The organism is Limnohabitans sp. T6-20, from assembly GCF_003063505.1.
Taxonomy (GTDB): Bacteria; Pseudomonadota; Gammaproteobacteria; order Burkholderiales; family Burkholderiaceae_C; genus Limnohabitans_A.
The window spans coordinates 1-230,686 of sequence record NZ_NERW01000003.1; the positions used below are offsets into that span (position 1 = coordinate 1).

A 230,686-nucleotide genomic window follows, 5' to 3' on the forward strand; every position below is an offset into this window, starting at 1 on the left:
CCGCTGATCGCAGCTGCAACGTTTGCGCCGTTGATCGTCACTGTCACCGTTTTTATGGTGCCGTCTTCCCCTGTCACGGTGAAGGTGTCTGTCAGCGTTTGTGAGGCAAGCAAGCCTTGCACTGCAGCGTTGCTGTTGTTGACCGTGTAGGCCCACGCGCCACCTGCTGTCATGGTGTAGCTGCCGTAGCCATTTGTAGTGGTTGTCGCCGTGCTCACCGCTGTAAAGGCGTTGGGGGTGCCGTCGACGTCTGTCGAGGTCAAGTTGCCCGAAGCGCCAGGTGTGCCTGCGATGGCGTTGCCGTTGGCATCGCTTCCTGCTTCGGTCACGCTGCCGGTGGTGGTGCCGCTGATCACGGCTGCGTCGTTGCTGCCTGTGATGGTGACGGTCACCACTTTGGCGGTGCCGTCTGCTGCTGTCACGGTGAAGGTGTCGGTCAAGGTTTGTGCCGCCGTCAAGGCTTGCACGGTGGTGTTGGCGTTGTTCAGTGTGTAAGCCCACTGCCCGCCAGCGGTCATGGTGTAAGTGCCGTAGCCGCCTGTGCTGGCTGTGGCTGTGCTGACAGCCGTGAAGGCGTTGGCTGTGCCGTCCACATCGGTGGAGGTCAAGGTGCCACTGGCTGTGGGTGTGCCTGGGGTTGCATTGGCCACGCCGCCCGCTTCGGTCACTGCACCGGTTGCGGTGCCGCTGATGATGGCGGCATCGTTCACCGCAGCCACATTAAATGTCAGCGTGTTGGGCGTGGTGTCTTCGTTGTTGTTGGCGCGATTGTCTTGCACCTTGAACAGAAAGCTGGCGTAGTTGCTGCCATTGCCGTTCAGAGCCCCTTGGTAGGTCAACTTGCCGGCGTCCAGGTCGGCCTTGGTGATCACATCGTCGACTTGCACGGCCACACCATTGAGCTTGAGCGTGCCTTGTGCGGGCAAGCCCGCGATCTTCACACCCGTCAATGTGTGCCCCTGGGTACTGTTGTAACCAAAAGCCGCTGCTGTCACCACAAAAGCAGTGTCTTCTGTCGCATTGAGGGTGTTGTCTGCCCCTTGCGGCCCACTGCCCGTCAATACCAAACTGGCTATATTGGTCAGGTTCAGAGAGCCATTGGCATCTTGAGCAATCACATCAAATTGCAGTGTGCCCTCGCTCAAGCCCTGTGTATCGATGTTTTGCACGCTGAAGGTGCCGTCGGCAAGCACCAAGGCAGTGGCTGTGACTTCTTGATATTGCTCATCGTGAATGAGGAGCGTCAACACCGTGCCGGGCAGCAACGCTGGCGCCACCCCCTGCACATCGATATTCATGTTCTCGTCCAAGACATGGGTGGTCAGGGTCACGGGTGACTGTGTGGTGTTGCCTGACAATTCCAACTGACCGGGTTCGGTCACACCGCCAGCCGTGGCGATGATGTCCAAAGTACCCGCCCCAAACATGCCCACCCAGACGTTGGACACACTGAACTCACCATCAGTCACCACGGCAGAGACCGTTTTGCTGTTGCCAAATGTATCGGTTATCAAAAATTTGATCGTGCTACCGCTGGGGACGCCGCTTACGCTGCCGGACAAGTTGATGCTGCCCGAGGAGTTTTCAGTTGCGAAAAAGCTGATGGTGGTGGTTGGCTCAGTCATGAATTACATCAATGTTGAAGTTTGAGGAACATACGGCGCACACGCGACGTATTTAAGAATATCTAAGAACTACATTTTGAGGCAGAAAATCAATAAGAATCTCAATTGAACAGTTTTGTATCAATTTATTACGTCTTATCGATCAATACACCAAAAAAAACCGGAACCCGTTCAAAGGCTCCGGTTGGCGCAAACCACACGCGTTGCGTTACAGGATTTGATGTATCAGGGTCTGATCGACAAACAGGTTGGCCGCACCGTTGGTGTATTGGGTGTAGCTACGTCCCACTTCGAAACCATATTCAGCGCCATAAGTGTTAATCATGGTAGTGCCCCCCAAGTTGGACACAGCACTCCAGTTGGCACCATCGACCAGCGCCAATTTGTTGACGGCAAGACCCCCGTTGCCTTGAACCACTAGCATCTTGGACTCATCAACAGCGGTGTTCACGTTGTCCACGCCAGCCGACATGTTCAACACTTCTTGCAGGCTGACCTTGATCGTGTTGCCCATGCCTTGGTGCATGTCAAGGATGCTGAAATTGTGGACCTTGTCCGAGACCGTGACGTCGCTCAGATCCAGCGTGAGGTTTCGCCCAAAGATGGACAGGGTGTTGACGCCTGCTCCACCATTGATGTCGACGCTCATGCTACTGCTGGAAAGGTCTGCAATGGCTCGGCCGTTGAGGAGAACCTTGTCGTTGCCATCTCCGGCAGTGATGGTGTCTGCCCCACCATTGCCAAATATGACATCGGCGTTGTTGGTGCCTGTCAGCACATTGGCGTCAGTCGAGCCCACCAAATCAGCAACGGCCATCAACTCGTCCACAAACAAAGTGGCACCACTGTGGGTGTATTGGGAATAGAGGTGGTCAGTGACAAAACCATGGTCCACGCCATAAAGAGCTGTCAAATCAGCGCCTTTGAGGCTCATCACTTGTGACCAGTTGGCTGTGTTTTCTAAGACCACTGCGTCGCCGTCGTTGCCTTTGACAACCAGCATCTGGGCTTCGTTCACATCGGTTGTCGTTGCGTTGTCTGCGGCACCTGACAAGGTTTGCACATCCGCCAAACCCAGCTTGAGTGTGTTGTTGCCATTGCCGACAACGTCAATGGTGCTGAAGTTGTGTACCTTGCCGTGGACTGTGGCGTTGCTCAGATCCAGCAACATGTCTGCCCCTGAGAGCTTCAAGGTGTTGATGCCTGTGCCACCATCCACATTGGCCGCATTGCTGGCGCTCAATGCAGCCACGTTGGCGGCATTGAGGACCACTTGATCGTTGCCGGCATCACCGCTGAATTGGTCTGCACCGCCGTTGCCCACCATCACATCGTTCCCGGCTGTTCCAACCATCACATCGTCACCAGAGGTGCCTGTGAAACCAGGCGTGGCTGTTGTGTCCACGTTCAGTGCAACCGTGTCTGTGGCGGTGGAATAGGCACTGGTGCCACCTGTCACAGTGATCGGGTAGGTGTTGACTTGAACGCCCGACATGGTGGGTCGGACTCCGCTGTCCGAAGCATCCCAGCTGCGGAAGGTGAAGGCTTCGGCAATGTTGCCCTCCACACCCACATGAGGGCGGAAATACACACGGGCCGAAGGACCCGCCTTTAGCAACAAGGCATTTTGCTCACTCAAGGTTGCCGAGGCGCCATATGAAAACCAAGACGCCCCTCCGTTGAGCGAGAAATACAACTCACCCAAAGTCTTGTTCACACCGACAACGGCAATGCCTTTGTAGACGTTAGCGTAATTGCCATCGGCATCACTAGAGCCGCCGAGCAAAGAGGAAACCAAAACCCCCACCAAGCCCGTGGGCATGCTGCCCTGGGGCAACTCTGCTGCGGTCGGCTGCACATTGGGCATGACCAAATTGGTGTCCAGCAATACTGGTGCGTCATTTTTTTGCGTCACGCCAACGTAACTGCGCACCGGCAAACCCGCAGGCAGTTGATTGGACTGGCCCTCCGCATCTGTCACTGTCCACGTAATTCTTCGTGGTCCGCTTTCAATATCGTCACGTAAATTATTGAACTTCACAGAATTCAACACCGTTTGATACTCAGCCACCGTGGCCAGACCAGTGAAAGTCAAAATACCGGTCATGGCGTCGTAAGCGCCCTCAATCGCGCTTCCAGAAGCTGTCGTGAACGTCAACAAATCTCCAGTCACAAACAGATTGGTAGTTTGATGATTAACTTTGACCGTTGCGCCACTGAGATGACTGGAATCAACGTCTGCAAGAATCACCGAGGTCACCGATTCTTTATAAGCAGCCACCGGCCCGCCATCTTCATTAAAAAGTGAATAAGCACCTGAAACAGAAATGGTGGGCCCATCGTTCACCGGATTGAGCTTGATGGTGAGGGTGGCCGTACTCTCGTTGCCCGCGTTGTCTGTCACCTTGTAAGTAAAAGAATCCTGCACAAATGCAGTGATGCCATTCAAGTCGGTGGTATTACGGGTGTACTCCCAGGTACCGTCTGCTGCCAACGCCAAAGATCCATAAGTGCCTGTGGGCGAAGTGTTGAGCGTAAAGACTTCGCTGCCGTCTTTGTGGGTGTCGTTGCTAGAGACGTTGCCGGTCAGCGTGGTGCTGTCTTCGGTGCCTGAGCCCAGATCGTTCACAGCCACGGGTTTGTTTTCATAAAACGCGGTGTCTGTACTTGGGGGGTTGGTGCCGACGGTGGCGCTTGCGCTGAGCGTGCCTTCAGGCACGGGGCCTGAGCTGGTCACTGTCCAAGTGCCCACGCCTTGGCCGTTGTCAACGATGGTGGCCGTGCCGATCTCGACGTTGTTCACGTCCTTCACCACCACGGTGGCTCCGATTTCACCTGTGCCGCTCACGGTCATGGTGCCGTCGGTGTTTTGCAACATTGGCTCGTTGATCGTTAAGGGGACAAAAGCGCTGTAAGACTTCGATTCTGGCAAGCTGGTGTTGCCCGCAGCGTCCACCGCAGTCACGGTGTAGTCGCCGTTAACCGAGCCCTGAGCCACCTCGATCTCCAAACTGAAATTGCCATCTGGACCAGCCGTCACGGTGTGCGTTGCGCCTGCTGGATCTTTGATAGTGACCACCACATTGGGCGTGTCCACATGGCCACTGATGGTGGGCTTGCCGTCGACATCCGCGTCGTTCACATCCAAACCACTGATGACAGGCGCCGTTAAATCCGTCTCGTTGACGGTCACGGGGTTGGTCGTGTGGCCAACGCCATAAGCGGCTGTCGCTGTGTAGTCACCGGTCAATTGGCTGGGGGCAGGATCAATTTCCAAACTGAACTTGCCGTCAGCCCCTGCCGTGACCGTGTGCTCTGCGCCAAATGGATCTTTGATGGTGACGACCAAATTGGGCAACGTTTCGCCGCTGACCGTAGGTTTGCCATTGCCATTGGTGTCGACCACATCAAGATTGGTAACTGTTGCATAGGGTGCCGTTTTGGAGTCGCTGACCTGGCCATTCATGTCCATGGTTTTAGCGCTAACTGTGCCGCGCGGCTGCACGCCAGTGGACTCGACTTGCCATACACCCGAAGCACCGACGGACACTTGCGTTCCGGTGCCGTTTGGCCAAGTCACCAACACTGTGCTGAACGGTTCAGCGGTGCCGCTGGCGTTGATCTTGCCGTTAGCGTCGCTGTCGACCGCATCGAGGGTTGGGATTGCAGGTGGTGTGTTGTCCACGTAAGCAGCTGTGTCTGTTCCAACTTCACCGTTGATGTCGGTCGCTGTCGCTGTCAATGTGCCTTCTTTGACTGGGCCTGCGCTAGTCAAGGTCCAAGTGCCGTTTTCCAGCACGGTGGCTGTGCCCACAGTTGAGCCATCTATCGCTTTCACCACCACGCTGGCTCCGGCTTCGCCGGTGCCGCTCACGGTCAACGTGCCGTTCGTGTTTTGAGTCACGGGCTCTGTGATCGCCACAGTCGGTGGGGTGCTGTCTGTGTAGTTCGCTGCGACTTGGTCACTCGTGGTGCTGCCGACAGAAGCTTCGGCTTTGACTTCACCTTCGGCTTGTACGGTTGGGGACTCTACCGACCAATTGCCACTGGCGCCTGTTAAGGTTGTACTGGTGGAGCCATCTGGCCAAGTCACCTTGACTGTGCTGCCAATCAAAGCCGATCCGCTGGCATTGATTTTTCCGTCCGCGTCACTGTCGTTAACAGTGAGCGTAGGCGGCACAGGTCGGACGGTGATCGAAATCGTGTCCGTCGCCTCCGAATAAGGTGTGACACCGCCGTTGGTGCCTGTGCTGAATTGCGTCCCTGCCGCACTGGCATTGGTGCTGGCGTTGCCGGTCTGGTCCCAGGCCCTGAACATGAAAGCATCGGCGACAGTACCCGCGAAGTCTGCGGCTGGGGCGTAATACACCCGAGTCAAGCCATCCGCCTTCAACATGCGGCCCTTGCTGATGCTGACCTGCTGGCCTTCGTCCATCAAAGTCCAGCTGGTGCCACCGTCCAGTGAAAAATAACCCACGCCATGGGCACGGTTCATACCGATCACCGAGATGCCTTTGAGTGCAGAAGCACCATCTGCATCCGAAACGCCCCCAACCAAGTCAGACACCAGTGTGCCCACGGCGCCTACAGGCGCAGCTGCTTGAACGCCAAGACTGGCCAACACGGTGGGCAATTGCACATCCACTGTCGCATCGAGCACAGGTGCATCGTTCTTGCTGATCATCGACAGCTGCGTTGTCTTGACGATACTCAAACCAAACCCGTCGTTGACTTGCCATTTCACCGAACGTGTAATACCCATGGACGCTGGGTTTTCAGTGGTGTTGTTAAACGTCACCGCGCGTAACGCTTCTTGATACTGTGCGACCGTTGCATTGCCCGTCAGCGTCAGCAAGCCTGTAGCCGCGTCATAGCTTGATGCCGTGATCGGGACACCGGAAATCGCGGTAAATGCCAAGACATCACCAGGCGTCACGCCAGCACTGACATCAAGCTGCACCGTGGCACCCGTGAGGAAATCGGCATCCAAATCCGTCAACGTGATGGCGTTGTTGGCAGAAACAGCCCCCCCGTTTTCGGTGAAAAACTTCATATAGCCATCTGCGGTGCCTACCACTGGCTTGTCATTAGCCGCTGTGATGTTGACGGTACTGTTTGCCACCTCGCTCCAATTATTGGCGGCTTGACCATCATTGATCTGCCAAGTGATGGTGCGCGATGGCGTATCGCCTGCCGGATTGGCCAGCGTGATACCTGTCGGGTTGTCACTGGTGCTGACGAACTGGATGCTCTTCAAAGCATTCGAATACTCTGCTTTGGTGGCAGTGCCCGTCAGTTCCATCAAACCTGTGGCCTTGGTGTAAGTGGCCGTGATGCCAAAAGGCAAAGCGTAAACCACAGTGGAGCCATTGTCTGTCGGTGCCGCAAAAACAAGCGCCGCAGGTGTCCCACTGGTGTATTTCAACGCATCGCCTGCCACCATGTTGCTGATCTGGATCTTGGCACCTGTCAACGTGGCGGTGTCGGCGTCACCATACAAAGTACCGTTGCTGATGTACTGTGCCGTGCTATTTTCAGTGTACGTTGATACTGGGGTGTTGGTGTTCGAACTGCGGGGCTGAACCACGGGTGAATCGTTGGTGCCATGAATGGTCACTGTCACCACTTGCGAAGTGCCATCAGCTGCCATCGCCGTGAAGCTGTCTGTGTAATCCGAGCCCAAAACAAACTGGTCTTGAGCGCTGTTCATCACATACGTCCATGCACCAGCCGTGGTTAACGTGAACTTGCCGTAGCCGCCCGAGCCTGCCACGTTGCTTGCCGCCACAAATGTGGCTGCACTGTCCACATCGGCAATCGTCAGCGTGCCAGAAGCTGACTCAGCAGCATTTGTCTCGGTGATTTCAGCTGCAACATCGCCAGCGATGTTGGCTGCATCGTTGACTGGATCCAGTGTAATTTTCAGCGCAGCCGTCGTGTGGTTGCCCGCACTGTCAGTGACACGGTAGGTGAAGGTTTCTTCGACTGCGGCTTGAATGGCGTTCAGGTTGGCAGTGCGGGTATAAGTCCAACTGCCGTCGGCGTTCATCAACAAACTGCCGTGAGCACCCGTGGCGGTCAGAGGATCGTCCAGTGCATAAGTTTCTGTGCCGTCCTTGTGCGTCACGTTGCCTGAAACGTCACCTGTCACGGTGGTGGAGTCTTCAGTACCAGAGCCTGTGCTGAGATCAGCAACGGGGGCTTCGTTATAGGCCGTGACCGTGGTGGTTTCAGGTGCACCTGCCGCGTGAGGAGCGGACACGTTAACGGTTTCACCTTTGACGGGTGCGGGGTTGAACGCGCTCAAGGTATACGTGCCATCCGCATTGGCAGTGCCGGTGGCCGTTGCACCGCTTGGCAGTGAAGCTGTCACCACCGCACCTGGCGTTGCGCCTGTACCGCTGACCACGCCTTCGGGCGTGATGCTGGCAGTCATCTGGGTGTTGTCTGGCGCCAAAGTCGTCGCGGTTTCTGGGTTCTGACCTTGCACGCCTGTCGGTGCGCTGATCGAGACGGTTTCACCGTTGGTCGGCACTGGATCGAATGCGCTCAGCGTGAACGCGCCGTCTGCACCTGCTGTGCCGGTGGCTGTTGCGCCGTTAGGCAATGTGGCTGTCACCAATTGGCCAGGCGTTGCGCCTGTACCTGTCACCACGCCCGAAGCGTCGATGCTGGCTGTGATGCCGGTGGTGTTGGGGGCCAAGGCAGAAGCAGTTTCTGGGTTCTTTCCGGCAACGCCTGTTGGGGCGCTGATCGAGACGGTTTCACCGTTGGTCGGCACTGGAGCGAACGCACTCAAAGTGAACGAGCCGTCTGCACCTGCTGTGCCTGTGGCTGTTGCGCCGTTGGGCAATGTGGCTGTCACCACTTGGCCGGGCGTTGCACCGGAACCCGTCACCACGCCTTCGGGCGAGATGGTGGCTGTGATGCCAGTGGTGTTAGGGGCCAAGGTGGTGGCGGTCTCTGCAGGCTGATTAGCCACGCCTGTTGGCGCGCTGATCGAGACGGTTTCACCGTTAGCAGGCACAGGGGCAAACGCGCTCAAAGTGAACGAGCCGTCTGCACCTGCTGTGCCTGTGGCTGTTGCGCCGTTGGGCAATGTGGCTGTCACCACTTGGCCGGGCGTTGCACCTGTACCTGTCACCACGCCTGAAGCGTCGATGCTGGCTGTGATGCCGGTGGTGTTGGGGGCCAAGGCAGAAGCAGTTTCTGGGTTCTGACCTGCCACGCCTGTCGGTGCGCTGATCGAGACGGTTTCACCGTTGGTCGGCACTGGATCGAACGCGCTCAGCGTGAACGCGCCGTTTGCACCTGCTGTACCTGTGGCTGTTGCGCCGTTAGGCAAAGTAGCCGTCACCACTTGGCCTGGCGTTGCGCCTGTACCTGTCACCACGCCCGAAGCGTCAATGCTGGCTGTAATGCCTGTGGTGTTGGGGGCCACAGTCGTGCCCGTTTCTGCAGGTTGCCCTGCCACGCCTGTTGGGGCACTGACCGAAACAGTCTCGCCGTTGGCAGGCACTGGGGCGAACGCGCTCAAAGTGAACGTGCCGTTAGGACCGGCTGTGCCGGTGGCGGTTGCGCCGTTGGGCAGTGTGGCTGTGACCACTTGGCCTGGGGTGGCACCAGAGCCGGTCACCACGCCCGAAGCGTCGATGCTGGCTGTGATGCCTGTGGTGTTGGGGGCCAAAGCCGAAACAGTTTCCGGGTTCTGACCGGCCACGCCTGTTGGCGCGCTCACAGAAACAGTCTCACCGTTGGCGGGCACGGGAGCGAACGCGCTCAAAGTGAACGTGCCGTTGGGACCAGCTGTACCTGTGGCCGTTGCGCCGTTGGGCAATGTGGCTGTAACCACTTGGCCTGGAGTGGCACCGGAACCGGTGACAACGCCGTTGGCGTCGATGCTGGCTGTGATTCCGGTGGTGTTCTGGGCCACAGTCGTGCCAGTTTCTGGGTTCTGACCGGCCACGCTTGTGGGCGCGCTGACCGAAACAGTCTCGCCGTTGGCGGGCACTGGCGCGAACGCGCTCAAAGTGAACGTGCCGTTGGGACCCGCTATACCTGTGGCCGTTGCGCCGTTGGGCAGTGTGGCTGTGACCACTTGACCTGGAGTGGCACCAGAACCGGTGACCACGCCCAAAGCGTCAATGCTGGCTGTAATGCCTGTGGTGTTGGGGGCCACAGTCGTGCCCGTTTCTGGGTTCTGACCGGCCACACCTGTGGGCGCGCTGACCGAAACAGTCTCGCCGTTGGCGGGCACTGGAGCGAACGCGCTCAAAGTGAACGTGCCGTTGGGACCCGCTGTGCCTGTGGCCGTTGCGCCGTTGGGCAATGTGGCAGTAACCACTTGACCAGGCGTTGCACCCGAACCCGTCACCACGCCTTCGGGCGAGATGCTGGCCGTGATGCCTGTTGTGTTGGGGGCAAGGGCCGAAGCTGTCTCTGCGGGCTGACCCACAACGCCTGTAGGCGCGCTGACCTGAACGGTCTCGCCGTTGGCTGGCACGGGATCAAAGGCGCTCAAAGTGAATGTGCCATTAGGACCGGCTGTACCGGTGGCGGTTGCGCCGTTGGGCAAAGTTGCCGTGACCACTTGACCGGGTGTTGCACCCGAACCCGTCACCACGCCTTCGGGCGAGATGCTGGCCGTGATGCCTGTTGTGTTGGGGGCCAAAGCCGAAGCAGTCTCTGCGGGCTGACCCACAACGCCTGTAGGCGCGCTGACCTGAACGGTCTCGCCGTTGGCAGGCACGGGATCAAAGGCGCTCAAAGTGAACGTGCCGTTAGGACCTGCTGTGCCCGTGGCGGTTGCGCCGTTGGGCAATGTGGCTGTAACCACTTGGCCTGGAGTAGCACCCGAACCCGTCACCACGCCTTCAGGCGAGATGCTGGCAGTCATACCGGTGGTGTTCTGAGCCACAGTCGTGCCAGTCTCTGCTGGCTGACCGGTAACCCCTGTGGGGGCGCTGACAGAAACAGTCTCACCATTGGCCGGCACTGGGTCAAAGGCGCTCAAAGTGAACGTGCCGTTAGGGCCGGCTGTGCCCGTGGCGGTTGCGCCATTGGGCAGTGTGGCTGTGACCACTTGGCCTGGGGTGGCACCAGAGCCGGTCACCACGCCCGAAGCGTCGATGCTGGCTGTGATGCCGGTGGTGTTCTGGGCCACAGTCGTGCCAGTTTCTGGGTTTTGACCAGCCACGCCTGTTGGGGCGCTCACAGAAACAGTCTCGCCGTTGGCAGGCACTGGCGCGAACGCGCTCAAAGTAAACGTGCCGTTAGGACCCGCTGTACCTGTGGCGGTTGCACCATTGGGCAAAGTGGCCGTCACCACTTGACCGGGTGTTGCGCCTGAACCGGTGACCACGCCGTTGGCGTCGATGCTGGCTGTGATGCCTGTGGTGTTCGGGGCCACTGTCGTGGCTGTCTCTGCGATTTGGCCTGCCGAGGTCGGTGCACTGACCGAAACAGTCTCGCCGTTGGTGGGCTTGGGGCTGAACGCACTCAAAGTGAACGTGCCGTCTGTGCCTGCTGTGCCGGTGGCAGTGGCACCGTTGGGCAGTGTCGCTGTGACCACTTGACCTGGCGTTGCACCTGAACCAGTCACCACCCCGTTGCCGTCAATGCTGGCGGTGATGCCGGTGTTGTTCGGGGCCACTGTCGTGGCTGTCTCTGCGGGTTGGCCTGCCGAGGTCGGTGCGCTGACCGCAACAGTCTCGCCGTTGGCGGGCTTGGGGTTGAACGCGCTCAAAGTGAACGTGCCGTCTGTGCCTGCTGTACCGGTGGCGGTGGCACCGTTGGGCAGTGTCGCTGTGACCACTTGACCGGGTGTTGCGCCCGAACCAGACACCACGCCATTGCCATCAATGCTGGCCGTGATGCCGGTGGTGTTGGGGGCCAAGGTGGTGGTGGTCTCGCCAGCGGGATTGCCCGCTGCGGTCGTACCTGTGCTGACCGTCACAGTCTCGCCGTTGGTGGGCTTGGGGCTGAACGCGCTCAATGTGAACGTGCCGTTTGCACCGGCTGTGCCGGTGGCGGTGGCACCGTTGGGCAAAGTCGCCGTGACCAATTGACCAGGCGTTGCGCCAGTACCGCTCACTACGCCGTTGCCGTCGATGCTGGCAATAAGAGCGTCGATGTATTCAACCGAGCTTGGATCGCTCTTGTTACCACTGGCATCGGTCGCTTCGGCTTTGACCGTTCCGGCTGGTTGAACTGTGGGCGACTCAATCGCCCAAGTGCCGTCGGGGCCTGCCGTTGTTGTGCTGGTGCTGCCATCCGGCCAGGTCACCGTGACCGTGCTGCCAATTTCAGCCGTTCCGCTGGCGTTGATCTTGCCGTTCGCATCTCGGTCATCGACCTTGAGCCCCGGGGCCGCTGGTGGCGTGGTGTCAACAGTCGCAGTTGCTCCCCCGCCGCCAGCAGCCGCTGCCGCACCCGCCGCCCCAGCCGCACCCGCCGCCAGCAAAGGGTTGAACGCCAACACCGCCAACGCAGCACCCGAGCCCGACACTTCGCTGCCGCCCAACACCGCCGAGGTGAAGTCCTGGCCTTCTGCAAGGCTCAGTGTGTAGCTGTCTGCCGTTGGTGCTTCCAGCACGTATTCATAAAAACTGCCCCCATCGGCCTGGCCGACCAAGGCGTTGAAGCCCTCGGGCATGACGGCGTAATAGTCTTCAATGATCAGTTGGGCAGCCTCTTCGCCCTCACCCAAGGCCACATGCAAGTCCTTGCCTACCCGCTTGACGCGCACCTGCTCCGGCGGCGCATCGTTCTTGTTGGCGTCTTGCAACTGGTAACGCACACCGGCTTGCGCTTTGATCCGGGCGGTTTTGCCCGCGCTCAGGTTCTGCATCTCGCTGGTTTTGTCGCCACCCACGTTGATACGCAATTTGTAAGCGATTTTTTCGGTTGCCATGGTGTTGTTCGTTTTCTTCAAGGAGGTTGGGCGATTGACTTGGGGTCAACAGTTCAAATGGGTGGCGTGCTCAGCCAGTGGCTACGCAAGCAGGTCAGCGCGTTGCGGTGGGGCTTGGCTCTGTGGGAGCGGGGGCGGCGGCAGGTGCTACAGGCACGGGGGCATCCGGGTCTTTGCACTCTTGAGCCGCTGGCACACGAGAAAGCGCATGAATTTGTTCGCGCATGGGTTTGAGCGACTCACGCGCTGGCAGGGCCTCGACTGGGCGCAGGCTATAGCGGGCGTTGCCTTGCAAGCTGGCGCTCAGGTAAACGGTTTGACCGGCAGCCAACTGGATTTGGGTGTTCATGTCGGCCTGCTGGCTTGCGGGTTGCTGAGCCTCCACTGGGCGGACATCGAGGGCCACGGGGCCGGGAGCCAGGCACAAAACAGCGTAAGCACCGGCCATCAAGGAGGTGTGGTACGCACCATTGACATTGATGCGGGTCACGCCGGAGGTCTCTGTTGAGGCCTGTGGACGGAACATGACCAGGCGGGCCTGGCTGTCCACGACACGCTCTGACAGATTGAAAACAGCACCCAAAGGCTGGAAGGGGTTGTCTGCGACGCTGGTCTGCGCCCATGTGACTTGGACGTGACACAACAAGCTCAGGCCCAGAGCCAACAGGCTGCGCGCTGCCAATTGACTGATTACTTTTGATGAATGCATGACTTAGTTTTCAGTTAAGCTGTGAAAACCGCTAGTCTACATTTCTTAAATTGTCTTAATTGAATTTAAATGAATATTTTTTAAGTAATTTTTACAATTGCATACGCCTATCACGCATTGGATATAAAAAGTACACAGTCCAGGTCAGTCGATCAAGAGTGACGCGGTATTGCAAAGTCTTAAAAAAAGCGGTTGGTTGCCCAAGCCTGCTGGGCAACTCAGCCCAAAACCAAGGTCAGATGACCGCGACCAGAGAAGCCACATACAAAGTGGCAAGCCCCTGGGTATATTGCATGTAGGTGTGACCCGCCTCAAAGCCATACGCCGAACCAAAGGTCGTGGCCAAGGTGGCACCCGACTGAGCCCCAGCTTGCGCCCAGCTGGCAACAGCCTGCAACTGCACCACATCGCCCGCGTCGCCTTTGACCACCAGCATGTCCCCTTCGTCCACGCCCGCCGTGGCCGCGTTGTCTGCCACTGCCCCCATGTCCAGCACATCCGCCAAAGCCAGCTTGAGCGTGTTGTTGCCCGAGCCTTTGATGTCCACCACGCTGAAGTTGTTCACTTTCGCCGCCACCGTGGTGTTGGTCAGGTCCAGCGTGATCCCTGTGGCGGTCACGTCCAGCTTGAGCACGTTCACATCCGCACCACCGTCAATCAGGGCCATATTGGCTGCCGACAAAGCCGTCACGTTGCTGGCGTTCACCACCACCGTGTCGTTGCCCGCACCACCGTTGATCACGTCTGCGCCGCCATTGCCCGCCAGGGTGTCGTTGGCTGCGCCGCCGTTCAGGGTGTCTGCTGCGCTGGTGCCCATGAAAGGTGTGACCGTGATCGCGATCGTGTCTGTCGCCACAGAGTAGGAGGTGGTTCCGCCGTTGGTGCCGGTATTGAACACATGCCCTGCAGCTGTGACGTCGGTGCTGCTGTTGCCGGTCTGATCCCAGGCCCGGAACATGAAAGCATCACTGACGGTACCGACAAAGTCAGCGGCTGGAGCGTAATAGACCCTTGCTGTAGCAGTCAACATGCGGCCATTGATCGCGCTGACAAGCTCACCCGGCGCGTCCATCGACAGCCACGTTGCACCGTCATCGAGCGAGTAATACCCCACACCGTGAGCGCGGTTCGTGCCAATCACCGAAATGCCTTTGAGCACACTGACGCCGTCTGCGTCAGTCACGCCACTCACAAGGTCAGACACGAGCGTACCAACCGCCCCGACAGGTGTTGCAGCCTCTGCACCTGTGCGGGCCGCCACAGGAGCCATTTGCACATCTACTGATGCATTCAGCACAGGGGCGTCGTTTATCGCGAGAACATTGATGTAGGTTGATTTGACATTGCTCAATTTATACGAAAATGAGCCATCGTTGACCTGCCAGGACAACTGGCGAATCATCCTGGTTCCGTCCGTCCCTGTCGGTGAATCGCCGCTGTTGGTGAAAGTGACCGACCGCAATATTTCTTGATATTGCGCCATGCTCGCAGTACCCGTCAGCGTCAACACTCCCGTCAAGGGGTCGTAACTTCCTGTGATGCCACTGATCGGCGTAAAGCTCAGTTCATCACCCGACGTGAAGTTAGAGCTGATCTTGACCGTCGCACTTGCGATCACCCCCACATCATCCGCCAGTGTGATTGAGTTGCAAGTCACTACAGCAGCAGCATTTTCAGTGAAAAAAGGGGAGCTGGAAGGATTTGACGACACCACCGGCGCATCGTTTATCGCCGTGATGTTCACCGTGCTGGTAGCCACAGCACTCCAGTTGTTTTCCGCCTGACCATCATTGATCTGCCAGTTGATGGTGCGTGATGGCGTCGTGCCTGCCAAATTGGGTTGGGTCACGCCTGTTGGGTTTTCACTGGTACTGACGAACAGGATGTTCCTCAAAGCTTGGGCGTATTCGGTCTTGGTAAAAACGCCCGTCAACTCCATCAGGCCAGTGGCCTTTGTATAGGTTGCTGTGATAGTTCCTGTATTTGTACCAGCAGGCAAGGCGTAAACCACGGTCGCGCCAGTATCAACGGGTGTTGCAAAAATAAATTGCAAACCACTGGTGTACTTCAGCGCGTCACCGGCAACCATATTAGAAATCTGGATTTTGGCACCTGACAACGTGGCAGTATCCGCGTCACCAAACAATGTACCGAGACTGATGAAAGATCCTGGGCTATTCTCTGAATAAGTAGAAACAGCTGCTGAGTTGGTGATCGAATAACGCGGCTGAACCACCGGTGCATCGTTGGCACCCGTGATGCTGAACACCGCATCGGTCGAAGCCGTGGCCGTGTTATCTGTGACACGCACCGCGAAACTGTCGCTCACCTGTTGACCCTCAATCAGTTGTTCCGTGGCAAGCTTGGTGTTGTCAAGCGCATAGCTGACCACACCCGTTGCAACGGTAAACGTCGCCGTGCCGTACGTACCCGCTTTTGTATAGGTTGCCCCTGGAGTCGTTGCTATCCAGCCATTCAATGTCATCCAGGCCGTGTCATAACTGACAGTGGCATCACCATCGGGATCGTGTTTTGTGAGGGCGATGGTGGCTGTGGGGGTTCCTGCCAACGCGTTTGCAATACCGCCGGATTCCAGCACCGTGACGCTTTGACTGGCTGCTGTGACTGTGGGCGCTTCTTCGTTGACGTTGTTCACGCCAAGGCTGTAGCTAACCGTCACCGGCTGGCTGCCGCTGACCGTGCTGTCCGCCACATTCACCGTGACGTCGTACTGCGTCTTGCCGCTTTCATAATCCAACACCTCACCTGCCTTCAGGTACAGCGCATTACCCACCACTTCAAACTTGTCGGCATCTGTACCGCTCAGAGTGATGGTGTTCGTGCCCTGTCCATCATCCACTACCGCAATGTCGGCCACTTTGACATGCGTCGTCGTGTCTGTGTTTTCTGGCAGTGTCGTTGTCTTGTTGTTCAACGTCACTGCCGTCGGAGCGGCATTCGGCAATGCTGCTGAAGCAGTTCCCCCGCCGCCAGCAGCCGCTGCTGCACCCGCCGCCCCAGCCGCACCCGCCGCCAGCAAAGGGTTGAACGCCAACACCGCCAACGCAGCACCCGAGCCCGACACTTCGCTGCCGCCCAACACCGCCGAGGTGAAGTCCTGGCCTTCTGCAAGGCTCAGTGTGTAGCTGTCTGCCGTTGGTGCTTCCAGCACGTATTCATAAAAACTGCCCCCATCGGCCTGGCCGACCAAGGCGTTGAAGCCCTCGGGCATGACGGCGTAATAGTCTTCAATGATCAGTTGGGCAGCCTCTTCGCCCTCACCCAAGGCCACATGCAAGTCCTTGCCTACCCGCTTGACGCGCACCTGCTCCGGCGGCGCATCGTTCTTGTTGGCGTCTTGCAACTGGTAACGCACACCGGCTTGCGCTTTGGTCCGGGCGGTTTTGCCCGCGCTCAGGTTCTGCATCTCGCTGGTTTTGTCGCCACCCACGTTGATACGCAATTTGTAAGCGATTTTTTCGGTTGCCATGGTGTTGTTCGTTTTCTTCAAGGAGGTTGGGCGATTGACTTGGGGTCAACAGTTCAAATGGGTGGCGTGCTCAGCCAGTGGCTACGCAAGCAGGTCAGCGCGTTGCGGTGGGGCTTGGCTCTGTGGGAGCGGGGGCGGCGGCAGGTGCTACAGGCACGGGGGCATCCGGGTCTTTGCACTCTTGAGCCGCTGGCACACGAGAAAGCGCATGAATTTGTTCGCGCATGGGTTTGAGCGACTCACGCGCTGGCAGGGCCTCGACTGGGCGCAGGCTATAGCGGGCGTTGCCTTGCAAGCTGGCGCTCAGGTAAACGGTTTGACCGGCAGCCAACTGGATTTGGGTGTTCATGTCGGCCTGCTGGCTTGCGGGTTGCTGAGCCTCCACTGGGCGGACATCGAGGGCCACGGGGCCGGGAGCCAGGCACAAAACAGCGTAAGCACCGGCCATCAAGGAGGTGTGGTACGCACCATTGACATTGATGCGGGTCACGCCGGAGGTCTCTGTTGAGGCCTGTGGACGGAACATGACCAGGCGGGCCTGGCTGTCCACGACACGCTCTGACAGATTGAAAACAGCACCCAAAGGCTGGAAGGGGTTGTCTGCGACGCTGGTCTGCGCCCATGTGACTTGGACGTGACACAACAAGCTCAGGCTCAGAGCCAACAGGCTGCGCGCTGCCAATTGACTGATTACTTTTGATGAATGCATGACTTAGTTTTCAGTTAAGCTGTGAAAACTGCTAGTCTACATTTCTTAAATTTTAGCAACTTATTTTTTAATAAGGGTGTTTCAAATACACCGGATTGACGAGCGCAAGCACTACTTTGGAACGATGGAGGCCAAAGCGGTTAAGGGAACAGTAAACAGAGCGTCGCCTTGCCCACCGGCAAGGCCAACAAAGATTGCGTCAGTCGTCTTCGGCAGCGCTGATCTCAGGGAACAGCACCTCTGTAAAGCCAAAGCGGCTGAAGTCACGCACCCGCATCGGGTAGAGCTTGCCGATCAGGTGGTCGCATTCGTGTTGCACCACGCGGGCATGGAACCCGGCGACCGTACGGTCGATGGGCTGCCCTTTTTCATCCCAACCGGTGTAACGGATGTGGGCCCAACGGGGCACCACCCCGCGCAGACCCGGAACCGACAGGCAGCCCTCCCAGTCCTCCTCCTCGTCTGCGCCCAAGGGCGTGATGACGGGGTTGATGAGCAACGTGGGCGGCACCTGCGGGCGGTCCGGGTAGCGTGGGTTGCGTGCCGTGCTGCCAAAAATCACCACTTGCAGGTTGACCCCGATTTGTGGCGCGGCCAAGCCTGCACCGTTGACGGCGGCCATGGTGTCGCGCATGTCAGCGATCAGGGCGTGCAGCTCGGGGGTGTCAAAAGCCTGCACAGGCTCGGCCACACGCAGCAGGCGGGCATCGCCCATTTTGAGGATTTCACGCACGCTCATGGTTTATCTCCAGTCAACAACACCGCCAAACCCGCATCGTCCAGCACGGGCACGCCCAGCGCCAGCGCCTTGTCGAGCTTGCTGCCCGCTTCGGCCCCGGCCACCACGTAGTGGGTTTTTTTGCTGACCGAACCGGCCACTTTGGCACCCAAGGCTTCGAGCTTTTCTTTGGCTTCGTCGCGGCCCATGCTTTGCAGCGTGCCCGTCAGCACCACGGTGATACCCGCCAGGGGCATTTCGGTGGGGGCCAGGGCGTCGCCTTCGGGCCAGCTCACACCGGCATCGCGCAGGGCTTGCACCACCTCACGGTTGTGCGGCTGGTCAAAAAACGTGCGGATGCTGTGCGCGACCACCGGGCCCACATCGGCCACTTGCAAGAGCGCGTCTTCGCTGGCGACCATGACGGCGTCGAGCTGCCCAAAATGGCGCGCCAGCTCCTTGGCTGTGGCCTCGCCCACATGGCGGATGCCCAGGCTGAACAAGAAACGCCCCAGCGTGGTGGTCTTGGATTTTTCCAGCGCTTCAAGCAGGTTGACGGCCGATTTTTCGGCCATGCGGTCCATGTTGGCCAGGGTGTCGAGCTTGAGGTGGTACAGATCGGCCAGGGTCTTGACCTGGCCCAAATCGACCAGCTGGTCCACCAGCTTGTCACCCAGACCGTCCACATCCATGGCGCGGCGGTGAGCAAAATGCCAGATGGCTTGCTTGCGCTGGGCGCTGCAAAACAGCCCGCCGGTACAGCGGTGGTCGGCTTCGCCCTCTTCTCGCTCGGCCAGACTGCCGCACACAGGACAGTGGCTCAGCATGGTGAACTGCGGCGCATCGGGCGGACGGCGGTCCAGCACCACCGACACCACCTCAGGAATCACATCGCCCGCACGGCGCACGATCACGGTGTCGCCCACCCGTACATCTTTGCGGCGGGCTTCTAGTTCGTTGTGCAGCGTGGCGTTGGTCACCGTGACGCCGCCCACAAAAACAGGAAAGAGCTTGGCCACGGGCGTGAGCTTGCCGGTGCGGCCCACTTGCACATCGATGGCCTGCACGGTGGTCATTTCTTCTTGCGCCGGGTATTTGTGAGCCACAGCCCAACGCGGCTCGCGGGTCACAAAACCCAGGCGCTGCTGCTGGGCCAGGTCGTTGACCTTGTAGACCACACCGTCGATGTCATAGGGCAGCGCATCGCGCCCGGCCGCCATGCGCTGGTGAAAGGCCACCAGGCCTGCCGCCCCTTGCACGCAAGACGTTTCTTCGGCCACCGGAAAGCCCCAGGCCTTGAGCTGCTGAACCATGTCAAAGTGGGTGCGCCACTGCGGGCCGCCTTCGGTGGCGGGCGTGATGTCGCCCAGACCATAGGCAAAAAAGCTTAAAGGGCGCTCGGCCGCAATGCCCGAATCGAGCTGGCGCACCGCACCGGCTGCGGCATTACGCGGGTTGACGAAGGTTTTTTCACCCTTCATGCCCGCCGCGATGCGTTCGCGCTGGCGCTCGTTCAGGCGCTCAAAGTCATCGCGACGCATGTAAACCTCGCCGCGCACCTCCAGCACAGGCGGCGCATCGGCTGGCAGGCGGAGCGGGATCTGCCCGATGGTGCGGATGTTGGATGTGACCTCTTCGCCGGTTTCGCCGTCCCCCCGGGTGGCGGCTTGCACCAGCACACCGTTTTCATAGCGCAGGCTCATGGCCAGGCCGTCGAACTTGAGTTCGCCCACGTACTCGACTGCCGGGTCGGCGTCACTCAGGCCCAACTCTTTGCGGATGCGGGTGTCAAAGGCCTCGGCCCCGCTGGCTTCGGTGTCGGTTTCGGTACGGATGCTGAGCATGGGCACGCGGTGCGTGACCGGGGCAAAGGCGTCCAGCACCTTGCCACCCACGCGCTGGGTGGGCGAGTCGGGGGTCAGCAGTTCGGGGTGAACGGCCTCCAGCGCTTGCAGTTCCCGAAACAGCCGGTCGTATTCGGCATCAGGCACCTCGGGCGCATCCAGCGTGTAGTAAGCGTGTGCATGGTGGTGCAGTTGGGCTCGCAGCTGGGCGGCTTTGTCTGCAGGTGCCAACAAAGGCACCACGCTGGCAGCTTGGGCAGGCGCGTGCGTCGGCCCGTCACCAAACAAGTCCGGATGGGACATGGTCACCAATCGACCGAATCAGGAGAACAAGCGACGCGCTTGCGGCGAGCCAGCAGACAATTCCCGGGCGTCCAGTGCGTCATACAGCTGCTGCAAGTCGTTGGCGATCTGATCGAGCACGTCTTCGCCCAAAATTTGTCCGTTCCCGTCGGTCACCACACCGTCCATGTGCTCTGCCAACAAGCGTGCAACTTCACGCAAACGCCCGAAGGGCTGGTCTTCACGCGCAATTTGTGGCACATCCAGACTGAGCGAAAACTCACGGATGGCCGACAAGGCCGGGTCGTCGGCCAGGGCGGCCTGGGTGTCAAAAACCAAGGACAAGATCGGTGGCAAACCAGCGACGGCCGAGGGCAACACCATGCGCCCCGGAATGACCCCCGCCACAAAACCCAGACGCGCTGCGTGCTGCTGGATATAGCCCGGGCTCCAGGCAGATGCGCTGGCGCACAAAGTGAAGCTCAGTTGCGCATCGTGTGCGCTGGCAAATTGGTCCAATTCACGCGCACGCGCCACTTCTTCGAGCATGTCGCTAAAGCTGGGCGTGCCGCCAACAGCATCGGCAAAGGCCTGGGTTTTGACCACAAACTCGGAAAACTCGATGTTGTTGAGTGCGCCCACGCGGTTGGCCAGCTGAACACCCGCCTGAAAAGCAGAATAGCGGCGCCCGGCCACCAAGGCCTCCCATTCACCGCTCAAATCGCTGCAGCCTTCCACATGAAAAGGCTTGGTCCCGACACGGCGAGTGACGGGCAAAGCAGCCAGTGCAGCATCTCCAGAAACAGGATGGTCCACCTCAATGGTGGCAATGACATCAATCAGGGCGTCCAGCAGGGGTTTGCGCTCGGGCTGCGGCAAGCTGGAGAAGTCGTCTGTCAAGACCGGCTCTCTCGGCTCGAAGGCCTCTGGGGCTGTGTCCTTTGTTCCCACCGGCTCCACGGAGGGCTCGGCCTGGCGCGGTGCGTTCTTGCGCGATGTCCAATAGTTGTAAATCACCACCGCCCCCAAGGTGAGGGCACCGATACCGGCCAAACTCAGTTGCAAGGAACTCATTGAATCCAACATAAATCAAAAACCTCAGGCCTCATCGGCCATAGACACTGCGGATTCCATGTCCACAGCGACGATCCGTGAAACGCCCTGCTCTTGCATGGTCACGCCGATCAACTGCTCGGCCATTTCCATGGCGATCTTGTTGTGGCTGATGAACAGGAACTGGGTCTCTTTGCCCATGCCCTTGACCAGCTTGGCGTAGCGCTCAGTGTTGGCGTCGTCCAGCGGCGCGTCCACCTCGTCGAGCAAACAAAACGGTGCCGGGTTGAGCTGGAAAATGGCAAACACCAGCGCGATCGCGGTGAGCGCTTTTTCGCCACCGGACAGCAAATGGATGGTCTGGTTTTTCTTGCCGGGCGGCTGCGCCAGCACCTGCACCCCAGCGTCCAGAATCTCGTCACCGGTCATCACCAGGCGTGCATTGCCCCCACCAAACAGCTCGGGGAACATGCGGCTGAAGTGCTCGTTCACGATCTTGAATGTGCCGCCCAGCAGGTCGCGGGTTTCGGCATCGATCTTGCGGATCGCGTCTTCCAGCGTGTTCATCGCTTCGGTCAGGTCGGCATTTTGCGAATCCAGGAAGGTCTTGCGCTCACGCGAGGTGGTCAGCTCTTCGAGCGCAGCCAGGTTGACCGGGCCCAAGGCCGTGATTTCTCGGTGGATGCGGTCAATCTCGCTTTGCAGGCCCGTCAAGCGCACCTGCCCCACTTCGATGGACTGAGCTACGGCTTCCAAGTTGGCTTGGGCGTCGGCCAGCAATTGGGTGTATTGCTCCAGGCCCAGGCGGGCGGCTTGTTCCTTGAGCTGCAAATCGGTGATGCGCTGGCGCAGCGGGTCGAGTTCACGCTCAAAAGCCACCCGGCGCTCGTCACTGGCGCGCAGTTTGGCGGTCAGGTCGTCATAGGCGCTGCGGCGGGCGGCCAAGGCTTGCTCGCGCTCCATCTTGACGGCCAGCACGTTTTGCAAACCCGCTTGCGCTGCGGCATCGGTCAGGCGGCTCAATTCATCGCGGGCGCGCTGCATTTCAGCATCGATGCTGGTGACTTGCTGCTGCGCGGTTTCGATGGTGCGTTGAAGTTCGGCGCGGCGGGCATCCAGGCTGCGCTGCGAGAACTGGGCCTCTTGGGCGCGGCGCTCCAGGCTGCGTTGTTGTTCGCGGCACTCGGCCAGCTTGCGCTCGGCCTCGATCACGCGCTCGTCCAGCTGGGCGTGGCGCTCTTGCGTGTCGGCCAGCTGCATGTCGAGCTCTTCAAAGCGGGCTTCGGCCGTGACGCGGCGCTCTTGCAGCTCGTCGAGCAAGGCCTCGACTTCGGCCAGATCGTTGCTGATCTGCGCGCTGCGGGCACGGGTTTGCTCCACCAGCTGCAACAAACGCAGGGTCTCAACCTGCAATTCATGGCGGCGCGACTGGCTTTCGGCCGCTTCGCGCCGCACCGTGATCAGGCGCTGAGAGGCATCGGCATAAGCCGCCTCAGCACGCACCAGGGCGCTGCGGCTGTCTTCGGCAATCAGGGTCTGGGCGCGTTGCTGCTTTTCCAGGTTGTCGATGTCTTGTGCCCGAGCCAGCAAACCGGCTTGCTCAGAGTCTTGCGCGTAAAACACCACACTGTTCAGATCAACCGCGTGACCGGCCTGCACAAACACCGTTTCGCCCGCCTGGAGCTGGCTGCGCCAGGCCAGCGCGTCTTCCAGGTTGGGGGCGGTGTAGCAGCCTTGCAGCCAGTCGATCACCAGTGCGGACAAGCCCGCGTCTGAAATGCGCAGCTTTTGCGCCAAAGGAGCGCAGCCGCTGGGCATGCCGTTGCGGGGCGCAGCGGTTGAAGCCAGGGGGGACGTGAAGAAAGACAGTTTGGCGGGCGGCGCATCGTTTGCAAAAGCACGCACCATGTCCAGGCGCGAGACTTCAAGCGCCGACAAGCGTTCACGCAGCGCTGATTCGAGGGCATTTTCCCAGCCGGGCTCGATGTGGATGCGGCTCCACAGGCCTTCGAGCCCGTCCATGCCGTGCTTGGCCAGCCAGGGCTTGAGCTTGCCGTCGGTGCGGACTTTTTCTTGCAGTGCCTTGAGCGCCTCGATGCGGGCGCTCAAGTCGGCCAACCGGGCCGACTCGTCGTTGACAGCCTTTTGGCGGCTGCGGCGGTCTTCGTCGAGCGCTGGGACCTGCTCTTGCAGATCTTGCAAGCGGGCTTCCGATTCGGCGGCCAAGGCTTCAGCCTCGGCCAATTGGGTTTGCAGGTTGTGCAATCGCGCTTCATCGGGTGCTGCCAGGGCGTTGCGATCGGTCAGCAGGCGCTCGCGGCGCTGGTCCAGCTGGCGCGATTGTTCTTCGACGTTGCGCTGGTCAGCGGCCAGCACCCCGATTTGCTGCTGAACCTGCACCACGCTGGCGCGCTGGGCGTTGGCCTCGTTTTGGGCTTTGCGCAGGGCTTCTTCCAAGTCGGGCAAAGCCATGGCCTGGTCTTCCACCTGGGCGGCCAACGTCATGCTCTGGTCTTCGGCCATGGCGGCCTGCTCGGACAAAGTTTCCAGCTCGGCCTGCGCGTCTTCGCTGCGGGTGCCCCACTGGGCGGTTTGTTCAATCAGTTGCTGCAAGCGCTGCTCGGCGCGCTGACGACCTTCCACCACAAAGCGGATTTCGGCCTCCAAACGCCCCACTTCGGCGCTGGCTTCGTACAAAGCGCCCTGAGCTTGGTTGACCTGATCGCCTGCGTCGTAGTGCGCCTGACGGATCGCTTCCAGATCGGCCTCAACGTGGCGCAAATCAGCAATGCGTGACTCCAGCGCGTTCACAGCCTGATCGACATCGGACTTGACCTTGCCCTGATCACTCTCGGCGTCGCGACGCTTGAGGAACCACAGCTGGTGTTGCTTGAGTGTGCTGTCAGCTTGCAGCGAGTTGTAACGGGTGGCCACCTCGGCCTGTTTTTCGAGCTTTTCGAGGTTGGCGTTGAGCTCGCGCAGGATGTCCTCGACCCGGGTCAAGTTCTCGCGGGTGTCCGACAAGCGGTTTTCGGTCTCGCGGCGGCGTTCCTTGTATTTGGACACGCCTGCAGCTTCCTCGAGAAACAAGCGCAGCTCTTCAGGACGCGACTCAATAATGCGGCTGATGGTGCCTTGGCCAATGATGGCGTAGGCGCGAGGGCCGAGGCCCGTGCCCAAAAACACGTCTTGCACATCTCGGCGACGCACAGGCTGGTTGTTGATGTAGTAGCTGCTGTTGCCATCGCGGGTCAGCACGCGCTTGACCGCGATCTCGGCGAACTGGCCCCACTGGCCACCCGCGCGGTGGTCGGCGTTGTCAAACACCAGCTCCACGCTGGCGCGGCTGGCGGGTTTGCGGGTGGTGGTGCCGTTGAAAATCACGTCCTGCATGGACTCGCCACGCAATTCAGACGCCTTGGACTCGCCCAGCACCCAACGCACCGCGTCCATGATGTTGGATTTGCCGCAACCGTTGGGCCCGACCACGCCCACCAGCTGCCCGGGCAGCAGGAAGTTGGTCGGTTCGGCAAACGATTTGAAGCCTGAAAGCTTGATGGAATTAAGGCGCACGGCGGTCAGGTCGGTCGAAAAAGGACGAAGCGGGCGGGCAGCAAAACACTGCCAAAATCCGCAAGAAAGCACAAATCAACGGATCTAATCCAAGATTTGAAACAGCCTCGAATGTTAACCCAGCCACCCCAGATTAAAGTCCTTCCCTCTGAGAGAGATATAACTGGGATCAAGAAATCTTCCAGGGATGCAACAGCATAAATAGGGTCCCCATGGATAGCAGGTGCGATCCTGTGCAGCAGGCCCTCCAGGCTTGGGAAGCATTCGAGTCGGTCAGGTACTTCCTCTGAGTTCAATTCGGTAGGGCATGACCACTGTTTCAGGCGCCAGTTTTTGCCCTGATCGTGACAGCGATATGGCTTTGAGCAACAACTGCCCAGCCACTTTGCCAATGCCTGCGCTGTTGACCGCCACGGTCGTGATTTGTGGGTGACAAGCTTGTGCAATCTCGAAGCCCCCAAATCCAGCAATTGCCAGCCTACCAGGCACTGCCCAGCCCCGTCGCTGACATTCAGACAAGGCGCCAAATGCGACGTGGTCTGACACACACACAACCGCCTCCAGCTCGGGCCAACGGGCCAGCATTTGCGCCACCCCTTGGGCGCCCGCCTCCATGGAGACAGGGGCGCTGCCAATGGCCAAAGTCCGGGTTGCGTCCTGCCCCAGTTGCCCCATCGCCTCCAAAAATCCCCGCCTGCGCTCGGCCCCACGTGCATCGCTTTGCGGCAAGCCCCCAAGAAATCCCATCTGTCGATACCCCTTGGCATACAAGGCAAACACCAGTTCACTGACCGCCTGAGCGTTGGAAAACCCCACGTTGTGCCCAATGGGCTCGTCCAGCAAATCCCAGGTTTCAACCACGGGCACCCCCGCTGATTCAAGCAGTTTTCTGGCCAAGGGCGTGTGGCTGCCGCCTGTCACGACAATGCCTTCAGGCCTGCGCATGAGCAAGGTTCTGATCAACTGCTCTTCGGTGGGCATGTCGTAGTCCGTGTAGCCCATGAGGACTTGCATGCCGGCAGATTCAACGGCAGAAGTCAATCCGTGGGTCGTGTCCGAAAAGTTCGAGTTGTTCAGCGCCGGGATGAGTGTGGCGATGAAGCCCGAACGCTTGGATGAAAAGGTGCGAGCCGTTTGGTCCATCACATAACCCATCTCCTGGCAAGTGTTCAAAATGCGTTGACGCAAATCTTCGCTGGCGTCGCTGCGCCGTCGTGTGGACCGACTGAGCGCCCTTGACACGGTCATCTTGGATACGCCCAGTCGGGCCGCAATGTCGGCCATGGTGACCTGTCCCATGCCATCAGGGGCCAATGGGCCTGCTGGGCTCGAATTTTTGTTGCGCAAAAAGTACTCCTGTGCCTGCGGTGGACTGACGAAACGCTACCGGTAACGTCATTATTCACGCACATTCGCGTCAAAAATTAGCTGAATGCACGCCAGAGCGTGAAGTTTATGGCCGCACCTCTAGGGTAAATACGAGTTACCGGTAACTCAAAATTGAATGACCATAAGCGCTTCTTCCTGAATTTCATCTGGCCACATGACCTCGCTGCAAGTTTTCGACGCCCGACTGGCCAAAATTGGACAAGGCGCTGGTGCGCTTGAGCGTTTGTGCGGTGGTGCCGCTTGGAGCGAAGGACCCGTGTGGCTGCCCCAAAGCAGCGAGCTGATTTGGAGCGACATTCCCAACAACCGCATCTTGTCCTGGCACGCTCAGCTTGGTTTGAGGGTTTGGCGCGATGATTCGGAGTTCACCAACGGGCATGTACTGGATCAGGGCGGCGACTTGCTCCATGCCTCACATGGTCAACGGGCCATCATCCGCACACGGTTGGGCTCACAAGGCGAGCCTCAGTGTGACGAGGTGGTTGTGGACAACTACCGTGGGCAGCGCTTGAACTCCCCCAACGATCTGGTGGTGAAATCGGATGGCACCATCTGGTTCACCGACCCACCCTACGGCATCCTCTCGGACCGTGAAGGCCACAAAGCCACATCCGAAATCGGCGCCAACCACGTTTACCGCTACTGCCCGCAAACGCAAAACCTGAGCATCGCCAGCGACTGGCTTGAGGAGCCCAATGGTTTGGCTTTCTCACCCGACGAGCGCGTGCTGTACGTCAGCGACACCTCGGCCGCACTGCGTGAAGATGGCACAGGCCACCACCACATCGTGGCCCTGGAGGTGGTAGACGGCACTTGGCTGCGCGATCCCCGCATTTTTGCCGTCGTCACGCCCGGTCTGGCCGATGGCTTTCGGGTTGACATCCACGGTTTTGTCTACACCAGCAGTGGAGACAGCGTGCAAATCTATCACCCGGATGGCACCCGTTTGGGCCGCATTCCGGTGCCCGAAAAAGTGGGCAATCTGTGCTTTGGCGGGCCTGGTGGCGGTGACCTGTTCATCTGCGCGAGTACATCCCTGTACCGCATCAAGATCAACACGCGGGGAGCCACGGCATGAATGTCCTCTGGAACTGGCTGACCCTGCCGCTCAGCGGGGCATCCCTCCACGTCATTGAGCCGGGGGTGTATTGGCATGCCCGGTTGATGGTGTTGGCCTGGGGCATCTTGCTGCCCGTGGGTGCTTTGCTGGCCCGGTATTTCAAAGTGCTACCTTCGCAAAACTGGCCCACCGTGCTGGACAACAAGGGTTGGTGGCATGGGCACCGAACACTGCAGTGGGCAGGCATGGCGCTGGCCAGCTTGGGCATTTATGCCCTCTGGAAACAAACTTCACAAAGTCCCTGGGCACATCTGCACGGCACGGCTGGCTGGCTCTTGATGCTGCTGGGCTGGCTGCAAATCCTCGGCGGCCTCCTGCGCGGCAGCAAAGGCGGCCCAACAGCCCTGCAGATCAGGGGTGACCATTACGACATGACGCGCCACCGCATCTGGTTTGAGCGCTTGCACAAGTGGCTCGGCTGGGCATGTGTGCTGGCCGCCATCGGCGTGATTTTTGCAGGCCTGCTGCTGGCCGATGCACCGCGCTGGATGCCGCTGGTGCTGGGCCTGTGGTGGCTGAGCTTGTTGGGCCTGGCCTGGCGCTGGCAAAAGCAGGGCCGCTGCATCGACACCTACCAAGCGATCTGGGGGCCTGACCCCAGTCACCCCGGCAACCACCTTACCCCCATCGGCTGGGGTATTCGACGACCCTTTGAACCGCAAAAACATGGCCAATCTTGAACTTCGCAACCTCGTCAAACGTTTTGGCGAGGTCACTGTCGTCAGTGAACTCAACCTGTCTGTGCATGCGGGCGAATTTGTCGTGCTACTGGGCGAATCGGGCTGCGGCAAAAGCACCACGCTGCGCATGGTGGCGGGCCTGGAAGAGGTCACCCAAGGCCGAATCATCATTGGCAGCAAAGACGTCACCAACGCCCACCCCATGGCCCGCGACATTGCCATGGTGTTCCAGAACTATGCGCTCTACCCCCACATGGATGTGGCGCAAAACCTGTCGTTTGCCCTGCGCCTGGCAGGCCGCCCCCAGACAGACATCGACGCTAAAGTGGCCTCTGCGGCCAAGATTCTGAACATTGAACACCTGCTCAAGCGCAAGCCCAAGGAACTGTCCGGGGGCCAACGCCAACGCGTGGCCATTGGCCGCGCCATCGTGCGTGAACCCCAGGTCTTTTTGTTCGATGAACCCTTGTCCAACCTGGACGCCAAACTCAGGGGCCACATGCGGGCAGAGTTGGCCCTGTTGCACCAGCGCCTGGCCAAAACCACCTTGTATGTGACCCACGATCAAACCGAAGCCATGACCCTGGCAAACCGGATCGTGATCTTTGACAAGGGTCGCATTCAGCAAGTCGGCACGCCCAGCGAGGTGTTCAACCACCCGGCCAATCTCTTTGTCGCCGGCTTCATCGGCACCCCCACCATGAACTTTTTTGAAGCCCAACTGCAAAGCGACGGCAGCCAACTCCTGCTCAAAATGCCCGATTTTTCTGTTCCAGCCCCTGCTTGGCTGGCAGCGCAATCCCTGAAGGCGGACACGCCACTCATTGTTGGCATTCGACCGCAAATGCTGAGCCCGGCAATGCAGGGCGGCACGCTGCGCATGAACGTCGAGGTCGTGGAATACCTGGGCACCGAAAGCCAGGTCGTGGGCCGCCTGCCTTCGGGGCAGCGCGTGTGCGCTGTGCTGCCAGGCAATGCCAAGGCCGCGCTGCACAAGCCCTTGCACCTGAATGTCGAACCCGCGTGTTTGCACGTCTTCAACGCCACAAACGGCCTTTCGTTGAAACCCAGCAGTTCCGCTTCCCTTCACAACACAGGAGACAAATCATGAGTTCATTCCCAAGCCGACGCGACGCACTCAAAGCAGGTGCCATCACCGTTTTCGGCGCTGCCCTGCCCTTCAGCGGCGTGCAAGCGCAAAACCGCTACGCCAAATACGCGGGCAAAACCGTGGTGTTCAGCACGCCAGCGCACCCGCACTACGATGCGATGCTCAAAATCCTGCCGCAGTTCACCAAAGAAACCGGCATCAAGGTCGAGGTGGACAAATTGGCCATGGGCCGCATGAAAGAAAAGCAGCTGCTGGAGATGGCCAAGCCCTCTGGCGACTTTGACTTGGGCTGCTACGTCGTCATGTGGAAAGGCGAATATGTGGCCAAGAATCTGATCCAGCCGCTGGAGCCCTTCTTTGCCAATCCGGCCTTGGCAGACCCCGCCTACGACATGAAGGACATTGTCCCCATCTACCTCGAAAACCTGGGGCTGGTCGGCGGCCCCAAAGGCTATTTGGCAGGGCCTGGTGCCAAACTGTACGGCATTCCCTATGGCGCTGAAACCAGCGTTTTGGCGTACCGCCGCGACATCTTTGCCAAGCACAACCTGACGGTGCCAGAAAACTACGAAGACTTCCGCAAGATTTTGCGCATCCTCAAGGACAAGGAGGGCATTGGCGCTTTGGCCAGCCGCGGGCAAGCCGGGCACCAAGTGGTGCATGCCTGGCTGCTGCACCTGAACCCGCTGGGTGGCAGCGTCTTTGATGACAAATGGAATCCCCGTTTCAATGACAAGTTCGGCGTCGAAGCCCTCAAGTTCTTGCAAGAAGTTGTGGCCACCGGACCCGCTGGCATTGCCGGCTACGGTCAGGGCGAGAGCAACACCGCCTTTTTGCAAGGACAGGCCGCCATGTACCTGGACAGCACCTCCATTGCAGGCCTGGTCAACGACCCCAGCAAAAGCAAAGTGGTGGGCAACGTCAGCTGGGCCTTGCACCCCAAAGGCATGCGCCGCGCCTCGCAAAGCGGTGGCCTGGGTCTGGCCATTCCCAAAAATGCCAAAAACCCCGAAGCCAGTTTCCTGCTCATGCAATGGCTCACCAGCAAAGCGCAGGACAAAGCCGTGACGATGGCGGGCGGTGCCCCCATGCGCAACAGCACCCTGAAAGACCAAGATGCGGTGCGCAAATACCCCGAATTCATCACCTTCCAGGAAGCGCTGAAATACAGCGCACCGGACTGGCGCCCCATCATCCCGGTGTGGGACAACATCAACGTGCAGGCGCTGGGCGTCGGTCTGAGTGAAGCCCTCACGGGTAAAAAGACCGCAGAACAAGCCCTGAACGACATGGTTCCGCAGGTCACCGCGATCATGCGTCAAGCGGGCTACAAGATCTGATCACACCCAGCTTTTGACATGAAAACCTCCCGCTGGATTGCAGCCCTCTACATTGGCCCCGCTGTGCTCGTCATGGCAGCGGCCTGCCTCTACCCGGTGCTGAGCGCTTTCCAGCTGGCGGGTTACGACTGGTCCATGGGCACGCCCTGGGCGTCTGCCCAGTGGGTGGGCTGGGACAACGTGGTCCAGGCCTTCGGTAACCCGAGGGTCTGGAACAGCTTGCTGACCACCTTGCTGTTTGCCGCCGTCTGCGTCACGGCAGAAATGCTGCTGGGCATCGCACTGGCCCTGGCGCTGGAAAAACCGGTCAAGGGCATGTCATTTTTCAGAACCCTGTTCATCCTGCCCATGATGATTGCCCCCATCGCTGTGGGCTTGACCTGGCGCTACATCTTTGACGCCCAATTTGGCCTGGCCAATGCCGTGCTCAAACTGCTGGGCCTGAGTGCGCAAACCTGGCTGGCCGACCCCCAATTGGCCTTCGTGGCCATCGTCATCGCCGACATCTGGCAGTGGACGCCCTTTGTCTTCATCATGATGATCGCGGCCTTGGCCGGGGTTGACCATTCCGTCATCGAAGCCGCCCGCATCGACGGCGCCAGCTGGTGGCAGCAAACACTGTGGGTCAAGCTGCCCATGGTCATGCATGTGATTGCCATCACTTTGATGATGCGCCTCATTGATGCCTTCCGGGTGCTGGAGGTGATCTATGTGCTGACGTTTGGCGGCCCGGGTGACAGCACCGAAATCCTGGCGCTGCACATTTACAAAACAGCCTTTGTGGGCCAGCAATTGGGCGTTGCCGCTGCCATCAGCATCTTGCTGTTGTTGGTGGTCACAGCACTCAGTCTGGGCGCCTTGCGACTGTCCAACCCCATGAAAGGAGTGCCCCAATGAAGCGCTCATGGTGGATCAGCACCTCTCATTACACCGTCCTGATTTTTCTGGCTTTGTTGTGCCTGGCCCCCATTTGGGTGATTTTTGCCACCAGCTTGCGCCAGCAAGTGGACATCTTTGCCGAGCCACTGAACTTCATCTTCATGCCCACGCTGGAAAACTACCGGGCCGTGATCGAAGAAGACAAGCTCGACCGCTACCTGGGCAACAGCCTGTTTGTCGGCATCGTGTCCACTGTGATCACGCTGGTGCTCGGTTGCATGGCGGCCTATGGTCTGGCCCGGTTCAGATTCCCGGGCCGTGAGGCTGTGGCCTACACCACCCTCTTGCTGCGCACGGTCCCGCTGGCCGTTCTGGCCATTCCCGTGTTCTTGATCTGGAACGAATGGCAACTGGTCAACAGCCTGTGGGGGCTCGTGCTGTTGTATGTGGCTGTCAATCTGCCTTTCACCATTTGGCTGCTTTATGGCTTTGTTCTGCAGGTGCCGATCGAACTGGAGGAAGCCGCAGCCATGGATGGTTGTGGCCCGTTCCAGATCTTCACCAAAGTGCTCTTGCCGCTGATGGGGCCCGGATTGGCGGCGGCATCCATCTTCACCTTCCGCATTGCCTGGAACGAGTTCATCCTTGCACTGGTGCTGACGGATCGGCAGACACGCACGCTGCCCGTCGCAGCCAGCCTGTTCATCACCGACTTGGGCGTGGACTGGGGCAAAGTCATGGCCATGACCAGCCTGATCGCCATCCCGCCGCTGATTTTCACGTTCATCGCGGCGCGGCAGATCATCACCGGGCTCACGGCAGGTGCGGTCAAGGGTTAGCCGAAGGGTCTCCCTTTGATCCCGGATAATCGAGGGATGAACCCCCTTCTCGCCAAGCTTCAACCCTACCCTTTTGAGCGGCTGAAACACCTGTTTTCAAGCGTCACGCCCAACCCCAGCCTCAAGCCCATCAGTCTGGGCATTGGCGAACCCAAACACGCCACGCCCGCGTTCATTCAGGAAGCACTCAAAGCGGCGGTGGCCACCGGCTTGTCGGCCTACCCCGCCACCGCAGGAGAGCCCGCCTTGCGCCAAGCCTGCGCAGCCTGGCTCAAAACACGTTACGGCCTGACGCTGGACGCGGCCACCCAGGTGCTACCGGTCAATGGCTCGCGCGAAGCCCTGTTTGCCCTCACGCAAACCGTGATCGACCCGACCCGGCCCGGTGCCACCGTGGTCAGCCCCAATCCGTTCTACCAAATCTACGAAGGCGCAGCCCTGCTGTCTGGGGCCACGCCCTATTACGTGCCCAGCGACCCGGCGCGCAACTTTGCCAACGACTGGGACAGCGTGCCCGCCGAGGTCTGGGCCCGCACCCAGCTTTTGTTCGTTTGCTCGCCCGGCAACCCCACCGGCGCGGTCATGCCACTGGCTGAGTGGGGAAAACTGTTTGCCCTGTCCGACCAGCATGGTTTCGTGATCGCTTCGGACGAGTGCTACAGCGAGATTTACTTCCGCGAAGAAGCGCCCTTGAGCGGCCTCGAAGCCGCCCACCAGCTGGGCCGCACCGACTTCAAACGCCTGATCGCCTTCACCAGCCTCAGCAAACGCAGCAACGTGCCTGGACTGCGCAGCGGCTTTGTGGCGGGTGACGCAGCAATCATCAAACAGTTCTTGCTCTACCGCACCTACCACGGCAGCGCCATGAGCCCGGTGGTGCAAGCCGCCAGCATCGCCGCCTGGGGCGACGAAGCCCATGTGGTGGACAACCGCAACCAATACCGCACCAAGTTCGCCCAAGTCACACCCGTGCTGGCCGAGGTGCTGGACGTCAAACTGCCCGATGCCAGCTTTTACCTGTGGGCCGGTGTGCCTGTGGGTTGGCAAGGCGACGACGCCGCATTTGCCAAAGCTTTGTACGAGGCCGAAAGCGTGACGGTGCTGCCCGGCAGCTACTTAGCACGAGACTTCAACGGCAGCAACCCGGGCCAGGGCCGCATCCGCATGGCGCTGGTGGCCGAGACCGCCGAGTGCCTGGAAGCGGCCGAGCGCATCGCCCGATTTGTGCGCGCCCATCCCAGCAAGGTCTAAGCCATGAACACAGCCAACACCTGCCACAACACCCTGCGTCTGGCCGAGCAACTGATCTCCAAACCCTCGGTCACACCCAACGATGCGGGCTGCCTGGACCTGATCGCCGACGCCTTGAAGCCGCTGGGCTTTGTCTGTGAATTCATGGACTCCGGCCCGGACACCTTCCGCGTGCGCAACCTGTGGGCCAAGCGGGTAGGTACTTCGGGCCAGACCCTGGCTTTTGCGGGCCACACCGACGTGGTGCCCACCGGGCCGCTCACGCAATGGGACAGCGACCCCTTTACCCCAACCCACCGCGAGGGCAAGCTGTTCGGTCGGGGCGCGAGCGACATGAAAACCTCGCTGGCGGCCATGGTCGTGGCGGTGCAAGAGTTTCTGGCGGCCAACCCCAACCCCGCTTTGGGCATCGCCTTTTTGCTGACCAGCGACGAAGAAGGCCCGGCCCTCGACGGCACGGTGGTGGTGTGTGAACAACTCAAAGCCCGTGGTGACGCGCCACAGTTTTGCATCGTGGGCGAGCCCACCTCGGTGCAGCAAACCGGCGACATGATCAAGAACGGCCGACGCGGCACCATGAGCGGCAAGCTGACCGTCAAGGGCATTCAGGGCCACATCGCCTACCCGCACCTGGCCGACAACCCGATCCACCGCTTGGCCCCAGCGCTGGCCGATTTGGTGGCGATTCGCTGGGACGAAGGCAACGCCTTTTTCCCGCCCACCAGCTGGCAAGTGAGCAACATCCATGCGGGCACGGGTGCGAGCAACGTGATCCCCGGCGACTGCGTGGTGGATTTCAACTTCCGCTTTTGCACCGAGTCCACACCCGAGAGCCTGCAGCAGCGGCTGACCGCCGTGCTGGACCAACATGGATTGAAGTACGAGTTGAGCTGGACCATAGGCGGGCTGCCGTTTTTGACCACGCCGGGCACTTTGGTGGCCGCCATTCAAAAAGCGATTGCCGACGAAACGGGCCTGAGCACCGAGCTGTCCACCACCGGCGGCACCAGCGACGGTCGCTTCATCGCGCAGATTTGCCCGCAAGTGATCGAGTTCGGCCCGCCCAACGCGACCATCCACAAGGTCAACGAGCATGTGGCGCTGGCCGACATCGCGCCGCTGAAAGCCATTTACCGCCGAACGCTGGAACAACTCAACGCGGGCTTGTCCGCATGAGCGCCCTGACCCTTTCGGGGCTGATCGCGGCTTCGGCCGAGCGGCTCACGCAAGCGGGCGTGGCTTTTGGCCATGGCACGCTCAACGCCTTTGACGAAGCCGTCTGGCTGGTGCTCTGGCGCTTGGGCCTGCCGCTGGACACCGATCTGGACGAAGTGGCAAGCCAAGCAGTCACACCCGAGCAGCAAGCGACCTGCGCTGCGCTGATCGAAGAGCGCATCGCCACCCGCAAACCCGCCGCCTACCTGACGCAAGAAGCCTGGCTGCAAGGCGTGTCGTTTTACATCGACGAGCGCGCCATCGTGCCGCGCAGCCTGATTGCCGAGGTGCTGGCCGACGGCACGATCGACGCCTGGTTGTCTGACCAGACCACCCGCGTGCTGGACCTGTGCACCGGCAACGGCAGCCTGGCCGTGCTGGCGGCGTTGGCCTGGCCCGACGTACAAGTCACCGGGGCGGACATCTCGGATGATGCGCTGGCCGTGGCCGCCATCAATGTGGAACGCCACGAGCTGCAAGAGCGGGTGAAGCTGGTCCACAGCGATGGTCTGTCGGCCTTGCCGGGTCCGTTTGACCTGATCTTGTGCAACCCGCCCTATGTGTGTCAGGCCAGCATGGACGTGCTGCCCGCCGAATACCGCGCCGAGCCTGAACTGGCGCTGGCTGGCGGTGCCGACGGCATGGACTTCGTGCGCCAGCTGTTCAAGGACGCGCCATCGCGCATGAGCGAACACGCGGTGCTGGTGCTGGAAATCGGCAACGAGGTGGCGCACTTCATCGCGGCTTTTCCTGAGCTGGAAGTGGCCTGGCTGGACACCAGCTCGGGCGACGATCAGGTTTTGCTGATCACGCGCGAAGCCCTTTTGACTTTGTGGGAGGCCGCCCCCGCGGCCGAATGACACGTTCCACCTTGGTTTTTTTGCGCGCAGGGGCGCGCTCCCACATTGAATTAGACAACGGATGATCAATCTCAAAAACGTCACGCTGCGCCGTGGCACCAAAGTGCTGCTGGACCAGGCCTCGGTCACCCTCAACCCGGGGGAAAAGGTCGGTCTGGTCGGGCGCAACGGTGCAGGCAAATCCACCTTGTTTGCGCTGTTCAACGGCACACTGCACGAAGACGGCGGCGACTTCGAGATGCCCAAAGCCTGGCGCATGGCGCAAGTGGCGCAAAACATGCCCGAAACCGACCAGCCTGCCGCCGAGTTTGTGTTGGAAGGCGACACGCGCCTGGCCGAATTGCGCCAGCGTCTGGTCGCAGCCGAAGAAAGTGGCGACGGCATGGAGATGGCCCACGTCTACACGGATCTTGCCGACGCAGGAGATCACGACGCGCTGCCCCGCGCCGAAGCCCTGATTCTGGGCCTGGGCTTTCGGGTGGACGAACTGAACAACCCGGTCAACAGCTTTTCGGGCGGCTGGCGCATGCGTTTGCAGCTGGCGCGTGCGCTGATGTGCCCGTCCGACATCCTGATCCTGGACGAACCCACCAACCACTTGGACTTGGACGCGCTGGTTTGGCTGGAGGCCTGGCTGCAACGCTATGCGGGCACCATGATCGTGATCAGCCACGACCGCGAATTTCTGGACGCGGTGACCGATGTGACCCTGCACATCGACCACGCCAAACTGACGCGCTATGGCAGCAACTACAGCGGCTTTGAAATCTTGCGCGCTCAACAGATGGAGCTGCAACAAGCTTCGTTTGCCAAACAGCAAGACAAGATCGCCCACTTGCAAAAGTTCATCAACCGCTTCAAGGCGCAGGCCAGCAAGGCCAAGCAGGCGCAAAGCCGGGTCAAGGCGCTCGAACGCATGGAAAAAGTGGCCCCGCTGCTGGCCGATGCGGAATTCACCTTCGGCTTCAAGGAACCCAACAACCTGCCCAACCCGATGCTGGCCATCAGCGAAGCGAGTTTTGGCTACACCGTCGAAGGCGACACCAAGCCCATCTTGCAAGGTGTCAGCAAATCGGTTCTGGCGGGCCAACGCATCGGCATTTTGGGGGCCAACGGTCAGGGCAAGTCGACTTTGGTCAAGACGATTGCCCGCACCATGCCGCTGCTGGCGGGCACGCTGACTGAAGGCAAGGGCCTGAACATTGGTTACTTCGCACAGCAAGAACTGGATGTGCTGCACCCGAACGACAACCCGCTGGAGCACATGATCCGCCTGGCCAAAGAGCTGGGCCCCAACAGCGGCGAACCCAGCCGCGAGCAAGACCTGCGCAATTACCTGGGCACCTTCAACTTCTCAGGCGACATGGTCAAGCAGGCCGTGGGCTCCATGAGCGGTGGCGAAAAAGCCCGCCTGGTGCTGGCCATGATCGTGTGGCAGCGACCCAACTTGCTGTTGTTGGACGAGCCGACCAACCACCTGGACCTGGCCACGCGAGAGGCGCTGTCGATGGCGCTCAACGAGTTTGAAGGCACCGTCATGCTGGTCAGCCACGACCGCGCCTTGCTGCGCGCCGTGTGCGACGAGTTCTGGATGGTGGGCCGGGGCAAGGTCGAGCCGTTTGATGGCGACCTGGACGATTACCAGAAGTACCTGCTGGAAGAGTCCAAGCGTCTGCGTGAAGTGGCCAAAAATGCCGCCCGCGATACCGCTGTTTCGGTGCCAACACCTGCGGCTGAAATCCCTGCGCCTGTTGTCGCGGCCGTGGCCGCGCCCGTGGCGACCATCAGCACACCGGGCATCAGCAGCGCCGAACAACGCAAACTCGATGCCCAAAAGCGCCAGCAACTGGCCGCGCAAACACGCCCCTTGAAGCGCGAGCTGGAACAAAACGAGCAACGCATGGCCAGCATCGAGGCAGAGAAAAGCCAGCTCGAACAACAACTGAGTTCGCCCCTGCCCCCCGCAGAAATCGCCGAAGCGGGTCGGCGCCTGAAAGCCCTGTCGGATGAGGTGAGCTCCTTGGAAGAGCGTTGGCTTGAGTTGACGCATTTGCTCGAAGAAACGGCTTGAGTTCCATCAGCCCATCCAAAAACAAAGGGGGCCCATGAGAATGGGCCCCCTTTTTTTGGCGTCAAGACCGCTGTGCTGCGGCCCGTTCAACAGGCTTTATCCGCCCACCACAGACCAGCCTGCGTGCTGATCGGCTTTGTTGTTTTCGTATTCCCACGCCGTGCCGCAGCGGTCGCAACGGTAAGAGGTGATGGTCGCTTGACCTGACTCGCGCTGCTCCTTGCGGTTGGCCCCCTGCACCAACTCTGCATGGCCAGGTGCACGACGCCAATTGCGCTGAATGCCTGAACAAGGCTCGCACAGCGCCATCTTTTTCAATTCGCTTTGGCTGTTCAATTCGGTGCTCATGGGTGCTCTTTCGATGGGGGTCCGGGTTCACGACACGTGCGCCCATGAAAAAAGCACTTTGTACCGAGATACAAAGTGCTTTTTAGTTTTTTGGTGGGACCAGCGGGGGTCGAACCCACGACAAACGGATTAAAAGTCCGCTGCTCTACCAACTGAGCTATGGTCCCTTTGCTACACTGTTTGTGCACTGTAGCAAGACTCAAATTATAGCGTTATTTTTTGGCCTTCTGAGCGCCCGCTGCCAAAAAATTCAAAATTTCTGAAGCCGCGCACATGCCAAAGGTTGCCGTCACACTGACCACCGATCCATAACCATGGCAATTGAGCGTGCCGTCGCCTTCGATGGCGCAAGACGCATCAGGCGGCGCCACCGATTCACGGCTGAAAACACCTTGAACGCCCATGCGCTTGTCGCCCTTGGCTGCGCCATGGTGTTTGCGCAAGCGGTAGCGCACCTGAGCCAACAAAGGGTCGTGGGTGATCTTTGACAAGTCATCAACATCCACTTTGTGTGCGAGGCGCTTGCCGCCAGCGGCCCCCACCGTGATGAAGCCCACTTTGTTTTCAAGTGCCCACTGGGCCATGACCACCTTGGCCTTGACCTGGTCGCAAGCATCGATCACCGCATCCGGCAGGCACGGCAAAACATCAGGCCAGTTTTCGGGCGTGACAAATTCATCGATGGCATCCACCTGGCAGTCAGGGTGAATCAAGGCAATGCGTTCGCGCATGGCATCCACCTTGGCTTGCCCCGCCGTGCTGGTCAGCGCATGGATCTGGCGGTTGATGTTGGACTCGGCAATGTGGTCCATGTCGATCAAAGTCAGGCGCGCAATGCCACTGCGGGCCAACGCTTCAGCAGCCCATGACCCCACGCCACCAATGCCCACCACCACCACATGCGCTTGGCGAATTCGCTGCGCACCTGAGACGCCATACAAACGTTGCAAACCGCCAAAACGGCGTTCGTCGATGTCATCCTGAAGGGGTGTATCGCTCATGCCAATACCTCCGCGCGGTACATCTGCCAATGCAAGGTCGCCACCGCGCCCAAAACAATCCCGAACACGGCAATGCAACTGCCCAGACTGAGGGATGACAAGCCCGACAAGCCTTGTCCAATGCTGCAACCCATGGCCATGACAGCGCCCATGCCCATCAGCGCGCCACCCAACAGGTGACGGCCCAAGTCTGCGGTTTGCGTAAAGCCTTCCCACCGGAATGTGCCTTGCCATCGCGCGCTGCAAAAGGCCCCTAGCAACAAGCCAATCACCATGACCATGCCCACACTCAACCGCTTGCCGCCATCACTGAAGTACATGAACGCATCCAGCACGAAAGCCACAGGTGCCGTCAAACTCATGGACTCCATGCGCCCACTGGCTGTGGCCAAAAATGCGGGCTCCAGTGTTTGCGGGTGCTCTGGCACAAAACCCAAAACCCCACTGACCCACCACAGTGCGACCACGATGGCCCCGATGCCCACCCCCGAAAAGACCGCAGATCGGTCCAGTGTCCGGCGGTCTTTGAAAACCCAAAGTAAAAGCAGTCCGGACACCCCACAAGCCGAGACCCAGCCCGCCCAAGACGGCGTCAGCCCTGTGAGGTGGGCGAGCCATTGCCCCAAGAACGGGCCAGGCCCAGTGCCCACGGTCAACAGATCAATGGAATGGACCCGCCACACGGCCGTCAAACCGCGCAGGGCGGCCAAGGCCGATATGCCCATGGCCATCAACACCACCAGTGACTTCAAATTACCAGCGCCCAGCCGAACGAGTGACTTGCTGGTGCAGCCCGAGCCCAGCACCATGCCCGAACCAAAAAGCGCACCGCCCAGCCACAAAGAAAGCCAGGGGAGCTGCGTGTTGCCATACATGGTGTTGACAGGGCTGACCCAACCGAGTGAGGACATCCCGCCAAAACCCAAAATGGCCACGGCAAGGGCCACCGCCCATTGCTTGGCCCGGTTGGCATCGCCCATGATCACCCAGTCGCTGATGGCGCCCAAAGTGCAAAAGTGGCTGCGATGAAACAACCCGCCCGCCAAGACCGACAACACCCCTGTCAGCCCCAAAACCTGCAGGGTCTGAAGCTGGAGCTGCTCGAGCGTGATCACCCGAATGCCCTTGGGCTCAGCGCAAGCGCGCCAGGCGGTCGCGCGCGGTGGCGGCAGCCTCTGATGCCGGATAGGCCTTGACCAACTCGTCCATCGTTTTACGGGCACCCTTGAGGTCCTTCAATTCGATCTGAACGTTGGAGATGGCCAGCATCGCCTCAGGCGCACGGGCATGTGCGGGCGAAACTTTCAGCATTTGCTGAAAATTGGCCATCGAGTCTTTGTAGTCCTTGTTGGCATATTGAGCATTGCCCAGCCAGAACAATGCCGAAGGCGCGTAACCGCTTTTGCCATGGCGCTGAACAAATTGACCCAAGGCCACTTGCGCCGCCGCAAAATCACCTTTGCGGAAAATGTCCATGGCCGCTTCGTAATCTCGTTTTTCTGCGGGTTCGGCCATGAATTCAGCGCCGTCCACACTGACTTTCACAGGCTCAAAACGGCGCAAACGCTCGTTCACGCCATTGACCATGTCTTTTTGGCTCAACTGCGCCTCAGACAGATCGCGCGCCAAGCGCTCTTGAGCACCACGGAGTTGAGACTGTTCGACCTTCAATCCGTCAATTTGCCCCTGAAAATCCAGCAACGAGCGCCGCAGCTGGGCATTTTCATCGGTCAGGCCTTTGATCGCCGTGTTGGATTGCTCCACACGCTGGCGCAGATCCAGAATGGCTTTGCGGGCCTCATCGTCATCAAAAAGTCCCGCCTGAGCGGTCCCCATCAAAGCCCACAAAACAGGGACCCAAACAAGTCGGTGCCCTGCACGCCCAAAAATGGCCAGCGTCTTCATGGTCTTCAGTACCGGATTTCGACGCGGCGGTTTTTAGCCAGATCGGACTCAGATGAACCTTGTGCTGCGGGCTTTTCTTTGCCGTAGCTGACGGCTTCCAACTGGCTCTCAGGCACGCCCAACAAGCTCAATGCCTGGCGCACGGCCTCTGCACGTTTTTGTCCCAATGCCAGGTTGTATTCACGACCGCCACGCTCGTCGGTGTGGCCTTCAAGGTTGGCTTTGCGCTGCTTGTTGGTTTGCAAAAAGCGGGCATGGCTTTCGATCACAGGACGCGCTTCGGCGCGAACCACAAAACTGTCGTAGTCAAAATAAACCACATGCGCCACGCCCACTGGCCCGGTGCCCGAAGCCGACTTCTCCACCACCACCCCGGCCACACCGGTCTGTGCACCGCTGGGGTTGCTGCCAATGCCTTGCGTGGACGCGCCGGACGATGTAGCCGACTTGTCTTCCACAGGCACGTCGTCCAGTTTCACACCCGATGCGCAACCCGCCAAAAGCGCTGCGAACAACAAACTGGCCAAAAATTTCTTTGTCATGGTTTACCTCTTCAATTTAAAAGTGATTGTTCGAAAATTTATTTGCGCACGGGGCCCCAATGGGGCTCGCGGATATCACCACCTTGCCCCGCCAAACGGGCTTTGATGCGTCCATCCAGTGTGGTGGTCATCAAGGACTCACGGCCCTGGAAAACCGTGGCGTACACCAACATCCGGCTGTTGGGCGCAAAGCTGGGGCGCTCATCGGCCGATGTATCGGTCAACTCAGTGACCTTGTTGGTGGCCAGCTCCATCAATTGCAAGCGGTAGCCACCGCCCACACGAGAGACATAAGCCAACCAACGCCCATCCGGGCTGAGTGCAGGGGAAATATTGTAAGAGCCGGCAAAGGTCACCCGCTCTGCGGGACCGCCCTGCGCGGGCATGCGGTAGATCTGCGGGCTTCCGCCTCGATCGCTGACAAAAAACAAGGCACTGCCATCCGGCGAAAAAGCGGGTTCGGTGTTGATGCCCCCCGATGACGACAAGCGGCGAGGCTCACCCCCATTCAGATCGATACGGAAAAGCTGAGAGCCACCATCGCGGCTGAGCGTTGCGGCCAAGGACTTGCCATCGGCACTCCATGCCGGCGCACTGTTGGAGCCCTTGAAGTTGGCCACTGGGCGGCGCTGGCCAGTGGCCAGCTCATGCACATACACCACGGGTTTGCGCTGCTCAAATGACACATAAGCCAAATGGGTGCCACTGGGCGACCACGAGGGTGAAATGATGGGCTCCGGGCTGCTCAGAGCCGACTGGGCACTCTCGCCATCAGAGTCGGCAATCCACAAAGAGTACCGGCCACCGGCTTTGGTCACGTAGCTGATGCGCGAGGCGAAAGCCCCCGGGGTACCGGTCAACTGCAGGTAAACCCAGTCGGCCAAGCGGTGTGCCGACAAACGCAACTCTGCCGCAGAAACCGTGTCCTTGAAATCGCCTTTTTCCTGGCCTTTGACCGCATCCCACAGGCGGGCGCGCACATCAAACCGGCCATCGGCCAAGCGTGTCACCGAGCCCGCCACCAAAGCCTCGACAGACAGTTGACGCCAAGTCGACCAGTCGGGGCGGCTCATTTCGTCCAGCGCGGAAGAGCCAGCGGCCAGGCCCTTGAACTGCCCACTGCGCTCCAGATCGGCCTGCACGATGCTGGCCAGTTTTTGTGGCGCTGTGGCCTCGCCTTTGAAGGGTGCAATCACCACCGGCAGTTGGGTCATGCCCACGCCTGTGACTTCCACGCGAAATTGAGCCCAAGCGGGCACCGCCAGGGTGGTCAAAACCAGCAGCTTCAACAGCCATGAGAACAGGCCAATGCGCAAAAAAACAAGCTTCATGTCAATGTGGTGACCATTCAAATCGCGGAAGCCGTGATCGTACACCGTAGAAATCCATTTTCTGCGGCTGAATCCATGGCCCTACTTACAATCTAGGCCATGAGCCAGACCCCATCTTCTCCCTCTTCCCAGTCCAGCATCCGGGACCGATTGCGGCGACTGGCACCTTATTTCGGGAGCCAGCCGGGCATTTGGGGCGTAGCGGTTCTGGCCACCCTCATGGCCGCATTGACCGAGCCGATGATTCCAGCTTTGTTTCAGCCCTTGCTGGACAAAGGTTTCGCAGAAAACAAATTGCCTTTGTGGGCCATTCCGGCGGCTGTGGTCGGCCTTTTCACGGTGCGTGGGGTGGCCAACTTCATCGCCCAGTACGCCCTGTCAAGATTGACCAACGACGGGATGGAAAAACTCAGATCCCAGCTTTTTTCGCAGCTCATGAAGGCCGATTTATCGCTGTTTTCCAGGCAATCGGCCAGCGCCCTGTCCAACACCCTGGTTTACGAAGTCCAAAACGGGGCCTCGCAGTTGGTCTCGGCGGTCATTGCCTTGGCCCGCGACGGCTTCACGCTGATCGCCTTGCTGAGCTATCTGATGTGGCTGAATTGGAAGCTCACGCTGGTGGTTTTCACCGTGGCACCGGGCCTCAGCTGGATCATGAAAGCGCTCTCGCGCCGTCTTTACAAGCTGACCAAAGAAAGCCAAACCGCCACCGACAACCTGGCTTATGTGGTCGAAGAAAACGTGCTGGCGCACCGAGTCGTGCGTTTGCAAGGCGGGCAGGCCCACCAAGTGGCGCGTTTTGGCCAACTGGCTCAGGTGCTTCGTCGGCTGGCACTCAAGACCACCGTGGCCTCTGCGGCCATGACCCCATTGACCCAAATCATGGCGGCGCTGTCTTTGTCCATGGTGCTGGTGATCGCGCTTTACCAAAGTCAAAACGGCGCATCGGGTGCCACCGTGGGGGGGTTTGTCGCCTTCATCACCGCCATGCTCATGTTGGTCGCCCCCATCAAGCGACTGGCAGAAATATCCAGCCCCATCACCCGTGGACTGGCGGCGCTCGAAAGAGGCTTGGCCTTGATTCATGAAGCCAAGGAAGAGACACAAGGCACATACACCAGCCTCCGCGCCCAAGGTGCGGTGGAATGGCAAGACGTGCATCTGCAATTCAGCCCCGATGGCCAAGCCGCCTTGTCTGGCGTCAACCTCAAAGTCGAGCCGGGCGAAACCGTGGCCTTGGTCGGCACATCGGGGGCTGGCAAAACCACCCTGATCCAACTGCTCCCCCGCTTTGTGCAAGCCACTGCTGGCCGCGTGTGCATCGATGGCGTGCCAATCGAAGACTGGGCTTTGGACAGTTTGCGGCGTCAAATTGCCATGGTCAGCCAGGATGTCGTGATGCTCAACGACACGATCGCGGCCAATGTTTGCCTCGGGCACGACGCCAATCGAGCGCAAATTCAGGCTTGCCTGGAAGCTGCCAACCTGTGGGACCATGTCTCACAACTGCCGCAAGGCATGGACACGCTTTTGGGCCACAACGCCAACCAGCTCTCTGGTGGCCAGCGCCAGCGCCTGGCGATTGCGCGCGCGCTTTACAAAGATGCACCCATTTTGATTCTGGACGAAGCAACCTCGGCGCTGGACAACGAGTCCGAGCGGCTGGTTCAGGACGCTTTGCAAAAACTCATGCAAGGCCGGACCACCTTGATCGTGGCGCACCGCTTGTCCACCATTGAGCATGCTGACCGCGTGGTGGTCATGGAGCGCGGCCAAATTGTTGAACAAGGCGCCCCGGCCAGCTTGCTGGCCTCAGGCGGAGCTTATGCCCGGCTGCACAACCGGGGCGAGTGGGCCAGCGAGGCGCAAGCTTAAGGCCCTGAGCGGCGTCACTCAGAGCAGCACGATGTCGTATTGCTCAGGGCCCATGGCGGGCTCCACCTGCAGCGAAATCGGCTTGGCGATGAAGTCCGACAAACCCGCCAAGTGCTGGCTTTCTTCGTCCAGCAGCAAATCAATGACCGCCGATGCCGCCACGACACGAAACTCGCGTGGGTCAAATTGCCGGGCTTCGCGCAGGATTTCGCGCAAGATGTCATAAACCACCGATCGGGCAGTTTTGACAATCCCTTTGCCTGAGCAGCTCGGGCACGGCTCGCACAGCATGTGGGCCAAAGACTCGCGGGTGCGCTTGCGCGTCATCTCCAGCAAACCCAATGACGAAAAACCACCCGCCATGGTCTTGACGCGGTCACGCGCCAATTGCTTGCGGAACTCGGCCAGCACCGCGTCTTGGTGGTCAGAACGGGACATGTCAATGAAGTCGGCAATGATGATGCCACCCAAGTTGCGCAGACGCAGTTGGCGGGCGATGGCTTGTGCCGCCTCCAGATTGGTCTTGAAGATGGTGTCTTCAAAATTGCGCGCCCCCACATAGCCGCCCGTGTTGACGTCCACCGTGGTCAGGGCTTCGGTTTGGTCGATGATCAGGTAGCCGCCAGATTTCAGGTCGACCCGACGACCCAAGGCTTTGGCGATCTCTTCATCGATTGAATACAGATCAAAAATCGGCCGCTCGCCCTTGTAAAGCTGCAGGCGTTCGGCCGCTTTGGGCATGAATTCGCGACCAAAAGCCACCAGCTTGGCAAACTGCTCTTGTGAATCGATGCGGATGCTTTGGGTGGCCTCCCCCACCAAGTCGCGCAACACACGCTGCAGCAAGGTCAGGTCCTGGTGCAACAAGGAGGCTGGCGGCAAACGCAGGGATGCCTCTTTGATGCGGGCCCAGGTCTTGCGGAGGTAGGCAATGTCTTCTTGCAACTCTTCGTCGCTGGAGTCTTCGGCATTGGTGCGCAAAATGAACCCGCCACCGTCTGCGCCCACCAAAGCCTGCAGCCGTTGGCGCAGCGCATCACGTTGGTCGGAAGGTATTTTTTGCGACACACCAATGTGGTCGTCCTGCGGCAAGAAAACAAGATGGCGTCCGGCAATGCTGATTTGCGTGGACAGACGGGCACCCTTGGTGCCCATCGGGTCCTTGATGACCTGCACCATGATGGCGCGACCTTCAAACACCTGCTTTTCAATCGGCACCAGGGGTTGCCCCGTGCGAGCGGCGGAGGTCTCGCCTTCGGCATGTTTTTGCCAGACATCGGCCACATGCAAAAACGCGGCCTTGTCGAGACCGATGTCGATGAAGGCGGACTGCATGCCCGGCAACACCCGGGCCACTTTGCCCAAGTACACATTGCCCACCAAACCACGCTCCAGCGTGCGTTCGACGTGCAGCTCTTGCACCGATCCGAACTCGACTACAGCGACCCGGGTTTCCTGGGGCGACCAATTGACCAAAATATCTTGTTGCATCGAGGTAAATCAGGTTGGGAACATGAAAACGGCACCAGCCGTCATGGCCAGAGGCTTAGCAACGAACGCCCACCGAGCGCAGCAAAGTGGCAGTCTCGAAAAGCGGCAAGCCCATGATGCCTGAATAACTGCCACGGATCTGTTCAATATGGGCAGCCGCCCTGCCCTGTACCCCATAAGCCCCAGCCTTGCCCATGGGCTCACCTGAGGCCACATAGGCCTTGATCTGAGCAGGTGTCATGAGCGCAAAACGCACCCACGACTCGGACACCGCCGCCACGCGCTGGCGGCCTTTTTGCACCGCCACGGCCGTCAACACCCGATGGGTCTGGCCCGCGAGCATTTTCAAAATGCGCATGGCATCGGCGGGGTCGGCTGGTTTGCCCAAAATGTCACGCCCCAAACACACGGTGGTGTCCGCACACAGCACAGGCGCAGCAGGCAAACCCTGGCGCTTCAGGCGTTGCACAGCCGCATCGAGCTTCAGCCCCGTGACACGGGCCACATAGCGGCCAGGTGCCTCGCTGCCGCGAACCTCTTCCAGAGATTCGGCATCTTCTTCAGGGCCTGCCAGCAACAAGGTGTGGGCCACGCCAATCTGGGCCAGCAACTGGCTGCGGCGCGGACTTTGGGAGGCCAGGTAGATGAAGTCGCTCATTCGCGGTGGTAGGGGTGGTTGGCGTTGATGGACCAGGCGCGGTACAGCTGCTCAATCAACAGCACCCGGGCCATGGCGTGGGGCAAGGTCATGTCGGACAAGCGGATGCGCTCGTGCGCGGCTTGCCGGAATTCGGGCTCCAAGCCATCGGGGCCACCAATCACCAGCGCCACATCGTCGCCCCCCAACTGCCAACTGGTCAGGCGTGTGGCCAAGGCCTGGGTGGTGAGGTTGGTGCCGCGTTCGTCGAGCACCACGATGCGGGTGCCCCGCGGAATGGCCGCTTCGATGCGCTGGCGCTCGGCGGCATACAGGGTTGGCAGGGTTTTGGAGCCTCGGGGCTCGGTTTTCACGGCCTTGAGCTCGACCTTGAGCTCAGGCGGAAAACGTTTGGCGTAGTCGTCCCAGGCGGTCTGAGCCCAGTCAGGCACACGCAGGCCGACCGCAACGATCAGCAGCTTCATGCAGGATCAATCGGCTTTGCGGCGGGTCGCAGCTTGCACCGCCTTGCGGGCGGGTGCTTTTTTGGCGGCCGTTTTGCTGGCCGCTTTGGCGGCGGGTTTGGCCGAAGGCTTGCCCACCGTTTTCACCGTGGGCTTGCTGGTGGCCGACTTGGCTGCCGTTTTGACGGGCGACTTGGTCGCTGCTTTTGCAGAAGTCTTCGCAGACGTTTTGGCTGCCACTTTGGCCGCAGGCTTAGCTGTTTTGGCAGGAGCCTTCAAGGCGGGTTTGGCTTTGGCTGCAGGCTTAGCTGCGGTCTTTTTGGCGGCTGGCGCTTTGGTGGTCGCTTTTTGGGCCACCGAGTTCTTGATGTGGCCTTTGACCTCGGCGGTGGCGACGGGTTTGGGCGCACCGAATTTCAGGCGCACAGGCGTGCCGCCCCAAATCTCTTCCAGGTTGTAGTAAGTGCGGATGGTGGGCTGCATGACGTGCACCACGGCTGGGCCGCAATCCACAATGATCCACTCACCGTTGTCTTCGCCTTCGATGCGGGGTTTGCCAAAACCGGCATGGCGCACCTTGTCGCGCACGCTGGCGGCCAAGGCCTTGGTCTGTCGGTTCGAAGTGCCCGATGCAATGATGACCCGCTCAAACAAGGATGAAAGGTGCTCGGTGTCAAACACCTGAATTTCTTGGGCCTTGACGTCCTCCAAGGCGTCCACAATGGCTCGCTGGAGTTTCTGAATGTCTTTTTTGGCAGCGTTTTCGGTCATCAATGGGGCCTGTAAAGGTGGTGTTCGTGAATATAGCGCTCAACAGCGGGGGGCACCAGGCCTGAAATGGCCTGCTCTTTGGCTAGCAGCTCACGGATGTCCGTGGCACTGTGAGGCATCAGCGGCATCTCCAGAGTCCGAATGCGCGCTTGCAGCGTGTCAGAAAGGGGCGTCGGTGTCTGTGACGTACCCGACTTTTCATTCCAGGCACGCACGGCCATATCACGCCCTGCGGCGCAGATTATAGCGATGCGCCCAATTTCGTCGATCTGGTGCCAAGATGGCAAGGACCGCCGCTGGTCATCCCCGAGCAACAAATAGAGCTGTGCTTGCGGGAATTCAGTTTGCAATTCATGCAATGTGTCCACCGTGTAGCTGGGCCCGGCACGCCCGATTTCACGCGCATCCACCACCACTTGCGGCAGGTGCTGGTAAGCCATTCGGGCCATGGCCAGTCTGTGAGCCGCATCACTCAAAGGGCGTGTTTTGTGCCAAGCCTGCCCTGTGGGCAAAACGCGCACCTGGTCCAGCTGAAGTTCTGCGATAGCGGCCTCCACCAAAGCCACATGCGCCCAATGCGGCGGATCAAAAGCCCCGCCAAAAACCCCCAGCCTTTGGACTGCAGGCAGGTTCAAACCCAATCCTTGGGGGACAAAAAATGGCTCAACAAGCGCGCTTCGGGCGAACCGGGTTCGTCTTGCCGCTGGTACGACCAACGCACCTCCGGGGGCATGGACAGCAGAATGGATTCGGTGCGACCACCCGACTGCAAGCCAAAATGCGTGCCCCGGTCCCAGACCAGGTTGAACTCGACATAGCGGCCCCGGCGGTACAGCTGAAAGTCGCGCTCGCGCTCGCCATAGGGCATGTCTTTGCGGCGTTGCACGATCGGCATGTAAGCGGGCAACAAGGCATCGCCCACGCTTTGCAGCATGGCGAAGCTTTGGTCCATGCCCAGCTCGGAAAAATCGTCAAAGAAAATGCCGCCCACGCCCCGCTGCTCATGGCGGTGCTTGTTGCAAAAATAGTCATCGCACCAGGTCTTGAAGCGCGGGTGCAGGCCATCGCCAAAAGGCGTCAGCGCATCCTTGCAGGTCTGGTGGAAATGCACCGCATCGTCGTCAAAGCCGTAATAAGGCGTCAAGTCCATGCCGCCGCCAAACCAAGCGACAGGCGCTTTGCCCTCGGGTTTGGCCGCGATCATGCGGACATTCATGTGCACAGTGGGCACGAAGGGGTTGCGTGGGTGAAACACCAGCGACACGCCCATGGCCTCGAAAGCCGAGCCAGCCAACTCAGGCCGGTGCTGCGTGGCCGAAGGGGGCAGCTGCGGCCCGCTGACATGCGAAAAACCGCAACCGGCACGCTCAAACACCGGTCCGCCTTCCAGGATTTGGGTGATGCCATTGCCCTGGAGTTTGTCCCCCGGCTCTTTTTGCCAGGCGTCCACCAAAAACGGCGTGCCATCGATGTCGGTCAAAGCCCCGGTGATGCGGGACTGCAAACCCACCAGGTAGTTTTTAACCGTGTCGAGTTCAAACGAAGTGCTCATGTACTGGTCTTTCGCCATGGAAATCAGGAGGGGTTTGCGGCAGAAGGTGTCACAGACGCCTTAGAGGTCGCCTGCGGACTCCAGGGCACGATCGGGCCCATTTGGTCAGCATGGAAGCCCTTGACGCCTTCGAACACTTGCGCCATGTGGGCGTAATCCTCGTCGACTTGCCCAGTGAGCTCGTAAAAGTCGACCACGCTGAAGCAACGGTTGCCCCAGTCGAGCTTGACCAAGGCCAATGGCACCTGCGCGCCCAAGGCCACCTGGTAAAAACCACTGCGCCAGCCAGGCGTGAGGCTGCGTGTGCCCTCCGGGGCCAGGCCAAGCCAAAGCAATTGCTGGTTTTCCTTGTGTTGCTCGAACACATGGACCATCTGACCCACCACCCCTTTGGAAGAGCTGCGATCAATCGGAATGCCGCCCACCCAACGCATCCAGGTGCCGATCAAGGGGAACTTGAACAGCGAGTCTTTGCCCCAGAAATGCGCCGGAATGCCCAAGGCCCATTTGGCCAGCATTCCAATCGGAAAATCCCAGTTGCTGGTGTGCGGGTAGACGATGGCCACGCCCTGCAAGGCGGGAAAGCCATTGAACGCCACACGCCAGCCCAAGGCGCGCAAGGCCCAGAGCGCCAAGCGCGAGCCCTTGAATTGAACAGGGTGAGGAGTTGGAAAAGACATGAACAGAACGCCCCATCAGTGCTTGATGGCGCGGTAGCCAATGTCTTTGCGCATTTGCATGCCATCAAAGACGATGGTGCTGGCAGCCTGGTAGGCCTTTTGTTGCGCCTGGCGCACCGAATCGGCCAATGCCGTGACACACAAGACACGGCCACCCGAGGTCAAGATTTGGCCCTCTTTTTCGGTGGTGCCTGCATGGAACACCATGGCCTCTTCTTCGTCTTTGGGCAGGCCTGTGATGGCATCGCCTTTGCGCGGGTTCATGGGGTAACCGGCAGCAGCCATCACCACGCCCAGGGCCACCCGGCGGTCCCATTCCAGCTCCAGCTGCTCCAAGCCCTCAGAGGTCGCAGCCAAAAGCACGTCCAACAGGTCTGATTTCAGGCGCATCAAAATGGGCTGGGTTTCAGGGTCGCCCATGCGGCAGTTGAACTCCAGGGTTTTGACGCGCCCTTGGGGGTCAATCATCAAGCCGGCGTACAAAAAGCCGGTGTAGACAATGCCGTCCTTTTCCATGCCCCGGATGGTGGGCAAGATGACTTCGCGCATGGCGCGGGCATGCACTTCGGCCGTCACCACGGGTGCAGGCGAATAAGCGCCCATACCGCCGGTGTTGGGGCCTTCATCGCCATCCAGCAAGCGCTTGTGGTCCTGGCTGGTGGCGAGCGCCGTCACGTTTTTGCCATCGCACAAAACCATGAAGCTGGCTTCCTCGCCCTGCAAAAACTCTTCGATCACCACACGGGCACCGCCTGCGTTGTGGGCCACGCCCAAAGTGTTGCCCTGCAACATGAAGTCGATGGCTTCATGGGCCTCGGCCAAGCTCATGGCCACCACCACACCTTTGCCTGCGGCCAAGCCATCGGCCTTGACCACGATGGGCGCACCTTTGCGGTCCACATAGGCGTGGGCCAAGGCGGCATCGGTGAAGGTGTCAAACTCGGCCGTGGGAATGCCGTGGCGCTGCATGAAGGCTTTGGAAAACGCCTTGGAGCTTTCCAGCTGAGCTGCGGCCTGCGTGGGGCCAAAAATGCGCAGACCGTGCGCACGAAAATCGTCCACGATGCCTGCGGCCAGAGGGGCCTCGGGACCCACCAGGGTCAAACCAATGCTGTTGTCGATCGCCCACTGGCGCAATTGCGCCAAATCGCTGATCGGCACATTGATCAGCTGGGGGTCTCTGGCCGTGCCGCCGTTACCAGGCGCCACATAAACCTGCTGAATTTTGGGCGATTGCGCCAGTTTCCAGGCCATCGCGTGTTCACGGCCACCGTTGCCGACTACCAATACTTTCATCAAACGTCCTTAATCTTCAAATTCAGCGTTGTGGAAAACGTTTTGGACATCGTCCAAGTCTTCCAGCACATCCAGCAACTTCTGCATTCTGACCGCATCTTCTCCCGAAAGGGCAATGCTGTTTTCTGCCCGCATGGTCACTTCGGCCATGTCGGCCACCAAACCGGCCGCCTCCAGTGCGTTCTTCACGGCCTCAAAATCTGCGGGTGCGGTCAACACCTCGATGGCACCCTCCTCGTCCGTGATCACGTCTTCGGCACCCGCTTCCAGGGCCACCTCCATGACTTGGTCTTCGCTGGTGCCCGGGGCAAAAATCAGCTGTCCGCAGTTTTTGAACTGAAAGGCCACCGAACCCTCGGTCCCCAGGTTGCCGCCGTGTTTACTCAAAGCGTGGCGCACTTCGGCCACCGTGCGCACACGGTTGTCGGTCATGGTGTCCAAAATGATGGCAGCCCCCCCAATGCCATAGCCTTCGTAGCGGATTTCCTCGTAGCTCACGCCTTCCAGGTTGCCGGTGGCCTTGTCCACATTGCGCTTGATGGTGTCGGCGGGCATGTTGGCCGCTTTGGCCTTCTCGATGGCCAAGCGCAAGCGCGGATTGGCGCTGACATCGCCGCCACCCGTTCGGGCTGCCACCATGATTTCACGGACCACCCGGGTCCAGATGCGCTGACGCTTTTCGTCTTGCCGCCCTTTGCGGTGCTGAATATTTGCCCATTTACTGTGGCCAGCCATCGGGAATTCCTTGAATGTTGATTTAATCTACAGGCTGGATTTTACTTTTCACAAGCGGGAGAAAAACAAACATGGCTGAACCGATGCTGATTGCACAAAATGCGCAGACCCCATGCCACCTGTTGCCGGGTCTTGCCAATCGCCATGGCCTGATCACCGGGGCCACTGGCACCGGCAAAACCGTGACACTGCAAACCCTGGCCGAAAACTTCTCGCGCTTGGGCGTGCCGGTCTTCATGGCCGACGTCAAAGGCGATCTGACCGGCATCAGCCAGCCCGGCAAAATCGGCGAAAAACTGGCGGCCGTGCTCAAAGACCGGGGCATTGTCCTGCCCCAACCCATGGCCTGCCCCACCACCTTGTGGGACGTTTTTGGCGAACAAGGTCATCCGGTGCGCGCCACCATCTCGGACATGGGCCCGTTGCTCTTGACCCGCATGCTGGGCCTGAACGAAACCCAAGCGGGTGTGCTGAATCTGGTGTTCAAGATCGCCGATGACAATGGCCTGCTGCTGCTGGACATGAAAGACCTGCGGGCCATGCTGCAGCATGTCGGCGACAACGCCAAAAACTTCACCACCGAATACGGCAACATCAGCGCCGCGAGCATTGGGGCCATTCAGCGCGGACTGCTGCAGATTGAAAGCCAAGGGGGCGACAAGTTCTTTGGTGAGCCCATGCTCAACATCGAAGACTTCATGCAAACCGACGCCCAAGGCCTGGGCGTGGTGAACATCCTGGCAGCCGACAAGCTGATGAATTCCCCGCGTTTGTACGCAACTTTCCTGTTGTGGATGTTGTCCGAGCTGTTTGAGGTTCTGCCCGAAATTGGCGACCCCGAAAAGCCCAAACTGGTGTTCTTCTTTGACGAGGCCCATTTGCTGTTCAAGGACGCCCCAGCCGCACTGGTCGAGCGCATCGAATTGGTGGTTCGCCTGGTCCGATCCAAAGGTGTAGGGGTGTATTTCGTCACCCAAAACCCACTGGACATTCCTGACAGCGTGTTGGGTCAACTGGGCAACCGTGTCCAGCACGCCTTGCGCGCCTACACGCCCAGAGACCAGAAAGCCGTGGCTGCTACCGCGCAGACCATGCGCCCCAAAGCTGGCTTGAACATTGAGGCCGCCATCACCGAGCTGGCCGTGGGGGAGGCCTTGGTGAGCTTGCTGGACGCCAAGGGACGCCCCTGTGAAACCGAACGGGTGTTTGTGTTGCCCCCAGCCAGCCAATTGGGGCCCATCACACCCGCGCAACGACAAGCCTTGCTGCAAGGGTCCTTGGTGGCAGGGGTTTACGAGAGCACGCAGGACCGGGAATCGGCCTACGAAAAGATCAAGGGACAAGGCGCAGCAAGCAACGGCGTCGCCAGCAGCGGTTTACCGGGTCAAGCCCCCGCACCCGCAAGCCAAGAAGGCGGGTTGATGGGCGGTCTGTCGGATCTGATTTTTGGCTCGACCGGCCCGCGCGGTGGTCAGCGCGATGGTGTGGCCCAGATGGTGGTCAAAAGTGCCGTGCGCACCGTGGGCTCGGCCATCGGGCGTGAAATCGTGCGCGGGGTGCTGGGTGGTTTGCTGGGCTCCAGTCGACGCCGCTAAATTCGAGGGGCGAAAAAAACCGCCGTGTGCAGCACACGGCGGTTTTTGCAGAGGGTCTGACGACGATCAGGCTGTTTCGCCCAACACAGTCACCGTCACGTCCACCACCACGTCGGTGTGCAAAGCCACTGCAACAGTGGATTCGCTCACAGTTTTGATGGGGCCGTGAGGCATGCGAATCTGGGACTTGACCAGCTTGTAGCCTTGTTTGTTCAACTCTTCGGCGATGTCGTTGTTGGTCACGGAACCAAACAAACGGCCATCCACACCGGCTTTTTGCGACAACTTGACCACCAAACCAGCCAGCTTTTCGCCTTGGGCTTGGGCTTCGGCCAACTTGGCAGCAGCGGCTTTTTCGAGTTCAGCACGGCGAGCTTCGAACTCAGCCTTGTTGTTTTCGGTGGCGCGGCGTGCACGGCCTTGTGGGATCAAGAAGTTGCGAGCGTAGCCGTCTTTGACTTTGACGATATCGCCCAGATTACCCAGGTTCACAACCTTTTCGAGCAGAATGATTTGCATGGTTGGACTCCTTAGACTTTGTGCTGGTCGGTGTAGGGCAACATGGCCAGGAAGCGTGCGCGCTTGATGGCTGTGTTGAGCTGACGCTGGAAAATGGCACGGGTGCCAGTCAGGCGTGCAGGAATGATCTTGCCGTTTTCGGCGATGAAGTCACGCAAGGTGTCCACATCTTTGTAGTCGATTTCTTCGACGCCAGTGACTGTGAAGCGGCAGAAACGCTTGCGCTTGAACAGCAGTGACTGGGTGTTGCGCTTTGGGCGCTTGTCTTTGTTGAATTTTTTGAACGTGGCCATGGGGCCTCCTGAAATTAATCTTGCTGAAACTCTTGAATGTGCAACACGACACTTTTGCCTTGTCGAGGGGTGGCCAAAAAGCCTTTGAACGTCCAAACACTGCCTACCGCTTGCTTGACCAGCGTTTCAGCCTGAGACCCGAAGGCCAAGGCACGAAGCTTGAGCTGGACTTTGCGGTTTTGTCCTGCCTCTTGTAATTCAGAGGCGTGCTCCAGAATCAAATCCAGAGCGGGCAAACCGGCGGGTGTGTATCGCAAAGCAGCTTGCTCGGCAATACAGGCGGTCAGTTCAGTACGGTTCACTCCTCAACAGGTCAGTATCAAGCGGCGAATTCGGCTTGTTGTGACTTGCGGGCTTCTTCGCGCTCAACAGTCTTCATCATCGATGAAGGAGCGGTGTCGGCTTTCTTCTTGAGCACAGTCAGGTGACGCAAAACAGCATCGTTGAACTTGAAGGCGTGCTCCAGTTCAGCCATGACCGCTTGGTCGGCTTCAATGTTCACGCACAGGTAGTGGGCTTTGCCCAGCTTGTTGATCTGGTATGCCAACTGACGACGGCCCCAGTCTTCAACACGGTGGATGCTGCCACCGCCGGCAGTGATCATGCCTTTGTAACGCTCCAGCATGGCTGGAACTTGTTCGGACTGATCGGGATGGATCAGCAAAATGATTTCGTAATGACGCATTGAGACTCCTTGCGGTTAACCCAAAAGGTTGGAAAAGCCGCCCCCAGCGTCTGTCGGGGTGCGGCAAGGCGAAGCCTGCGATTATAGCTTTAATTCAGAGGCCTGGATAGCCATTGCCGGGCACCGCCGTTGGCTTGGGCGGTGAAACCCAACGCGCAGGAACCAGCAAAGTGACCAAAACCATCACCAATGCACCCGCCGGAACCCCAAAAACACCCGCAGACAAGGGCTGGATGCCGAACCACAAGCCCCCAAAAGGGTCAAGACCCCAAAAATGCCGAAACCCCGGGGCATTGATCACCATGTAATAAAGGGTCAACCCAAGGCCCGTCAACATGCCAGCCACCACAGCGGGGCGATGGACCTTCTTCCAAACCATGCCCAAAGCCATGCCCGGGAAAAAAGCGGCAGCCGCCAAAGAGAATGATGCCGAAACCAAGGACAAAATCTCGGCAGGCTTGAAGGCTGCGACCACCGCCGCCACCATGGCCACCGCCAACAAGGCAAATTTGGACAGAATGACCCGCCCTTCGGGCGATTTGGGTTTGCGATCTCGCCCTGGGCCAATGTCATGTACCAGCGCATTGCTGATGGTCAACAACAAACCATCGGCCGTCGACAAAGCCGCCGCCAGCCCGCCGGCAGCCACCAGACCCGAGACCACAAAAGGCATGCCCCCCAGCTCGGGGGTCGCCAACATGATCATGTCGGCACCCAACCTCAACTCACCCAATTGCAACACCCGATCCCCATTGACATCGGAAAACTCCAGCAATGCCGAGTCCAGACGGGCCCATTGAAACATCCAGCTGGGCAAATCTTCAAAACTGCTGCCCACCAGGTTGTTCAGAACCTCGAACTTCACCAAAACAGCCAATGCAGGCACGCTCAGGTACAACAAGCCGATGAAAAACAAGGACCAGGCCACCGAGCTGCGCGCCTCCGCCACCGATGGCAAGGTGTAAAAGCGCGTCAACAAGTGCGGTAAACCCGCCGTACCCACCATGAGACAGAACACCAAAGCCAGAAAATTGAGCCGGGATTCCTCAAACAGCTTGACCTCGGCAGGATTCCCGTCGGGGTTGCCGGCAAACGCCTGTGCGTGCATGGGCATCCCCCCCAAAGGTCTGGCCCGGTCCAGGTTGTCGTGCATGGCGCGGGTCCATTGCTCCTTTGCCGTCGCAGAATCACGCGGCACAGCCAACAGCTCGCGTCGGGCCTGGGCAATCGAGGCATAGTCGGCCGATTGCGCTTTGAGCAGGCGGATTTTCTCTTCCAACTCCTGACGCAACTCAACCATCGAGCGATCGACATGTTCCAGTCGCCTCTGGAACATTTGGGCACGCCGAGCGTATTCCTCACGCACTTCGATTTCGGCAGGATCGTTGATCAGTTTCTTTTCGATGGCCTCAATGCGGGAAAGCTGCTGCCCGTAGACCAAGGGTGCCAAAGGCGTTCCCAATTGCTTGTAGGCCAACCAGGACACGGGAATCATGAATGCCAGCAACAACATGATGTATTGCGCCACCTGGGTCCAGGTAATGGCCCGCATGCCACCCAAAAAAGAACACAACAACACGCCACCCAGGCCCAGCAAAATGCCGATCTCGAATTGAACCCCCGTCAAGCGCGAGGCAATCAGGCCAATGCCATAAATTTGGGCAACCACATAGGTAAAAGAGCACAACACCGATGCCAAAGCGGCAATGATGCGCGGCCACCGCCCGCCATAGCGCTGGTCGAAGTAATCCGGGAGCGTGTACAGCTTCATGGCCCGCAAATGGGGCGCAATCAACAAGCCGACCAAACAAAAACCGCCCGTCCAGCCCATGACATAAGCCAAGCCACCGGGCTGCTGGCCATTGCCCGAAAAACCCTGCAAATAGAGTGCGCCCGCCAAACTGATGAAGGAAGCCGCACTCATCCAGTCGGCGGCCGTGGCCATGCCGTTGTACATGGCGGGGATGCGCCGCCCCGCCACGTAGTACTCATCCTCGTCGGTCGTGCGGCCCGAAATGCCGATCAAGGCATAAATCATCACCGTGCTGAACAGGAAGATGGGCCCGATCAAATTGCGGGACAGGCCCACCCGTTCAGCCCACGCCATGGCACCCAACAGCGTGAGCAGGATGGCAATGTAAACCAAGACATTGCGATGCAAACGCCGATGGTAAGCCGCAGTCGTCGGCGCCGCCATCCGTTCAGTCATCGCAAAGCCTTGACGTGAACCATCAACGGCCCAGATTGGTCCAGGTCTCGATCACCGTGTCCGGATTGAGCGAGATGGAGCTGATGCCCTGGTCCATCAACCAATGGGCAAAGTCCGGGTGGTCGCTGGGGCCTTGGCCGCAAATACCGATGTATTTGCCTTGTGACAAACAAGCCTTGATGGCCTGCGAAATCAGCGCTGTCACAGCCGGATCCCGCTCATCAAAGTCTGCGGCCAGCAGCTCCATGCCGGAGTCACGGTCCAGGCCCAAGGTCAATTGGGTCAGGTCGTTCGAGCCGATCGAGAAGCCATCAAAGAACTCGAGGAACTGCTCTGCCAGGATCGCGTTGCTGGGCACCTCGCACATCATGATGACTTTGAGGTCGTTCTCGCCGCGGCGCAAGCCTTGGCTGGCCAGCAGCTTGGTGACCTTCTCGGCCTGCGCCAAGGTGCGAACAAACGGCACCATCACCTGGACGTTGGTCAAACCCATTTCGCCACGAACGCGCTTGAGGGCTTCGCACTCCATGGCAAAGGCTTCGCCGAAGTCTGCGCTGATGTAGCGCGCAGCGCCACGGAAACCAAGCATCGGGTTTTCTTCTTCGGGCTCGTAACGGCTACCGCCAATCAGCTTGCGGTATTCGTTGCTCTTGAAGTCCGACAAACGCACGATGACCGGCTTGGGCCAGAAAGCTGCAGCGATGCTGGCGACGCCCTCGGCGACCTTGTCGACATAAAAAGCACGGGGCGAGGCGTGGCCACGGGCCACCGATTCCACCGCCTTCTTCAAGTCGGCATCGATGGCTGGGTAGTCCAGAATCGCCTTGGGGTGCACGCCAATGTTGTTGTTGATGATGAACTCCAGACGCGCCAGGCCCACACCTGCGTTGGGCAGTTGCGCAAAATCAAATGCCAACTGGGGATTGCCCACGTTCATCATGATTTTGGTTTTGATCTCGGGCAACACGCCACGCTGGATTTCGCTGATTTCGGTTTCCAACAAGCCATCGTAAATGTGACCGGTATCGCCCTCGGCGCAGCTCACAGTGACGAGCGTGCCTTCGGTCAATTGATCGGTGGCGTTACCGCAACCCACCACCGCCGGGATGCCCAGCTCGCGGGCAATGATGGCGGCGTGGCAGGTGCGCCCGCCGCGGTTGGTGACGATGGCGCTGGCGCGCTTCATCACCGGCTCCCAGTTCGGGTCGGTCATGTCTGTGACCAGCACATCACCAGGCTGAACCTTGTCCATCTCGCTGATGTTGTGCACCAGACGCACCGGGCCGGTGCCGATCTTCTGGCCAATCGCCCTGCCCTCGGCCAAGATGGTGCTTTTGCCTTTGAGCTTGTAACGCAGCTCGGGCGTGCCCTTGGCTTGGCTTTTCACGGTTTCAGGACGGGCTTGCAGGATGTACAACAGGCCATCGGTGCCGTCTTTGCCCCACTCGATGTCCATGGGACGACCGTAATGCTGCTCAATGACCACCGCGTAACGGGCCAATTGCTCGACTTCGTCATCAGTCAGGCTGTAGCGGTTACGCAATTCGGCGGGCACGTCGGTGGTTTTGACCAGCTTGCCAGAAGCTGCTTTTTCTTCTGGGGTGGCAAACACCATCTCAATCAATTTGGAGCCCAGATTGCGTCGAATGACACAACGGTTACCGGCCGCCAGCATGGGCTTGTGCACATAGAACTCGTCGGGGTTCACGGCACCTTGCACCACGGTTTCACCCAAACCGTAGCTGGAGGTGATGAAAACAACGTCCTCAAAGCCCGACTCGGTGTCGATGGTGAACATGACGCCTGCGGCCCCCAAATCCGAGCGCACCATGCGCTGCACACCCGCAGACAGAGCCACATCGGCGTGGGCAAAACCCTTGTGAACGCGGTAGCTGATCGCCCGGTCGTTGTACAAGGAGGCAAACACCTCTTTCATTTTGTGCAGCACATCGTCGATGCCGACCACGTTCAGAAAGGTTTCTTGCTGACCTGCAAATGAGGCATCCGGCAGGTCTTCGGCCGTGGCCGAAGAACGCACGGCAAAAGAAGCCTCGGGGTTGCTGCCTTGTAAGCGCACAAATTCATCGCGGATGGCTTTTTCCAGATCGGCCGGGAAAGGCTGGGCCTCGACCATCGCGCGGATTTCAGCACCCGCAGCAGCCAAAGCACGCACATCTTCGGTGTCCAGAACGTCCAGACGGGCGTTGATGCGCTCGGTCAAGCCCCCAAAGGCCAGGAACTGCCGAAAAGCGTGGGCGGTGGTAGCGAAACCCGTGGGCACCCTCACGCCGGAGGGCAATTGGGAAATCATCTCGCCCAGACTGGCATTTTTGCCACCGACCGATTCGACATCGGTCATGCGCAATTGCTCGAAAGGGACGACCAAAGCGGTCTCACTGAAAAGATCAGACATGCAAAGCTCCAAAGTTAAAACCGGGCTCCATGGGCGCAGGAAGGCGATTTTGTTGTTCTTGGAATACAACCGCCGAACGGGGTGCCATGGATAATCAGGTCATTTTAGGGGGCTTGGTGCCCCCTGCATTTGAAATTTTTGCATCCATGTCCAAACGCACTGTTTTTTTCGTTTCCGATGGCACAGGCATCACCGCCGAAACTTTTGGCAATGCCATCCTGGCCCAGTTCGACATGAAAACACGGCATGTGCGCCTGCCTTTCACGGACACCGTTGACAAGGCGCACCAAGCGGTCAGGCAGATCAACCACACGGCCGAGACCGAAGGCAACAAGCCCATTGTGTTCACCACCCTGGTGAACATGGATGTGCTCAAAGTGCTGCAGGAACATTGCCAGGGCATGCTGCTGGACATGTTTGGCACCTTTGTGAACCCACTGGAAAACGAGCTGGGCATCAAGTCGCACCACCGGGTGGGGCGCTTTTCGGATGTGAGCAAAAGCAAGGAATACCACGACCGGATTGAAGCCATCAATTTTTCGCTGGCCCACGACGATGGCCAATCCAACCGCGATCTGGAGTCGGCCGATGTCATTTTGGTGGGCGTGAGCCGCAGCGGCAAAACCCCGACCAGCCTGTACCTGGCCATGCAGCATGGTCTGAAAGCGGCCAACTACCCCCTGATTCCAGAGGATTTTGACCGCCGCCAGTTGCCACCCGCTTTGGTGCCGCACCGCAAAAAAATCTTTGGCCTGAGCATTCACCCCGACCGGCTGGCCGAAATCCGTGCGGAACGACGACCCAACTCCCGTTATGCCAGCATCGAAAACTGCCGCATGGAGGTCTCGGAAGCCGAAGCCATGATGCGCCGCTCGGGCATCCGTTGGCTGTCCACCACCACCAAGTCGATTGAAGAAATCGCCACCACCATCCTGCAGGAAATCAAACCGGAGCGGCTGATTTACTGAGTCCTTGCGGACTCAGGACCGACTTCAAGACAAGGTTGCGGCAATCCGCTCGGCACATTGTCGTGCCTGAGCCGCATCGCGTGCCTCCACCATGACCCGAACCAACGGTTCTGTGCCACTGGCTCGGATCAGGACGCGACCCGAATCGCCCAGCTCAGCCTCAGCAGCACGGGTGGCGTCCCACAAAGGTTGATGGCCTTGCCAATCGAAACCCGGTGTCAACCGCACATTGATCAGCGTTTGCGGGAACAAGGTGATGCCCTCCAGCAACTGGGCCATGGTCTGCCGGCTGCCCACACAGGCTTGCAGCACTTGCAAAGCACTGACCAAGCCATCGCCTGTGGTGTGCTTGTCCAAGGCCAGCAAGTGGCCTGAGCCCTCACCGCCCAGCAACCAGCCTTTGTCGTGCAAGACCTCCAGCACATAACGGTCGCCCACTTTAGCTCGCACAAATTGCACGCCACGTTGCTTGAGTGCCACCTCCACCGCCAGATTGGTCATCAAGGTACCCACCGCGCCAGGCACGGCTTCGTCCCTTGCCAAACGGTCTGCGACCATGAGGTACAGCAATTCATCACCATTGAAAAGTCGGCCCGTGGCGTCCACAAATTGCAAGCGGTCGGCATCGCCGTCGAGCGCAATGCCGTAATCGGCACCTTGGTCCTTGACGGCTTGCACCAACGCCTCGGGGTGCGTGGCCCCCACACCTTTGTTGATGTTGAGGCCATCGGGGGAACAACCGATCGCGATCACCTCGGCACCCAACTCATGGAACACCTTGGGTGCGATTTGATAGGCCGCCCCATGGGCGGCGTCTACCACGATCTTCAAGCCCTTGAGGGTCAAATCGTTGGAGAAAGTGCTCTTGCAAAACTCGATGTACCGACCCGCCGCGTCGTCCAGGCGACGGGTTTTGCCCAGCGATGCAGAATCGACCCAGACGGGGTCTTCAAGCAACGTCGCCTCAACCTGGGCCTCCCAAGCATCCGACAGCTTCTTGCCTTGGGCGCTGAAAAATTTGATGCCGTTGTCCGCAAAAGGGTTGTGGCTTGCACTGATCACCACGCCCAGCGAGGCGCGTTGCGCCCGGGTCAGGTAAGCCACGGCTGGCGTAGGCACGGGCCCCAACAACACCACATCGACGCCGGCCGAGTTGAACCCGGACTCCAGCGCACTTTCCAGCATGTAGCCAGAAATACGGGTGTCTTTGCCGATCAGCACCACCGGGTGCGCTTCCTGAGCCTTCAAAACACGGCCCACGGCATGCGCCAAACGCAAAATGAAATCGGGCGTGATGGGGCTCTGGCCTACGGTGCCCCGAATACCGTCTGTGCCGAAATATTGACGCGCCATGGAATGCTCCTGATTTTTGTAATAAGTTAAAGAATTTTAGCTGCCTGAACAACACTGAATTCAGGCACAAAAGGTGCACCATCGCTCAGTGACCCTGCTCTTCCTGCTGCATGGCCTGCCAGACTTTGAGCGCGTCCACCGTTTGCTTGACGTCGTGCACGCGAACCACGCAAGCACCCCGCTCCACCGCCAGCAAAGCCGCGGCCACACTGGCGGCTTGTCGCTCGGCGGGCTCAGGGGTTTGGCCGTTCTGAGCCAAAACAGCCCCCAAAGAAGACTTGCGCGACCAGCCCGCCAAGACCGGATAACCCAAATGCAGCAAATCGGCCTGCCTTGCAAGCAAGTGAAAATTCTGCGCGACGGTTTTGCCAAAACCAATGCCGGGATCCAGCATCAGCCTCGACGCAGCAATGCCCTGCGACGTAAGTGACTCGGCGCGGTCTTTCAAGAACGCGGTGACCTCGGTCAGCACATTTCCGGTCATCGTCTGCATTTGCATGGTTTGCGGGTCGCGGTGCATGTGCATCAAGCACACACCACAAGCCGGATGTGCGGCGATCACACGCTCGGCCCCCGGCTGACGCAAAGCCCAAATGTCGTTGACGATGTCGACGCCCAGGTCCAGCACCGCCTGCATCACTTCAGGTTTGTAGGTGTCCACGGATATCGGCACTTGCCAACGAACCGCTTCCCGCAAAAATGGGACGAGACGCGCCAACTCTTGCGACAAAGGCACAAGGTCCGCACCTGGCCGCGTGGACTCACCGCCCACATCCAAAATGCCCGCGCCATCACGCAGCAATTGTTCAGCATGCCGCAAAGCCTGTGTCGTGTCGCTGTGCTGTCCACCATCCGAAAAAGAATCGGGTGTGACGTTCACAATGCCCATGACCCAGGGCCGGGAGAGGTCCAACTCAAAACGTGTGGTCTGCCAGTGCGTGGCCATGTGCCATCCTGTTTTTTCAGATTTCATGTCGGTCAATCCATGAAAAACGGGGCCCGAGGGCCCCGCTTTGACTGCATTGCTGTTGGAATCTCAAGCAGCCGTGGTCGCTGGCTCAGGCTGAACGGCAGGTGTACCGCCGCCACTGCCACCACCAGAGGGCGGCGTGCGAGGTGTCCAGTCTTTGGGTGGCATCGGATCGCGCCCCGCCATGATGTCGTCGATCTGGTCTTTGTCGATGGTTTCCCACTCCAACAAAGCTTTGGCCATGGCGTGCATTTGAGCACTGTGCTCTTCGATCAGGCGACGGGCCAGCTTGTACTGCTCGTCAATGATGCTGCGCACTTCCATGTCCACCTTTTGCATGGTGGACTCACTCATATTGGTGGTCTTGGTGACAGAGCGGCCCAAGAACACTTCGCCTTCGTTCTCGGCATAGACCATCGGGCCCAGGGCATCGGTCATGCCATAACGCATCACCATGTCGCGGGCAATCGAGGTGGCGCGCTCAAAGTCGTTGCTGGCACCTGTCGTCATCTGGTGCATGAACACCTCTTCGGCAATGCGGCCACCGAACAACATGCTGATCTGGTTCAGCATGAATTCCTTGTCGTAGCTGTAGCGGTCTTGCTCTGGAAGGCTCATGGTCACACCCAGGGCGCGGCCGCGAGGAATGATGGTCACCTTGTGAACAGGGTCGCACTTGGGCAGCAGTTTGCCAATCAAAGCGTGGCCGGCCTCGTGATACGCCGTATTACGACGCTCATGCTCGGGCATGACCATACTCTTGCGCTCAGGGCCCATCAGGATCTTGTCCTTGGCCTTTTCAAAGTCCACCATCTCAACCACACGGGCGTTGCGACGTGCGGCCATCAAAGCGGCTTCGTTGCACAAGTTGGCCAAGTCGGCACCGCTCATGCCGGGCGTGCCGCGAGCGATCACACCCGCATTCACGTCCTGGCCGATGGGCACCTTGCGCATGTGCACATTCAAAATTTGCTCACGGCCGCGGATGTCGGGCAACGTCACATACACCTGACGGTCAAAGCGGCCAGGGCGCAGCAAAGCGGCATCGAGAATGTCGGGGCGGTTGGTGGCAGCGACCACGATCACGCCCAAATTGGTCTCAAAACCATCCATCTCGACCAGCATCTGGTTGAGGGTTTGCTCACGTTCATCGTTGCCACCACCCAAACCAGCACCACGCTGGCGACCGACGGCATCGATTTCATCAATAAAGATGATGCAAGGCGCGTTCTTTTTGGCATTTTCGAACATGTCACGGACACGGGCAGCGCCCACACCGACGAACATTTCGACGAAATCGGAACCCGAAATGCTGAAGAAAGGCACCTTGGCTTCACCAGCAATGCCTTTGGCCAAGAGGGTTTTACCGGTGCCCGGGGGGCCGACCAGCAACAAACCACGGGGGATGCGACCACCGAGTTTCTGAAACTTCTGGGGGTCTTTCAGGAAATCCACGACTTCCTTGACTTCTTCTTTGGCTTCATCACAGCCAGCGACATCGGCAAACGTTACTTGGTTGTTGTTTTCGTCGAGCATGCGGGCTTTGGACTTGCCAAAGCTGAAGGCACCACCTTTGCCGCCGCCTTGCATCTGGCGCATGAAATACACCCAAACGCCAATCAAAAGCAGCATCGGCCCCCAGCTGACCAGCAGGGTCATGAGGAGGGAGCCTTCTTCGCGGGGCTTCACGTCAAACTTGACGCCACTGTTGATCAGATCGCCCACCAGACCGCGGTCCAAGTAGGTCGCGGTGGTCTTGATTCTGCGGTCATCGTTGGTGATGGCCAGAATTTCGGTGCCACCAGGCCCTTCGGAAATGGTGGCGCTCTTGATGCGGTTGCCGCGAACCTCTTCCAGAAAGTCTGAATAACCCACGGCATTCGCACCTGCGACACCGCGGTTGTCAAACTGTTTGAACAAGGTGAACAGCACCATGGCAATCACCATCCAAACGGCAATTTTGGAAAACCAGGGGTTATTCAAGAGAGGCTCCAATCGAAAAAAATGACTGTGGTGATTCTAGGCCTGCGGAAGGCCCTCATGGCACAGAGAAAGGCTTTTGGCCCTCTAAAAGGCGGGAATTACGACATCAAACGGCGTGAATCAGGCCCATGCCCACCAAAAAGGTCTCAGAGGACTTGTCTCGCGAGGCTTTGGGCTTGATGGGTTTGACCACCTTGAAGGTTTCCTTGAACATCTTCACGATTTGGCTGTAACCACTGCCGTGAAAGACTTTGACAACCAAGGCCCCTTCAGGTTTCATGTGATTTTGAGCAAACTCAACCGCCAGCTCGATCAAATGCGTGATCCGGGCCGCATCTGACGACTCAATACCCGACAAATTGGGGGCCATGTCGGAAACCACCACATCCGCCTGCCGGCCCTGCAATGCGGCTTCCAGCAATGTGGCGACCTCGTTTTCGCGGAAATCACCCTGAATGAAATGAACACCTTCCACAGGGGCCATTGGCAAGAGGTCCAGCGCAATGATGGTTCCGTTGAGTTCGCCCATAGCCGCGCCATCGGGTGACAGCCGTCTGCGCAGGTATTGGCTCCAGGCACCGGGTGCGGAGCCCAAGTCGACCACCAGATGCCCCGGACGGACCAAACCGAGCGATTCATCGATTTCCTTGAGCTTGTAGGCCGCACGTGCTCGATAACCCTCTTTCAGGGCCATTTTCACGTAAGTGTCATTCACGTGGTCGTTCAACCAGGCTTTGTTGACCTTTTTACTTTTGGTTTTGACTTTCATTCTTCTGCGTCCTTGCGGGGATAATACGGGTATGCCCCAAATACAACTCACACCTTCCGAGCGCAAAGTTTTTCGCGCCGATGCCCATCACCTGGATCCGGTCGTCATGATCGGAGGCGATGGCCTGACCCCTGCCGTCGTCAAAGAAACCGAAGCTGCCCTGAACGCCCACGGCTTGATCAAAATCCGGGTTCTGGGCGACGATCGCGCTGCACGCGAAGCGATGTTTGCCCAACTCGCTGACCAGCTCAATGCTGCGCCCATCCAGCACATCGGCAAATTGCTGATCCTCTGGCGCCCCCAACCCGAAAAGATCAAGGAAGCCGATGAAGACCGCAAAGCCGGTCCTCGTGACTTCAAAATCCTGAAATACAGTTCACGCGGCGGTCAACGCCCCGAAGTCAAAACTGTGCGCGTTTTGGGCAACCAACGCCTGGCAGCCGGAGGGCAGATCAAGCGGGCCAAGCCCAAGCAAAAATCAATCAAAAAAGGCCGTCACGACTGACACGCATCTGCCCGACTTGGGGCAGATACTTACCGAAGGCCGTTCAACAACGGCCTTCGTCGTTTGTCAGATGTATGAAACACCCACGATTTCGTAGCGGCGCACACCACCCGGGGCTTGCACTTCTGCCACATCGCCTTCTTCTTTACCGATCAAGGCACGCGCAATGGGGCTGCTGATGTTGATCAGGCCCAGCTTCAAATCGGCCTCATCCTCGCCCACGATTTGATACGTGACAGCTTCGCCTGAGCTTTCATCTTCGAGCTCGACAGTCGTGCCAAACACCACGCGGCCGCCAGCGTCCACAGAAGCGGGATCAATGATTTGGGCGGCGGACAGTTTGCCTTCAATCTCCTGAATCCGGCCTTCAATGAAGCCTTGGCGATCTTTGGCTGCATCGTATTCGGCGTTCTCACTCAGGTCACCTTGCGCGCGCGCTTCGGCAATGGCTTGAATCACGCCGGGACGGTCCACTGTTTTGAGGCGATGCAGCTCATCTTTGAGCTTTTCAGCACCGCGTTTTGTGATCGGGATGGTTGACATGTTCAGTTCTCCAAAAGCAAACCGCCGAGTGTTGAAACTCGGCGGTCATTGATTGCATTATGCCTTCAAGGCATGGGCTTCAAGCAGCGATGTCAGGCCGCCAGTTGAGCGTGCATTTCCTGAACAGAAATCACATCCAGCTGGTCCATGTACTTCATCCCTTCGACGGCGGCTTCAGCCCCCGCAATGGTGGTGAAGGTCGTGACACGGTTGAGCAAGGCCGAGGTGCGGATGTGACGCGAGTCGGCGATCGCGTTGCGGCGCTCCTCGACGGTGTTGATCACCAGCACCACTTCGTTGTTCTTGATCATGTCCACAATGTGCGGGCGCCCTTCGGTCACCTTGTTCACCGTGGCACAAGCCACGCCTGCGGCATTGATCGCCACAGCCGTGCCTTTGGTCGCGATCAACTCAAAACCCTGCGCCACCAATTGGCGCGCCACTTCGATGGCGCGGGGCTTGTCGTTGTTCTTGACCGAAATGAACACCTTGCCCGATGGCGTGCCATCGGCTTTGGCCGGGCGTGGCAACTTGGTGCCTGCACCCAACTGGCTCTTCACAAAGGCTTCGCCGAATGTCTTGCCCACGCCCATGACTTCGCCCGTGGACTTCATCTCTGGGCCGAGGATGGTGTCCACGCCCGGAAACTTCACGAACGGGAACACCGCCTCTTTCACGCTGAAATAAGGGGGCGTGACTTCTTTCGTGATGCCTTGCGATGCCAAGGTCTGGCCCGCCATGCAGCGCGCAGCGACCTTGGCCAACTGAATGCCAGTGGCTTTGGAGACATAGGGCACGGTGCGTGAAGCGCGAGGGTTCACTTCCAGCACATAGATCACGTCTTTGCCGTCCACGTGTTGAATGGCGAATTGCACGTTCATCAAGCCGACCACATTCAAAGCACCAGCCATCGCGGCAGATTGGCGCTTGAGTTCGGTCACGGTGGCTTCGGACAACGAGTACGGGGGCAAAGAGCAAGCCGAGTCACCGCTGTGCACGCCCGCTTGTTCGATGTGCTCCATCACGCCACCGATGAAGGTTTTGCCTTCGGGGTCACGCAAGCAGTCCACATCGCATTCGATGGCGTCGTTCAAGAAACGGTCCAGCAACACGGGCGAGTCGTGCGACACCTTGACCGCTTCGCGCATGTAGCGCTCCAGGTCGCGTTGCTCGTGCACGATTTCCATGGCGCGACCACCCAGCACATAGCTGGGGCGCACCACCAGGGGATAGCCCAGGGCAGCGGCTTTTTCCAGCGCTTCTGGCTCGGTGCGGGCCGTGGCGTTGGGGGGTTGGCGCAGACCGAGGTCTTGCAGCAATTTCTGGAAACGCTCGCGGTCTTCGGCCGCGTCGATCATGTCAGGGCTGGTGCCGATGATGGGCACGCCAGCGGCTTCCAGGTCCAGGGCCAATTTCAAAGGCGTTTGACCACCGTATTGAACGATCACGCCTGTCGGCTTTTCCTTGTCAACGATTTCGAGCACGTCTTCCAGAGTGACCGGCTCAAAATACAAACGGTCCGAGGTGTCGTAATCGGTCGACACGGTCTCAGGGTTGCAGTTGACCATGATGGTTTCGTAACCATCTTCGCGCATGGCCAGGGCGGCATGCACGCAGCAGTAATCGAACTCGATGCCTTGGCCAATGCGGTTGGGGCCGCCACCCAAGACCATGATTTTCTTGTTGGTCGTGGGTTCGGCTTCGCACTCGCCTTCTCCATTGCCTTCGTAGCACGAATACATGTAGGCGGTATCGGTGGAGAACTCGGCTGCGCAAGTGTCCACGCGCTTGTAAACAGGGCGAATGTTCAGGGCATGGCGGCGGGCGCGCACCACGTGCTCGGTCGTTTTGAGCAACTTGGCCAGGCGGCGATCCGAGAAGCCTTTCTTCTTGAGCGCACGCAGCTCGTCGGCGGTGATCGCCTCCAGCGTTGTGGTTTCGAGTTCCAACTCGATCTTGACGATCTCTTCGATTTGCACCAAGAACCAAGGGTCGATCTTGGTCAAGGCAAACACCTCGTCCACGCTCAAGCCCATGGCGAAAGCATCGCCCACATACCAAATGCGTTCAGGACCAGGCTCGCCCAGTTCCTTCTCGAGCACTTCGCGGTCCTGGGTTTTCTCGTTCATGCCGTCCACGCCAACTTCCAGACCACGCAGGGCTTTCTGGAACGACTCCTGGAAGGTGCGGCCCATGGACATCACTTCGCCCACCGACTTCATCTGGGTGGTCAGGCGGCTGTCGGCTGTCGGGAATTTTTCGAACGCAAAACGTGGGATCTTGGTGACCACATAGTCGATCGAAGGCTCGAACGACGCGGGGGTGGCACCGCCCGTGATTTCGTTGCGCAGCTCGTCGAGCGTATAGCCCACAGCCAGCTTGGCCGCCACTTTGGCAATCGGAAAACCCGTGGCTTTGGAGGCCAATGCCGACGAACGCGACACACGCGGGTTCATCTCGATGACGACCATGCGGCCGTCTTTGGGGTTGATGGAGAACTGAACGTTCGAGCCGCCCGTGTCCACACCGATCTCACGCAGCACCGCCAGGGAGGCATTGCGCAAGATTTGGTATTCCTTGTCGGTCAAGGTTTGTGCGGGTGCCACGGTGATCGAGTCGCCGGTGTGCACGCCCATCGGGTCCAGGTTTTCGATCGAACAGATGATGATGCAGTTGTCCGCTTTGTCGCGCACCACTTCCATCTCGTACTCTTTCCAGCCGAGCAAAGATTCTTCAATCAACAACTCGGTGGTGGGCGAAGCCTCCAGACCGCGTTTGCAAATGACTTCAAATTCTTCGGGGTTGTAGGCGATGCCACCACCCGTGCCGCCCAGGGTGAAGCTGGGGCGGATGACCGTAGGGAAGCCCAATGTCTTTTGCACATCCCACGCCTCTTCCATGCTGTGGGCAATACCGGAGCGTGCAGAACCCAGACCAATTTTGGTCATGGCGTCTTTGAACTTCAGACGGTCTTCGGCTTTGTCGATAGCTTCGGGTGTCGCGCCAATCAGCTCGACCTTGTACTTTTCGAGCACGCCGTTGTGCCACAAGTCCAAAGCGCAGTTAAGCGCCGTCTGGCCGCCCATGGTGGGCAAAATGGCATCAGGACGTTCTTTGGCAATGATCTTCTCGACGGTTTGCCAAGTGATGGGCTCGATGTAGGTCACGTCGGCCGTGGCCGGGTCGGTCATGATCGTGGCTGGGTTGCTGTTGATCAAGATGACTTTGTAGCCCTCTTCACGCAAAGCTTTGCAAGCCTGCACGCCGGAATAGTCAAATTCGCAAGCCTGACCAATGATGATCGGGCCAGCGCCAATGATGAGGATGCTTTTGAGGTCGGTGCGCTTTGGCATGTTATTTCGCCTCCATCAGTTTGATGAAGCGGTCAAAGAGGTAAGCAATGTCGTGCGGTCCGGGCGATGCTTCAGGGTGACCCTGGAAGCAAAACGCGGGCTTGTCGGTGCGTGCCAAGCCCTGCAATGTGCCGTCAAACAAAGACACGTGCGTGGCACGCAAGTTGGCGGGCAATGATTTTTCGTCCACCGCAAAACCGTGGTTTTGGCTGGTGATGGACACGCGACCTGAGTCGAGGTCTTTCACGGGGTGGTTGGCGCCGTGGTGGCCAAACTTCATCTTGAAAGTTTTCGCGCCACTGGCCAAGGCCATGATTTGGTGACCCAAGCAAATGCCAAAAGTAGGAATGCCGGTTTCGATCAACTCAGCGGCGGCTGCAATCGCGTAGTCGCAAGGCTGTGGATCGCCTGGGCCGTTGGACAAAAAGATGCCGTCGGGCTTGTGCTTGAGCACGTCAACGGCTGGCGTCTTGGCAGGCACCACGGTCACTTTGCAACCGCGCTCGGCCAACATGCGCAAGATGTTTTTCTTCACGCCGAAGTCGTAGGCGACCACATGGAACTTAGGTGCTGTCAAGTTGCCATAGCCTTCGCCCAAGGTCCACTCGGTTTGTGTCCACTCATACGACTTGGACACGGTGACTTTTTGAGCCAGATCGAGGCCAGCCATATTGGGGGCGCCTTTGGCGGCTGCCACCGCTTGATCGATCACAGCTTGTGTGACTTCTTGGCCTTTGGCCAAGCCCACGATCGCGCCGTTTTGCGCGCCCTTGGTGCGCAAGATGCGTGTGAGTTGACGCGTGTCGATATTGGCAATGGCCACGGTACCTGCATCAGCCAAGTAAGCCGACAAGGTTTGGCTAGAGCGGAAATTGCTTGCAACCAATGGCAAGTCTTTGATGATCAAGCCAGCAGCATGGACTTTGTCAGCCTCGATGTCTTCCACGTTGACGCCGTAGTTACCGATGTGCGGATACGTCAAAGTGACGATCTGCTGGCAGTAGCTGGGGTCAGTGAGGATTTCCTGATAGCCGGTGAGTGAGGTGTTGAACACCACCTCGCCGACTGTAGAGCCAGAGGCTCCGATCGAGTTGCCGATAAAGACCGTGCCGTCTGCGAGCGCCAAGATGGCGGGCGGGAAGGTTCCCTGAAGAGACAAAAGCACTGGGTTCTCCGGAATAGTTCGGGTACGCCTCAGCACTCACCAGAGATGTGATCTCTTTTTGGCTGCTTGTTCGAGGATTGGGCCTGGGATGGACTGGGGCGTACGGGTTGATGCGGGAAAGCCTCTCATTATAGCTGAGGACCGCTCGAAAACCCTGACAGAGCCTGGACAAAACGTCCGGAAACAGGCCCCTCGAAGGATCAAACGGCAGCGGTTGCGCTGGCGTGCAGGCAAATGGCCGCTGCAGTCGCCACATTCAATGACTCTTCCCCACCGGGCTGGGCAATTCTGACTTTTTGTCGCGCCAAAGCCATCAAACTGACGCTGACGCCCTGCCCTTCGTGGCCGAAAACCCAAGCGCACTTTGGGCCCAATTCGTTGCGTTGCAACAATTCATGCAAAAAAGGCCCTTCATGTGAACTGGTGGTCAAAACAGGTACCTGCAAAGCCGCCACATCCGCTTCGCTGGCCGATTCAACCAGATGCAAGCCGAAATGCGCCCCCATACCCGCCCGAAGCACTTTCGGAGACCACAAGGCCGCGGTCCCTTTGATGGCCAACACCTGGCGGTAACCAAAAGCCGAGGCGCAGCGCAAAATTGCCCCCACATTGCCCGCATCCTGCAAACGGTCCAGAACCACGGTGGATGCCTCTGACAAAACTGTCCAATCCGACGACCAAGCCACCACAAACCCCATTCGGGCCGGTGACTCAAGACCACTCAGGCTGGCAAACAAAGCATCGGGCAAGACAAACAAGGCATCGCTCAAGCCAGCCCACTGTGGGCCTTGCTCTTCAAAGAAAGAGGCACTCAACACGATTTGCAAGGGCTTGACCCCGCGATCGATGGCGGCACGGCACAGGTGATCCCCTTCAAGCCAGAACTGCCCGGCCTTGCGGTAAGCCGTGGTCTCTTGCGCCAAACGACGCCAGGCCTTCACCTGTGGGTTGTCACGCGACGTGATCAAATTCATCGCACGCTCCTGGCCACCGGGGCAAAAGTCATTCTGTGGCAATCTGCGGGGCCATGCGCTTGCAATGCCGCCAAATGCTGAGCCGTCCCGTACCCTTTATGCTGGTCAAAACCATAGCCCGGGTAACGCTGATGCATCTGCTCACACAAGCGATCACGGTGCACTTTGGCCAAAATGGACGCCGCAGAAATGGCAGGCACCAGCGCATCGCCCTGCACAATGGCTTCGGCCAAAATGTCCAGGGTCGGCAGTCGGTTGCCATCCACCAGCACCATTTGGGGTTTTAAGCGCAAGCCTTCGACGGCTCGCTTCATCGCCAGCAGCGTAGCTTGCAAAATATTGAGTGCATCGATTTCTTGCACGGTTGCTTCGGCAATTGAAAAGCACAAAGCCCGTGCACGGATCTCGTCGAACAACTGTTCACGCCGCTTGGCGGACAGTTTTTTGGAATCGTTCAAACCGGCGATCGGCTGCAAATCGTCCAAAATCACGGCAGCCGCCACGACAGGCCCGGCCAGAGGTCCTCGCCCAGCCTCATCCACGCCAGCCATGAGGCCTGCGGCGTCCCAATTCAATGTTTTTTGCTCAAGCGGCAAGGACTTTTTGGATCGCATGGGTTGCCAGCGTCGGCATGTCCTGACGCAATTGATGGTGTAAGGCGGTAAATCGTTGCTGAATTTTGGCCACGGACATCGGATCGTCCAGCCACTGCAAAACCGCTTTGGCCAGGGCTTCGGGCTGCACCTGTTCTTGCAAAAACTCGGGGACCAAACCTTCGTTGCACAAAATATTGGGCAAGCCAATCCAGGGCAGCAAACGCTTGCGGTTGGCAATCTGCCAAGAAAGCCATTGCATTTTGTAGGCGATGACCATGGGGCGTTTGTGCAAAGCGGTCTCGAGCGTGGCAGTGCCACTGGCCACCAAGGCCACATCGCAAGCGGCCTGCACTTCATGCGAACGCCCCATGACCAGATGCACATGCCCCTGCATGCCAGCACGCGCAATGGACTCTTCGACCATGGGCTTCAAGGGGCCGTGCGTAGGCAAGACAAACTGCAAACCGGGGCGCAGCGCCAACATGCGTTTCGCAGCCTGAAGAAACGGCAAAGCCAGCCCCTTGACCTCAGAGGGCCGGCTGCCAGGCAGCAATGCCACGATGGTGCCAACGGCTGGGAGCCCCAAGTTTTGGCGCGCTTGCCCGCGGTCAGGTTCCATATCGATCACATCGGCCACGGGGTGCCCGACAAAGGTTCCCTCAATGCCGTGCTGAGCCAGCAAAGCGGGCTCAAAAGGGTAAATGCACAAAACATGGTCCACGCTGTCGCGAATCTTTTGCACGCGTTCAGGTCGCCAGGCCCAGATGGAGGGACACACCAGTTGAACCGTGGGCACACCCTGCTGACGCAACAAGCGCTCAACCGGCAAGTTGAAGTCGGAGGCATCCACCCCCACGTACAAGTCGGGTGGAGAGGCCAACAAATCCTGAATCAAGGTCTGGCGGATGCCGTTGATGTGGCGATAGCGCCAAAGGGCTTCAACCAAACCACGCACCGACAACTCGTCACAAGACCAGCGAGAGGCGAAGCCGGTGGCATCCATCTGGGGGCCACCAATGCCCGAAGCTTGCAGTTGAGGCCAGCTTTGGCGCATGCCCTGCAGCAACAAAGCCGCCAGCATGTCTCCCGAACGCTCAGCCGCAACCATGCACAAACGCAAATTTTGCGAAGGTGCCGATCCTGAAAGTTGCTGTGCGTCTTTCGCGTTCATCACGCCTTCAAAGCCTGACGAATGACGCCGCAAATTTCATCCACCGCGTCGTTGCTCAGTTCTGGGTAAATCGGCAAAGACAGGCACCGCGCAGCCACCGATTCCGTGACAGGAAAACTTGAACCTGCAGCCATCGAAGCAAAGACCTTTTGCTGGTGCAAAGGCACAGGGTAATAAATGGCGCTGGCAATTTGCTGATCGGTCAACGCTTGCTGAATGGCCGCACGGTCATCGGTCAACAAGGTGTATTGGTGGTACACGTGCAAGCCCACACCGTCTTCGAAAGGTGTTTGCAAGTTCAGGCCCGCCAAGCCGGCGCTGTAACGGTGCGCAACGCGGCGGCGCTCCTGGTTGTATTGGTCAATCAGCGGCATCTTGGCCCGCAACACCACCGCCTGCAGCTCATCCAGGCGGCTGTTGTAGCCAATGATGTCGTGGTAGTAACGCACCTTGCTGCCGTGGTTGCGCAGCATGCGCAGCTTTTCAGCCATGTCGGCCGACTGGGTAGTGACCATGCCACCATCCCCATAACAACCCAGGTTCTTGCTGGGGAAGAAGCTGAACGCCGCCACATCGCCCATCGCACCTGTCTTGCGGCCATCAATATCGGCACCGAACGACTGGGCGCAGTCTTCCACCAAACGCAGGTTGTGCTCTTCGGCCAAAGCCATCAGCGGCTTCAAATCAGCAGGCTGTCCGAACAAATGCACGGGCAACAAGGCCTTCGTTTTGGGGGTGATGGCGCGCCGGGTCTGCGCCACATCGATGTTGAAGGTGCGCGGATCGATGTCCACAAACACCGCCTTGGCACCCACATAGGCGATCGCTTCGGCGGTGGCGATGAAAGTGAACGGCGTGGTGATGACTTCGTCACCCGGGCCAATATCGGCCGCCAGTAAAGCGAGGTGCAAAGCATCCGTGCCGTTGGCGCAGGTGATGGCGTGCTCCACGCCAAGGTAGGCCGCGGCCTCTTTCTCGAAGGCCTGGACATTGGGCCCCAAGATGAACTGCGCTGCACTCAGTGCGCCCAGAAAAGCAGGTTCCAGCTTGGGCTGGAGATCGCGGTATTGCGCGACCAGATCGACCATAGGGATGCGCATGGCGGTCCTTTCAAATATTCAAAAAATCAGGAAATCAGACGGGTGGCTTCGGTGATGCGCTGAACGGCTTCCAGCGCGCGACGACCAGCCTCCCCGCTCACCTTGGGTGGGCGCCGGTGACGAATGCTCTCGACGAAATCGACGATCTCCGCAAACAAGGGGTCGGCTTCGCCAAAGGATTGTTCATGCCTTTCGATGGCTTGCTCGGGATCGGCCTTCGGGTCGGCCGCGCCACGGTATGTGGTCAGCGTGCGGGCCTGAAAGTCCAGCGAGTGGCAGGCCTGATGCTGGAAGACACGCATTTTGCGTTCACTCTTGGCGCTCACGCGGCTGGCCGTCACGTTGGCCACGCAACCGTTCGCAAAACGAATTCGGGCGTTGGCAATGTCTATGTCAGATGTCAGCACCCGAGCGCCAGAGCAGTCCACACTTTCGAGTTCACTGTCCACCAAGGACAGGATCAAGTCGACATCGTGGATCATCAAGTCGAGCAAGACACTCACATCGGTGGCGCGTGGTTTGAACGGTGCCAGGCGTGAGCTGTCGATGAAACGGGGACCGGACAGCAAAGGCTCCAATGCCAGCGCTGCGGGATTGAATCGCTCCAGGTGGCCCACAGCCAACACACAGTGGTTTTCTTTGGCCAAACGGATCAACTCGTCGGCTTGCGCCAAAGTGGTGGTCATCGGTTTTTCAACCAGGACATGAACCCCTGCGCGCAAAAATTCGGCACACACATCGTAATGACCTTGTGTAGGCACCACGATGCTGACCGCGTCCACCTTGCCCAGCAAAGCGCGGTAATCCGTCATGGCGGCACAACCCAAAGGACCAGCGACAGCGTCTGCCTGCTCCTGGCGGCTGTCGACAACCGCCACCAGCTCACACTCTGGAATCTTGGCGTACTTTTGAGCATGAAATTTGCCCAGATAACCAACGCCAATCACGGCGCAACGCAACAGGGCCACGGGGCCCTCCTTTCATGCACGGACGCGGCAGAAATGCCGCGCCTTGAAACTGTCAATCGACCGAACGGCGTCGCGAACGAACAATGCCGACTTTGGGTGAAACATCTGCGAGAAAATCCAGCATCATGGCCACATCCGCTTGCACCTCGGGTTTGTCTTTGCCGATTTGCAAAATGCGGTCTTTTGCAGCGTCAAAGGTCAAATTTTCACGGTACAAAGCTTTGTGCATGGCGCGCACTGCGGCAATGCGTGCCGGAGAGTAACCGCGACGGCGCAGGCCTTCCGCATTGACGGTCCGTGCAGCGGCAGGCTGCCCTTGGCAAGTCACATAGGGCGGCAAATCGGCAAACAGCAAAGTGCACATTGCAGTGAAACTGTGAGCCCCCAAACGCAGGAACTGACGCACCACGGTAAAACCACCCAGAATGACCCAGTCACCCACCACAACGTGACCCGCCAATTGGGAGTTGTTGGCAAAAATCGTGTGGCTGCCAATGTGGCAATCGTGCGCGAGGTGCACATAGGCCATGAACAGGTTGTCGTCACCCACTTGGGTCACACCGCCACCGTTCACCGTACCGGCGTTGAACGTGCAAAACTCACGAATGGTATTGCCGTCCCCAATCACCAGCCGCGTGGGTTGACCGGCATATTTTTTGTCTTGCGGCGCAGCCCCCAGCGAAGAGTAGCTGTGGATGTGGTTGTTTTGACCGATCGTGGTGTGCCCCTCGATCGTGCAGTGAGAGCCCACAGTGGAGCCAGCACCGATCGTCACATGAGGGCCAATGATGGTGTAAGGGCCAACGGTCACGGAGGCGTCCAGCTGAGCAGCCGGATCGACCAAAGCAGTGGAATGGATAGTGGCCATAGGTCCTCAGGCAATTTTGCGCATGGTGCACATCAACTCGGCCTCACAGGCCAACTCGTCGCCCACTTTGGCTTGCGCCTTGAACTTGAAAATACCGGCCTTCATGCGGTCCAGCTGCACCTCAAGGGTCAACTGATCGCCGGGCTCCACGGGCCGTTTGAAACGGGCGCCATCGATACCGGCAAAGTAATAAACCGTGTTGTCATCAGGCGCTGTATCGAGCGTATCAAAGGTCAGCAATGCCGCGGCTTGCGCCAGGGCTTCGAGCATCAATACCCCCGGCATGACCGGACGGTGCGGGAAATGGCCAGTGAAAAAGGGCTCATTGATGGTCACATTTTTCAGGGCCTTGATGCGCACACCTTTTTCGATTTCCAGAACGCGATCCACCAGCAAAAACGGATAGCGATGCGGCAACTGCTTGAGAATTTTATGAATGTCCATCATGGTCATGTTTCCTTGTTATTTTGATTGTCCGCTTCGAGGGCTTTGATGCGATCACGCAAGCGGGACAACTGTTTGAGGCTGGCGGCGTTCTTTTCCCAATTGGCATTGCTGTCCAAAGGGAACATACCTGTGTAGTTGCCCGGCTGCGAGATGGAGCGGGTGACCACCGAGGCCGCAGAAATGTGCACATGGTCAGCCAAGCTCAAGTGACCCAGCACCACCGCACCACCGCCCACCGTGCAATGCGCACCAATCCGGGCGCTGCCTGCCACACCAACACACCCCGCCATGGCGGTATGTTGCCCGACATGCACGTTGTGCCCGATCTGGATCAGGTTGTCGAGCTTGACGCCGTCTTCAATGACCGTGTCTTCCAATGCGCCACGGTCAATGCAGGTGTTGGCGCCAATCTCCACGTCATTGCCAATGCGCACCGCGCCCAATTGTTCGATTTTTTCCCATCGCCCTTGAACGGGAGCGAACCCAAAGCCATCGGCGCCGATCACCACACCTGAATGCAAAAGGCAACGTGCTCCGATCTTGCAATCTTCGCCAATGGTCACGCGTGACTTGAGCACGGTTGCGGCACCGACTTCAGCGCCGCGCTCAACAACACACAAAGGGCCAATCACGGCATCGTCGGCTATCAGCGCATCCGGGTCGATGACCGCACTGGGATGGATGCGAGGTCCCGCCGGTTTGTGGTGAGATCGCTTCCACAGTTGGGTCAAGCGGGCAAAGTACAAATAAGGATCGTCAGCGATGATGGCTGCGCTTCGCTGTGCAACCTGGCTCTCCAACGCGGGACTGACAATGACGCAACCGGCAAGACTGACCGCCAATTGGCTTTGGTAACGCGCCTGACTGAGAAAGCTGATGTGACTGGACTGGGCAGACTGCAATGGGGCCAGCCCCGATATGGACATATCAGAGGGCCCCAAGAGGCGGCCGCCCAGTGCCTCAACGATAGCGCCAAGCGTCAGCGACACAGTCTCAAACAGGCTTGCGCCTGTTATTTGCCAACCGAGGCGTTGAGTGCCTTGATGACTTTTTCGGTGATGTCGTGCTTGGGATTGAAGTAGGCCGCATCCTGCAAAATCAGGTCGTACTTCTCTGATTCAGCGACCTGCTTCACCGCACGGCCAGCCTTTTCAAAAAGCATCTGGTTCTCTTCATTTTTACGAGCCCCCAGATCCTCCTGAAATTCGCGCTGTCGACGCTTCAAATCACGATCTTGCTCGATCAACTGCTTTTGTTTGGTCACTCTTTGCGTTTCTGAAAGAGTCGGCGCATCGCGCTCAAATTTCTCAGCTGAGACTTTGAATGCATTGATCGCTTCATTCAACTCTTTTTCGCGCTTCAAAAATTCCGACTCCAGCTTGGCTTGGGCAGCTTTGGCCACATTGGAATCACGCAGGATGCGATCCGTGTTGACGATGCCGATTTTGAAATCCTGGGCCTGCGCCAAGCCTGAGAAAACCGATGCACCTGCCAACAGTGCGACGAGAAGGTTCTTGCGAATCGTTTTCATTAGAAGGAGGTTCCGATCTGGAATTGAAGTTTCTGAATTTTATCGCCTGTCTGCTTGCGAATCGGCGTGGCGTATGAGAAGCGCAAGGGGCCCATGGGCGAAATCCAGCTCAGGCCGATACCAGCCGAAGCGCGAAGCTCGCCCAACGACAGTTTTTCGTTTTCACCATACGCTCTGCCCACATCGGTAAAACCATACAGACGCAGGGTTTTGTCATTACCGGCCCCAGGAAAGGGCATCATGAACTCAGTATTCAAAACAAGCTTCTTGGGGCCGCCCAAGTAAACCAGTGTTGAGTTTGAGGAGCTGGTGGCTCTAGCGGGTCCAAGAGTAGATTGCTCAAACCCCCTGACGCTGCCCAAACCACCCACATAAAAGTTCTTGAACAAAGGGAACTCTTGACCGCTCAATCCCTTACCCCATCCAATATCTGCATTGATTGCCAATGTGTATTTCTTACTGAGAGGGAAGTACTGTTGGAATTGGTAGTTACTTCGGAAATACCGGACATCACCTGCCAAGCTCAAGTCAGCGTTGACTCGCTGATAAATACCTTTGCTAGGGACCAATGCGCTGTCTCGTCCGTCACGGGCCCAGCCCAAAGTTAATGGCAAAGCTGTACTGGTACTGCCAAACTTGTCAGCATATTCCTTGTAGGGGTCTGGCAGCCCAGTTCCTGACTTGATGTGCGTCTGTTCAGCATTCGCACCGAGAAACACGGTGTCCGTCTCAGTCACAGGAACACCGAAACGTAGCCCCAAACCAGAATTGACCAAGCTGTAGGAATTGATGTCTCCGAGGTATGGGCGCGTTGTACGCTGGAATACATCAATCGTTCTGGATATGCCGTTTTGCGTGAAGTAAGGGTCCGTGGTGCTCAGCACCAGGTTCCGGTTGTACTTGCTGGTGTTGACCTCAACGGCTAGGTAATTGCCTGAGCCAAAGGCATTTTCCTGACGGATGCCAAAGCTCAAGGTCACTTTTTCAGCAGAAGAGAAGCCTGCGCCCAAAGAAATGCTGCCGGTGGGCTTTTCCGCCACGGTGAACATCAAATCGACTTGATCAGGGGTCCCTGGTATCTCGATGGTTTCAACGTTGACTTCCGTGAAGAAGCCCAAACGGTCCACTCGATCACGGGACAAACGAATTTTGTCGCCGTCATACCAAGCCGCCTCGAACTGGCGAAACTCGCGGCGGATCACTTCGTCGCGCGTGCGGTTGTTGCCCGCAACCAGAATGCGGCGGACATACGCACGACGCGAAGGCTCTGCCTGCAGAACAAATTGGACGCGGTTGTTTTGTCGATCGATTTCGGGCTTGGCTTCGACTTTGGCAAACGCAAAACCGAACTTGCCAAAGTAGTCGGTGAATGCTTTGGTGGTTTCAGCCACCGTTTCGGCGTTGTAGGCTTTGCCGACACCGATTTTGACCAAGGCCTTGAACTCGTCGTCTTTGTCAAGGTAATTGCCTTCCAGCTTGACACCAGAAACCACAAAGCGCTCACCTTCGGTCACATTGATGGTGATCGCCATCTCTTGCTTGTCGGGTGACATGGCCACTTGGGTAGAGTCAATGCGGAATTCCAGGTAGCCTCGGGCCAAGTAGAAAGAACGCAAAGCCTCCAGGTCGGCATTGAGCTTGGTGCGTGCATAGCGGTCCGACTTCGTGTACCAGCTCATCCACCCGCCCGTATCCAGATTGAACTGGTCGCGCAAATCGGACTCGGAGAATGCCTTGTTGCCCACGATCTGGATTTGCTTGATCTTCGCAGGGCCACCTTCGGTGATGGTGAAGCTCAAATTCACGCGATTGCGATCGACCGGGGTGGCTGTGCTGACCACCTCTGCACCATACAAGCTGCGGCTAATGTACTGACGCTTGAGTTCTTGCTCGGCCTTGTCAGCCAGCGCTTTGTCATAAGGCCGACCTTCGGCCAGGCCCACCTCTTTCAAGGCCTTGACCAGAACATCCTTGTCAAACTCCTTGAGCCCGATGAATTCCACTGCAGCCACCGATGGACGCTCTTCCACCACCACCACCAGAACATCACCTTGGGTTTCGAGGCGCACGTCCTTGAACAAACCTAATGCAAACAAAGCCCGAATGGCTGCTGCGCCTTTTTCATCCGAATATTGATCACCCACGCGCAATGGCAGGGAGGCAAAAACAGTACCGGACTCGATGCGTTGCAAACCCTCTACGCGGATATCGCGCACGGTGAATGGATCAACGGCCCAGGCTGGCATGCACGCCATCAAGGAGGCTGCCAAAGTCAATGCAGCAGGTTGAATGCGTGAACGAATGTCAAAAAAATTCATGGAGCAACCATAGAGAGGTCTGGACGGCTTGCTCATTAAAAACACCCCATCCAGAACCCATTTTAAAAACCAACCGATGCGCCCCCAGCAGGGCCGCACCGTATTTTCGCCTGTCATCGCCGAAATACGGCGACCCAACAAAACAAGCCAAGATAATACACCTCAGGACAGGGTGTTCATTGCCCCCTCTACAGGCTTGGCATGGGCTGAAAGAGGGCCATCAGCCCCACTTTGCGACGAGCTTGAGCGCCGCTTCACGGCTTTGGCGGTCAAGACTCAACAAATCATCCAGATTTTCAGGGCGCGCGCTGACTACTGCATCCAACGTGGCTTCATTCACATCATGGATCTGGTCAAACCGGATCTCACGGTTCAAAAATGCCGCCACCGCAATCTCATTGGCGGCATTCAGCACAGCACAACTGCCGGGCGCACCCTTCAGGGTTGCCCAAGCGAGCTTCAAACCCGGAAACCGTGCAGGGTGGCCATGGTCATCCATGGACTCAAATGTCATGGCGGCCAAGGCGTGGAAGTCCAGAGCACCCGCCCCCGACGCCATGCGTTCCGGCCAGCTCAATCCGTAAGCGATCGGGACCCTCATGTCGGGTGTACCCAATTGAGCCACCACCGAATGGTCACGGTACTGCACCATGGAGTGGATCACGCTCTGGGGGTGAATCACCACTTCCAACTGGTCAGGCTCCAGTCCGAACAAATAACGCGCCTCAATCACTTCCAGGGCTTTGTTCATCATCGTGGCCGAATCCACAGAAATCTTGCGCCCCATCACCCAATTGGGATGCGCACAAGCCTGCTCGGGCGTGACGTCCTTGAGGCTGATCGGGTCGCGACCTCGAAACGGTCCACCCGAGGCCGTCAAAATGATCTTGTGCACACGCCTTTGCCAAGTGGCGGGGTCTTCCGGCAGCGACTGGAAAATCGCGGAGTGCTCACTGTCTATCGGCAAGAGAACAGCCCCGCCCTCTCGCACCGCCGACAAAAACACCTCGCCGCCCACCACCAGAGCTTCTTTGTTCGCCAACAAAAGTCGTTTGCCGGCACGTGCAGCCGCCAGGCAAGGCGACAATCCCGCTGCGCCCACGATCGCCGCCATGACCGCGTCCACTTCTGGTGCGCTGGCCACCTCGTCCAGAGCCGCCGCGCCCCAACGAACCGGGATGTTCAAGCCCTCGGACTTGAGCTTGTCTGCCAGCAGGCGGCCTGCGGCCTCTTGAACCATGACAACGATTGCGGGCTTGAACTGCACGCATTGGGCCAACATCAAATCAACCTGACTGGATGCGGTCAGGGCATGCACCTCAAACTGCGCGGGATGACGTGCCAAAACATCGAGCGTGCTTTGACCGATCGAGCCGGTTGAGCCCAGGATGGTGATGCGTTGTTTTGTTTGCATGAAATCGGCACCCATTTCAAATCCAGAAGACCAGCATCATCGCCAAGGGCAAAGCAGGCAACAAGGCATCGACACGGTCCAACACCCCGCCGTGGCCTGGCAACAGACCTGAGCTGTCTTTCATGCCGGCACTGCGTTTGACCAGTGACTCCACCAAATCACCTACCACACTCATCGCGGACATGAACAACAAAGCGGGCAAAGCCACAAACCAACCTTTGGCAAACAGGAGCGAGTAAAGACTGAGGTCTGGCAAGGACCAGCGGCGGTCGAGCGCTGCCCAGATGACCGCCACCAGCAAAACGCCCAACATGCCGCCCAAAACGCCCTCCCAGCTTTTGCCAGGGCTGATGCTGGCGGCCAATTTGGTCTTGATCCAACGCCCGCCGAAAGCCCGGCCAAAGAAATAAGCAAAGACGTCTGCCGCCCAAACCAGCACAAGGACAGACAACAGGAAATTCACACCGCGCTGGTGCGCTTGCGCCATGGCCAGCCAAGCCAACGTCAAAAGCAGCAAACCCACGGCCCAACGCAAGCCTTGGGGCCAAAGAGCCCAACCGGCCACACCACGCTGGATCATCCAGGCCCCCAGCAACACCCACAGGGCACCCGCCATCAACCAAACCATGGGATGGGTGCGCTGCACCCAGCCAAATTGCGCTGCCGCGCCACATGCCAGCAAGCAAATGAAGGCACCTGACCACGCCAGCCAAGTGGGCATGCCATTCAAGCGGCCCCACTCCCAAGCACCTGCAGCAATCAAGATCACCGTCAAGCCCATGAATGGCCAGGGATTCGCGGCAAACAAAGCGGGCAATAGCAAGGCCAGCAAGACCAAGGCGGTGATGACTCTTTGTCTGAGCATGGGGACTCCAGAAAAAAAGGCCGCCAATGGCGGCCATTCAGGCCGTGGACAGCCACGGCATGGGATTCAAACTCAAACCGCCATGATCTCTTGTTCTTTGGCGGTCACCAACTGATCGATCTCGGTCATCCGCTTGTCGGTCAATTTCTGCACATCGGCTTCTGCGCGCTTTTGGTCGTCTTCCGAGACCTCTTTGTCCTTGACCAGCTTTTTAACCGACTCGTTGGCGTCACGGCGCAAGTTGCGAATGGCAATCTTGGCGCTCTCACCTTCGGTACGGGCCAACTTGGTCATTTCCTTGCGACGCTCTTCGCTCATCGCGGGCATGGGCACGCGGATCAATTCGCCCAAAGACGCCGGATTCAAACCCAGTTCGCTTTCGCGTATGGCTTTTTCAATCTTCGCGGCCATGCTTTTTTCCCATGGCTGGACGCTGATCGTGCGCGAATCCATCAAGGACACGTTGGCCACTTGCGACAAGGGCACCAGTGAGCCGTAGTAATCGACATGAATGGTGTCGAGCAAAGCAGGGTTGGCACGACCTGTGCGGATGCGTGTCAGGTTGTTTTTGAAAGCCGCAATGGATTGCTCCATTTTGGTTTCGGTTGTTTTTTTGATGTCTGCAATCGTCATGAAGTTCTCCTCGTCAGAACAGGCTCAAGCGTGAACCAGCGTACCTTCGTCTTCACCCAAAACCACGCGTTTCAAAGCGCCGTTCTTGATGATCGAAAACACCTTGATGGGCAATTTTTGATCGCGGCACAAAGCAAACGCCGTGGCATCCATGATGCCCAAGTTGCGTGAAATGGCTTCGTCAAAGCTGATTTCGCTGTAGCGGGTCGCCAAAGGGTCTTTTTTGGGATCAGCCGAGTAAACCCCATCCACTTTGGTCGCCTTGAGAACCATTTCAGCGCCGATCTCGGCACCCCGCAAAGCGGCTGCTGTGTCTGTGGTGAAAAACGGATTGCCCGTTCCCGCCGCAAACACCACCACTTTGCCCTCTTCCAGGTATTGCAAAGCTTTGGGGCGAACATAAGGCTCGACCACCTGGTCAATGCCAATCGCCGACATGACACGGGCCGTCAAGCCCGCCTTGTCCATCGCATCGGCCAAAGCCAAAGAGTTCATGACCGTGGCCAACATGCCCATGTAATCGGCTGTGGCACGGTCCATGCCCACCGAACCGCCAGCCACACCCCTGAAGATGTTGCCACCGCCAATGACCACCGCCACCTGTACACCCAAGCGGGTGACTTCGGCGATTTCTTCGGCCATGCGCACGATGGTGGCACGGTTGATGCCAAAAGCATCATCCCCCATCAGGGCTTCGCCCGACAGCTTGAGCAAAATGCGCTTAAAGGCTGGCTTGGCTGAAGACATGATGGGCTCCTTGAATATCAATGTGGACGATGGAATGGCAACTCAGCAGTTGAATGAACTCAGGCTGCGCCTTGAGCAGCAGCCACTTGGGCAGCCACTTCAGCGGCGAAGTCGTCAACCTTCTTCTCAATGCCTTCACCGACCACGTACAAAGTGAATGCTTTCACGGTTGTACCAGCGGCCTTGAGCATTTGCTCCACAGTCTGCTTGTCGTTCTTGACGAAAGACTGGTTGAACAAAGACACTTCTTTCAGGTATTTCTGAACAGAGCCTTCGACCATTTTGGTCACGATGTCTGCAGGCTTGCCCGACTCAGCAGCTTTGGCAGCAGCCACTGAACGCTCTTTTTCGATCAATTCGGCTGGCACTTCAGCGCTGGTCAAAGACACAGGCTTCATGGCGGCCACGTGCATGGCGACGTCTTTGGCGGCTGTTTCGTCACCTTCGAACTCGACCAACACGCCAATGCGGGTGCCGTGCAAATAATTGGCAATCTTGGCACCACCAGCTGCGCGCTTGAAGCGGCGGAAGCTCATGTTTTCGCCGATCTTGCCAATCAGGCCTTTGCGCACTTCTTCCAATGTGGGGCCAAAGCCGTCTTGGCTGTAAGGCAACTCGCCCAATGCAGCGATGTCGGCTGGGTTGTGCTCAGCGACCAGCTTGGCAGCGGCGTTGGCCAAGGCCAGGAAGCTGTCGTTCTTGGTCACGAAATCGGTTTCGCAGTTGACTTCGATCATGGCGCCTGTGGTGCCATTGACAAAACTGGTCACGACGCCTTCGGCGGTCACGCGCGAAGCGGCCTTGCCAGCCTTGGTACCCAGCTTGACGCGCAACAACTCTTCAGCTTTGGCCATATCGCCTTCGGCTTCGGTCAATGCTTTTTTGCACTCCATCATGGGGGCGTCGGTTTTTGCGCGCAGTTCAGCGACCATGCTTGCGGTAATTGCAGCCATTTGATTTCTCCGTATTCAGTCTAAAAGTCAGATTAAAAAAAAGGGGCCACAAAGCCCCTTTCATCGAGTCTTGGGAACTCAGGCAGAAGCGTTGGCTTCTTCGACGAATTCGTCAGCACCTTCGGTCACAGCCTTGACCACGTCGTTGACCGCATTGGCGCGGCCTTCGATGATGGCGTCAGCGATGCCACGGGCGTACAAAGCCACGGCCTTGGCCGAGTCGTCGTTGCCGGGGATGATGTAGTCGATGCCTTCTGGCGAGTGGTTGGAGTCCACCACACCGATCAATGGGATACCCAATTTCTTGGCTTCCGAGATGGCGATTTTGTGGTAACCGACGTCGATCACGAAAATCGCATCAGGCAAAGCAGCCATGTCCTGGATGCCACCGATGTCTTTTTCGAGCTTTTCCATCTCGCGCTTGAACATCAGTTGTTCTTTTTTGCTCAGGCTGTCGAGGCCGACTTCTTGCTGAGCCTTCATGTCCTTCAGACGCTTGATCGAGGTCTTGACGGTTTTGAAGTTGGTCAGCATGCCGCCCAACCAGCGCTGGTCGACGAAAGGAACGCCAGCGCGCTGGGCTTCAGCAGCCACCATCTCGCGGGCTTGACGCTTGGTGCCGACCATCAGGATCGTGCCACGGTTGGCAGACAACTGCTTGGCAAACTTGATCGCATCCTGGAACATCGGCAGCGATTTTTCCAGGTTGATGATGTGAATTTTGTTGCGGTGACCGAAGATGAAGGGAGCCATCTTGGGGTTCCAGAAGCGGGTTTGGTGACCAAAGTGGACACCGGCTTCCAGCATTTCGCGCATGGTAACGGACATAGTAAATACTCCAAAGGTTGAGTCTAAAATCCAGTCCACTGATCGAGCTTGCCATCAAGACAAGCGCAACACCTTGATGGGACTGGTTTGCGGATGTGCGCTGTTGACCTGAATCACTGCATTTTGAATAAGACACTCAAAAGACAGTACCCAAGCTGTACAAAGCCTTAGGATTATAGCATCCTGACTTTGCTCTACCGAGGCACTTCCCCATGAAAGCCGACTTGATTGCCACCCGGCAAAGCCTGATTGAAGGCAAAAGCCACCCCTTGGACACGGCAGAAGCCTGCTTGGATGCCGCCCAAAGTTCGGCCTGCCAACACGCCTTCCTTCAAATCACCCCCGAAACCCTCAGAAAAACCGCCAGCCAGCCCGCCATTGCCGGGCAAGCCTTGGCGGGTTTGGCGGTTTCGGTCAAAGATTTGTTTGACATCGAGGGGCAAGTCACTGCGGCAGGCTCGATGGTGCTGCAAAACCAGTCCCCTGCCCAACAAGATGCGCCCGCCATTGCGCGCCTGCGCGCCGCAGGAGCAGGCTTCATTGGCCGCACCAACATGGTTGAATTCGCTTTTTCAGGGGTCGGCATCAACCCCCACCATGGCACGCCTGCGGCCTGGGACGCCCTGACAGGCCGACCGGTGGGTGACAAGCATGCGCCACGCATTCCGGGTGGCTCCAGCTCGGGTGCGGCCACCTCGGTCGCCACGGGTGCCGCCTTTATCGGTTTGGGCTCCGACACAGGCGGCTCCATCCGCATTCCCGCTGCACTGAATGGCATCGTCGGCTTCAAAAACACCGCCCGGCGCGTGCCCACGCAAGGCGCCATTCCCCTGTCCACCACACTGGACACCGTCTGCGCCATGACCCGCACGGTGCGGGACACCGTTTTGGCGCACGAAATTTTATCGGGCAGGAAAGTCCCCCAAGCCCATAAACCCTTGTCGAGCTACCGCTTGGCCATCGTGCAAAGCGTGATGCAAGACGGCATGGACAGCACGGTGAGCCATGCTTTTGAACGCAGCTTGGCGGCTTTGCGTGCGGCGGGAGCCCAAATCCAGGAAATTCCCCTGCGGGAACTGCTGGAAATCGGCCCCATGATGGCCACAGGGGGCTTCAGCCCAGCCGAGAGTTTTGCCTGGCACCGTGACTTGCTTGCCAAGGATGGCGACCAATATGACCCTCGAGTGGCCCAACGCATTCAGCGGGGTGCCCAAATGGCCGCCCATGAATACATCCACTTGCTCAGCGCGCGCGCCAACTGGATTGCCCGGGTAGAGGCCGCTTTGCAAGGGTATGACGCGGTCCTCTCGCCCACCTTGCCCATCACGGGTCCCTGCCTGAGCGACGTCGCACCTGGCCCTGAACGAGATGCCGAATTTTTTCGGGTCAACGCCCTGCTGCTGCGCAACCCCAGCGCCATCAACACACTCGACGGTTGCGCCATTTCCCTGCCCTGCCATGCCCCCGGTGAACTGCCGGTCGGGTTAATGGCCTGGCATACCGCCATGCACGACGACACCATTCTTCAACTGGCCCTGCTGCTGGAGCCCATTTTGCAAACGCATTGAACACCATGCAAAGACTGTCCTGCACATCGGCCTGGCCCGTCCATGGGCGAGAGGGCATTCAAACACTGGAAGCGCAACTTCAGGCCTGCAGCCCGATACCCCTGATGGCCAAAGCAGGTTTGGCCACCGCCCAGCTGGCTTTGGCCGTAGCACCTCATGCCCAGCGAATCTGGGTGGCGGCAGGCCCCGGCAACAACGGCGGCGACGGGCTGGAAGCCGCCATGCACTTGCACCAGTGGGGCAAAGAGGTCAAGGTCAGCCTGCTGGGACAAGCTCAAAACCTGCCTGCCGACGCCCATGCCGCATGGCAAAGGGCGAAGGCCGCAGGCGTTCAGATCACATCGCAACGGCCTGCTGGCTGGTTGGAAGACATGGGGCCTTTGGACTTGTGCATCGATGCACTGTTGGGCATGGGTGCCTCCCGCCCACTCAGCCCCGAGATGCAAGCCTGGGTGCAAGCCCTCAACCGATGCCCCGCCCAAGTGCTGGCCATCGATCTACCCACGGGTCTGAACCCCGAGTCCGGGCAACTTTTGGGCGACGCCTCGGACACTGCCTTGCTGGTGCAAGCCGATCACACCCTCAGCTTCATCGCCGTCAAACCCGGACTCTTCATGGGCCATGGCCGCGACGCATGCGGCGACATCTGGCTGGACCGTTTGGGTTTTCAGGAAGGCGCGAATGCGCCCTCGCCTCTGGCTTGGCTCAACGACCGCAAACCCCGCCCCGGCAAAACCCACGCCAGCCACAAAGGCAGCCATGGCGATGTGGCCGTCATCGGCGGCGAGCCCATGGCCGCGCACGGCATGGGCATGGCAGGGGCTGCCGTTTTGGCGGCCACCGCCGCTCTGCGCGCGGGTGCAGGACGCGTCATCTTGAGCTTGCTCTCGGGGCAAGCCACAGACAACGCACCGCCAGACCTGATGCAGCGCAATTGGCGGCAGCTCGATCTGGCGCAACTGCATGTGGTTTGCGGTTGCGGCGGGGGACAAGACGTGCAGGCCGTTATCCCCGAGGTCTTGCAACGCAGCGCCCAATTGGTGCTGGATGCCGATGGCCTGAACGCCGTTGCCCAAGACGAGCGCTTGCAACACTTGCTGCAGCAGCGTGCCAGCGGACACCCCACCGTGATCACCCCCCACCCACTGGAAGCTGCTCGGCTGTTAAAAATCAGCACAACTCAAGTGCAAAAAGACCGCCTGAAAGCAGCGCAGGACTTGATGAGTTTGTTTCGCTGCACCGTGGTGCTGAAGGGCTCAGGCACGGTCATCGCAGCGCCAGGGCAAACACCCCGCATCAACACCTCGGGCAATGGCCGACTGGCCACTGGCGGGACAGGTGATGTGCTCGCGGGTCTGATCGGTGCCCGCATGGCCCAAGGCCTGAGTGCTTTTGACGCCGCCTGCTCGGCCGTCGCACAACACGGTCAAGTGGCCAATGATTGGCCAGAAAATCAGGCCCTGACGGCCAGCGACCTGGCGCAGCACTTGGCTTGAAAAACAAAAAGCCAGACGCGAACGTCTGGCTTTTTTATGGCAGTCAGCTGGCGCATGCCACCTGCATCACTGAAAAAAGACCCTTTTAGGCCCAGCCATCAACGGCGGGGCTTGGTCGTCCGGGGTCCTTTTTTCTTGGCGGCAGCCTTTTTCACAGAAGACTTGAGGGCCTGGATCGGCGAACGGTTGCGCTCTGCATCGGCCAAACGCCGATCCGAGGAACTGTGCTTTTTGCCTCGTCCAGCCTCGTGGGGTGAAGGCATGCCCTTGTCTCGCATGGCGCGCGGCACCAAATCGTCACCCGGATGCACCAAGCGGAAGTCGATTTTCCGGCCATCCAGATCCACCCGGCTGACCTGCACCTGCACCCGGCTGCCAATGGCATAACGGATGCCCGTGCGCTCACCGCGCAGCTCCTGGCGCAGCTCGTCAAAGCGGAAATATTCGCCACCCAGCTCGGTGATGTGCACCAGCCCCTCCACATACAAAGAGTCCAGGGTCACGAAGATGCCGAAGCTGGTGGCGGCGGAAACCACGCCACCGTACTCTTCACCCAAATGCTCGCGCATGTATTTGCACTTGAGCCAGGCTTCCACATCACGGCTGGCCTCGTCGGCCCGGCGCTCGTTAGCACTGCAGTGCAAGCCCGCAGCTTCCCAGGCCCGCTGGTCGGCGGCCGACATGCGCACGCGCGGGGCTTGAGACTCGGGCGAATCGCCTTTGGCGGCGCGGCTTTTCTCCAACCGTTTGCTGAGTTTGGCGTGCGCCTCGCCCGGCACCGGCAAGCTGGGCAACGTATATTTGCGACCCAACAAAATCGACTTGATGACGCGGTGCACCAATAAATCGGGGTAGCGCCGGATGGGGCTGGTGAAGTGGGTGTAAGCCTCGTAGGCCAAGCCAAAGTGACCGCTGTTCACCGGGGTGTAAATGGCCTGCTGCATCGAGCGCAGCAGCATGGTGTGGATCTGCTGCGCATCCGGGCGGTCCTTGGTCGCTTGCGCGATTTTCTGGAACTCGCTGGTGTGCGGCTCGTCGCTGATGCTCAAGCCCAGACCCAAGGCCTTGAGGTAATTGCGCAGGATGTCCTTTTTCTCGGCCGTGGGGCCTTCGTGCACCCGGAACAAACCGGGGTGCTTGCCCTGTTGAATGAAGTCGGCGCTGCAGACGTTGGCCGCCAGCATGGCTTCTTCGATCAGGCGGTGGGCCTCGTTGCGCACACGCGGCACGATTTTTTCAATGCGGCCACTTTCGTCGCACACGATCTGTGTTTCGGTGGTTTCAAAATCCACCGCACCGCGCACCGCACGCGAAGCCAGCAAGGCTTTGTACACGTCCTGCAAATTCATCAGGTCGGTAACGCGTTCCTTGCGCTTGGCCGCCTCCGGCCCACGGGTGTTGGCCAAAATCGCCGCCACCTCGGTGTAGGTGAAGCGCGCATGGCTGTGCATCACCGCAGGGTAAAACTGGTAGGCATGCACATCGCCCTTGGCATTGACCAGCATGTCGCAGACCATGCACAAGCGGTCCACATCCGGATTCAAAGAGCACAAGCCGTTGGACAACTTTTCCGGCAGCATCGGAATGACTCTGCGCGGGAAATACACACTGGTGGCACGGTCATAAGCGTCAATGTCGATGTCGCTGCCTGTTTGCACATAGTGGCTCACATCGGCAATCGCCACCAGCAAACGCCAGCCTTTGCCACGGCCCACTTTGGCGGGTTCGCAATACACCGCATCGTCGAAGTCGCGGGCGTCTTCCCCGTCGATCGTGACCAAAGGCACATCGCGCAAATCCACCCGGTCCTTGCGGTCCTTGGCCAGCACCTTGTCGGGCAAGCCCTTGGCTTGCTCTATGCACCCGGCAGAAAATTCGTGTGGCACGCTGTACTTGCGCACTGCAATCTCGATCTCCATGCCCGGGTCGTCAATTTCGCCCAACACTTCTTTCACGCGGCCCACGGGTTGCCCAAACAAGGCAGGTGGCTCGGTCAATTCAACCACCACCACCTGGCCCGGCTTGGCCGTGCCGGTTGCGCCCTTGGGAATCATCACGTCCTGGCCGTAGCGCTTGTCTTCGGGCGCAACCAGCCACAAGCCACCTTCGTGTAACAAGCGGCCAATGATCGGCTGCTCTGGTCGTTCAACGATCTCGACCACGCGCCCTTCAGGGCGACCTTTGCGGTCCTGACGCACGATGCAAACCTTGACACGGTCTTTGTGCAACACCGCACGCATCTCGTTGGAGGACAGGTAAATGTCCGCCTCACCATCGTCGCGGATCAAAAATCCATGACCATCACGGTGACCTTGAACACTGCCAACAATTTCTTCCAGCATCGCGCTGGGTTGAGCTACTTTTTTGATATACAATCCTTTTATTCCTGAGGCGCCCAGATGGCGGAATTGGTAGACGCACTAGTTTCAGGTACTAGCGAGTAACATCGTGGAGGTTCGAGTCCTCTTCTGGGCACCAATCTTATCCAATAAGATAAGTTAAAAACACAACAAGCCGTTGATTTCTGATCAACGGCTTTTTTGTTGCCCGCTTCAAAGCCGCAGACAACACGGCGCATGCCGACAGCCCTAAGGCCGCTCAGCATGGCACCGAAGCACATCAAACCGGAACCCCCACCAAATCGTGGCCCTCGACGCTCACAATGCGTGCGCGTGTGAACTCACCCACCTTGAGCGTCTTGCTCAATTTCTCGGGTGGCAACAAACGCACCACACCGTCGATCTCGGGCGCATCGCCAAAACTGCGACCCACACCACCACGGCGACCCATGGCCGGAGCCGAGTCCACCAAAACCTGCATGGTGGAACCGACTCGCTGCTGCAAACGCGCAATCGACACCTCTTCGGCCACCGCCATGAAGCGGGCTCGACGCTCCTCGCGCAAGGCTTCGGGCAACATGCCAGGCAACTCGTTGGCCGTGGCCCCTTTTACCGGGCTGTAGGCAAAGCAACCTGCGCGGTCAATTTGCGCTTCACGCAAGAAGTCCAGCAAGTGCGCAAACTCTTCTTCTGTTTCGCCCGGAAAACCGGCAATGAAGGTGCTGCGAATGACCAGCTCGGGGCACAGTTCCCGCCAGCGCTGGATGCGCTCCAGGTTTTTCTCGCCGCTGGCCGGACGCTTCATGCGCTTGAGCACATCGGGGTGGCTGTGCTGGAAAGGCACATCCAGGTACGGCAACACCAGGCCCTGCGCCATCAGGGGAATGATGTCGTCCACACTCGGGTAGGGGTAAACGTAGTGCAAGCGCACCCAGGCGTCGTGCTCGCGGGCCATCTCGCCCAGCGTCTGAACCAGCTCCAGCATGCGGGTTTTAACCGGCTTGCCGTCCCAAAAACCGGTGCGGTATTTCACATCCACGCCATAGGCCGAGGTGTCCTGGCTGATGACCAGCAGCTCTTTCACGCCGCCTTCAAAAAGCGCTTTGGCTTCTTTCAGCACATCGCCAATCGGGCGCGAGACCAGGTCGCCGCGCATGGACGGGATGATGCAAAACGTGCAGCGGTGGTTGCAGCCTTCGCTGATTTTCAAATACGCATAGTGGCGCGGCGTGAGCTTGAGGCCCGCTTCGCCAAAACCGCCGGGCACCAGATCGAGAAACGGGTCGTGGGGTTTGGGCAAATGGGTGTGCACCGCGTCCATCACCTCTTGCGTGGCGTGAGGGCCGGTCACGGCCAGCACGCTGGGATGCATTTCAAGGACCATGTTGCCACCGCCCTCGCCTGTTTTGGCTCCCAGGCAACCGGTCACAATCACTTTGCCGTTCTCATTCAGGGCTTCGGCAATCGTGTCCAGGCTTTCCTTGATGGCTTCGTCGATGAAGCCGCAGGTGTTGACGATGACCAGGTCAGCGCCTTCAAAAGTTTTGGAAGTTTGGTAACCCTCGGCGCTCAATTGCGTCAGGATCAGCTCGGAATCGGTCAGCGCCTTGGGGCAGCCGAGGCTCACAAAACCCACTTTGGGGGTCGAGAGGGGGGCAGTTGCAGTCATTTCACTCATGCCCCCATTGTCCCCGCAAAAACGACCGCGTTGTGACAAAAGGGCATGAAGCGTCCTTCAGGTCTTCAAACCCAGAACGCCCAACATCTGCTCCGTGTTCTTCTGGATCTGCTTTTGCATCTGCTCCTGCATCTGAACCATGACGTTTTGCGACGGGTTGGCCAGCCCGGAAAACATGTTCTGCATCAGCGGGGTCTGCCACTTCATGAACTGCGACCAGACTTCAGGGCTCAAGGCAGGGCTGGATTCCCCCAACTTGCTTTGCCAGTCCATGAAAGACTGAACGTGGTTCTCTAAATAAGAGCCCATGTGCCCCTGCATGGCATGGCCATAAAAACGGATGATGTTGGACAACACCGCTTCGCTGAACATGGGCACACCCGCAGATTCCTCTTCCAAAATGATCTGCAGCAAGATGGAGCGCGTCAGGTCTTCGCCCGTTTTGGCATCGAGCACCACCACAGGTGAGGCGGCCATGACCAGTTTTTTGATCTCCGCCAGCGTCACATAGGTGGAGGTTTCCGTGTCGTACAAGCGGCGATTGGGATATTTCTTGATCGTCCGGACATGGCCAGAGGCTGGCGCGCTGGCGGCTGGGGGTGACTTGATCGATTTGACCGACTGAACTGGGGGCTTGACCGGCAATGAAAACTCCTGATGGCTGGCGGTGAATGGCAAATCTGCTGCAATGCACCATTCTAGGCACAGGCTTGGGCGGCTCAAGCCTTGGTTAACCCTGATCTGGCATAGTCAGCCCACCGCAAGCTTCTGCGCGCTTTTTTGTTGTACGCCCACCCGATTAACCCTCATTACCTGCGAAAATAGACAGCTATGTTCACCGGAATCATCACCGGCGTGGGGCGAATCGTCGCCATTCACGACCTGGGTCGCTCTTTACACCACGGCAAGCGCCTCACCATCGAGGCCCCCGCCGGGTACCTTGACGATGTGGGCTTGGGCGACAGCATCGCCCTCAACGGCGCTTGCATGACCGTCACCACTTTCAGCCCCGAAAGCCGCCAGTTCACCATCGACATCTCGGCCGAATCGCTGGACAAGACCAGCGGTCTTGACCAAGAAGGCACCGTGAACCTCGAAAAAGCGCTGCGCGCAAATGACCGGCTGGGCGGGCACATCGTGTCCGGCCACGTGGACGGCGTGGGCCAAATCAGCCACTTCGAGCAAATTGGCGAAAGCTGGGAACTGCGCATCCTGGCACCGCACACCCTGGCCAAATACCTCGCCTACAAAGGGTCGATTACCGTCAACGGCGTGAGCCTGACCGTGAACAAGGTGGCCGATGTGGCGCAGGGCTGTGAAATCAGCATCAACCTGATCCCCCACACCGTAGACAACACCGCCCTCGGCAGCCTGAAAGCGGGCAGCCGGGTCAACCTCGAAATCGACACCGTGGCCCGTTACGTTGAGCGCATGCTCAGCGCAGGCCTGATCCAGAAAGACAACGCATGAACGCCCCCGCGAAACTGACCCCCGTGGCGATCTCGCCCGTCGAAGAGATCGTGGCCGAGATGAAAGCCGGTCGCATCGTGATCCTGGTCGACGAAGAAGACCGTGAAAACGAAGGCGATCTGGTGCTGGCGTCTGACCACGTCACGCCTGAGGCCATCAACTTCATGGCCCGTTTTGGCCGTGGCCTGATTTGCCTCACGCTCACCCGCGAGCGCTGCGAATTTCTAAAGCTCCCGCCCATGGCGGCGCGCAACGGCACCGTTTACAGCACGGCTTTCACCGTGTCGATCGAAGCGGCTGAAGGCGTGACCACCGGCATCTCGGCCGCTGACCGCGCCAAGACCGTGCAAGTGGCTGTGGCGCGCAACACCCAGCCAACCGACCTGGTGCAACCCGGCCACATCTTCCCGCTGCAAGCGGTGGACGGCGGCGTGCTCATGCGCGCAGGCCACACCGAAGCCGGTTGCGACCTGGCCGCCATGGCCGGGTGCAGCGCATCGTCTGTGATCTGCGAGATCATGAAGGACGACGGCACCATGGCCCGTCTGCCCGATTTGCAGCTGTTTGCTGCCGAGCATGGCCTGAAAATCGGCACGATTGCCGACCTGATCCAGTACCGCAGCCGCAACGAATCGCTGGTCGAGCGCATCGGCAGCCGCACGCTTCAAACCGCGCATGGCGAATTCACCGCCCACGCCTTTCGCGACCAACCCAGCCAAACCGTGCACCTGGCCCTGGTCAAAGGCCAATGGTCGGCTGATCAAGAAGTGCCTGTGCGTGTGCACGAGCCGCTGTCGGTGCTCGATGCGCTGGAAGTCAACCGTTCCATGCACTCCTGGAGCCTGGACACCAGCTTGCAATACCTGAACAAGCAAGGCTGTGGCGTGGCCGTGCTGCTCAACTGCGGCGAATCGGCAGACCAGTTGCTGGCCCAATTCGAAGGCCGTGCCCGCTCTGCCCAAGCGCCCGAGCGCGGCAAGATGGACCTGCGCACTTATGGCGTGGGCGCGCAAATCCTGCGCGAGTGCGGCGTGCACAAAATGAAACTCATGGGCCAGCCCCGCCGCATGCCCAGCATGACCGGCTACGGCCTCGAAATCACCGGCTACATCCCCAAGGAATAAACATGCTCGAAGCGAACAAAGGCACAGAACAAGAACTCGACGGGCAATTCCTGCACATCGGCATCGTGCAAGCCCGTTTCAACGAAGACATCACCAACGCCCTGGCCAAAGCCTGCATCGAAGAACTCGAAGCCCTGGGCGTGACCAGCATTGATCACGTCATGGTGCCCGGCGCCCTGGAAGTGCCTGTGGCCCTGCAAGCCATGGCCGAGTGCGCCGAATACGACGCCTTGATCGCGCTGGGCTGCATCATCCGTGGCGAGACTTACCACTTCGAGCTGGTGGCCAACGAGTCGGGTGCAGGCGTCAGCCGCGTGTCGCTCGACTACAACCTGCCCATCGCCAACGCGATCCTCACCACAGAAAACCTGGAACAAGCCATCGTGCGCCAGACCGAAAAAGGCCGCGACGCGGCCCGCGTGGCGGTTGAGATGGCCTGCATCATGGACGACCTGTCGGCCGATTTGGCCGAAGAGTTTGACGACGAAGAGAACGCTTGATGAACGACCAGAACAGCACGCCTGACACACCAGCGGCAAGCGCCTCGCCCGCAGCCGCAGGCACGCGCAAGTCGTCTGCCAAGCCCGCACGCAGCCGCTCGCGCGAGTTTGCGCTGCAAGCGCTGTACCAGCACATCGTGGGCCGCAACGAAGCGTCAGACATCGACGTGTTCACGCGTGATTTGTCGGGCTTTCACAAAGCCGATTCAGCGCACTACGACGCCCTGCTCTACGGCTGCATCGAGCAAGCCCAAGGTCTGGATGCCCTGATTGGCCCCAAGCTGGACCGCAGCTTTGCCGAAATCTCACCCGTCGAGCGCGCCATCATGTGGATCGGCGTCTATGAAATGCAGCACTGCCTGGACGTGCCATGGCGCGTGGTGCTCAACGAGTGCATCGAGCTGGCCAAGGACTTTGGCGGCACCGACGGTCACAAATATGTGAACGCCGTGCTGAACGGCCTGGCCCCCGAGTTGCGCAGCGCCGAAGTGCAAGCCGACCGCCAGTCCGGTCGCGCCAAATAAGCCCGCCCCATGCGCATCTCCGAGCGTGCCGAGCGCATTGAGCCGTTTTATGTGATGGAGGTGGCCAAGGCCGCCTCGCAAAAAGCCCGGGAGGTCGCGCACACCGACCGACCCGTGGTGTTCATGAACATCGGCGAGCCCGATTTCACCGCCCCGCCCCGCGTGCAGGAAGCGGCTCAGGCTGCCATTGAAAACGGCCAAACCCAATACACCCCCGCGCTGGGCCTGGACGCCCTGCGCCAAGCCATCAGCCAGTGGTACGCGGCGCGCTTTGGCGTGCAGGTGCCCGCCAGCCGCATCGTGGTCACCGCAGGCGCTTCGGCGGCCTTGCAGCTGGCCTGCCTGGCGCTGATTGACCGGGGCGACGAAATCCTGATGCCCGACCCGAGCTACCCCTGCAACCGCCACTTCGTGAGTGCGGCCGAAGGCACGGCCGTGTTGGTGCCCACCACCGCGCAAGAGCGCTTTCAGCTCAGCGCCGCCAAAGTGGCTGCGGCCTGGGGCCCGCATACCCGGGGTGTCTTGCTGGCATCGCCCTCCAACCCCACGGGCACGTCGATTGACCCGTCCGAGCTGGCCCGCATCGTTCAAGTGGTGCGCGACAAAGGCGGCATCACGCTGATCGACGAGATTTACCTGGGCCTGAGCCACGACGAACAGTTTGGCCACAGCGCCCTCGCTTTGGGCGATGACGTCATCAGCATCAACAGCTTCAGCAAATACTTCAACATGACCGGCTGGCGTTTGGGTTGGCTGGTGGTGCCCGAAACGCTCACACCTGTGCTGGAGCGCCTGGCGCAAAACCTGTTCATCTGTGCCAGCACCGTGTCGCAACAAGCGGCCCTGGCCTGCTTTGAACCCGACACCCTGGCCGAATACGAGCGCCGCCGCGCCGAGTTCAAGGCCCGGCGCGACTACTTCATCCCGGCTCTCAACGATCTGGGCCTCACGGTACCTGTGGCCCCCGATGGCGCGTTTTACGCTTGGGCCGACTGCACCACCGCTTGCCAAAAGCTGGGGCTCAAAGACAGTTGGGAATTCGCCTTTGCCGCGCTGGAACATGCCCATGTGGCCATCACCCCGGGGCGCGACTTTGGCACCGACCAGACCGCCCGCTTTGTGCGCTTTTCCACGGCCAACTCGATGGCCGAATTGCAAACCGCCATCGCCCGCCTCAAAGCCTGGCTGAACCCATGACGGCCCATTCCGCCCCCTTTGCGCACCCCATCCGCATCTATTGGGAAGACACCGATGCGGGTGGCATCGTGTTTTATGCCAACTACCTCAAGTTCTTTGAACGTGCCCGCACCGAATGGCTGCGCGCCCTGGGCTTTGGCCAGCAGGTGCTGCGTGACGAATCGGGCGGCATGTTTGTCGTCAGCGAAACTGCCGTCAAATACCACTCGCCCGCCCGCCTAGACGACACCCTGGTCGTGACCGCCGAGCTGCAAAACGGCGGCAAAGCCAGCCTGACCATTGCCCAGCGCGCCTACTTGCGCGCCGACGGCCAAGCCGACCGACTGCTGGCCGCAGGCACCATCCGCCTGGGCTGGGTCGACAGCACCACATTGAAACCGGGCCGCATTCCGGCCCCCGTTCTGGAAGCCCTGAAATGAACCAAGACATGTCCATCGTCTCGCTGCTCTTGCACGCCAGTTTTGTCGTGCAGCTGGTGGTTTTGTTGCTGCTGGCGATTTCTGTGGCCAGCTGGGCCGCCATCGTGCGCAAGCTCGGGGCCATCAAGCGCATCAAAAACCTGAACGAAGAGTTTGAACGCGTCTTCTGGTCCGGCACCAGCCTCAATGAACTGTTCAACGCCGCCAGCCAGAACGCCAAACTGTCCGGCCCCATGGAGCGCATTTTTGCCAGCGGCATGCGCGAATACCAAAAACTGCGCGAGCGCCACATCAGCGATGCGGGCACCCTCCTCGACGGCGCGCGCCGCGCCATGCGCGCCAGCTTCCAACGCGAAATGGACGTGGCCGAATCGCAATTGGCGTTCCTCGCCTCGGTCGGCTCCATCTCGCCTTATGTCGGCTTGTTTGGCACCGTGTGGGGCATCATGCACGCCTTCACCGGCTTGGCCAGCTTGCAGCAAGTGACCTTGGCCACCGTGGCCCCCGGCATTGCCGAAGCCCTGATTGCCACGGCCATCGGCCTGTTCTCGGCCATTCCCGCCGTGCTGGCCTACAACCGTTTCTCGCACGACGTGGACCGCATCGCCATCAAACTGGAAACCTTCATCGAAGAGTTCTCCAACATCCTGCAGCGCAGCCTGGGTGGAGCCAACAGCTCTGCCTCGGGTCACTGAGAGGAAGGCCATGCCCGCCGTTTCATCCCGGGGCCGTGGTCGCCGCACCATCGCCGAAATCAACATGGTGCCCTTCATCGATGTGATGTTGGTGCTGCTCATCATCTTCATGGTGACCGCCCCCATGATCACGCCCAGCGTGGTCGACCTGCCCAGCGTGGGCAAAGCGGCCAAACAACCCGACAAAGTGGTTCAGATCGTGATCCAGAAAGACGAGCGACTGGAACTGGTCAGCGATGGCCAGACCGACAGCGCCACCCTGACCAGCGTGGCCGCCAGCGTCAAGGGCCTGGTGGGTGACAGCGACAACACCGCTGTGGTCATCAGCGCCGACCGGACCGTGAAATACGAAACCGTGGTCAAGGTCATGGACAGCCTGCAGCGGGCGGGCATTGCGCGCGTGGGCCTGTCGGTTCAGCTGGCTCCTTGAGGACTCGGGTTTGAACAGCAAGGCTGCACCGCACCTCGAATTTGCACCGCCACCTCAGCCGGGTGCGGGCAGAGCCTGGCTGGCCGCAGGCTTGGTGCACGCGCTGCTGTTCCTGGCCTTGGGCTTGGCCACCGCCTGGAAAACCCAACCCCAAACCGTGCAAGCCGAAGCCGAACTGTGGTCAGCCACCCCGCAAGCCGCTGCGCCGCGCCTGCAAGAACCGCCACCGGAACCCGAACCGGAACCTGCGCCGCAGCCCAAACCAGCCCCGGCTACCCCACCGCCACCGCCTGCACCCGATCTGGCGCAAGAGCGGCTGGACGCCCAAATCGCGCTCGAAAAGAAAAAACAACAAGAGAAGAAGAAAGAAGCCGAGAAAGCTGAAAAGCTGAAGGCCGAAAAAGAAAAAGCCGCCAAGGAAAAATTGACCAAGGAACAGGCTGAAAAGGAAAAGGCTGAACTCAAGCGCAAGGAACGCGAAAAAGAGCGAGAGAAAGAAGACAAAGCCAAAGAAAAAGCGGCCAAAGAGAAAAAGGCGCAAGAAGAAAAAGAACGCGACAAGAAAAAAGCCGCAGAAAAAGCCAGCGCCGAGAAAGCCGATGCGGCCCGGGCAGACGCCCTGCGCAAGGAAAACCTCAAGCGCATGCAAGGCATGGCTGGGGCTTCGGGCGGCGAAAACGCCACCGGCACCGCGCTCAAATCATCCGGCCCCTCGGCCAGCTATGCGGGCCGCCTGGTGGGCCGCATCAAACCCAACATCACCTATCCGGGCGATGTGGTCGGCAACCCACGGGCCGAAGTCGAAGTCAAAGTTGGCCCGGACGGCATGATTTTGAGCCGCCGCATCGTGCAGTCCAGCGGCAACAAGGCCTGGGACGACGCCGTGCTGCGCGCCATCGACAAGACCGAGATCGTGCCCAAAGACACCGATGGGCGGGTGCCTCCGGTGATCGTGCTGGGGTTCAGGCCGCTGGATTGAAGCTGCGTGGTGCGGACTTACAAGTCCACCACCACATTGCCCACGGTTTGCCCTGACTCAACCGTTTGGTGTGCTTGCGCGATCTGGTCAAGGGCAAAACGGGCACCGATGCTGTGCTGCAACTGCTGTTGCGCCAACATGGCCGACAGGCGGGCCACAGCCCTTACACGGTCGGAGGGGGTCAGGTCGTAGACCAAGAAGAACTTCACGCCCATCGACTGGAACAGCCAGGGCCGAAACGGCATGGACACGTCCAGCGCGTTCGAGCCGTAGCAAACCACTTGGCCGTGCGCGGCCAAAGCGCCTTCGGCCGCCCAGCGGGCGGTGGTCGAAAAGTCCATGTCAATGATCACGTCGGCACCACGGCCGTGCGTCAAGGCCTTGACGCGTTCGGGCACCGATTCGGTTTTGTAAAAAATGGCTTCGGCCATGCCAGCCGCCCGGGCATGGGCAGCTTTGGCTTCGGAGCCCACGGTGCCGATCACGCGGCCACCGGCCAAGCACACCATCTGGGTGATGTAGTGCCCTACGGCCGATGAAGCCCCGGTGACCAGCACGGTTTGCCCGCGCAAGTCACCGGCCAATCGCTCCGCCAAAATGACCGCCTGCACCGCCGTCAGGCCCGGAATGCCCATGCAGGCACCGGCGGCAAAGTCGGTGTCATCGGGCAAAGCCACGGCTTGTGCATCGGGCAAGGCGATGTATTGGGCACAGGTGCCCAAAGCGCGTTGCCACTGGCCATTCCAGACCCACACGCGCTGGCCCACTCGGGCAGCCGACACGCCCGCCCCCACCGTTTCGATCACGCCCGCGCCGTCGCTGTGCGGAACGATCAAGGGGTCGCTCAGCGGTCGGGCTCGGCGGGATTTGACATCCGAGGGGTTGACGCCCGAGGTGACCAAACGCACCAGCACTTCGCCTGCTTGCGGGGTGGGTGTGGGCAACTCGCTCACCTGCATCACGTCCTGGGCTTCGCCGTTTTGGGTGTACCAAGCTGCTTTCATGGGATGCTCCTAAGTGGATGAGGAATGGCCGCTGAATGGGCGATAGAGGGAATGGGTCAGTCGTAAACGATGCGCGCCTGGCCCTGATCGGCTTGCGCCATCCAGCTGGCCAGTGCGGCGTCTGTGGGGAAAAACTTGGCGGCTTCGCCCAGCGCCAGCTCGGCGCGGGCGGCCAGCTCGTCGTTGCGCCGCTCAATCACCAAGCGCACGGGCAAGCCGCGCACCAGGTCGCCTTGTTCGGTTTGTTCGCGTTGCGCCGGGAACTCGCGCACCAAGCGGGCGATGTCGGGCGCACGGCCATTGACGGCCACGCGCAGGTATTTGCCATAGCGGCAGCGGGCCGCGCCCAAGTCCATGATCTGCTCGATCTTGAGGCGAAAGCCGCCCGAAAACCGGTCGGCCTGCATCTTGGCGGTGACGATGATCAGCTCGTCGTCCTTGAGCAAATGCTTGGCGGAATTGATCAGGCTTTCATCGGCGGTGGCTTCCATCACACCCGATTTGTCGTCGAGCTTGAAGATCGCCACTTTGCCGCGCTGGCCGTTGATGATGCGCAGATCCCCCACGATGCCCGCCAGCACCATGGACTCGCGGCTGTCGATCAGATCGTCGATTTTGCGGCGTGCAAACTGGCGCACTTCGCGCTCCACCGCATCGAACAAATGGCCCGACAGGAAGAAGCCCACGGCGGTTTTTTCGAGCAGCAGGCGCTCCTTGATGCCCCAGGGCATGACCTCGACCAAATCGGGCTCTTGCGTGCTGGAGCCGTGCGAGTCGTCGCCCAACATGTCGAACAGGCCACCCTGGTTGGCGTTGGCCGTGGTGGCGCTGGAGAATTCAAACGCCCGGTCGATGCTGGCCGACAAGGCGGCGCGGTTCATGTGCAGCGAGTCAAAGGCTCCCGCCTTGATGAGCGCGTCGACTGTGCGTTTGTTGATGCGGGTGCGATCCACGCGCACGGCAAAGTCAAACAAGCTGGTGAAGGGGCCGCCCTCTTCACGCGCCGCCACAATCGCTTCGATGGCCTGCTGCCCCGTGCCCTTGATGGCACCGAGACCGTAGCGGATGATCTTGTCGGTGACGGGCTCAAAGCGGTGCGTGCCCCGGTTGACGTCAGGCGGGTCAAAGGTGATGCCGAACTTCAGGGCGTCTTCGTAGAGCACCTTAAGCTTGTCGGTGTCGTCCATCTCCACCGTCATGTTGGCGCAGAAGAACTCGGCGGTGTAGTGCACCTTGAGCCAACCCGTGTGATAGGCCAACAAAGAATACGCCGCAGCGTGCGACTTGTTGAAGCCGTAGCCTGCGAACTTTTCCATCAAGTCAAAAACCTCGTCGGCTTTTTCTTCGGTGATGTCGTTCTTGGCGGCCCCTGCGCGGAAGATGGCGCGGTGCTCGGCCATTTCTTCGGCCTTTTTCTTGCCCATGGCCCGGCGCAGCATGTCCGCGCCACCCAAGCTGTAGCCACCCAAAATCTGGGCGGTCTGCATCACCTGCTCCTGGTAGACCATGATGCCGTAGGTCTCAGACAGCATCTCGGCCACCAGCGGGTGCGGGTATTCGATGACTTCGCGCCCGTGCTTGCGCGCCACAAAGCTGGGAATCAGGTCCATGGGTCCTGGGCGGTACAAAGCGTTCAAGGCGATCAGGTCTTCCAGTCGGCTCGGGCGCGCATCGCGCAACATGCCTTGCATGCCACGACTTTCAAACTGGAACACGGCCTCGGTCTTGCCATCCGAGAACAGCTTGTAGGTGGCTACATCGTCGAGCGGGATGTTCTCAAAGGCGAAGTTTTCCTGGCCCTTGTGCCGCTTCATGATGAACTCGCGGGCGATCTCCAAAATGGTGAGCGTGGCCAGGCCCAAGAAGTCGAACTTCACCAGGCCTGCGGCCTCCACGTCGTCCTTGTCGTATTGGCTCACGGCCGATTCGCTGCCGGGCTGCTGGTAGAGCGGGCAAAAGTCGGTCAGCTTGCCAGGCGCGATCAGCACACCCCCAGCGTGCATGCCGATGTTGCGGGTCATGCCCTCGAGCTTTTGCGCCAGCTCGATCAGGGTCTTGACGTCTTCTTCGCGCTCGATGCGCTCGGCCAGGATCGGCTCCATGGCGATCGCATAGTTGTTTTTGTCACCCTCTTTAGGCGTAGCGGGCGGGTACTGCAGCGTGACCGACATGCCCGGCTTGTTGGGGATCAGCTTGCTGATGCCATCGCAAAAGGTGTAGCTCATGTCGAGCACACGGCCCACGTCGCGGATCGCCGCACGCGCGGCCATGGTGCCGAAGGTGGCGATCTGCGACACCGCATCGCGGCCGTACTTGTCCTTCACATAGTCGATCACCCGGTCCCGGTTGCCCTGACAGAAGTCGATGTCGAAGTCGGGCATGGACACCCGCTCCGGGTTCAGAAATCGCTCAAACAGCAGGTTGTATTGCAGCGGATCGAGGTCGGTGATCTTGAGCGCATAGGCCACGAGCGAGCCCGCACCCGAACCACGGCCCGGCCCTACTGGGCAACCGTTGGCCTTGGCCCACTGGATGAAGTCGCCCACGATCAGGAAGTAGCCCGGGAAACCCATCTTCAAGATGGTGTTCAACTCAAACTCCAGGCGCTCCACATAGCGCGGACGCTCTTCGTTGCGCTTGGCTTCCACCGGGTACAGGTGCGCCAGTCGCGCCTCCAGACCTTCGTGAGAGACGTGGCGGAAATAATCATCCACCGACATGACCACGCCGTTGACGGGCGGAATCGGGAAATTGGGCAGCTGCGGCTTGCCCAGCACCAGCGTCAGGTTGCAGCGCTTGGCTATCTCCAAGGTGTTGGCAATGGCGCTGGGCACATCGGCAAACAGCGCGCACATCTGCTCGGCTGACTTGAAATATTGCTCGCGTGTGAAGCGGCGCACCCGGCGCTGGTTCGCCAGAATTTCGCCTTCGGAAATGCAGACCCGTGCCTCGTGGGCTTCGTAATCTTCGGCGGCATGAAACTGCACCGGGTGCGTGGCCACAACGGGCAAACCCAAACGGGCGGCCAGCGCCACGGCCCCCACCACTTGGGGTTCGTCCTCGGGGCGGCCTGCGCGTTGCAGTTCCAGGTAAAAACGGTGCGGGAAAATCGAGCCCAACTGCAGCGCCACATCGGCGGCTTTGTCGGTGTCGCCCTGCACCAGGGCTTGGCCCACCGGGCCAGCTTGTGCGCCCGACAGCAAAATCAGGCCCTCGGCCAGCTCCTTGAGCCAGGCCAGCTTGACCACAGCCACGCCTTTGAGCACGTTTTGCGTCCAGGCGCGCGCCAGCAACTCGCAAATGTTCAGATAGCCCTGGTGGCTTTGCACCAAAACCACCACACGGCTGAGGGCTGCCAGGTCACCGCCCAGCCCTTCGAGGTTGATCTCGGCCCCCAGAATGGGCTTGACGCCCTTACCCCGGCCTTCCTTGTAGAACTTGACGCCGCCAAACAGGTTGTTCAGGTCGGTGATGGCCAAGGCAGGTTGGCCGTCTTTGGCCGCGATCTTGACCACATCGTCGATGCGGCAGGTCGAGTCAACGACAGAAAATTCAGAGTGAAGGCGCAGGTGAACGAACATAGCCTGCCATTGTAGGAGGTCGACCCAGGGGCCTCCCACGGCAAACCAATGCACCTGACTGCTCCCTGTGGGAGCGAGCCCCTGCTCGCGAATGGATGCTCTGGCTCAAGCGCTCTTGTTTAACCACCCTTCGGCCGCAGGGGCAGCCGCCCACGGCGTCAGTGAGGCCTCTTGCAAACAAAAATGCAGCTGCACTTCAGGAGGAAGCCACATAAGCAAACGGCTGGGAGTTCAGTCGCGCAGAACCTGCAGCACGTCAGACCGGAACTCGCGGCCATAAAGAATGAGCACCACCAAGGCCGTGCCAATCAGTAGCGCCAGCGGAGAAAAAAACCAGGCCATGGCCGCAAAAGAAAAGTAATACGCCCGCAAACCATCGTTGAACGTCTCGGCGGCGGCCCCGACCAAGCGCCCTGCCCGCTCGGCCACTTGGTGGCGGTCCAGACGACCGGAATCAAACTCTTCGGGCGGGGGCATGCCCCCGATCACCAAGGCCACAAAGGTGTATTGGCGCATAGACCACGAAAAACGGAAGAAGGCATACACAAAAATACCCACCAGCACCAAGACCTTGAACTCGAACACCAAGATGGGTGTCGGCTGGGCAAACGGGATTTCACGCACCAGCTCGGCCGCCTTGTCGGTGGTGCCCAAGAGGGCAAACAGACCACCGATGATGATGATGCTGGTCGATGAAAAAAACGCCGGGGTTTGCGACAGGTTTTGGGTGATCAGGCCATCGAGCATGCGGGGGTCGCGTGCCGTGGTTTGCAGCATCCACTTCTGGCGGTACATGTTGGTGGTGGCGATCAGGCTTTGATCACGCTTGCCACGCACGCGGGCAAACCAGGCATAGCCCACCCACAGACCGAAAAAAGACAACATGGCCAGCCAGTCGGCCCACGGCAACATCGAGAGAATTTTCATGCCGTCATGCTAACCGAGAGGAACACCATTCGGCCGCAGGGGCGGCCTCCCACAAGGACAGTGGCCTTTGAAGGGGCCGCTATTTTGTGGGAGCGAGTCGCTGCTCGCGAATCTGTGCACGGGCTCGGACGCTTTTGCCTCACCACGATTCGGCCGCAGGGGCGGCCTCCCACAAGACCCGCTGGCCCTGTGGGAGCGAGCCCCTGCTCGCGAATCGGCAAAGATCAGCCGCGCAGTTTGGCGGCCACAGCGGCCACGCGCTCGCCGTAGGCTTTGGCGGTGTCCAGGTCACCCTGGGGAATGTCTTCAGCCGGGCTGGTCGGGCCGACTTGGGCCATCACGCCGGAGTTGGAGCCGATGCGGTTGATGGTGCCGTCGTTCATTGCAGGCTGGCCCACCCAGACCATGCCTTGCTGCATGGCCAGGGTGATGAAGTACTGGATGGTCGACAGTTTGTCGCCGCTGGGGCTGGCCGAGATGGTGAAGCCGCCTGCAACCTTGTCTTTCCAACCGCTCACAAACCAACGCTTGGACGTGGCATCGGCAAATTTCTTGAACTGCCAGGAAGCCATGCCCATGTAGGTGGGCGAGCCAAAGATGATGGCGTCGGCGGCGTCCAGCGTGGCCCAGTCGTCATCCGACACGTTGCCATCGGCATCGATGGTCACGATCTGGGCATTCGCGCCCTGGGCCACAAATTGGGCAACGCGCTGGGTGTGGCCGTAGCCGGAATGAAAAACAACAACAGTTTTAGCCATGAGGAAAGCTCCTTGAAAAAAGTCAGAGTGGGGTTGAGAAAAAACAAAAAAATCAGGCGGCCAGGTCAAAGACCAGGACTTCGGCGTTTTGGCCTTGGGTGAGGGTCAAGGCCGATTCGGCTTGCAGCATCGCAGCGTCGCCCGCGCTCAGGGCCTGACCATTGACCTGCAATTGGCCACGCACCAAAAACACATAGGCTTTGCGGGCCGGGTTCAGCGCCAGGCTGGCATTTTCTGCGCCATCGAAAAGCCCGGCATACAAGCGTGCATCGGCGTGAATTTGGACGGTGTGCTCAGCGGCCTCGGGTGCAGCCACCAGGGCCAACTGCCCACGCTTGGCGGCTTCGGGCACGGTTTTTTGTTCGTAGCCGGGGTCGATGCCCGTCACATTGGGCTCGATCCATATCTGCAAAAAGTGGGTCTGCTCACCCTCGGCGTGGTTGAACTCGCTGTGGCGCACACCGCTGCCTGCGCTCATGCGCTGCACATCGCCGGGCGGAATGCCCTTGACGTTGCCCATGCTGTCCTGGTGGGCCAGGTTGCCCGACAGCACGTAGCTGATGATTTCCATGTCGCGGTGGCCGTGCGTACCAAAACCGGTGCCCGGGTCAATGCGGTCTTCGTTGATGACGCGCAGGTTGCCCCAGCCCATGTGGGCCGGGTCAACATAGTTGGCAAAAGAAAAGCTGTGAAACGACTTGAGCCAGCCATGGTCGGCGTAGCCGCGTTCGGAGGATTTGCGCAAAGTCAGCATGGTGATTTTCCTGAGTGATTGGGTAGGACTTTAAAGAACGAACATGTCAGCACGGTGCAATTCGTTTGCCGCCATCGTTCAAATTATTTGAAATAAAATAACAGGACCATGCAAAGTCCCAAAGATTGGCTCACGCCCGATGCCCTGTTCATGCTGCAAACCATCGACGAGCAAGGCAGTTTTGCCGCCGCCGCTCGCCAACTGGGCGTGGTGCCCAGTGCCCTGACCTACCGTGTGCGCCAGCTCGAAGATGCGCTGGATGTGCTGCTGTTTGACCGTAGCTCGCGCCAAGCACGGCCCACCGCTGCAGGCCAAGAGCTGCTGCGCGAGGCGGGTCGATTGCTGCAAGACATTGACGCCGTGGCCAACCGGGTCAAGCGTGTGGCCACCGGCTGGGAGGCCGTGCTGACGGTGGCGGTGGACAGCATCGTCTCGCGCAGCGTGGTGATGGATTTGTGCGAATCCTTTTTGGCGCTGAACAGCCCCACCCGCTTGCGCATTCGCCACGAAACCCTGTCGGGCACCATGGCAGCGTTGACATCCGGCCAGGCCGACTTGGCCTTGGGCGTGGCGCTGGGTCAGCATTTGGCCGCCGACATCCAGCACATGGCGCTGGGCGAGGTGCCTTTTGTGTTTGTCGTGGCACCCCAACACCCCTTGGCCCAAGCGGCCGAGCCCTTGAGCGATGCCCAGTTGGTCCAGCACCGCATGGTGGCCGTGGCCGACTCAGTGCAGCGCGGCAGTGGCCTCACCGTCGGACTGCAAGGCGGTCAAGACGTTTTCACCGTGCCCGACATGCAAAGCAAACTGCAGGCACAGCTGCGTGGTCTGGGGGCCGGTTTCTTGCCGCTCAGCCTGGCAGCACCGCATGCGCAGCAAGGCCTGTTGGTGGTGAAAAAAACCGACCAGTCCCGCTTGAGCCCGGTCCATGCCGCTTGGCGCGACAGCCGCCTGAGCCCTGCTGGCCACGCCCTGCTGTGGTGGACCGCGCAGCTGGACAAACCCGCCACGCGCCAGGCCTTGCTGAGCCAGAGCTGACGCGCCGACGGCCGACCTGCGGCCTTTGTTTGCATCAAACCATCAGGCGTGCGTGACTTGCATGCGCCCTTCGGTCAGCAGGCGCTGCAGCAGTTGCTCTGAGGTTTCGTTGGACACCGTGAAATAAGTGCCCAGGCCTGCGCCGATGTCCTTGAGCGTGACCAGCTGGCCCATCACATCGCCGCCATCGCGGTCGACCCAGACCTGCAAGTCTTTGCCACTGTTGACGCGCACCAAGTCGATGTAACCACCGGCCATCAGGGTCTGCGCATCGTGCTGAGCATCGCCCGTCAATTTGTCACCCGTTGCCAGCTGGAACAAGTCCGACAGGTCGAGCACATCGGCATTCGGGCTGTTGCTGCTGGTGTTGAAGTCGGTGATGACGTCGCCGCCCGTGCCGCCCAAGCCCCCGGTGCCGCCCGAGCCCTGCGTCACGGTGTTGTAGGCGAACCGATCTGACCCCAAGCCACCGGTCAGCGTGTCAGCGCCCAGACCGCCCACGATCAAGTCAGCACCAGATGTACCGATCACGGTGTCATTGCCCGACCCCGCCACGATGGCCGCGCCCGAAGCCCCGGACCAGCTGCTGGCGTCAAGCGTATCGGTGCCCTCGGTGCCAATGCCCCAGATGTTGTGACCCAGGCTGCGGCCAAACTCGTCTTTCATACTGCCGCTGTAGACCACCTGGACCGGTGAGGCCACCGCTGACGAAAACGCCATGTACAGGCTTTGTCGGTTATTGAGAGAGGTGACAGAACTCAGGCCTCCGGCCGCACCGCCCCAGGTGTTGATGCTGAAATCTCCCAGCAGCGGCGCAGCCCCCGTCAAGGCGGTGTTGAAGTCCAACTGCAAAGCCGCGCCGCTGAGGCTCATGCCTTCGAGGTCAGGCGCCAGTCGACCACCGCGCACATACAGCTCGACCGATTCGTTGTTGCTGGTGGCGCTGTAGCGGGCACTGTAGGACTGCCCCTCCACCAAAAAATGGCCATAGCCGGTGGCCGAGAAACCAGAAGTCAACAAGACATCGCGGTCACCCAGCAAGACCTCCAAGCGGTTGGTTTCGGACATCTGCGCCACATCGGCCGCAGCTACCGTCAACACCTGCGCCACCACGCTGCCTGCGGCCGCCTCGGTTTGGCGCAAGTCCAGCACCTCCAGACCCGCCAAGCCATGGTAGCCCGCTGCATTGACCCGCTCATCGGCTGCCGTCACGCCAGAAATGCCTCGGACATTGCTCACAAAATCGGCCAGCACAATGGCTGAGCGTCCTTGGTACGCGGCATCCAGCTGGAGGGTGTCTCGGCCCAGCCCACCATCGATGAAACGGAATGCCAAATCGGTCACGGCAATCAGGTCGTTGCCTGAACCCGCATTCACATAGTCAGCCCCTGCTGTTTTGATGGTGTCGTGGCCTGCCCCCAAGGCCGTGGTGTTGAGCTGCAGCAACTCGTCAATCGTCGGGTTGGCATTGGCGCTGAGCGAAAGGTCATAGCTGGCCCCCACCGCAGTGGAAGCGACTTTGCGGCCCTCGGACTGGTATTTGGCCGCCAGATAGGTGGCGACTTCTCCGCGCATGGCAGCGCTCAGGCCGTAGTTGAAGGCGATCTGGTCGCCCATCACACCGGTCACAAACTCGGCACTGCCCGATCCAGTCCAGCCAGAGCCACCCACCGCCAAGGTGCCGACCCCGCCCAGCCCCCCTTTGCCGGAGTTGGCAAACATCAGGCTGTTGGCTGTGGTGCTCAAGATGCGGTTGTTCACCGCCAGCGATTGCGCCGAGGCATCGTTGTAGCCGTTCATCACCAGCCAAGAGCTCACAGTGGCTGCATTGGCAATGGTGTTGGACCCCCAGCCGGCATAGTGCGACGACAAGGTCGTCTGCAAGCCCCCAAAGTGGTGCCTGAAGGCATAGACCGTGCCGTTGTTCACGCCATCGAGCTCCCGGCTCATGGTGTAGCCCCAGGCGGTGGGGTAGCCCAGCAACTTGAGCATCGAAAAATCAGACATGCCCGTCAGATCAACTCGCGGGTTGGCAATCTGCGAGGTCGAATACAAGGACGATGCGCCGTTGAAGTACAGCGACACGTGCCCGGAGGCATCGGTGATCTTGGGCACAGTGCCTGCACGAGGCACCAGGTTCACCAGATTGCCCAGCACATTGCGCGTGGCCGTACTGGTGGTCCAGGAGGTCACCTGCGCCCCATCCTTGAGCGTCATGAGCGTGTCCGGATCGAACCAGACCGTGTCGGCATACACCGCAGACCAGTGCGCGCGGTCAGCCGCCACATACACCGAGCGGTTGAGCGAGGACGCGGCGGTGGCACCACTGCGGTCCAGCGTGGCGGCCAGCACGCGCTCGCCATCCCCACCCAGCAAAGCGGCATCCAGGCTGAAGGTGGCAGTGCTTTGCCCATTGGCAGCCACGGTGACAGAACCCACCCGGGTGCCGTCCAGGCTCAGATGGATCACATCGCCCACTTTGGCGGCGGTCAGCTGAACCAAGATTTGCAAAGGCGACGATTTTTCAGCGGCATCAACCACGTTGTTGGTGGCGACGTTGTCAATCACCAAACTGGGCGTGGCTTGGCTAAACACATCGGCGCGCACACCCACCGACAAATTGGCGGTGTTGCCCGCCAGGTCCTTGATGCCGGACAAGGCGTAGCTTTGCCCAGCCGTGAGCGTGGGCGAAGTGCCCAGCGTGACCTGCCAGGCCGTGGCGTACACGCTGGCATCCCCCACCTGCTTAACAGGGTCTACCGCCACCACCGTGGCCGAGGCACCAAAAGCCCCCGGCAAAGAGCCCGCCACCAGAGCGACGGCCTCCTTGAAGTGCAGCGTCACCACATCCCCTGTGTTGAAAACCCCCATCGCGCCAGTGTCTGTCAGCACTTCTGCCCGCACGTAGGGCTCCACCAGGGTGTCGAGCGTGACCGGCTTGGGCGCAGAAAAAGCGCTGGTACTGCCGTCTGTTTGCACGATCTGGGTTGTCAGGGATTTTTGGCCCGTGGCGCTACCCCAATCGGCCGAGGTCAAGGACAAATTGGTGCTGGTCGCGTTCGTGGCCATGGACACGGTGCGGATCAACACGCCATCGAGGTAAACGCGCATCTGGCTGCCGGCCACCGCGGCCACATGCGTCATGGCCACTGAGGTGGCGGCGGCATATTCTGTGGCGTTGATCCGGTTATCTGCAGCGATGGTGACCGGTGGCGTGGCGGCGGCAGGCACCACCAGCGAAGGCACCGTGAACACCTGCGCTGTGGCGGCAGCATTGCCCACCGCATCGATCACCCAGGCGGCATTCACCGTCACGGTGTCGCTCGTGGCCACGGTGGGTGATGTACCCCAATAGATGCGGAACTCCTGTGCATACGAGGTGCCGTTCAGGGTGAGCTCACCCATGGCCTCCACACGGGCACCTTTTCCAAAACTGTGGCTGTTGTTGAGCAACCAGGCCGTCACGTTTTTGAGCCCCGATGACTGAACCGGCTCGGTGAAGCGCACCACCAAACCGTCGTTATTGGCACCATCGCTGTTGCCATCGAAACGGGCCACGGCGTCAATGACGGGGGTGGACTTGTCCACGGCAAAGACCAGACTGGCTAGGCTCGACGCATCGGCCCCTTGCGCTTGGCTGGCTTCCACCCGGATGTTGCGCGAGCTCGTGGCACCTCCCGCCAAGGTGGTCAAATGGGCAGCGCTCAGGCTCTGGGTCCATTGGCCAGAAGCATTGACCGTCACGTTGCTGAAACTGAGCAAGGCGGCAGCACCGCTGCCAGCAGACGCGTCATAGAAATTCAGGCTCACAGTCGCGCCGGGCGAGCCCGTGCCCTTGAGGGTTTGGCTGGTCGCCGACTCCGTGGCGCTGATCAGGTTGTCGCCTGTCAGGTCAAAAAACGTGGGCGGTGACAGGGACAAATTGAGCGCAAACGCACCCGTGCTGGCCGTGGAGGTGTTGCCCGCCCGGTCGGTTTGGGTGACCGACACGTTGATGGTGCTGCTGGCGTTGGTGCCGCCCAAATCCTTGTAATCCGAGGGCGTGAGGGCAAAGCTGTAAGTGCCATCGTTCCCTGCAAGGGTGCTCATGCGGCGAACCTGACCCGTGGTGGAGCTGTTGAGCACCACCACCACGGTGGCACCCGCCTCAGCGCCACTGCCCGCAAAGGTGCCCGCGCTTTTGGCTTCCAGCGCGGTCACCGTGTCCAGCGATGCCGCCGAGATAACGGGTGCGGCGATCAGGGTGTCCAGCGTCTTACCCGACAGGCTGCTGCTGGCAGACTCGTTGCCGCCGGTGTCCACGATCTTCACCGACAAGTCAAAGGCCTCGCCTGTGGCGGGGCCGGTGCTGGACTGGCTCACAAAGCTCGCTGGCAAAACCAGGGTCAGCAAAGTGTCTGGCTGCCCCGCCGACAAAACATGGCTGTAGCTGTGGCTGCCCCAGCTGAAAGCCAATGTGTCGCCGACCTTGGTGCGGGTGTTGCGCAGGTCCACCGTCACGGACAAGCCCGCGCTGGTCTCGGCCACGTTCACCCAAGCGTCTGAAGCGGCGGCCACGGTCATCACCGGGTTGCCGGGCACATCGGTGTCCATGGCCACTGCCCGGGTGGCGGTTTCGCTCACGTTGCCTGCGGTGTCGGTCTGGCGGGTCTTGAGCGTCCAGGTGCCATCGGCCAGGCCAGTCAACGCCGTGTTGAGCGCGGCTGCGGAGACCGTGCCGTTGCTCAAGGTCAGCGTTCGCGTCACCAGGGTCTGCGTGCTGTCCAGCCCCTCGATCCAAGCCTCGACGCTGGCCCCGGCTTCCAGCCCGGTCAGGGTGATGTCGCTCAAGGCCGCTCGCTCACTGGCGCTCATGCGGTTGTCTGTGGCCACGGCCGGAATGCTGGGCGCGGCAGGGGCCAGGGTGTCCAAGTCCCAGGAGCCGGTGGGTGCTGACCAGCCCGAGGCATTGCCCGCGACATCGACCACCCGCGCCTGAGCGCTCAGGTCGGTCACGCCCTGCAAGCCGCTGAGCGCCTGCACCGGCAAACTGAGCACGGCAAAGCCATTCGCCACATCGCTGGCCAGCAAGGTGGTCTGGCTGGTGTAGGTCTGGGCACCGCCCGCTGTCCAGCTGAACTGGACCTCGAGTTGGTCGTTGGCCAGCACACCGCTGCCCAAGCTCACTTTGACGAGCGCTTTGCCGGTGTTGAGTTCGGCCACGTTGATCTTGTCGCCACCCGCCGAACCGGCCAGATCGGCCGCCAGCGAGTTGGCATCGGCCGCCACCAAGCCGACCACAGAAGGCGCTGCAGGAGCAAGGGTGTCGACACGGATGCCGTGGATCTGCGGCGCGATGCTGCTCATGGCCAAGGGGTTACCGGCCACGTCTTGCAGCACAACGCCGTTCCAGATCACGGTGAAGCCACTGGCCCCGATGACGCCTTCGAGCGCGCTGTCGTTGGCTTGCACCACGTACTTGAACACCAACCACTGGCTGCCCAAAGCTGCCGAACGGGTGGCGTCATAGACCGCATCGCCCGACAGGCCGGCCCCCAGGTCGATGGCGGGGTCGGATGTTCCTGCAGTCAGCGTGACGTCTTCGCTCAGCCGGATCTTGATGAGCAGCACATCGCCCACTTTGGCGTGTGCACGGGGCTGGCCCGCGCTGTCTTCCACCACCAGCACCGCGCTTTGCAAAGCGGGCACCACCGTGTCGATCACAAAAGCGGTGCCGTAGGTGACGGCGCTGGACTCGTCGGCATGGATGCCGCTGCCATTGCGCTGCACCGCTTGCACCGTGGCCGCCCCCTGCCCCAGCGCGGTCAGTGCGGCACCGGTGACGGTTGCGCGCCAGCTGCCATCGGGCGCAACCTGCACCACGGGCAAATCGGTGACCACATCACCCACGGTCACCCGCACGCGCACCCAGCGCCCGGCATCGCCCGTGCCGCTGATCTGCAGGCCGGTGCTGCCATCCGCGGCATTGAAGTACTGGTCAGCAACGTCCTGCACAGTCAAGCCCGCAGGGGCGTTGACCACATCGTCTGAATACACAAAGCCCTTGCTGGCCGCTACCGAAGGGTTGCCCGCCGCATCGGTTTGCACCGCGCTGACACTGAGGTTGACGCCCGCAGAACCGGTGTTGCTCGGAAAGCTGGCAAAGTCGGCCGCATTGAGGACAGCTTCCCATTCGCCAGAAGAATTGACGGTGATGCCGCCCTTGGCCAGCAAGGTCGTGCTGCCATTTTTGAAGGTCAAGACCACGCTGGCACCGGCCTCGCCTGTACCCGTGAGCCGCACGCCACTGGCGCTGAGCGCTTCACTGCGGCTGATGCGGTCGTCCCCGGCCACCACATTCACCACGGGTGGCGTGGGGGCCACGGTGTCCACCGTGACCGTGGCCACTTGCCACTGCGAAGGGTTGCCTGTGCCATCGACCTGTCGGGCTTGCGCCTCCAGCGGCCCTTGGCCCCAAGCGGCCAGCTGGCTTTTTTGCGCGGCGCTCAAGGTCCAGCTCCAGGCCCCGCTCACGACATCGGCCGTGACGGTCTGGGCGATGGTGTCGAAGCCTTTGACCAGGCGCACTTGCACGGACCGTCCCGCATCGGCGAAGCCGGAAACGGTCAAAGTGCCCGCCATCTCGGTGATGTTGAGGATGTTGTCCGGGGTCACCGCTTGCAGTGTCGGCATGGCGGGCACGGCATCCACCGGGCCTGTCCAGGCTTCGTAGCGGGCACCCGCGTTACCGGCACGGTCCACGGTTAGCGCTTCCACGCGCAGGTTGGCGTTGTCGCCCACTTGCGTGATCACACCTTCGGAAATGGTGACGGCGGCATAGCCCCGCTGCACGTCGGTCAGTGTCAAGCTCACATCCACCTGAACGCCGCCGCTGCCTTGCTGGCTGCCCCAAAACACGCGCAAACTGTCACCCGCCACGGCATCGGCCGCCAAGGGCACATACAGCACCGTGCCATCGTAGGCTTCGGTCAAATTGTTGTTGCTCACGGTGGCCAACAAGCCCCCTGAGAGTTCGGTATCGACATTACGCTCCAGCGCAGCCTGAATGCGTGCGGCCGTGACACTGGCCGGGAGCGTTTTGTCAAACACAAAGCTGCCGGTCGCTGTGGGCGATGTGACACCCGACACCACTTGCGTGGCCTGCATGCCGATGGTGCCTTCGCCCAAACTGTCCAGCTGAGCAGCCGACAAGGTCAGGGACCAGCTGCCTGCCGTCACCGTGGGCGTGAGGTTGAGCACCTGGCTGTTGCTGCCCGTTAAGCGCAGGCTGAGCGTGCCGCTGCCGCTGACCTGCCCCGTGAGGGTGATCGGGGCCTGGTTGTACTCTTGCTGGTTGACGTAGCCGTCTGTCATGACCGCGTTGAATTGCGGCGCTTGAGGGGGGGCGCTCACGTTCAAACCCGACACGGCGGTGCGCAGCACATCGGCGTTGCCTGCCGCATCGGTCACCCGGTAAGTCACCGACAAATTGGCTGCCGAGCCCAGCAAAGCGATCTCCTCGCCGGGCACGGTCAGGGTGAGCGTCTGGGCGTTGGCCTGCAAATCGCTGGCCCGCACCACATAGGTCAACACAGCCTCGGTGCTGCTGCCCCAAAAGATTTCAATGCGGTCGCCCACTGCGGCATTGGCAGGCAAGGGCAACACCACCGGCACACCGTCCACCGCCTCCAGGGCGGTGACGCCGCCCGCCAGCTCAGACGCCGCATTGGCCGCTGCCGCTGCAGTCTGCGCCGCCGATGTCGGGGCTGCTGGGGGTGTGGTGTCCACCGTGAGCGTGCTGCTGACGGTCAGGGATTCGAGGCCATTGAAGACTTGCTTGACCGCCAGCGAGACCACGCCCTCGCCAAGCGCGGCGTAATCTGCGTCCGTCAAGGACACGCGCCAGGTGCCGTTGGCGGCCACCTGGGTTTGCAAGTGGCGTGATGCGCTGCCACGGGTCAGCGTCAAGGCCACGGTGTGGCCCGCCACCCCGGTGCCTTCGATGACCACGCCCGCTTGTTTTTCGGCCAGGTTGATGGTGTCGTCCTCGGCGACCACCAACAGGCTGGGGCTGGGCACCTCGGACTGCAGCACAAAGCTGCCCGGCACCACCTGCGACGACTGAGCGCCATCGGCACTGCTGGCCCACAGCTGCACGCTCACATCGCCCGCGCCCAACACCGTGCGCATCTGTGCGCTGGCCAACGTCAAAGACCAGTGGCCGTTGACCACCTCCGCAGGCCCCAGATCGACCGCGCCACGGCTGCCCACCAAGTGCAAATACACGCGGGTGTTGGTGGGCCCACTGCCCGTCAAGGTCAGGGGCTGGGCCTGGGCACTCCAAAGCACCGATACCGGCGAAGTCAGGCTGGGCTGAGCACTCAGAGGAACGGTGTTGACGCTCAGGGTGCGATTCTGGGTGGCGGTGTTGCCAGCCAAATCGGTTTCCGTGACGGTCAGGGCGGGGCTGCCGCTCAGGCCTTGCATCTCGGCGGCGGTGAAGCTCGTGCTCCAGCGGCCATTGCTCGACACCGTGGCGGTGCGGGCAGCCAGGCCGCCCAGCTCAATCGTGATGGTCGCGCCCGCCTCGCCCAAGCCAGTAAGGGTTTGGTCCAGCTGCGTTTCGGCCAAGTTGATCCGGTTGTCGCCCGCGAAAGCATTGACGCTCAGGTCACGGGCAGCCGTGTCGAGCGTCAGGTTGCGCACCGTGCTGGTGCTGACGTTGCCCGCGCGGTCGGTTTGTGTGGCGGTCAAGCGGATGCTGCCTTCGCCCAACTGGGCCCACTCGGCCGATGTCAGGCCCTGAGTCCAAGCCCCGGTCGTGGCGTTGGCAGACAGGGTTTTGCTCACCGTGCCCAAAGGGCCTTGGAGCAACAACGAAACCGTAGCCCCCGGCTCGGCGGCGCCCCTCAGAACCACCTGGCCTTGCTCCAGCCCATTGATTCGGTCATCGCCCGCCACCGGGTCCACCACGGGTGCCAGCGCCAGTGAATCGAGCGTCAAACCCGTCTCCACGGTGTCGCTGACATTGCCCGCAAAATCAATTTGCCGCACATTGAGCTGCAAAGTGCCATCGCCCACCTGGAACCACTGCTCCAGAGAGATGTAGCCCGTCCAGTTGGTACCACTGGCCGTGACGGTCACCGTGTCACTGACCACACCCGTCAAGGTGTTGTAAAGCCAGTAACTGACTTCATGTCCACTGGCACAAGTGCCGCGTATCTGCACCTGGCCATCGCGCTCGCGCGCATTCACAAGGTCGTCATTCAGGTAGTCGGCCAGCGCGGTCACGGTGGGCGTTGCCGGACGGACGTTGTCCATCATGATCCGCAAACTGGACGCCAGCGTGCCAGACGCCTGCGCGCTCAGCGTGTGAAGACCTGGGGTCAGTTGAAGAACGGTCGAACCCAAGCCATAGGCATCGAGCTGCACACTGCCCAAACTGTTGCTGCCTTCGCTCAGGGTCACGTTGCTGCCCGCCACGCCGGACACCCACACCGTCACGCCCTGCACTTCATTGCTGTGGTATGTGCCTGCCACCTGGCGGTGGTAACTGTCTTGCGCCAACTGAATGACAGGCGGGCGGCTGCTGAAATCCACCGCCACCACCGACGTGCCCAAGGCATCGGCCGTGACCGGCATAGCCACCGAGGCGTTGCTCGCGGCATCGGTGAACACCACCGAGACCGCTTTGCTGCCCGCACCTGCCGCCAACAAAACGTCCACCGAGACCGCCACCTGGGCATAGCCCTGCGCCACTTCTGCGTTGGTGATGGTGTGCGTGACAAACTGGCCACCCCAGTTCAGGCGCAAGCTGCCGCCCGTCCCCAGGTTGTCCGGCAATGCCACGGGCACCAGCACCTGGCCATCATCGACCACATCCGACCAGTCCACACCGCCGCTGAGCTCTCCCGCGCTTTGCAAAGACAAAGCGGTCGCCTGCTGGCTTCGCACGCCTGCGGGCGCAATGGTGTCCACCGTCACGCTGCGGGTGGCTGTGCCCGTGTTGCCCGCACCGTCGGTCTGGCTGACCTCTGCCGTGAAAGCGCCCTGGCCTGCTGCGGCCAATGTGGCCAGCTGCGCCGAAGTCAAAACGATGGCCCAACTGCCTGCAGTGGCTGTGGTGGTGTAGACCAAAGCTTGACCGTTGTGGGTCAAAGTTTGGTTGTTGCTGTCCTTGAAGGACAAACTGACCAGCAAACCGTTTTCGGCAGCGCCTTCAAAACGTGTGCCGCTGGCCTGTTTGGCCACGTTGATCAAACCCGTACCTGTGGCGACGTCGGCTGCCTGGGTCATCGAAATGGTTGGGGCCTGCGTGTCCACCTTCATGCGCTTGACCTGGCTGGCATCACTGAGCTGCCCGCCCACATTCGCGAACGCACGCAGCTGGTATTCGCCCTGAGCGAAATTCAAGGATGTGGTCTGGAATACGCCCGTGGTGGCATCGGCCGTGACCACCTGCAGCGATTCGCCAAGGTCCAGAACACCATCGTTGTCCCGATCATCGAACACCGTCACGGTCGAGCCTGCCACAGCGCGGCCACTGATCACCTGTTGTGTTGTGGCGGTCAGGCCATCGGTCGCGTCCGCGCCCGTGTCCGAAGAAATGGCCAGTGCCGAAGGCACTGCGGGCACCAAGGTCACGGTAACTGGCAAGGCGCTTGTCCAGCCCGACTCGTTGCCAGCAGGGTCGACTTGGCGCACCTTCACATCCACCGACCCGGAGGCGATCTGGCCCCAGTTGTCCGCTGCGATGGTCAAGGTCCAGAGGCCTTGCGGGCCCACCACCACCTCGTCCTCCAATGTCTCGCCACCTTGTTTTCGTTGAACCAGCACTTTGGCTCCAGCCTCGCCTGTTCCCGAAAACACCACACCCGCTTGCTGCTCGGCCAGGCTGATGGCGTTGTCACCCGTGACGGAATCCAGTGTGGGCAAGGCGGGAGGGCTCGTGTCCACCGCCAAAGCAATGGGCGTGGATGTCGCAGAAGCATTGCCAAACCGATCCACGGCCACAGCCAACAAGGCATGCGTTTGGCCAGCGGCCAGGCTGGGCAGCGTCAGGTTGTAGTGCCCCGCAGAGTCGGTCGATGCCTCTGCCAGCCATTCACTGGCCTCGGCGAGTCCATCGCCATTGCGGTCCAAGTACCAAACCACCTTGCCGTTGGCTGGTCCAACACCCCAAAAAGCAGGCGTGACATAGGACGTGGCCGTTGCGCTCCATCGTGTGGGCGTGGGGTCGTCCAGCTCGGCTGTGGGCGGGTTGGGCTGAGACAAACGGATTTCAAGCTCGCGGCCTGTATCGATACTGACAAGGCCAAAGGCATCGACACTTTTAGCAAGCAAGAACGTCTTACCAGAGGTCACCTTGGCATTCAGCAGATCGGCATAAGAGGCCAGGTAGTGCCACCGCCCTTGTGCGTCGGCCGTGACCATCATGCTGCCCGAACCCTGACTCCACCGCAGCATCACGGTACTACCCGCCTCGGCTGTACCTTGCAATAAAACGCCCGCCAAGGCCTCGCTGCGATTAATAAAACCATCGGCCATGGCCACTGGGGAATCAATCGTGGGCGCAACTGGTGGAACTGTGTCAACCGGGCCAGGCAGCAAGGTCTGTTTATCAATGGTTTGTGCCCCTGACTCCGTCAGCGGTTCCCATGCCTTGACATCGGCACTTTCCAACGTTCGATACACACCGCTCAACACACTGGATTGAGACAAACCCGAAGCAGCCCCATCGTGCAGAAAGGCGGCGTCGACATGCGCCAGATCCGATGCCAGAGACTGCACCCAGAAGATGTCGTTTTCAACGGCCAGCGTGGCCACCGCATCGGGGGCTATTGCCTCCAGCACCGTGGACGGCAAAGCAGTTTGGGCAGTGAGGTACTGAGGAGCTTCCCCTATTTGGGTGGACTCCAGCACCAGCAAAGCATCCTGATCGGGCAGATAAAAATTCTGCAAGCGCTGCAGCTGAATCGATCCGTCCACCTGTCGCACCCAGGCCAGCAAATCATCGCCAGCACGTTCGACGCGCAACACGTCTTGCAAGACCACCCGCTCACCGCGCTGCAATGTGCGGGTCAGGTGGGGAACACTCAGATGAACGGTGGCCATGAAAAACGCTCCCTCAACGCGACTGTTGTGGATCTGCGCCCACAATCGGATCGACTTTCACCAAATCGCGCGTAGCCCCATCGGCCACCACACGTCCACGGTCCAAAGCGATCACGCGAGGACACAAAGCCAGCGCCCGTGCGCTGTGCGACACCAAAATCAAGGTCACGCCTTGCAAACGGACCAGCCGCTCGACCAAACGCTTTTCAGATTCGGGGTCCAAACCGTTGGTCGGCTCATCCAGGATCAGCACCTTGGCAGGCACGGCCAAGGCCCTGGCCAGCGCGACCTTTTGCCGCTGACCACCCGACAGGTTGGCTCCGTACTCTTCAACGGGCTGGCTCAGGCTCAGGGTGCCACTGCTCAGCTCCAGGTCCATGCCCGACAGGTAAAGCGCACGCTGCAAGGCTTCGGTGCGCTCCTGCGCTGGGGCATTGGCTGGCAGCGCCGCCAGAATATTGCTCTCCACCGTACCCGCCACCAGCGTGGCCTCTTGCGGCTTGAAGCTCAGCCACTGCGCCCGGCTGTGCAGGCCATGTGCGGCCAGCGCCACATCGTCCACCCGGACCTCGCCCTCGGTGGGCGCAATGGCATGGGCCAGCACGCGTGCCAGCGTGGATTTGCCCGAGCCGGGCCGCCCCATCAGGGCCACGCGCTCACCTGGACGGATGTGCAACGTGATGTCCTTGAGCGCCCAGGACGTGCCGCCGTAGCCATGGGCCAACTGCAACACCTTGATGTCACCTTCAACAGCTCGGGCAGGCTCATCGGCCTGAACAGCGTCTGATGCAGGGGCTTCTTGCAGAAAAGGGTTGAGCGCCTTGAGCGCCTCTTGCAGCTCACGCCAGCGGCCCATCGTCATGAGTGCCATGCCCACGGTTGACAGCGTGCGCCCCGACAACATGGCCGAAGCGATCAATGCCCCCTGCGTGATCTCTTGTGCAAAAACAAGATACGCCCCCAACACCAGCAAACTGACATAACTGGCGGTGTACATGGTCTGGCTGAGCAACATCTGACTCACACCCGCATGGCGCAACAGGGTTTGGTAGTCCCCGTGGTCTTGCGCGACCTGTGCAAACTGCGACTGGAAACGCGGCCCCACATGGCTGGTGCGCAAAGCATCCAGCGACGACAGCGCATCGGCCAGCAAAGCGAATTTGCGTGTTTGCAACTGGCTGGCGTGCTGCCCCATGTGGCGAACCCGTTCTTTTTGCCAAAGCCCGATGGTCACGTACACCGCCGTCCACGCCAGCATCAAGACCAGCAAGGGCCAGGCGATGATGCCCAGCACCAGCCAGAGCAACAACACAAAAGGCAAATCGGCCAAAGCCAGCAAATAGTGCGACGAGAAAAAGTCACGCGAACCGGCCAAGTCGCGGTACAGCGACACAAAGCGTGCCGTCATGCCGGGCTGGCTGCCGGCCCGGCTGGCCGCTTGAAGCAAAGAGCGAAACAGCACCGCATCCACACGTTGGTCGAGCACCTGTGCCAGGCGCTCCACTTGACGCGCCCGCAGGCGACGCAAGCTCAGCTCCAGCGCCAAGAACAGCAACACGCCAATGGCCAAAGCCCAAAGCGTCTCAAAAATGCCGTTGTGCACCACCTTGTCGTACACCAACATCGAGAACAAAGGCAGCGTGAGTGCCCCAAGGTTGATCAACAAGCCCGACAGCGCAAGGCCTTGCCAACGGCCTTGCAGGATTTGGGCAACCCATTGCCAGTAACCCTGTGGACCCGATTGTTGGTGAGGCAAGGCCTGCGGCGTCACATGGATGCAAAAGCCTTCGACTTCTTCACTTGGCCATTCGGCCTGCGTGTTCTGGCCTGCCGCATCATGAGCTCTGATGTGCCACTGGCCTTTGGCATCCAGTGCCAGCCACAAACCAACGGCCAGGGTCGACTTGGCGGGGATACGTGGCTGCAAGTGCAGGGAAAGTCCCATCGAAAGAAGATCCTGCCGCAATTCAGTCAGCGCCGTGTCCATCACCAAAGAAGAAGCGCTCACCCAATCCTGCAGCAAAGACCAAGCCTTGGCAGGAAAGCCGGGCAAGATGCGCTGGCACTGCGCCCAATCCATATCAGAGAAATTGGTCATCATGAAACCCAATTGATCTCAACAGTCCAGCCAGCATCACTCCATGTGGTGCCGCTGCCAGCATTGAACGTCCATCCATCGAGCTTGTCCTGTCCAGCTTTCAAGTTGACGACAAAATCCACCCCGGCCACATTGTTGTCGACCAAAGCCTCGATACCCGCGCTGGTCAATGTGAGATCAGTGGCCTTGCCGTCCTTGGACAAATCCAATACCTCCAGACCTGTGAATTTGGCATCTGGGAAATTCGTGGTGTTGAGTTCCAGGCTACCGGAGCTGCTCATGTACAAAACCAGCGTGTCTTGGCCATCGCCGCCATCCACCAGAAAGTTGGCTGAAGCGAAACCGGCCGAATAATCCAACAAGATCGAGTCATCACCCGCACCGCCAGTCAGTGCGTCATCGGCACCCGCACCACGAGCATCCAGGGTGTCTGCATCACCACCGCCAGACAAATTGTCCACACCCGTACCTGCCACCAGCAAATCATTTCCGTCGTTACCGATCAGTGTGTCGTTGCCATCACTACCGTACAAGGTGTCGCCAACACTCCCACCGACCAATGAATCTGCACCGCCCTCACCGTAAAAAGTCACAGCAGAGGAAGATGCGGTCATGCTGTCTGCAACAACGCTGCCTTTGACCACTTCAATGCTGTCATAGCGACCACTGGTCATGTCAATGCTGATGCCTGAGGCATTGGCTTCTATCGTGTCCGTGCCATCCCCACCGTACACCGAGTCCAGCGTCGTATCAATGTTGCGGAACACGTCGTTGCCACCAGCGCCACTCAAAGATTTCACGCGCGCACCGTCTTGTGCCAGACCGCCAATGATGGTGTCAGCACCTTCGCTGCCCACGATGGCCTGGATGTTCCAGAACGTGTCTCCGATGGCATGCCCGGTGTCGGAATTACCTTGGACATCAATCACCAAGCTTCCTGCCGTGATGTAGCTGGCGACGTTGAGGCCCGCAATACCCGCATCCCCTCCGTCGAGCCGGTCTGCGCCATCGCCGCCAATCAGCGTGTCTGCCCCGGCCCCTCCGTTCAGGCTGTCATTGCCGGCCAAGGCATTGATGAGGTCCGCACCGTCACTGCCCACAATGGCATCTGCCAACGCAGAGGCATTGACGCCTTCAATTTGGCGCAAGGTGATTTGATGCCCACCAATGCTGACCAGTTGATCCGCGCCCAATGCGCCAGGCAAGGTCATGTTAAGTCCGGCATTGAGTGAAGCCGTTAAGTTGCTGAAGTCGGCAATGTCAAAACCGTCGCCTCCGATCAAGGTGTCGTTGCCCGCCGTCGCGATCAATGTGTCTGCGCCAGCGCCACCATCGATCACGTTAGCCGTGCTGCTACCCGTCAGCGTGTCATTGCCGGTGGTGCCGGTCAGGTTGTCGATGTTGGTGAAGGCATAAGTTGCACCAGGCACGCTCGTCAATGAGACATTCAAGCCAGAGTTCCCTGTGTTGCCCAGGAAACTGACCGTGTTGATCTTCCCATCTGCAATGCCCACCGCATCGCTGCCACCATCGAACGCCAACACAGAACCACCCACCTTGGCCAAAAAGGTGTCCGAGCCCGCAGAACCGATCACCTTTTCCACGCGGTCGATCACATCACCTTGGGCCAGATCGGTGTTCAACAAGTTGATTTGAACGCCGCCTGCATGGACCGCGTTCGCATAACTGATCACGTCCTGCCCATCACCACCGTCCAACGAGTCCGCACCGCCACCACTGAACAAGGTGTCGTTGCCCAGACCACCCAACAAGGTGCTGCCGGTATTGGCGGCGTGCAAGGTGTCATTCGCATCACTGCCCTCCAAACCTTCGATGCCCTCGTAGGTATCACCCAGCGCCTCAGCCCCCAGATTGATCGAAGCGTCGGACAAAGAAGCCGTGACTTGCGTGGTGTATTTGACAAAGTCAAGGCCGTCACCGCCGATCAGCGTATCGGCACCCAGCCCCCCCAGCAGCGTGTCATGGCCCAAACCGCCTTCCAGGCGGTTGGCGACGGCGTCACCGATCAACACATCGGCACCCGCACCACCGACCAGATGGGTGAAGTTTTTGATCTTGTCCGTCTCTTGATTGGCCCCTGAACCGATGGACACAGTGATGAAACCGTTCGCATCCGCTGTCGATGACAGATCCACGGTGACACCGGTGCCTGCCGCTCGGTCTGCATAGCTGAGGGTGTTCTGACCCAAACCGCCATCCAGCGTGTCATGGCCCAAACGCCCCTGAACCGTGTCGTCACCTGCTCCACCCAGAATCAGGTTGGCACCAGCATCGCCGTAAAGCGTGTCCTTGCCTTGGGTGCCCAACAGATTTTCAATGCCGTCAAAAGCATCCCCAGACGCCCAACCTGCGCCTGTCACTGCGCCTGACAAGTCGGCGGTCACACCAATGTCTGTGGCCAACAAGTTGCTTTGCTTGCTGTAGTCCACCGTGTCAACGCCCGCACCACCGGAGAGGGTCACGGCATCCACCGATGCGAAAAATACATCGTCACCCGCGCTGCCAATGATCGACTCCACACCGATCAAAGCATCACCTACACCGTCATTGAGTGGGTCTGTAGGACCACGATCCGTGAGCGTCAAGTCAACCGTCACCTTGGCGCTGCTGCTGGCATAACTGACGGTATCGATGCCTGAGCCACCACTCAGGATGTCTGCACCTGCACCGCCCACCAGGGTATCTGCACCGTCGCCGCCTTGCAGGTTATCGTCTCCTGCGCCGCCCAGAATCGAGTCGTTGCCGACCATGCCCAGCAAAGTGTTGGCACTGTCGTTGCCCACCAGAATGTCGTTGGCGCTGCCGCCCGTCAGGTTTTCAATCGACCGAAAGTCCTGGCTGCTGCCATCGGCCACCGTGCCCAACTTGGTCAACAAGTTCGCATTCACAGCGACGCTGACGCCCGAATACACCACGGTGTCTGTGCCGGTGCCGCCTTCGAGTGTGTCATGTCCTTTGCTGAAAATCAGCGTGTCGTCGCCGCCTTTGCCTTGCAGCCAGTTGTCCCTGTCGTTGCCTTGCAGGTCGTCGGCATACGCAGAACCGGTCAGGTTTTCGATGCTTTGGTACGTATCGCCCGCCGCATCACCCAGCGTGCCGCCAGTGGCCAGGCTGGCTTTGACGGCGGTGGCTGCACCTTCATAAGAGACGGTGTCTGTGCCATCCACACCATTGAGGCTGTCGGCACCGCCCACATAGGCATTGGCCTCGTCCCCGGCTTTGGCCAGAAAGCTGTCGTCGTAGGCCGTGCCCAGGGCGTTTTCAATGCTGTCGTAAACGCCAATGTTCACATTGACCAAGCCCGAGGTGCGGTCGCTGAAGTCGACCCAATCGCTGCCTTCGCCGCCTTGCAGACTGTCTGTGCCCCCGCCCCCCGTGAGCGTGTCATCTCCCGCGCCACCGATCAAGGTGTCGTCGGCCAAACCGCCCTTCAAAACGTCATTGCCAGTGCCCCCATTCAAAGACAAGCCCGTGGTGTAAGCACTGCCATCGAGCGTGTCGTTGCCAGCCGTGCCCAACACGGCTTCCATGCTGGCAAATTGACTGCTCGTCAGTTCAAGGCGAATGCTGCTTTGCGCATTGGGCTGTGCAGACAAGTCAATCGTGTCCCGGCCCTCGCCGCCGACCAAGCTGTCATGGGTCAAGTCCAGCCCTTTGAACACGTCATCGCCCGCGCCACCGCGCAGACTACGGATCGTGCTGTGACCACCGACCACGGTGTCGTCTTTGGCAGAGCCTTCAAGGATTTCAAGACTGGTGTACACATCGCCTTGTGCGTAGTCCGTGCTGTTGCTGGTGTTTTGCAAGTCAATCAACAAGCCGGTCCGGGTTGCCGTTCCTTGATAGTCGGCATAACTGAGCACATCGGTGCCGTCGCCACCCACCAGGCTGTCGCCTCCAGCGCCACCCAGCAAGGTGTCATCGCCTGTGCCGCCCTGCAAGGTGTCGACGCCCGCACCGCCAACCAACACGTCGTGACCAGCGCGTCCGTCAAGAACGGCCCCTGCGTTGGCAGCCGTCAACTGATCGTTGAACTCGCTGCCCATCAGGCCTTCGATGCTGACAAAGCCCACGCCCCCGTTGCTGGCAGGCGCTGCAGCCAAGGACACGATCACCCCGGCGGTCGAAGCCTCATAACTGACGAAGTCCGTGCCCTCACCGCCATCGAGCGTGTCGGCACCACCGCCCCCCACCAGGGTGTCGTTACCGGCCAGGCCCTTGAGGACGTTGGCATGGGTGTCGCCTATCAATCGGTCTGCGTACGCAGAACCCGTCAGGTTTTCAATGCTCACATATTGGTCGCCTGCGGCCTCTTGCCCTGCGTTGGCAGAAGGGTCCAGCAGCGATGCCGTCACACCTGAAGTGGCTTTTTTGTAGCTGGCCGTGTCTTTGCCGCTGCCGCCGTCCAGCGTGTCGGCACCCAGGCCCCCTTCGAGCACGTCATCGCCGTGCCAGGCCACCATATTGTCTGCAGCGGCTGTGCCCTGAATGTCGTAGCTGTAGCCGTTGGAAGCCAACACAAAAATCGGATCGCCCGTGCTGTTCAGGCTGCGGGTCTGCTCGTTGTACTCGCTGTACAAGAACGTCAAGGTCTTGCCGCCCCTGTCCAACTCGGCTGTGCCGTTGTAGTACTTGGCAGCGATTTGAAAATAAGTCTGGTTTTGCTCGGGTGCAGCAGCGACATCCCAGCTGAGCTTCAACACGGCCGTGGCAGCTGCGGGTGTGAGGTTGTCGATGGTGATGGTGGCGCCAGCGGTCACCGCTTGGCCATTGATCTTCAGCCCGACGGGTATGCCTTGGGCATCGGCCGCAATGGTCAAGACCAACTTCGTGGCCGACGACAGCTGTGCCAGCTTGAGCAAACCATAAGCGGTGGTGTCTGTGGCTTGCCCCCAGTCTGCATGGACGGCCGTGCTGCTGGCGCCCGCCACCATCTTGACCGGCAAAGGGGTGTCTGCACGGACATTGGTGAAAATCAACTTGTCAAACGATTGCCCTGGTGCAGCAAAATCGACGTTGGTGATCTTGAATTGGTCGTATGGCACCCAAGAGGCTGACACAGCGGTTTCCACCTGACCCGTGTTGGTGCTCGTGTTGTCTTGTTTCTTGACATCACTAGGCGCAGCAGCAGGTTGCAGCACCACAGGCTCGGCCACGCTGTCTGAAATGCGCAAGGGTTTGACGGGTTGGCTGTCTTCGCGCACCGGGTTGTCCGACAGTCTGGCGTTTTGCAAGGACTGGATGAGTTGCGAGATTTCTTCTTGCACGGGGCCGGTCTGGGCATCGTCTTCGCCCTTGCCCAGGTTCAGACCCTGCCCGCCGGGGGCTTCTGATTTGCCCAGCTTCACCTCGGTGGAGCTGAGTCGAAAACTCGCAGCATCCGAAGGCTTCATCACACCGACTTTTTGGAGCAAGTCGGACAACAGCAAGCTGCCACCACCGCCAAAAACCACTTTTTGCGTCGCATTGGTGGTTGCCAGAAAAGCGCCCTCGCGCAACAAGATGCCCTCGCCATTGCCCAACACAATGAGCATGTCCAGGTCCAGCACCTGAACGGATTTCACATCGGTTTGCGAAACGGGCAATGTAAAAACCGCACTGCCGTTTTGCGTCTGGCTGTCCACCACTTTCACCGATCGCAACCCTTCCGTCGCTTTAGCGGACGGTTGAGCTGAGGCATCAGCAGGCAAAGCCGTGATGTTGGCCTGCGCCAACAAAACGGGTGAAGTGGAGGTAACGGATGTAGCCATGTTGTTCTATTCCCTGGGTCAGACTGAACGCTGTGTTGACGGGCTCGGTTTAACGCTTGCCGTCAGCTTCCGTCCCGCGCAGCTGCTCTGTCAGCATGATGAGGTGCCGCTCGTGCTGGGCACCTTGTTCGTGGTGCAAAGATTCAATGCGCTCAATCAGACGGGTCAGGATTTCACCTTCGTCCCGCACTGCGTTGGCCAGTTGGGTGTTCTGCGTGCCTTCGTTGTCGCGCATGCGAACCAAATGTTCCTGGTGTTCTCGGATCACGCGATCAAGCCCCCCAAAGCTGCCACCCAAAGTCTGGATGGCCTGCTGGACACCTCGCTGTTGGTCGGCCATGGCCGAGCGCAACTGCAACACTTCAAGCGCCGTTTGGTCCTGCCGTTGCAAAACTTCCGCTTGCTGGGCCAAGCTTTTGCTGAACTGCGTGTAGCTGGCCTCCATGATTTGCAGGGCCGATTCCATGCGGTTTTGCTGAGTGACCAAAGCCGACACCACGGTGTTCTCTCGGTACGCAGCAGGTGTGACTTCCTTGGCGATCTCGCGCACAGCCATCACGACCTGCTGCAAGCTGTCCAAACTGGCCTGTTGGCGTTCTTGGCTTTGCTGCAAGCTGTCGTTGACCCGACTCCACAGCTCGACTTCGTTGCGCTCAATCTTGACGGACAGCTGCCCGATGGAGCTGATGAGGTCGCGCACACGGCGTTCGGATTGGTCCAGCGAGACCACCAAGGCTTTCAGGATGGGTGACTGTTCGGCCACCGCATTCAGGCTGGAAGCGATTTGGTCGTTTTGGCTGCCGGTCTCGCCATGGGCCGAGAAATCGGTCAGGTAAACCAAGCGCGAGTGCATGGCCCCCACCAACTCACTGGCGCAACGCTTGACACCCACCATGAGCACGCTCATGACCAAGGAGCCCAACACACCAAACAAGGAAGCGCTGAACGCAACACCCATGGACTTCATGGGTGAACTCAACCGGTCAACCAAGGTGCGAACCGCTGCGGAGGCGTTACCCGATTCGACCATCGTGAACGCAGAAATCAATTTGCCGATTTCTTCGAGCGCCCCCAACAAACCGATGAAAGTGCCCAACAGGCCCAAACCCACCATGGCGCCAGACAAGAACTGGGGCAAATACAGGCGCATGTTTTGACGCGCCTCGAAACGGTGAACCTCGGCCTCCAGCGCCGCATGCTGCACATCGCTGATGGGTGCGTGCTGGGTTTCGGCCAGCAACTCCAGCACGTTACTGACATCAAAACGTTCGCCAGTGACCATCTCACGCAAGATGTCAGGGCTGGCGCCTTCGCGCGCAGCCACGAAGAACTTTTGCACAAAATTGCCTTCACGGTTCATGCGGTGCACGGCGTGCATCATCATGGCGCCGCCACCGGCCATCAGGACGAAGATCAGGTAGTTGATCTGGGGATGTGGGTTGCCTCGCATCGTGCCAGCGACCACGTCGTAAAACGCAGCAAAGCCGAGCAAGACAAAAAGAATCGGAATACCGACAAAAAAGTAATAGGGCTTCAGGCGTTTCATGCGGACCTCTCTTGCTTGCAGTTCACAAAATCGTTCAAAAAAACAGACACAACACACGGCGTCATCGGGGGATTCATGAGGGCTCCCTCAAGGCTTGTTGGGCAAACCGGGTCAGGGGCGACAACACGTAGCTCAAGACGCTGCGCTGCCCCGCCACGATGTCGGCGTGGGCCGTCATGCCCGGCAAAATGATCTGGTCGGCCAAAGCGCCACGGGCCTGGCCAGTCTGGATCACCACGCGGTAGTAGCGCTGGCCTTTTTCGTCGGCGAGGGTGTCGGCGCTGACCTCTTGCACCTGCCCCTCCAGCGCGCCAAAGATGGCGTAGTCATAAGCACCAATCAAGACACGCGTGGGCAAACCGGGGCGCAATTTGGCTCGGTCGTCGGGGCGCACACGGGCCTCGACCGCCAAGGGGCCTTCGCTGGGGGTGATTTCGAGTACCACCTCGCCAGGGCGCACCACGCCACCCAAGGTGTTGAAGTTCAACTTGTTGACAAAGCCCGTCAAGGGTGCGCGCACCTCGTTGCGGGCCAATCGATCGCTGTCGTTGGTGATGTTCAACTCAAAGCGGTTGATTTCGGCACTGATTTGCGCCAGTTCTGCACGGGCTTCGGCCCTGAAGCGGGAAGTCGACTCGTTCAGGCGCGAGGCATGTTCGGCGATCGCCGCCTGCAAACGTGGAATGGAACTGCTGACATCGCCCTGCGTGGTGGTCAGCCGCTGCAAGCGGCCTTGCGCATCCAGCCACTCCAGCTGGGATGCGGCCCCTTTACGGTACAGGCCTTCCATCACACCCAACTGTTTGCGCGCAACATCGACTTCGGTGGCCAAGTTCTTGACCCGGTTCTGGGCTTCTGCCAGCTCGGACTGGCGCTGGTTGATTTGCTGGCGCAAGGCACTTTGTTCGGCCCGGATTTTTTCACCGCGCTCACGGAAAGCGGCGCGCTCCAGGTCTTTTTGCGGCTCCGGGATGTCGGCCGAAAAAGCGGGGGCTGCGGCACCTTCGGCCTCGGCTTTCAGGCGTGCCTGTTGAGCCTTCAGCACATCAACCCGATTGCGGCCCTGCTGAACATCGGTGTTGGCTTGTGAACTCGACAAGCTCAACAACACATCGCCCGCCTTGACGCTTTGGCCTTCGCGCACCCGGATGTCGCGCACGATGCCCCCTTCCAGGTGCTGCACCAATTGCGCACGCGTGGAAGGAATGATGCGCCCTTCGGCCCGCACCACCTTGTCCACAGGTGCCAACGCAGCCCATACCACGATCACCACGACCAAGGCCAATATCACCTTCAGGAAACGCTGGTCCCGACGTTCGGACAAGGACTGACGCCATGTCGCCTCATCAGGCGGCTTGCGCAGCATTTGCCAAAGTTGTTTCAGTTGCATGCCCAGGCCTTCAAGGTGCGGGATTGACCGTGACACGGGCACTGTCGGCGGCAGCCTGCGCGCTCTCGACCACGCGCATGTTGATCAACTCGCCGGGCACACCGTTTTGAATCAGGACATTGCGCACCGCCACCGCTCTGTAATAGCCCAGACGGGCTGACTCGCTGAAGCCCTTGGGCGAGATGACTGTGATCTGCCAGCGGGTGGTCTTGGGAGGGCCATAGGCCTCCAGGCGCGTCATCACATCTTTGGCTTCTTCGGGCGACAAGGTCACCACCTTGGGGTCAAAGTTGACGATCAAACCTGCGCCGACCGTGCTCATGCTGGACTGCCCCTTTTCGTCCTTCATCACTTCCTGACGCGCATTCACCACATCCATTTTGGGGGTGGTGTTGGCCACATTGCTGCGGTTGGGCGAGCCACTGGAGCTGGAAGATGCCGACTGCTGCAGCGCCTGCAACTCTTGCTTGAGCTTGGCGTTTTCTTTCTGCAAGGCCTTCATGTCCTCGGTGGCGGCTTTGGATGTTTTTTCACTGCTGGATTGCGAAACCACAGGCGCATCGCCCGGCTGAGGCTTGCCCTTGGTGGTTTCTTCCAGCACAAAGCTCAAAATCACGATGCACATCACCGCGATCACAAACAGCAAATTGATCGCCAGGTTGGAGATGGCGTCCACATACCCCGGCCAGAAGATGTCGGAAGCGTCGTTGGATTCAGAGGAGCCAGCCATGGGTGAGCCTTTTTATTTTTTGAAAATCGGGTCAGACGAAGGAACGTCCTGCACCAGCACCCGTGCCTGTTCGCGGATGCTGGCCAGTTGCCCCATGTGACGCAGCAACTGCGCTTGCGCCAGCATTTGCTGACCAAGGGACTGGGTCAGTTTGTTGCGGGCCTGATAAAGCCGATCGCTCGCATCCAGGGCTTCCAGCATGGAGCCGATGCGTCCGGCCTTGAGCTGTTCGCGCACCGCCTCGGTCACGCGCAATGCAGACTCCTGCTCTTGCTGGCCCAAATTGATGCGCAAGGTGGTGGCCTGCAACAAGGCAAAGTCGGTGTCCACAGATTGCGTGATGCGCTGCTCGTTTTGTGCCAGCTTGTTTTGCAGTTCGTTCAAGTCGGCAGCGGCTTCCTTGCCCGCAAAATACTCCTTGCCGCCTACAGAAAACGCCCAGTTGAAAACCACCAAGGCCCGCTTGTCCTGGCGCTTGCCCAGCACACCGCCGTTGTTGGTGGACCGGTCATCCTCCAGGCTTGCCACCACGGTGGGCAAAGCCCTGCCGTATTGGGCACGCATTTGAGACTGCTGGGCTTCGACTTCGGCGCGCAGTGCACCGATTTCGGCGTTTTCACGCAGGGCCACCTCGCGCATTTCGGCTTGCGTGCGCGGCAAAGGGGGCAGCTGGTTGAGAAAAGGCAGGCTCAGCGTTTTGGGCGTGAAACCCAAGAGACGCTCGGCTTCGAGCAAGGCCGACTTGTAACCAGCTTGCTGTTCCAGGCGACTTTGGCGTGCGGCCAACACGCGTGAGCGGGCACGCTCCAGATCGGCCTGGCTGCTGGCGCCCGACTGGGTTCGCTGGTCCTGGTATTTCAAGATACCGGACAGGTTGTCCAGCAACTCGTCTGAAAACGCCACGGTGACACGGGCGGTGACCAGATTGACAACCGCCTGCACCAAGCTCATGGACACCTCGGCCTCGCTGGCCTGGCTGCGCAGCAAAGCGGCATTCAAGGTGCCCTGACTGGCGCGAAAACTTTCGATCGCCGGGTAGTTGAACAAGGGCTGCGTCAAGCGAAAGGAGGTGTTGCGGTAATCGTGCTTGCTGTTCGTCAGCGACGCACTGTCTGTCGTTTCCTTGCCGTCCGCATACCGACTGGAAAACGTGGGCAACAGGTCTGCCCGAGTCTTGGACAGTCTTTGGCGAGCGCTTTCGTGTCGGGCCTTGATCGCCTTGAGCTCTGGGCTGAAATCCAGTCCCACGCCCACCAGATCGGGCAAAGCGAACGTGGTTTGCTGAAGTTCGGCCTCGCCCTTGCGAGGGGCAGACACGCCCAAACCACCTTCGGGCTCGGGCAGGTCAATTTGGGCTTGTCCCATCAGCTGCGCAAAAGTCACGCTTTGGCGCGAAAAGTCGGGCGTCGACAAATTGGACTTGGGCTGCGCCTGCACAGGGCGGCGAATGAGCGTTGGAGCCTCCAGCGGGCCCAATTCGGGCAGGCTCAAATGGGCAGCGCGCAAAGCAGGCTTGGCGGCACCCTGGCGCTGATCTGCAGGGCGAGGCAACAAGGGCTTGAGCGCCACGGGCAATTCATGGCCAAGGCTGGTGGCCCTGTCGGATGGCTTGGTCTGGTCTGCCGTGACCTGATCCACCAACGCGCGCGTGGCGGCTCTCTGGCGCTCAATTTCAGCCGCTGTATTCGCGCCCTGATTTTGGCCCTGAGCCAAGACGGGAGACAGGTACGCAAGCCACATTGCAAGCACCAGGCGAGTCGCATACAAGGTCATGGATTGGGGTGCAGGGTAAGGGTTGTTTTTCATGAATCAGCGCTCACGCAAGGCTTCTCGGGCCCGCAAAACAGGCTTGAACACATAGGACAACACCGACTTCTGGCCGGTCTTGATGTCGACTTGGGCCAGCATGCCGGGAATGATGGGAAGGCTCTTGCCGTCCGGCGTTTTGAGGGCGGCGGCATCGGTGCGCACCAGCGCCCGGTAATAGGTTTCGTCGCGCCGAACTTCGTCGCGCAAGGTGTCCGGACTGATTTGCACCAGCTTGGCGGGCAACCAGCCATAAATGGCCGAGTCGTAGGCCGTGACTTTGACGATGGCTTCCATGCCGGGGCGCAAGAATGCGATGTCAGAGGGGCGAATGCGGGTTTCGATCAGCAGGCTGTCGTCCATGGGAATGATTTCCAGCAAATCCTGACCCGGCTGAATGACGCCGCCCACGGTGTTGATGCGGATGTTCTTGACCACGCCACGTTTGGGTGCCCGCAGCACCGTGCGGCGAAAGCTGTCTTCGCGGGATGTCAGGCCAGCACGCTGGCCCGCCAATTCGGACTCGACACGCGCCAGCTCGGCGGCCGCATCGGCGCGGAACTTACCGGACAGCTCGGACAAACGACCTTTGGCCTCGGCAATGGTCCGCTTGATGCGCAAGACATCCACATCCGACACATAACCCCCGGCGGCCATGGGTTCGGTGATGCGCAACTCGTCATTGGCCAAGCGCAGGGCTTGCTGCTGCGCACCCAAGCTGGCTTCAAGGCTGCGGCGACGCGCATCGAAGGTGTCTCGCTCATTGCGGGTCAACTCGGGCGCTCGGCGTTGCAGGTCGGCCGGAAATGCCAATGCACTGCCCTGCGATTCGGCACGCAAACGCGATGCCGCAGCCAACAAAGCATCCACTTTGGATTGACCTTCCTTGACACTGGCACCTTGGCGTACATCGTCGATGCGCAGCAAGGCTTGATCCAGCTCGACGGTATCGCCTTCGCTGACCATGATTTCGGCCAGAATGCCCGACTCCAGACTCTGAATGACTTGCTCTCGGCTGGTCGGAATCACCTTGCCGCTGCCGGTGGTCACCTCTTCGAGTTGTGCCCACGAAGCCCACAGCACAAAAACGATCAACACCAGCGCCATCGAATACAAGCCCCAACGCAAAACAGGTTGGCGCTCGCGCAAAGTGGCGGCGTACACATCGTCCACCAGGTCGAAGTCGGCCTGGGATTGGTTTTCGTGGCGAAGGCGCATGATTTTTTGCATCAGCGCCTGTTTGTCGCCATCTGTGCTTGACTGGGGCGCAGACACGCGTGGGGCATTCATGCTGCACCTCCGTTGGCCACGCGCTTGATGCGGCCTTCCTTGACCGCTTGCAAGACGGCATCACGCGGGCCATCGGCCAGCATCTGTCCACCATCGAGCAGCACGATGCGGCTGACCAAACTCAAAGGGCCCGGACGGTGCGTGGCCAACACCACGGTCTTGCCTTGCAATTCCGGCTGCAAGGCTTCCAGCAGCCGCTGCTCGCCTGCGGCATCGAATGCACTGGTGGGCTCGTCCAGCAAGATCACCGGGGCATCGGCCAGCAAAGCCCGCGCCAGCGCCACCATCTGCCGCTGACCGCCAGACAAGCTGGTGCCGTTTTCACCCAAGGGCATGTCCAGCCCCATGGGGTGTGTGGCCACCCAGCTCACCATGCCCGTCAAGCGCAAAACATGCTGCAAACGATCGTCGCTGACGTGGGGGGCGGCCATGAGCAAGTTGTCTCGCAGACTGGCCCTGAAAAGCACCGGGTCTTGCCCGACCCAGGCGATCTGGGCACGCAGGTCTGCGGGCGAGATTTGGGCCATGTCCAGGCCATCGAGCAAGACTTGCCCTGTTTCTGAGGGGTACAGCCAGGCCATCACCTTGAGCAAAGTCGACTTGCCGCTGCCCACGGGCCCCATGACGGCCACGTGTTCACCGGGTGCCACCGACAGGCTGCCGATTTGCAGCACTTGCCGCTGGGTGTGGGGATAGCTGAATTGAAGCTGCTGAACCGTGAGTTCACCCTGGGCACGCGACAGGCCAAGGTAAGTCCGGTCAGGCGTGTATTGCCCTTCCAGCTTCATGATGCGGTCCATGGTCTTGAATGCGCCCAGCGCATGCTGGTAACGGGTGAGCAAGCCCGCGACCTGGCCCAGTGGACCCAACGCACGGCCCGCCAAAATCGTGCAACCGATCAAGGCACCCACCGACATGCGGCCTTCCAGAATCAGATACACACCCCAAACAATCATGGCGTTGTTGCAGGTTTGCTGAACGAACTGTGTGAAGTTGAGCGTGATGGCCGAGGCCAAGCGACTGCCCATGGCGCTGCGGGCGGTGGTGGCGCTCAGGCGCTCCCATCGCCCTTGCAATCGGGGCTCTGCGCCCATGGCCCGGATTTGCTCCAGCCGCTCCAGAGACTCGACCATGAAACCGAGTTTTTGGGCGCTTTCATATTGGTAACGCTCAATCGATTCACGGATGGGCCATTGCGACATCCAACCCGCCACCAGCACCAACAAAGCGCCCACGATGGGCACCCAAACCAGCGGCCCGCCGAGCAAGCCGATCACGAGCAGGAACAAAAAGATGAAAGGCACATCGCTGAACGCCACCAGCGTGGTGGAGCTGACGAAGTCACGCACCGACTCGAAGTCTCGCAATTGCCCGGCAAACTGGCCACTGGAACCGGGACGGTCCTGTGCACGCAAATTGAGGATGTGCCGGAACAAGCGCGCCGACAAAAGCAGATCGGCTTTTTTGCCAGCCACATCCACCAGATAACCGCGCAAGGTGCGCAAACCCAACTCCAGCAAGCCCGCCAATGAAACGCCAATGGCCAACACCCACAGGGAATGCAAGGCCGCATTCGGAATCACGCGGTCGTACACGTTCATCGAGAACATGGAGGTGGCCAGCGCCAGCAGGTTGATCATCACCGCTGCCAGGGTGCTGTCCAGGTAGTAAGTGCGCAAGGTCGTGAAAACGCTCCAGAACCAGTGCGCAGCGTGTTGCGGTGGGTCTTCATGCGCATCCGCCTTCATGGGTGCACTGTCACGCGACGCAACCAAACGGGCCTGCAAGCTCCAGCCTGCCCAATCCACCTGCCATTGCGCCGTGTCGCGCCAAACCGCCGAGGTGCCAGCTTGCGCAGACACCAGCGCATGGCAAGCGTCGCCCTGACGCTCCAGCAGCAAGGCAGCACCTTCGGTGTTCAGCCCCACCACAACGGGTCCCATGCGCGCATCAAAATGCTCGGGGGCCAAGTGGCCGATTCGGGCCTCCAGGCCATGACGCGCCAGCACTTGTGCGACCGCCATGAGTGTGAGCGGTGCCTCGCCAAACTGGGCGCTTTGCGCCTGCAACTCACGCGCAGACACCCTCACCCCCAAGCGCAATGCCAAGGCGCTGAGCACGTCATAGACCTGTGGAGCCAGGCTCATGCTCGGACCTTTGGGAGCCAGTGTGTGCATGGCATTGGACGAATCAGGGGGGTCATCACAAACCCAAAACAACGGCCAATTGGCCCTGCAATCCGACCAGACGCCAGGCAGCCTTGATTTGGTCCAGCTCGGATGTCAGCTTGTTGGAGCGGGCCGTGAACAACTCGTTCTCGGCGTTCAACACATCGAGCAGGCTTCGGCGTCCGATCTTGAACTGCTTGCGACTGGCGTCCACCATGGCTTCTGCATGGTTGACGTAATCGGTATAAGACCCCAAGGACTGGCTGTGCGCTAGGAAATCGAACCAAGCCGTGCTCACGCGCAGCTGCAATTCATCGCGGGCTTTTTCATAGGCATAGCGGGTGGCGACTTCGCCCTCGCTGGCCGCCTGCACAGCATGCCCGTAGGCACCGCCCGCGGGGACGGTCCATTCGGCTTGAATGCCGAGGTACATATCGGACTGTTGACCTTTGACGCCACCCCAATCACGACCACTCTTGGCCGAAGCGTCCAAGCTCACGCGTGGACGATAAGGGGATTTGGCAAGCAAGACACCCTGACGGGCCGACTCGATGTCTGCACGGGCCACTTGCAAGGCAGGGCTTGCTTTCAGGGCAGCTTGATAAGCCTCATCGAGCGTGGGTGCGGGCGCAAAGGGGGTGAGACCGGGAAGTTCCTGCACCAGAGACAAGCCCGTCAGACTTTGAAACTCCAGTCGGACTTGCTCCAGACGCGCCAGGCGACTGGTGTTGACGGATTCGGCCAAAGCCACACGGCCCATGGCTGCGGGCAAATCTGCAGCGCGGCCCAAATCGAGTTTGGCAATGGCTTTGACCTGCTGAACGTATTCACGGTGCATGGCCAAGTTGTCTTGCGACAGCTTGAGCAAGCGATGGGCTCGCAACATCTCGGTGTAGGTCTCCAGAGTGCGCAGCATCAGGTCTTCGCGTTTGTCGACCAGTTTCCAATCTGCGCCCACAGAAGCGTGGCGGCGTTGTTCGATCTGCGCAGTCAAGCCATGGTCCAGCAGGGGCATGCTCACCCGCGCTTGGGCCTGGCTTTGTTCATAGTTGTTGGTCAGACGCGCGGCGTTGATTTTTTGCCGATCAAAGCCGGCATTGCCACTCAACACCAGTTTGGGCGCACGCTGTGCCTGCGCCTCTCTGGCTTGACTTTCGGCACCGCGGCTTTGCGCTTCGCTCAAGAGCAATTCGGGGTGACGCTGCAAAGTCATGCGCACATAACTCAGCACAGCCAAAGGAACGCTTGCAGCCGAGTCTGCTCCCTCTACCGTGGCGCTGGCAGACGAAACAAGTTGACGGTCCGCGTCGGGCGCTGCCTGAGCGAAACCCGAGAGAAGGCCCCCCACCAAAAAAATGACAACCAACTGAGTCAAGCTTTCACCCCATCAATTCAGCCAAGTCAATTCAAGTCGATCAATGCTACAAAAATGTCACTTGCACGCAAATACACGACCACGAGGAAACTTCACACGAATTTCCCGAATAACTTTTAAAGCTTTAATATTTTCAGTATTGTCCTACAAAAAAGTATTAAAAAAGGCAGTTAATTATCAAATACCAAACCTTAAAATTTGTTAAGAAACCACAGCACTCGATGATAAGAAAATTTTGAATATTAAATAGCTCATTTATTCAAGACTGGTTTTCACCAAATTGTCGGCAATGGTCACTGGGTGTAGAGTGCACCAATGACTACACAACACATCGCCATCATTGGAGTCGGCTTGGCCGGCGTGACCTGCGCACGCACATTGCGCCAAGCCGGTCACAACGTCACACTTTTTGAGAAAAGCCGGGGTTTGGGAGGCCGCATGGCCACACGAGCCAGCGCCTTTGGCAACTTTGACCACGGAGCACAGTACTTCACCGTGCGCGATCCGCGCTTTGAGTTGGCCATCGGCACCGCCCCCGGCGTGTGCAAACCCTGGAGCGCCAACGCCGTGCGCGTGCTCGACCCCAATGGCCGCGTGATCGAAGCCGGTCTGCCCGGCGGCGAACGCCACTGGGTAGCCACCCCCGGCATGAACGGCTTGGTCAAAGCTTGGGCTACACCCTTGGTCGAAGACGGCAATGTGCAGCTGCAGACACGGGTCACACAGATCATGGCCGACCCCATGAAGAAAAACAGCTGGCAGCTGCAGACCGAAACCGAAGACGGTGGTCAGCACATTTTTGCCGGATTTGACAAAGTCATTCTGGCCATTCCGGCCGCGCAAGCCATGGCCTTGCTGAACGCCTCGGGCCTCAGCGCGCTGGGCAAACCCCTGAACGATGTCCGCGTGGACCCTTGCTGGACGCTGATGCTGGCCTACCCGCAGGCGGTGCAACCGGGCCTGATCACCCTTGGGCCCCAGTGGAATGCGGCACGCAGCACGCACCACCGCATCGCCTGGATGGCGCGCGAGTCGTCCAAGCCCGGGCGCGAGCGCATTGAGCGCTGGACCGTGCAAGCCAGCGCCCCGTGGTCGGCAGAGCACGTCAACGACACCCCGGAGCGCATCACCGGCAAGCTGATCAAGGCGTTTGCCGAAATCACCGGCATCCGCGCCACCCCGGCGCATGCCGAGGTGCACCGCTGGCTCTATGCCAAAACCGCGCAACCATTGGGCCAAAGCCACCTTTGGTCCAAAGAGCAAGGCATTGGCATTTGCGGGGACTGGTGCTTGGGTCACCGTGCCGAAGACGCCTTTGTCTCAGGCCTGGAGCTGGCTCTGGCGGTGCTCAAAAAACGCTGACCGTCCATGGCATTGCGCTACACAGGCCGGTTTGCGCCATCGCCAACCGGCCTTTTGCATGCAGGCTCGCTGCTGGCTGCGCTGGCCAGTTGGCTTGATGCCCGCGCCCATGGCGGCCAATGGCTGGTGCGCATCGAAGACGTTGACACGCCACGCTGCGTGCCGGGTGCTGACCAAGCCATCCTGCAGCAACTGGCCACCTGCGGCATGGTGTCTGACGGTCCGGTGGTCTGGCAAAGCCTGCGATCTGACGTTTACCAACGCGCACTCGACACACTGGTCGCCAGGGGCTGGGCCTACCCTTGCGGCTGTTCACGCAAAGACATTGAAACGGCCGTCGAAGCAGCGCAAGCGCAGTCTGTGGCCCGCCACCAGGCTGCGGTCTACCCCGGCACTTGCCGCGCCGGGCTGAACGGCAAGCCAGCCAGGGCATGGCGCCTGAATGTGCGGGCGGTGCAATGGGCGCTCGGTCTGCCGCTTGTCACCCACTGGCAAGACAGGCGTTTGGGAGCGCAGCAACAAAACGTGAACGAAGCCGTGGGCGACTTCGTGCTGCGCCGAGCCGATGGCTTGTGGGCCTATCAATTGGCGGTGGTGGTGGACGACGCTGCTCAAGGCATCACCCATGTGGTGCGCGGCGAAGATCTGGCCGACAACACCGCGCGGCAAATCGTGTTGCAACAAGCGTTGGGGCTGCCCACACCCCAATACCTGCACACCCCTTTGGTGATGGGTGAGAACGGCGAAAAGCTCAGCAAACAAAACGGGGCCATGGCGCTGGACCTGCAGCAGCCCCTGCAAGCGCTGAATGCCGCGGCGCAGGCACTGGGACTGCCTGCGATGCCCGAACACACGCCCGTCGCCCAAGCGCTGGCCCATTGGACGACACTGCACGATCTTCACTGAAAGCCGCAGCCGCGATAATGGCGAGCTTTGTGAAGCACAACGCCTCTCACGCACTCCCCCGCCAAGACCTGACATGACGACGCCCGAAAACGCCCCACTGCTACCTGCAAACCCATCCGCCACCGAACAGGCCGCCCCAGATGCCCCCTTCATGCGCACCATCAAAACCTATGTGCTGCGCGCAGGGCGCATGGGCTCGGGCCAAGTGCGGGCTTTTGAGCAATTCGGGCCCAAGTTCCTGATCCCCTACAGCCCCGAGCGCCTGGATGTGCAGGCCGCCTTTGGGCGCACTGCACCGCTGATTCTGGAGATTGGTTTTGGCATGGGCGACGCCACGGCCAAGATCGCGCAAGTGCGTCCGGATGACAACTTTTTGTGCTGCGAAGTGCACGAACCGGGCGTGGGTGCCTTGCTCAAGCGCTGCGGCGAAGAGCACATTGACAACATTCGCATCGTGCGTCACGACGCCATTGAGGTCATGGACCACATGCTGGGCACGGACAGCCTGGACGGTGTGCACATCTTCTTTCCGGACCCTTGGCATAAAAGCCGCCACCACAAACGCCGCCTGATCCAGAGCCCCTTCATCCACCGACTGGCCCAGCACATCAAACCCGGCGGTTACCTGCATTTGGCCACCGACTGGCAGCCTTATGCCGAGCAGATGATGCAAGTCATCAGCGCCGAGCCCTTGCTGGCCAACACGGGCGATGCGGCCCAAGGCGGCTTCGCAGCCAAACCCGACTACCGCCCACTGACCAAGTTTGAAAACCGGGGCCTGAAACTTGGCCACGGCGTGTGGGATCTGGTGTTCCGCCGGGTCTGACATGAACTCATCAGGGCACACCGTTCAGTTGCCCATGCGCGATGGCGTGAGCGCCAGCGTGGTGTCGGTGCCAGCAGGTCATTGGCCCAGTGTGCTCGATTTTTTGGCCCAACGCATGCCGGGCATCGCGCGCAGTGAATGGGCCGAGCGCCTGCAACAAGGCCTGGTGCTGCACCCCAACGGGCAATGCGCCCTGCCAACCCAAGCATGTCAGCCAGGCGAGCGCCTTTACTACTACCGCAACCTGGCCGATGAACCCGTCTTGCCCGTGCAAGCCAGCATCGTGTTTGAAGACGAACACCTGCTCGTGGCCGACAAACCCCATTTCATGCCCGTCACGCCCGCGGGGCGCTATGTGCAGCAAAGCCTGCTGGTTCAACTCAAGCGCCTGACCGCTTGTGCTGATTTGGTCCCCTTGCACCGCATTGACCGCGAAACGGCGGGTTTGGTGTTGTTTGGCAAAGCCACGCACGAGCGCGCTGCCTACCACGCCTTGTTTCGCGACAAACACATCCACAAGGTTTACCACGCCGTGGCGGCCTGGCAACCCGATTTGGTTTTGCCACGCGTGCACACCAGCCGCTTGGTACCCGGCGAGCCGTTCTTCAGAACGCAAGAAGTCGCTGGGCCCGCCAACAGCGAAACACGCATCAGCCTGCTGCGCACATCGGGTGACCGGGCGCTCTACCAACTGGAACCCGTGACCGGCAAGCGCCACCAGCTGCGGGTGCACATGAACGCCTTGGGCATGCCCATTGAGGGCGACTTGTTTTACCCCACGGTGTTGCGTGGGCCGGATGCACCGGAGGACTTCAGCCAGCCTTTGCAGTTGCTGGCCCAGTCGGTGCAGTTCACTGACCCCCACACGGGGCAAGCCCGTGTGTTTGAAAGCCAGCTGCAACTCACGCTGTGAGTCAGCCTTTGACTTCGGTGGCCGTGATCGTGTACTTGAACGCGTCGGGCGTGTAAGAGTCCAAACGGCCTTCTGCCGTCTCGGCCACCGGGTACATCAAGAAGTTGACAGGCCCGCCCTTGGCACCCGGCAAGCTCACATCGTGCGATGTGTTCCAGGCCATCCAGTTGCCCTCCCAGCCGCCAAACAGGTGTTTGTAAACCGGGGCCACCACCGGGTGGTCGGTCTTCTTGATCCACTCGACCGTTTCCAGGCGCATGACCTTGGCCACATCGGCCGGGTCCATGGCCACCCAGCCATGGGCTTGCAAATACACTTCGGCGCGGCAATGCTGCGCCCCCTTCAGGCTGGCCGGGTTGCCCGACAGCTCTTTGTAGCCAAAGGCCGAAGGAGCCAAGCGGATGCCGTACACATCGCGCGCGGGCAAACCCACAGCGCGGCACAGGCCCACAAACAAGGCGTTCAGGTCAGCGCACTTGCCACCCAGATTGCCGGTCTCCAGCATGGTCTTGATGTCCCCTTCGCCACAACCGCGTGTCTTGGGGTCACGGAAAGCGTTGGTCACCACCCAGTCGTAAATCGCACGGGCTTTTTGTTCGTCGGTCTTCGCGCCCTTGGTGGCCTGCAATGCGGTGGTGCGCACGATGCCATCGATGGGCAACATCTGGGTGGCACGGGTGTAGTGGCGCAGCGTATCGGCCGCCTCTGCGGTGAAGCTGCGGCCCGGGCTCAGCTCGGACGCGCGGTTTTGGGTTTGCACGCGGCTGGTGATCTCGATCACCGGGCGAACACCTGCAGCGAATTCGGCCGTCACAAAGCGGGCACCCTCCACCAGATCGCTGCCCATGCGGGCGTTACCATTGCTGCTGAAACGGGTGTCCAGCGAATGCTGCCAATCGGTGTTGACGCTCGGCACGGGCAACCACACACGGGTGGCACCCTGGGGCTCGGCGATTTCGACACGGGTGGTCACATCAAAGGTGCGCCAGGTACCCACTTCGGGGGCAAAACGGCGCTCGGCTGCGGCAGCCGAAGTTTGGGCGTGCAACCAGGTGGGTGCAGCGAACATGGCGCCCAGAGCGGCGCCTCCTTTGAGCAAAGAGCGGCGAGCGGTGGTCATGAAAAAGAACTCCGAAACAGGGGTGAGACCTGTCGGCACACGCAAGGCGCTGGAAAGCGCCAATGCCCCGAAGGCAGGTCGCCCAGCACAAGGCGTGCGGGCTGGCGGATTATCGCCGAGTGGGGCTGGCCGATTTTTGCAAGGCGCTCAGCCAGCCAGCGGCTTCTGCACTCGACCAATCCACTTCACCCACCACGCGCCAACGGACTTGGCCATCGGGGCCGATCAGGAAGGTGGTGGGATAAATGCGAACACCCCAGCGCCGGGTCATCTCGCCTTGCGGGTCCAGGACCAGCGGAAACGCCAGGCCCTGAGCTGTCGCAAAGCGCTGCACCGCGCTGGCGGTTTCTTTCACATTGATGCCGATCACCACGGGTGGGCTGCCGTCGGCGCTGTGCAAGGCCTGCAAGGACGGCATTTCTTCCTTGCAAGGGCCGCACCAAGTGGCCCAAAAGTTGAGCACCACCACCCGCCCCTTGAGCTTGGCGCTGGTCCAGCGCTGGCCTTGCATATCCAGCACATCGATGTTGGGTGTGGGGTGCGACCGGGGCCACGGGGTTTTGTCGAACTGGGCGTGGGCCTGCAAAGGCCCGATCAAGAGCAAAAGACCGAACAGCACGGCCTTGCGGACCACCGAGCGAGCTGCCGTGATCACGCTGAGCACCTGCGCAATTTCAGGCATTCGCGAGCGGGGGCTCGCGCCCACAGGGGGGCAAACCCCACCGCGGGTGCGCCCTGCTGTGGCATCAAAGCCGCTCGGCAACCCAAGCTTGTACGCTGGCCATCGCCGCTGGCAAGGCCTTGGCATCGGTGCCACCAGCCATGGCCATGTCGGGCTTGCCACCGCCTTTGCCGCCCACTTGGCCCGCCACAAAATTGGCCAGCTCACCGGCTTTGACTTTGCCCACGGTGTCAGCGGTCACGCCAGCGGCGATTTGCACCTTGTCGCCGTCCACAGCGGTCAACACGATCACGGCGGTCTTGATCTTGTCCTTGAGCTTGTCCATGGTGTCGCGCAGGGTTTTGGCGTCGGCCCCTTCGAGCTTGGCCACCAGCAGCTTCACGCCCTTGACATCCACAGCCTGGGTCATCAACTCATCGCCCTGGGCCGAAGCCAGCTTGCCTTTGGCAGCGGCCAGTTCTTTTTCCAGTGCCTTGACCTGGTCCAGCACCTGTTGGATGCGAGCGTTCAATTCTGCAGGCTGGGCCTTCAGTGTGCCGGCGGCTTGCGACACCGTGTCTTCGAGCGACTGCAAATAAGCCAAAGCATTGGCGCCAGTCACGGCTTCGATGCGGCGCACGCCAGCAGCCACACCGCCTTCACTGACGATCTTGAACAGACCAATGTCGCCCGTGGCTTTGACGTGGGTGCCGCCGCACAGTTCACGGCTAGAACCGATGTCGAGCACACGCACGGACTCGCCGTACTTCTCGCCAAACAGCATCATCGCGCCGGTTTTCTGGGCGCTTTCGATGTCCATCACACGCGCTTGTGCAGCGGCGTTGGCCAAAATTTCTGCGTTCACTTGGGCTTCGATCTGACGGATCTCGGCGTCGGTCACGGGCGCGTTGTGCGCAAAGTCAAAACGGGTGCGCTCGGCATTGACCAAGCTGCCCTTTTGCTGCACATGGCTGCCCAGCACTTCGCGCAGGGCTTTGTGCATCAGGTGGGTGGCGCTGTGGTTGCGCACGGTGGCGGCGCGCACGGCCAGATCCACATGGGCTTGCACCGCGTCACCCACTTTCAGGCTACCGGATTGGACTTCGCCGTGGTGGCCAAACACATCGGCCTTGATCTTGAGCGTGTCAGCCACGTTGAACTGGCCGCCCGCGTTGTGCAGCATGCCCTGGTCGCCCACCTGACCGCCAGACTCGGCGTAGAAAGGTGTCGTGTCCAACACAACCACGCCTGCCTGACCGGCTTTCAGTTCGGTCACAGCATTGCCATCGGCGTACAAAGCCAGTACTTTGGCGTTGGCTGTCAGGTCTTCGTAGCCCACAAAGTCGTTGCCCGCGCCGGTGTAGTCCAGCGCCTTGTCCATCTTGAATTTACCAGCGGCTCGGGCTTGGGCTTTTTGCTTTTCCATGGCGGTGGCAAAACCCGCTTCGTCCACGCTCAGACCGCGCTCGCGGCAGACGTCGGCCGACAGGTCGAGCGGGAAGCCGTAGGTGTCGTGCAGCTTGAAAGCCACTTCGCCGGGCAGCACCTTGACGCCGCCTTCGAGTGCCGAATCCAGAATTTGCATGCCGCTTTGCAGCGTTTCAAAGAAGCGCTCTTCTTCCACGAGCAAAACGTCAGCAATGCGCTCGGCCTGATCGGCCATGTTGGGGTATGCCGCGCCCATGAGCTTGACCAAATCGGGCACCAGCTTGTGGAAGAACGGTTTTTTCTGGCCCAGCAAATAACCATGGCGAATGGCGCGGCGGATGATGCGGCGCTGCACATAGCCTCGGCCTTCGTTGCTGGGCACCACACCATCACTCACCAAAAAGGAAGTGGCGCGGATGTGGTCGGCGATCACGCGCAGCGACTTGTTGTTCAGGTCGGTGCAGCCGGTTTCGCGCGATGCGGCCTTGATCAGCGCATCAAAAATGTCGATTTCGTAGTTGCTGTGAACGTGCTGCAAGATGGCCGCCAGGCGCTCCAGGCCCATGCCCGTGTCCACGCAAGGCGCAGGCAGCGGCGTGACGGCACCGGTTTCGTCCATGTTGAACTGCATGAACACGTTGTTCCAGATCTCGATGAAACGGTCGCCGTCTTCATCAGGGCTGCCGGGTGGGCCGCCGGGAATGTGCGCACCGTGGTCGTAAAAAATCTCGGAGCAAGGACCGCAAGGGCCGGTGTCAGCCATCATCCAGAAGTTGTCTGACTTGTAGCGACCGCCTTTGTTGTCGCCGATGCGGATGATGCGGTTCTCGTGCTTGATGCGCTCAGGCGTCCAGCCGGCTTTGACAAAAATGCCTTCCCAAATGCCATGGGCCTCGTCGTCTTCCATGTACACGGTGGCGTACAGCTTGTCGGCGGGCAGTTTGTAGACCTCAGTCAGCAGTTCCCACGCCCATTGCAGCGATTCACGCTTAAAGTAATCGCCAAATGACCAATTGCCCAACATCTCGAAGAAAGTGTGGTGGCGGGCGGTGTAGCCCACGTTTTCCAGATCGTTGTGCTTACCACCGGCGCGCAGGCAGGCCTGTACAGACGCGGCACGCACATACGAGCGCTTGTCCGAGCCCAAAAACACGTCCTTGAACTGGACCATGCCCGAGTTGGTGAACATCAGGGTGGGGTCGTTGCCTGGCACCAAGGGGCTGGACGCCACCACGGTGTGGCCCTTGGACTCGAAAAAGTCCAGGAAAGTCTTGCGGATGTCGGCGACGGAAATAACGGGTTGGCTCATGGTGTTCTTTGCTTTAGATGCAACCAAGCATTATAAGTTTGCCCCACCCTCAGTTGTTTGCGTGACAGGCGGCCCCAGCCAACTGCGATATCGTGCAAAACATGGCACAATTTATTTAACAGGTTAAATAATATCCGGAGACACCATGGACATGAAGACATCCCCCCTCGCACTGCTGAACGACCCGACTTTGCTCAAGACAGACGCACTGATCAACGGCCAATGGGTCGCAGGCAGCCAGCGTTTTGAGGTGACCGATCCGGCCACAGGCCAGCACTTGGCGAACGTGGCCAACCTAGGCGCCGCCGAGGCAGATGCCGCCATTACCGCAGCCAACGCCGCTTGGCCTGCTTGGAAAGCCAAAACCGCCAAAGAGCGCAGCACCATCTTGCGCAAGTGGTTTGACCTGCTGATCGCCAACACCGAAGACTTGGCGCGCCTGATGACCGCCGAAAACGGCAAGCCCATTGCCGAGTCGCGTGGCGAAGTGGCCTATGGCGCGAGTTTTGTAGAGTGGTTTGCCGAAGAGGCCAAGCGCATCAACGGCGAAACCCTGCCCCAGTTTGACAACAACCGCCGTCTGCTGGTGCTCAAGCAGCCCATTGGCGTGTGTGCAGCCATCACGCCCTGGAACTTCCCGCTGGCCATGATCACCCGCAAAGTGGCCCCCGCACTGGCTGCTGGCTGCCCCGTGGTCATCAAACCCGCTGAACAAACCCCACTCACCGCTCTGGCGGCGGCTGAGCTGGCGATTCGTGCGGGCATCCCGGCCGGGGTGCTCAACATCATCACCGCCGACGGCCCCCAGAGCATCGCCATCGGCAAGGTTTTGTGTGCGAGCGACGTGGTGCGCCACATCAGCTTCACGGGTTCCACCGAAGTGGGCCGCATCCTGATGGCGCAATCGGCACCCACCGTGAAAAAAATGTCGCTGGAGCTGGGTGGCAACGCCCCGTTCATCGTGTTTGAAGACGCCGACATCAACAGCGCCGTGGAAGGCGCATTTGCCAGCAAATACCGCAACGCGGGTCAGACCTGCGTCTGCTCCAACCGCTTTTATGTGCAAGAGGGGGTCTACGAAGAGTTCGCCGCCAAATTTGCGGCCAAAGTCAAAACCGCCAAAGTGGGCAACGGCTTTGCAGAGGGTGTGAACCAAGGCCCACTGATCGAGCCCTCGGCCATCGACAAGGTTGAACGCCACGTGAAAGACGCCATCGCCAAAGGCGCGCGCGTGCTGACGGGCGGCAAGCGGCTGGAGGGCCAGTTTTTTGAACCCACCGTGGTCGCCGACGCCACCGCCGACATGGTCTGCGCCCGCGAAGAGACCTTTGGCCCCTTTGCCCCCATCTTCAAGTTCAAGACCGAACAAGACGCCATCTTTGCGGCCAACAACACCGAGTTTGGTCTGGCCAGCTACTTCTACAGCCGCGACGTGGGCCGCATCTTCCGCGTGAGTGAAGCGCTGGAATACGGCATGGTCGGCATCAACGTGGGCATTTTGGCCACCGAGCATGTGCCTTTTGGTGGCGTCAAGCAATCGGGCTTGGGTCGTGAAGGCTCGCACCACGGCATGGACGACTATGTGGAGATCAAATACCTCTGTGTCGGCGATATCCTGAAGTAAACTACACGGCTTCGCGGGTGTCGTTTAATGGTAGGACTTTTGCTTCCCAAGCAAATAACGAGGGTTCGATTCCCTTCGCCCGCTCCAAGTTTTCATGCCGATTTAAAGAAGGCCCCGCAAGGGGCCTTCGGCATTTTGACCCTTTGCCCATGAACATCACCGTCAACGAAGAACTCAAAGCCTACATCGACCCCTTGACCCCTGACGAGCATGACGCGCTGGAGCGCAGCATCCTGGCCGAGGGGTGTCGTGATGCGTTGGTGCTGTGGGGCAACGTGCTGGTGGACGGGCACAACCGCTACGGCATTTGTCAAAAGCATGGCCTGCCTTTTCAGACGGTGCAAAACACCCGCTTTCAATCCATGGAAGATGTGCACTTGTGGATGATCGACCAGCACTTGGGCCGACGCAGTGTGTCGGACTTTCAGCGTGGCGTGCTGGCTTTGCGCAAACGCGAAATTCTGGCCGAGCGCCGCGCCAGTGCCATCGCAGCAACCGATCCAGCCAACACCGCCGAGTCATCGCACACATCGGATGCCGGAGTGAACGATGCCAGCCACAACCCGCTCAAAAGCCGCTCTGACATTGCCAAGGCTGCGCGGCTGAGCAGCAGCCAAGTGGTACACATCGAGAAGATTCAGAAACAAGCCGCCCCCGAACTGGTCGCAGCCGTCAAAGCCGGCACCATCTCACTCAATGCCGCCGCTGCCGTGGCCAGCCTGCCCGCCGAAGAACAACAAACAGCGGCACGGGGAGGCAAAGAAGAACTCAAGCAAGCGGCCAAGCGCGTGCGCGAAGTGCAACGCAAACCGGCCAAAGACGATGCGCAGGACTCGGAACACAGCGCCAGCGATGAGCTGATTGGCTTGCAACAGCGTGTGGCGCAGTTGACCTCAGAAAATGAGCGCTTGCGACAGGAAGTGGCCGAACTGCGGGCGCAACTGGAGCTTTGAAGGGATCTTTGACGGGGTCTTTGATTCGGGCAGGCCAGGCCAACAAGTCAAGGCGTCCGGCTGCCTTCACGCAACACAACGGCTGTGGTTTTGGCGTCGGGCAAGCGAAGACGCACACCTTGAAAGTAAAGCTGTGCTTGTTCGGCTTGTTCAAAATGCACACGCCAAGGCGCTGGACCGTAGACGCTTTTGGCTTCATTCGCTTTGAGAAAGAAGACTGTGCGCGAGCCTGCCCCATCGACCACGCAAACGGTGCCTTCTCTCTGGGCCACCAGATAAACCATGTCACCCGGTTTGCTGGGTTGCGAAGGCATCAGCACAGCGTCCGTCTGGCTCGACTGACACAAGGGAATTTCCCCCACGGAGGCCACATGACCCGTTCCAGAGGCAACAGGTTCTGACGCGACAACAACAACGGACCGTGCTGCAGCAGACTCAGCAACTGAGGCAGAAGATTTTGCACTTGACCCCATTGCCACTGCGCGTGCAACGGGTTGAACCTGCGTCTGAATCAACGGCGCAGCAGCTGCGGAGGATTCAGGCGACATCGCCACCGCCCGATGCCAGAAAGAAGGCATCACGCCACGGCCTTGCCATGGGTATTGAGTCCAAACAATGACCGCCAGTAGCCCCAAGGTAAAGAACGCGAAGACCATCAAGCGGGAATGGCGCATGAAGACGGAGGCCGGTCTGGCCGCTTGCGCTCTTTGCAAGGACAACTCAATCAGTTCATCCACCACCGAAGAACCAGGCTCACTGGCCAGATCATCCGCCGGACGGATCACTTCAGCAGGATCCCGCCCCAACAGACTGGCGACTTTGCGTGCCGCGTTCTCCTTGATGGATGCGGTGTAAAAAAGGGACGTACCACCCGACTCCAATTGCTGTATCTGCGCCACGGACAGGTTGGCGCGACCCGCCAATGTGCTGGCATCGAGTTTTTGAGACCCACGCCACTCGCGCAGCAATTCGCCGCGCACCCGATCGGTCGTTGAATTCGACATGTCAAAGGACAAAAATAAAAACGTTATTTTGTATTATCTTTTTACAAAGCTGAATACAGGAAAACCCATAAAGCCCTTATGAATATTGTTTTTGAGACAAATAATATTCAATTAAATCAAAGAAAACAAAAAAGCCGCAAAGGTTTGCGGCTTTTTCTCGAATTCGGCTGACCCCTTGATCAGAAAATCAGCTTCACACCCGTCTTGCTTTGCAGCACCTCAGGCGTCACGCCCGGGGCCAGCTCAACCACTTTCAGGCCCGCGTCGGTCACGTCCATCACGGCCAAGTCAGTGATGATGCGGTCCACCACGCCCACGCCGGTCAAAGGCAAGGTGCAGCTGGGCAAAATCTTCAGGTCTTCGGTGCCGTCTTTTTTCTTGGCAACATGTTCCATCAAGATGATCACGCGCTTGACGCCTGCGACCAGGTCCATCGCGCCGCCCATGCCCTTGACCATCTTGCCGGGGATCATCCAGTTGGCCAGATCGCCCTTTTCACTCACCTGCATCGCGCCCAGGATCGACAAGTTGATCTTGCCGCCACGGATCATGGCAAACGACTGCTCGCTGCCAAAAATCGACGAGCCCTTGATGGTTGTCACCGTTTGCTTGCCCGCGTTGATCAGGTCGGCATCGACCTCGTCTTCGGTCGGGAAGGGGCCAATGCCCAGCATGCCGTTCTCGCTTTGCAGCCAGACTTCTTTGTCTGCGGGCACAAAGTTGGCCACCAGCGTGGGGATGCCGATGCCCAGGTTCACATAGAAACCGTCTTCCAGTTCGTGGGCCGCACGCGCGGCCATTTGGTCTTGACTCCAGCTCATATCAGGCTCCTGTTTTTTCGGTCACGGCGGGCTTCATACGCCCGCCTTTTCTGTAATGGTGCGTTTTTCAATGCGCTTTTCCGGATTCGTGTTCAGCACAATGCGGTGCACATAAATGCCGGGCAAGTGCACGCTGTCGGGGTGCATCTCGCCGGTCTCGACGATCTCCTCGACCTCGACCACGCAGATCTTGCCGGCCATGGCCACCGCAGGGTTGAAGTTGCGCGAGGTGTAGCGGAACTGCAGGTTGCCGGACTTGTCGGCGCGGTGCGCTTTGACCAGCGACACGTCGGGCACCAAAGAGCGCTCCATCACGTAGGTCTCGCCGTCGAACTCGCGCAGCTCCTTGCCCTCGGCCACCAGGGTGCCCACACCGGTCTTGGTGAAGAAGGCCGGGATGCCCGCGCCGCCCGCACGCAGCTTCTCGGCCAGCGTGCCTTGGGGGGTGAACTCCAAAGCCAGCTCGCCCGCCAGGTACTGACGCTCAAACTCTTTGTTCTCACCCACATAAGAAGAAATCATCTTCTTGATCTGGCGGGTCTGCAGCAACTTGCCCAGACCGAAGTCATCCACACCCGCGTTGTTGGAAATCGCGGTCAGGTTTTGCACACCGCTGTCCTTCAGCGCATCGATCAGGGCTTCGGGAATGCCGCACAGGCCAAAACCGCCCACGCCAATGAGTTGCCCGTCAGCCACGATGCCCTTCAAGGCCTCGGCTGCGGAAGGAAAAATCTTGTTCACGCCAGACTCCGGTAGAGGATGAAAGCGCTACGATACTACGTATTCAAATACGTAGTTTTTCGTAGAGGGCGGCCCTTATATGCACGCAACTCACCCCAGTGACATTCGGCTGCAGGGGCAGCCTCCTACAAGACGCGTGATTCCGCGGTGAGCGCGCGCCCCTGCTTGCGAATCTGGCAAACACCCAAAAATGAACACAGACATTGACTACCGACTGGCCTTTGACCTGGCCCCTATTGGCATGGTGCTCTCGCGCAACCGCACCATGGTCGACTGCAACCAACGCGTGTGCGAGATGTTTGGCGTGCCCCGCGAACAACTGATCGGCCAGACCTTTCAGCTGCTCTACCCCAGCGCCGACGAGTACGAGCGCACGGGCCAGCGCATCACCCCCATCCTGAACGCCAAGGGCGTGTACGCCGACGACCGCGTCATGAAACGGGTGGACGGGCGCTTCAAGGGCGAAACCTTCTGGTGCCATGTGACAGGCCGGGCCCTGAACCGCGACGCACCACACGAAGCAGGCATCTGGACTTTTGAAGACCTGTCGGAGCGCAAACCCGTGAAGGCCGAACTCACCGCCCGCGAACGCGAAGTCGCCGCCCACCTGATGGATGGCCTGACCAGCAAAGAGATCGGCAAGGCCTTGGGCATCAGCCACCGCACGGTGGAGATTTACCGCGTCAAGCTCATGCGCAAATACCAGGCCTCAGGGGCCGCGGATTTGATTCAGAAGTTGATGCGGGGCTGAATACCCAAAGACTCAACCACGGGACAAACCCGCCACCCGCCGCAAATGCTGCGCCACCCCACCAAACTGCTGCTCGATCACCGTCAGCCGCTTGAAGCCATGGCCCACGACCAGCTCGTCGGTCATGCCCATGCCGCCATGCAGCTGCACCGCGCCCTGCCCCACCAGGCGGGCTGCGCGCAGCACCGTCACATGGGCCGATGACACCCGCTCGGCGCGGCGCTCCGGGCTGTCGCCAGCCACATCAGCACAAGCCCCCACTGCCGCCGCGGCTTGCACCAGCGCAAGGTACATGTCGGCCATGCGGTGTTGCAAGGCCTGGAAGGCGGCCAAGGGCTGACCGAACTGTTTGCGTTGGCTGGTGTAGTTCAGTGTGTCGCGCATCAGGGCCTGCATCACGCCCACGGCTTCGGCACCTGCGGCCAGGGTGGCGGTGTCCCAGGCTTGCGTGAGTGCGGCCAGCGCATCGCCCTGGCCCAAGACGGCCTGCACGGGCGTTTGGTCAAAGGCCAACTCGGCAGCCCAGGCACCGTCGATCAAACGCACATCGCGCCGCTGCACGCCGCTGGCTGCGGGGTCGACCAGGCCCATGCGCAGCTGGCCCGCTTCGTCTCGCGCACTCACCAGCCAGTGCGTGGCTCCGGGCGCGCCGCGCACCAGGGCTTTGCGCCCGCTGATGTGCCACTGGCCGTTCGCCTTGTGCAAGCGGGCCTGCACCCGGCTCAGGTCGGTGCGGCTTGCGGGCTCGAGCGCCGCCACGGCCAGGCGCACTTGGCCGTCGGCCACGCCTTGCAGCAAAGCATCGGCCGCAGAGTCGCCCAGCGCTTGCAGCAATGTCGCGCCCAACACGGCGGTGCTGCTGTAGGGTTCGGCCACCAAGGCCGCTCCCAGGGCCTGGCAAATCAGCATTTGCTCGGGCAAACCACCGCCCAGGCCGCCCAGGCTTTCGGGCAGCGCCGCACCCAAGAGGCCCAGCTCACGGGTGAGGCCTTGCCACAGCGGCGCAATCGCCTCGGGGCTGGCGATCATCTGTGCGCGTTTGTCGAAGGGCAACTTGTCTTGCAGCCAGCCTTGCAGACTGGCCAAGAGCATGGCCTGCGTTTCGTCGGTGGGCACCACAGGCTCCACCACCTCGGCGCCCAAAATGTGGCGGGCGATCAGGTTGCGCTGCACTTCGTTGGTGCCGCCATAAATTGAAGCGGCGCGGTCGTTCAAATACGCACGCGTGGCAAACACCGACTCTTCGGGCACAGGCAGCGCGTGGGCGCTGGCTTCTTCCACCGTCAGGCTGGTGGCGCCGTAAGGGCCAGCAATGCTCAGGCCCAGCTCGGTCAGATGCTGCTTGAGCTCGGTGGCCAGCAGCTTGCCCATGGACGGCGCAGCAGGCAGCCAGCAAGGCGGCGCGCCGCCGCCAATGCGCGCGGTCAGCACCTGTTGCTCCCAAGCGTGCAAGGCGTCGATGCGGCACTGCGCGTTGGCCAGGGTCAGGGCGATGTCTTCCTGCTCGGTGTCCTGGGTGGCAAACGCATCGCGCAAAGAGGCATGAAGCCGCGCCAGACGGCCCCGCAAGAACGGCGCAGAGGAGCCGCCGCGCTCGTGCTCCAGCAGGTATTTGGCAATGGTCCAGCCCTGGTTTTCTTCGCCGATCAGAGCGTCAGCGGGCACGCGGGCTTCGTCAAAAAAGACCTGGTTGAACTCGTGGTCGCCCGAGATGCTGATGATCGGCCGGATCTGGATGCCCGGGTTGTTGAGCTCGAACATCAAGAAGCTGATGCCTTGCTGCGGCTTGCCGCTGCTGTCGGTGCGCACCAGGCAAAACATGTGGGTGGCGCGGTGGGCGTGGGTGGTCCAGATTTTGGAGCCATTGATCACCCACTCGTTGCCTTCACGGCGGGCGCGGCATTGCAGCGAAGCCAGGTCGGAGCCCGAGCCCGGCTCGCTGTAGCCCTGGCACCAGTAGCTCACGCCGTTGCGGATGTCGGGCAACCAGCGCTCTTTTTGGGCCTGCGTGCCAAACGCCACCAGCACAGGTGCGGCCATCACCAGGCCCAGGGGCGAGACCTTGGGGGCGTCGGCTGCCGCCATCTCGCTGGCAAAAATGTCGTGTTGGCGCGGCGTCCAGCCGCAGCCGCCCCACTCTGCAGGCCAGTGTGGCGCAGCCCAGCCGCGCTTGGCCAGAATCCGCTGCCACGGGATGCCCACCTCGTAGTCCGAAAAAATGCCCGAGGTGCGGTGCCCGCCCAGACGGATCTCGTCGGTCAGCTCGGCAGCCAAAAAGGCGCGCACTTCGTCGCGGAAAGCTAGCTCTTCTTTGCTCAGGTTCATGGGGACTTTGCTCCAAGGGACGGAAAGAAAAGGCCGCCATCGCAAGATGGCGACCCGGTCAATGACAGGTTCAGAAACCGACGTAACGCACGAAGTTGGCTTCGTCTTCGCGCACCGACTTGACGGTGTTGGCCACAAAGGACTCGTCCGGGTAGCCCATGGCGATGCAAATCATGATGTTTTGGTCGTCCGGAATGCCCGCGTGCTCGCGCACCACGGCCGACTGCATGATGCCCTGGCCGTTGATCACGGTGCCCAGGCCCCGCTCCCAGGCGGCCAGCACGATGGCGTGCGACAAAGCCCCCAGGTCAAATTGGCTGATGGCGGCGGGCTCCAGGTATTTGTCGTAGGTCAGCACCAAGGACACAGGCGCATCGAACTGCCGAAAACCCCGCATCACCCAATCGGTGCGGCGCTCTTTGTCGTCACGGGCGATGCCCATGGCGTCGAACAGCTGGATCGCGATGTCCACCTGGCGCTTGCGGTGGATGCCCTCGTAGGCCTCTTTCATCGGGAAGTCGCGCTTGGGCGGCACGCCCTTGACCATGTTCTCGGTGTTGCCCCGGCGGATGCGCTCAAGCGGCTCACCCGTGACCACATGCACATGCCAGGGCTGCGTGTTCATCGACGAGGGCGACCATTTGGCCACCGCAATAATCTCTTCGATCACCTCGCGGGGGACCGGTTTTTGTTGGTAGCCGCGAACGCTTTTGCGGGCTTTGATGAGTTCTGAAAATTCCATGGGTGTTGTGTCTCCTCACCCGAGAATGGGTGAAAAGACGCCCCCCGTCAATGCGCGCTTGTTGCCTTGGTTACTCGGGCATCAGCCCTGGGCTTGCACCACTTCGGTGACGCTGCGAAAGGCGTCGATGGCCGTCGGGAAGCCGCAGTACACGGTGGCGTGCAGCATGACTTCGCGCAGCTCTTCGGGTGTGGCGCCGTTGTTCAGGGCGCCACGCGCATGGGCTTTGAGTTCTTGCTGCTTGCCCAATGCGGTGAGCATGGCCACGGTGATCAGGCTGCGGGTCTTCAGGTCCAAGCCCGGACGTTGCCAAACATTGCCCCAAGCATTGCGGGTGATGAACTCCTGCATGGGCAGGGTGAAGTCGGTGGCGGCGCCCAGGGCGCGCTCCACGTATTCGGGCCCCATGACTTGAGCGCGGGTGGTGAGACCCGCCTGAAAGGCGGCGTCATCGGGGTGCGCCTCGCGGGCTTGCTCGATGTTTGAAAGTGCGGGTGTGTTGGACATGACAGGCTCCTGAAATGTCTCTGAGCATAATCAAAAGCATCAACCCAATGGAGACACCATGAGCACACCACCCACCCCACGCTACCCGGCCCCTGAAATCAATGACTTGCCCGAAGACATCAAAGCCAAGGTGCTGGAAGTGCAGGAAAAAGCCGGGTTTGTGCCCAATGTGTTTTTGGCCTTTGCGCGTCGCCCAGCCGAGTGGCGCGCGTTTTTTGCCTACCACGATGCCCTGATGGTGCCCGAGTCGGTCGGGCGTGAAAGCGGCCTGACCAAGGGCGAGCGCGAGATGATCGTGACCACCACCAGCGCGGCCAACCACTGCCTGTATTGCGTGGTGGCACATGGCGCGATCTTGCGCATTTATGAAAAGAAACCGCTGGTGGCCGATCAGGTGGCCATCAACCACCGCAAGGCCGACATCAGCCCCCGCCAGCGCGCCATGCTGGACTTTGCGATGAAGGTCTGCCAGCACTCCGACCAGGTGGAAGACGCCGACTTTGCTGCCCTGCACGCGCACGGCTTCAACGACGAAGACATCTGGGACATCGCGGCGATCACCGCGTTCTTTGGGCTCTCCAACCGCATGGCCAGCTTCAGCGGCATGATGCCCAACCCCGAGTTTTACCTGATGGGCCGCGCGCCCAAGGCCAAACCTGCCGCCTGAGCGGGCCGGGCCAGCAAGGCCCAGGCCATTTGGGTCAAGGCGTCTTCAAACGCCGGGCTGCCCAACAGGGGCGACTTTTCCAGACTGGCGCTGCGCAAGGTGCCAATCACCGAGCGGGTCAGCACAAACATTTGCGCGGTGCTGGGCAGTTGCAACGCGGGGTGAGCGATCCGCTCAAAAAAGATGGCCAGTCGGTCGGCCACTTGACGCACGGCGTTGGCCGTCTCGTCGGGTTTTTCCAGTGTCCAGCCCAGACGGATCAAGGTCTGGCTCAGGCCTTTGCCCTTGGCGAAACCGTGCAGCAGGATGTGGATGGCTTTGCCCAAGAGTTCACGGCCGTCCATTTGCTGCACATCGGCACGGGTTTCGAGCGCACTGAGATAGCCCTCCAGCTCTTGCAGCACCAGATCCTGACCCCGAGCGGCCATGGCGCGCACCAACATCTCCTTGCTGGGGAAATACTGATACAGCGTGCCGATCGAAAAACCTGCCGCCGCAGCGACCTTGTTGGTCGTCAAACCGGCTTCGCCCTCTTTGTCCAAAATCTGAGCAGCGGCCTTGAAAAGGGTCTGAATGGTTTGCTGCGCACGGGCTTGGGTGGGCTCTCGCCTCTGGCTGAGCTTGGGCTCTGACGTGGTTTTGGGTTTGATCGTTGCCATCTGAAGGTCTTTTCAAAATCTGAGCAGTTTGCGAGTTGTGATGCGTCAAAAAACCTGAATAATGCTCATATTCTGACGGATTCGAGAAACTGCCACATGAACAACACCCACCACGCCCCCACCGACCTCACCGTTCGCCGCTTGGCCGTGGACTTGAGCCAAGGCTTTTCACGGCACTGGAACGGCGGCGATGCCTTTCTGACGGCTTATGCCAACGCTTTGTCGATGAGCTTTCCTGTAGGCGAGCAATTTTTCATCGACTCGGTCAAAAACGGTGCCAAGGTCTTGCCCGACACGCCGGAGAATGCCGACCTGAAAGGTGTTGCCAAAGGTTTTATTGGCCAAGAAGCCACGCACCGTCATTTGCATGGACTGTACAACGCCCACCTGGAAAAACAGGGTTTGGTCAACCACTGGGGTCCACGGGCGGATCGCCGCATGCAAATGGGGCGTGAGCAATTCTTCAGTCAAAGCGACAAAGGCTACCTGCACGAACTCGCCATCACGGCTGCGTTTGAGCATTTCACCTCCATCTTTGGCGACCTGACGCTGGAACGCATGGACCAAGCCGGAGACTGGTTTGCGGGCGCAGAAGAGCCCCTCAAAACCCTGTGGCGCTGGCACGCCGCAGAAGAATCCGAGCACAAATGCGTGGCGTTTGACCTGTACCAGCGCCTGGGTGGCAACCACACCTGGCGCATGCGCTGGTTTTGGTATGTGACGGTCCAGTTCAGCACGGACGTGCTGCGCCAAACCGTCAACAACCTGTGGCATGACAAAACGCTCTTCAAGCCTTCCACTTGGTGGTCGGCCAGCAAGTTCTTGTTCGGTCGGCAAGGCATGGTCTGGCGTGTGGCCAAGCCGGTTTGGGCATACACCCGCAAAGACTTTCATCCCATACAGGTGGGCCACCCGACCCAAGCCAACGATTGGCTCACACACCACGCTGACCAATGGACAGCGGTGGGGGCCAAGGCCTGAGCGCAGCGCTTGGGCCAGTCACGCCCGTGGTCAGGGCGTGACTTTTTCGCGTACCCAGTCGGGTAAGTCCACCGCTTTTTGTTTCGGAAAGTCCACCCAAATGGTGGTGGCGCCGCCCGCTGCATCCACGCGGCCGGGCTGGTCCACCCGCTCGAGCGTGCACCAGCTTTCAAACGTGGTGCGGCCCGGATCGCTCACATACATCTTGGCCAGGATGTCGCCGGGGTATTCAAACTGCCGGTAGAAGTTGCAAAAGGCATTGACGATCACCGGCCCCTCACCCAGAGGGTTCAGCACAAAGCCGATTTTGTCGAACCAGTCGATCCGCACCGACTCCAGGTACCGAAAGTAAACCGTGTTGTTGACATGGCCCATGGCGTCCATGTCGCCCCAGCGGATGGGGATGACCATCTCGTGAACGAGTTTCTTGTGCTCAGGCAACTCCAGCTTCATGGCTCAGCTCCTCAAACAGCAAATCCATCGTCGGCCGAAATGACCGCGCCATTGATGAAATGGCTCTGGTCGCTGGCCAGCATGACCAGCAAAGCGTCCAGGTCCTGCGGCTGGCCCACGCGCTTGCGGGGCAGCATGCTGATGAGTTTTTGGCCCTGCTCGGTTTGCCAATGGTGGTGGTTGATTTCGGTGTCGATGTAGCCCGGACAAACCGCATTCACGTTGATGCCAAAACGCCCCCACTCCACCGCAAAGGCTTTGGTCATCTGGATCACGGCGGCCTTGCTCATGCAATACACCCCAATTTGCGGCAGCACTTTGAGGCCCGCCATCGAGGCAATGTTGATGATGCGCCCGCCCGTGAAGCTGCCTGGCGCGGCCCCTTTGGCGCGCGCCAGCATGCGTTTGCCCACCTCTTGCGCCACAAAAAATGCGCCACGCACATTGGTGTTCATGATGAAGTCGTAATCTTCTTCGGTCACGTCCTGGATGCGCTGGGTGGTGCTCACACCCGAGTTGTTGACGAGGATGTCGATGCTGCCCATTTCGGTTTCGGCATGGGCCACGGCGGCTGCAATGCTGTGCCGGTCGGTCACGTCCATCTCGACCACATGGGCATCACCCCCTGCAGCTTCGATTTCGGAGCGCAGGTCTTTCAGCTTTTCAACCCGCCGGCTGGCCAGCACCACGCCAGCACCGGCGGCAGCCAGCGTTTTGGCAAATTGGGCACCCAAACCACCCGATGCGCCGGTGACAAAAGCCACGCGGCCCGACAAATCAATTTCATAAGCCATGGTAAATCCTTCAAAGGGGTACATGCCCGCTGTTGCCAACGGGTGACACCATTGTGCGGGGGAACGCCCTTTCTGCCGCATAAAATGAGTCACACGCCCGACACGCCCGTGTTGGCCCCGAATCCACAACTTCAAACAGAGACGTTCATGAGCCCCGAAGAAATTTTGAGCACTTATGGCCCCCGCGAATCCATGGAATACGACGTGGTCGTGGTCGGCGGCGGCCCCGCTGGCTTGTCCACCGCCATCCGACTGAAACAGCTGGCCGCTGAAAAAGGCACGGATGTGTCCGTCGTGGTGCTCGAAAAAGGCGGCGAACCCGGCGCGCACATCCTGAGCGGCGCGATCATGGACCCCAAAGCGCTGTCTGAACTCTTTCCCAACTGGAAAGAGCTGGGTGCCCCGCTGAACCAGCCTGTGACCGACGACGCCTGGAGCTTTTTGTCTGAGACCGGTGCCACCCGCACCCCCGGCATCTTCTTGCCCGAATGCGCACAAAACCACGGCAACTACATCATCAGCCTCTCCAACTTCACCCGCTGGCTGGGCCAGCAGGCCGAGAACCTGGGCGTTGAGATCTTCCCCGGTTTCACCGCCGCTGAAGTGCTCTACAACGAAGATGGCTCGGTCAAAGGCGTGGCCACCGGCAATATGGGCGTGGGCAAGGACGGCGAGCCGACCGAAAACTTCCAGCTGGGCATGGAGTTGCACGCCAAGTACACCGTGTTCGCCGAAGGCGCTCGCGGCCACCTGGGTAAGCAGCTGATCGCCAAGTACAAGCTCGACGCAGGCCGCGACCCGCAAACCTACGGCATCGGCATCAAGGAAGTGTGGGAAATCGATCCTTCACGCCACACCCCCGGCTTTGTGATGCACACCGCCGGCTGGCCCATGAACAACGACACCTACGGTGGCGCGTTCATGTACCACATGGAAGACAACAAGGTCGCCATCGGATACGTGGTCGGCTTGGACTACGCCAACCCCTGGCTGAGCCCGTTTGAAGAGTTCCAGCGCTGGAAGACCCACAATAACATCAAGTGGTACTTCACCAACGACAAGGGCGAAGTCAACGCCAAACGCATTGGCTACGGCGCGCGCGCCATCACAGCAGGCGGCCTGATGAGCCTGCCCAAGACCGTGTTCCCGGGTGGTGCGCTGGTCGGCTGTGACGCCGGTTACCTGAACGTCAGCCGCATCAAGGGCAGCCACGCCGCCATCAAGACCGGCATGCTGGCCGCCGAAGCCGCTTACGACGCCATCGTGGCAGGCCGCCAGCACGACGAGCTGAGCGCCTACCCCGAGGCTTTTGAAGCCAGCTGGCTTTACACCGAACTCAACAAGTCGCGCAACTTCAAGAGCTGGTTCAAGAAGGGCCTGACGGTGGCCACACTGATGAACGGCTTTGAGCAGTTCGTGCTGCGCGGCCACATTCCCTGGACACTGCGCCGCGACAAGGCCGACCACACGTACCTGAAGCCTGCGGCCGATTGCCCCAAGATCGACTACCCCAAACCGGACGGCAAGCTGACCTTTGACCGCTTGAGCAGCGTCTTCATCAGCAACACCAACCACGAAGAAAACCAGCCCGCCCACCTGACGCTCAAGGACGCCTCGGTGCCCGTCAGCATCAACCTGGCCAAGTTCGGCGGGCCTGAGAGCCGCTACTGCCCGGCGGGCGTGTACGAGTTCGTCAAGAACGAAGACAACAGCGACCGCCTGCAGATCAACGCGCAAAACTGCGTGCACTGCAAGACCTGCGATATCAAGGACCCCACGCAAAACATCGTCTGGGTGACGCCAGAAGGCGGTGGTGGACCCAACTACACAGGCATGTAAAGGCGCAAGCACCCACCAAGAGGCCCACACGGGCCTCTTTTTTTGCTGCGCACTTCAGGACCTTGCGTCACCTAGGCATCACACCCCCGCGAAAACCCGTAGTCCAACCTTGCCAGTGACACCTCATAATCAAATTTGTATGACAAGTTGATTTCCATCTTGTTGTCGCCCATTGATCAACGAGGAGATACCCATGAAATTGAGCAAATTGATGTTGGGCCTGAGCTTGGCCATCGGTGTCATGACCACGGCATCTTCACAAATCGTCATGCGCAACAGCATTTCGATTGCACAGAACTCACACCAAGGTGAGGCGATCGACACTTTGTCCAAAGAAGTGGAAAAGCGCACCAACGGTCGCATCAAAATCCAGAACTTCTACTCAGGCTCTTTGGGCGGTGAGCGCGAATCCATCGAATCGGTGCAACTGGGCACCCAAGAATTGGCCACGACCTCTACCGGTCCAGTGCCCAATTTCGTGCCTGAAGCCCGCATTTTGGACGTGCCCTTCTTGTTCCGTGACAAAGCGCATGCACGCGCCGTGCTCGACGGCCCCATCGGCCAAGAATTGCTGACCAAGTTTGAGTCCAAAGGGTTCAAAGCTTTGGCCTGGGGTGAAAATGGCGTGCGCCACATGACCAACAGCAAGCGCGCGGTGAACGAACCAGGCGATCTGAAGGGTCTGAAGATGCGCACCATGGAAAACCCCGTGCACGTGGCCGCCTACAAAGGTTTGGGCATCGTGACCACGCCCATGGCGTTCCCTGAAGTCTTCACCGCCTTGCAACAAGGCACTGTGGACGGCCAAGAGAACCCCTTGTCGGTGATCATGGCATCCAACTTTGACCAGGTGCAAAAGCACTTGTCACTGACGGGTCACGTCTACTCGCCTTGCATCATCTTGATGAACAAAGCCAGCTACGACAAATTGAGCGCGACTGACAAGCAAATCTTCCTGGATGCCGCAAAAGAAGCCGTCAAGGCTAACCGTGCGCGCGTGGACAAGGACGATGCCAATGGCGTAGCCGAGTTGCGCAAAAAGGGCATGAATGTGATCGAGAACGTGGACAAGTCCAAGTTCGTCGCCACTTTGGGCCCGATCAACGCCGAGTTTGAAAAGCAGTTCGGCAAAGCCAACCTGGACCGCATCCGCAACTACAAGTGATTTGAAGCTTGTCCAAAACGCCCGACCAATCCCGTATTGGCGGGCGTTTTTGATTCTGTCGTGAAGGGATTATTTATGCGCTCGCTCTATCTAAGCGTGGAAAAGTGGACCACCGCTTTTTCCATGCTGGTGGCCTGTTTGATGTTGGCCCTAGCTGCCTGCTTGGGCATGCTGCAAATTTTCACCCGCTTTGTGCTCGAAGTTCCTGTTGAATGGACCGAAGTCATCATCCGTTTTAGCCTGATCTGGATGGTCTTCATGGGCATCCCCATGGCCTTCCGGCAGGGCGCAATGGTCAGCGTGGACGTGTTGTACCGCTGGAGCGGCCCTCGCATGAAAAAGATACTCGACACCGCTGTGGCTTTGGCCGCACTCACCTTGGTGTGCATCATCATTTGGTGGGGTTGGGACTACGCCAACCGCGGCAAGGTCCAGTCCATGATTGGCTTGGAAGACGTGTCCATGTTTTGGGCCTACATGGCTTTGCCGGTTGGCGCGTGTTTCAGCGTGATCAGCATCATCGGCAATTGGCTGGATCCACAGCGCCTTGAATTGGAGACCGCACAATGAGCGTCGTCATGCTTTGCACCATGGTGCTGTGCTTTGCACTCACCATTTCCGTGGCTGTGTCCATTGGTTTGTCGGCCATCGTCGGCATTCAAATTGGCAATGCCAACATGCTCATCTCCGTCAAGGAGATGTTCAATTCAATCAACAAATTTCCTCTGGCCGCCATCCCCTTCTTCATCTTGGCGGGCAACATCATGGAAACCGGCGGCATCTCGCGCCGTTTGGTGGAGTTTGCCAAGAGCATCGTGGGCGGTGTGCAAGGCGGCTTGCCGATGACTTGCGTGCTGACTTGCATGATTTTTGCTGCCGTTTCAGGTTCGTCAGTGGCCACCACCTTTGCCATCGGCACGATCCTGATTCCGGCGCTCATCAAGCACGGCTACCCCACCACCTATGCGGCGTCTTTGCAAGCTACATCGGCAGAGTTGGGCGTGATCATCCCCCCCTCGATTCCGATGATCTTGTACGGCGTGAGTGCCGAGGTTTCCATCGGTGAACTGTTCATTGCTGGTTTTGGCCCAGGCCTTTTCATCGGGATTGCCTTGATGTTCTGGGTCTGGATTTATTGCAAATACAAAGGCTGGGGCAAAAATGACGGCGACGGTCGCCTGAGTTTTGGTAAAGCCTCTTGGCAAGCCGGTTGGGCATTGATGATGCCGGTCATCATTTTGGGCGGCATTTACGGCGGGGTGTTCACCCCTACCGAAGCCTCGGCCGTCGCGGTGTTTTACGCGCTGATCGTTGGCACCTTGATTTACCGCGAGATCAAACTGAAAGACCTGGCTGTGATCATGCGCAAATCCGTGCTGTCCAGCGCCGTGATCATGTTCATCATTGCCAATGCCGGTTTGTTTGCATTCCTGATCACGCGTGCGGGGGTACCGGAGGCCATTGGTCACTGGTTGCAAGATGTACTCAAATCACCCGCTTACTTCTTGCTGGGTGTCAACGCCGCTTTGTTCTTGATTGGCATGTTCATCGAAACCAGCGCGGCCATCATCGTGCTCGCGCCCATCTTGGCACCCGTGGCCATGCACTTTGGCATCGATCCGGTGCATTTTGGCCTGATCATGGTGGTGAACTTGGCACTGGGCATGATCACACCGCCCTTTGGCGTCAACCTGTTTGCAGCTTGTACGGTGGCGCGCATCTCCCTTGATCGCATGATCAAGGATTTGATCCCCTTTGTTTTGGTGATCCTGGTTTGCCTGATGGTGGTGAGCTATGTGCCCGCCCTGTCCTTGACGTTGCGGGATTTGGTCTACGCCAAATAAAGCTAAAATTTCCGACATTGAATCACCGCCTGGCCCCTTGAGGGCCAGGCCTTTTTTTGTTGCTCGTCATGCCTATCCAATACTCCGAAGACCACACTTGGCTCCAACTCGTCCATGAGGGCGATGGCGACGTGGCCGTCATGGGCATCACCGTGCATGCCCAAGACACCCTGGGCGACATCGTTTTTGTCGATCTGCCGGCGATTGGCAAGACCTTTGCAGCCAAAGAAGTGGCGGGGGTGGTGGAGTCGGTGAAGGCCGCTGCGGATGTGCACATGCCAGCAGGCGGCGAAATCATCGAGGTGAATGAGGCTTTGCGTGCCGACCCCTCTTTGGCCAATTCCGATCCTTTGGGACAAGGCTGGTTTTTCAAAGCCCGACTGACACAGCCATCCGATCTGGATGCCTTGCTGGACGAAGCGTCCTACCAAAAATTGACAGCCTGAAAGCGGCCAGTAGAATCGAGGCTTCTTTCCAATGGGGTGACGCCGGTTTTGCAACCGTTGCCCCGAGTCGGAGCCAATCCGACGTTCACTGTGGGAGAGATTGAAGGCCCCAGGCCTTCAACGCCGAAGGAGCAACCACCCCGGAAACTCTCAGGCAAAAGGACCGTGGTGAACAAAGCACTCTGAAGAGTTGCCGGGATTCGTCCCCTGGCACACCGCAGGAGCAAACCCATCGCCCCCCAAGGGCCGGGTGAATCTCTCAGGTTTCAAACAGAGGGGGTCGTTCTGCACACATCCGGTGTGCAGTGCGTCCATCCGTTTGAGACGTTTTACTGAGAGAACTCCCATGACAAACATGGTCAAGAAACACATGGTGATTGTCGGCGGCGGCATCACTGGCGTCACCAGCGCCTACGCCCTGGCCCAGCAAGGCATCCAGGTCACGCTGATCGAGAAAAACCGCTACCCCGGCATGGAAACCTCCTATGCCAATGGCGGCCAGCTGTCCGCCTCCAACGCCGAGGTCTGGACCCACCCGTCCACCATCGTCAAGGGCCTGAAATGGATGCTCAAGAGCGATGCGCCGCTTTTGATGAACCCTGCACCGACTTGGCACAAACTCAGCTGGATGGCCGAATTTGTGGCGGCCATTCCCAAGTACAAAGAAAACACCATCGCCACCGCCCAACTGGCCATCGCGTCGCGCGAACACCACTTCGCGTGGGCACAAGCCGAAGGCATCGACTTTGACCACAAGCGTGAAGGCATCCTGCACATCTACCGCGACAAAAAAGGCTTTGACCACGCAGGCGAAGTCTCCAAGCTGCTGGCCCAAGGCGGCCTGCCACGCCGCGCCGTCACGCCCGAAGAAATGAAAGCCATCGAGCCGACATTGCAGGGTCAGTATTACGGCGGCTACTTCACCGAAAGCGATTCGACGGGCGACATCCACAAATTCACCTACGGTCTGGCCAAGGCCTGCGAACGCATGGGCGTCAAAATCCTCACCGAGCACCAAGTGCTGAATGTCGCGGCCAACGGCCAGACCGCTACCGTGCAGGTGCAACACCAAGGCCAGACTGAAACACTCAGTTTTGACGGCATCGTGATCTGCGCAGGCGTGCATGGGCGCAAACTGGCAGCTCAGTTGGGCGACCGCTTGAACATTTACCCCGTCAAGGGCTATTCGATCACCGTCGGTCTGAACGACCAAGCCAGCCAGGCGGCAGCACCGCAAGTGAGCTTGCTGGACGACGAGACCAAACTGGTCACCAGCCGCTTGGGTGCAGACCGTTTCCGTGTGGCAGGCACAGCCGAGTTCAATGGCATTGACCTGGACATCCGCGCCGACCGCATCAAACCGTTGGTCAACTGGGTCAACGAATGCTTTCCTGGCATCGACACCCGCCGCGTGGAGCCATGGGCAGGCTTGCGCCCCATGATGCCGACCATGTTGCCCCGCGTGGGCGCAGGCAAAAAAGCCAACGTGTTCTACAACACCGGCCACGGCCACCTGGGCTGGACCTTGTCGGCCATCACGGCACACCAATTGGCTGGGCATGTGATGCAAAGCCATGGCACACCGGCACGGTCTTTCGTGTCGTCGACCACGCCGGCACTGAGCGCTCGCTGAACCCGCCCCTGCGAAAGAACAAAGCCCTCGCGCCTTGGCGCAGAGGGCTTTTTTGGTGGCCAGGGCCCGCACTCATTCGGCACAAGACCGAACAAATCATCCATAAAAAACCAGGGGACACCACATGAACACCACACAACAACAATTTGCCAGCGACAACTACGCGGGCACCTGCCCTGAAGCCCTTCAAGCGCTTCTGGATGCCAACAACAGTGGGCACGAACCCGCCTATGGCGATGACCGCTGGACCGAGCGCTCCAGCAACATGCTGCGTGAGTTGTTCGAGATCAACTGCGACGTGTATTACGTTTTCAACGGCACAGCGGCCAACTCATTGGCACTTGCATCCATGTGCCAGAGCTACCACTCGGTCATTTGCACCCCGGTCGCGCACATCGAAACAGACGAATGCGGCGGGCCGGAATTTTTCTCCAACGGCTCCAAATTGCTGGTCGCGGAAGGCCTGTCAACCCAAGCCCAACGCGGCAAGCTGACGCCCGAGGCCATCGAGGCCCTGGTCACCAAACGCAGCGACATCCACTACCCACGCCCCAAGGTGGCCTCGATCACCCAAGCCACCGAACTGGGCACGGTCTACAGCGTGGACGAAGTCCGTGCCTTATCGTGGATGGCCAAAAAGCACAGCCTGAAGCTGCACATGGACGGCGCACGCTTTTCCAACGCGGTGGCGCACCTGGACTGCAGCCCCGCCGAAATCACCTGGAAAGCCGGGGTCGATGTGCTGTGCTTTGGCGGCACCAAAAACGGCCTGCCCGTGGGCGAAGCCGTGGTCTTTTTTGACCGCGAGCTGTCTCAGGACTTTGCCTGGCGCGTCAAGCAGGCGGGGCAACTGGCGTCCAAAATGCGCTTCATTTCGGCCCCTTGGGTGGGCTTGCTGGACAACAACACCTGGTTGCGCAACGCACGCCACGCCAACGCCATGGCGCAGCGCCTTTACTCAGGGCTGCAACAGGTCTCAGGTGTCCAGGTGCTGCATGCCCCCGAAGCCAACGGCGTGTTCGCCCAATTGCCCAAGCCCCTGATTGATGCCCTGCATGCCAAGGGCTGGAAGTTCTACCAGTTCATCGCTGGCGGTGGCTGCCGCTTCATGTGCGCCTGGGACACGAGCGAAGCCTCGGTCGACGCCTTGCTGGCCGACATGCAAGCGTTCAGCTGAGCATCGAGGACAATCTGCTCCTTTGAAACGCCCTTTTTAAAAGGCTGCCCATGTCCCTTCAAGTCCAGCCTGTTGATTACCGAAACCCTGCACACGCCCAAGCCCTGGTGATGCTGCTGGACGCTTATGCCCAAGACCCGATGGGCGGCGGCGAGGCACTGGCGCAGGATGTGAAAGCACGCTTGTGCGATGACCTGGTCGCACGCAGCGATGCGGCGAGCTTCATCGCTTGGTTGGGTGATGCGCCTGTGGGCTTGGTCAACTGCATCGAAGGCTATTCGACCTTCAAGGCACGTCCCTTGATGAACATCCACGACATCGCCGTGCTGCCGGGTCACCGGGGCCAGGGCGTGGGCCAGGCTTTGTTGGCAGCGGCGCAGCAGCACGCCAAGGACCGCGGCTGCTGCAAGCTGACGCTGGAGGTGCTGACAGGCAACACGCGGGCTTTGAAAAGTTATCTGGGTTTTGGCTTTGAGCCTTACGCGCTCGACCCCGCAGCGGGTCAGGCCAGCTTCATGCAGAAGTGGCTTTAGCCAGCTGCCACTGTTCCTTGAGCCAGCGCTTGAGTTCAGCCTCGTTCTGAATGCGGCGCAAATCAGCGGCCAGGCTGTCGGCGGTGTGGCGCTGATCGGCCTGAATGCGCTGCAGTGACTGGCTCAGGGCCGCCTCGTCGGCACTGGCGCGCACCGGCACACACAACTCGCGGCTCAGGCGGTTTTCCAGTTGGTCCAAATCGTCTTCGAGAGCGGCCACCTGCTCCTTGAGCAACAAAGACATGGCGATCAGTTGCTCGTCGGCCATGCGTGCGGTGCCTGCTGTGTTGTGGGGCTTGGCCTGCGTCACCTGCATTTGCAGACGCAGCAAAGTGGTCAGGTCGTTTTTTTCATAAGCGGCATTGACCTCGCTCATCAAGCCGGTTTTGCGCAAACGCTCTTGTTCGTCGGGTTCGCGGTCCGGGTGTAAGGCGCTGGCCAGTTGCCGAAAAATCGTGCGGATGGCGCTTTTGGCATCGACCTCGCGCATCATGGCGGCGGGCACTTCACCTTTTTCAGCGGCAGCGCTTTTCTTTTGCGCTTGTTTTTCAGCTTTGCGGGCCGCACGCTTGGCGGCCTTGCGCTCTTCATCGGCTTGCTGCTGGCGTTGCCACTGGCGCATGCCCGCGGCCATCATCTCTTCAGGCGTTTGGTACTGGCTGGGTTTTTCCAAGGGTTGCCCCAAGGCTTCTTCGATGCGCTCGCGCAAACGCTGGGCGGCCTCGGCCTGCTCCTCGGCCGCCTCTTGCGCGTCTTCCTCGCTCACATACACCTCAACCAAAGCCTGCACCTGCGGGTCAGCAGTGGCAGACAAGTCTCCGATCAGGCTGCGCAGCTTGCCCCGGGCCATGCGTTGCTGCTGCACCGTGAGGTCGGCCGTTTGCAGGCGCTCGTGCAAAAACAGCAAAAGACTTTTGCGCTGGCCCTGGGCTTGTTGCACCGCATCGCGCAGGGCCTGAATGTGCGCGTAGCGGTGCCTGTCAGACCACGCCTCCAAGCGCTGGATCTGGCCTGAAAGCCGCTCGATTTGGGCCAGCAAGTCGTTGAAACGCTGCTGTGCGGGCGTTAGCGGGGCTTGATCGCCAGGCTGCACCATCAAGGCAGACAGGGAGATGGCAGCGTCCTGAGGCGCTTCGGGCGAGGGGGTCATTTGAAAAAAAGAGCTAAGACTTGTGAGCAACTGGATGTTAACCCCCTGCAAGCGCTGCATCGTGTGTGAGGCTGCCCCTGCGGCCAAATGGGTGAAGTGGCGATCTCGCCAGCACACATTCGCGAGCAGGGGCTCGCTCCCACAACAAACCAGGCCAGTTGTTGGTGTCAGGCCCCTTCAAACAACAACCCGCTCTGCTGGGAGCCCCCCCCACAGCCTCCCTGTGAGAAATCGTCCCTGCAGCCCAAAGCTGGTTTCTGCAAAAGGTCACCGCTGCGGCCAACAGCATTTTTCTGTGGGAGGTCGCCCCTGCGGCCGAATGCGGACATAGGCTCTGGCCGTTGATAATCACGCACCCCATCAAAAACACCGCCCATGCCCAGCCCCGCCCCGTTCAAAACTCTGAGCCTCATCCCGCCGATGACGCAGCTCAACACGCCCTACCCGTCCACGGCCTACCTGACGGGTTTTTTGCGGTCTCGGGGTTTCGATGCGGTGCAGGAAGACCTGGCGCTGGCCACCGTGCTGGCTTTGCTGAACAAAAAAGGGCTGGCCGACCTGCGCGACGTGGCCCTGGCCTTGCCGGTCGAAGACCGCTCAGGCCCGGTGAACTTCTTTCTGGACCACTTCAACGACTACGCCGTCAGCATCGACCCGGTGATCGCCTTTTTGCAGGGCCGCGACAGCACGCTCAGCCACCGCATCGCCGGTCGGGGCTTCTTGCCCGAAGGCCCGCGCTTTGCCGCGCTCGATGCGTATGACGATGACGGCACTGGTGACCCGATCGGCTGGGCCTTTGGCGCTTTGGGCCAGACCGACCGCGCCCGGCACCTGGCCACGCTGTACCTGAACGACCTGGCCGATGTGCTGCGTGATGCGGTGGACGAGGGTTTTGAATTTGTGCGCTACGCCGAGCGCCTGGCCGCCAGCCAACCCAGCTTTGATGCGCTGGCCGAGGCGCTGGCCCAGCCGCCCAATTTGATCGATACCACGCTGGAACGTCTGGCGCTGGCGGCCATTGAACGGCATCAGCCCGCCTTGGTTTTGCTTTCGGTGCCCTTCCCCGGTTCGGTTTATGCGGCCTTTCGCATTGCCCAGTGCATCAAACGTTTTCACCCAGCCATCCGCATCGGTCTGGGTGGCGGCTTTGTGAACACCGAGCTGCGCGAGCTGAAGGACGCCCGCGTGTTCGACCATGTGGACTTCGTCACGCTCGACGGCGGCGAGCGCCCGCTGCTGAGCCTGATCGAGCACCTGCAAGGCCAGCGCAGCGTGCAACGGCTGCAACGCACCTTCATCCGCAACGACGCAGGCGAGGTGCAATACATCAACCTGCAAGAGCCCGACATCGCCTTTGAAGAGGTGGGCACGCCCACCTGGGACGGCCTGCCGCTGCACCAGTACCTGTCGCTGCTGGACATGCTCAACCCGATGAACCGGCTATGGAGCGATGGGCGCTGGAACAAGCTCACCGTGGCCCACGGCTGCTACTGGAAGAAGTGCAGCTTTTGCGACGTGAGCCTGGACTACATCAGCCGCTACGAGACCGCACAGGCCAGCACCTTGGTGGACCGCATCGAGCAGATCGTGGCCGAAACGGGGCAGACCGGTTTTCACTTTGTGGACGAAGCCGCGCCGCCCAAAGCGCTCAAAGCCCTGGCCGAAGAGTTGCTGCGCCGGGGCGTGCAAATCTCGTGGTGGGGCAACATCCGCTTTGAGAAAACCTTCACCCCCGAGCTGTGCGACCTGCTGGCCCAAAGCGGTTGCATCGCCATGTCGGGCGGGCTCGAAGTCGCGTCTGACCGCTTGCTGAGCCTCATGAAAAAAGGCGTCTCGGTCGAGCAGGTGGCGCAAGTGACCAAAGGCTTTGCCGATGCGGGCGTGCTGGTGCATGCCTACCTGATGTATGGCTTTCCGACGCAAACCGTGCAGGACACCGTGGACGCGCTCGAATACGTGCGCCAGCTGTTTGAAAACGGCTGCATCCACAGCGGCTTTTTTCACCGCTTTGTCTGCACCGTGCACTCGCCCGTGGGCCAATACCCCGAAGCCTATGGCGTGAAGTTGCTGCCATTGCCAGACGGCACCTTTGCCAAAAACGATGTGGGCTTTGTCGACCCGACCCCCATGCCTCCGGGCGTGGACCACGACCTGCTGGGCCAGGGCCTGAAAAAAGCGATCTACAACTTCATGCACGGCGTGGGCGTGGACGCCGACGTGCGCCAGTGGTTTGAGCTGCCCAAAGGCCTGTGCCCCAAGACCACGGTGCCGCGCCACAAAATCGCCAAAGCGCTGGGTTGAAACCTGGCTTGCATCGGTAGGTCGGCGGATTCAGCCCCGACATGGGCCGGTGATGGCCCCGCGAATGTCGGAGCTAAAGCTCCGACCTACACATCCATCGTCCTGGACGCACTTCATGCCATTGCTGAAATATGAGGCACACCACGCCAAGCCAATAGGCATGCGGGTCTCAGGGCTTGTTCATGGACTTATCCACAGCTTGACGCACAGTTAGCGGGGGTAAAATTCCACGCTATCACACAGCGCTGTGGCTCCCTGTTCGAGCCAAAGCAAGGGCAACTTTGAGGAAAAAAAAGCCATGCCAAAAGCATTCAAGCAAGCGAACCAACTGTTCGCACTGGCCGGCATGGTCGGTCTTGCCGGATTGTCCAACCCGGCTTATTCGGCCTGTGACAGCACAGCCGATCCTGTCGCACTGGCCGCCAGCTGTGACGACCTGACCATCAGCACCACCAAGTCGGATGTCACCATCGGTCCATCCGCTACGGTTTCATCCTTTTTTTCACTCGATGCCGCGTTGATTCAGAACACAGGCCAAGTCACAGGCACTTTCTCCAACCAAGGCCTGATTTCGTCAGGCTTCGGGCATAACGGCTTTGTCAACAGTGGCCAAGTGTCCACTTTCCTCAACACAGGGGTCATCCGCAGCACTTCTGCAGGCACCAGTGATGGTGCCATTGTCAACAACAACCTGATCGGCACGCTCGTCAACAGGGGCTCTGTGGAGGCCACAGTGGGCACCTGGGGCGCTGGTGCGCACGCACTCTTGGTCGGCGGCGAGATCGTCACCCTGAACAATTCCGGGACCATTTCTGCCCAAAACAGTGCCATCTATTTCACGCCAGGTTTCACGGCCCGCATTGGCACCTTGATCAACTCCGGCACCATTCAGGGCGGCATCAACGGCGGCCCCTCCTCCACGTTTGCCAGCGCCATCGAACTTGGATCGGGCAACAGCATCGGCACGATCGTCAACACCGGCACGATCGATCACAGTGTCTGTGACGCTGGTGGCACTTGCTATGCCGCCATCTACAACGGCGGTGGCAGCATCGGCACGATCACCAACAAAGGCACCCTGACCCCTGGCAACACCGGCAGCAACGCCTACGGCATCATCAACACAATCACCGGCACCATCGGCACACTCAACAACGCTCAGGGCGACTTGAAATATTTCGGCCAACTGCCCACCCAATACAACACCATCGTCAACAGCACCAGCGCCTACGGCAAACTGTTTGTCACTTCGGCAACCTCGCAGCTTGTCTATGCCGTAGCCTCTGGCTCAACCCTGCTCAGCGGTACGACTTATGCCGCAGTCCTGAACGGCGTCAATGCCAGTCACTTGACCAACACCACGGGCACCTACGGCGGCGGCCTGGTTGCCACCACATGGCGTTTGAACAACTCGGCAGGCACCCAATGGGACCTGATCACCGATGCACCAGTGACCGTTGCGCCCAACACGGGCTCCAGCTCAGGCAACAAACTGGGCCAGGCCATCACCTTTGCCTACGCCAGTGCCGTCACAGCAAGCACCCCTGCAGCCGTCACCAATGGCACCAGCCTGGTCGCGGCCATTCAATCACTCACCCCCAGCCAAGCCACGTCACTCACCCAGGTTCATGCCGAAGGTTATTCATCCAACATGACCATCACCCTGGAACAAATGGGCCATGTCACCAACACCGTCATGGATCGCGTAGGAGCGCCATCCTCCACTTCAGCGGGCGCATCCACATCACTTGAACTCGAGCACGGACGCACCTTCTGGATCGATGCCAGCCATGTGAACGGCAGCGTCACCCACTACGACAAGTTGGCAGGCTTCAAGTACCGGCTTTCCAACCTGATCATGGGCCGCGACATTTACCAGGACACATCTGCACGCTTGGGCGTATTGGGTGGCATCGGTTACACCGCCATGAGCGAGCCCGAACAAGTGCGCCAGGATTTTTCCTCAACCAACTACTACGTTGGGCTCTACGGCGCTCAATCCTTCACAAACAACTTGAAAATTTCAGCCGCTGCGGGCTATGTTTACAGCGACACATCCGCAAGGCGCTACAACCCCGATGTGGGTCACTTCACTGGCGGAACCGCACAGAGTCAATACCAGTCCAACGGCGGGTATGCAGCCCTCAAGGTTTCACGCCCTTACCAGGCCACTGAGCAATTCACCGTGACCCCCTTTGTCGGCGTTGCCTTCACCAAGTTGTGGATGAGGCAAGCCCATGAGTCGGGCGGCAACGACTTCAATTACGCCATTTCACCTGCCAGCGGCCAATCTGCATTGACTTTTGCAGGAGCCGAATTTTTGATGCCTATTCACCAAGCCACAGCACGCCCGCTGTCGCTCACAGGTTTTTACCGCCTGGGCTACGACTGGAGTGCAGACAAAGCATCGGCACATGAGATCACCGCGCAGAGCCAGCTGTTTGGATCATTCCAACAAACGGGTGCCAACAAAGGTCCCGTCAACCATCTGATGGGGCTTGGCTTGCAAGGCGACTTTGCACGCGGAATCACCATCCGCGCGGGCATTGTCGGCCGCATCAGCACACACGGCAAAGAGTTGGGCGGTGGCGCCGAGGTCAAATGGGCGCTTTGACATTTTGATCGCCCTGCAAGCAGCCCGAATTTGCAGGAGCTTGCCTGCAAGCGATGAGGGTCACGGGGCATCCATCGCCAGCAGGGCTGGCTCTTACAGTGGAGCCAGGTCAGCGCATCTGTTTTGATTGCCCTGCAAGCGGCCGGAATTTGTAGCTTGCCTGCAAGCGATGGGAGGCACGGAGCATCCATCGCCAGCTGGGCTGGACTCTTGGAAAACTGAAATTGCGGGTGGGACTGTACCAGCCAGCAAGGTCCGCCCTCAGCGGCTGGCCGCCATCAAAGCGGCAAAACCCACAAACACGCCCCCCGTCACCCGGTTGAAGTTTTTGAGCACATGGCTTTGCTGGAGGTAGCGTGAGAGCTTGTGGCCGCTGAGCGCGTAGATCAGGTACCAACTCACCTCGATCACCGTGAAAGTGGTCAACAAGATGCCAAACTGGGTCAGCGCAGGCAAATCGGGCTGGATGAACTGCGGAAAGAACGCTGCAGAAAAGACAATGGCTTTGGGGTTGCTGGCCGCCACCGCCAAGCCCTGGCGGTAATAAGACCCGCCACTGCGCGAGGCCACCTCCTGCTTGTGGGCGTCTTCGCCTGGCTGCGCAGACACGCCCGAACGCCACAGTTTGTAGCCCAGATAGGCCAAATAGGCCGCCCCCAGGTAACGCAAGGCATCAAACACCGCCGGAAAGGTGTGCAACAAGGCCCCCAAACCTGCGGCCGAAATGCTCATCATGCACAGCAAAGCCGTCATGCAGCCCGCCATGGTCATGACGGCGGCGCGCAGACCAAAACGTGCGCCGTGGCTCATCACCAACAGCATGTTGGGACCCGGGGTGGCCGACACCACAAAAGTCATGACCACAAAAATCCACCACGCCTGCAATCCCATTGAGCCCCCTGCTTGATTGATATCCAAGCTGAATTATCACTGCACGGTGTGCCAAGCCCTTACGTCTTTATTCTCTGAAAAGAAGAAAAATGTCATTTTTAATGTAGCATTTGGTACTAATTTAGAGATTTACATGGAAACCAAACAGATCATTGTCGTCGACGATATTCAGTCTGACCCAGCCCCAACTGCATGGCTACGCAAACGGGCTGCATCCCGTGAACAGCACGAAAAAGAATTGCTGTTTTTTTCATTTATCAGCATCCTCGCCCTGGGCTACGGCGCGTTCGCCATCGTGGCTTGGCGATTGAACTTCAGCCAAGGGGTGATCGCCAACCTGCTGGGCATGCTGGGTATGGGAATGCTGGGCTACCTGCGCATCGCCAAATTCAGACTCAGCCGACTCGTTGGCGCGCTGCAGGTTTTTACGTTGGCACAAGCTTTCTGGATCACTTGGCTGACTGGGGGGATTTATTCGTCCACCATCAGCTGGCTGGCTCTGGCCCCTCTGCCGGCAGTTCTGGCATCGTCTCAACGCGCCCGTTTTGCAGGCATGGCCGTGGGTTGGGTCTTGATCATTGGTTTGTACATGTATGCATTTTTGGGTGGCGAAACGACACTGCAAGTGGCCCCCCAAGACCTGATTCATTGGCACCTGATGATGGCCATGGTCATCTTTGGCATGCAAATGGCGCTGCTGTACCGCATGAACACCGTGCGCAAGCTGCGCTTTCAGCGCATGCAACAGCACAGCCGAAAACTGCGTCAAATCCACAAACAACTCAAGCACACGCAGCAGCAAAAAGACCTGTTTGTTGCTTCGGTCAGCCACGAGCTGCGCACCCCGATGAACGCCATTTTGGGTCTGGCCGATCTGATCCACCATGACAAAAGCCTGAGCATTGAAGTCCGCGCCAAAATTGAAGACATCCAGAAGTCGGGTGAACATTTGCTGACCATCATCAATGACCTGCTGGACCACTCCCAAATGGAAGCAGGACGGCTGCAAGTGGTCAAAGAGCCCTTCAACCTGACAGAGACCATCCACTCCAGCTTTCAGCTGCTCAAGCGCCGCGCCGAAACCAAACCCCTGCACTACAGACTGACCGTGGACAGCTCGGTGCCCAGCTGGGTCATGGGAGACGGCCACCGACTGACACAAATTCTGGTCAACTTGCTGGGCAATGCCATCAAGTTCACCGACCGGGGTGAAATTGAACTGCGCTGCACCGCAGAAATAACCGCCAGCGCAGACCCTGCCATGGCGCTGATCCACCTGGAAGTGCGCGACACCGGCATGGGCATTCCGGCCGACCGGCAACACCGCGTGTTTCAGAACTTTTCGCAGGTGGACCACACCATTGCCCGCCGCTTTGGTGGCAATGGCTTGGGCCTGTCCATCACACATGGCTTGGTGCAAGCCATGGGCGGTGAGATTCATTTCACCAGCCAGGTCGGACAGGGCACCCATTTTTTTGTCGACCTGCCTTGTGCGTTGACCCAGGCCCCTGCCCCCATGCAAGCGGCAGACGAACTGACCGACAGCGATCAGGCCATTCGCATCCTGATCGCCGACGACAACCCACTGAACCGCCAAATTGCATCACTGCAACTGCGCAGACACCTGCCGCAAGCGGTGGTGACCGAAGTGGCAAACGGTCTGCAAGCCTTCGAGCAGGTGCGCGACGGCTCGTTTGACGTGATCTTGATGGACCTGCTGATGCCGGAAATGGACGGGCTGGAGGCTTCGCGCAAGATCCGAACCGAACTGCCGGAACCCCAACGCAGCACCCCCATCATTGCGCTGACGGCCAACACCGACAGGGAGGAGCTGGCCCGCTGCATCGAATACGGGATGAACGAATGCATGCTCAAGCCCTTCAATCGAACCCATCTGGTTCAAAGGGTGCTGTCTTATGTGGTCTGATTTGACATGGCCCGCCGGGCTGCGCACAGCCAAACGCCCAAGCCGCAGCATCACCGCGGGCATCGGCCTGGTGTGCCTTGCGTTCTGGCTACCGGCATTGCATGCGGCGGACTCCGATCTGCCCGTTCAGTGCAACATCAGCACAATCAAAGGCCAAAAAGCCCCCGCTGAAGCCATTGAAGATTGTGTTGAGTTTGGTGCAGCTGTCGGTGAGCTGGGGCTGGACTGGCGACAAAAATTACCCGCCAAAGTACGCTGGGTCACCCGCAAAGACGCCAAAACACTCTGCACCCAAAAGACCAGCGAATGGGGGCAACGCGTGGGCAGCCCCTTGGCACAAGGCTGCGTGTTCCTCGCCCCCAAGGAGTGCACCATCCTGACGGACAGCTACATTTCGCACGCCACGCTGGGCAACGCGGTCAGGGCTTGCTCACCTTAAAAGCCGCCCAAGCCGCTTCACCAGGCAATGGCTTGCCCCAGATGGTCCACAAACTGCGCACGCCCAGTGGCTTGCAAGGCATCGAGCACGGCCAACAGTCGCTGGGCTGCGTCTTCGGGGTGCAAAGCCGCTTCGCCCACAAAGGGTTGGCTCAGGCGTGACTGCACCGTGCCCGGCTGCAAAGCGGCCACCACGGCCAGCGGCCTGCGGCGCGCGACCTCGATCGCAGCCGTTTGCAGCAGCATATTGAGCGCTGCCTTGGCCGCGCGATAGCCGTACCAGCCGCCTTTGCGGTTGTCTTCGATGCTGCCCACCCGGGCGGACAACTTGCCCCAAACCACCCGCTGACCTGAAGCCAGCAAAGGCACGAAATGTTTGAGCAAGAGGCCTGGCCCCACGGCGTTGAGCTGCAGCGCATCCAACAAATGAGCGGCGTCCAATTCGTCCAGCCGCTTTTCGGGGCCTCGCCCATTCACCGTGAGCGCCCCCGTGGCATCCAGCACCAGATGAAATGGCCCCTGCGCAGCCAGTGCCTGGGCGCAGTCCTGGATGCTGGTCTCGCTCAACAAGTCCAGCCCCGGTGTGCTTTGGCGTGACACGCCCACCACCGCCGCGCAACGCGGGTCGGCTTGCAGCTGCTGAAGCAAGGCCTGGCCAATGGCCCCACTCGCACCAATCACCAAGGCCCGGTAGCCCTCAGGCAGGGAATCCATCACGCGTGCCCTCCCAGGCGCCGAGCCATGCGCTGCAATGCCGGGCGAAGCGGCAAAAACAAGCGGTAAGCCACTTCGAACAACCAAGACATCGGTGGCCAAGCCGACAAGCAACCCAGCCAGCGCCAACCCGGAAAAGCACGCCAGAGTCTGGAAAACGCCGCCGCACCACTGAACAGCCGTCCTTGGCTGTCGCGCACATGAAACCGGGCCATGGCCGCAGTGCAGCTGAGTTCACCCAGGTCTTGGCCCGCACTCACATCCACCCAAGCCATGTGGGTCGCCTCAGGCAGGCGGCGGTAGATGGCGATTTCAGCGCGGCACAAGGGGCATGAGCCATCGAAATACACCGTTAAAAGAGGGGTGGAAGTCATGCGGCCAAAGGTCCACGGGCCAACAAACGCCCTTGTCGGTCAAGCAAAAAGCCTTCGCCCATGCTGGGGTACGCCCCCGTGAGTGCGGTCATGATGACCTGGTGCGTGACCCACACTTCGGTACGGCCGCTGGGCAAGCTTTGCAGCCGCGCACGCAAGGCTTTTTGTTGTGCATCCGGGTCGCCTTGCCCCTCAAAGGTCGAATTCAGAGCGGGCCAGTCCTCAAACTGTCCAAACGCCAGCCGTGCAGTGTCTTGGCAACGGCACCATTGGCTGCTGCGCACGGCATCGGGTTTGAATTGCTGGGCTTGCATCCAAGCGCCCATGGCACGAGAGGCTTGGCGGCCCGCTTCGCTCAGATTGCGCTGTGTGGTGCACTGCCCCAAAACAAAACCGGGCGGATCGCCCAAACCCGATTCTGTGGCCGCGTGGCGGATGACCAACACGCCCCCCTGAAGTCGCCACAGTTTGGCCAATTCAGCAGGGGTATTTTCTGGGGATGCGTGCGCTGGCCAAGCCAGCAGGGTGCCCAAACTCCCCGCAGCCAGGCCCTGAAGCCATTCACGCCTTTGCATGGCTGGGCTTCCTTTATCCAGCCAGCGCAATTTGGCGCAAAGCCTGCTCAAACACTTCGACGGGTTGCCCACCCGAGATCAAATGCTTGTCATTAATGATGACGGCGGGCACAGAACGGATGCCCGCTTGCGTGTAGAACTGCTGGCGTTCGCGCACCTCGGCGGTGAAGGCCTCGCTGACCAGCACTTCGCGGGCTTTTGCCTCGTCCAGCCCAGCGGCAACCACGGCAGACAGCAGCACCTCGGCATCGTCCATGCACTCGGCACGTCCTTGGTAGGACTGCAAAAAAGCCTTCTTCAAGGCATGCTGTCGGCCCGGCCCCTGCCCCTCGGCCCAATGCAACAAGCGGTGGGCATTGAAGGTGTTGTACACCCGGCCCCGGCCACCGGGATGGAACTCAAACCCGACTTCGGCACCGCGTGCCGCGATGGTTTGGCGAATTTGCGCCTGCTGCTCGGGCGTGGATCCGTATTTTTCGGTCAGGTGCTCACCCAAGTCCTGCCCACCAGGCGGCATGTGCGGGTTCAACTCGAAGGGTTGAAAGTGCAGCTCGGCTTGCACCTCCCCCTCCAGATTGGCCAAGGCGTTTTCAAGTGCGCCCAGACCCACAGCACACCAGGGGCAGGCAATGTCAGAAACAAAATCGATTTTCAAAGGGGTCATCAGCAGCTTTCATGGCAAACCAAGCCGCATATCTTGCCGCAAATCACAGACAATCGCAGGCAGTTTTCACCATCCCCCCAATTCCCATAGCCCAAGGCACTCCACCATGAACATCCTTGTCCTGCACGGCATCAACCTGATCACCAGAACGGAGTTCGCATGCGCCATATGAAATTTGTTATCGGCCTGTTGATGGCTCTGGTCCTGTTGCCACGGGCCAATGCCCAAGACGCGCAGCGGCAGGTTGTGGAGGCACTGAGCGCCCGCAGCCAGGGCGACCAGAAGGTCATGATCCGGGCTTTGCTGGATCAGGCCCCCCAACCCAACGGCAACGTTCTGATGGTTTTCCCGGGTTGGCCTGGCATTCCCCGGATCGAGCTCAAAAACGGTCAACCCGCCTTTTTCTACCTCCAGCAGCATGTTGAGCGCATGCGCCCGGTGCTGCATGCCGCCGGCATCTCCCTGCTCACCGTAGACTGCCCGACCGACCAATGGGGGCAGCGGGGGCCCAACCCAAGCGCCTGCGATGACGACTTTCGCAGCTCTGAGGCATACGCCGATGACGTGCGCCGTCTCATCGAACAAGTGCGAAGCCAGCAGACTTTGACGCGCTTCTTTGCCATGGGGCACAGCTACGGCGCCATCAGCAGCCATTGGCTGTCTTTGCGTTTGCCAGATCAGCTGGCTGGCGTCATCCATTCAGCCTCCCAGTCGATCGCAGGGGGAGGCCCCTACACCGCCTACGCTAAAACCATGGACCGGTTCCCCCACGAGCAGGTGCGTGTGCCCTTTGTCTACTTGCACCATCGCGATGACCTGTGCCGCTTCACACCGTACCAATTTGCACAGCGACACGGCAGCCCGAACCGGCTGATCACGGTGGTGGGCGGTAGCAAATGGTCCGATCCGTGTGGCAAAGCCAGTTACCACAGCTACGATGAACGCCATGAGGCCGCGGGACAAGCCCTGGTGCGCTGGATCAACGAAGGCGTCGTGACGCCTGTCGCGGGAACCGAGTGAGACCTGATCCTGGCCTCAGTGCGGCGGTCAGGCCCACATTTGTCGCTTCGTAGATCTGCCGCCAATCTCTGAGTTTTATTTGCCGAAGCGGTCAATAAAAAGCCAACACACAGCGTGTGTTGGCCTGGAGAGCAGATCAATTCTTGGCGGGAGATACTGGCGAAAGAGCTGGAATCGCGCCATCGCATTTTTTCAAGACAGCTGCCTGTTGAATCGCATCGTACTCACCCTTTAAACGGCCATATTCAGCCTCTTGCTGCTTGGTTCCACCCAATGCAAAAAGTGCTGGCCAAAAAAGTAACCCGCCAGCAGTGGCAATCGCTTTATCGTTGGCAGCAGCTTCATCAAGCCTGCCCCCGAGCTGGTTGACGCGTTGGAGGAGCCTGGTTGACTCACCCGAGAGCTGGCTGCAGTCGTAACTTTGATACTGCATGGGTGATACGTAAGCTGTTGGAACATCTTTGGAAGAGGTTGCGCAACCAGCGATAGCTGTCACAGCAATCAATAGAAGTTTTTTTGATGGATTTTTCATGCATGAATTCTAATTTCATCTAAACATGAAAATTTTTATTTATTAATATTTAATATTAAAAACAAAACCCAAGGCTACATCAAAGGCCTGCGCGGCCTCGTACTGCACCCAATGCCCCGCCCCGGCCACGGTGTGCCACTGGCCCCAATGGGCTGATTGACGTTCCATGGCGGCCTGCAACTCGGGCAAACGTCCTTTGTACAGCGCATCGTGTTCCCCATAAATGGCGCTAACAGGCACCTGCAACTGGGGCAAGGTTTTGGCCACGATGTCGGTGGACGACATGCGCCTGCGCGGCATGCGATCGCGCGCCACGTTGGCGGCGTGCAGGCGGAGGGCCAAATCATCCAGGCTGCTCGAGTGCTGCAGCATCAGCGCCATCAGGTTGTGGCGGTGCACCTCGTTTTGCTTCTCAGAGGTTGGCAAATGTCGCCAACCCTTGAGCGGGATGCGCTCAGGCACCGTCAGGCCCATGCCCGGCGCGCCGACCAGCACCAGTTGCTGTGCGTCTTGCGGGTGCGCAGCCAACCACAGGGCGGCGGCCATGCCCCCGAAGGAAAACCCGACCAAGCGCACTTGATCGCCACAAGCGCCAGCGCCTTGCAGTTGCAGCAGGCCGGCGTGCAGGTGAGCAGGCAAAGCGTCCACATCGGTGCAAGCTGACGGCAAATCCGAGTCGCCAAAACCGGGCAAGTCCGGCACCAGCACGCGCCAGCCCGCCGCTTGCAAGGGGGCAATGTTGCGCACCCAATGCGTCCAGCTGCCGCTGCCGCCGTGCAGCAAAACCACCGCCGGCTGTGAAGGCTGCCCCCAGGCGTGCCAGACCGTGCGGCTGCCGTTGCAAGTGGTGTGCAGGCGCGCGGCCCCGGCCAGCGATGCGCGCAGATCGGGAGGTAAGAAATCAGGGCTCTCAAACATGGTCATACAAATCAGGCCCCAGCCAGCTTGCGCGGGTGCTGCAAGCGCCAGACTTTGTAGGCCGCCGCTGTGGCCACCAAGCTGGTCAGCACGCTGGCTAAAAACACACTTTGCAAACCCCAGCGCTCGCTGATCAGCCCGCCCAGCAAGGCCCCCAAAACCCCCGGAAAGCCGTAGGCGATGACGGTGTACAGCGCCTGCCCGCGTCCGCGCAAGCGCCCCGGGAAGTGATGAGAAATCAGGGCAATGCAGGCCGTGTGGTGCGTGGCAAAGGTGATGGCGTGCAGGGTTTGCGCGAGCAGCAAAACCCACAACACATCGGCCCAAGCCGCCGTCAAGCCCATGCGCAGCAACATGACGGCCGAGCACAGCACCAGCCAGCCCGTCAGGGGCATGCGTGGCAGCCAACGCGACTGGGTGAAAAACCAGACGATCTCGACCGCCACCGACACCGCCCAAAGCACGCCGATCATGGTCTTGCTGTAGCCCAGAGAGTCGAGGTAAAGCGAGAAAAACACGTACACCCCGATGTGCGAGAGCACATGGAAAAATGTGGAGGTGAAAAACCAGAACACCGGCTTTTGGCGCAGCACGGGCCACACGGGCGCATGCACATCGGTGTGGTGTTCGGCCTCTTTGAGGTCGGGCATCCACCACACGCTGAGCAAAACCGCCCCAAGGGTGAGCACCGTCCAGGCCGGAAAGTGGCGCATGCCAAAGGCCTCGAACCAGGCCCCGGCCACAAACACCGTGACCAGAAAACCCATCGAACCCCACAGCCGCACGCGGCCATAGCGCTTGGTGTCAAAAGCCCCACCCCGGCTGACCAGATGCGCCATGGCCGCCTCGCTCATGGGCATCATGGCACTGGTGTGGGTGAACATGACCAAAAGTACCAGGCCCAGACCCAGCGGTCCCCAATCCCAAAACAGCAAACAAGCCGTGGCAAACGCCACCCCGGCGCCAATGCGCAGCAACTTGACCCGCTCGCCCGTGCGGTCACTGATGGCTCCCCAGGCATAAGGCGCAAACAATCGCGTGCCCGCCTGCACCGCTGTGAGCACGCTGATGGTCAGCAGGCTCAAACCCATGTCCTGCAGCCAAAGCGGCAAATAGGGGTTAAAGAAACCGATGTGAGCGAAGTAACTGGCCGACAGCGCGGCAAAGGGGAACAGCTGACGGCGATCAGCCATGGCAACGACCCTGCGCGACGCGAGGTGATGTGGGAGGCTGCCCCTGCGGCCGAATCTCCGTACGCAGCAGCAGATCAGGCATTCGCGAGCAGGGGCTCGCTCCCACACTAAATAGAGACGTTTTGGCTTTTGTGGGAGGCTGCCCCTGCGGCCGAATCTGCGCGCGCAGCGGCAGATCAGGCATTCGCGAGCAGGGGCTCGCTCCTACAAAGAGATGCATCAGAGTTTGGCAGCGGCAATCGGGGCCACGGCGTGCTCGACATCACCGCACTGGGCGCGGTGCTGCAAAGCGTGCTCCATCACCACCAGCGCCAGCATGGCCTCGGCAATCGGCGTGGCGCGGATGCCCACGCAGGGGTCGTGACGGCCTTTGGTGATGACTTCGGTCGGCTGGCCATTCGAGTCGATCGAATCACGGGCGATCAAGATCGAGCTGGTGGGTTTGACGGCAATCGAGACCTCGATGTCCTGCCCGGTGCTGATGCCGCCCAGCACACCTCCGGCGTTATTGCCCACAAAGCCCTCAGGTGTGAGGGTGTCGCCTGCGGTGCTGCCTTTTTGCGTGACGCAGCCGAAACCCGCCCCGATCTCCACACCCTTGACAGCGTTGATGCCCATCATGGCAAAGGCGATGTCGGCATCGATCTTGTCAAACAGCGGCTGGCCCAGGCCCACCGGCACGCCTTGGGCCACCACGCGCAAGCGCGCACCGCACGAATCGCCCGACTTGCGCAGGGCATTCATGTAGTCCTCCAGCGCCGACACATCGGCTACCGGGGCGAAAAACGGGTTATTCGGGACATGGTCCCAGCTCTCAAAGCCAATCGGCACATCGCCAATCTGGGTCATGCAACCCACAAAGGTGGTGCCAAACTTTTCTTTGAGCCACTTCTTGGCCACCGCACCGGCTGCCACCATGGGCGCGGTCAGGCGGGCCGACGAACGGCCACCGCCACGCGGGTCGCGCAAGCCATATTTGCGCCAGTAGGTGTAATCGGCATGGCCGGGGCGGAAAGTTTGCAGGATGTCGCCGTAATCCTTGCTGCGCTGGTCGGTGTTGTTGATCAGCAGGCAAATCGGGGTGCCGGTGGTCAGGCCCTGGTACACGCCCGAGAGGATTTGTACCGCATCGGGCTCGTTGCGTTGGGTGACGAATTTGCTGGTGCCGGGGCGGCGACGGTCCAGATCGGGCTGGATGTCGGCCTCGCTCAGGGGCATGCCCGGGGGGCAGCCGTCGATCACGCAGCCAATGGCCGGGCCGTGGGATTCACCAAAGTTGGTGACCGAGAAGAGATGTCCGAAGGTATTGCCGCTCATGCTGGGCATTATCCCAGAGCGGGGCGAGGATTTTGTGGGAGGCCATGATCCGATTTCGTCTTGGTAGGAGGCTGCCCGTGCGGCCGAATCTTCGTGTAGCGGGCCAGGTCGAACATTCGCGAGCAGGGGCTCGCTCCCACCAAAATCGGGGGCCGGGGCCGCTGGAACTCAGAGTTTGACGTCTTCAGCTTCTGTGGCCGAGGCATCGGGCCAGTCACGGATATAGGCTTTGAGCATCTTGTTTTCGAAGTTCTGACCATCCACCACGGCCTTGGCCACGTCATAAAAGCTGATCACGCCCATCAACACGGTGCCTTCCATGACGGGCATGTAACGCGCGTGGTGCTCCAGCATCATGCGGCGCACATCGTCGATGTCGGTTTCGCCTGTGCAGGTCAGCGGCTTGGCATCCATGGCTTCGCGCACCAAAGTTGCCCCCACTTGGCCGCCGTTTTTGACGATTTGCTGGATCACCTCACGGAAAGTGAGCATGCCCGCCAGCGCGCCCTTGGCCATGACCACCAAAGAACCCAGGTCTTTTTCAGCCATGTCGTTCATGGCGCGAGACAAAGGCTCGTCAGACTGAACAGTGAACAGGGTGCCGCCTTTGACGCGGAGGATGTCGCTGACTTTCATGGTGTGTCTCCTGAGGGTCGATACGGGTGAGATGGGTTGTCAATATAGCCCACAATGAACGCTGAACGGAAGGCTTGGAGCCCGCCGAACGCTTTCTTTTTTCGGAGACCCTTCATGGCTGGATACAGCGATCCTGGTTTTGACACTTTGGCCCTGCATGCGGGTGCTGCCCCCGACCCGACCACCGGTGCTCGGGCTGTTCCGATCCACCTGACCACCTCCTTTGTTTTTGAATCGACCGACCAGGCGGCGGCGCTCTTCAATCTGGAGCGCCCCGGCCATGTCTACAGCCGCATCAGCAACCCGACCAACGCGGTGCTGGAGCAACGCATCTCGGCGCTCGAAGGCGGCATCGGGGCCATCGCCACGGCCAGTGGACAAGCGGCCTTGCACCTGGCCATCGCCACGCTCATGGGCGCTGGCTCGCACATCGTGGCCTCCACCGCTTTGTACGGCGGCTCACACAACCTGCTGCACTACACCCTGAGCCGCTTTGGCATCAGCACCACCTTTGTCAACCCAAGTGACCTGGACGCCTGGCGCGCCGCCGTGCAGCCCAACACCAAACTCTTTTTTGGCGAAACCGTGGGCAACCCGGGCATGGACGTGCTGGACATCGAAGCCATCAGCGCCATTGCCCACGAAGCGGGCGTGCCCTTGCTGGTCGACTCGACGCTCACCTCGCCTTGGCTGATCAAGCCCTTCGACCACGGAGCCGATCTGGTTTACCACTCGGCCACCAAATTTCTGGCGGGCCACGGCACGGTGGTGGGCGGATTGGTGGTCGATGGCGGCAGCTTTGACTGGGACAAATCGGGCAAATTTGCCGAACTGAGCCAGGCCTACGAAGGCTTTCACAACATGGTCTTCAGCGAAGAAAGTACCGTGGGTGCCTTCTTGCTGCGCGCCCGGCGTGAAGGCCTGCGCGACTTTGGTGCCTGCATGAGCCCGCACACCGCCTGGCTGATTTTGCAAGGCATCGAAACCCTGCCCCTGCGCATGGCCCGCCACATGGAAAACACGGCCAAGGTGGTCGAGTTTCTGGCCGCGCACCCGCTGGTCAGCCGCGTGGGCCACCCCATGCTGGAAAGCCACCCCTCGCACGCGCTGGCACAAAAGCTCTTGCCGCGCGGGGCGGGCTCGGTGTTCAGTTTCGACATCAAGGGCTCGCGCACCCAAGGGCAAAAATTCATCGAAACCCTCAAGGTCTTCAGCCATCTGGCCAACGTGGGCGACTGCCGCAGCCTGGTGATCCACCCGGCCAGCACCACGCATTTCCGCATGAGCGACGAGGCCCTGGCCGCCAGCGGCATTGGCCCCGGCACGATCCGCTTGTCGATTGGTCTGGAAGACCCGGCCGACCTGATCGACGACCTGAAAAAGGCCCTCAAAGCCGCAGAAAAGGCTTGATCCCAATGCACATCCGCCCCTACCAAGCCAGCGACGAGGCCGCCGTGGTGACCTTGTGGCAAGCCTGCGACCTGACCCGACCCTGGAACGACCCGCACAAAGACATCGCCCGCAAACTGCAGGTACACCCCGAGCTGTTTTTGGTGGGTGAAGTGCAAGGCCATTTGATGGCCAGCGCCATGTTTGGCTACGAGGGGCATCGTGGCTGGGTGAATTACCTTGCAGTCTCTCCGGGTCATCAAAAACAAGGTCATGCCAAAGCCCTGATGCAGCAAGGCGAGGCCTTGTTGCTCGCCAGGGGCTGCCCCAAAATCAATCTGCAAGTGCGTGCCAGCAATGCCGCTGTGCTGGCTTTTTACCAATCTCTGGGCTATCAGGACGACCAAGTCGTCAGCATGGGCAAACGCCTGATCCCGGACCATTGAACATACCCCCACACCATGCTCATTCAACTGCCCAAACACCCGCTGTACGCCTACACCGGCGGCAAGCCCTTCAACCCCGCCCAGCCCACGGCCGTGTTCATCCATGGGGTGCTCAACGACCACAGCGTCTGGATTTTACAAACCCGTTATCTGGCCCACCACGGCTGGAATGTGCTGGCGATTGACCTGCCGGGCCACTGCAAGAGCGAAGGCACGCCACCACAAAGCGTGGAGGAAGCCGCCGACACCGTCGTCGCTCTGCTGGATGCCCTGAAGATTGAAAAAGCCGCCCTGATCGGCCACAGCTTTGGCTCCTTGATCGCGCTCGAAGCCAGCGCCCGCGACGCAGCCCAGCACCCGGGGCGCGTGAGCCACCTGGTCATGGTGGGCACGGCCTACCCCATGCGCGTGTCACCCGCGCTGCTCGACCTGTCGGTCAGCGCGCCGTTCAAGGCGATTGACATGGTCAACAGCTTTTCGCATTCCACCCTGGCGCCACCGCCTTCGGCCCTCGGCCCCGGCACCTGGTTGTATGGCGGGAGCAAAGCCCTCATGCGCCGCGTGCTGGCCAGCAACACACAGGTCAACGTGTTCCACACCGGCTTCAAGGCCTGTGACAGCTACAACGGCGCCGAGGCGGCCATGCCGCAAGTGACTTGCCCCACCTTGTTTGTGCTGGGCAACGCCGACCAGATGACGCCGCCCAAGGCCGCCCAAAGCCTGGTGGGCCTGTGCGCCAAGCCCAAGGTGGTGACTTTGCCTGCAGGCCATTCGCTCATGACCGAAGCGCCCGAGGGCGTGTTGCAGGCCCTCAAAGATTTTCTGAAACCATGAGCTTGGCGAACATTCGCGAGCAGGGGCTCGCTCCCACCGAATACGCCAAGCGCCTTGCCTTCGTGGGAGGCTGCCCCTGCGGCCGAATCTCGGCATTGGCGTTGACCTCCATTCGCGCACAGGGGTGCGCTCTTACAACATGAACACACTGACTTTCGACAGCATCACACCCGCCATGGAAGCAGCCAGAGCACAAGAGATCGCTCAGTCGCTGGACCTGCGCGCCCTGCCTGCCGACTTTCTGAACAACCCTTACCCGGTCTATGCCGCACTGCGCGAGGCCGAGCCCTTCAAGCGCATGCCCGACGGCTCGTATTTCCTCACCCGCCACGCCGATCTGGTGGCGGTGTACCGCGACGCCAAGGTGTTCAGCTCCGACAAACAAGTGGAGTTCGGCCCCAAATACAACCACGCCCCGTTCAACCAGCCGCCCTACACCACAGCCGGTGGCGTGGCCCCGCTGTTCGAGCACCACACCAACAGCCTGGTCTTCAACGACCCGCCGCTGCACACACGGGTGCGTCGCCTCATCATGGGTGCCCTCACCCGCCGCGCCATCGAGGCCATGGAGCCGGGCCTGGTGCAACTGGTGGACAGCCTGTTGGACAAGATCGAAACCCGGGGCGGGGGCGACCTGATCGAAGACTTCGCCTCGGCCATTCCGGTCGAGATCATCGGCAACCTGCTGGATGTGCCACACGCCGACCGCGAACCGCTGCGTGCCTGGTCGCTGGCCATTTTGGGCGCACTGGAGCCCTCGCTCACACCCGAGCAAGAAGCACTGGGCAACCGCAGCGTGAACGAGTTTCTGGCTTATCTGCGCGAGTTGGTGGCAAAGCGCCGTCAGCACCCGGGCGACCCGGAGCACGACGTGCTGACCCGGTTGATCCAGGGCGAAAAGGATGGCGACGTACTGAGCGAAGTCGAGCTGCTGCAAAACTGCGTGTTTTTGCTCAATGCCGGACATGAAACCACCACCAACCTGATCGGCAACGCGCTCATCACCTTGCAAGAATGGCCCGAGCAGCGCGAGCAACTGAAGGCCGACCTGCAAAACGCCGCCAGCGGTGAAGACCGCGAGCAGGTTCTGGGGCTGGCCGTCGATGAGTTTTTGCGTTTTGAATCGTCCAACCAGCTGGGCAACCGCCGCGCCCTGCAGGCCACGCAGGTCAACGGTGTCGACCTGCCTGCAGGCGCACTGGTGACACTGTGCATTGGCGCGGCCAACCGAGACCCTGCTGTGTATGAGCACCCTGAACAACTGAACCTGCGTCGCACTGGCAACAAACACCTGGCCTTTGGCTTTGGCGTGCACCAGTGTGCAGGCCTGAGCCTGGCCCGGCTTGAAGGCCGCGTGGCCATCGGCCGGTTTTTGCAGCGCTTTCCGGACTACCAGCTCAGCCAGGCACCCGTGCGGGGTGGGCGGGCGCGGTTCCGTGGTTTTTTGAACGCCCCCTTTCGCGCTGCCTGAACAACACAAGGAGACCTTGATGACCGAAGCCGTTCACCACGCCAGCTTTGCCGAGTTTTACCCGTTTTATCTGAGCGAGCACAACAACAGCACCTGCAGGCGTTTGCACTTTGCGGGCAGCACGCTGTCCTTGCTGTGCCTGGCCATGCTGGCCATCACCGGCAAACCGCAGTACTTTTTATATGGCCTGCTGTGCGGCTACGGCTGCGCCTGGGTCGGGCACTTTGTGTTCGAGAAAAACAAGCCCGCCAGCTTCAAACGCCCGCTCTACAGCTTCATGGGCGACTGGGTGATGTACCGCGACATGTGGCGCGGACGCGTGAGCTTTTAAGTCTCAAGCCGAGGCAAGGGCATCGGGCAAGAGCTGGGCCACCGGAATTTGCTCAAGCCTGGTCTGCGCCCAAAGCGGATCGTCGCCCCCCATCCGCGACACCAACAGCCGGTCGGCCAAGGGCCCCACAGCCACTTGCGCAGGGTCGATCAACAACACTTGGCGGGCTTGTCCTTGGCCGTTTTGCTCGGTCAGTCGGCCCACCCAATCCAGGCTTTGCAAGACTTCCAGCACTTGCCGCAGTTCGCTGGGCTCCACGCGCAACCGCACCGCCAGATCATCGGTGCTAAAACCCCGGTGCACCGACAGCTTGGCCGCATTCAGCTCGGCCAAAACCTCCAAAGCCAGCCTGAAACCCCAGCCTGCGCCATCGGGCTTGCGCCACTCCTGCCGCCCCAACTCGGGCAAGCTGGACGCCAACACCGCGCCCAGCAACACCAGCAACCAGGTCACGTAAATCCAGACCAGCAAAATCGGCAGCGCGGCAAAAGCCCCGTAAATCAAGGAGTAAGTAGGCACCTGTAGCAGGTAAATCGCCATCAGCTTCTTGGCCAGCTCCAGCGCTCCGGCCACCAAAAAACCGGCCGTGATGGCATGACGCCAACGCACACGGGTGTAGGGCACATAAAAATACAAACCGCTTACACAGGCCGTCAGCAGCACGAACTCAAAGCTGTCGAGCAACCAGCGAATGGACCCCGGCAACACATCGACCACATCGCGCGAAGCCGTCACCACATAAGACGTGATGGCCAGGCTGGCCCCCAACAGCAAAGGCCCCAAAGTGATGGCCGACCAATACAACAGCACGCGTTGGGGCAAAGGCCGCTGACGGCGCAGACGCCAGATCTGCCCCAAAGTGCGCTCGATCGTCACCATCAAAAAGACCGCCGACATCAGCACCGCCACCAAACCCACAGAGCCCAAACGACTGGCCTTGCGGGAAAACTGCGTCAGGTAACTCAACACCTGGCGGGCAATGCTCTCGGGCACCAGGCTCTCGATCAGCCAGCGCTGGATCGTGTCCTGAAACTTGCCAAACAGCGGAAACGCCGCAAACACGGCCAAACCCACGGCAAACAGCGGCACCAAAGCCAGCACGGTGGTGAAGGTGAGCGAGCTGGCACTCACGCCCAAACGGGCATCGCGAAAGCGTTCGGCCAAAACGCCAGCCATCTGACGCCATGGAAAAACGGACAACTCTTGCCACCAGAGCGCGGCTTGTACGCGCCAAGTGGTCTTGGACAGGGAAGATTGCATGCCCGGTATGATGCCACCGCAATGAACACAAACACAGAAAACACACCCGCTGGCGTCGATTTCACACGCTGGATGGCCGTGGGCAGCCTGCTCGGCCTCATCGTTTTGGGCCTGCTGTGGGAGCTTTGGCTGGCCCCCTTGCGGCCCGGCGGCTCTTTGTGGGCCATCAAGGTCTTGCCTTTGTGCATTCCGCTGGCCGGTTTGCTGAAAAACCGCATGTACACCTATCGCTGGGTCAGCATGCTGGTTTGGCTGTACTTTATAGAGGGCGTGGTGCGGGCCTGGGGCGATGCTTGGCCTGCCAACGCCCTGGCAGGGCTGCAAACCTTGCTCTGCAGCACCTTGTTTGTGGCGTGTGCACTGCATGTACGCATCCGCTTCAAAGCCGCCAAGGCCACGGGCAACTTTGTGCCTGTGCCCCGAGACTGAACACAGCTCAACCCGGATACCCACTCAGATGACGACTTCGCCCGACGCCCGCCAAGCCATGATCGCTCAGCTGCGCCAAATCTGTGGCCATGCCAACGTGATCACCCACGACGACCCTGGCGCGGACCTCAGCCCCTGGGAGCAAGACTGGCGCAAGCGCGTCAAAGGCCGGGCACTGGTCGTGGTGCGCCCGGGCAACACCCAGGAAGTCGCCGCCGTCGTCAAGGCCTGCGCTGCGCACAACACCCCCATCGTGCCGCAAGGCGGCAACACCGGTCTGGTGGTGGGCGGCGTGCCCGATGGCTCAGGCACCCAGATCGTGCTGAGCATGACCCGCATGAGCGCCGTGCGCGCCATCGATCCGGCCAACCTGACCATCACGGTGGAAGCCGGCTGCGTGCTGCAAAACCTGCAGGCTGCGGCCGAAAACGCCGGATTTTTGTTCCCGCTGAGCCTGGGCGCAGAAGGCAGTTGCACCATTGGCGGCAACCTGGGCACCAACGCGGGCGGCACGCAGGTGGTGCGCTACGGCAACACGCGTGAGCTTTGCCTCGGCCTGGAAGTCGTCACCGCACAAGGCGAGGTCTGGCACGGTCTGAGTGGCCTGCGCAAAGACAACACGGGCTACGACTTGCGCAACCTGATGATCGGCAGCGAAGGCACGCTGGGCATCATCACCGCTGCGACGATGAAGCTCTACCCCCTGCCCGCCGCGCAACTGACCGCCTGGGCCGCCGTGCCCACCATGGAAGCCGCGGTGCAGCTGTTGGGCCTGGCCCACCAACGCCTCGGACCGGGCCTGACGGGCTTTGAGGTCATGAACCAGTTTGCGCTGAGCCTGGTGGACAAACACTACCCCCAGCTGCGCGTGCCGCTGTGGCAAGAAACCCCCTGGTGCGTGCTGCTTGAAAACTCGGACAGTGAAAACGAAGCGCACGCCCGCAGCCAGTTTGAAGCCCTGCTCGAAGCCGCACTGGAGGCCGGTTGTGTGACCGACGCCGTGGTAGCCGAAAACCTGACGCAAGCGCGCAGCCTGTGGCACATCCGCGAAAGCATCACGCTGGCCCAGGCCACCGAAGGCCTGAACATCAAACACGACATCAGCATCCCGGTCTCACGCATCCCGGCCTTTGTGGCCGAAACCGACGCCTTGCTGGCGCGCGAAGTGCCCGGTGTGCGCATGGTGGACTTTGGCCATCTGGGCGACGGCAACCTGCACTACAACGTGCAGGCACCTGAAGGTGCCGATGGCCAGGCCTTCTTGCGCGACTTTGAAGACAAAGTGAACACCCTGGTGTTTGACCAGGTCAAACGCTTTGACGGCTCGATCAGCGCCGAACACGGCGTGGGCGAACTCAAAGTGGGCAAGTTGCCCCTCTACAAAGACCCCACGGCGCTGGCCATGATGCGGGCTGTCAAGCAGGCGCTGGACCCGCACAACCTGCTCAACCCCGGGCGCGTCCTCGCCTGAGCCCCAACATTTAAACTTGCACCCCATGAACACCCCTGCCCAGCACCGCCCCATCCGCAGCCAGTACGAAGACTTCATGCGCCACGTCTACACGACGGGCGTTCAAAAAGGTGACCGCACCGGCACCGGCACGCGCAGTGTGTTTGGCCACCAGATGCGGTTTGACCTGAACGAGGGCTTTCCGCTGGTGACCACCAAGAAGGTGTTCCTCAAAGCCATCATCGTCGAGCTGCTGTGGTTTTTGCGTGGCGACAGCAATGTGAAATGGCTTCAAGAGCGCGGCTGCACCATCTGGGACGAATGGGCACGCGAAGACGGTGACCTGGGCCCAGTCTATGGCGTGCAGTGGCGCAGCTGGCCCACGCCCGGCGGCGGCCACATCGACCAGATCCAGCAGGTGATGGACACCCTCAAAAACAACCCCGACAGCCGCCGCATCATCGTGAGCGCCTGGAACGTGGCCGAGCTGGACAAGATGGCTTTGATGCCTTGCCACGCCTTTTTCCAGTTCTATGTGGCCCCAGCGCAAAACCCCGGCGATAAGCCCAAACTCAGCTGCCAGCTGTACCAGCGCAGCGCCGACATCTTTTTGGGCGTGCCCTTCAACATCGCCAGCTACGCCCTGCTGACGCACATGATCGCGCAGCAATGCGACATGGATGTGGGTGACTTCATCTGGACCGGTGGCGACTGCCACATTTATGCCAACCACCACGAACAGGTGGAACTGCAACTGAGCCGTGCGCCCATGGCCTACCCCACGCTCAACATCAAGCGCCGCCCCACCTCGATTTTTGACTACGAATACGAAGACTTTGAAGTGCTGGGCTATGAGCACCATCCGGCCATCAAAGCGCCGGTCGCTGTCTGAGGTCCGGTGAGATGAAACTGCACCTGATTTATGCCCGCGCCCGCAACGGCGTGATCGGCAAAGACAACCAGATGCCCTGGCACCTGCCCGAGGACCTGGCGCACTTCAAGCGCGTCACACTGGGCCAGCCGGTCATCATGGGCCGCAAGACCTGGGACTCGCTGCCCGCCCGCTTTCGCCCGCTGCCTGGTCGCGTCAACATCGTCGTGACACGCCAGACCAACTGGCAAGCCGAAGGTGCTTTGAAAGCTGGCTCCATCGAGGAAGCCATGCGCCTGTGCGGGGATGCGCCTGACGCCTGGATCATGGGCGGGGCCGAGATTTACCGCCAGGCCGAACCCCTAGCCAGCACGGCGGTCGTCACCGAAATCGATGCCGACTTTGAAGGCGATGCTTTCGCGCCGACGCTGTCACACGCCTGGCAAGAGCAGCATCGAGAATCGCATGTGGCGGTCCATGGCCTGCCTTTCAGTTTCGTCACATACCAACACAACTTCTGAGGAGACACCCATGTCCGGACACGGTTTTCACGTTCACGGCCCGCACGACCACGAGCTGGAGCACGCAGCCCAGGGCCACGGCGGCGAGCACACCAACAGCATCGCCATGTTCACCGCGATCATTGCCACAGTGGGCGCGCTGTTTGGCTACATGGGCGGGGCCACCCAGGCCAATGCGGGCCTGTACAAAAACAACGCGGCCATCAAAAAGACCGAAGCCTCCAACCAGTGGAACTACTACCAGGCCAAAAGCAGCAAGCAAAACCTGAGCGAGCTGGCCATGGAGCTGACCCCCGCCAAAAAAGAGTTCTACCAGGACGAAATCAAACGCTACAAAGGCGAAAAAGCCGAGATCAAAGCCGCCGCTGAAAAGCTCGAAGCCGAATCCAAACACTGGGACGAGCAGTCTGACGCGCAAATGCACCAGCACCACCGCTGGGCACAGGCCACCACCGTGTTGCAGGTGTCGATTGCCATGGCGGCCATCGCCTTGCTGTCCAAAAAGAAATGGCTGGAATTCGTGATGTACGGCGCAGGTGCCGTGGGTGTGGTGATCGGCGTGCTGGCCGCCATGCACATCTGAGCGACAGAACCCGAAACGCCGCTGAGCGCATGCGCTCAGCGGCCCATCTCACAAGGCCTTTTCAGGCCTTTTTCTTTTTGGATGCGGCACCAGTTTTGGGGCCACCGCCACAATGGCTGCGCCACATGTGCCGCAGCGCCGCCTCAAAATCGCGGGTGTACTGGTCGATGTTCCAGGCCGGTGCTGCCAGAAGGCGCTCACGCAGGCCTTGCTTGAGGGCCAGCAAAGCCTGGCGGTCACGTGCCATGGCCGCGGCGATGCGCACATAGTCGGCATCGGACTCAGCCACCCAGTCATGCAGGTCTGCAGCCTGCATGAAGCTGGCCCCCATGCGCGAGACAAAATTGCCCCCCGCCTTGACCACCACCGGCACCCCCATCCACAGCGCCTGCAAAGTCGTTGTCCCACCGTTGTAGGGCACAGGATCGAGGGCGATGTCCACATCGGCATACTCGGCCATCATGTCGGTCAGGCCCACCGGGCCACGGAACGCCAGGCGATCACGCGCAATGCCTTCGGCCAGGAAGCGCTGGGCAAACGCCTCGATGGCACCCTCGTCCTTGAAGCTGGGCGCCTTGAGCAGCAGGCGCGAGCCCGGCACCTCTTTGAGCACGGCGGCCCAGAGCTTGACGGTGTGCGGCGTGAGCTTGGGCACGTTGTTGAAAGAACCGAAGGTCAGGGGGCGTTCGGCATGCGCCTGGCCGTAGTCCGGGTACGGGTAGTCGGTTTCAGGCGCAAAGCAAAACACGCTGTGGGGCAAGCGCGCCAGCTGCTCGCTGAACAGCACTTCGCTGCCCGCAGGCGCCACCACGGCGTCAGCCACCAGCCAGTCGATGTTGGGCACGCCGGTCGAGGCCGGATACCCCAGAAAGGTGGCCTGCACCGGTGCGGCGCGCTGACCGAACAGGCTCATGCGCTGCATGCTGGTGTGGCCCGACAGGTCCAGCAGGATGTCGATGCCATCTTCTTCAATGCGGCGAGCCAGCTGGCTGTCGTTCCAGGTGGTCGCTTCTACCCAACGCGCCACACGGCGTTTGGCCAGCTGGGTTTGCTCGTCGTACGACACGCCCGTGAAATACATCGTCACTTCCACCGCCCGGCGGTCCAGCCGCGCCAGCACCGGCTGCATGAAGATGTTGACCGGGTGCTGGTGGTGGAAATCGGCAGAGACAAGACCCACACGCAGGGGGCGATCGGGCGACTTGTCGTTTTTGAAACTGCTGACCGAGCGGGCGTTGTCGCCCAGGTGGGCAAACAGCTCACGGTGCAGATCGGACACTTGCCGGGGGCTGAGCTTGTCGCTGTAGAGCGAGCTCATGGCCGCACTGGAATGCATCTTGGAGCCGGGGCCTTCCTCGTCGGCCAGCGCCTTGTAAAGCTGCAAGGCGGTGTCGGCATCGCCCGTGCGCCCGGCCACGCTGGCGCGCATCGACTTGGCCCCCGACTGCGGCGCAATCGCTTCGGCTTTGGCCAGCTCTTCCAGCGCCTCCTGCATGTTCCAGCTCTCGGCCAGCGAATGGGCCAGGTTCCAGTGGGCCAGATCGCTGCCCGGGTGCAGCTCGACGTTGCGCCGCAGCACCGCCTGAGCTTCTTGCCACAGGTTGTAGCGGAACGACAAATCGGCCAGGCGCACCAAAGTGGCCTCGGAGGTGCCCACGCTGGCCCGCTCAAAGGCCCGGTGCCCGTCTTCGGTCATGCCTAGGCGCATGAAGATGTCACCCAGGTCCATTTGCATCTCGGCGCGCTCGTTCTCGTCGATGGGCTCCTGGCCGATCCGCAAGACCAGCAAAGCCTGCCGCAAAGACTCCAGCGCCCGGGCCGCGTCGCCGCGCTCCAGCCGGTACTTGGCCATGCGCCAGTGCACCAGCCGGTTTTTGTCGGCCCCGGCCGCCGCCAGGGCCCGGTGGTATTCGGCGGCACCGGCTTCCATCTGGCCCATGTCTTCGAGCAGCCGTGCCAGCGACAAACGGGCCTCGAAGCGGGCGGGGACCAACGCGATGGCCCGGCTGTAAGAAGCCAGGGCCTGCTGGTGCACGCCTTGCTGGCGGCACAAATGTCCCGCCTCCAGCCAGCCGCTGTAGTTGCCCGGAAATGCCTTGAGCAGCTGCGAAAACCCTTCGCGGGCCACTGCAAAATCACCCAGCCTGACCAGGCAGCGGGCCCGCTGCAAGGCGGCCACTTCCAGCTGGGGGGCGATACGCAGCGCCGCCTCATATGCGGCCAGCGCCTCGGCCCAGCGCCCGGCCTTGAAATCGGTATGGGCCTGGTTGAAGGCATCGGCCGCAGCGGCAGGCACCTCCAGCGGCGCTGCAAGGTTGCTCTGAGAATCGGTCTGAAGATCGGATGAAGAGGAAGTCATGGGCAACAGTTCGGGTGGCAATGCAATGAATCAGGGCCACATTGTCGCGTCTGCGAGCAACCGAATCCATCCGGTTCGGTTTCTTTTGGCATGCAAAGGTAGCATCCAGGCCTTAGAGCCTCAAGCCCATGGTGAGGCGTAGCCCCTGGGCTAAACTCCAAACACCCTTTTCACTGTCTGAAATCGCCCCCATGAAAATTGCCACCTGGAACGTGAACTCCTTGTCTGTGCGCCTGCCGCAAGTGCTGGATTGGCTGGCCGCCAACCCGACCGAGGTGCTGGCCCTGCAAGAGCTCAAGCTGACCGACGACAAGTTTCCCGCAGCAGCGTTTGCCGAAGCGGGCTACCAAGCGCAATGGTTCGGCCAGAAAACCTACAACGGCGTGGCGCTGATTTCCAAAGCCGAAGGCACGGAGGTGGTGAAAAACATCCCCGGCTTTGAAGACGACATGTCGCGTGTGATTGCGGCCACCTTCCCCGACGGCGCGGGCGGCACGGTGCGTGTGATCGGCGCTTATTTCCCCAACGGTCAGGCACCGGACAGCGACAAATTCGTCTACAAAATGCGCTGGCTCGACGCGCTGCGCGACTGGGTGGGCAGCCAGATGCAGCAGCACCCCAACCTGGTGCTGCTGGGCGACTACAACATCACCTTTGACGAACTCGACATGTGGGACCCGGTGGCCCTGGCGGGCACCATCCACTGCACCGATGCCGAACGCGAGAAACTGCAAGCCCTGATCGGGCTGGGCCTGACCGACAGCTTCCGCTTGTTTGAGCAACCCGAAAAAAGCTACAGCTGGTGGGATTACCGCGAGTTCGCTTTTCGCCGCAATCGGGGCCTGCGCATCGACCACATTTTGATCTCCGAGGCGCTCAAAGCACGTGCCAGCGCCTGCGTGATCGACCGGGCCCCGCGCAAAAACGAGCGGCCCAGCGACCACGCGCCCGTGGTGCTGACGCTGGGCGACTGAGCGCAAAACCCATAAGCCTCCTACGCCCTGGCCCCCTGTGGGAGCGAGCCCCCGCTCGCGAATGCGCTATGAGCCACTTCAGGCATTCGGCCGCAGGGGCAGCCTCCCACAAAAACACGAATGCCCCCCTCCCCGTGGGAGCGAGCCCCTGCTCGCGAATGGTTGCTTGGGCTCTGCACGCATTCGGCCGCGGGGGCGGCCTCCCACAAAGACACGAAGGCATCCTCCTGCGAAAACACGGAAGCGGCCTCCGACTAAGACTCTACCAAGTGGTCAGGCCGCTTGCGGCATCAGAAACTCGCGACTGATGCGGGCGCCCAGCACGTTCACGCGCTCCAGGAACTGCGTCAGGTAGGCATGCAGGCCAGTGGCCAGAATCTCGTCGATGCGGCCAAAGGCCAGCTCCGAGCGCAAACGACCGGCGTGGCGCAAGGTGTCACTTTCGGAGTCGTGAGACACCAGCTTCAAATTCGACACCACCTCATTGAGGCTGGCATGCAACGAACGCGGCATGTCGGGTCGCAAAATCAGCAGCTCAGCCACGCGTTCCGGTCGGATCACATCGCGGTAGACCTTGCGGTACACCTCAAAGCCGCTGACGCTGCGCAAGATGGCGCTCCAGTGGTAGAAGTCGTATTCCTGCGTCACCTCGGCCTCGACACCGCTGTAGTTGGGCGCACCAAAAAAGTCGTTTTGCATGGCGTGGAACTTCACATCCACCAGCCGGGCCGTGTTGTCGGCCCGCTCCAAAAACGTGCCCATGCGCATGAAATACAGCGACTCGTCCATCAGCATGGTGCCCACGGTCACGCCGCGTGACAGGTGCGAGCGGAACTTGACCCATTCAAAAAACTGACCCGGATCGCGCTCGAACTCGCCGCTCTTGAGCATGCGGTTGACTTCAAGCCAAGTCTGGTTTTGCGTCTCCCAAACCTCGGTGGTCAGTGTGCCCCGCACGGCACGGGCGTTTTCACGCGCAGCGCGCAGGCACGAAATGATGGACGAAGGGTTGTTCGCATCCTTGACCATGAACTCCATCACATCGCAGGGGTTGATGTTTTTGTAAAGCGCCAGGTAGGAAGGCAGCAATTCACTGATCGACAAAATGCCCTCCCAACCCGCTTCGACAGCGGCGGCGGACTGTGGCAAAAGCGAGGTCTCGTAGCTCACATTGAGCATGCGGGCGGTGTTCTCGGCCCGCTCCATGTAGCGGGACATCCAGAAGAGGTGGTCGGCGGTTCTTGAAAGCATGTGTCTTCTCCCTTGTCAGTCCTGCAAAATCCAGGTGTCTTTGGTGCCGCCGCCCTGGCTGCTGTTGACCACCAAAGAGCCCTCTTTCAAAGCCACACGGGTCAAGCCGCCGGGCACCATCTGCACCGTGCGGCCACTCAGCACAAAGGGCCGCAGGTCGATGTGGCGCGGGGCGATGCCGCTGTCCACAAAAGTGGGGCAGCTCGACAAGCTAAGCGTGGGTTGCGCGATGTAGCCCTCCGGGTTGGCCAGCAAGGCAGCCCGGAATCGCTCAATCTCTTCTTTGGTCGACGCCGGGCCGACCAGCATGCCGTAGCCGCCCGCGCCATGCACTTCCTTGACCACCAGGTCTTTCAGATTGGCCAGGGTGTACTGCAAGTCATCCGGTTTGCGGCACATGAGGGTGGGCACGTTTTTGAGGATCGGTTCTTCCCCCAGGTAAAACTTGATCATGTCGGGCACATAGGGGTAAATCGACTTGTCGTCGGCCACGCCCGTGCCCACCGCGTTGCAGATCGTCACATGCCCGGCTTTGTAGGCCTCCATGAGGCCCGCGCAGCCCAGCGTCGATGTGGGGCGGAACACGTTGGGATCCAGAAAGTCGTCGTCCACCCGGCGGTAGATCACGTCCACACGTTGTGGCCCGCGTGTGGTGCGCATGTAGACGAACTTGTCTTTCACAAACAGGTCTTGCCCCTCGACCAGCTCCACACCCATCTGCTGCGCCAAAAAGGCGTGCTCAAAATAAGCGCTGTTGTACATGCCGGGCGTGAGCACCACGACCGTGGGCTCGGCCGTGGTGGCAGGGCTGCTGGCACGCAGCGTCTCCAACAACAAGTCGGGGTAATGCGCCACCGGGGCCACGCGGTGCTGACTGAAGAGTTCAGGGAACAGCCGCATCATCATCTTGCGGTCTTCGAGCATGTAGCTCACGCCGCTGGGCACGCGCAGGTTGTCTTCGAGCACGTAGTACTCACCGTTGCCCTGCGCGTCGGGGGCACGCACGATGTCGATGCCGCTGATGTGCGAATAGATGTTGTTGGGCACATCCACGCCCACCATCTCGGGGCGGAACTGGGCGTTGTGTTCGATTTGCTCACGCGGGATCACGCCGGCCTTCAGAATCTCCTGGTCGTGGTACACGTCGTGGATGAAGCGGTTGAGGGCGGTGACGCGCTGGACCAGACCAGCTTCCATGCTTTTCCACTCCTGGGCGGCGATCACGCGGGGGATCAGGTCAAACGGGATCAGGCGCTCGGTGCCCGAACCGTCCTCGTCCTTGTCGCCATAGACCGCGAAGGTGATGCCCACACGGCGGAAGATCATCTCGGCTTCTTCTCGGCGCGAGGCCATGGTTTGGCTGTCTTGCGCTTGCAACCATCGGGCATAGGCCAGGTAATGGTCTCTGACCTCTCCGGCATCACCTGCGGCAGGCAAGCGGCTGTACATCTCGTCGAATTCACGCATAGCTCGTCACTCCTGGCTTCTGGATAGCAAGATGCATACCCAGTCCGCTTGTCGCGCGTCAAGGCCCGACAAGGTGGTGCCAATAGCGTCTGGCCAGAACCCTTTCACATTGCACTTGAGCAGGCGCATCGCTGCGCCAAGTGGCGGCCCCGCACCGGGTCGACTCCACCAAAGCGATGCCTTCTGCGCGGTAGCGATCCGCGACAGGCGGAGCCGGGTGTCCATAACGGTTGCGGTAACCCGCTTGCACCAGCGCCAGCCGGGGATGCAAGGTCTGCAAAAAGGACAGGCTGGACGAGGTCTTGCTGCCATGGTGCGGCACCAGCAGGACGTCAACGGGTGCCACGCCCGCCTGCACCAAAGCCAGCTCTTGGGCTGTCTCAATGTCACCGGTCAGCAAGGCCGAGGCCTGGCCACTGCTGATGCGCAAGACGCAGCTGACCTCGTTCGGCTTGGGCTGCTTGGAGGCGGAATCACCCGGCTGCACCGCTCTGGTGGCTGGCGGGTGCAACACCTCAAACAGCACACCATCCCACACCCAGGACTGCCCGGTTTGACAACGCGTCCAGCCGGGGCGCAGCGCGTGCAGGGGGTGTTCGTCTTCCAGCGAGGACCACAAATGCGCCTGCGCTTGCATGGCCAGCACGGCCGCTGCACCGCCCGTGTGGTCGCTGTCGCGGTGGCTGAGCATCAGCACATCCAGCCGCTCGCCCATTTGCGCCAGCAGGGGCACCAGCACCCGGTGGCCCGCGTCGCTTTCGGTCGAATAACGTGGCCCTGTGTCGTAGAGCAAACTGTGCGTGGCGGTGCGCACCAGCACGGCGTTGCCTTGGCCCACATCGGCGGCCAGCAGTTCAAACGCAGCGCCAGACGGACGCGGATGCACCCAAAACAGCACAGGCCACAAAAGCGGCAGGCACAAGAGCTTCCAGGAAAGTGGCAGCTTGAGCACCAGACCCACCGCCCCAGCCAGCGCCAGCATGGCCAAGGCCCAGGGCGGCGTAGCCGTGGACACGCTGGCCAAAGGCCAGGCAGCCAACCCAGCCAACAGGGTCACCAGAGGTTGCAGCGCCCAAGTCGCCAACACCAACGCACCGGGCCAAACCACCCCCAGCATGGCCAAGGGCGTGACCACCAAGGTCACCCAGGGAATCGCCAACAAATTGGCCAACAAGCCCACCAAGGACACCTGGCCAAAGAACAGCAGTGTCAACGGTGCCAAAGCCCAAGTGATCGCCGCCTGTTCACGCAACAAGCCCCAAGCCCCTCGAAGCAAAGCGACTCCCCAAATAGGGAATTCCAGCGCACCCCATCGGTGCTTGATGGTTTTTGGCACCAAGTCAGTGCGCAACGGCTCTGCATCGCGTTCAACCAGTCCAGCTGGTGGCGTCCGATCCTGCGCGCTGTGCTGACCGGAGGCCATCAACACGCCCACAGCCACAAAGCTCAGCCAAAACCCGGGCTGCAACAAAGCCCACGGGTCGAGCGTCAACACCACCGCACCCGCCAACAGCCAAATGAGTGGCCCATGCCATTGCCGAGATGACATTTTGAGCAAGGCCACCACCCCCAACATCCACAGGGTGCGCTGCGCGGGCACGCCCCAACCACTGAACAAAGCATAAAACCCAGCCAGTCCCAAACCTGCCAACGCGCCCACATGGGCCGCAGGCCAGCGCAAAGCCCCGGCAAAACCCCACAACGCAGACTTGCGCCAACACCAAGCCACCAAAGCAGAGGCCAGCCAAGCGAACATGGTCACATGCAGCCCGGAAATGCTCATCAAGTGCGCCACACCCGTGGCCCGAAACACATCCCAGTCGGCGCGGTCAATGGCGGCCTGATCGCCCGTGACCAATGCCGCCACAACACCCGCCAACTGGGCAGACTGCGCAGCCCCCGTCCACGGCCAAATAGTCGATGACAAATGCGTCAGCAAGCGGTCACGCACGGCCTGACGCCAGCCCTCGACCGGGTGTGCCCAAGTGGCGGCCAGTCGCGCAGGGGCGGGGTCTTTGGCACCTGTACGCACATAGCCAGTAGCACGAATGCCCTGCTCCCACAACCACAATTCGTAGTCAAAACCCCGAGGGTTCAGGTTACCGTGCGGCGCTTTCAGTCGAACCCGCAAGCGCCAACGCTCCCCCGCTTTCACGGGCTCGGGCAAGGCCGACGTACTCCACCCACTGTCGTCTGTGCCCTCTTGGCCGTACCAGCCCAGATACACCTGCGAGGGCAGGGATGTGGGCAAATCCAGCGCTTGCGCCCTGCCCGTTTTGTCGATCCGCCAGGCTTGCTCGATCTCAAACCGAAAGCGCCATCCGATGTCCTGGCGTTGCGGCATGGCCTGCACCACACCCACCACATCGAGGTCTTGCCCCTCCAGCGCAGGGTCGATGCTGTGCAAGCGCGACAAAGCGTGCAGCCCGGTGACGGCAAAGGAGGCAGCGCCCCAAACCAGGCACAGCCCGATGGCGCGCCAACCCACAGACTTGGGCACGCGGCGCAGGGTGAAGCCAGCACCCCAAGACAGACAGAGCACTGCGGCATAAGCCCAAGCAGACCAAAGCGCCTGCTGCTGCAACTGCAAGGCCACGCCTGCACACCAAGCGAGCAAGACCAGTCCTAAACTTTGACCCCACTTCATGGACAACATGGCCAAGCCTTTCGGGCAGTCGACCAACAGAACGCGAGCGTGCAATTTCGCTTCATGGCAGCCTCCCTGATTTGGCTGTTTGGATGATCCGTGGGTCTTTGCCCTGTCTTGCCCAGAATTCTGGCGCGTGTCTTGCTAGTTGTAACTGCCCAAGCTGCATTTGTCATGCGTGCAGCCCCTGTTGCGCTGAACGAGATATGTCGATACACGTTGCCCTGCACCACGTCACCCATTACGAATACGACCGCCCCGTGCAGCTCGGCCCGCAAGTCATCCGCCTGCGCCCTGCCCCTCACAGCCGCAGCCGCATCCTGAGTTACAGCCTCAAAGTCGAACCCGCAGAGCATTTCATCAACTGGCAACAAGACGCCTTTGCCAATTACCAAGCGCGCCTGGTCTTCCCGAAAAAGACCAACGCCTTCAAGGTCACCGTGGACGTGGTCACCGAGATGGCCGTGTTCAACCCCTTTGACTTCTTTCTGGAACCCTCGGCCGAAGAAGTGCCCTTCAAGTACTCGGACACCGTGCGGGAAGAGCTGCAGTCGTATCTGGACAAAGACCACAAGACCCCGCTGTTCAAGAAATACCTGGCCAGCATGGACCGCAAGCGCCAGCGCACCATCGACTTTTTGGTGCAGATCAACCAGCGCTTGCATCAAGACATTCGCTACACCATCCGCATGGAACCCGGCGTGCAAACGGCCGAAGAAACCCTGACCCTGAAAAGCGGTTCATGCCGCGACACGGCCTGGCTGTTGGTGCAGCTGTTCCGGCACATGAACATTGCCGCCCGCTTTGTCTCGGGTTATCTGATCCAGCTCGCCCCCGACGTCAAATCGCTCGATGGCCCCAGCGGCACCGAAGTGGACTTCACCGACCTGCACGCCTGGTGTGAGGTGTACCTGCCCGGCGCGGGCTGGGTGGGGCTGGACCCAACGTCTGGCTTGCTGGCGGGTGAAGGCCACATTCCGCTGGCCTGCACGCCGCAGCCGTCAGCCGCCGCGCCGATCGAAGGCCTGATGGACGAAGCCGAGGTCGAGTTTCACCACGAAATGAGCGTCACGCGCATCCACGAATCACCCCGCGTGACCCGCCCCTACAGCGAAGAACAATGGGCCGATGTGCTGGCTTTGGGCGAACAGGTGGACGCGCAATTGGTGGCGCAAGACGTGCGCTTGACCATGGGCGGCGAGCCGACCTTTGTGTCCACGCAAGACCGTGACGGCGCCGAATGGAACACCGACGCTTTGGGCCCCACCAAACGCGGCCTGGCCACCGAGCTGGTGCACAAGCTGCGCCAGCAATACGGCCAGGGCGGTTTCTTGCATTTTGGCCAGGGCAAGTGGTACCCGGGTGAACAACTGCCGCGCTGGGCGCTCAGCATTTACTGGCGCGCCGACGGCACGCCCTGCTGGCAAGACCCCGATGTGTTTGCCGACGAACGCGAACCCAGCCAATACACCAGCGCCGATGCCCAGCGCTTCATGCAAGGGCTGACCGAGCAGCTGGGCCTGCCCGGCGACACCGTGCTGCCCAGCTACGAAGACACCTGGTACTACCTCTGGCGTGAACGCCGCCTGCCCGTGAACGTCGACCCGTTTGACGCCCGCCTGGACGACGAGATGGAGCGCATCCGTTTGCGCCGCGTCTTCAGCCAAGGGCTGGACCAGCCTGTGGGTTATGTGCTGCCGCTGCAGCCTGCGGAACCAGCCGTTGAGCAAGCCACCTCATCAAAGACCCCCAATCTGAGCGGGGCACCTTGGCAAACCGGCCGCTGGTTCCTGCGCGACGAGCGCATGTACCTCATGCCCGGCGACTCCCCCATGGGCTGGCGCTTGCCACTCGACTCCTTGCCGTGGGCCGTACCGACCGAACGCTGGCACATGATCGAGCAAGACCCCTTCTCGCCACATCTCTCACCCCGCAGCGCCTTGCCAGCGGCCGCGCCGGTGACGATGCAGCCGCGCCATTCCCAAAAGCCTCCGGCAACGGCTCCAGCAGCACCTGCAGCCAAGTTCGCGTCCGACGCCTCCGTGGTGCGCACCGCCCTGTGTGTGGAAGTGCGCGACCCGCGCCGCGCCAACGGGCCAAAAGCCGAACGAGATGTCGAGGCCGAGGCGCAACAGCAAGGTGAAAAATCTGGCGTGCTGTACGTCTTCATGCCGCCGCTGGCAAGGCTGGAAGACTACCTGGCCTTGGTCAGCGCCGTCGAAGCCACGGCCAGAACGCTGGGCATGAAGATCGTCATGGAAGGCTACCCGCCGCCACGCGACCCGCGCCTGAAACTTTTGCAAGTCACGCCCGACCCGGGTGTGATCGAAGTCAACATCCACCCGGCCCACAACTGGAAAGAGTTGGTCGAGCACACCGAGTTTTTGTACCAGGCAGCTTTCGAGACCCGCTTGTCGGCAGAAAAGTTCATGACCGACGGTCGCCACACTGGCACGGGTGGCGGCAACCACATGGTGATGGGCGGGGCCACCCCGGCAGACAGCCCGTTTTTGCGCCGACCCGAATTGCTGGCCAGCCTGATCCTTTACTGGCACAACCACCCGAGCCTGAGCTATTTGTTCAGTGGCATGTTCATCGGCCCGACCAGCCAGGCCCCGCGTGTGGACGAAGCGCGCAACGACCAGGTCTATGAGCTGGAGATCGCCCTGCGCGAGATCACCAAAAACCGCAAAAAGTATGGCACCGACATGGCCCCTTGGGTGGTCGACCGCACGCTGCGCAACATCCTGGTGGACGTGACCGGCAACACCCACCGCAGCGAGTTTTGCATCGACAAGATGTATTCACCCGACAGCAGCACCGGCCGCCTGGGCCTGCTGGAGTTGCGGGCGTTTGAGATGCCGCCCCATGCGCGCATGAGCATCGTGCAGCAGTTGCTGCTGCGTGCGCTGGTGGCCCGTTTTTGGGACGCGCCGTATTCGGCCCCCGTGACCCGCTGGGGCACCGAGCTGCACGACCGTTTCATGCTGCCGCACTGGATTCACAAAGACTTTGACGACGTGCTGACCGAGCTGGGCGACGCGGGCTTCCACTTTGACCCGAGCTGGTTCGCGCCGCATTTTGAATTCCGCTTCCCCTTGGTCGGGCAGATTCGGGTCGATGGCGCAGTCGTCACCCTGCGCAATGCACTGGAGCCCTGGCACGTCATGGGCGAAGAAAGCTCAGCGGGCGGCACCGCCCGCTATGTGGACTCGTCGCTTGAACGCATCGAGGTGCATGTGACCGGCATGAACCCGGCACGCCACACCGTGACGGTGAACGGCAAGCCCCTGCCCTTGCAGCCCACCGGCGTGGTGGGCGAATACGTGGCCAGCGTGCGCTACAAGGCCTGGAACCCGCCTTCGTCACTGCACCCCAGCATCGGCGTGCACGCGCCGCTGACGGTGGACCTGGTGGACACCTGGATGAAGCGCTCGCTGGGCGGCTGCCAATACCATGTGGTACACCCCGGTGGCCGCAACTACGACAGCTTCCCGGTCAACGCCTACGAGGCCGAAAGCCGACGGCTGGCACGTTTCTTCCGCATGGGGCACACGCCGGGCGCGATGCGCAACCTGGCCGCGCTGGGGCCCAACGCCACACTGCACGCCAGTCCGGAGTTTCCTTACACACTGGATTTGAGGCGGGTGTGAATGCCCATCGACCGGATCACCCCTGTGCACGCGAGGCTCTGCCCCTGTGGGAGCCCGCCCCTGCGGGCGAATATGGGCCAGGCCATGCAGGCATTCGCGAGCAGGGGCTCGCTCCCACGAAGACAAATGAGCTCGCTCAAATTCCAGCGACAATGCTTTGATGAATGAGCCCTCGCCGCAACAGGACCGCGCCCCTCAAGCCGAAGCCATGAAATGGCTGTCGCTTCAGCAAGAGCGCGCCCCTGCCGGGCACTGGGATGAACTGCGGGGTGAAGTCGCGCCATCGGCTGAGGCACCGCACGCAGCCAAGCTCGCCAAGCCCCCCCGCTCGGTCAGCGGGCCATGGCAAACCTTCATCGGGCCTTTGGCGTCGGAAACCACAGGGCAACTGCCAGACCTGAACACCCGCATGGCCAACCTGCAACGGCAGGTGCGCGACAACGGCATCACCTACAACGTGTATGCCGCGGCAGACCAACCTCAGCGGCCATGGTCACTTGACCTGTTCCCGCTCATGCTGGGACACCAGGACTGGCAACAAATTGAAGCGGGCGTGATGCAGCGCATGCAGCTGCTCGAACGCATCATGGCCGACGCCTATGGACCGCAACAACTGGTGCTGAGTGGGCAATTGCCTGCCGCCCTGGTGCAAGGCCACCCTGCTTACTTGCCTGCCATGCACGGCGTGCCGCCGGTCGGCGGGCGCTATTTGTCGCTGGCTGCGTTCGATCTGGCGCGCGGCCCTGACGGCTGCTGGTGGCTGCTGTCCCAGCGCACACAAGCCCCCTCGGGCCTGGGTTATCTGCTGGAAAACCGGCAAATTGTTTCGCGTCTGTTTCCGCAAGCCTTTGAGGCTTTGCCAGTGCAGCGCCTGGCCGAAACCTACCGCACCCTGATCGACAGCATCAAAGCCCGCAGCCCTGCCGGGGCTTCGGCCCACATTGCGCTGTTGACCCCTGGCCCCTACAACGAAACCTATTTCGAGCACGCCTATCTGGCCCGCTATTTGGGCCTGAGTCTGGTGCAAGGCAACGACCTCACGGTGCGCGACGAGAAGCTTTACCTGAAAACCTTGCAAGGCTTGCAGCCTGTGCACGGCCTGCTCAAACGGGTCGACGACGACTGGCTGGACCCACTGGAGATGCGCGCCGACTCCACGCTGGGCGTGCCCGGCTTGCTGCAAGCGGTGCGCAGCGGCAACGTGCTGGTGGCCAACACCCCGGGCTCGGGCTTTCTGGAGTCGAACGCGCTGCTGGGCTTCATGCCTGCGCTGGCGCGTGACCTGCTGGGCGAAGAACTGCAATTGCCGGCCATCCCGAGTTGGTGGTGCGGTGAAGCCGCTGCCTTGCAAGACGTGTTGCCGCGCATCAGCAGCTACGTGATCAAACCCACCTACCCCTACAACACCGACCGCCAAAGCTTTGAGCCTGTTCAGGGCCACACACTCTCGCGCCGCGAACAAGACGAATGGGCGGGCCGCATCCTGCGTGACCCGGACGCCCACACGCTGCAATCGTGGCTGCCGCTGTCGCACCAACCCACCTGGCAAACCGGCACCGATGGCGCGCCCTGCATCCAGTCACGGCCTGTGGTACTGCGCGTGTTCGCCGTGGCCGACGCCCAGGGCGGCTGGCAAGTGCTGCCCGGTGGCCTGGCGCGGCTGGGCACCCGCGAAGGCATTGCCTCCATGCAACGCGGTGGCAGCAGCGCCGATGTGTGGGTGCAGAACCCGACACCGGACGCAGCGCAGTCACAGTCACAAACACAGTCGTCCAGCCCATCACCCACTTCGCCTCCTCCAGCATTGCAGGCGCAGGCAGAACCCATCCCCGATGCAACATCGCTGCAAAGGCAACGCCTGGTCACCAGCCGTGCCGCAGAAAACCTGTTCTGGATGGGGCGCTACACCGAGCGAACCGAAAACACCTTGCGCCTGGTGCGCCTGAGTCTGGAAATTTTGAGCAGCGAAAACCAGAACCTGCCTGGCCTGCTCCAGTTCATCACCCGCATGGCCACACGCCACGGCTTGGTGCGGGCAGGCGTGCCTGCCGCATCGCAAGCGCATCGGGTGTTTGAGCGATCTTTGATCGCCGGGCTGTGGGACAAAGAGCTGGCCACCAGCGTCGGCTTCAATTTGCGCGCAGTGCGTTTGGCCGCTGCTTCGGTGCGTGAACGCCTGTCACCCGAACATTGGCGTTTGCTTGAACAAGCCGAGTCGCGTTTTTTCAGCCCCGAGCACCAGAGTGCGGCACCCGACACCCTGGCCGTGCAGCGCCTGTTGGCCGACACCAGCCAGATGCTAGCGGCCCTGACCGGCGCCCAAACAGACCGCATGAGCCGCGATGACGGCTGGCGCTTGCTCTCAATCGGTCGCCACATCGAGCGCCTCGAGTTTTTGTCCAGCGCGCTCTGCGAAGCTGTGCAGTTGGGGCTGATCGGCGAGCAAGCCGGGTTCGACGCCGTGCTCGATCTGTTCGACAGCACCATCAGCTTCCATGCGCAGTACCAGCAAAGCCGCACGCCCCAGGCGCTGATGGATTTGCTGGTCACCCACTCCGACAATCCGCGCTCACTGGGGTGGGTGGCGCACACCTTGCGCTCACGTTTGCGCCGCATGGGCCACCTGGCCGACGGCGCCACCACCCCCATGGCCGAGCGGGTGCCACAGCTCATTGAAATGACGCCAGAGTCGCTGTGGCCTTTGGCGAACAACCCGGCACAACCTGGCAACACCCTGCCACTGCATGCGGCACTGGTGCAGTGTCAGACCGCTGCCCGAGAGGTCTCTGACCAACTGTGTGGCCTGTTCTTCACCCACAGCGGCGAAGCCCGCTACAGCGTTGGCGCCTGACCCGATCTCCACCATGCGCCTGGCCATCACCCACGAAACCCGCTACCGCTACAGCCCGTCGGTGCAAACTGCGCAGCATATGGCGCACTTGCAGCCGGCCAACACGCCATGCCAACAGGTCATCAGCCACTGGATGCAGGTGGAGCCCGATGCTTCGGTGCAGCACAACATCGATGCTTTTTTCAACCACCGGGCCTATTGGGCACTGACGAACCCACACGATGGCTTGCTGGTGCGGGCGCACAGCGAACTGAACACCTCGGCCATTGAACCCGGCATATCCTCGCAAAGCTGGGAGTCGGTGCGCGAACATTTCCGCTACCGGGGTGGCCACCCGGGCGATGTCCACAGCGGCTTTGTGTTTGGCTCGCACCATGCACCTGTGCACGAAGCATTTTTGGCCTACGCGCAAAGCAGCTTCACGCCCGGGCGCCCGCTGATGCACGCTGCACAAGAGTTGACAGCGCGCATGCACCGCGATTTTCGCTACGAAACGGCCAGCACCGACATCAACACCCCTGCGCTGGAAGCCCTGGAGGACAAACGCGGCGTTTGCCAGGACTTTGCACACATTTTGTTGGCCTGCTTGCGCTCACTGGGTTTGCCTGCCCGCTACGTGAGCGGCTACCTGCTGACCGAACCGCCACCCGGTCAGCCGCGGCTGGTGGGCAGCGATGCCTCGCACGCCTGGGCCTCGGTCTACCTGCCCGAGCTGGCCAGCCACGCTTGCCAAGGCTGGCTCGACCTGGACCCGACCAACGACCGCACCGGCCTGGCCAGTCCGGGCGAAGACTATGTGCGCCTGGCGGTGGGCCGCGACTTTGCCGACGTCTCGCCCCTGCGCGGCGTGCTGCAAGGCGGCGGTGCGCACAGGCTCGAAGTGGCCGTGACCGTACAGCCTCTTGAATGACCCGATGAATCGAACAACAGGAAAACCCAAATGAACAAGCATCTCCTGCTCTGCTGCCTTGCTGCGGCACTCATACCGTCTTTCGCGAACGCACAAACCCAAGCCCGGCTGGATGGCGGCAAGTTCGTTTCAAACGAAGAAATTACCGTCCAGCGCCTCAACTGCAATGGCATGTCCGTTCAGTTCGCCCGAGGTGTCCGTTGGGCACCTGCTGACTACAGCCCCATCGTGAGCATCAACGACAGCGCCACTGTTCAGCTGCATCCCAGCTGCTACACCAACATGATGTGCGGTCATTTCAATGGCAAACCTGCCGTGGTGATCGTCGACGCACCGGCTTGCGGAGGCAATGCCGTGGGCGAGGATTACATCGTCATTGATTTGGCATCCAGGCGCAAACACGTACTCAGTTACACACAGGCACGCCAGGCCAAATTGATTCGCTGAGCCTGCGTCGCCATCCCCGGACAGGCGCGTGCGTCGCCGCTGGGGGGACATCTGAAGCTTGTGCTCGCTGAAAATGAGCGGCATGACGCGGTACAGTTGAGCCTTTGCAGACTTGGCACAGGTCTGGGTCTGGCAACACCGCGCACTCCATGTGGAGGATGCGCCCCACCCCCAAAGGAAACCCCATGAGCGTTTACGACACCCTGAAATCCCTGAACATCGAATTGCCCCCTGTGGCCGTGCCCGCAGCGGCCTATGTGCCCTTTGTGCAAACCGGTAACTTGGTGTTCCTGTCGGGCCACATTGCCAAAAAAGACGGCAAGGTCTGGGCGGGTCAACTCGGTAAAAACATCAGCACCGCAGAAGGCCAACAAGCCGCCCGCGCCGTCGCGATTGACCTGATGGGCACCCTGCACGCCGCCGTGGGCGACTTGAACAAAGTCAAGCGCATCGTCAAGGTGATGAGTCTGGTCAACTCGACCGGCGACTTCACCGAGCAGCACCTGGTCACCAACGGCTGCAGCGAACTGCTGGGCCAGGTGTTTGGCCCACAAGCCGGTGCCCATGCCCGCAGCGCTTTTGGTGTGGCCCAAATTCCCATGGGTGCTTGCGTTGAGATCGAGTTGATTGCCGAAATCGGCTGAAAACGGCCATGCCCATCGAACTGAGCAAAGAAGACCGGGCGCAGGCCATTGCCAGCATCGAGCGCTACTTCCTGGACAATTTTGAGCAAAAAATCGGCAACATTTCTGCCGGTGCCCTGCTCGGATTTGTTCTCGAAGAAATCGGCCCCAGCATCTACAACCGCGCGGTGAGCGATGCCAAAGAACGCATGCTCATGCGTGTGGAAGATCTGGAATACGAAGTCCGAGAAGACGAATTTCAGTACTGGCAAAAGTTCAAGAAACGCTCGTCATGACGCAAACCCGCATGTTCACACGTGCTCCTGTCACCCTTGGGAACGAATCCCTGCTCTCGAATGGTTTGCCGTGGCCGTGCAGACATTCGGCTGCAGGGGCCGCCTCCCACACAGACCGCACAACCATTTAACCCAACGGAGACTCACCATGACCATTTCCATGTCCAGCGCCAGCCTGCCCGTGTGCACCCGCATGCTCACCAACCTGAGCCACATCCTGGCCAAGGCCGAGCAGTTCGTCGAAGCCAAAAAGATCGACCCCACCGCACTCACCACTTACCGCCTGGCCCCCGACATGTTCCCCTTCACGCGCCAGGTGCTGATCGCTTGTGACGCAGTCAAGAACGGTGTTGCACGCTTAAGCGGCATCGAAGCCCCGAAATTTGACGACACCGAAACCACACTGGCCCAGCTGCAAGAACGCATCCAGAAAACCCTGGCCTTCATCGCCACCGTGCCCACTGCAGCGCTGGATGGCACCGAAGACAAAGAGATCACCTTCCCCGCAGGCCCGGGCAAAACCCGCACCCTCAAAGGTCAAGACTACTTGACGGGCTGGATGCTGCCCAACATGTACTTCCACATCACCACGGCCTACACCATCCTGCGCCACAACGGTGTGGAAGTCGGCAAGATCGATTACTTGCTGGGCGCACAGGGCTGAGTCTGCGCTGCACGTGATTCAGGGGCCGCTTTTGAGCGGCCCCATTTTCTTCAGCGGCAGCTGAAGTTGCTGGCGTCTTCAGGGTTTCCCGTGCCCTTGTAATGCGCGTATTGCGGATAGGCACACAGCGGGCGTGTGCGGCCCGTGTACACCACCGTGCCACTGGCAGGCACGCTTTGCGGGGCCTGGCCTTTTTCGACCCAGTCCACCAAGCTGCCCAGACCATCGATGCTGTCGGTGGCCGCGCCACCTGCACAGTGGCCCATGCCGGGCACCAGGAACAAGCGCGCAAAGTCGTTGGTTTTGGGGCCGTTTTGGGCCGTCAGGCGCTGGTAGTAGTCGACCATTTCGTCCGGCGAGAAGATGGGGTCGGCCATGCCATGGATGAACATCAGCTTGCCGCCTCGCGCCTGAAAGCCCGCCAGCTTCACATCGTCAGCGGTGTTGAACATCCACGCATGCGCATCCATGCGCTGCGGGTCGCGGTCAAAGTCGAACTTGTAGATGCTCAAGCTGCGGTCAGGCGGCGTGACGAAATAACCCTGCAGCGCGTCTTCCATCAGGAATACATGGCGCGAGTTGGCTTTGGCCGTGGGTGAATTGCCCAACTTCCACATGCGCCAGTCGTTTTTGGGGTGGCCGATGCCTGCGTCCCAGGGCCACGAGAAATACAAGGGCTGGCCGGCCGAGTTCTTGGCACCCGTGAACATCTTCTTCAAAGCGCCCACCTGCACTGGAGCCAGACAACTGTCGTCCTTGGCGCCCTTGCACTGCAAGGCCGCCACATCGAATTGGCAGGCAGCCGGGTTGGACACCAAACCGTCTGTCAAACCGTCAAGCGCGTCGCAGCGGTTCAGGATGCCTTCGCGCACCAAGTTCAAATCACCGTCAGACAGCGCTTGGCTCAGCACCGGCTGGCCTTCAGCCCCTTTGGGCGCAATGGCCTGCAACGCTTGTGTGTCCCAGGCCGCAGCTATGGTCGCGCCCTTGGACACGCGCATGGCTGGGGCCATGGCGATCACACCATCAAAGTAAGTGGGAAAGCGCTGGGTGAACATCATGGCCTGACGACCGCCGCCCGAGCAACCGATGAAATACGACTTGTCAGCGGGCTTACTGTAGTAGCGGCGGATCAGCTCTTTGGCTGTGACCGCCACTTTGTCGTGCGCGTTGTAGGCATTGTCGGTGCGGGCGATCGGATCAAACCCGAAGTCGGCCGTGGGGCCTTGGTGTCCAGCGTCGGTGGTGACCACCGCAAAGCCGCGGTTGAGCGCGTAGCCGGGGGCGGCTTGCGGCCCCACAGCGGGGCGCACCACGCCGTCGTTGCCGCCACCACCCTGGTACAGAAAGCGGCCATTCCACGCTGTGGGCAGCCGCAGCTCAAAACCGATGTGGTACGGCTTGCCGTCTTGGCCCATGCGCTCGGCCATCTTGCCGTTGACCTTGCAATGCGCCACCAATGTGGGGCCAGCCGTGGCGCCCGGTGGGCGTGTGCTGTCACCTGCCACGGCCTCGGTGGTCAGGGTCATGCCTGGCAAGGCTGCGGCAGCAAAACTGGCGCAGTCCGAGGTCTGTGCCCAGGCACCACCCGTGATCGACATGAGTGCACCCACGGCCCAAGCTGTGTTCAGTTTCATCGTTGGCATCGACGTGTCTCCTTTTGTTTTTTTCAAGCCGTCATTTGCATGCAAAGTTACTGGCGTCTTCCAGCGAGCCGCTGCCCTTGTAAGTCGCCACCGTCGGGTGAGCACACAGCGGACGGGTGCGCTTGGCCGACCAATCGGTGGGCAACTCGGTGTTCACGCTGCCTGCGTTGCCAACGCCACGCACACTGGCCACCACCGCTTGCGGTGCCACGCCCTGCTCCACCCATTTCACCAGGGGGCCCAACAGGTCAAACTGGTCGGCGGCCGGGCCCATGCTGCAGTGGTTCATGCCCGGCACCGGGAAGTAGCGCGCAAAGTCAGACCCGGGGTTGAGGCCCGCCTTGCCCACGCGCTCGACCCACTGGCGGGTGTCTTCGGCAGAAAAGATCGCATCGCTCACGCCGTGGTACAGCACCACCTTGGCGCCCCGACCGCGCAAGGCAGCCAGGTTGTCAGGCTGGCTTTCGCCGGGCGGTGTCATCAGCGACCAGCCCGATTCGCGGTAAGTGTCGTTGGTGGCGCTGAACATAGCCAGTCGGGCCGTGACGTTTTCTTCCAGCGGTTTGAGTGGCGTTGGCGGCACGCTGAAGATGGTGCCAATGGCCAGCGGATCACGGATCAGCGAGTCGACAAACTTCCAGGTGCCCCAGTTGGCCCCGGCCACGCCCGTGTCATAAGGGAAGCTGGCATAAATGCGCTGGCCGTCCGCCGTCTGCGCACCGCCGAACACGCGGGCCACCACGTCTTTTTGTACAGCGGTCAAACAAGCGCCGTTGCGCTCGCCCGTGCAGGTGGCCACATCGGTCTTCACGTTGAATGCAGCCTGGCAAGCCTGCGTGGCCTGCACCATGCCGTCCTTGGCACCGTCGAGGGCATCGCATTTTTGGGCAATGGCCTTGGCCACGGTCTGGCGCTCTTGCGGCGTGAAAGCACTGGCCAAGTCAGGCAAGGTGCCGTTGGGGTTGAGTGGGTTCTTGACCGTGGCCCCAGGCGTGGCCAAAGGTGCCCACTGCTGTGCGCCCCAGATTTGCGCCAGCGCCGCATAGGGCAAGCGGTAACCGGGTGCACCGACCAGATAACCGTCGTACTGGTCACCCAAACGAGAAGCAGCCACCATCGCGTGGCGTCCGCCGTTGGAGCAGCCACCGATGTAGGAGCGGTCAGGCCCCTTGCCATACGCTGAGGCAATCAGCTGTTTGGCCATGGGCGTGAGCTTTTCAACCGCCTGGTAGCCATAATCCAGCCGAGCCTGGGGCTCCAGTCCAAAGAATGGGGTTTGTGGCCCGCTGTGTCCGGCGTCCGAACTGATGACCGCAAAGCCTTGCATGAGCGCGCCCGTGAGCGGGCCGCCGCCCAAGGCCCCCAACGCGGGCACCACGGCGCCGTCCAGCCCGCCATTGCCTTGGTAATAAAAGCGGCCATTCCAGGCCACAGGCAAACGCATTTCAAACCCGATGGCATAGTCGCGCCCATCACTGCCCTTGCGCTCGTGCATGCGCCCTTTCACCAGGCAATGCGCAGGCACGGCCTTGTCGCCTTGCATGACGGCACCCGCAGCAACCGATGCCGCCGACTCGATGCGCGTGTTGGGCAACCGGAGTTGGGAAGTCAAAGTCTCGCAACTGGGCAAGCTGGCGCCTGTGGCTGCTTTAAAGGGCGCAACCGGGGTGCTTTGCAAAGTGCCGCACGCGACGAGCACGCCGAAAGCAGACAAAACACCCAGGCCCTGAAGAGCGCGGTGCAAGGATGTGGAACGCATGGTGAACCTCCTCGGTCAGGGTCAATGAAAATCAAGAAACGTCAATCGGCCTTGAAGCCTGTGGCAGCCACGGCCTTGCCCCAGGTCACGGTGTCGGCGGCGATGATGCGGGAAAACTCTTCGCGGCTCGTGCCCGTCACGCGAAAGCCCGACTCTTCGAGCTTGGCCTTGGTGTCGGCCGACTTCACGGCTTTTTGGATGTCAGCGCTCAGCTTGGCCAGAATGTCGGCAGGCACCTTGGACGGGGCCACGATGCCGAACCACGAAGAAAACTCCAGGTTGTTGTAACCCTGCTCCTTGATGGTGGGCACGTCGGGCAGTGCGCCCGTGCGGGTGGCCCCGGTACTGCCCAAGGCGACCAGCTTGCCCGCTTTCACATTGGGCGCAGCCAGGCCCACGCTGGCGAACACACCTTGCACGTCACCGCTGAACAAGCCACCCAGTGCATCGCCCGTGCTTTTGTAGTGCACGGCTTCAGGTTTGAGCTTGACCGCATCGCCAAACATGAACGCACCAAAGTGCCCGGGCGTACCCGCACCAAAAGTGGCCATGAACAAGCCCTTTTGCTGCTGTGTCCAGGTCACGAATTCCTTGACGTTTTTGGCAGGCACTTTCTGCGGGTTGACCAGCAGCACGAAGTCGGCGCTGACCACTTGGCTGACGGCGGCAAAGTCTTTCGCCGGGTCATAGGGCAGCTTGTTGTAGCTGCTGGGTGCGATGCTCAGCTGACCGGTTTCGCCCAGCATCAGGGTGTAGCCGTCGGGCGTGGCGCGGGCCGCTTCGCTGGCGGCGATCAGGCCACCCGCGCCGGGCTTGTTGTCCACAATGACGCCCAAATTGCCCCAGCCCTCAGAGAGCTTTTGCGCCAGCAAACGCGCCACGATGTCGGGCCCGGTGCCCGCCGGGAAACCCACGATCATGCGCACCGGGCGGTTGGGGTAGCTGCTTTGCGCCTGCACGCCGGTGCTCAACACACCCGCGGCCAAGCCCAATGCCAGCAACGCGCTGCGGCGGCCCCAGGCATGTGTCAAAGCGGCGGGAGTGCTCAATGGAAAGTGATTCATGGCGTTTGTCTCTTTGAATAAATGAAAGGGGGAAATCAAGAACCGAGGCCGCTCAGGCCACTTCAAAAAAGCGCATCACCACACGGTCGGGGTGGCGAGCACCCGTGCCCACAAAGAGGCGTTCGGTGATCCAGGCGAGCGACTTGCAAGCCGTTTCAAAACTCGGGCTGCAGCGAAAGTAGACCGACTCGGGCGGCACCGGCTCACCGCGCACCAGACGCGCCATCACCTCGGGGGTGGCGGTCCGCACAGCGCGGTTTTGCACAAAGACCAGATCACCGCCATCGGTCTCTATCGTGTAGCGGGCGTCCAGCTCGGCCATGCGCTCATTCACGATCAACTGGAAGTCCGCGCCGCCAGGCAACACGCGGGCCGTCCAGCCTTGGCCCTGCACTTCCCCGCCCAGGATCGGGATCAAGCGGCGCACGCCATGGTGGGTCTGGCCGACTTCCTGAGGCTTGTCCACCTGGACAGACAGATCGGCAAAAAAATTCAATGACGGTGTTGGCAAATCAAGCATGGGCCTAGGGTATTCCTAAGTGCAGGGGGCGTCTGTCCTCCCTTAAGATGACGGGAAAACCCGAAGCTTGGCTCTCAGCGCCCTTGTTGGCGCAAACCCAATTGAAACCGCCCCCTCATGCGCCAATGGACCCCCTCCAGCTCCAGCAGCTCCGTTCAGGTGCTGCAAGGCCTCATCGGACTCATGGGACAGCGCGAATTTGAAACCTCGCTTCTAAGTCACCTGCACCCGCTGGTGCCCGCAGCCTCTTATTCGATTTACCAAACCGGCACCGGTTGCGACCCGACCTTGTTCATGTCGGCCAGTCGGGGCATTCCTGACACCACACGTGCATGCTGGGACGCCTACCTGTCAGGCCCCTACCTGAGCGACCGGACCTTCGAAGGCGCAAGCCAAGCCAACCCCAGCCCTCTGCTGTGCCACATCACCGCGCCCGAGGTGCCTGCCCAACACCGCGCCCGCGTTTATGAAGCGCACGGCATGGCCGAGCGGGTGTCGATTGTTCAGCGCCAGGCGACATCCATTTTCGCAATCAACTTTTACCGCCACGAACACCAGCGCCCCTTCAGCGAAGCGCAACTGTCCGACTTTGAATCGCTGGCCCCGGCACTGCTGACCCTGACGCAAAAACAAATTGAACTCACCCGCCCACGGCCAGCCAGGCGCAACACCGCCGAATGGGTGAGCCAGTTGCAGCAGTTGGAGCCCGCGCTGACCCCACGCGAGCTGCAGATCTGCGCCCGCCTGCTGACCGGGATGACGCAAGAAGGCATTGCGCTCGACCTGGGCTTGGGCCTGCCCACCGTCAAGACCTACCGCAACCGCGCCTTTGCGCGGCTGGGTATTCACTTCAAAAACGAATTGTTTGCGCTCTTTGCGGGGTGATCCGGCACCCAAACTGTCCCCAAACACCGTGTCCAAAGCTATGGACAAGTGCAGGGATAAGCCGCCCAAGCCGCGTCCCACAAGGGCTGGCGGGACGTGCTTAATCCATGAGCACGATCATCAATCGCATGATTGACAACACGATCAACAACACCGAAAATCACACACTCAATATTCATATCCTCAAAGCTGCCATGCCCCAACTGACCGCCAACGACCTCAAAGTGCGCGGCATTGCTGCGATTGAATCGGCGCTAGCCGACCAAACCGAAGCCACCATCTCGGTGCGCGGCAAAGACCGGTTTGTGGTGATGGACATGGCGCAATACCACTACCTGCGCGAATGTGAACTGGAAGCCGCCCTGATCCAAAGCCGGGCCGACCTGACCGCTGGCCGCGCCGTGCAAGAAAGCGTCGAGGCCCATATGGCGAGGCTCGACGCCTTGGTGAACAACACCGCTCATTGAGCGCCCGAGCCTCTCAAGCGGCATGCCCTACACGCTGGTCTTTACCGACGCCTACATGCGCCGGGCTGTGCGCTTCATCAGACGGCATCCCGAACTGCGCAACCAATACGCCAAAACACTGGCCTTACTGGAGTTGAATCCGCACCACCCGTCGCTGCGCTTGCACGCCCTGTCGGGGCGACTGACGGGCATGCATTCGGTGTCGATCAACCTGTCTTACCGCATCACCCTTGAACTGTTGATCCAAGACCAGCAAATCGTTCCCATCAACGTGGGCGATCACGATGCGGTTTATTGAGGCAGGCAACTGAGCACCCTGCAAAACGCCCAAACAAAAAGGGCGATTTCCGGTGATACATTTGAATTCTTAAATATTCAAAATCACCATGAGCACCGTCACAAACTCTCGCACCATCCTCAGTACCGCATGGGCGGGCATGCTGGCCATCTTGCTGGCCATGCTGTTGATCGACCCGCTGCAGTACCTCATGCGCGGGCAATACGAAGACCTGAGCCAAACCCTGCAACACGACCCCGGCACCCTCGGCCTGCGGGTGCTCATGGTCATGCTCTGCCTAAACACACTCATGCAAGTAGGCATCCAGATGTTTTCGGGTCCCCGCTGGCGCAGTGGCGTGTTGGCGATCACCACACTCTATGGCTTGTTTTTCCTCGTCCACCAAGTGGTGCATGTCGCAGGCGGCGAAGCTTTAGGCCTGCACACCTTGCTGGATGTGACACACCACCTACTGGCCATCGTCGCCACGTTGGCCGCCTGGCGTTGGAAAAAAGAAGATGCTGCATCGCCTACGGCTTGACACGCGTTTGCGCCAAGTCACACGGTAGATCGTGTCTTAAGCCCCGACATGTAGCCTGAGTTCGAACCAGCTATATCGGACCCAAAGATACTGACCTGAATACCTCAACCCATTGAAGACTTCGCAGGGCGTATCAATAGATCACTCCACCCGCGTCACCCGACTCGGCTTGAACCCGAGGTCCGCCACACGGCCCTTTTTGGCGCGGGCCGCTTTGGCGTTGTTCAGGCTGCGGATTTCCAGCGTTTCCTCGCGCGCTTTGCCGCCTCGGCCAATGCCTTCGATCTTGACGCTGCGGGTGTAGGCCGCTGCGCCCGCCAAGGTGTCTTTGGCTTCGAGGTCGATCAGCATCAGGCCTCGGCCACCTTTTTCCATGGTTTTGAGTTCGCTGATTTCGAACGTCAGCACCCGACCGCCGGTGCTGGCACAGCAGACGCTGGTGGCCGCAGGCATGGCTTGTTTGTCGGCCGGCACGGTGGCGCTGGAGCCGCTCACATGGCTGGGAGCGCAGACGGTTTCGCCTTCGCCCAAGCTGATGAAGGCTTTGCCTGCCTTGTTGCGCGAGACCATGTTTTCGACCGAGGCCATGAAGCCATAACCGCCGGAGCCGCTGAGCAGCAGTGTGGCGTTGGACGGGCCTGCAAAGTAGTGGGCAATTTGCGTGGTGGGTTCCAGCTCGATCAGCGTGGTCACGGGCTGGCCGTCGCCTCGGGCACCGGGCAGTGTGGCCACCGGGACGCTGTAGATGCGGCCGTTGCTGCCGAAAATCAGCAGCGTGTCCACCGTGCGGCATTCAAAAGTGCCATACAAACCGTCGCCCGCCTTGAAGGCGAAGCTGGTGGCGTCGTGGCCGTGTCCTGTGCGGGCACGCACCCAGCCTTTTTCCGACACGACCACCGTCACCGGCTCGTCCACCACCTTGACTTCGGCGATGGCTTTTTTCTCTTCCTGGATCAGCGTGCGGCGTGGGTCAGCAAAGGTTTTGGCGTCGGCTTCGATCTCTTTGACCATCAGGCGGCGCAACGCGGCGGGGCTGCCCAGAATCTCTTCGAGCTTGCCCTGTTCTTCGCGCAGCTCAGACAACTCCTGCTCGATCTTGATGGCCTCCAGCCGGGCCAGTTGGCGCAGGCGGATTTCCAGGATGTCTTCAGCCTGACGATCGCTGAGCTTGAAGGCTTCGATCAGCGCTGGCTTGGGCTCGTCGCTGTGCCGGATGATGCGGATCACCTCGTCGATGTTGAGCAACACCAGCTGACGGCCTTCCAGAATGTGGATGCGGTCCAACACTTTGTTCAGGCGGTGCTGGCTGCGGCGGGTGATGGTGATTTGGCGGAAAGTGACCCACTCCACAATCATCTGGCGCAGTGACTTTTGAATCGGCTTGCCGTCAATGCCGACCGAGGTCATGTTGATCGACGACGAGGTTTCCAGGCTGGTGTGCGCCAGCAAGGCGGTGATGAGTTCTTGCTGCTCAATGCGGCTGGTTTTGGGCTCAAACACCAGGCGCACCGCGGCGTCTTTGCTGGACTCGTCGCGCACCACGTCGAGCACATTCAAGATGCTGGCCTTGAGCTGCATCTGGTCGGTGCTGAGCGCTTTTTTACCGGCTTTGACTTTGGGGTTGGTGAGTTCTTCGATCTCTTCGAGCACGCGCTGCGAGCTGACGCCTTGCGGCAATTCGGTCACCACTAACTGCCATTGGCCGCGGGCGAGTTCTTCGATCTTCCAACGGGCACGTACTTTGAGGCTGCCGCGACCGGTGCGGTACGCGTCGGCAATGTCGCTGGCCGGGCTGATGATCTGGCCGCCACCGGGGAAGTCGGGGCCTGGAATGATGGCCATCAACTCGCTGTCGCTGAGCTTGTCGTTTTTGATCAAGGCCACGCAAGCGTCGGCCACTTCGCGCAGGTTGTGGCTGGGAATTTCGGTGGCCAGGCCCACGGCAATGCCGCTGGCGCCGTTGAGCAAGCTGAAGGGCAAGCGGGCGGGCAGCTGGCGCGGCTCTTCGGTAGAGCCGTCGTAGTTGGGAATGAAATCCACCGTGCCCATGTCGATCTCGTCGAGCAGCAAGCTGGTGATGCGCGACAAGCGCGCTTCGGTGTAACGCATGGCGGCAGCGCCGTCGCCGTCGCGCGAGCCAAAGTTGCCCTGGCCGTCGATCAGCGGATAGCGCTGCGAAAAGTCTTGCGCCATGCGCACCAGCGCGTCATAGGCGGCGGTGTCGCCGTGCGGGTGGTAGCGGCCCAGCACATCACCCACCACGCGGGCGCTTTTGACAGGCTTGGCTGCGGTGTTGTTGTTGGGGCCGCTGTAGGACAAACCCATGCGGTCCATCGAATACAAAATGCGCCGCTGCACCGGCTTTTGGCCGTCGCACACATCGGGCAAGGCGCGGCCTTTGACGACGGACAGCGCGTACTCGAGGTAGGCCCGCTGGGCGTAGGCGCCCAGGTGGTCGCCTTCGGGCGCGGCAGGTTGCAGTGAAGTTTCAGGGGTCAGCAAATCGGTCATCTTTTGGGCGCGTTTTTGTTTTTGCGTTCGGGTGTTTGGGGGATTTGGGCAGGCATTGATTTGCCGGGCGGCAAAAAGTTACTGCCCGTCACCACTTTTTGCCCCGTGCGTTTTTCCAGATCGTCTTTGGCGCGCTTGGCCACCCGGCCACCTTCTTTGCCAGCTTTGGCGTTTTGTTGCAGGCCTTGGGCTTCTTCGGTTTCAGCAATCTGGCGGGTGGACAGTTCGGCCAATGCGGTAAAGATGAGTTCTGCCTCGCTCATGTGGTCGCGCAGGTTCTGTGTTTTCAAAGACTTGAGCGACTTGTGTGCCTGCACGCTCAAGCCTGTCCATTCTTGGTGAATGATGTTGGTGAGCAGCGCGAATTCGTCCGCCTTTTCAACGCCACTTTCCTTCCAGTAATCGGTCAACTTATTGCGGGTTTCTTGCCCCGTCATGCGCTGCTGAATCCACTTGGTGCTGCGTCCCAGCTTTTGCCAGTTTTCGCGGGCGCGCTGAAGACTTTGTGCAGGGTCGGCCATTTCTTGCATGCGCTCATGGCCGACCTTGGCCAGCCAGCGCTTGAACGGCTCGGCTTTGGGAGAGGGTATCGACTGAATCAGGCGCAAGAGTGTGGGCACATCGGCGGCCAGCGTTTTGCGCATGACCCCGGACTCACTGGGCATAGGCACCTGGGGACAATTTGTCCCCAGGTAGCTACCCAATTCAGCATCGCGCTTGCGCAGTTTTTTCAAGTAATCAGTGGGGTTGATGCTGTCGGTCAGCACCTCCACCACGTCCACCACGGAGAAATACCACTTCTCCTGCGCGGCGTCCCAATGCGAGCGCACGCGGGTGGACTCAAACAGTTGGACGGGCTGAGCGGTCGTCATGGCATCTTAGACATCACTGTTGACATCAAACGTCGATTTCGATGCTGTCGCCGTGCAGTTCCATCAGCTCGCGGCGGGCGGCAGCTTCGCCTTTGCCCATGAGCTGGGTCATGAGGTTTTCAGTCCCGGCGTTGTCCAGTGGCCCCAGCTCGATCGGCAGCAGGCGTCGCGTATCGGGGTTGAGCGTGGTGTCCCACAGCTGCTCGGCGCTCATCTCGCCCAAGCCCTTGAAGCGGCTGATGCTCCAGCCGCCTTCTTTGACGCCGTCTTTGCGCAGCTTGTCGATGATGGCCGTGAGCTCGCCCTCGTCCAGCGCATAGGCTTTGGAAGCGGGCTTTTTGCCGCGCGCCGGCGCATCGACGCGGAACAGCGGAGGACGCGCCACATACAGGTGCCCGGCTTCGATCAGCTTGGGGAAATGGCGGAAGAACAAGGTCAGCAGCAGCACCTGGATGTGCGAGCCGTCCACGTCCGCGTCGGACAAGATACACACCTTGCCGTAGCGCAAATTGCTCATGTCGGGGTTGTCATTCGGCCCGTGCGGGTCCACGCCAATGGCCACCGAGATGTCGTGGATTTCGTTGTTGGCAAACAGGCGGTCACGGTCCACTTCCCAGGTGTTGAGCACCTTGCCGCGCAGGGGCAAGATGGCCTGGCACTCTTTGTTGCGGCCCATCTTGGCGCTGCCACCGGCCGAGTCGCCCTCGACCAAAAACACCTCGTTGTGCAGGATGTCTTTGCTCTCGCAGTCGGTCAGCTTGCCTGGCAGCACGGCCACGCCGGAGCTCTTGCGCTTTTCGACCTTTTGGCCCGCTTTTTGGCGGGTTTGCGCGGCCTTGATGGCCAGCTCGGCCAGCTTTTTGCCGTAGTCCACATGCTCGTTGAGCCACAGCTCCAGCGCCGGGCGCACAAAGCTGGACACCAGTCGCACCGCGTCGCGCGAGTTCAGGCGTTCCTTGATCTGGCCCTGGAATTGCGGGTCGAGCACCTTGGCGCTCAGCACATAGCTGGCGCGGGCAAACACGTCTTCGGGCATGAGCTTGACGCCTTTGGGCAGCAAGCCATGCAGCTCAATGAAGCTTTTGACGGCCGTGAACAGGCCATCGCGCAAGCCGCTGTCGTGCGTGCCGCCCGCGCTGGTGGGGATCAGGTTGACGTAGCTCTCGCGCACCGGCGCGCCGTCTTCGGTAAACGCCACGGCCCACGAAGCGCCCTCGCCTTCGGCAAAGCTGTCGTTGTTGCCGTCGGCAAAGCCTTCGCCTTCAAACAGCGGGATGACCGGGTCACCGTTGAGCGTTTGCGTCAGGTAGTCGCGCAGACCGGCTTTGTATTGCCACTGCTGGGTTTCTTTGGTTTTTTCATTCACCAAAGTCACCGTCACACCCGGCATGAGCACCGCTTTGCTGCGCAGCAGGTGCGTCAGCTCGTTCATGGGCAGGTTGCTGGATTCGAAGTATTTGGCATCGGGCCAGGCGCGAACCGTGGTGCCTTGTTTGCGGTCGCCCTCGCCTGTGGCGCGTTTGACCAAAGGCTCGGTCACGTCGCCGTCCGAGAACACCAGGGTGGCCACCTGGCCTTCGCGGTAGCTGGTGGCTTCCAGCCGTTTGGACAGCGCATTGGTCACACTCACGCCCACGCCGTGCAAACCGCCAGAGAAGCTGTAGGCCCCGCCCTTGCCCTTGTCGAACTTGCCGCCCGCGTGCAGGCGGGTGAACACCAGCTCGATCACCGGGGCGTTTTCTTCGGGGTGCATGCCAAATGGAATGCCCCGGCCATCGTCTTCGATGCTGACCGAGCCGTCGACGTGCAGAACCACTTTGATCTTTTTACCGTAACCCGCCAGCGCCTCGTCGGCGGCGTTGTCCAGCACTTCCTGAATGATGTGCAGGGGGTTGTCGGTGCGGGTGTACATGCCCGGACGTTGCTTGACGGGCTCCAGACCTTTGAGGACTCGGATGGAGCCTTCGGAATAATCACTCGAGGCGCTGGAAGTTTTGACAGTTGATTGGGTGGCCATGGTGGCGGATTGTAGTGGGAATTCAGAGCAATAACTGGATGAATAAACAGTAAACACCACAGGATTGAAGCCGTCCTTTGAGAGACGAGGTGTCTGCCTGAGATTGGTTACATTCCAAGGATGCAACACAAACCGCTTTCTTTATTTCAGGTCTTGGCCTGCGGCGCAGCCATCGTCACCTTGTCCATGGGCATTCGCCACGGCTTTGGTCTGTGGCTGCAACCGGTCACCCAATCGCAAGGCTGGGGACGCCAAGAATTCGCTTTTGCCATGGCCATACAGAACCTGACCTGGGGCTTGATGGGTATTTTTGCGGGCATGTTGGCCGACAAATTTGGCGCTTTCCGCGTCATCTCAGCCGGTGCCATGCTGTACGCATTGGGTCTGGTGGGCATGTCGCAAGCCCAAACGCCCTGGATGTTTGCGCTGTTCACGGGCGTCATCATTGGCACCGCGCAGGCGGGCACCACCTATGCCGTGATTTACGGTGTGATCGGGCGCAATGTGTCTGCTGAGCGCCGCTCCTGGGCGATGGGCATAGCCGCTGCGGCGGGCAGTTTCGGGCAGTTCTTGATGGTGCCCGTCGAGGGCATGCTGATCAGCCAGACGGGCTGGCAAACCGCATTGCTGATTCTGGCCACCGCCACAGCGCTCATCATTCCGCTGGCCTGGGGCCTGCGCGAGCCGGCTTTGCACGCACCCGGCCAAGTCAAGCGCGAACAAACCATTGCCCAATCGCTCAAAGAAGCTTTCCAGTACCCCAGTTTTCAGCTGCTGATGGCGGGCTATTTTGTGTGTGGTTTTCAGGTCGTTTTCATTGGCGTGCACATGCCCAGCTACTTGAAGGACCACGGCCTGGCACCGCAGGTTGCCAGCTACGCGCTTGCCCTGATCGGGCTGTTCAACGTGTTTGGCACCTATATCGCAGGCACGATGGGCCAAAGAATGGCCAAAAAGAACATCCTGGCCTTCATTTACCTGTCTCGCTCCGTGGCCATCGCGCTGTTTTTGCTGGCCCCGCTCACGCCCACCAGCGTCTACATCTTCTCGGCCGTAATGGGTTTGCTGTGGCTGTCCACCGTGCCGCCCACCAACGCGGCTGTGGCCCAGATTTTTGGCGTGGCGCATTTGTCCATGCTCAGCGGCTTCATCTTTTTCAGCCACCAAATTGGCTCGTTCATGGGCGTTTGGCTCGGCGGTTACCTGTACGACAAAACCGGCAGCTATGACATCGTTTGGTATCTGGCCATTGCCTTGGGCATCTTTGCCACACTGGTGAACTTGCCTGTGCGCGAAAGCCCCATTCAACGACATTCGCCACAAGCCGCATGAGCGCCAGCCTGCCCGACACCCCAACTGGGCGCGAGCCCAGCAGGCTCACGAACGCAAGCGTGCCGACAGCGCCCGTTCAGGCATCCGAGCTGAACCGACCTTCGGCCGCAGGGGCGACCTCCTACAAAAAACCGGGGGTCTGGATCGCGGTTGCGCTGATGTTGGGCGTCACGTTCTGGCTTTATGCCAAACCCGGCGTGGTCGTCATGCTGGCGGACCAACTGTGGTCTTGTTTCTGATATTGCCTACGAGTTGAACATGCACGGCACCGAAAATCCTTCTGCCTGGGTCCAGCGCTGGAGCCACTTGATAGCCCCTCAAAGCCGTGTGCTCGATGTCGCTTGCGGCGCGGGTCGCCACATGCGCTGGCTGGCTGCCCAAGGCCACCACCCGCAAGGCGTGGACCGCAACCCCGATGCCGTGGCCTTGGCACAGGCTTTTGGCGCCGTCACCTGCGCCGACATTGAGAACGGCACCTGGCCTTTCGCGGGCCAGACTTTTGGGGCCGTGGTCGTGACCCACTACCTGTGGCGACCCCTGTTGCCCGCCATCGTGCAGTGCGTGGCTGCGGGTGGCGTGCTGATTTACGAAACCTTTGCCGCTGGCAACGAAACCGTGGGCAAACCCTCACGGCCTGACTTTTTGCTGCAACCCAGTGAACTGCTGCGGGCCACCGAAGGTTTGCGCACCGTGGCCTATGAAGACGGCTTTGAGACATCGCCAGACCGGTTTGTTCAGCGCATTGTCGCTGTGCGCCCCTTGACCGCTGACGATGTCGTGCGTTGGTCTTTGAAAGCGAATTGAGTTGACTCCGGGTTTTTCCTGCCGCCTCCGATGACATTCACCCGGTCCGGGGACATAAAACCGGTCGGCAATCGTTAGAATGGGTTTTTTCTGTTCAGAAGCACCTGACATGACCACCGAATCTCGCCACATCCAAGGCAGTATCCCTGCCCTGATCACCCCCATGCTCGAAGACGGCAAAGTGGACTACCCCACCTTGCGAAAACTGATCGATTGGCATGTGGCAGAGGGCACCGACTGCATCGGCGTGGTCGGCACCACGGGAGAATCCCCCACCGTCACGGTCGATGAACATTGCGAAATCATCCGCGTCTCGGTCGAGCAAGCGGCTGGCCGCGTGCCGATCATGGCCGGGTGCGGTGCCAACTCCACAGCCGAAGCCATCGAACTGGCCAAATTCGCCAAAAAAGTAGGCGCCGACTGCCAGCTGCAGGTCGTGCCTTACTACAACAAGCCAACCCAGGAAGGCCAGTACCGGCACTTCCGGGCGATTGCCGAAGCCACGCCCGACCTGCCCGTGATTTTGTACAACGTGCCCGGTCGCTCGGTCGCCGATATGCAGCACGACACCGTGCTGCGACTGGCGCAGGTGCCCGGCATCGTCGGCATCAAGGAAGCCACCGGCAACATCGAACGCGCCCAGTGGCTGATCCGCGATGTGCCCAAAGAGTTTGCCGTGTACTCCGGCGACGACCCGACCGCCGTGGCCCTGATGCTGTGCGGTGGCGCAGGCAACATCAGCGTGACGGCCAACGTGGCACCGCGCCTGATGCACGAGCTGTGCATGGCAGCCATCCGCGGCGACATCCAGGAAGCCATGCGCATCCAGTTCCAGCTGATGCCGGTGCACAAAAACCTGTTTGTCGAAGCCAACCCGATTCCTGTGAAATGGGCCATGAACCGCATGGGCCTGAGCGGCCCCACACTGCGTTTACCCATGACCGAGCTGTCAGAGTCTCAGCAGCACTTGGTTGAGGCTGCACTCAAGGCCAGCGGCCTGATTTGATTTCCATCTAAGGATTGCTTGTGAAATT

The 230,686-nt window shown here is 60.2% G+C and carries 182 protein-coding genes, 3 tRNA genes and 1 riboswitch; of the genes, 77 read left to right on the forward strand and 108 right to left on the reverse strand.

Annotation, left to right across the window (positions count from 1 at the left end; all coding sequences use genetic code 11):
- Positions 1–1,448, reverse strand: a 1,448-nt coding sequence (locus B9Z33_RS11090) for a VCBS domain-containing protein (RefSeq protein WP_199220340.1), incomplete at its 3' end; no start/stop codon positions are given.
- On the opposite strand from B9Z33_RS11090, the gene B9Z33_RS15545 reads away from it, so the two are divergent.
- Entirely contained in the window at positions 1,441–1,650 is a 210-nt protein-coding gene (locus B9Z33_RS15545) for a hypothetical protein (RefSeq protein WP_158270210.1), read from the forward strand. The two genes, B9Z33_RS11090 and B9Z33_RS15545, sit on opposite strands and share 8 nt — an antisense overlap.
- A 183-nt stretch (positions 1,651–1,833) precedes the next feature.
- On the opposite strand, the gene B9Z33_RS11095 is transcribed toward B9Z33_RS15545, so the two are convergent.
- The 9 genes from B9Z33_RS11095 to B9Z33_RS11135 all read right to left on the reverse strand — a co-directional run bounded on the left by B9Z33_RS11095 (position 1,834) and on the right by B9Z33_RS11135 (position 26,262).
- A complete protein-coding gene (locus B9Z33_RS11095) occupies positions 1,834–12,537 on the reverse strand; it encodes an Ig-like domain-containing protein (RefSeq protein ID WP_146183860.1) in 10,704 nt (3,567 codons plus the stop codon).
- Positions 12,538–12,631: 94 nt separating this feature from the next.
- Positions 12,632–13,246: a hypothetical protein gene (locus B9Z33_RS11100; RefSeq protein ID WP_108287119.1), complete on the reverse strand. Its 615-nt coding sequence runs from the start codon at positions 13,244–13,246 to the stop codon at positions 12,632–12,634.
- A gap of 235 nt (positions 13,247–13,481) precedes the next feature.
- Positions 13,482–16,736: an S-layer family protein gene (locus B9Z33_RS11105; protein WP_146183861.1), complete on the reverse strand. Its 3,255-nt coding sequence runs from the start codon at positions 16,734–16,736 to the stop codon at positions 13,482–13,484.
- A gap of 94 nt (positions 16,737–16,830) precedes the next feature.
- A complete protein-coding gene (locus B9Z33_RS11110) occupies positions 16,831–17,445 on the reverse strand; it encodes a hypothetical protein (RefSeq protein ID WP_108287121.1) in 615 nt (204 codons plus the stop codon).
- 199 nt (positions 17,446–17,644) lie between these two features.
- Positions 17,645–18,184, reverse strand: coding sequence for a peptide deformylase (def, locus tag B9Z33_RS11115; protein WP_108287122.1), 540 nt, complete (start codon positions 18,182–18,184; stop codon positions 17,645–17,647).
- Positions 18,181–20,310 carry an NAD-dependent DNA ligase LigA gene (ligA, locus tag B9Z33_RS11120; protein ID WP_108287839.1) on the reverse strand — a complete coding sequence of 710 codons (2,130 nt, stop codon included), beginning with the start codon at positions 20,308–20,310 and terminating at the stop codon, positions 18,181–18,183. The genes def and ligA overlap by 4 nt, the downstream gene beginning before the upstream one ends.
- An 18-nt stretch (positions 20,311–20,328) precedes the next feature.
- A complete protein-coding gene (locus tag B9Z33_RS11125) occupies positions 20,329–21,363 on the reverse strand; it encodes a cell division protein ZipA C-terminal FtsZ-binding domain-containing protein (RefSeq protein WP_108287123.1) in 1,035 nt (344 codons plus the stop codon).
- Positions 21,364–21,387: 24 nt separating this feature from the next.
- Positions 21,388–24,915, reverse strand: coding sequence for a chromosome segregation protein SMC (gene smc, locus B9Z33_RS11130; RefSeq protein ID WP_108287840.1), 3,528 nt, complete (start codon positions 24,913–24,915; stop codon positions 21,388–21,390).
- Between the two features lie 273 nt (positions 24,916–25,188).
- The gene (locus B9Z33_RS11135) at positions 25,189–26,262 is read right to left on the reverse strand and encodes a LacI family DNA-binding transcriptional regulator (protein ID WP_233252809.1); all 1,074 of its coding nucleotides are present in this window, start codon (positions 26,260–26,262) and stop codon (positions 25,189–25,191) included.
- Between the two features lie 196 nt (positions 26,263–26,458).
- Between B9Z33_RS11135 and B9Z33_RS11140 the strand changes: the two genes are divergently transcribed.
- From B9Z33_RS11140 to B9Z33_RS11185, 10 genes are all read left to right on the forward strand, one after another.
- Positions 26,459–27,382 carry an SMP-30/gluconolactonase/LRE family protein gene (locus tag B9Z33_RS11140; RefSeq protein ID WP_108287124.1) on the forward strand — a complete coding sequence of 308 codons (924 nt, stop codon included), beginning with the start codon at positions 26,459–26,461 and terminating at the stop codon, positions 27,380–27,382.
- Complete coding sequence (locus tag B9Z33_RS11145; RefSeq protein WP_233252810.1) at positions 27,379–28,104, forward strand: cytochrome b561 domain-containing protein; 726 nt, start codon at positions 27,379–27,381, stop codon at positions 28,102–28,104. The genes B9Z33_RS11140 and B9Z33_RS11145 overlap by 4 nt, the downstream gene beginning before the upstream one ends.
- A complete protein-coding gene (locus B9Z33_RS11150) occupies positions 28,091–29,215 on the forward strand; it encodes an ABC transporter ATP-binding protein (protein WP_108287126.1) in 1,125 nt (374 codons plus the stop codon). The genes B9Z33_RS11145 and B9Z33_RS11150 overlap by 14 nt, the downstream gene beginning before the upstream one ends.
- A complete protein-coding gene (locus B9Z33_RS11155; protein ID WP_108287127.1) occupies positions 29,212–30,555 on the forward strand; it encodes an ABC transporter substrate-binding protein in 1,344 nt (447 codons plus the stop codon). Before B9Z33_RS11150 ends, B9Z33_RS11155 begins: the two co-directional genes overlap by 4 nt.
- A gap of 18 nt (positions 30,556–30,573) precedes the next feature.
- On the forward strand, positions 30,574–31,452 hold the full coding sequence (locus B9Z33_RS11160) for a carbohydrate ABC transporter permease (RefSeq protein WP_108287128.1): 879 nt from the start codon (positions 30,574–30,576) through the stop codon (positions 31,450–31,452).
- Positions 31,449–32,273 carry a carbohydrate ABC transporter permease gene (locus tag B9Z33_RS11165; RefSeq protein WP_108287129.1) on the forward strand — a complete coding sequence of 275 codons (825 nt, stop codon included), beginning with the start codon at positions 31,449–31,451 and terminating at the stop codon, positions 32,271–32,273. The genes B9Z33_RS11160 and B9Z33_RS11165 overlap by 4 nt, the downstream gene beginning before the upstream one ends.
- Before the next feature lie 36 nt (positions 32,274–32,309).
- On the forward strand, positions 32,310–33,524 hold the full coding sequence (gene dapC, locus B9Z33_RS11170; protein ID WP_108287130.1) for a succinyldiaminopimelate transaminase: 1,215 nt from the start codon (positions 32,310–32,312) through the stop codon (positions 33,522–33,524).
- Positions 33,525–33,527: 3 nt separating this feature from the next.
- The gene (dapE, locus tag B9Z33_RS11175; RefSeq protein WP_108287131.1) at positions 33,528–34,700 is read left to right on the forward strand and encodes a succinyl-diaminopimelate desuccinylase; all 1,173 of its coding nucleotides are present in this window, start codon (positions 33,528–33,530) and stop codon (positions 34,698–34,700) included.
- Complete coding sequence (gene prmB / locus B9Z33_RS11180) at positions 34,697–35,599, forward strand: 50S ribosomal protein L3 N(5)-glutamine methyltransferase (protein WP_108287132.1); 903 nt, start codon at positions 34,697–34,699, stop codon at positions 35,597–35,599. Before dapE ends, prmB begins: the two co-directional genes overlap by 4 nt.
- 61 nt (positions 35,600–35,660) lie before the next feature.
- Complete coding sequence (locus B9Z33_RS11185) at positions 35,661–37,670, forward strand: ATP-binding cassette domain-containing protein (RefSeq protein ID WP_108287133.1); 2,010 nt, start codon at positions 35,661–35,663, stop codon at positions 37,668–37,670.
- A gap of 96 nt (positions 37,671–37,766) precedes the next feature.
- On the opposite strand, the gene B9Z33_RS11190 is transcribed toward B9Z33_RS11185, so the two are convergent.
- The 7 genes from B9Z33_RS11190 to tolB all read right to left on the reverse strand — a co-directional run bounded on the left by B9Z33_RS11190 (position 37,767) and on the right by tolB (position 42,797).
- Complete coding sequence (locus B9Z33_RS11190; RefSeq protein ID WP_108287134.1) at positions 37,767–38,018, reverse strand: hypothetical protein; 252 nt, start codon at positions 38,016–38,018, stop codon at positions 37,767–37,769.
- 91 nt (positions 38,019–38,109) lie between these two features.
- Positions 38,110–38,185: transfer RNA gene (locus tag B9Z33_RS11195), tRNA-Lys, on the reverse strand.
- Between the two features lie 45 nt (positions 38,186–38,230).
- Entirely contained in the window at positions 38,231–39,019 is a 789-nt protein-coding gene (locus B9Z33_RS11200) for a ThiF family adenylyltransferase (RefSeq protein ID WP_108287135.1), read from the reverse strand.
- Positions 39,016–40,134, reverse strand: coding sequence for a YeeE/YedE family protein (locus B9Z33_RS11205; RefSeq protein ID WP_369916738.1), 1,119 nt, complete (start codon positions 40,132–40,134; stop codon positions 39,016–39,018). Before B9Z33_RS11205 ends, B9Z33_RS11200 begins: the two co-directional genes overlap by 4 nt.
- Before the next feature lie 16 nt (positions 40,135–40,150).
- A complete protein-coding gene (gene ybgF, locus B9Z33_RS11210) occupies positions 40,151–40,924 on the reverse strand; it encodes a tol-pal system protein YbgF (protein WP_108287136.1) in 774 nt (257 codons plus the stop codon).
- Between the two features lie 5 nt (positions 40,925–40,929).
- A complete protein-coding gene (pal, locus tag B9Z33_RS11215; protein WP_108287137.1) occupies positions 40,930–41,466 on the reverse strand; it encodes a peptidoglycan-associated lipoprotein Pal in 537 nt (178 codons plus the stop codon).
- Positions 41,467–41,504: 38 nt separating this feature from the next.
- A complete protein-coding gene (gene tolB, locus B9Z33_RS11220) occupies positions 41,505–42,797 on the reverse strand; it encodes a Tol-Pal system beta propeller repeat protein TolB (RefSeq protein WP_108287138.1) in 1,293 nt (430 codons plus the stop codon).
- A gap of 99 nt (positions 42,798–42,896) precedes the next feature.
- Between tolB and msbA the strand changes: the two genes are divergently transcribed.
- Positions 42,897–44,672, forward strand: coding sequence for a lipid A export permease/ATP-binding protein MsbA (msbA, locus tag B9Z33_RS11225; protein ID WP_108287139.1), 1,776 nt, complete (start codon positions 42,897–42,899; stop codon positions 44,670–44,672).
- 18 nt (positions 44,673–44,690) lie between these two features.
- On the opposite strand, the gene rng is transcribed toward msbA, so the two are convergent.
- From rng to B9Z33_RS11270, 9 genes are read right to left on the reverse strand one after another with little or no spacing between them, the layout of a single operon-like run.
- Entirely contained in the window at positions 44,691–46,163 is a 1,473-nt protein-coding gene (rng, locus tag B9Z33_RS11230; RefSeq protein ID WP_108287140.1) for a ribonuclease G, read from the reverse strand.
- Between the two features lie 55 nt (positions 46,164–46,218).
- Positions 46,219–46,821 carry a nucleoside triphosphate pyrophosphatase gene (locus tag B9Z33_RS11235; protein ID WP_108287141.1) on the reverse strand — a complete coding sequence of 201 codons (603 nt, stop codon included), beginning with the start codon at positions 46,819–46,821 and terminating at the stop codon, positions 46,219–46,221.
- The gene (gene rlmH / locus B9Z33_RS11240) at positions 46,818–47,285 is read right to left on the reverse strand and encodes a 23S rRNA (pseudouridine(1915)-N(3))-methyltransferase RlmH (RefSeq protein WP_019428759.1); all 468 of its coding nucleotides are present in this window, start codon (positions 47,283–47,285) and stop codon (positions 46,818–46,820) included. The genes B9Z33_RS11235 and rlmH overlap by 4 nt, the downstream gene beginning before the upstream one ends.
- 6 nt (positions 47,286–47,291) lie before the next feature.
- A complete protein-coding gene (gene rsfS, locus B9Z33_RS11245) occupies positions 47,292–48,035 on the reverse strand; it encodes a ribosome silencing factor (RefSeq protein WP_108287142.1) in 744 nt (247 codons plus the stop codon).
- Positions 48,035–48,676, reverse strand: coding sequence for a nicotinate (nicotinamide) nucleotide adenylyltransferase (gene nadD / locus B9Z33_RS11250; protein ID WP_108287143.1), 642 nt, complete (start codon positions 48,674–48,676; stop codon positions 48,035–48,037). Before nadD ends, rsfS begins: the two co-directional genes overlap by 1 nt.
- Positions 48,667–49,587: an oxygen-dependent coproporphyrinogen oxidase gene (gene hemF, locus B9Z33_RS11255; protein WP_108287843.1), complete on the reverse strand. Its 921-nt coding sequence runs from the start codon at positions 49,585–49,587 to the stop codon at positions 48,667–48,669. Before hemF ends, nadD begins: the two co-directional genes overlap by 10 nt.
- A gap of 23 nt (positions 49,588–49,610) precedes the next feature.
- The gene (locus tag B9Z33_RS11260) at positions 49,611–50,267 is read right to left on the reverse strand and encodes a 1-acyl-sn-glycerol-3-phosphate acyltransferase (RefSeq protein ID WP_233252811.1); all 657 of its coding nucleotides are present in this window, start codon (positions 50,265–50,267) and stop codon (positions 49,611–49,613) included.
- A 15-nt stretch (positions 50,268–50,282) separates the two neighbouring features.
- Positions 50,283–51,563 carry a phosphoribosylamine--glycine ligase gene (purD, locus tag B9Z33_RS11265; protein WP_108287145.1) on the reverse strand — a complete coding sequence of 427 codons (1,281 nt, stop codon included), beginning with the start codon at positions 51,561–51,563 and terminating at the stop codon, positions 50,283–50,285.
- Between the two features lie 9 nt (positions 51,564–51,572).
- Positions 51,573–52,298 carry a YebC/PmpR family DNA-binding transcriptional regulator gene (locus B9Z33_RS11270; RefSeq protein WP_108287146.1) on the reverse strand — a complete coding sequence of 242 codons (726 nt, stop codon included), beginning with the start codon at positions 52,296–52,298 and terminating at the stop codon, positions 51,573–51,575.
- Positions 52,299–52,369: 71 nt separating this feature from the next.
- Here B9Z33_RS11270 and B9Z33_RS11275 point away from each other — a divergent pair, with 71 nt between their 5' ends.
- The gene (locus B9Z33_RS11275) at positions 52,370–53,893 is read left to right on the forward strand and encodes a helicase HerA-like C-terminal domain-containing protein (protein WP_108287147.1); all 1,524 of its coding nucleotides are present in this window, start codon (positions 52,370–52,372) and stop codon (positions 53,891–53,893) included.
- A 66-nt stretch (positions 53,894–53,959) separates the two neighbouring features.
- Here B9Z33_RS11275 and rplI read toward each other — a convergent pair whose 3' ends face one another.
- From rplI to ppsA, 6 genes are all read right to left on the reverse strand, one after another.
- Complete coding sequence (gene rplI / locus B9Z33_RS11280) at positions 53,960–54,412, reverse strand: 50S ribosomal protein L9 (protein ID WP_108287148.1); 453 nt, start codon at positions 54,410–54,412, stop codon at positions 53,960–53,962.
- 11 nt (positions 54,413–54,423) lie between these two features.
- Positions 54,424–54,705 (reverse strand): 30S ribosomal protein S18, encoded by a 282-nt coding sequence (gene rpsR, locus B9Z33_RS11285; protein ID WP_019427495.1) that lies wholly within the window; start codon positions 54,703–54,705, stop codon positions 54,424–54,426.
- Between the two features lie 14 nt (positions 54,706–54,719).
- Positions 54,720–55,007: a primosomal replication protein N gene (priB, locus tag B9Z33_RS11290; RefSeq protein ID WP_108287149.1), complete on the reverse strand. Its 288-nt coding sequence runs from the start codon at positions 55,005–55,007 to the stop codon at positions 54,720–54,722.
- 17 nt (positions 55,008–55,024) lie between these two features.
- A complete protein-coding gene (rpsF, locus tag B9Z33_RS11295; protein WP_108287150.1) occupies positions 55,025–55,390 on the reverse strand; it encodes a 30S ribosomal protein S6 in 366 nt (121 codons plus the stop codon).
- Positions 55,391–55,484: 94 nt separating this feature from the next.
- Positions 55,485–57,599, reverse strand: a complete 2,115-nt coding sequence (locus tag B9Z33_RS11300) for a VC_2705 family sodium/solute symporter (protein WP_108287151.1) — start codon at positions 57,597–57,599, stop codon at positions 55,485–55,487.
- A gap of 22 nt (positions 57,600–57,621) precedes the next feature.
- Positions 57,622–60,012, reverse strand: a complete 2,391-nt coding sequence (gene ppsA / locus B9Z33_RS11305) for a phosphoenolpyruvate synthase (protein WP_108287152.1) — start codon at positions 60,010–60,012, stop codon at positions 57,622–57,624.
- Positions 60,013–60,158: 146 nt separating this feature from the next.
- Here ppsA and B9Z33_RS11310 point away from each other — a divergent pair, with 146 nt between their 5' ends.
- Positions 60,159–60,980 carry a pyruvate, water dikinase regulatory protein gene (locus tag B9Z33_RS11310; protein WP_108287844.1) on the forward strand — a complete coding sequence of 274 codons (822 nt, stop codon included), beginning with the start codon at positions 60,159–60,161 and terminating at the stop codon, positions 60,978–60,980.
- Between the two features lie 24 nt (positions 60,981–61,004).
- Here B9Z33_RS11310 and glmM read toward each other — a convergent pair whose 3' ends face one another.
- From glmM to B9Z33_RS11330, 4 genes are all read right to left on the reverse strand, one after another.
- Entirely contained in the window at positions 61,005–62,333 is a 1,329-nt protein-coding gene (glmM, locus tag B9Z33_RS11315) for a phosphoglucosamine mutase (RefSeq protein WP_108287153.1), read from the reverse strand.
- A gap of 85 nt (positions 62,334–62,418) precedes the next feature.
- Positions 62,419–63,306, reverse strand: a complete 888-nt coding sequence (gene folP, locus B9Z33_RS11320) for a dihydropteroate synthase (RefSeq protein ID WP_108287154.1) — start codon at positions 63,304–63,306, stop codon at positions 62,419–62,421.
- A gap of 63 nt (positions 63,307–63,369) precedes the next feature.
- A complete protein-coding gene (gene ftsH, locus B9Z33_RS11325; RefSeq protein WP_108287155.1) occupies positions 63,370–65,286 on the reverse strand; it encodes an ATP-dependent zinc metalloprotease FtsH in 1,917 nt (638 codons plus the stop codon).
- A gap of 106 nt (positions 65,287–65,392) precedes the next feature.
- Positions 65,393–66,055 carry an RlmE family RNA methyltransferase gene (locus B9Z33_RS11330; RefSeq protein WP_108287156.1) on the reverse strand — a complete coding sequence of 221 codons (663 nt, stop codon included), beginning with the start codon at positions 66,053–66,055 and terminating at the stop codon, positions 65,393–65,395.
- A gap of 31 nt (positions 66,056–66,086) precedes the next feature.
- On the opposite strand from B9Z33_RS11330, the gene B9Z33_RS11335 reads away from it, so the two are divergent.
- Positions 66,087–66,560 (forward strand): YhbY family RNA-binding protein, encoded by a 474-nt coding sequence (locus B9Z33_RS11335; RefSeq protein ID WP_108287157.1) that lies wholly within the window; start codon positions 66,087–66,089, stop codon positions 66,558–66,560.
- A 66-nt stretch (positions 66,561–66,626) separates the two neighbouring features.
- On the opposite strand, the gene greA is transcribed toward B9Z33_RS11335, so the two are convergent.
- The 19 genes from greA to rpsB form a co-directional block, all read right to left on the reverse strand.
- On the reverse strand, positions 66,627–67,103 hold the full coding sequence (gene greA / locus B9Z33_RS11340) for a transcription elongation factor GreA (RefSeq protein ID WP_108287158.1): 477 nt from the start codon (positions 67,101–67,103) through the stop codon (positions 66,627–66,629).
- A gap of 92 nt (positions 67,104–67,195) precedes the next feature.
- Positions 67,196–70,456, reverse strand: a complete 3,261-nt coding sequence (carB, locus tag B9Z33_RS11345) for a carbamoyl-phosphate synthase large subunit (RefSeq protein WP_108287159.1) — start codon at positions 70,454–70,456, stop codon at positions 67,196–67,198.
- A 1-nt stretch (position 70,457) separates the two neighbouring features.
- Complete coding sequence (carA, locus tag B9Z33_RS11350; protein ID WP_199220341.1) at positions 70,458–71,621, reverse strand: glutamine-hydrolyzing carbamoyl-phosphate synthase small subunit; 1,164 nt, start codon at positions 71,619–71,621, stop codon at positions 70,458–70,460.
- A gap of 200 nt (positions 71,622–71,821) precedes the next feature.
- A complete protein-coding gene (locus B9Z33_RS11355) occupies positions 71,822–72,595 on the reverse strand; it encodes an RNA methyltransferase (RefSeq protein ID WP_108287161.1) in 774 nt (257 codons plus the stop codon).
- Positions 72,592–73,209 (reverse strand): ribonuclease HII, encoded by a 618-nt coding sequence (rnhB, locus tag B9Z33_RS11360; RefSeq protein ID WP_108287162.1) that lies wholly within the window; start codon positions 73,207–73,209, stop codon positions 72,592–72,594. The genes B9Z33_RS11355 and rnhB overlap by 4 nt, the downstream gene beginning before the upstream one ends.
- The gene (lpxB, locus tag B9Z33_RS11365; protein WP_199220342.1) at positions 73,181–74,362 is read right to left on the reverse strand and encodes a lipid-A-disaccharide synthase; all 1,182 of its coding nucleotides are present in this window, start codon (positions 74,360–74,362) and stop codon (positions 73,181–73,183) included. Before lpxB ends, rnhB begins: the two co-directional genes overlap by 29 nt.
- Complete coding sequence (locus B9Z33_RS11370; protein ID WP_233252812.1) at positions 74,362–75,462, reverse strand: DegT/DnrJ/EryC1/StrS aminotransferase family protein; 1,101 nt, start codon at positions 75,460–75,462, stop codon at positions 74,362–74,364. The genes lpxB and B9Z33_RS11370 overlap by 1 nt, the downstream gene beginning before the upstream one ends.
- A 26-nt stretch (positions 75,463–75,488) precedes the next feature.
- On the reverse strand, positions 75,489–76,430 hold the full coding sequence (locus tag B9Z33_RS11375) for a Gfo/Idh/MocA family protein (protein ID WP_108287164.1): 942 nt from the start codon (positions 76,428–76,430) through the stop codon (positions 75,489–75,491).
- A gap of 52 nt (positions 76,431–76,482) precedes the next feature.
- The gene (gene lpxA / locus B9Z33_RS11380; RefSeq protein WP_108287165.1) at positions 76,483–77,298 is read right to left on the reverse strand and encodes an acyl-ACP--UDP-N-acetylglucosamine O-acyltransferase; all 816 of its coding nucleotides are present in this window, start codon (positions 77,296–77,298) and stop codon (positions 76,483–76,485) included.
- Positions 77,299–77,304: 6 nt separating this feature from the next.
- Positions 77,305–77,745: a 3-hydroxyacyl-ACP dehydratase FabZ gene (fabZ, locus tag B9Z33_RS11385; RefSeq protein WP_108287846.1), complete on the reverse strand. Its 441-nt coding sequence runs from the start codon at positions 77,743–77,745 to the stop codon at positions 77,305–77,307.
- 2 nt (positions 77,746–77,747) lie between these two features.
- Positions 77,748–78,734 carry a UDP-3-O-(3-hydroxymyristoyl)glucosamine N-acyltransferase gene (gene lpxD / locus B9Z33_RS11390; protein ID WP_108287166.1) on the reverse strand — a complete coding sequence of 329 codons (987 nt, stop codon included), beginning with the start codon at positions 78,732–78,734 and terminating at the stop codon, positions 77,748–77,750.
- A gap of 23 nt (positions 78,735–78,757) precedes the next feature.
- Positions 78,758–79,276 carry an OmpH family outer membrane protein gene (locus B9Z33_RS11395; RefSeq protein WP_108287167.1) on the reverse strand — a complete coding sequence of 173 codons (519 nt, stop codon included), beginning with the start codon at positions 79,274–79,276 and terminating at the stop codon, positions 78,758–78,760.
- The gene (gene bamA, locus B9Z33_RS11400; protein ID WP_108287168.1) at positions 79,276–81,594 is read right to left on the reverse strand and encodes an outer membrane protein assembly factor BamA; all 2,319 of its coding nucleotides are present in this window, start codon (positions 81,592–81,594) and stop codon (positions 79,276–79,278) included. Before bamA ends, B9Z33_RS11395 begins: the two co-directional genes overlap by 1 nt.
- A gap of 220 nt (positions 81,595–81,814) precedes the next feature.
- A complete protein-coding gene (dxr, locus tag B9Z33_RS11405) occupies positions 81,815–83,008 on the reverse strand; it encodes a 1-deoxy-D-xylulose-5-phosphate reductoisomerase (RefSeq protein WP_108287847.1) in 1,194 nt (397 codons plus the stop codon).
- 16 nt (positions 83,009–83,024) lie between these two features.
- Positions 83,025–83,873, reverse strand: coding sequence for a CDP-archaeol synthase (locus tag B9Z33_RS11410; RefSeq protein ID WP_108287169.1), 849 nt, complete (start codon positions 83,871–83,873; stop codon positions 83,025–83,027).
- 72 nt (positions 83,874–83,945) lie between these two features.
- Positions 83,946–84,506, reverse strand: coding sequence for a ribosome recycling factor (gene frr, locus B9Z33_RS11415; protein ID WP_108287170.1), 561 nt, complete (start codon positions 84,504–84,506; stop codon positions 83,946–83,948).
- 24 nt (positions 84,507–84,530) lie between these two features.
- On the reverse strand, positions 84,531–85,253 hold the full coding sequence (gene pyrH / locus B9Z33_RS11420; RefSeq protein WP_108287171.1) for a UMP kinase: 723 nt from the start codon (positions 85,251–85,253) through the stop codon (positions 84,531–84,533).
- A gap of 59 nt (positions 85,254–85,312) precedes the next feature.
- Positions 85,313–86,206, reverse strand: a complete 894-nt coding sequence (tsf, locus tag B9Z33_RS11425) for a translation elongation factor Ts (RefSeq protein WP_108287172.1) — start codon at positions 86,204–86,206, stop codon at positions 85,313–85,315.
- Positions 86,207–86,284: 78 nt separating this feature from the next.
- Positions 86,285–87,034 carry a 30S ribosomal protein S2 gene (gene rpsB / locus B9Z33_RS11430; RefSeq protein ID WP_108287173.1) on the reverse strand — a complete coding sequence of 250 codons (750 nt, stop codon included), beginning with the start codon at positions 87,032–87,034 and terminating at the stop codon, positions 86,285–86,287.
- A 212-nt stretch (positions 87,035–87,246) separates the two neighbouring features.
- Here rpsB and B9Z33_RS11435 point away from each other — a divergent pair, with 212 nt between their 5' ends.
- Both B9Z33_RS11435 and B9Z33_RS11440 read left to right on the forward strand, forming a co-directional pair.
- Positions 87,247–88,602, forward strand: a complete 1,356-nt coding sequence (locus tag B9Z33_RS11435) for an amidase (RefSeq protein WP_108287174.1) — start codon at positions 87,247–87,249, stop codon at positions 88,600–88,602.
- A 5-nt stretch (positions 88,603–88,607) separates the two neighbouring features.
- Positions 88,608–90,098, forward strand: coding sequence for an NAD(P)H-hydrate dehydratase (locus B9Z33_RS11440; protein ID WP_199220343.1), 1,491 nt, complete (start codon positions 88,608–88,610; stop codon positions 90,096–90,098).
- 98 nt (positions 90,099–90,196) lie between these two features.
- Here B9Z33_RS11440 and rnr read toward each other — a convergent pair whose 3' ends face one another.
- Positions 90,197–92,440, reverse strand: a complete 2,244-nt coding sequence (gene rnr / locus B9Z33_RS11445) for a ribonuclease R (protein WP_199220368.1) — start codon at positions 92,438–92,440, stop codon at positions 90,197–90,199.
- Between the two features lie 51 nt (positions 92,441–92,491).
- Here rnr and B9Z33_RS11450 point away from each other — a divergent pair.
- Positions 92,492–92,576 (forward strand) — tRNA-Leu (locus B9Z33_RS11450).
- A 141-nt stretch (positions 92,577–92,717) separates the two neighbouring features.
- Here B9Z33_RS11450 and rimO read toward each other — a convergent pair.
- Together rimO and phaR are read right to left on the reverse strand one after the other, a co-directional pair.
- Positions 92,718–94,115 carry a 30S ribosomal protein S12 methylthiotransferase RimO gene (gene rimO / locus B9Z33_RS11455; protein ID WP_108287177.1) on the reverse strand — a complete coding sequence of 466 codons (1,398 nt, stop codon included), beginning with the start codon at positions 94,113–94,115 and terminating at the stop codon, positions 92,718–92,720.
- A 57-nt stretch (positions 94,116–94,172) separates the two neighbouring features.
- On the reverse strand, positions 94,173–94,724 hold the full coding sequence (phaR, locus tag B9Z33_RS11460; RefSeq protein ID WP_108287848.1) for a polyhydroxyalkanoate synthesis repressor PhaR: 552 nt from the start codon (positions 94,722–94,724) through the stop codon (positions 94,173–94,175).
- A 222-nt stretch (positions 94,725–94,946) separates the two neighbouring features.
- Between phaR and B9Z33_RS11465 the strand changes: the two genes are divergently transcribed.
- Genes B9Z33_RS11465 through tolA form a run of 9 tightly spaced genes read left to right on the forward strand, consistent with a single transcriptional unit; the run spans position 94,947 to position 101,453 of the window.
- On the forward strand, positions 94,947–95,585 hold the full coding sequence (locus B9Z33_RS11465) for a riboflavin synthase (protein ID WP_108287178.1): 639 nt from the start codon (positions 94,947–94,949) through the stop codon (positions 95,583–95,585).
- On the forward strand, positions 95,582–96,709 hold the full coding sequence (gene ribBA / locus B9Z33_RS11470) for a bifunctional 3,4-dihydroxy-2-butanone-4-phosphate synthase/GTP cyclohydrolase II (RefSeq protein ID WP_108287179.1): 1,128 nt from the start codon (positions 95,582–95,584) through the stop codon (positions 96,707–96,709). The genes B9Z33_RS11465 and ribBA overlap by 4 nt, the downstream gene beginning before the upstream one ends.
- 2 nt (positions 96,710–96,711) lie before the next feature.
- Positions 96,712–97,209 (forward strand): 6,7-dimethyl-8-ribityllumazine synthase, encoded by a 498-nt coding sequence (gene ribH / locus B9Z33_RS11475; RefSeq protein ID WP_108287180.1) that lies wholly within the window; start codon positions 96,712–96,714, stop codon positions 97,207–97,209.
- Positions 97,209–97,733 carry a transcription antitermination factor NusB gene (gene nusB / locus B9Z33_RS11480; protein WP_108287181.1) on the forward strand — a complete coding sequence of 175 codons (525 nt, stop codon included), beginning with the start codon at positions 97,209–97,211 and terminating at the stop codon, positions 97,731–97,733. The genes ribH and nusB overlap by 1 nt, the downstream gene beginning before the upstream one ends.
- 9 nt (positions 97,734–97,742) lie before the next feature.
- Positions 97,743–98,930, forward strand: a complete 1,188-nt coding sequence (locus B9Z33_RS11485; protein WP_108287182.1) for a pyridoxal phosphate-dependent aminotransferase — start codon at positions 97,743–97,745, stop codon at positions 98,928–98,930.
- Positions 98,927–99,349, forward strand: a complete 423-nt coding sequence (locus B9Z33_RS11490) for a YbgC/FadM family acyl-CoA thioesterase (protein WP_108287183.1) — start codon at positions 98,927–98,929, stop codon at positions 99,347–99,349. The genes B9Z33_RS11485 and B9Z33_RS11490 overlap by 4 nt, the downstream gene beginning before the upstream one ends.
- Positions 99,346–100,044, forward strand: coding sequence for a protein TolQ (tolQ, locus tag B9Z33_RS11495; protein WP_108287184.1), 699 nt, complete (start codon positions 99,346–99,348; stop codon positions 100,042–100,044). Before B9Z33_RS11490 ends, tolQ begins: the two co-directional genes overlap by 4 nt.
- A gap of 10 nt (positions 100,045–100,054) precedes the next feature.
- Positions 100,055–100,474, forward strand: a complete 420-nt coding sequence (locus B9Z33_RS11500; protein WP_108287185.1) for a biopolymer transporter ExbD — start codon at positions 100,055–100,057, stop codon at positions 100,472–100,474.
- Between the two features lie 10 nt (positions 100,475–100,484).
- Positions 100,485–101,453, forward strand: coding sequence for a cell envelope integrity protein TolA (gene tolA / locus B9Z33_RS11505; protein WP_108287186.1), 969 nt, complete (start codon positions 100,485–100,487; stop codon positions 101,451–101,453).
- 17 nt (positions 101,454–101,470) lie between these two features.
- On the opposite strand, the gene B9Z33_RS11510 is transcribed toward tolA, so the two are convergent.
- The 5 genes from B9Z33_RS11510 to B9Z33_RS11530 form a co-directional block, all read right to left on the reverse strand.
- On the reverse strand, positions 101,471–102,457 hold the full coding sequence (locus tag B9Z33_RS11510; RefSeq protein ID WP_108287187.1) for an NADPH:quinone reductase: 987 nt from the start codon (positions 102,455–102,457) through the stop codon (positions 101,471–101,473).
- 56 nt (positions 102,458–102,513) lie between these two features.
- Complete coding sequence (dnaE, locus tag B9Z33_RS11515; RefSeq protein ID WP_108287188.1) at positions 102,514–106,038, reverse strand: DNA polymerase III subunit alpha; 3,525 nt, start codon at positions 106,036–106,038, stop codon at positions 102,514–102,516.
- Positions 106,039–106,269: 231 nt separating this feature from the next.
- Positions 106,270–106,965, reverse strand: coding sequence for a DUF599 domain-containing protein (locus tag B9Z33_RS11520; protein WP_108287189.1), 696 nt, complete (start codon positions 106,963–106,965; stop codon positions 106,270–106,272).
- Positions 106,966–107,189: 224 nt separating this feature from the next.
- The gene (locus tag B9Z33_RS11525) at positions 107,190–107,723 is read right to left on the reverse strand and encodes a flavodoxin family protein (RefSeq protein WP_108287190.1); all 534 of its coding nucleotides are present in this window, start codon (positions 107,721–107,723) and stop codon (positions 107,190–107,192) included.
- Positions 107,724–107,775: 52 nt separating this feature from the next.
- Positions 107,776–108,477, reverse strand: a complete 702-nt coding sequence (locus B9Z33_RS11530; protein ID WP_108287191.1) for a pirin family protein — start codon at positions 108,475–108,477, stop codon at positions 107,776–107,778.
- A gap of 108 nt (positions 108,478–108,585) precedes the next feature.
- Here B9Z33_RS11530 and B9Z33_RS11535 point away from each other — a divergent pair, with 108 nt between their 5' ends.
- Positions 108,586–109,515 carry a LysR family transcriptional regulator gene (locus B9Z33_RS11535; RefSeq protein WP_108287192.1) on the forward strand — a complete coding sequence of 310 codons (930 nt, stop codon included), beginning with the start codon at positions 108,586–108,588 and terminating at the stop codon, positions 109,513–109,515.
- Between the two features lie 42 nt (positions 109,516–109,557).
- Here B9Z33_RS11535 and B9Z33_RS11540 read toward each other — a convergent pair whose 3' ends face one another.
- The 10 genes from B9Z33_RS11540 to B9Z33_RS11585 form a co-directional block, all read right to left on the reverse strand.
- Complete coding sequence (locus B9Z33_RS11540) at positions 109,558–121,608, reverse strand: type I secretion C-terminal target domain-containing protein (protein WP_108287193.1); 12,051 nt, start codon at positions 121,606–121,608, stop codon at positions 109,558–109,560.
- A 13-nt stretch (positions 121,609–121,621) separates the two neighbouring features.
- Positions 121,622–123,709: a peptidase domain-containing ABC transporter gene (locus B9Z33_RS11545; protein WP_108287194.1), complete on the reverse strand. Its 2,088-nt coding sequence runs from the start codon at positions 123,707–123,709 to the stop codon at positions 121,622–121,624.
- Positions 123,706–129,477 carry a calcium-binding protein gene (locus B9Z33_RS11550; RefSeq protein ID WP_108287195.1) on the reverse strand — a complete coding sequence of 1,924 codons (5,772 nt, stop codon included), beginning with the start codon at positions 129,475–129,477 and terminating at the stop codon, positions 123,706–123,708. The genes B9Z33_RS11545 and B9Z33_RS11550 overlap by 4 nt, the downstream gene beginning before the upstream one ends.
- A 49-nt stretch (positions 129,478–129,526) precedes the next feature.
- Positions 129,527–131,023 (reverse strand): hypothetical protein, encoded by a 1,497-nt coding sequence (locus B9Z33_RS11555; protein WP_108287196.1) that lies wholly within the window; start codon positions 131,021–131,023, stop codon positions 129,527–129,529.
- Between the two features lie 73 nt (positions 131,024–131,096).
- Complete coding sequence (locus tag B9Z33_RS11560) at positions 131,097–132,413, reverse strand: HlyD family type I secretion periplasmic adaptor subunit (RefSeq protein WP_108287197.1); 1,317 nt, start codon at positions 132,411–132,413, stop codon at positions 131,097–131,099.
- Positions 132,414–132,423: 10 nt separating this feature from the next.
- A complete protein-coding gene (locus B9Z33_RS11565) occupies positions 132,424–133,143 on the reverse strand; it encodes a hypothetical protein (protein WP_108287198.1) in 720 nt (239 codons plus the stop codon).
- A 12-nt stretch (positions 133,144–133,155) separates the two neighbouring features.
- Entirely contained in the window at positions 133,156–134,949 is a 1,794-nt protein-coding gene (locus B9Z33_RS11570; protein ID WP_108287199.1) for a TolC family protein, read from the reverse strand.
- A gap of 3 nt (positions 134,950–134,952) precedes the next feature.
- Positions 134,953–136,239, reverse strand: coding sequence for an HlyD family efflux transporter periplasmic adaptor subunit (locus B9Z33_RS11575; RefSeq protein WP_108287200.1), 1,287 nt, complete (start codon positions 136,237–136,239; stop codon positions 134,953–134,955).
- Positions 136,236–138,416 carry a type I secretion system permease/ATPase gene (locus B9Z33_RS11580; RefSeq protein WP_108287201.1) on the reverse strand — a complete coding sequence of 727 codons (2,181 nt, stop codon included), beginning with the start codon at positions 138,414–138,416 and terminating at the stop codon, positions 136,236–136,238. The genes B9Z33_RS11575 and B9Z33_RS11580 overlap by 4 nt, the downstream gene beginning before the upstream one ends.
- Positions 138,417–138,441: 25 nt before the next feature.
- Entirely contained in the window at positions 138,442–139,782 is a 1,341-nt protein-coding gene (locus B9Z33_RS11585) for a TolC family protein (RefSeq protein ID WP_108287202.1), read from the reverse strand.
- A gap of 315 nt (positions 139,783–140,097) precedes the next feature.
- Between B9Z33_RS11585 and B9Z33_RS11590 the strand changes: the two genes are divergently transcribed.
- The 4 genes from B9Z33_RS11590 (at position 140,098) to B9Z33_RS11605 (ending at position 143,789) form a co-directional block, all read left to right on the forward strand.
- Positions 140,098–141,144 (forward strand): NAD(P)/FAD-dependent oxidoreductase, encoded by a 1,047-nt coding sequence (locus B9Z33_RS11590; RefSeq protein WP_108287203.1) that lies wholly within the window; start codon positions 140,098–140,100, stop codon positions 141,142–141,144.
- Positions 141,145–141,150: 6 nt separating this feature from the next.
- Entirely contained in the window at positions 141,151–142,050 is a 900-nt protein-coding gene (gene gluQRS, locus B9Z33_RS11595; RefSeq protein WP_108287204.1) for a tRNA glutamyl-Q(34) synthetase GluQRS, read from the forward strand.
- Positions 142,051–142,123: 73 nt separating this feature from the next.
- Complete coding sequence (gene trmB, locus B9Z33_RS11600) at positions 142,124–142,876, forward strand: tRNA (guanosine(46)-N7)-methyltransferase TrmB (RefSeq protein ID WP_108287205.1); 753 nt, start codon at positions 142,124–142,126, stop codon at positions 142,874–142,876.
- A gap of 1 nt (position 142,877) precedes the next feature.
- Positions 142,878–143,789 (forward strand): pseudouridine synthase, encoded by a 912-nt coding sequence (locus B9Z33_RS11605; protein WP_108287206.1) that lies wholly within the window; start codon positions 142,878–142,880, stop codon positions 143,787–143,789.
- 1 nt (position 143,790) lies between these two features.
- Here the strand turns inward: B9Z33_RS11605 and B9Z33_RS11610 are convergent, their stop codons facing one another.
- The 3 genes from B9Z33_RS11610 to alaS all read right to left on the reverse strand — a co-directional run bounded on the left by B9Z33_RS11610 (position 143,791) and on the right by alaS (position 148,307).
- A complete protein-coding gene (locus B9Z33_RS11610) occupies positions 143,791–144,909 on the reverse strand; it encodes a transglutaminase-like domain-containing protein (protein WP_108287207.1) in 1,119 nt (372 codons plus the stop codon).
- A gap of 109 nt (positions 144,910–145,018) precedes the next feature.
- Positions 145,019–145,591 carry a TlpA disulfide reductase family protein gene (locus B9Z33_RS11615; RefSeq protein ID WP_158270211.1) on the reverse strand — a complete coding sequence of 191 codons (573 nt, stop codon included), beginning with the start codon at positions 145,589–145,591 and terminating at the stop codon, positions 145,019–145,021.
- 64 nt (positions 145,592–145,655) lie between these two features.
- The gene (alaS, locus tag B9Z33_RS11620) at positions 145,656–148,307 is read right to left on the reverse strand and encodes an alanine--tRNA ligase (protein ID WP_108287209.1); all 2,652 of its coding nucleotides are present in this window, start codon (positions 148,305–148,307) and stop codon (positions 145,656–145,658) included.
- Positions 148,308–148,452: 145 nt separating this feature from the next.
- Here alaS and B9Z33_RS11625 point away from each other — a divergent pair, with 145 nt between their 5' ends.
- The 3 genes from B9Z33_RS11625 to B9Z33_RS11635 all read left to right on the forward strand — a co-directional run bounded on the left by B9Z33_RS11625 (position 148,453) and on the right by B9Z33_RS11635 (position 150,884).
- Positions 148,453–149,931 (forward strand): NAD-dependent succinate-semialdehyde dehydrogenase, encoded by a 1,479-nt coding sequence (locus B9Z33_RS11625; RefSeq protein ID WP_108287210.1) that lies wholly within the window; start codon positions 148,453–148,455, stop codon positions 149,929–149,931.
- A 13-nt stretch (positions 149,932–149,944) separates the two neighbouring features.
- Positions 149,945–150,018 (forward strand) — tRNA-Gly (locus tag B9Z33_RS11630).
- 62 nt (positions 150,019–150,080) lie between these two features.
- Entirely contained in the window at positions 150,081–150,884 is an 804-nt protein-coding gene (locus B9Z33_RS11635) for a plasmid replication/partition related protein (RefSeq protein WP_108287211.1), read from the forward strand.
- 47 nt (positions 150,885–150,931) lie between these two features.
- Here B9Z33_RS11635 and B9Z33_RS11640 read toward each other — a convergent pair whose 3' ends face one another.
- The 3 genes from B9Z33_RS11640 to B9Z33_RS11650 form a co-directional block, all read right to left on the reverse strand.
- Positions 150,932–151,888, reverse strand: coding sequence for a helix-turn-helix domain-containing protein (locus B9Z33_RS11640; protein ID WP_108287212.1), 957 nt, complete (start codon positions 151,886–151,888; stop codon positions 150,932–150,934).
- A gap of 179 nt (positions 151,889–152,067) precedes the next feature.
- Entirely contained in the window at positions 152,068–152,709 is a 642-nt protein-coding gene (locus B9Z33_RS11645; protein ID WP_108287213.1) for a CoA transferase subunit B, read from the reverse strand.
- Positions 152,710–152,742: 33 nt separating this feature from the next.
- On the reverse strand, positions 152,743–153,450 hold the full coding sequence (locus B9Z33_RS11650; RefSeq protein WP_108287214.1) for a CoA transferase subunit A: 708 nt from the start codon (positions 153,448–153,450) through the stop codon (positions 152,743–152,745).
- A gap of 190 nt (positions 153,451–153,640) precedes the next feature.
- Between B9Z33_RS11650 and B9Z33_RS11655 the strand changes: the two genes are divergently transcribed.
- A complete protein-coding gene (locus tag B9Z33_RS11655) occupies positions 153,641–154,201 on the forward strand; it encodes a LuxR C-terminal-related transcriptional regulator (protein ID WP_108287215.1) in 561 nt (186 codons plus the stop codon).
- 12 nt (positions 154,202–154,213) lie between these two features.
- Here B9Z33_RS11655 and B9Z33_RS15740 read toward each other — a convergent pair whose 3' ends face one another.
- The 3 genes from B9Z33_RS15740 to B9Z33_RS11670 form a co-directional block, all read right to left on the reverse strand.
- Positions 154,214–156,526: an acyl-CoA dehydrogenase family protein gene (locus B9Z33_RS15740; protein WP_108287216.1), complete on the reverse strand. Its 2,313-nt coding sequence runs from the start codon at positions 156,524–156,526 to the stop codon at positions 154,214–154,216.
- A 70-nt stretch (positions 156,527–156,596) separates the two neighbouring features.
- Positions 156,597–157,268 (reverse strand): nitroreductase, encoded by a 672-nt coding sequence (locus B9Z33_RS11665; RefSeq protein ID WP_108287217.1) that lies wholly within the window; start codon positions 157,266–157,268, stop codon positions 156,597–156,599.
- A gap of 81 nt (positions 157,269–157,349) precedes the next feature.
- Complete coding sequence (locus tag B9Z33_RS11670; protein ID WP_108287218.1) at positions 157,350–157,775, reverse strand: carboxymuconolactone decarboxylase family protein; 426 nt, start codon at positions 157,773–157,775, stop codon at positions 157,350–157,352.
- A gap of 58 nt (positions 157,776–157,833) precedes the next feature.
- Between B9Z33_RS11670 and B9Z33_RS11675 the strand changes: the two genes are divergently transcribed.
- Positions 157,834–158,442 carry a peroxidase-related enzyme gene (locus B9Z33_RS11675; RefSeq protein ID WP_108287219.1) on the forward strand — a complete coding sequence of 203 codons (609 nt, stop codon included), beginning with the start codon at positions 157,834–157,836 and terminating at the stop codon, positions 158,440–158,442.
- On the opposite strand, the gene B9Z33_RS11680 is transcribed toward B9Z33_RS11675, so the two are convergent.
- Positions 158,400–159,101, reverse strand: coding sequence for a TetR/AcrR family transcriptional regulator (locus B9Z33_RS11680; RefSeq protein ID WP_108287220.1), 702 nt, complete (start codon positions 159,099–159,101; stop codon positions 158,400–158,402). The genes B9Z33_RS11675 and B9Z33_RS11680 overlap by 43 nt on opposite strands.
- A gap of 96 nt (positions 159,102–159,197) precedes the next feature.
- Between B9Z33_RS11680 and B9Z33_RS11685 the strand changes: the two genes are divergently transcribed.
- Complete coding sequence (locus tag B9Z33_RS11685; RefSeq protein ID WP_108287221.1) at positions 159,198–160,082, forward strand: metal-dependent hydrolase; 885 nt, start codon at positions 159,198–159,200, stop codon at positions 160,080–160,082.
- A 30-nt stretch (positions 160,083–160,112) separates the two neighbouring features.
- Here B9Z33_RS11685 and B9Z33_RS11690 read toward each other — a convergent pair whose 3' ends face one another.
- Positions 160,113–160,535 carry a thioesterase family protein gene (locus B9Z33_RS11690; RefSeq protein ID WP_108287222.1) on the reverse strand — a complete coding sequence of 141 codons (423 nt, stop codon included), beginning with the start codon at positions 160,533–160,535 and terminating at the stop codon, positions 160,113–160,115.
- Between the two features lie 11 nt (positions 160,536–160,546).
- Positions 160,547–161,329 carry an SDR family oxidoreductase gene (locus B9Z33_RS11695; protein ID WP_108287223.1) on the reverse strand — a complete coding sequence of 261 codons (783 nt, stop codon included), beginning with the start codon at positions 161,327–161,329 and terminating at the stop codon, positions 160,547–160,549.
- Between the two features lie 147 nt (positions 161,330–161,476).
- Between B9Z33_RS11695 and B9Z33_RS11700 the strand changes: the two genes are divergently transcribed.
- The 8 genes from B9Z33_RS11700 (at position 161,477) to B9Z33_RS11735 (ending at position 169,966) form a co-directional block, all read left to right on the forward strand.
- Positions 161,477–163,168: an electron transfer flavoprotein-ubiquinone oxidoreductase gene (locus B9Z33_RS11700; RefSeq protein WP_108287224.1), complete on the forward strand. Its 1,692-nt coding sequence runs from the start codon at positions 161,477–161,479 to the stop codon at positions 163,166–163,168.
- A gap of 193 nt (positions 163,169–163,361) precedes the next feature.
- On the forward strand, positions 163,362–164,333 hold the full coding sequence (locus tag B9Z33_RS11705; protein ID WP_108287225.1) for a TRAP transporter substrate-binding protein: 972 nt from the start codon (positions 163,362–163,364) through the stop codon (positions 164,331–164,333).
- Positions 164,334–164,408: 75 nt separating this feature from the next.
- On the forward strand, positions 164,409–164,903 hold the full coding sequence (locus tag B9Z33_RS11710; protein WP_108287226.1) for a TRAP transporter small permease: 495 nt from the start codon (positions 164,409–164,411) through the stop codon (positions 164,901–164,903).
- Positions 164,900–166,177 carry a TRAP transporter large permease gene (locus B9Z33_RS11715; protein WP_108287227.1) on the forward strand — a complete coding sequence of 426 codons (1,278 nt, stop codon included), beginning with the start codon at positions 164,900–164,902 and terminating at the stop codon, positions 166,175–166,177. Before B9Z33_RS11710 ends, B9Z33_RS11715 begins: the two co-directional genes overlap by 4 nt.
- Positions 166,178–166,245: 68 nt before the next feature.
- The gene (gene gcvH, locus B9Z33_RS11720) at positions 166,246–166,623 is read left to right on the forward strand and encodes a glycine cleavage system protein GcvH (RefSeq protein WP_108287228.1); all 378 of its coding nucleotides are present in this window, start codon (positions 166,246–166,248) and stop codon (positions 166,621–166,623) included.
- 81 nt (positions 166,624–166,704) lie between these two features.
- Positions 166,705–166,799: riboswitch (glycine riboswitch) on the forward strand.
- A 170-nt stretch (positions 166,800–166,969) separates the two neighbouring features.
- The gene (locus B9Z33_RS11725) at positions 166,970–168,256 is read left to right on the forward strand and encodes a D-amino acid dehydrogenase (protein ID WP_108287229.1); all 1,287 of its coding nucleotides are present in this window, start codon (positions 166,970–166,972) and stop codon (positions 168,254–168,256) included.
- A 124-nt stretch (positions 168,257–168,380) separates the two neighbouring features.
- Entirely contained in the window at positions 168,381–169,433 is a 1,053-nt protein-coding gene (locus tag B9Z33_RS11730; protein WP_108287230.1) for a low specificity L-threonine aldolase, read from the forward strand.
- A 50-nt stretch (positions 169,434–169,483) separates the two neighbouring features.
- Positions 169,484–169,966 (forward strand): GNAT family N-acetyltransferase, encoded by a 483-nt coding sequence (locus B9Z33_RS11735; protein WP_108287231.1) that lies wholly within the window; start codon positions 169,484–169,486, stop codon positions 169,964–169,966.
- On the opposite strand, the gene B9Z33_RS11740 is transcribed toward B9Z33_RS11735, so the two are convergent.
- A complete protein-coding gene (locus B9Z33_RS11740) occupies positions 169,947–171,116 on the reverse strand; it encodes a hypothetical protein (protein ID WP_108287232.1) in 1,170 nt (389 codons plus the stop codon). The genes B9Z33_RS11735 and B9Z33_RS11740 overlap by 20 nt on opposite strands.
- A 375-nt stretch (positions 171,117–171,491) precedes the next feature.
- Here B9Z33_RS11740 and B9Z33_RS11750 point away from each other — a divergent pair, with 375 nt between their 5' ends.
- Together B9Z33_RS11750 and B9Z33_RS11755 are read left to right on the forward strand one after the other, a co-directional pair.
- Positions 171,492–173,417, forward strand: coding sequence for a radical SAM protein (locus tag B9Z33_RS11750; protein WP_108287234.1), 1,926 nt, complete (start codon positions 171,492–171,494; stop codon positions 173,415–173,417).
- A 298-nt stretch (positions 173,418–173,715) separates the two neighbouring features.
- Positions 173,716–176,031, forward strand: a complete 2,316-nt coding sequence (locus tag B9Z33_RS11755; RefSeq protein ID WP_146183862.1) for an autotransporter outer membrane beta-barrel domain-containing protein — start codon at positions 173,716–173,718, stop codon at positions 176,029–176,031.
- 261 nt (positions 176,032–176,292) lie between these two features.
- Here the strand turns inward: B9Z33_RS11755 and B9Z33_RS11760 are convergent, their stop codons facing one another.
- Positions 176,293–176,922: a LysE family translocator gene (locus B9Z33_RS11760; protein WP_108287236.1), complete on the reverse strand. Its 630-nt coding sequence runs from the start codon at positions 176,920–176,922 to the stop codon at positions 176,293–176,295.
- A gap of 133 nt (positions 176,923–177,055) precedes the next feature.
- On the opposite strand from B9Z33_RS11760, the gene B9Z33_RS11765 reads away from it, so the two are divergent.
- Positions 177,056–178,849, forward strand: a complete 1,794-nt coding sequence (locus B9Z33_RS11765) for a response regulator (protein ID WP_108287237.1) — start codon at positions 177,056–177,058, stop codon at positions 178,847–178,849.
- 1 nt (position 178,850) lies between these two features.
- Positions 178,851–179,288: a hypothetical protein gene (locus tag B9Z33_RS11770; RefSeq protein WP_146183863.1), complete on the forward strand. Its 438-nt coding sequence runs from the start codon at positions 178,851–178,853 to the stop codon at positions 179,286–179,288.
- Between the two features lie 17 nt (positions 179,289–179,305).
- On the opposite strand, the gene B9Z33_RS11775 is transcribed toward B9Z33_RS11770, so the two are convergent.
- From B9Z33_RS11775 to B9Z33_RS11790, 4 genes are read right to left on the reverse strand one after another with little or no spacing between them, the layout of a single operon-like run.
- Positions 179,306–180,001: an SDR family NAD(P)-dependent oxidoreductase gene (locus tag B9Z33_RS11775; protein WP_108287239.1), complete on the reverse strand. Its 696-nt coding sequence runs from the start codon at positions 179,999–180,001 to the stop codon at positions 179,306–179,308.
- Positions 180,001–180,375, reverse strand: a complete 375-nt coding sequence (locus B9Z33_RS11780; RefSeq protein ID WP_108287240.1) for a thiol-disulfide oxidoreductase DCC family protein — start codon at positions 180,373–180,375, stop codon at positions 180,001–180,003. Before B9Z33_RS11780 ends, B9Z33_RS11775 begins: the two co-directional genes overlap by 1 nt.
- Complete coding sequence (locus B9Z33_RS11785; protein ID WP_108287241.1) at positions 180,372–180,950, reverse strand: histidine phosphatase family protein; 579 nt, start codon at positions 180,948–180,950, stop codon at positions 180,372–180,374. The genes B9Z33_RS11780 and B9Z33_RS11785 overlap by 4 nt, the downstream gene beginning before the upstream one ends.
- A gap of 13 nt (positions 180,951–180,963) precedes the next feature.
- Positions 180,964–181,614, reverse strand: a complete 651-nt coding sequence (locus tag B9Z33_RS11790; RefSeq protein ID WP_108287242.1) for a DsbA family oxidoreductase — start codon at positions 181,612–181,614, stop codon at positions 180,964–180,966.
- 159 nt (positions 181,615–181,773) lie between these two features.
- Here B9Z33_RS11790 and B9Z33_RS11795 point away from each other — a divergent pair, with 159 nt between their 5' ends.
- Positions 181,774–182,634, forward strand: coding sequence for an alpha/beta fold hydrolase (locus B9Z33_RS11795; protein WP_108287243.1), 861 nt, complete (start codon positions 181,774–181,776; stop codon positions 182,632–182,634).
- 136 nt (positions 182,635–182,770) lie between these two features.
- Here the strand turns inward: B9Z33_RS11795 and B9Z33_RS11800 are convergent, their stop codons facing one another.
- The 5 genes from B9Z33_RS11800 to B9Z33_RS11820 form a co-directional block, all read right to left on the reverse strand.
- Positions 182,771–183,166: a hypothetical protein gene (locus tag B9Z33_RS11800; protein ID WP_108287244.1), complete on the reverse strand. Its 396-nt coding sequence runs from the start codon at positions 183,164–183,166 to the stop codon at positions 182,771–182,773.
- Positions 183,167–183,208: 42 nt separating this feature from the next.
- Entirely contained in the window at positions 183,209–184,084 is an 876-nt protein-coding gene (locus tag B9Z33_RS11805) for an alpha/beta fold hydrolase (RefSeq protein WP_369916740.1), read from the reverse strand.
- A gap of 11 nt (positions 184,085–184,095) precedes the next feature.
- A complete protein-coding gene (locus B9Z33_RS11810; protein ID WP_108287246.1) occupies positions 184,096–185,277 on the reverse strand; it encodes an MFS transporter in 1,182 nt (393 codons plus the stop codon).
- Between the two features lie 219 nt (positions 185,278–185,496).
- On the reverse strand, positions 185,497–186,594 hold the full coding sequence (gene aroC, locus B9Z33_RS11815; protein WP_108287849.1) for a chorismate synthase: 1,098 nt from the start codon (positions 186,592–186,594) through the stop codon (positions 185,497–185,499).
- A gap of 168 nt (positions 186,595–186,762) precedes the next feature.
- On the reverse strand, positions 186,763–187,230 hold the full coding sequence (locus B9Z33_RS11820; protein WP_108287247.1) for a CBS domain-containing protein: 468 nt from the start codon (positions 187,228–187,230) through the stop codon (positions 186,763–186,765).
- 114 nt (positions 187,231–187,344) lie between these two features.
- Here B9Z33_RS11820 and B9Z33_RS11825 point away from each other — a divergent pair, with 114 nt between their 5' ends.
- From B9Z33_RS11825 to B9Z33_RS11845, 5 genes are all read left to right on the forward strand, one after another.
- A complete protein-coding gene (locus tag B9Z33_RS11825; protein WP_108287248.1) occupies positions 187,345–188,640 on the forward strand; it encodes an O-acetylhomoserine aminocarboxypropyltransferase in 1,296 nt (431 codons plus the stop codon).
- 5 nt (positions 188,641–188,645) lie between these two features.
- On the forward strand, positions 188,646–189,065 hold the full coding sequence (locus B9Z33_RS11830; protein WP_108287249.1) for a GNAT family acetyltransferase: 420 nt from the start codon (positions 188,646–188,648) through the stop codon (positions 189,063–189,065).
- Positions 189,066–189,080: 15 nt separating this feature from the next.
- Entirely contained in the window at positions 189,081–189,899 is an 819-nt protein-coding gene (locus tag B9Z33_RS11835) for an alpha/beta fold hydrolase (protein ID WP_108287250.1), read from the forward strand.
- Between the two features lie 139 nt (positions 189,900–190,038).
- On the forward strand, positions 190,039–191,370 hold the full coding sequence (locus tag B9Z33_RS11840) for a cytochrome P450 (protein ID WP_108287251.1): 1,332 nt from the start codon (positions 190,039–190,041) through the stop codon (positions 191,368–191,370).
- Between the two features lie 19 nt (positions 191,371–191,389).
- A complete protein-coding gene (locus B9Z33_RS11845; RefSeq protein ID WP_108287252.1) occupies positions 191,390–191,701 on the forward strand; it encodes a DUF962 domain-containing protein in 312 nt (103 codons plus the stop codon).
- Positions 191,702–191,704: 3 nt separating this feature from the next.
- Here B9Z33_RS11845 and B9Z33_RS11850 read toward each other — a convergent pair whose 3' ends face one another.
- Positions 191,705–192,961, reverse strand: coding sequence for a YihY family inner membrane protein (locus B9Z33_RS11850; RefSeq protein WP_108287253.1), 1,257 nt, complete (start codon positions 192,959–192,961; stop codon positions 191,705–191,707).
- 21 nt (positions 192,962–192,982) lie between these two features.
- Between B9Z33_RS11850 and B9Z33_RS11855 the strand changes: the two genes are divergently transcribed.
- Genes B9Z33_RS11855 through B9Z33_RS11875 form a run of 5 tightly spaced genes read left to right on the forward strand, consistent with a single transcriptional unit; the run spans position 192,983 to position 196,815 of the window.
- Positions 192,983–193,390, forward strand: coding sequence for a DUF2069 domain-containing protein (locus B9Z33_RS11855; RefSeq protein ID WP_108287254.1), 408 nt, complete (start codon positions 192,983–192,985; stop codon positions 193,388–193,390).
- A gap of 28 nt (positions 193,391–193,418) precedes the next feature.
- Positions 193,419–194,861 (forward strand): FAD-binding oxidoreductase, encoded by a 1,443-nt coding sequence (locus tag B9Z33_RS11860; RefSeq protein ID WP_108287255.1) that lies wholly within the window; start codon positions 193,419–193,421, stop codon positions 194,859–194,861.
- 25 nt (positions 194,862–194,886) lie between these two features.
- Positions 194,887–195,732, forward strand: a complete 846-nt coding sequence (locus B9Z33_RS11865; protein ID WP_108287256.1) for a thymidylate synthase — start codon at positions 194,887–194,889, stop codon at positions 195,730–195,732.
- A gap of 11 nt (positions 195,733–195,743) precedes the next feature.
- Positions 195,744–196,232, forward strand: coding sequence for a dihydrofolate reductase (locus B9Z33_RS11870; RefSeq protein ID WP_108287257.1), 489 nt, complete (start codon positions 195,744–195,746; stop codon positions 196,230–196,232).
- Between the two features lie 10 nt (positions 196,233–196,242).
- Entirely contained in the window at positions 196,243–196,815 is a 573-nt protein-coding gene (locus tag B9Z33_RS11875; protein WP_108287258.1) for a DUF4337 domain-containing protein, read from the forward strand.
- A gap of 61 nt (positions 196,816–196,876) precedes the next feature.
- Here the strand turns inward: B9Z33_RS11875 and B9Z33_RS11880 are convergent, their stop codons facing one another.
- Entirely contained in the window at positions 196,877–199,174 is a 2,298-nt protein-coding gene (locus B9Z33_RS11880; protein ID WP_146183864.1) for a tetratricopeptide repeat protein, read from the reverse strand.
- A gap of 191 nt (positions 199,175–199,365) precedes the next feature.
- On the opposite strand from B9Z33_RS11880, the gene xth reads away from it, so the two are divergent.
- Positions 199,366–200,148, forward strand: a complete 783-nt coding sequence (gene xth / locus B9Z33_RS11885) for an exodeoxyribonuclease III (protein ID WP_108287260.1) — start codon at positions 199,366–199,368, stop codon at positions 200,146–200,148.
- A gap of 273 nt (positions 200,149–200,421) precedes the next feature.
- Here the strand turns inward: xth and B9Z33_RS11890 are convergent, their stop codons facing one another.
- The 3 genes from B9Z33_RS11890 to B9Z33_RS11900 are packed head-to-tail and all read right to left on the reverse strand — an operon-like array spanning position 200,422 to position 205,522.
- Positions 200,422–201,399: an alpha-E domain-containing protein gene (locus tag B9Z33_RS11890; RefSeq protein ID WP_108287261.1), complete on the reverse strand. Its 978-nt coding sequence runs from the start codon at positions 201,397–201,399 to the stop codon at positions 200,422–200,424.
- 15 nt (positions 201,400–201,414) lie between these two features.
- Positions 201,415–202,866: a circularly permuted type 2 ATP-grasp protein gene (locus B9Z33_RS11895; RefSeq protein ID WP_108287262.1), complete on the reverse strand. Its 1,452-nt coding sequence runs from the start codon at positions 202,864–202,866 to the stop codon at positions 201,415–201,417.
- A 58-nt stretch (positions 202,867–202,924) separates the two neighbouring features.
- Positions 202,925–205,522 carry a DNA internalization-related competence protein ComEC/Rec2 gene (locus tag B9Z33_RS11900; RefSeq protein ID WP_108287850.1) on the reverse strand — a complete coding sequence of 866 codons (2,598 nt, stop codon included), beginning with the start codon at positions 205,520–205,522 and terminating at the stop codon, positions 202,925–202,927.
- A gap of 197 nt (positions 205,523–205,719) precedes the next feature.
- On the opposite strand from B9Z33_RS11900, the gene B9Z33_RS11905 reads away from it, so the two are divergent.
- From B9Z33_RS11905 to B9Z33_RS11935, 7 genes are all read left to right on the forward strand, one after another.
- Complete coding sequence (locus B9Z33_RS11905) at positions 205,720–209,166, forward strand: DUF2126 domain-containing protein (protein ID WP_108287263.1); 3,447 nt, start codon at positions 205,720–205,722, stop codon at positions 209,164–209,166.
- A gap of 160 nt (positions 209,167–209,326) precedes the next feature.
- Positions 209,327–212,017 carry a circularly permuted type 2 ATP-grasp protein gene (locus B9Z33_RS11910; protein WP_108287264.1) on the forward strand — a complete coding sequence of 897 codons (2,691 nt, stop codon included), beginning with the start codon at positions 209,327–209,329 and terminating at the stop codon, positions 212,015–212,017.
- A gap of 13 nt (positions 212,018–212,030) precedes the next feature.
- A complete protein-coding gene (locus B9Z33_RS11915; RefSeq protein ID WP_108287851.1) occupies positions 212,031–212,927 on the forward strand; it encodes a transglutaminase family protein in 897 nt (298 codons plus the stop codon).
- A gap of 30 nt (positions 212,928–212,957) precedes the next feature.
- Entirely contained in the window at positions 212,958–213,374 is a 417-nt protein-coding gene (locus tag B9Z33_RS11920; protein ID WP_108287265.1) for a hypothetical protein, read from the forward strand.
- A 185-nt stretch (positions 213,375–213,559) separates the two neighbouring features.
- Entirely contained in the window at positions 213,560–214,018 is a 459-nt protein-coding gene (locus B9Z33_RS11925; protein WP_026036555.1) for a RidA family protein, read from the forward strand.
- A gap of 8 nt (positions 214,019–214,026) precedes the next feature.
- Positions 214,027–214,293 (forward strand): DUF2164 domain-containing protein, encoded by a 267-nt coding sequence (locus B9Z33_RS11930; RefSeq protein WP_108287266.1) that lies wholly within the window; start codon positions 214,027–214,029, stop codon positions 214,291–214,293.
- A 148-nt stretch (positions 214,294–214,441) separates the two neighbouring features.
- Positions 214,442–214,957, forward strand: a complete 516-nt coding sequence (locus B9Z33_RS11935) for a DUF1993 family protein (protein WP_108287267.1) — start codon at positions 214,442–214,444, stop codon at positions 214,955–214,957.
- A gap of 50 nt (positions 214,958–215,007) precedes the next feature.
- Here the strand turns inward: B9Z33_RS11935 and B9Z33_RS11940 are convergent, their stop codons facing one another.
- The 4 genes from B9Z33_RS11940 to B9Z33_RS11955 are packed head-to-tail and all read right to left on the reverse strand — an operon-like array spanning position 215,008 to position 219,946.
- A complete protein-coding gene (locus tag B9Z33_RS11940) occupies positions 215,008–216,594 on the reverse strand; it encodes a tannase/feruloyl esterase family alpha/beta hydrolase (protein WP_233252813.1) in 1,587 nt (528 codons plus the stop codon).
- A gap of 40 nt (positions 216,595–216,634) precedes the next feature.
- Positions 216,635–218,362 carry a tannase/feruloyl esterase family alpha/beta hydrolase gene (locus B9Z33_RS11945; RefSeq protein ID WP_108287269.1) on the reverse strand — a complete coding sequence of 576 codons (1,728 nt, stop codon included), beginning with the start codon at positions 218,360–218,362 and terminating at the stop codon, positions 216,635–216,637.
- Positions 218,363–218,403: 41 nt separating this feature from the next.
- Positions 218,404–219,426, reverse strand: coding sequence for a tripartite tricarboxylate transporter substrate binding protein (locus B9Z33_RS11950; RefSeq protein WP_108287270.1), 1,023 nt, complete (start codon positions 219,424–219,426; stop codon positions 218,404–218,406).
- A gap of 52 nt (positions 219,427–219,478) precedes the next feature.
- Positions 219,479–219,946 (reverse strand): DUF3237 domain-containing protein, encoded by a 468-nt coding sequence (locus B9Z33_RS11955; protein ID WP_108287271.1) that lies wholly within the window; start codon positions 219,944–219,946, stop codon positions 219,479–219,481.
- A gap of 117 nt (positions 219,947–220,063) precedes the next feature.
- Here B9Z33_RS11955 and B9Z33_RS11960 point away from each other — a divergent pair, with 117 nt between their 5' ends.
- From B9Z33_RS11960 to B9Z33_RS11975, 4 genes are all read left to right on the forward strand, one after another.
- Positions 220,064–220,831 carry a LuxR family transcriptional regulator gene (locus B9Z33_RS11960; RefSeq protein ID WP_108287272.1) on the forward strand — a complete coding sequence of 256 codons (768 nt, stop codon included), beginning with the start codon at positions 220,064–220,066 and terminating at the stop codon, positions 220,829–220,831.
- Positions 220,832–220,938: 107 nt separating this feature from the next.
- On the forward strand, positions 220,939–221,298 hold the full coding sequence (locus tag B9Z33_RS11965; RefSeq protein WP_199220345.1) for a hypothetical protein: 360 nt from the start codon (positions 220,939–220,941) through the stop codon (positions 221,296–221,298).
- 22 nt (positions 221,299–221,320) lie between these two features.
- Entirely contained in the window at positions 221,321–221,596 is a 276-nt protein-coding gene (locus B9Z33_RS11970) for a plasmid stabilization protein (protein ID WP_108287273.1), read from the forward strand.
- Between the two features lie 88 nt (positions 221,597–221,684).
- Positions 221,685–222,116, forward strand: a complete 432-nt coding sequence (locus B9Z33_RS11975; RefSeq protein ID WP_108287274.1) for a hypothetical protein — start codon at positions 221,685–221,687, stop codon at positions 222,114–222,116.
- A 141-nt stretch (positions 222,117–222,257) separates the two neighbouring features.
- On the opposite strand, the gene parC is transcribed toward B9Z33_RS11975, so the two are convergent.
- The 3 genes from parC to B9Z33_RS11990 are packed head-to-tail and all read right to left on the reverse strand — an operon-like array spanning position 222,258 to position 227,516.
- The gene (gene parC, locus B9Z33_RS11980) at positions 222,258–224,627 is read right to left on the reverse strand and encodes a DNA topoisomerase IV subunit A (protein WP_108287275.1); all 2,370 of its coding nucleotides are present in this window, start codon (positions 224,625–224,627) and stop codon (positions 222,258–222,260) included.
- Positions 224,624–225,499 (reverse strand): BRO family protein, encoded by an 876-nt coding sequence (locus B9Z33_RS11985; protein WP_108287276.1) that lies wholly within the window; start codon positions 225,497–225,499, stop codon positions 224,624–224,626. Before B9Z33_RS11985 ends, parC begins: the two co-directional genes overlap by 4 nt.
- Positions 225,500–225,524: 25 nt before the next feature.
- Positions 225,525–227,516: a DNA topoisomerase IV subunit B gene (locus B9Z33_RS11990; RefSeq protein WP_108287277.1), complete on the reverse strand. Its 1,992-nt coding sequence runs from the start codon at positions 227,514–227,516 to the stop codon at positions 225,525–225,527.
- 120 nt (positions 227,517–227,636) lie between these two features.
- On the opposite strand from B9Z33_RS11990, the gene B9Z33_RS11995 reads away from it, so the two are divergent.
- From B9Z33_RS11995 to dapA, 4 genes are all read left to right on the forward strand, one after another.
- Positions 227,637–228,848 carry an MFS transporter gene (locus B9Z33_RS11995; protein WP_108287278.1) on the forward strand — a complete coding sequence of 404 codons (1,212 nt, stop codon included), beginning with the start codon at positions 227,637–227,639 and terminating at the stop codon, positions 228,846–228,848.
- Positions 228,845–229,087, forward strand: a complete 243-nt coding sequence (locus B9Z33_RS12000) for a hypothetical protein (RefSeq protein ID WP_108287279.1) — start codon at positions 228,845–228,847, stop codon at positions 229,085–229,087. Before B9Z33_RS11995 ends, B9Z33_RS12000 begins: the two co-directional genes overlap by 4 nt.
- Before the next feature lie 19 nt (positions 229,088–229,106).
- On the forward strand, positions 229,107–229,652 hold the full coding sequence (locus B9Z33_RS12005) for a bifunctional 2-polyprenyl-6-hydroxyphenol methylase/3-demethylubiquinol 3-O-methyltransferase UbiG (RefSeq protein ID WP_108287280.1): 546 nt from the start codon (positions 229,107–229,109) through the stop codon (positions 229,650–229,652).
- Between the two features lie 109 nt (positions 229,653–229,761).
- Positions 229,762–230,658, forward strand: coding sequence for a 4-hydroxy-tetrahydrodipicolinate synthase (gene dapA, locus B9Z33_RS12010; RefSeq protein ID WP_108287281.1), 897 nt, complete (start codon positions 229,762–229,764; stop codon positions 230,656–230,658).
- The last annotated feature ends 28 nt before the right edge of the window (positions 230,659–230,686 follow it).

Excerpts from the sequence above, each read along its gene's own strand:
- B9Z33_RS11095 (WP_146183860.1), bottom strand. The coding sequence starts at position 12,537 with ATGGCAACCGAAAAAATCGCTTACAAATTGCGTATCAACGTGGGTGGC.
- B9Z33_RS11100 (WP_108287119.1), bottom strand. The coding sequence starts at position 13,246 with ATGCATTCATCAAAAGTAATCAGTCAATTGGCAGCGCGCAGCCTGTTG.
- B9Z33_RS11105 (WP_146183861.1), bottom strand. The coding sequence starts at position 16,736 with ATGGCAACCGAAAAAATCGCTTACAAATTGCGTATCAACGTGGGTGGC.
- B9Z33_RS11110 (WP_108287121.1), bottom strand. The coding sequence starts at position 17,445 with ATGCATTCATCAAAAGTAATCAGTCAATTGGCAGCGCGCAGCCTGTTG.
- def (WP_108287122.1), bottom strand. The coding sequence starts at position 18,184 with ATGAGCGTGCGTGAAATCCTCAAAATGGGCGATGCCCGCCTGCTGCGT.
- ligA (WP_108287839.1), bottom strand. The coding sequence starts at position 20,310 with ATGTCCCATCCGGACTTGTTTGGTGACGGGCCGACGCACGCGCCTGCC.
- B9Z33_RS11125 (WP_108287123.1), bottom strand. The coding sequence starts at position 21,363 with ATGAGTTCCTTGCAACTGAGTTTGGCCGGTATCGGTGCCCTCACCTTG.
- B9Z33_RS11140 (WP_108287124.1), top strand. The coding sequence starts at position 26,459 with ATGACCTCGCTGCAAGTTTTCGACGCCCGACTGGCCAAAATTGGACAA.
- B9Z33_RS11145 (WP_233252810.1), top strand. The coding sequence starts at position 27,379 with ATGAATGTCCTCTGGAACTGGCTGACCCTGCCGCTCAGCGGGGCATCC.
- B9Z33_RS11150 (WP_108287126.1), top strand. The coding sequence starts at position 28,091 with ATGGCCAATCTTGAACTTCGCAACCTCGTCAAACGTTTTGGCGAGGTC.
- B9Z33_RS11155 (WP_108287127.1), top strand. The coding sequence starts at position 29,212 with ATGAGTTCATTCCCAAGCCGACGCGACGCACTCAAAGCAGGTGCCATC.
- B9Z33_RS11160 (WP_108287128.1), top strand. The coding sequence starts at position 30,574 with ATGAAAACCTCCCGCTGGATTGCAGCCCTCTACATTGGCCCCGCTGTG.
- B9Z33_RS11165 (WP_108287129.1), top strand. The coding sequence starts at position 31,449 with ATGAAGCGCTCATGGTGGATCAGCACCTCTCATTACACCGTCCTGATT.
- dapC (WP_108287130.1), top strand. The coding sequence starts at position 32,310 with ATGAACCCCCTTCTCGCCAAGCTTCAACCCTACCCTTTTGAGCGGCTG.
- dapE (WP_108287131.1), top strand. The coding sequence starts at position 33,528 with ATGAACACAGCCAACACCTGCCACAACACCCTGCGTCTGGCCGAGCAA.
- prmB (WP_108287132.1), top strand. The coding sequence starts at position 34,697 with ATGAGCGCCCTGACCCTTTCGGGGCTGATCGCGGCTTCGGCCGAGCGG.
- B9Z33_RS11185 (WP_108287133.1), top strand. The coding sequence starts at position 35,661 with ATGATCAATCTCAAAAACGTCACGCTGCGCCGTGGCACCAAAGTGCTG.
- B9Z33_RS11190 (WP_108287134.1), bottom strand. The coding sequence starts at position 38,018 with ATGAGCACCGAATTGAACAGCCAAAGCGAATTGAAAAAGATGGCGCTG.
- B9Z33_RS11200 (WP_108287135.1), bottom strand. The coding sequence starts at position 39,019 with ATGAGCGATACACCCCTTCAGGATGACATCGACGAACGCCGTTTTGGC.
- ybgF (WP_108287136.1), bottom strand. The coding sequence starts at position 40,924 with ATGAAGACGCTGGCCATTTTTGGGCGTGCAGGGCACCGACTTGTTTGG.
- pal (WP_108287137.1), bottom strand. The coding sequence starts at position 41,466 with ATGACAAAGAAATTTTTGGCCAGTTTGTTGTTCGCAGCGCTTTTGGCG.
- tolB (WP_108287138.1), bottom strand. The coding sequence starts at position 42,797 with ATGAAGCTTGTTTTTTTGCGCATTGGCCTGTTCTCATGGCTGTTGAAG.
- msbA (WP_108287139.1), top strand. The coding sequence starts at position 42,897 with ATGAGCCAGACCCCATCTTCTCCCTCTTCCCAGTCCAGCATCCGGGAC.
- rng (WP_108287140.1), bottom strand. The coding sequence starts at position 46,163 with ATGCAACAAGATATTTTGGTCAATTGGTCGCCCCAGGAAACCCGGGTC.
- B9Z33_RS11235 (WP_108287141.1), bottom strand. The coding sequence starts at position 46,821 with ATGAGCGACTTCATCTACCTGGCCTCCCAAAGTCCGCGCCGCAGCCAG.
- rlmH (WP_019428759.1), bottom strand. The coding sequence starts at position 47,285 with ATGAAGCTGCTGATCGTTGCGGTCGGCCTGCGTGTGCCTGACTGGGCT.
- rsfS (WP_108287142.1), bottom strand. The coding sequence starts at position 48,035 with ATGACCGAAAACGCTGCCAAAAAAGACATTCAGAAACTCCAGCGAGCC.
- hemF (WP_108287843.1), bottom strand. The coding sequence starts at position 49,587 with ATGAGCACTTCGTTTGAACTCGACACGGTTAAAAACTACCTGGTGGGT.
- B9Z33_RS11260 (WP_233252811.1), bottom strand. The coding sequence starts at position 50,267 with ATGTCTTTTCCAACTCCTCACCCTGTTCAATTCAAGGGCTCGCGCTTG.
- purD (WP_108287145.1), bottom strand. The coding sequence starts at position 51,563 with ATGAAAGTATTGGTAGTCGGCAACGGTGGCCGTGAACACGCGATGGCC.
- B9Z33_RS11270 (WP_108287146.1), bottom strand. The coding sequence starts at position 52,298 with ATGGCTGGCCACAGTAAATGGGCAAATATTCAGCACCGCAAAGGGCGG.
- B9Z33_RS11275 (WP_108287147.1), top strand. The coding sequence starts at position 52,370 with ATGGCTGAACCGATGCTGATTGCACAAAATGCGCAGACCCCATGCCAC.
- rplI (WP_108287148.1), bottom strand. The coding sequence starts at position 54,412 with ATGCAAATCATTCTGCTCGAAAAGGTTGTGAACCTGGGTAATCTGGGC.
- rpsR (WP_019427495.1), bottom strand. The coding sequence starts at position 54,705 with ATGGCCACGTTCAAAAAATTCAACAAAGACAAGCGCCCAAAGCGCAAC.
- rpsF (WP_108287150.1), bottom strand. The coding sequence starts at position 55,390 with ATGCGTCATTACGAAATCATTTTGCTGATCCATCCCGATCAGTCCGAA.
- B9Z33_RS11300 (WP_108287151.1), bottom strand. The coding sequence starts at position 57,599 with ATGACTGAACGGATGGCGGCGCCGACGACTGCGGCTTACCATCGGCGT.
- ppsA (WP_108287152.1), bottom strand. The coding sequence starts at position 60,012 with ATGTCTGATCTTTTCAGTGAGACCGCTTTGGTCGTCCCTTTCGAGCAA.
- B9Z33_RS11310 (WP_108287844.1), top strand. The coding sequence starts at position 60,159 with ATGTCCAAACGCACTGTTTTTTTCGTTTCCGATGGCACAGGCATCACC.
- glmM (WP_108287153.1), bottom strand. The coding sequence starts at position 62,333 with ATGGCGCGTCAATATTTCGGCACAGACGGTATTCGGGGCACCGTAGGC.
- folP (WP_108287154.1), bottom strand. The coding sequence starts at position 63,306 with ATGAAATCTGAAAAAACAGGATGGCACATGGCCACGCACTGGCAGACC.
- B9Z33_RS11330 (WP_108287156.1), bottom strand. The coding sequence starts at position 66,055 with ATGAAAGTCAAAACCAAAAGTAAAAAGGTCAACAAAGCCTGGTTGAAC.
- B9Z33_RS11335 (WP_108287157.1), top strand. The coding sequence starts at position 66,087 with ATGCCCCAAATACAACTCACACCTTCCGAGCGCAAAGTTTTTCGCGCC.
- greA (WP_108287158.1), bottom strand. The coding sequence starts at position 67,103 with ATGTCAACCATCCCGATCACAAAACGCGGTGCTGAAAAGCTCAAAGAT.
- carB (WP_108287159.1), bottom strand. The coding sequence starts at position 70,456 with ATGCCAAAGCGCACCGACCTCAAAAGCATCCTCATCATTGGCGCTGGC.
- B9Z33_RS11355 (WP_108287161.1), bottom strand. The coding sequence starts at position 72,595 with ATGAATTTGATCACGTCGCGTGACAACCCACAGGTGAAGGCCTGGCGT.
- rnhB (WP_108287162.1), bottom strand. The coding sequence starts at position 73,209 with ATGCGATCCAAAAAGTCCTTGCCGCTTGAGCAAAAAACATTGAATTGG.
- lpxB (WP_199220342.1), bottom strand. The coding sequence starts at position 74,362 with ATGAACGCGAAAGACGCACAGCAACTTTCAGGATCGGCACCTTCGCAA.
- B9Z33_RS11370 (WP_233252812.1), bottom strand. The coding sequence starts at position 75,462 with ATGCGCATCCCTATGGTCGATCTGGTCGCGCAATACCGCGATCTCCAG.
- lpxA (WP_108287165.1), bottom strand. The coding sequence starts at position 77,298 with ATGGCCACTATCCATTCCACTGCTTTGGTCGATCCGGCTGCTCAGCTG.
- fabZ (WP_108287846.1), bottom strand. The coding sequence starts at position 77,745 with ATGATGGACATTCATAAAATTCTCAAGCAGTTGCCGCATCGCTATCCG.
- B9Z33_RS11395 (WP_108287167.1), bottom strand. The coding sequence starts at position 79,276 with ATGAAAACGATTCGCAAGAACCTTCTCGTCGCACTGTTGGCAGGTGCA.
- bamA (WP_108287168.1), bottom strand. The coding sequence starts at position 81,594 with ATGAATTTTTTTGACATTCGTTCACGCATTCAACCTGCTGCATTGACT.
- dxr (WP_108287847.1), bottom strand. The coding sequence starts at position 83,008 with ATGCAAACAAAACAACGCATCACCATCCTGGGCTCAACCGGCTCGATC.
- B9Z33_RS11410 (WP_108287169.1), bottom strand. The coding sequence starts at position 83,873 with ATGCTCAGACAAAGAGTCATCACCGCCTTGGTCTTGCTGGCCTTGCTA.
- frr (WP_108287170.1), bottom strand. The coding sequence starts at position 84,506 with ATGACGATTGCAGACATCAAAAAAACAACCGAAACCAAAATGGAGCAA.
- pyrH (WP_108287171.1), bottom strand. The coding sequence starts at position 85,253 with ATGTCTTCAGCCAAGCCAGCCTTTAAGCGCATTTTGCTCAAGCTGTCG.
- tsf (WP_108287172.1), bottom strand. The coding sequence starts at position 86,206 with ATGGCTGCAATTACCGCAAGCATGGTCGCTGAACTGCGCGCAAAAACC.
- rpsB (WP_108287173.1), bottom strand. The coding sequence starts at position 87,034 with ATGTCCGTTACCATGCGCGAAATGCTGGAAGCCGGTGTCCACTTTGGT.
- B9Z33_RS11435 (WP_108287174.1), top strand. The coding sequence starts at position 87,247 with ATGAAAGCCGACTTGATTGCCACCCGGCAAAGCCTGATTGAAGGCAAA.
- B9Z33_RS11440 (WP_199220343.1), top strand. The coding sequence starts at position 88,608 with ATGCAAAGACTGTCCTGCACATCGGCCTGGCCCGTCCATGGGCGAGAG.
- rnr (WP_199220368.1), bottom strand. The coding sequence starts at position 92,440 with ATGCTGGAAGAAATTGTTGGCAGTGTTCAAGGTCACCGTGATGGTCAT.
- rimO (WP_108287177.1), bottom strand. The coding sequence starts at position 94,115 with ATGAGTGAAATGACTGCAACTGCCCCCCTCTCGACCCCCAAAGTGGGT.
- B9Z33_RS11465 (WP_108287178.1), top strand. The coding sequence starts at position 94,947 with ATGTTCACCGGAATCATCACCGGCGTGGGGCGAATCGTCGCCATTCAC.
- ribBA (WP_108287179.1), top strand. The coding sequence starts at position 95,582 with ATGAACGCCCCCGCGAAACTGACCCCCGTGGCGATCTCGCCCGTCGAA.
- ribH (WP_108287180.1), top strand. The coding sequence starts at position 96,712 with ATGCTCGAAGCGAACAAAGGCACAGAACAAGAACTCGACGGGCAATTC.
- nusB (WP_108287181.1), top strand. The coding sequence starts at position 97,209 with ATGAACGACCAGAACAGCACGCCTGACACACCAGCGGCAAGCGCCTCG.
- B9Z33_RS11485 (WP_108287182.1), top strand. The coding sequence starts at position 97,743 with ATGCGCATCTCCGAGCGTGCCGAGCGCATTGAGCCGTTTTATGTGATG.
- B9Z33_RS11490 (WP_108287183.1), top strand. The coding sequence starts at position 98,927 with ATGACGGCCCATTCCGCCCCCTTTGCGCACCCCATCCGCATCTATTGG.
- tolQ (WP_108287184.1), top strand. The coding sequence starts at position 99,346 with ATGAACCAAGACATGTCCATCGTCTCGCTGCTCTTGCACGCCAGTTTT.
- B9Z33_RS11500 (WP_108287185.1), top strand. The coding sequence starts at position 100,055 with ATGCCCGCCGTTTCATCCCGGGGCCGTGGTCGCCGCACCATCGCCGAA.
- B9Z33_RS11510 (WP_108287187.1), bottom strand. The coding sequence starts at position 102,457 with ATGAAAGCAGCTTGGTACACCCAAAACGGCGAAGCCCAGGACGTGATG.
- dnaE (WP_108287188.1), bottom strand. The coding sequence starts at position 106,038 with ATGTTCGTTCACCTGCGCCTTCACTCTGAATTTTCTGTCGTTGACTCG.
- B9Z33_RS11520 (WP_108287189.1), bottom strand. The coding sequence starts at position 106,965 with ATGAAAATTCTCTCGATGTTGCCGTGGGCCGACTGGCTGGCCATGTTG.
- B9Z33_RS11525 (WP_108287190.1), bottom strand. The coding sequence starts at position 107,723 with ATGGCTAAAACTGTTGTTGTTTTTCATTCCGGCTACGGCCACACCCAG.
- B9Z33_RS11530 (WP_108287191.1), bottom strand. The coding sequence starts at position 108,477 with ATGCTGACTTTGCGCAAATCCTCCGAACGCGGCTACGCCGACCATGGC.
- B9Z33_RS11535 (WP_108287192.1), top strand. The coding sequence starts at position 108,586 with ATGCAAAGTCCCAAAGATTGGCTCACGCCCGATGCCCTGTTCATGCTG.
- B9Z33_RS11540 (WP_108287193.1), bottom strand. The coding sequence starts at position 121,608 with ATGGCCACCGTTCATCTGAGTGTTCCCCACCTGACCCGCACATTGCAG.
- B9Z33_RS11545 (WP_108287194.1), bottom strand. The coding sequence starts at position 123,709 with ATGATGACCAATTTCTCTGATATGGATTGGGCGCAGTGCCAGCGCATC.
- B9Z33_RS11550 (WP_108287195.1), bottom strand. The coding sequence starts at position 129,477 with ATGGCTACATCCGTTACCTCCACTTCACCCGTTTTGTTGGCGCAGGCC.
- B9Z33_RS11555 (WP_108287196.1), bottom strand. The coding sequence starts at position 131,023 with ATGAAACGCCTGAAGCCCTATTACTTTTTTGTCGGTATTCCGATTCTT.
- B9Z33_RS11560 (WP_108287197.1), bottom strand. The coding sequence starts at position 132,413 with ATGCAACTGAAACAACTTTGGCAAATGCTGCGCAAGCCGCCTGATGAG.
- B9Z33_RS11565 (WP_108287198.1), bottom strand. The coding sequence starts at position 133,143 with ATGGCTGGCTCCTCTGAATCCAACGACGCTTCCGACATCTTCTGGCCG.
- B9Z33_RS11570 (WP_108287199.1), bottom strand. The coding sequence starts at position 134,949 with ATGAAAAACAACCCTTACCCTGCACCCCAATCCATGACCTTGTATGCG.
- B9Z33_RS11575 (WP_108287200.1), bottom strand. The coding sequence starts at position 136,239 with ATGAATGCCCCACGCGTGTCTGCGCCCCAGTCAAGCACAGATGGCGAC.
- B9Z33_RS11580 (WP_108287201.1), bottom strand. The coding sequence starts at position 138,416 with ATGCACACACTGGCTCCCAAAGGTCCGAGCATGAGCCTGGCTCCACAG.
- B9Z33_RS11590 (WP_108287203.1), top strand. The coding sequence starts at position 140,098 with ATGACTACACAACACATCGCCATCATTGGAGTCGGCTTGGCCGGCGTG.
- gluQRS (WP_108287204.1), top strand. The coding sequence starts at position 141,151 with ATGGCATTGCGCTACACAGGCCGGTTTGCGCCATCGCCAACCGGCCTT.
- trmB (WP_108287205.1), top strand. The coding sequence starts at position 142,124 with ATGACGACGCCCGAAAACGCCCCACTGCTACCTGCAAACCCATCCGCC.
- B9Z33_RS11605 (WP_108287206.1), top strand. The coding sequence starts at position 142,878 with ATGAACTCATCAGGGCACACCGTTCAGTTGCCCATGCGCGATGGCGTG.
- B9Z33_RS11610 (WP_108287207.1), bottom strand. The coding sequence starts at position 144,909 with ATGACCACCGCTCGCCGCTCTTTGCTCAAAGGAGGCGCCGCTCTGGGC.
- B9Z33_RS11615 (WP_158270211.1), bottom strand. The coding sequence starts at position 145,591 with ATGCCTGAAATTGCGCAGGTGCTCAGCGTGATCACGGCAGCTCGCTCG.
- alaS (WP_108287209.1), bottom strand. The coding sequence starts at position 148,307 with ATGAGCCAACCCGTTATTTCCGTCGCCGACATCCGCAAGACTTTCCTG.
- B9Z33_RS11625 (WP_108287210.1), top strand. The coding sequence starts at position 148,453 with ATGGACATGAAGACATCCCCCCTCGCACTGCTGAACGACCCGACTTTG.
- B9Z33_RS11635 (WP_108287211.1), top strand. The coding sequence starts at position 150,081 with ATGAACATCACCGTCAACGAAGAACTCAAAGCCTACATCGACCCCTTG.
- B9Z33_RS11640 (WP_108287212.1), bottom strand. The coding sequence starts at position 151,888 with ATGTCGAATTCAACGACCGATCGGGTGCGCGGCGAATTGCTGCGCGAG.
- B9Z33_RS11645 (WP_108287213.1), bottom strand. The coding sequence starts at position 152,709 with ATGAGCTGGAGTCAAGACCAAATGGCCGCGCGTGCGGCCCACGAACTG.
- B9Z33_RS11655 (WP_108287215.1), top strand. The coding sequence starts at position 153,641 with ATGAACACAGACATTGACTACCGACTGGCCTTTGACCTGGCCCCTATT.
- B9Z33_RS15740 (WP_108287216.1), bottom strand. The coding sequence starts at position 156,526 with ATGAACCTGAGCAAAGAAGAGCTAGCTTTCCGCGACGAAGTGCGCGCC.
- B9Z33_RS11665 (WP_108287217.1), bottom strand. The coding sequence starts at position 157,268 with ATGGAATTTTCAGAACTCATCAAAGCCCGCAAAAGCGTTCGCGGCTAC.
- B9Z33_RS11670 (WP_108287218.1), bottom strand. The coding sequence starts at position 157,775 with ATGTCCAACACACCCGCACTTTCAAACATCGAGCAAGCCCGCGAGGCG.
- B9Z33_RS11675 (WP_108287219.1), top strand. The coding sequence starts at position 157,834 with ATGAGCACACCACCCACCCCACGCTACCCGGCCCCTGAAATCAATGAC.
- B9Z33_RS11680 (WP_108287220.1), bottom strand. The coding sequence starts at position 159,101 with ATGGCAACGATCAAACCCAAAACCACGTCAGAGCCCAAGCTCAGCCAG.
- B9Z33_RS11685 (WP_108287221.1), top strand. The coding sequence starts at position 159,198 with ATGAACAACACCCACCACGCCCCCACCGACCTCACCGTTCGCCGCTTG.
- B9Z33_RS11690 (WP_108287222.1), bottom strand. The coding sequence starts at position 160,535 with ATGAAGCTGGAGTTGCCTGAGCACAAGAAACTCGTTCACGAGATGGTC.
- B9Z33_RS11695 (WP_108287223.1), bottom strand. The coding sequence starts at position 161,329 with ATGGCTTATGAAATTGATTTGTCGGGCCGCGTGGCTTTTGTCACCGGC.
- B9Z33_RS11700 (WP_108287224.1), top strand. The coding sequence starts at position 161,477 with ATGAGCCCCGAAGAAATTTTGAGCACTTATGGCCCCCGCGAATCCATG.
- B9Z33_RS11705 (WP_108287225.1), top strand. The coding sequence starts at position 163,362 with ATGAAATTGAGCAAATTGATGTTGGGCCTGAGCTTGGCCATCGGTGTC.
- B9Z33_RS11710 (WP_108287226.1), top strand. The coding sequence starts at position 164,409 with ATGCGCTCGCTCTATCTAAGCGTGGAAAAGTGGACCACCGCTTTTTCC.
- B9Z33_RS11715 (WP_108287227.1), top strand. The coding sequence starts at position 164,900 with ATGAGCGTCGTCATGCTTTGCACCATGGTGCTGTGCTTTGCACTCACC.
- gcvH (WP_108287228.1), top strand. The coding sequence starts at position 166,246 with ATGCCTATCCAATACTCCGAAGACCACACTTGGCTCCAACTCGTCCAT.
- B9Z33_RS11725 (WP_108287229.1), top strand. The coding sequence starts at position 166,970 with ATGACAAACATGGTCAAGAAACACATGGTGATTGTCGGCGGCGGCATC.
- B9Z33_RS11730 (WP_108287230.1), top strand. The coding sequence starts at position 168,381 with ATGAACACCACACAACAACAATTTGCCAGCGACAACTACGCGGGCACC.
- B9Z33_RS11735 (WP_108287231.1), top strand. The coding sequence starts at position 169,484 with ATGTCCCTTCAAGTCCAGCCTGTTGATTACCGAAACCCTGCACACGCC.
- B9Z33_RS11740 (WP_108287232.1), bottom strand. The coding sequence starts at position 171,116 with ATGACCCCCTCGCCCGAAGCGCCTCAGGACGCTGCCATCTCCCTGTCT.
- B9Z33_RS11750 (WP_108287234.1), top strand. The coding sequence starts at position 171,492 with ATGCCCAGCCCCGCCCCGTTCAAAACTCTGAGCCTCATCCCGCCGATG.
- B9Z33_RS11755 (WP_146183862.1), top strand. The coding sequence starts at position 173,716 with ATGCCAAAAGCATTCAAGCAAGCGAACCAACTGTTCGCACTGGCCGGC.
- B9Z33_RS11760 (WP_108287236.1), bottom strand. The coding sequence starts at position 176,922 with ATGGGATTGCAGGCGTGGTGGATTTTTGTGGTCATGACTTTTGTGGTG.
- B9Z33_RS11765 (WP_108287237.1), top strand. The coding sequence starts at position 177,056 with ATGGAAACCAAACAGATCATTGTCGTCGACGATATTCAGTCTGACCCA.
- B9Z33_RS11775 (WP_108287239.1), bottom strand. The coding sequence starts at position 180,001 with ATGGATTCCCTGCCTGAGGGCTACCGGGCCTTGGTGATTGGTGCGAGT.
- B9Z33_RS11780 (WP_108287240.1), bottom strand. The coding sequence starts at position 180,375 with ATGACTTCCACCCCTCTTTTAACGGTGTATTTCGATGGCTCATGCCCC.
- B9Z33_RS11785 (WP_108287241.1), bottom strand. The coding sequence starts at position 180,950 with ATGCAAAGGCGTGAATGGCTTCAGGGCCTGGCTGCGGGGAGTTTGGGC.
- B9Z33_RS11790 (WP_108287242.1), bottom strand. The coding sequence starts at position 181,614 with ATGACCCCTTTGAAAATCGATTTTGTTTCTGACATTGCCTGCCCCTGG.
- B9Z33_RS11795 (WP_108287243.1), top strand. The coding sequence starts at position 181,774 with ATGCGCCATATGAAATTTGTTATCGGCCTGTTGATGGCTCTGGTCCTG.
- B9Z33_RS11800 (WP_108287244.1), bottom strand. The coding sequence starts at position 183,166 with ATGAAAAATCCATCAAAAAAACTTCTATTGATTGCTGTGACAGCTATC.
- B9Z33_RS11805 (WP_369916740.1), bottom strand. The coding sequence starts at position 184,084 with ATGTTTGAGAGCCCTGATTTCTTACCTCCCGATCTGCGCGCATCGCTG.
- B9Z33_RS11810 (WP_108287246.1), bottom strand. The coding sequence starts at position 185,277 with ATGGCTGATCGCCGTCAGCTGTTCCCCTTTGCCGCGCTGTCGGCCAGT.
- aroC (WP_108287849.1), bottom strand. The coding sequence starts at position 186,594 with ATGAGCGGCAATACCTTCGGACATCTCTTCTCGGTCACCAACTTTGGT.
- B9Z33_RS11820 (WP_108287247.1), bottom strand. The coding sequence starts at position 187,230 with ATGAAAGTCAGCGACATCCTCCGCGTCAAAGGCGGCACCCTGTTCACT.
- B9Z33_RS11825 (WP_108287248.1), top strand. The coding sequence starts at position 187,345 with ATGGCTGGATACAGCGATCCTGGTTTTGACACTTTGGCCCTGCATGCG.
- B9Z33_RS11830 (WP_108287249.1), top strand. The coding sequence starts at position 188,646 with ATGCACATCCGCCCCTACCAAGCCAGCGACGAGGCCGCCGTGGTGACC.
- B9Z33_RS11835 (WP_108287250.1), top strand. The coding sequence starts at position 189,081 with ATGCTCATTCAACTGCCCAAACACCCGCTGTACGCCTACACCGGCGGC.
- B9Z33_RS11840 (WP_108287251.1), top strand. The coding sequence starts at position 190,039 with ATGAACACACTGACTTTCGACAGCATCACACCCGCCATGGAAGCAGCC.
- B9Z33_RS11845 (WP_108287252.1), top strand. The coding sequence starts at position 191,390 with ATGACCGAAGCCGTTCACCACGCCAGCTTTGCCGAGTTTTACCCGTTT.
- B9Z33_RS11850 (WP_108287253.1), bottom strand. The coding sequence starts at position 192,961 with ATGCAATCTTCCCTGTCCAAGACCACTTGGCGCGTACAAGCCGCGCTC.
- B9Z33_RS11855 (WP_108287254.1), top strand. The coding sequence starts at position 192,983 with ATGAACACAAACACAGAAAACACACCCGCTGGCGTCGATTTCACACGC.
- B9Z33_RS11860 (WP_108287255.1), top strand. The coding sequence starts at position 193,419 with ATGACGACTTCGCCCGACGCCCGCCAAGCCATGATCGCTCAGCTGCGC.
- B9Z33_RS11865 (WP_108287256.1), top strand. The coding sequence starts at position 194,887 with ATGAACACCCCTGCCCAGCACCGCCCCATCCGCAGCCAGTACGAAGAC.
- B9Z33_RS11870 (WP_108287257.1), top strand. The coding sequence starts at position 195,744 with ATGAAACTGCACCTGATTTATGCCCGCGCCCGCAACGGCGTGATCGGC.
- B9Z33_RS11875 (WP_108287258.1), top strand. The coding sequence starts at position 196,243 with ATGTCCGGACACGGTTTTCACGTTCACGGCCCGCACGACCACGAGCTG.
- B9Z33_RS11880 (WP_146183864.1), bottom strand. The coding sequence starts at position 199,174 with ATGACTTCCTCTTCATCCGATCTTCAGACCGATTCTCAGAGCAACCTT.
- xth (WP_108287260.1), top strand. The coding sequence starts at position 199,366 with ATGAAAATTGCCACCTGGAACGTGAACTCCTTGTCTGTGCGCCTGCCG.
- B9Z33_RS11890 (WP_108287261.1), bottom strand. The coding sequence starts at position 201,399 with ATGCTTTCAAGAACCGCCGACCACCTCTTCTGGATGTCCCGCTACATG.
- B9Z33_RS11895 (WP_108287262.1), bottom strand. The coding sequence starts at position 202,866 with ATGCGTGAATTCGACGAGATGTACAGCCGCTTGCCTGCCGCAGGTGAT.
- B9Z33_RS11900 (WP_108287850.1), bottom strand. The coding sequence starts at position 205,522 with ATGTTGTCCATGAAGTGGGGTCAAAGTTTAGGACTGGTCTTGCTCGCT.
- B9Z33_RS11905 (WP_108287263.1), top strand. The coding sequence starts at position 205,720 with ATGTCGATACACGTTGCCCTGCACCACGTCACCCATTACGAATACGAC.
- B9Z33_RS11910 (WP_108287264.1), top strand. The coding sequence starts at position 209,327 with ATGAATGAGCCCTCGCCGCAACAGGACCGCGCCCCTCAAGCCGAAGCC.
- B9Z33_RS11915 (WP_108287851.1), top strand. The coding sequence starts at position 212,031 with ATGCGCCTGGCCATCACCCACGAAACCCGCTACCGCTACAGCCCGTCG.
- B9Z33_RS11920 (WP_108287265.1), top strand. The coding sequence starts at position 212,958 with ATGAACAAGCATCTCCTGCTCTGCTGCCTTGCTGCGGCACTCATACCG.
- B9Z33_RS11925 (WP_026036555.1), top strand. The coding sequence starts at position 213,560 with ATGAGCGTTTACGACACCCTGAAATCCCTGAACATCGAATTGCCCCCT.
- B9Z33_RS11930 (WP_108287266.1), top strand. The coding sequence starts at position 214,027 with ATGCCCATCGAACTGAGCAAAGAAGACCGGGCGCAGGCCATTGCCAGC.
- B9Z33_RS11935 (WP_108287267.1), top strand. The coding sequence starts at position 214,442 with ATGACCATTTCCATGTCCAGCGCCAGCCTGCCCGTGTGCACCCGCATG.
- B9Z33_RS11940 (WP_233252813.1), bottom strand. The coding sequence starts at position 216,594 with ATGAAACTGAACACAGCTTGGGCCGTGGGTGCACTCATGTCGATCACG.
- B9Z33_RS11945 (WP_108287269.1), bottom strand. The coding sequence starts at position 218,362 with ATGCGTTCCACATCCTTGCACCGCGCTCTTCAGGGCCTGGGTGTTTTG.
- B9Z33_RS11950 (WP_108287270.1), bottom strand. The coding sequence starts at position 219,426 with ATGAATCACTTTCCATTGAGCACTCCCGCCGCTTTGACACATGCCTGG.
- B9Z33_RS11955 (WP_108287271.1), bottom strand. The coding sequence starts at position 219,946 with ATGCTTGATTTGCCAACACCGTCATTGAATTTTTTTGCCGATCTGTCT.
- B9Z33_RS11960 (WP_108287272.1), top strand. The coding sequence starts at position 220,064 with ATGCGCCAATGGACCCCCTCCAGCTCCAGCAGCTCCGTTCAGGTGCTG.
- B9Z33_RS11965 (WP_199220345.1), top strand. The coding sequence starts at position 220,939 with ATGAGCACGATCATCAATCGCATGATTGACAACACGATCAACAACACC.
- B9Z33_RS11970 (WP_108287273.1), top strand. The coding sequence starts at position 221,321 with ATGCCCTACACGCTGGTCTTTACCGACGCCTACATGCGCCGGGCTGTG.
- B9Z33_RS11975 (WP_108287274.1), top strand. The coding sequence starts at position 221,685 with ATGAGCACCGTCACAAACTCTCGCACCATCCTCAGTACCGCATGGGCG.
- parC (WP_108287275.1), bottom strand. The coding sequence starts at position 224,627 with ATGACCGATTTGCTGACCCCTGAAACTTCACTGCAACCTGCCGCGCCC.
- B9Z33_RS11985 (WP_108287276.1), bottom strand. The coding sequence starts at position 225,499 with ATGACGACCGCTCAGCCCGTCCAACTGTTTGAGTCCACCCGCGTGCGC.
- B9Z33_RS11990 (WP_108287277.1), bottom strand. The coding sequence starts at position 227,516 with ATGGCCACCCAATCAACTGTCAAAACTTCCAGCGCCTCGAGTGATTAT.
- B9Z33_RS11995 (WP_108287278.1), top strand. The coding sequence starts at position 227,637 with ATGCAACACAAACCGCTTTCTTTATTTCAGGTCTTGGCCTGCGGCGCA.
- B9Z33_RS12000 (WP_108287279.1), top strand. The coding sequence starts at position 228,845 with ATGAGCGCCAGCCTGCCCGACACCCCAACTGGGCGCGAGCCCAGCAGG.
- B9Z33_RS12005 (WP_108287280.1), top strand. The coding sequence starts at position 229,107 with ATGCACGGCACCGAAAATCCTTCTGCCTGGGTCCAGCGCTGGAGCCAC.
- dapA (WP_108287281.1), top strand. The coding sequence starts at position 229,762 with ATGACCACCGAATCTCGCCACATCCAAGGCAGTATCCCTGCCCTGATC.